Raw genomic sequence first — 223,754 nt, 5'->3', positions numbered from 1 at the left:
GCGCGTGCAAGATGGGTCGAGGGCATGGCCTTCATGGGCGAGGCCGGCAGCGGCCATGCCGTCATGATGGACGGCTCGCCTGAATATGGCGGGCGCAATATCGGGATCCGGCCGATGGAGATGCTGCTGATCGGGCTTGCCGGCTGCACCGGCTTCGATGTCGTGCAGATCCTGAAGAAGGGGCGCGAGCCGGTCACCGGCTGCGAGGTCGAGGTCGAGGCCGAGCGCGCCGTCGAGGATCCCAAGGTCTTCACCAAAATCCATCTCGGCTATCGCATCAGCGGGCCGGGCCTCTCGCAAGCCAAGGTCGAGCGGGCCGTCACATTGTCGAAGGAAAAATACTGTTCGGCTTCGATCATGCTCGGCGCCACCGCCGAATTTACCTATGCGATCGATATCGTCGACGAAACGAAGAAGGTAGCAGCCGAATGAGCGAAACCGCATTTTCCGGCCTGATCAGCCCCGAGACTCTTCTGGCGCGGCTTAGCGACAGCAACCTCGTCGTGCTCGACATCCGCTCCTCCGTCGATGGCGGCGGCAAGGCGGCCTACGAGGCCGGCCATGTGCCCGGCGCCGTGCATTCCGACTATGTCGCGGATGGCTGGCGCGCCAAGGTCGGCAATGCGCCGGGCCTTCTGCCCCCGCTCGACCATCTTGCCGCTCTCGTGGGCCGGCTCGGCATTAAGCCGCATGACGACGTCGTCGTCGTCCCTGCCGGCGTCAGCGCGACCGATTTTGCCGCCGCCGCCCGCATCTACTGGACGCTGAAGCTGGTCGGCCACGGCCAGCAGGCGATCCTCGATGGCGGCTTCAAGGCCTGGATCTCGGATGCTTCGCGTCCGGTCGAGACCGGCCCCTCCGCCCCGAAGCCGACGGAGCCCTACCCTGTCGTGATGCAGCAGCGCCTGCGCAGCACGAGCGACGCCACGCTCGTCGCCTCGCGCAGCAAGCTCGCGACACTGGTCGATGCGCGCTCGACCAGCTATTTCGAGGGCCGCGAGAAGGCGCCCGAGGCAGCGCGGGCCGGGCACATCCCGGGTGCGGTCTCGCGCGACTATGCCGAGGCGTTCGACCCGGCGACGGGGCGGTTGAAGCCGGCGGGCGATCTGGCGAAGCTGTTCAGCGCAGTGCCCAACGGCCCGGCGATCTCCTATTGCAACACCGGCCATACGGCGGCGCTGAACTGGTTCGTCATGTCGGAACTGCTCGGCCGTGACGAGATCGCGCTCTATGACGGTTCGATGACCGACTGGACGCAGGACCCGGAGCGGCCGGTGGCGACAGGGGCCGCCTGAACCGCTCCGGCAGCACCTATTCAGTTGTTGCTTCTCGATACCGAGCGGTTGCCCTGCCGGTCGACATGGACGCCGGTGACGCGGCCGTCGGCAGTGCGGGTGAAGGTGCTGGTGATGCCGGTCTTGGGATTGTAGACGGTCCGGTTGACCTTGTTTCTCTTCGCCCCGTCGCCGCGCCGGCCCTGCTCCATGTTGCCATCAGGCGTCAGCGTCCTGACGGAGCGAACGCCGCCGCCGATATCTTCCGATGTGATGCGCGTGCCGTCGGGCAGGGTCGAACGAGCCGATGCGATCGGACCGGGCCGGCGCGCCGCGCCTGCTGCCGGCAGCGCAGCCCTGTTTGCCGGCGCGGGCTGGGCCCAGCGGTCGTCGCCGCCTCCGCCTCCGCCTCCGCCGCCTTCAGCGTGTGCCGTAGCCGCCATGCCGAGCACCAGCGCTGCCGCGCCGGCCAGGGACAGGATTGCATTGCGTGTCATGACCGTCTCCTCCTCACATAGGGTTTCTTGGCACCCGTCACGGGCGACACGCATTGGTCGCAGGAGCAGGCGATCAGGTTCACGCGCTGGCACGCTTTTCAGCAGAAGCGGGGCCAGGACAGCGCATATTTGCCAAACCGGCCGAAACGGGGCAAAGGAAGCGCATCCGCGCAGGCCCTTCAGCCGTGCCCTTTTGCTCCTCAATCTCCGAGTCCGCCGCCGATGAACGCCGTCGCGCCGAAAATCTCGTTCGTTTCGCTGGGCTGCCCCAAGGCGCTCGTCGATTCCGAGCGCATCATCACCTCGCTGCGCTCCGGCGGCTACGAGCTGAGCAAGACGCATGACGGTGCCGACCTCGTCATCGTCAACACCTGCGGCTTCCTCGATTCAGCCAAGGCCGAGTCGCTGGAGGCGATCGGCGCCGCGATGGCGCAGAACGGCAAGGTCATCGTCACCGGTTGCATGGGGGCCGAGCCCGAGCAGATCCGCGACAAATTCCCCAATCTGCTCGCGATCACCGGGCCGCAGGCCTATGAGAGCGTCGTTTCGGCCGTGCACGCCGCCGTGCCGCCGCGTCACGACCCCTTCGTCGATCTGGTGCCGGACCATGGCATCAAGCTAACGCCGCGCCACTACGCGTACTTGAAGATTTCGGAGGGCTGCAACAACCGCTGCAGCTTCTGCATCATCCCGAAGCTGCGCGGCGATCTGGTCTCGCGGCCGATCGGCGAGGTGCTGCGCGAGGCCGAGAAGCTGGTCAAGGCCGGCGTCAAGGAACTGCTGGTGATCTCGCAGGACACCAGCGCCTATGGCCTCGACATCAAATACGCTCCCTCGATGTGGCGGGATCGCGAGGTCCGCACCCGCTTCTTCGAACTGGCGCGCGAATTGGGCCAGATGGGCATCTGGGTGCGGATGCACTACGTCTACCCGTACCCGCATGTCGACGAGGTCATCCCGCTGATGCAGGAAGGGCTGATCCTGCCCTATCTCGACATCCCCTTCCAGCACGCGTCTCCCAATGTTCTCAGGGCGATGAAGCGTCCGGCTCATCAGGATCGCACGCTCGATCGCCTGCGCAAATGGCGCGAGATCTGCCCCGATCTCGCCATCCGCTCGACCTTCATCGTCGGCTTCCCCGGCGAGACCGAGGAGGACGTGCAGTTCCTGCTCGACTGGCTGAAGGAAGCCAAGCTCGAGCGCGTCGGCGCCTTCAAATACGAGCCGGTCAAGGGTGCGCCCGCGAACGACCTCGGCCTCGCCCTCGTCCCCGAGGAGGAGAAGGAGGCGCGCTGGCACCGCTTCATGAAGGCGCAGGCCGAGATCTCGACGCGCATCGTCAAGAACCGCGTCGGCAAGCGCATCCAGGTCATCATCGACGAGGCCGGGCCGACCGTCGCCAAGGGCCGCTCGAAATGGGATGCGCCCGAGATCGACGGCAATGTCTATGTCGCGAGCCGCAGGCCTCTGCGGGCGGGCGACATCGTCACGGTGAAGATCGAGCGCGCCGACGCCTACGACCTGCACGGCGTCGCGGTCTGAGGCATGTCCTCGTAGTTCTCAGAAGAACTGGCAGATCCGGCGGATGACCTTGCCGTTGCGGTCGCGCGCGATGGTGCCGTCGCTGCCGCAGCCGCCAGAGACCTGGGTCTCGTCCTGTGCCGTCCGCGCGCCCTTCGGCGGCGTATCGCAGGCTTGCGTCGGGCACTCGGTCACGGCGCGGCGTGGTTCGACCGCACGCGACAGCTTGGCCTTGCCCTGATCCGCAGCCGTAACGACGGCCGCTGGCGACGGGTCGTCGCTGCGGCTCTTGCCGCCGCTCTGCTGCGCCAACGCGACGGTCACGATGGTGAGCGAGGCGAGGAGAAGGCCAAGGGTGCGAAGGGGGCGAGACATGACGGCAAGTCCGAATGAGCATCAGCATGTGCTGACAGCCATTCGTCGCGGCATTGCTGCATTTGGTTCACTCAGACGACAGCAATTCGTCAGGCAGCCGCCCGGCGCGGAAACAGCCTGCGGCCGAGCCACCAGCCGAAGCGCTGCGCCAGCATGGCAAACGCGACCGCATAGCCGATCAGCGCGAGCATCCAGCCGACCGCGCTGAGGCTCAAGGCACCCAGTACAAGCGCGCCGCGCCCGAGCACCTTGAGGATCGCGCGCGTGGTCGTGCCCTTCGCCGCGCCGAGCTTGGCCGCCTTGCCGATGTCGCCGGCATCGTCGGCGAGGCTCAGCACCTGCCGCAGCCCGCGCTGGCCGGTGCGGGCATAGACGGATCCCGCATCCTGGCCGAGCGCAGCAAAGCGGGCCATCGCGGCGGGCTTGACGATGCCGCCTGCGGCGACGCGGGCAGCCGCGACATCGAAGCGCGATGCGGCGGCAAGGCTGGCGCTTAGGGCCGGGCGGTCGATCGCACCAGCGGCGACGCGGGTCAAATTGGCGGTCAGGGCGGGCGACAGCAGCTTCGTCTTGCTCGCCGCCTTGACAGCGCTCAGGCCGTTGCGCGCCGGCAGCGTGCCGCCGAAACTGATCCAGGTCGCGGCGCTGATCGCAAGCCCTGCCGCCGCGATCGCGAGCACGGTCGGGTCGGCGCCCTCCCCGCCCAGCCACTTGCGGCCCTCGAGCGCGAGGTCGCGCAGATCGCCATAGCCAGTGATGTCGCCGACGAGCGCGCCGGCAAAGGCGGCGCCGCTCTCACGGTCCCCCACGACGAAGCCATGGCCGAAATCAGTGACGGCCTGACCCAACGCGCCATCCTTGAGGATTTGCAGGCGGCGTTGCTGTTCAAGCGAGACGGCAAAGCCGCGCTCGCTCGCAAGCGCGAACAGGCTCTCGGCCAATTCGGGATCGCGTGCTGCGATAGCGCTGTCGATCTCGGCCGCGACACGCGCCGCCGATAGCGTCTCAGAGAGACGAAGCTCCGAGAGCGCGACGGGGTCCTCTGCGGCGGCGAGCAATTGCCAGTGCTGCCAGCCGGGCGGCAGCACGAGCGTGCCTGCCGCGGCCAGACCGAGCCCAAGCCCGAGCGCCAGCGCAACCTTCTTCATGCCGACGCCACGCCCCAAACCGCTTCCGCCCGGCACCTGCCAGACGGAAGCGACGTTTAGCAGCCGATTTGGGCGATATTGCCGCAGTCAGCCGTCACAAGCGGGAAATCCCGGATCAGGGGATCAGCACCGTCGAGCCCGTCGTGCCGCGCCCTTCCAGCGCGCGATGGGCGTTGGCGGCATCCGTCAGCGCGAAGCGCGCATTGACCGGCACCACGACCTTGCCGGACGAGACCGCCCCGAACAGGTTCTTCGCCATCTCGACCATGGTCTCGCGCTTGGCGATATGGGTGAACAGCGTCGGCCGTGTCAGATAAAGCGAGCCTTTGGGCCCAAGCAGGCCGAGATTGACCGGATCGACCGCGCCCGACGCATTGCCGAAGCTCACGAGCACGCCGAACGGCTGCAGGCAGTCGAGCGAGGGCAGGAAGGTGTCCTTGCCGACGCCGTCATAGACCACGGCGCAGAGCTTGCCGCCGGTGATCTCCTTCACCCGGGCGACGAAATCCTCCTCGCGATAGAGGATGACATGGTCGGCGCCATGGGCCTTGGCGAGCGCGGCCTTCTCCGTCGAGCCGGCGGTGCCGATGACGGTCGCGCCGAGCGCCTTGCCCCATTGGCACAGGATCAGGCCGGTGCCGCCGGCGGCGGCATGGACCAGGATGGTATCGCCCGACTTCACCTTGTAGGTCCGGTGCAGCAGGTATTCCGCCGTCATGCCCTTGAGCATCATGCTGGCGGCGGCCTCAAACGAGACCGCGTCCGCCAGGGGCACCGTCGAGTTGACCGCGACGATCCGCTCCTCGGCATAGGAGCCGAGCGTCGCGACGTAAGCGACGCGGTCGCCCGGCTTGAATTCGGTGACGTTGGGGCCAACCGCCAGAACCTCGCCGGCGCCTTCATTGCCAGGCACGAAGGGCATCTGCGGCACCGGATAGAGCCCGCTGCGGAAATAGGTGTCGACGAAATTCAGGCCGATGGCCCGGTTCTTCACCAAGAGCTCACCCGGCCCCGGCTGGGGCAGCGTGATGTCCTCGACCTGCAACACCTCTGGGCCGCCCACCTTGTGGACGCGGATCGCCTTGACCATGACTCGTCTCCTCGGACTTCGTGGCAGGGACCATAAGGCCTGCGCCGTGCCGCGCAACGCCGCCGCCACGCGGCTGGGGCATCACATCTGTGCGATGGCGAGGCTCTCCTCGCCGCGCCTCAGCCCGCGCCTGCGACGCCCCGGCCAGTGGCCAAGCCCGGCATCTTGAGCTAGCCACATTGCATGAGTTCGAGCGATGCCCATCCCATTGATATCGCCATCGTCGGCGCAGGCGCCGTCGGTCTTGCGGCCGCTCTCGCGCTGGCGGAAGCCGGCCGGAGCGTCGCGGTGGTGGGCCCGCTGCACGCGCCTCGCGACGGGCGCACGGTCGCCCTGCTCGACGGTTCCTGGCGGCTCTTCGGCGAACTCGGCCTGGCGGATGTGCTCGCCGAGCGGGCCGCGCCGCTTTGCGTGATGCGGCTGGTCGACGATACCGGCAGCCTGTTTCGTCAGCCGCCGGTCGAGTTCCGCGCCTCCGAGGTCGGGCTCGACGCCTTCGGCTGGAATGTCGAGAATGCCGAATTGGTCGAGGCGCTGGCCGCAAGGGTCCGCGATACCGGGGCGATCCGGCTCGTGCCGGGGCTGGTTTCGGAGATCGTCCCGGACGAAGCAGGCGTCATGCTGTCGGGCGAGGGCTTGCCGCCCCTGCGCGCGCGCCTCGTCGTCGGCGCCGATGGCCGGCAATCGCGCGTGCGGGCGGCGGCGGGCATCGCGGCGCGCGACTGGCGCTATCCGCAGGTCGCACTGACGGCCATCCTCAGCCACACCCGCAACCATCATGAGACCTCGACGGAGTTCCACACCCGAAAAGGGCCATTCACCCTCGTCCCCCTGCCCGGCCGGCGCTCCTCGCTGGTCTGGCTGCTCGATCCCGAAGAGGCCGATGCGGTCGCGGCGCTCGACGATTCAGCTTTCGCGCGTCGTGTCGAAACGCAGGCGCATTCGCTGCTCGGTGCGATGCAGCTCGATGGGCCGCGCGGCCGCGTGCCGATGGGCGGATTGTCGGTCGAGCGCTTCGGCGCGGGCCGTATGGTCCTGATCGGCGAGGCCGCGCATGTCTTCCCGCCGATCGGCGCGCAAGGGCTCAATCTCGGCCTGCGCGACGTGACGGCCCTGCGGGAGGCGGTCTCGGATTCCTCCGATCCCGGCGCGGCTGGGGTCGTCGCGGCCTATGATCGCGCCAGGGTGGCGGATGTCCGCCTGCGCACCGGCGCGGTCGATGCGCTGAACCGGACGCTGCTCACCGACCTGATGCCGGCGGATCTGCTGCGTGGCGCGGGCCTGCTCGCGTTGTCGCGGCTGGGGCCGCTGCGTCGCCTCGTCATGCGCCAGGGACTGGCCGGCGGGATCGGGCGTTAGACAGTTTCAGATCCGCGCGATCTCGACGTCGCGCCCGAGCAGCTTGGCGAGCTGTTTCAGCCGCCCCACGACGCGGTCGCTCGCCAGCGGGCGCAGATCGTCGGGAAAGCGCAGGATCAGCTTGCCATCGACGCAGGTCGCTGGCATGCGCGGCAAAAGCCCGGCCATGCCGGCTGAGAGCAGATAGGCGACGCGGAAGATCGCGGCGAGCAGGAAGGCCCGTTCCAGGATCGGCGGCGGCAGCAGCGCACGCAGCTCCAGCGCCGCCGGCGACGTGGATTTCAGCCCGGCATAGCGGTGGAAGATCGCCAGCGCCAGGAAGGCGCGCCCGATATGGTCGATTCCTGTGAAATAGGCATGGGCAATGACGTTCATGCTTTGCTCGCCGCGATAATCGGGATGGGCGCGCCAGCCGATATCCGAGAGCAGGCAGACCGACTCGATCAGTCGCGATGACGGCTCGTCCTCGGACAGGCCGGCCGTCTCGAGGATGGCACGGCTCCAGGCGATCAGCTCGGCGGCATGGCGCGGGTCGCGTGCCCGCAAATGGTTGTAGTCCCGCGCCGCGCGCAGCAGCGGATCGGCCGCGCGTTCCTCCGGCGAGAGCTGTTCGTGCAGCAGCCCCTCGCGCACGCCTTGCGCCGAGATGATGACGGCACGCGGCTTGCCGCGCTTGATCAACTCGTCGAGCACGAGCGCACCATAGGCCAGCAGCGGCCGCCGTGCCGACGACACGGTGTCGATCGCATCCAGTCCCGTCAGGTCGGCGCGCTCGACCAGCTTGACGAAATCCGCAACGTCCTTCGCCGGCACGGTATAGCCGTGCATGACGTTGAGCGGGTATTTCGCCTGGTGCTGGTGCAACGTCGCGAGCGCCCGCCAGGTCCCGCCCACGGCGTAGAAGTCGCGGCCCTTCATGGCGCCGACCTGCGGCAGCTTGTCGAGTTCGTCCTTGACGATCTTCTCGGCCAGCTTGAGCGAGTTCTTCGAGCGGTCGAGCAGCGCCAGACCGCCGAGCGGAACGCTGGCCCCCTCCCCGACATGCCCGCCGGTAACGGTGATCAGCTCGAGGCTGCCGCCGCCCAGATCACCCACGACCCCATCGGGATTGTCGAAGCCCGAGACGACGCCGAGCCCCGACAGCACCGCCTCGCGATCGCCCGAGATCAGCTCGATGCGCTGGCCGATCGCCTCCTCGGCCCGCGCGATGAACTCCGGCCCGTTGCTGGCATAGCGCGCGGCAGCGGTGGCGATGACGCGGATCTCGCCGACATGCATGGCCTCGCACAGGATGCGGAAGCGCACGAGGGCGGAGATCGCGCGCTCCATCGCGTCGGTCGAGAGCTTCCCGGTCGAAGCGACGCCGCGGCCGAGGCCCGCCATCTCCTTCTCGTTGAATACCTGGGCCGGCGCGCGCGCCACCATCTCGTAGACGACGAGGCGCACCGAGTTCGAACCGATGTCGACGATCGCCAGCGTGCCGGCGCCCAGGCCGAGCCGGCCGGGCGCGTTCAGGACCTTAGCCTTTTCGTCCACCTCGGCGTGAGAGGGACCGGGGGCTGGAATTGGAAAGTGATTTGCCACGTCCTGAGAGACTCGGGTTCGTCATGAAGTACTTATGCGCGTTGAACGACTCTTCGTTCGGCGCCGGGACAATGCGTCGGGAGCCGCCATCGGGCAAGATCGTCCAGCTCTGTTCGTTGTCGAGAAAGTTCGCCAGCATGATCTGTTCGAGCAGCTGCTGGTGCACCGTCGGGTTCAGGATCGGTGTCAGCGCCTCGACGCGCCGGTCGAGATTGCGCGGCATCAGATCGGCCGAGGAGATGTAGAGCTTCGCCTTGGGCGACGGCATGCCATGGCCCGCGCCGAAGGCATAGACGCGGGTATGCTCGAGGAAGCGCCCGATGATCGATTTGACCCGGATGTTCTCGGACAGGCCGGGAACGCCCGGTCGCAGGCAGCAGATGCCGCGTACGACGAAATCGATCTCGACGCCGGCCTGACTCGCGTCATAGAGCGCGTCGATGATCTCGGGATCGACCAGCGAATTGCATTTGCCCCAGATCGCACCCTTACGGCCGGCCTTCACATGGGCGACCTCCTCGGCGATGTCGTCAAGCAGGCGCTGCTTCAGCCCCACAGGCGAGACCGACATCTTCTCCAGCTCGGCCGGCTCGGCATAGCCGGTGATGAAGTTGAAGACGCGGGCGACATCCTGCGACATCACCGGATCGGCGGTGAAGAAGGAGACGTCGGTATAGATCCGCGCCGTGATCGGATGGTAGTTGCCGGTCGCGATATGGCAGTAGCTGACGAGTTGCCCGGCTTCGCGACGCACGACCAGCGAGAGCTTGGCGTGGGTCTTCAGTTCGATGAAGCCATAGACGACCTGGACGCCGGCGCGCTCCATCTCCTTGGCCCAGCGGATGTTCGCCTCCTCGTCGAAGCGCGCCTTGAGCTCGACCAGCGCCGTCACCGACTTGCCGGCCTCTGCGGCTTCGGTCAGCGCCTTGACGATCGGCGAATTGGACGAGGTGCGGTAGAGCGTCTGCTTGATCGCGACGACATTGGGGTCGCGCGCGGCCTGCTCCAGGAACTGCACGACAACGTCGAAGCTCTCGTAGGGGTGATGGACGAGCAGGTCCTTCTGGCGGATCGCGGCGAAGCAGTCGCCGCCATGCTCGCGGATGCGCTCGGGAAAGCGGGCATTGTAGGGCTTGAACTTCAGGTCCGGCCGGTCGACGCCGACGAGCTGGGCCAGTTCGCTGAGGCCGATCATACCGTCGATCGCGACGACCTCGTCCTCATCGACCTTGAGTTCGCGCACGATCAGCTTGCGCAGATGCGCCGGCATGCCGCGGCTGATCTCAAGCCGGATCACGACTCCGAGCCGGCGCAGTTTCAGCATCGTCTCGAAGACCCGCACCAGATCCTCCGCCTCCTCCTCGATGTCGAGATCGGTGTCGCGGATGACGCGGAACGAGCCCGTACCCTTGACGTCGTAGCCCGGGAAGAGCTTGCTGATGAACAGCGAGACCGCGTCCTCCAGCGTGATGAAGCGGCGCAGCCCCTCGCGTGCGAGGTCGGGCAGCTCGATGAAGCGATCCATCTTGATCGGCACGCGGATCAGCGCATCGAGCTGACGGCCGTCGCTGATCCGTTCCAGCGCCAGCGCCAGCGTGAAGCCGAGATTGGGGATGAAGGGAAAGGGATGCGCCGGGTCGATCGCCAGCGGCGTCAGCACCGGGAAGACGTAGTTCAGGAAATAATCCTCGAGCCAGACGCGCTCCGGCGGGCCGATGTCGCCCGGCGCCAGCAGATGGATCCGGTTCTCATGCAGGTCGCGCTTGAGCTCGACCCAGCGCGCCTGCTGGTCGTCGGTCAGCGCTGCGACCGCCCGGCCGAGTTCGCCGAGCTGCTCGGCCGGGGTCAGCCCGTCCTGGCTCGGCGTGACCACGCCGGCCTTGAGCTGCTCGCGCAGGCCGGAGACGCGCACCATGAAGAACTCGTCGAGATTGGCCGCCGAGATCGAGAGGAAGCGCAGCTGCTCCAGCAGCGGGTGGTTGCGGTTGGAGGCCTCCTCCATGACGCGGCGGTTGAACTGCAGCCAGGACAGCTCCCGATTCATGAAGCGCGCCGGCGACTGGCGCAGCGAGGTGGCCTCGTCGGCGGGAACGGCCTCCACGGCTTCGACGACGACGGCGCTGGGTTGCATGTTCATGCCTCTGGCTCTCGTTCCGGTCGCTGCTCTGGCCACGTTGGTCTCCTTGGCTGGTCTTGAGCCATCCTAGCGTGACGGTTCGATGACGCACGACACCGTATTTGCCATTCTCCGGCCATCGCAGCCCCTACCCTGCGTCGAGCGGTCTCCTTGCACCGACCGTCAAGGTCCTGTTTCGTGCGCAAAGCGGGAGTTTCCCTTCCAGGCGGCTGCGACAGGAGCCGCGCCAACGCCAGAGGCCGTCTTGAACAGCACGCTCCACCATGATGACGGCGATATCGTCTATCCGTCCGCGATCCCCTTCGTCCTGGCGCATCTCGCCTGCTTCGGCGCGATCTGGAGCGGCGTGACCGCGACCTCGGTCTGGCTCGCCATCGGCCTGTACTGGCTGCGGATGTTTGCGGTGACAGGCGGCTATCACCGCTATTTCTCGCACAGGACCTACAAGACCAGCCGCTTCGGGCAGTTTCTGCTGGCCTTTCTGGCGCAATCGACGGCGCAGAAGAGCGTGTTTTGGTGGGCCTCGAAGCATCGCCATCACCATCGCTATGCCGACACCGAGCATGACGTCCATTCGCCGGTTCTGACCTCTTTCGTCTACTCGCATGTCGGCTGGATCTTCAGCCGCGACCATCACGTCTTCGATGATTCCAGCATCCAGGACCTGACGAAATTCCCCGAGCTGCGCTGGCTGCACCGCTTCGAGATCGTGCCGGCGATCCTGCTCGCCGTGATCTGCTTTGCGATCGACGGCTGGGCGGGCCTGTTTGTCGGCTTCTTCTGGTCGACGGTCGCCGTCTTCCACGCCACCTTCTGCATCAACTCGCTCGCCCATGTGCATGGCGACAAGGACTATGTGACGGGCGACGAGAGCCGCAACAACTGGTGGCTGGCGATCATCACGATGGGCGAAGGCTGGCACAACAACCACCATGCCTATCAGTACAGCGTTCGCCAGGGCTTCCGCTGGTGGCAGATCGACCCGACCTATTACATCATCCTCGGCCTCTCGAAGCTGCGCCTGGTTTGGGACCTGAAGCAACCGCCGCAGGCGGTGATCGAACGCTCGCAGGCGCTGCCGCCGCGCGTCATCGAACGCTCGGCCGAGCGGCTGGCAGCTTCCGTTCCACTCGACCGCGTCGTGACGGCCTTCCGCGAGGCTTATGCGGCCACGCCGAGTCTCGCCGATCTGCACCTGCCGAGCATCACGCTGGCCGAACTCAAGACGGCGCTGGGCGAGCTGCAGGATCGTGCCGGCGACCGTCTGGCTGAAATCCAGCAGCAGGCGCATGAGGCCCTGGCGAACTGGGACGCCTCGAACTGGCAAGCTTCGAATTGGCATCTGCCGGTCCTGCCGACGCGCGAGCAGCTCGGCGAGAAGGCGGCGGCAATGTTCGTCAAGACGCCCTCGCTCGACGCCATCGCGGCACGGGCCCACGACCTCCTCGTCGAGGCGATGCATGCCAGGCTGATCGCCTCATCCGTCGAGGCAACGCCCGGCCGAGCCGGCTGAGCGCCGACGAAAGCGTTTTCATGCGAAGTGGATACCGGTTCGCGTGAAGAAAACGCGACGACAAAATGCTCAGTCCTCGGGAAAGAGCGCCGCCAGGGCTTCCGTCGCCAGCGCTCGCGTCACGCGGCGCCCGCGTTCGAGCGAGAGCCGATCGAGCGCATCGACCAGCGCGCGCGCGGCTGCAAAGGAGCGCTCCATCCGCAGCGCCAGCATCTCGATGATGCCGGTATCGACGACGAGTTGCCGGTCGATGAAGAGCTTGACGAGCACCGCGCGCAACAACGCGTCATCAGGCGGCTCGATCGTCGCATGCGGCGCCAGCCGCAGCCGCGACAGCAGATCCGGCACGCGCAAGCCCCATTGATCGGGCGATCGGCGCGCCGTCAGCAGCAGGAAGCCGCCGCGCGCCTTGATCGCGTTCATCAGATGGAACAGCGCCGCCTCGTCGGCCAAGTCACGGTCGCAATCCTCGACGACCAGCGCGCCGCCGGAGACCAGATGCGGCACGTTGCCTTCGACGACCTCGGACGCCGGTACGGTCCAGGCATGGGCGGCCTTGGCCCAGATCGCGGCGAGATGGGTCTTGCCGGCGCCTTCCGGCCCGACCAGCCGCAGCCACGCGTCCGGCCAATCCGGCCAGGCTTCGACGAAGCCATAGGCCGCCTCGTTCGACGGGCCGATCAGAAAGTCCTCGACGCCGTGGCGGCTGTCGACCGGCAGGTCGAAGGCGAGCTGGCGCGGGCGGCCGGGTTGATCAGACATCTGTGTCGATGCGGACCTGCACCTGCGCCGCCCGTGCGGCGTCGCCGCCATGATAGATGTTGCTGGCGAGGTATTGCCGGAGCGCGAAGCGGCAGAGCACGCCTATGACGGCGGCCATGGGCACCGCCAGCAAGAGCCCGACGAAGCCGAATAGGGAGCCGAAGGCGAGCAGGGCGAACATCAGCCAGACCGGATGCACGCCGATCGAATCGCCGACGAATTTCGGCTGGAAGATGTTGCCCTCCAGGAACTGCCCGGCGGCGAAGACGGAGAGCGTCGCCAGCGGCAAGGTCCAGTCCGGCCAGAACTGGACAATGGCGACGCCGACGGAGAGCACGAGCCCGGTCAGCGAGCCAACAAAGGGAATGAAGGAAAGAAAACCGCTGATGATACCGATCAGCGCGCCGAAATTGACGCCGAGCAGGCTCAGGCCCACGGCGTAGAAGATGCCGAGCAGCAGGCAGACCAGCGCCTGTCCGCGCAGGAAGCCCGCAATGGCGGTGTCCATCTCGTGCAACAGGCCGCGAATCGTCTCGCGATGGTCGAGCGGCAGCCAGCCATCGACGGTGGCGCACATCCGGTCCCAATCGACGAGCAGGTAGAAGGCGATGACCGGCGTCAGCACCAGCAGCGAGAACACGCCGATGATCGCCGTGCCGCCAGTCCAGAGCGACTGAAGGACGCTGCCGACCCATTTGGTCCCCTCGCCAACGAGGTTTCCGAGCGAGTTCTGCGCTTCCTCGGTGATCTTGGTGCCGCCGAGGCGCTCGAGCCAGGGGCCGCCCCGCTCCAGCACCAGCGCCTGCAGCTTGGCCGCGTCGGCAGGCAGGCGTGCGACAAGGCCCGCGAGTTGCTGGCCGAGCAGCGGCGCCAGCAGCACCAGCGCGAGAACGAAGACGAGGAGGAAGACGACGAGGATCGCAATCGTCGCGGCAAGCCGGCTCATGCCCGCCTTTTCGAGGCGGTCGGCCAGCGGATCGAGCAGATAGGCCAGCGCCAGCGCTGCGATGAAGGGCAGCAGGACGTCGCGCAGCACCACCAGCAGCAGCACGAAGACGACGAGCGAGATCAGCCAGAAACCGATTTGGCGTTGCAGGGTCATTCTCGGGCCTTTCGCGGATCCGTCGGCGCGGTCCTCACATGGGAGGGGAAATGTGGGGAGAGGCGGTCGATTGTCCAGCCGGCGGCCGACGAGCCCGCCGCCACGGACGGTCTATGGGAAGGATCACGCCGCCATGTGACGCAGCCAGAAGGCCAGATAGGCGGTCATCGAGCCGAGCGTCAACAACGCCACGAAAAGCTGGCCGACCTGGACCGCCTGGCCCATATCGAAGCCGAAGGCTCGCGAGCCCAGCAGAAGCGCGGCAAAAATGATCTGCGCGCCCGTATTGAGCTTGCTAACGACGAAGGGCGCCATCGCCAGCGGCTTTCCCATCAGCCAGGACAGGATCACGGCCGAGACGATCAGCACGTCGCGCGACACCACCAGGATGACGAGCCAGGCCGGCACCGCACCGACGATCGCCAGCGTGATGTAGATCGAGACGATCAGCGCCTTGTCGGCGATCGGATCGAGATAGCCGCCCAGTTCGCTCGCCATGTCGAAGCGCTTGGCGAGGAACCCGTCGACAGCGTCGGAGATGCCAGCGACGACGAAGATGACGAAGGCGCCCTGCCAACGCTCGTTCAGGATCATGACGATCACGAGCGGGACGAGACACAGACGGCCGATGGTGATCAGGTTGGGCAGCGTCATGCAGGCGGCTTCGGGTCGGGCAGAGCGCGACGCTAGACCATCGGGCACGAAAGAGGAAACGGACGCGCCCTCGCCCGCCGGCGTCATTCTCGGGCGAAGCGAAGCGCAGACCCGAGAATCTCTGGACGAGAACGCGCCCGTCTCAGACAGGAGCCTTCGTGTCAGGAGATGCTCGGGTCAAGTCCGAGCATGACGCGCGTTGCCGCTAGTCGAGATCCTCGACCTCGACCTCCGTGCCATAGACCCGCTGTGCCAGCGAGGCTTCCAGGAACGGGTCGAGCGCGCCGTCGAGCACTTCGGAGGGCGCAGTCGAGCTGACGCCGGTCCGCAGATCCTTCACGAGCTGATAGGGCTGCAGCACATAGGAGCGAATCTGGTGGCCCCAGCCGATATCGGTCTTGGAAGCCTGCTCGGCGTTGGCCTTGTCCTCGCGCTTCTTCAGCTCGACCTCGTAGAGGCGGGCGCGCAGCATGTCCCAGGCCTTGGCCTTGTTCTTGTGCTGCGACCGCTCCTGCTGGCACGACACCGCGATTCCCGACGGGATATGGGTGATGCGCACTGCCGAATCGGTCGTGTTGATGTGCTGCCCGCCGGCGCCCTGGGCCCGGTAGGTGTCGATCCGGCAATCCGATTCGTTGATCTCGATGACGATGCGATCGTCGACGACCGGATAGACCCAGATCGACGCAAACGAGGTCTGCCGTCTCGCGTTCGAATCAAACGGCGAGATTCGCACCAGCCGGTGCACCCCGCTCTCCGTCTTCAGCCAGCCATAGGCATTGTGGCCCTTGAACTGCAGCGTCGCCGACTTGATCCCGGCGGTGTCGCCGTCCTGGTATTCGAGGGTCTCGACCTTGAACTTCCGCCGCTCGCCCCAGCGCCGGTACATGCGCAGCAGCATCTCGGCCCAATCCTGGCTTTCGGTACCGCCCGCGCCGGGATGGATTTCGAGATAGGTGTCGAGCATGTCGGCTTCGCCAGAGAGCAGCGTCTCGACCTGGCGGCGCGCCGCCTCGACCTCGACAGCCTTGATTCCGGCCTCGCCCTCGCTGATCGAGGCGGCATCATCCTCCATCTCGCCAAGCTCGATGAAGGTCAGCGCATCGTCGAGATCGCGCTCGAGCATGGCGATGCCGTTGATCTGGTCCTCGAGCGAGGTGCGCTCGCGCATCAGCTTCTGCGCGGCGTCGGCGTCGTTCCAGAAATCGGGTCCCTCCGAGAGGGCGTTCAGTTCCGCGAGGCGGCGTTGTGCGACATCCCAGTCAAAGATGCCTCCTCAGCAGTCCAATCGACTGCTTGGCGTTGTCGAGCTGGGTCTGGATTTCTGGACGCATGCGTAAACGGGCCTTCTTGGAAACTGGCGTCGAGATAGGCGGGAAAGCGTGCGGTGTAAACGCCTACCGCAACATGGGCGGCCATGAGCCGACCATGTTTGGCAAGAGATTCTCAGGTCCGCGCTTCGCTTCGCCCGAGAATGATAGCGCGCTTCAGTACAGCCCGCCCGTGCCGGAACCGACGGCGCGTCCGCCACCCGGCGAGACGCTGAACGGGGTCGTGCCGTCGCCGGCCGCGCCGATGACGGAGTAGCTGTCGGGCGGTGCCGTGCCCGGCTTGAACGCCTCGAGGATGCCGCCCTCACCGCCCGAGCGCATCCCGGTCTTGGGATCGACGCGGATCAGCTTGATTCCGGCGGGAACGCGGAACGGCGTCGCCGGCTTGTCCTTGAGCGCCGCCATCATGAAGTCGCGGAAGATCGGCGCGGCGTACTGGCCGGCGGTGGCCGAGGTGCCGAGCGACTTCGGCTTGTCGAAGCCCATATAGACACCGACCGCAAGGTCGGGCGAGAAGCCGACGAACCAGACGTCCTTGGCGTCGTTGGTGGTGCCGGTCTTGCCGGCGAGCGGCTTGCCGACCGACTTGACCACGGTCGCAGTACCGGCCTGGACCACACCCTCCATGATCGAGACCATCTGGTAGGCGGTCAGCGGGTCGAGCACCTGGTCGCGGTTGTCGATCAGCCGCGGCTCGCGCTGGTCGGCCCATTTCGTCGCGTCGCAGCCTTCGCAGATGCGCTGGTCGTGCCGGAAGATGGTCGCGCCCCAGCGGTCCTGAATGCGGTCGATCAGGGTCGGCCGGATTTTCTTGCCGCCATTGACCAGCATGGCGTAGCCGGCCGTCATCCGCATAACCGTCGTCTCGCCGGCGCCCAGCGACATCGAGAGCACCGGCAGCATGTCGTCATAGACGCCGAAGCGGCGGGCATATTCCGCGATCAGCGGCATGCCGACATCCTTGGCGAGACGCACGGTCATCAGGTTCTTCGAGAACTGGATGCCGTAGCGCAGCGTGCGCGGGCCGGTGAACTTGCCGTCGTAATTGCTCGGCTGCCACATGCCGAGCCCGCCGCCCTGATCGATTTCGATGGGGGCATCGAGGATGATGCTGGAGGGCGTGTAGCCGTTGTCGAGTGCAGTCGCATAGACGAACGGCTTGAACGAGGACCCCGGCTGGCGCATCGCCTGCGTCGAGCGGTTGAACTCCGACTGGTCGTGGCTGAAGCCGCCGACCATCGCGAGAACACGGCCGGAGAAGGGGTCCATCACGGTGATGGCACCGTTGACCTCGGGCAGCTGCCGCAGCCGAACCTGGCCCGGACGGTTGTCCATCGGCTCGACATAGACGACGTCGCCGACCGACACCGCCTGCGCCACGCGCGAGCGACGGGTCCATTTGATGCCCTCGCCGCCGAGCGTGACCGTCTCTCGGTCGCTCTTCAACTGGCCGGAGGTCTCGCGCAGCGGATGCAGGCCGAGCCGGGCGCTGTCGCCGGCCACCTCCAGCACCACGGCCAGCCGCCAGGGCGCGACGTCGCCGAGCACCGGCAGGTCGCCGATCGCCAGTCCCCAGTCGCGGGCCGACAGCTCCAGCTTCTGGATCGCGCCGCGCCAGCCGCGGGCCTCGTCGAAGCGCACGAGACCATCGACCAGCGCCTTGCGCGCCATCAGCTGCATCTTGGGATCGACGGTGGCGCGCACCGAGAGGCCGCCCTCGAGCAGCTTCTTCTCGCCGTAACGGTCCTGCAGCTCGCGGCGGATTTCCTCGGCGAAATAGCCGGCCGCGATGTTGTTCGGCGAGACCGTACGCGGATTGACGCCGAGCGGCTGGCCTTTGGCCGCATCGCCGGCGGCGCGGGTGACGAAGCCGTTCTCGACCATGCGGTCGATGACGTAGTTGCGGCGCTCGATGGCGCGCTCGCGATTGCGGAACGGATGCAGGTCGGTCGGCGCCTTCGGCAGGGCGGCGAGATAGGCCGCCTCCTGTAGGTTGAGCTCGTGCACCGACTTGCCGAAATAGTTCAGCGCGGCCGCCGCGATGCCATAGCTGCCCTGCCCCGGCGCCGGCGCGCCGAGATAGATCTCGTTCAGATAGAGCTCGAGGATCTTGTCCTTGGAATAGGTCGACTCGATCCGCAGCGCGACCAGCGCCTCGCGGATCTTGCGTTCGATGTTCTGCTCGGAGCCGACGAGGAAGTTCTTCGCCACCTGCTGGGTGATGGTCGAGGCACCCTGCGGCCGGCGGCCGGCGGCGCGATTGCGGAAGTTGGTGATCGCGGCGCGCACGAGGCCTTCGGGATCGACGCCGACATGCTTGTAGAAGTTCTTGTCCTCGGCCGAGAGATAGGCCTCGATGATCAGCTTGGGAACGGCCTGGATCGGCAGATAGAGCCGGCGCTCCCTGGCGAATTCCGCGATCAGCGAGCCGTCGCCGGCATGGACGCGCGTCATCACCGGCGGCTCGTAGTTCCGCAGCTGCGCCGAATCGGGCAGGTCCTTGGAGTAGTGCCAGAGGAATCCGGCGGCGCCGATCGCGCCGATCACGAAGACGATCGCGCCCGCCGTGAACAACCATCCAAACATTCGCAGGATAAAGCGCATCTCAGGCCCTGGCCCTTGCCTCGTGACCGCCCGGCAAGCCGGAAAGGCGGCGTTTCATAAATCACGTCTATAGCATGATGGACGTGGCAGAACCGTGGCCTTGGGACCACATTCCGCACCGTCCGTCGTCTCGCCGGCGCAGGCGTCAGCGCCGGTTTTCGGCCGCTTTTCCGACAGGCGCGCGGGCGCTGACGAAGTATCCTTCGACGGCGGTCGCCACGGCGTCGACCGCCTGGGCGCGCCACGGCGCCGAATTCAGCAGTTCGGCATCCTTCGGGCTCGACATGTAGCCGAGCTCGATCAGTACCGAGGGTACGTCAGGCGCGCTCAGCACGCGAAATCCAGCCGAGCGCAACGGCACTTTGTGCATCTTCACCGAGCCGCCGAGCTTCTCGACGAGATTGCGCGCAAAGATGGCCGAGAACGTCCGCGTCTCCCGCTTGGCGAGGTCCATCAGGATGCCGGCGACGTCCTGCGTATCCTCGCTGGCATCGAGTCCCGCCGCCGCGTCGGCCTGGTTTTCCTTCGTCGCGAGCCTGGCGGCCTCGGCATCGGTAGCCCGCTCTGAGCCGGTATAAATCGTCGCGCCGCGCACCTCCTGGGCCTGCGTCAGCGAATCGGCATGGATCGAGATGAACAGATCGGCGCCGGCAGCCCTTGCGATGCCGACCCGCTCGGCCAGCGCCACGAAACGATCATCGTCGCGCGTCATCAGCACGCGGTAGCGCCCGCTCGCTTCGAGCCGCTCCTTCAGCTTCACCCCGAAGGCGAGCACGACGGCCTTCTCGGCGATCGACGCCACCACCGCGCCGGGGTCGATGCCGCCATGGCCAGGGTCGATGACGATGGTCTGGCGCGTCTCGCCAGCTGGTTTGGCAGGCACGGGGACGGCAGCCGGCGCCTGGAAATCGCGCCCTGATGACGCGGCGATGGCCGCCTGGAATTCGGCCCGCGTGGCGCGGCGCAGTTCGATCACCAACTCGCCGAAGCCGCCGCGCACCGGGCGCGATTCGGCTCGGACCACGACGGCCGGCTGCGCCAGGTCGATGATGATGCGCGCCTTGTCGGCCGTGAACAGCCCGAAGCGGTAGGCCCCGACGACGCCGGCGCTCTTGCGCACCGCTCCCGGCTGAACCTGGAAATTGATCGAAGGCATGTCGATGATGACGCGATCAGGGCCCGCCAGCACCGAGGCGCTGACCTCGACGGGACGCGACAAGGCCATGGTCAGCCGCACGATCTCGCCGGATTGTTCGAGCTTCGCGTCAGTCGCGACCGGAAATTCGCTCTGGGCGCGGCCATTGCCTTGCGCCAAAGCCACGCCAGCCAGCGAAGGCACACCCGCAAGCGCCAGCCAGAGGCAGAGCGCCAGATGCGTCATCCTCTGTGCTCGCGAGAGCCGCAGGCCGACGTGAAAGGGGTTTGCAGGAGGCGTCAGGTCACTCATCCCGATCTGTCGTCACCAAGTCTTAACCATAGCGACGCAACGTCCTAACGATCGGTTACCATGCTCCGGCCGGTCAGAGAACCGGCCTGCGCCGGAGGCCGGTCGATCCCGACGTGATGTGACTTGCAAATCACTGTCACCTGTCTGTAATGGGGATGGTTGCTTTGCAAGGCCGCCCATGGTGCGCATCCGGATCCGAGGATCCGTCGGCGTCCGGGGCATGTCTTGGCCGGCCGGCCCATCCGGGTTCGGCGGCATCAGGTCAACCGCAACGGATCGTCCGCAGACGGCCGGAGCCAGGCGCGCGCGTTTTTCAGCACCAGGCCAACGTCTTGCGAGCGTGCAAACGCGGCGTGCTTCGTCTTTTTCGGACAGGTGCGCCGCAGGTCGGGACAAATGTCGGGGCATACGACGCCGCATAGATCATCGGTGAATCGTCAATACCTGCGGGACTGCGTCGGGCTTTTGCCCCGACCTGGCTTCCCGAGCCGCCTTTCTGTCTCGATCGAACACTTCCCCCTCACAGACGCCGGCTCGCGCCGGCTTTTGCTCCTGCAACATGCCGGCTCATGCCGGCCTATGCGCGGCGCCCCTGCCCGCGGCAGCGGATCTTTGTCCGCAGCCCGGCGGGTACCACTGGCGGCCGCGCCCATGGAAGATTCATATGGCCAACAAGATGCTTATCGATGCCACCCATCCGGAGGAGACCCGGGTCGTGGTGGTGCGCGGATCGCGTATCGAGGAATTTGACTTCGAGGCTGCCAGCCGCAAGCCGCTTCGCGGCAATATCTATCTCGCCAAGGTGACGCGCGTGGAGCCCTCGCTCCAGGCCGCCTTCGTCGAGTATGGCGGCAACCGCCACGGCTTCCTCGCCTTCTCCGAAATCCACCCCGACTACTACCAGATCCCGGTCGCCGACCGTCAGGCGCTGCTCGCCGACGAGGCCCGTGCAGACCGCGAGGACGAGCGCGACGAGGAGAAGCGCGAGAAGCGCGGCGGCCGCCGCGACCGTGGCCGCCGGGGCGATCGTGACGGCCGCGCCAAGAAGGCTGTCTCCGACGAGACCGTCAGCGCCGAACTCTCGGCCGACGGCGTCGAGACCGATGGCAAGGAAGCCGCGATGGTCAATGAGGGCGCCCCCGCCTTCGGGCAGGAGTTCGCTCCTGCCATCGCCGAATCGGCCAGCGAGGATGCCGTCGAGAACGCCGCGCCGCTGACCTTCGAGACGCGTGGCCAGGACACCGACGAAACCGGAACCTCCGACACGGAAGCCTCCGACACGGAAGCCTCCGAGTCCGAGGATGCGGAAGCCCGCAAGCCTTCTGAAGATGACGATGCCGGCGAGGACGGCGGTTCTGATGACGGCGAGCATGACGAGCCCGAGCAGCTCGGCGGCGGCGACGCCCTCGACGACATCTCGGAGCGGCCGCAGCGCCATCACCGCCGCCAGTACAAGATCCAGGAGGTGATCAAGCGCCGCCAGATCATCCTGGTCCAGGTTGTCAAGGAGGAGCGCGGCAACAAGGGCGCAGCGCTCACCACCTATCTCTCGCTCGCCGGCCGCTATTCGGTGCTGATGCCCAACACCGGCAAGGGCGGCGGCATCTCGCGCAAGATCACCAACACGGACGATCGCAAGCGCCTCAAGGAGATCGCCCAGGAGCTTGAGGTTCCCGAGGGGATGGGCCTGATCCTGCGCACGGCCGGCGCCTCGCGCACCAAGGTCGAGATCAAGCGCGACTACGAATATCTGATGCGGATGTGGGAGAGTGTGCGCGAGCTGACGCTGGCCTCGGTCGCCCCGGCGCTGGTCTATGAGGAGGGCAACCTCGTCAAGCGCTCAATCCGCGACCTCTACAACAAGGATATCGACGAGGTTCACGTCGCCGGCGACGAGGCCTATCGCGAGGCCAAGGAATTCATGCGCATGCTCATGCCGAGCCATGCCAAGAGCGTGAAGGCCTATCGCGAGCAGACCCCGCTCTTCGCCGGCTTCGGCGTCGAGAGCCAGCTCGACGCGATGTTCTCCAACAATGTCACGCTGAAGTCGGGTGGCTACCTCGTCATCAACCAGACCGAGGCGCTGGTCGCGATCGACATCAACTCCGGGCGCTCGACCCGCGAGCACAATATCGAGGACACCGCCCTCAAGACCAATCTCGAAGCGGCGGAGGAGATCTCCCGCCAGCTGCGCCTGCGCGACCTTGCCGGCCTCATCGTGATCGATTTCATCGACATGGAGGAGAACCGCAACAACCGCGCCGTCGAGAAGAAGCTGAAGGACTGCCTCAAGGACGATCGCGCCCGCATCCAGGTCGGCCGCATCTCGGCCTTCGGCCTGCTCGAGATGTCACGCCAGCGCATCCGCACCGGCGTGCTGGAAAGCTCCTCCGTGCCCTGCCCGCATTGCGCCGGCGCCGGCATGATGCGCTCGTCCTCCTCGGTCGCGCTGCAGATCCTGCGCGCGCTAGAGGAGACGCTGATCAAGAGCGCCTCGCACAACCTTACCGTCCGGACCCGTCCGGAGGTCGCGCTGTATGTGCTCAACCAAAAGCGCGCCCATCTCGCCGATCTCGAGGCGCGTTTCGCCATCGCGATCAGCGTCACGGTCGATGCCACCCTGCTCGGTACCCGCTACTTCGAGGTCGAGCGAGGCGAGTTCGTCGGCAATGAGGGCCGCATCGTTCCCAGCAGCATGAAGGCCGAGGCGATCGTCTCCGACATCGACGAGGACGCGCTCGACGCAGCCGCCGAAGCCGAGGCGCTCGATGCCGAGAACGAGCCCGTCGAGGTCGAGGCGACCGAAGCTGTCGCTCGCGAGGCCGGTCCGCGCGAAGCCAGGCCCGAGGGCGAAGGCGAAGCCCGTGGCGAAGGCGGACGCAAGCGTCGCCGTCGTCGCCGCCGGCGGCGTGGCGGCGAGCGTGACGCCAATGGCGTGCGTCTCGACGGCGGCAGCGACGAGGCTGATGGCGAAGGTGACGACGAGGGCGATGAGGACGGCGACGAGCAGGCGAACGATTCGCAGGCTGGCGACACCGTGATCGCGGCAGCCGCCGAGCCCGCACCGGTCGCTACAGCGGAGCCGGATGCGGCCGCAGGCGAAAAGCCGAAGCGCGCCCGCCGTGGTGGCCGCAAGCCCAAGACCGAAGCGGCCGAGGCCGAAGCGCCTGTGGACGTCGTTGCCGAGGCGGTGGTGGAACCTGTCACCGCCGAAGCCCCGGCGCCGGAAGCAGAAGCCGCTCCGGTCGAGGCCGAAAAGCCCAAGCGCAGCCGTTCGCGCAAGAAGGTCGTTCCGATCACAGAAGGCGGCGAGGCTGCCGAGCCAGTCGCCGCCGCACCCGAAGCGGTTGCTGCTCTCGCCCCGGAGCTGGAGAAGACCGCCGCGCCCGAACCCGTCCGGGCGCCCGCACCGGCGCCGCGCGTCATCGAGGAGCCGGTTGCCGTCGTGCTGACGGAGCCGGATCCGGACCGCCCGAAGCGCGGTGGCTGGTGGAACAAGCTGGCCGGCCGAGGCTGACGAACAAAAGGCCGCTGCGGGACACCGCAGCGGCCTTTTCCATGTGAGGGACGGTCATGCCGCCACCGCACCAGTTGGAAGGCCCAATCCTGGCGGGGTTGTGCCTGGTCGGCTTGGCCGGGCTCGCGTGGCTGGCCTTTGGGATCGTCGGCTGGCTCGGCGTCGGCATCCTCGGATTGCTGGCGCTGTTCATCGCAGTCCGCGTCGACCTGGAGAACGGCCGACCTGTCGGTCCGCAGATGACGCCCGACCTCTATGCGAGCCAATATCGCGACGAAGCGCAGGCCGGCGCTCGCGACAAGGCAGCCCGGAGCTTCGATGTCACCGCGCTGATGTCGGCGACGCGTCTCGCGATGCTCGCTGGAGCGTGCGTTACCGCGATCGGCTTCGGGATGCTGTTCCTGACGTGAATTCGCCTACCCCGCAGCAGGCGCAAGCGGGGTCGGTGGCGGCACTGCCGAGATAGCGGCCGCTGCTCCCGCCGACGAGCCGCCCTCACCCCCGCGCACCGTCACGGCGTTCGAGGCAAACGGAACCTTTGCCTCGTTCAGCCCGCGATAGACGCGCTTCAGCGCCTCGCGCTGCAATGTCGAGGAATGCGCCGGCTTGGCGGTGAATTTCAGCCGAATGACCACGGCGCTGTCGGTGATGTCGGCGACACCCTGCATCTTCAGCTGCGCGATGAAATGCGGGCCGAATTCCGGATCTTCCAGCAGCGCCAGCCCGATCTTCTTGATCGTCTTGCGCGCCTGCTCGATATCGGCCGAATGATCCAGCCGGACGTTGAACTTGATCGTCGCCCAGTCGCGGCTGGCATTGGTCAGGGACTGGATCTGGCCGAAGGGGACGGTGTGGATCTGCCCGCTCTGGTGGCGCATCTGCATCGAGCGCAGCGAGATCTTCTCGACCGTCCCCTTGAGCCGGCCGGTATCGACATATTCGCCGACCCGAAACGCATCCTCCAGCATGAAGAAGAAGCCGGAGACGATGTCGCGCACAAGCGCCTGCGAGCCGAAGGAGATCGCTAGCCCCAGGATACCGAAGCCGGCGAGCAGCGGGCCGATATCGACGCCGACCTTCGACAGCACCACGAGTCCGGTCAGCCCGAACACAGCACCGAGCACGACGCCACGCAGCACTGGCATGACCGTCGCCAGCCGGGAGGGCACGCTCTCCTCGACCGCAGCATCTTCATCGACGGGGCCGCTCGCGCCGCGGGGCGTATAGGCATCGAAGAAGGCACGCAGGAAGACGATCGCGACCCAACCGAGGAAGACCAGGACCGCAAGGCCCGCCGCCTGGCGGATGAACTCTGCGAACTGCGTCGAGCTGACGCCGAGCAGAAAGCCGGCCCAGAGCCGCGCCATCACGTACAGGCCACCGACCCAGATCAGGCCGCCGGCCGCTGCCCGGAATGCCGCGCCCGCCGCCCGTTGCATCGGGGGCGGCGGCGCGATGGCTGCCCGCTTCGCCTCGCGGCAAGCAATCAGGCTGGTCACGCCGACGGCCAGGACCGGCGCCAGCACGATGATGATCTGGGTCAGGCTGGCGGCTTCGACAAAGCGCCCGCCGCCCGCCATCATCGGCGCGGCACGGCCGACCATCCAGATTGCGACGGCGCTGGCGATGTAGAACCACGGCGTGATCGCCGCCAGCAGGCGCAGACCAGGCCCGGGCACAAGCTCATAGCGCAGCACCACAGCGGTCAGGTCGTGACGGGCGTCAAAAAACCACCAGACCTTGAACAGCGTGATCGCGAGGCTGGTGATCGCGACCAGCCCGGCGAAGGCGTGGCGGCTGGTGGCGATATCCTGGATCAGCAGCGCGCTCGTCACCACGATCGGGGTCGCGATCGCATAGGCCGTCAGGATGGCGAAATGCCGTTCCGCGCGCGGCAGCGGCAGTATGCGCCGCTCCGGAGCGCCTGGCGCGACCAGAAAGCGGCCGACGGCGATGTAGGCGGCGCCGATCGCGGCGCCATTGGCGGCCGTCCGGAAGGTGGTCATGGCCAGGTCGGCCTCGGGAAGCCAGAGCATCCGCGCCAGACGCGCCAGCGCCAGCGCCAGCGCGATGCAGGCGAGATCCTGCAACAGCCCATAGGCCGAGGCGATCAGCCGCGCGGTGAACTCGGACCCGGACGGCTTCAATCGCCGCGCGAACCATCCTGCCGTTGCGAAACGGAACAGAAGCGCGCCAGCCAGCGCGATCACGACGCCGGCCAGAATGCGCCAGCCCGCTGAAGGCCCCGTCACGCCGTTGCGATTGGCGGCCCAACTGCGCCACCAATCCACCGGCAGGTCCACGACATGCGGAATGGCCGCATTGCCGCTGTCGAAGCCGTTGACGAAGTGGTCCCAAAGCTCCTCGATCCGCGAATCGGCCGGGACGGTTACGGATGCAGGCGCTGGCGCCGGGGCCGCCGCCGCAGGTTGAGGTATCGCCGCATCGGGGGCAAGCAGCCGGATCTCGACCTTGCGACCGCTGGCAGCGAGCGCATCGATCAGTTTGCGGACGGTTTCGGACGTCTCATCGCCACGCAGCGTCAGCGTGACCGGCGCATCCACCTGGGCCGAAGCCTGGATCGGAGACAGCCAGCAGAGAGCGGCCAGAGCGAGGGCAGCGAGCCATCGCGGCGCCGCAGGCAGCACCCACCATCGAATACCGTGCTGCACCCTCGTTCTCCGCCCCGTCAACGGCGCGTCTCGGCCATCCGGCCCGACAATGCGGACGCTACAGCGCGCTTGGCAAGTGCGGAGGCGCCCGCCCGTCATCAGCGGCGCTTCAGCCAGCCACCGAGGCGCGACACCGCCTCCTCGCATTCGCCCAGCGAGCCGGCGAAGGAGAGCCGCGCCGTGCGCGCGCCTCGACCCTCGTCGAAGTCGAGGCCCGGCGTGATCGCGACCCCCGCCTCATTCAGAACATCCCGGCAGAACGCCATGGAATCATTCGAATAACGGCCAATGTCGCAATAGATGTAGAACGCCCCGTCGACGGGCAGGAAGTCGCCAAGACCAATCTCCGGCAGCGCGTTCAGCAGATAGGCGCGGTTCTCCGCATAGCCGGCCTTGATCGCCTCGCACTCCGCGGTCGCCTCGAAGGCGGCCTCGCCGGCGACCTGGCTGAGATAGGGCACCGAGATCGAGAGGTTCTGCTGCAGCCGCTCGATCGTCCGTACCAGGCGCTGCGGCACGATCAGCCAGCCCACGCGCCAGCCGGTCATGCAGTAGTACTTGGAGAACGAGTTGACGACGATCGCATCGGGATCGGCCGAGAGCGCCGTGGTCGCCGGCTGCTCATAGGTCAGCCCGTGATAGATCTCGTCGGAGATGTACCAGAGCCCGAGCCGGCGGCATTCGGCCGCGACCGCCGCAATCGCCTCTGGCGCCATCACCACGCCGGTCGGGTTGGCCGGGCTCATCGTCAGCACTCCGGCCAGCGGCTTTTCGCGATGGGCGCGGGCGATCAGCTCCGGCGTCAGCGCGAAGCGGGTCTCCGGCCCGACCTCGATCGCCACAGGCTCGAAGCCCAGCGCGATCAGGATGTTGCGATAGGCCGGATAGCCCGGCGCCGTGATCGCGATGCGCGCGCCCGGCTGGAAACAGGCCAGGAAGGCCAGGATGAAGCCGCCCGACGAGCCGGTCGTGACGACCACGCGCTCGGCCGCCACATCGACGCCGTAAGCGTCCTGATAATGCTTGGCGATGCGAGCCCGCAGCAAATCCGTGCCCAGCGCCTGGGTGTATCCAATCCGGCCATGTTCCAGCGCCCGAGCCGCGGCGCCGCGGATCGACGCCGGCGTCGGCGCCGAGGGCTGGCCGACCTCCATATGGACGACGCTGCCGCCTGCGCGCTCGATCGCGGCGGCCTGGTTCATCACATCCATGACGATGAAGGGCTGGACGCGCGCGACGCGCTCCGCCGGCAGCATGTGCTCCTGCGGCGCGAGGCCGGGCTTCGGATCAAGGTCTGGCATCGGTTCGTCCGGACAGGGCTTATCTGCCGGCGGGCGTAGCCGACCCTTCACCAGCCCGCAACCAGTGGCAAAGCTGTGAATTGACGACCGCCCCATGACGGTCGAGAAGCTGATGGAGCTATTGCGGCAAAGGCCGCCTCCGGTCGCGAGGCCGGAACCGAAAGGATGACGACATGGCCCTCCCCACCGTGCCCCACCGGCTGAGCAGCATGCTTCGCCCTCTGGGCCTGGCCCTCTGCCTCTGCTTCGCCGCAGCAATGGCTCCCGCGTCGGCTCAGGCTCCGGCATCGGGCCTGACGCCGGAGCAGCGCAAGGCCGTGGTCGCGCTGATTCGCGAAACTCTGCTGCAGAATCCAGAGCTGATCCAGGAGGCGATGGTCGAGCTCGAGCGTCGCAACACGATCGCCCAGGCCGAGGCGCAGCGCAGCGCCGTCACCGCCGAGAAGGCCCGCCTGATCGATCCGGCGACGTCCGCCATCGTCGGCAACCCGCAGGGCGACGTCACCATCGTCGAATTCATGGATTACAATTGCGGCTTCTGCAAAAAGGCGCTGGAGGATGTCCGGGCGCTGGCCAAGGAAGACCCCAAGCTCAAGGTCGTGATCAAGGACTTCCCGATCCTCGGCCCCGATTCGGTCGAGGCCAGCCGGGTCGCGGTCGCCGCCATGACCCAGCTCACCGGCGCGAAATACTTCGAATTCCATAACAAGCTGATGGCCACCAAGGGTCGGATCAACGGCGCCAAGGCGCTCGAAGTGGCGAAGGAATCGGGCGCCGACATCGAGCGCCTGAAGAAGGAGATGGACTCGGCCCAGACCAAGGGCGTGATCGAGGACACGGTCGCGCTCGGCGACCGGCTCGGCCTCACCGGCACGCCGGCCTTCATCCTCGGCGACGAGGTGGTCTTCGGCGCGGTCGGCCAGGCCGCCCTGAAGCAGAAGATCGACTCCGTTCGCAAATGCGGCAAGGCGACCTGCAGCGGCTGAGGTTCTCCGCGTCATTCTCGGACTTGACCCGAGAATCTCCGGCAACGGATGCTCGGGTCGAGCCCGAGCATGACGGCAAACCCTCGCTCAGGCTTCCCCTGCCGGCCTGCAGCGTCTATGAGGGCGGCGTCTGCCGCCCCGCGCGGCGCTGGAATCAACGCGCGCCATGGTCGCCGTCCACGTTCTCAACGGTCCCAACCTGAATCTCCTCGGCACCCGCGAGCCCGCGACCTATGGCGCGGTCACGCTGGCCGGCGTCGAGGAGCGGCTGCAGGCAAAGGCGACCGCCGCCGGCGTCGAGCTCTCTTTCAAGCAGACGAACTACGAAGGCGAGTTGGTCACCTTCATCCAGCAGGCGGGTCTGGCCGGGGCCGGCGTCATCATCAATGCCGGCGCCTACACCCACACCTCCGTTGCGCTGCGCGACGCAATCAAGGGCACCGAGGCGCTGGCCATCGAGGTCCATGTCTCCAACGTCCATGCCCGCGAGGAATTCCGGCATCATTCCTACATGGCGCCGGTCTGCATCGGCGTGATCTGCGGCTTCGGCGTCGCCAGCTACGACCTTGCTTTCGACGCGATCGTGCCGCTTCTGCAGAAGCGTGCGGCAAAACCCGCGGCCTGACCCGCGGATTTCATCCACAGCGGGCGCATCCAGCGCCCCACCCAAGACCACGAAGACGGTGAACCCGCCATGGCGACCAAGAGCCCGATCGACCCTGAACTGGTGCGCGAACTCGCGCAGCTCCTGAACGAGACCGATCTCACCGAGATCGAGGTGGAGAAGGGCGATCTGCGCGTCCGCGTCGCCCGCACCATCACAGCGACTGTCCAGGTTCCCGCCGCTGCTCCGGCTCTCGCTGCCGCGCCAGCCCCGGTCGTCGCCGCGCCGGTCGATGCCAAATCCGCTGCCGCTCATCCCGGCACCGTGCCCTCGCCAATGGTCGGCACCGCCTATCGCCGGCCCTCGCCGGACGCCAAGCCCTTCGTCGAGATCGGCTCGGTCGTGAAGGTCGGTGACCGCGTGCTGCTGGTCGAGGCGATGAAGACCTTCAACGACATCGTTGCCCCGCGCGCCGGCAAGGTCGTCGCGATCATGGTCGAGGATGGGCAGCCCGTCGAATATGGCGAGCCGCTTCTGGTGATCGAGTGACCGGACCGACGAGCGGCGAACCGAAGATGTTCGACAAGATCCTGATCGCCAACCGTGGAGAGATCGCGCTACGCGTATTGCGCGCGGCGAAGGAACTCGGCATCGCCACCGTCGCGGTGCATTCCACCGCCGACGCCAACGCCATGCATGTGCGCCTCGCCGACGAGAGCGTCTGCATCGGCCCGCCGAGCGCCCGCGAGAGCTATCTCAACATCCCCGCCTTGATCGCCGCATGCGAGATCACCGGCGCGGATGCGGTCCATCCCGGCTACGGCTTCCTCTCCGAGAACGCCCGCTTCGCCGAGATCCTCGACCGCCACAACATCACCTTCATCGGCCCCAAGGCCGAGCACATCCGCAGCATGGGCGACAAGATCGAGGCCAAGCGCACCGCCAAGGCGTTGGGCATCCCGTGCGTGCCGGGCTCCGAGGGCGGCGTCACCGATGACGGCGAGGCCCTGCAGATCGCCGCGGAGATCGGCTTCCCCGTCATCATCAAGGCGGCGTCCGGCGGCGGCGGCAAGGGCATGAAGGTCGTGCGCACCGAGGACGAGATGTCCGTTGCGCTTTCCACCGCCCGCACCGAGGCCAAGGCCAATTTCGGCGACGACGCGGTCTATATCGAGAAATACCTCGAAAAGCCGCGCCATATCGAGATCCAGATCCTGGGCGACGGCAGGGGCCACGCCATCCACCTCGGCGAGCGCGACTGTTCGTTGCAGCGCCGCCATCAGAAGGTCTGGGAGGAAGGCCCCTCACCCGCGCTGAACGCCGGCGAGCGCGACAAGATCGGCAAGATCTGCGCCGAGGCGATGTCCAAGCTGCAATATCGCGGCGCCGGCACAATCGAGTTCCTCTACGAGGAGGGCGAGTTCTACTTCATCGAGATGAACACGCGCATCCAGGTCGAGCATCCCGTCACCGAGATGATCACCGGCATCGACCTCGTCAACGAGCAGATCCGGATCGCGGCCGGCGCGCCGCTCTCGATCCAGCAGAAGGATGTCGTCATCGAGGGCCACGCCATCGAATGCCGCGTCAATGCCGAGCATCACGCGACCTTCCGCCCCTCGCCGGGCAAGATCGCCTCATTCCATACGCCCGGCGGCCTCGGCGTCCGCGTCGATTCAGCCGCCTATCAGGGTTACACGATCCCGCCGCACTACGATTCGCTCGTCGGCAAGCTGATCGTGCATGGCCGCAACCGGGCCGAATGCCTGATGCGCCTGCGCCGCTCGCTCGACGAATTCGTCGTCGACGGCGTCGATACGACCCTGCCGCTGTTCCGGACCCTCGTCCGCAACCAGGACATCCTGAACGGCGACTACAACATCCACTGGCTCGAGAAATTCCTCGCCGCCGGCGGCATGGACGAGCCCAGCGAGGGCTGAGCCCCTTCCGTCGCGGTCGGGCTTGGCCCGACCATCTCAGGACGAGTCCGGCCGGTCATGAGATGGTCGGGCCAAGCCCGAGCATGACGCTCATCTCCGTTTGACTCAGCGTTCGTCCCGCGCTCCCCTGCCCCGATGAAGGCCCGCTCCATTCCCGTCCGCTCGCCCGAGATCACGCCCGAGATCATGCTGCGCGCCTATACCGCCGGCATCTTCCCAATGGCGGAGGCGGCGGATGACCCCAATCTGTTCTGGGTCGAGCCGGACATGCGCGGCGTCATCCCGCTCGACCGCTTCCACCTGTCGTCGCGGCTCGCCCGCACGGTGCGCTCCGACCGCTTCGAGATCAGGATCGATACGGCCTTCGAGGCGGTTATCGCGGCCTGCGCCGAGGCCAGGGCCGACCGGCCCGACACCTGGATCAACGGCCGCATTCGCGAGATCTTCGGGGCGCTGTTCGCGCTCGGCCATGTCCACACCGTCGAATGCTGGCAGGATGACCATCTTGTCGGCGGGCTCTACGGCATGTCGCTGGGCGGCGCCTTCTTCGGCGAGAGCATGTTCCACCGCCAGACCGACGCCTCGAAGGTCGCGTTGGTCCATCTCGTCGCCCGGCTCAGGCATGGCGGCTACCGCCTGCTCGACGCGCAGTTCCAGACAACGCATCTCGCCCAGTTCGGCACGCAGGAAGTTCCGCGCGCGGCCTATCAGGGCCTGCTCGAGCGCGCGATCGCCGTGCCGGGCAACTGGGAAGCCTGGCCGTCCGGACAGCACATCGGCGGAGCCCAGGCACTGGCCGCGCTCGCAACGGCCTGAGTCACAGGCTCAGTTGCCGCCGGTGGGATCCCGCCCGGGATTGGTCGGGAAGAAGCGCTGCCGCGGCGCCTGTGGCGGCGCCACCGGCACGCCGCGCGGCGGCAGGACGTCGATGCGCTGGCCCGGCGGCGTGAGGATGTCGCCACGCCCTCCCGGCGGCAAGCCGGGTTGCTGGTTGACATCGCGCGCCGGAGCGGTGCGTGGCCGGCGCGGCTCTTCCGCGACTGGAGCCTCCAGCTCCTTCGGATCGACCACCAGCTCCGTGCCGCCTTTGCAGTCGGTTAGCCAGACATCGTAGATCGCGTGCTCGACGCCGTGCAGGCCGGGGCTCGACGCATACATCCAGCCGGTGAAGATGCGCCGGTACTCGTTGTTGAAGGTGACCTCGTCGACCTCGGTGAAGGTCGTGGTCTGAGGCGCCTCGGTCGGCGGCCGCGTCCAGCAGACCCGCGGGGTCAACTGCAAGGCGCCGAACTGCACGGTCTCGTCGACCGCGACCTCGAAGGAAATGATCCGGCCGGTGATCTTGTCGAGCCCGGCGAACACCGCTGTGGGGTTGCGGATGCGGTCTGCGGCAGCCGGCCCGGTCAGGGCGAGCGACAGAAGCGTGGTCGAAACCAGGCCAGCCAGGACGGAACGACTATGGGGCGAGCGCATGGCAGCTAGCGAATCTCTGCAGGAGCGCGGCGAAGCCGCGACGGCGCGCAGTAACACGTCAATCGCAGCGGAAAAAGGGCGCGGAGAAAGCATCGCTGCCCGTGCCGCCTGGGAGCGCCTCAGCGTCCCGGCGTCCAGGCTTCGTAGTCGCCGGTTGCGGCCGGGCGCTCGCCCTCGGCCAGCGTCGAGCCCTTGGGCCGGTAGGCCAGCGCCGTGCCGGTCCAGTTCTGCTGATGCGGCATCTGCCACTCGCGCGGCTCGTAGCGTTCCTCGGACGGAGCGACATCGACGGTGTGATGCAGCCAGCCATTCCAGCCGGCTGGGATCTTCGAGGCTTCCGTGTCGCCGTTATAGACAACCCAGCGGCGCTGGATGCCGAGCGCCTTGTCCTTCACCCCGCCCTTCGTGCGGTAATAGACATTGCCGAATTCGTCGGCGCCGACCCGCTCGCCGAAGCGCCAGGTGTGGAAGCGCGTGCCGATGGTCTGGCCGTTCCACCAGGTGAAGATCTGCAGCAGCCAGGGTTTCATGAGAATGCGCCCGTCGCGATCGGTTTTGCTGCGCGACTTATGAAGATGCGTGACCGCACTGTCCAGCCTGCCGGGCGCGGGAGCGCAGCCGGCAGCGCCGGGAAACATGACCGCCACGATTCGGCCTCGATTCGAATGGGCCTCTCCGCAGGCGCTGCCCAGCCCATCGCCACATGCTTTCAAGCACTTGCTCGCGCCGGCGCAGACGCAGCCTTCAGGCCTGTCCGCGGCGACCGCCGCAGTGACGTTTCGTTAACCGCGATCGCCGGCATTTGAGGGATTTATTCGGCCCGGGATTGTGGCAATCTCGCAGCACTCGCGGAATCCTCCCGTGATTCCCAAGGCTTAGCCGGTGCCTTGAAACTTATCCCCGCTACTCACACCTACCCACCAGATGTCGTGCCCACAGGTTCTGCATGGCACTAATCCTTGACGCCAACGGGTCGCTGGGTTAAGTTTTGACAGTCGCGTGACGGCCGGTGGAAACGCCAATCGACACCCGCAAAGAGTTCCCAGAGGGGTCGAGGCGATCACCACGCGGCATGCCGGAAACGGCGGCAGCGAGAGGTTGTCTGCGGACTTTTTTGGCCGCAACCGGACGAAGCGAGGCGGGTTACAACGCCAAGACGTCCACGGGGCATCAAACCGAGTTGGCTGACATCAGGAGCCGGTGATCAACCGGCCGCGCGCGGCGTATTTACGCCCACGGCAGATTTTAAGGGACGACGATCATGCGCATCGAGCGCCGCTATACCTCGGCCGGCCAGTCGCCTTACGCCGCGATTCCCTTCCGATCCGCCGTCAGCGAGATTCGCAATCCCGACGGCTCGATCGTGTTCCGCCTGGAAGGCATCGAGGTGCCCGATTCCTGGTCGCAGGTCGCCAGCGACGTGCTCGCGCAGAAGTATTTCCGCAAGGCCGGCGTCCCCGCCGCGCTGAAGAAGGTCGAGGAGAACGACGTTCCCTCCTTCCTCTGGCGCGCGGTGCCCGATGAGGCTGCTCTCGCCAAGCTTCCCGAAAAGGAGCGTTACGGCTCCGAGATCTCCTCCAAGCAGGTCTTCGACCGGCTCGCCGGCTGCTGGACCTATTGGGGCTGGAAGGGCGGCTACTTCACCTCCGAGGAGGACGCGCAGGCTTTCCATGACGAGCTGCGCTTCATGCTCGCCACCCAGCGCGTCGCGCCGAATTCGCCGCAATGGTTCAACACCGGCCTGCACTGGGCCTATGGCATCGACGGCCCGAGCCAGGGCCATTTCTACGTCGACTTCAAGACCGGCAAGCTCACCAAGTCGAAGTCGAGCTATGAGCATCCGCAGCCCCATGCCTGCTTCATCCAGGGCGTGCAGGACGACCTCGTCAACGAGGGCGGCATCATGGACCTCTGGGTCCGCGAAGCCCGCCTGTTCAAATACGGCTCCGGCACCGGCTCGAACTTCTCGCTGCTGCGTGGCGAGGGCGAGAAGCTCGCCGGCGGCGGCCGCTCGTCTGGCCTGATGTCCTTCCTCAAGATCGGCGACCGTGCGGCCGGCGCCATCAAGTCGGGCGGCACGACGCGCCGCGCCGCCAAGATGGTCGTGGTCGATGTCGACCACCCCGATATCGAGACCTATATCGACTGGAAGGTGAAGGAGGAGCAGAAGGTCGCGGCCCTCGTCACCGGCTCCAAGACCGTCCAGAAGCACATGAAGGCCGTGCTCAAGGCCTGCGTGAACTGCGAGGGCGAAGGCGATGCCTGCTTCGATCCGGAGAAGAACCCGGCGCTGAAGCGTGAGGTCAAGCTCGCCCGCAAGGCGATGGTGCCCGACAGCTACATCAAGCGCGTGATGCAGTTCGCCAAACAGGGCTACACCGACATCAAGTTCGACATCTACGACACGGATTGGGATTCGGAAGCCTATCTCACCGTCTCCGGCCAGAATTCGAACAACTCGGTCTCGCTGACCGACGATTTTTTGCGCGCGGTGGAGACCGATGGCGACTGGAACCTGACCGGCCGCACCACCGGCAAGGTGATGAAGACGCTCAAGGCCCGCGACCTCTGGGAGAAGATCGGCTTCGCCGCCTGGGCCTCGGCCGATCCGGGCCTGCACTTCAACACCACGATGAACGACTGGCACACCTGCAAGGCGTCGGGCCGCATCCGCGCGTCCAATCCCTGCTCGGAGTACATGTTCCTCGACGACACCGCCTGCAATCTGGCCTCGGCCAACCTGCTGCAGTTCTACGATACGCAGACCAAGGCCTTCGACGTCGCCGCTTACGAGCATCTCTGCCGGCTCTGGACCGTCGTGCTCGAAATCTCGGTGACGATGGCGCAGTTTCCCTCAAAAGAAATCGCCGAGCTCTCCTATGAGTACCGCACGCTCGGCCTCGGCTACGCCAATATCGGCGGCCTGCTGATGACCATGGGCCTCGGCTACGACTCCGACGAGGGCCGCGCCCTTGCCGGCGCCCTGACCGCGATCATGACCGGCGTCTCCTATGCGACCTCGGCCGAGATGGCGGGCGAGCTTGGCCCCTTCCCCGGTTACAAGAAGAACGCCGCGCACATGCTGCGCGTCATCCGCAACCACCGCACTGCCGCCCATGGCATGGCCTCGGGCTATGAAGGCCTCGAGGTTACGCCGGTCCCGCTCGACCATGGCACGCTCGCTCGGCTCGGCGGCTCCTCGACGCTGATGTCCGAGCGCGCCCGCATCGCCTGGGACAATGCTCTGGCGCTGGGCGAGAAGCATGGCTACCGCAACGCCCAGGCGACCGTGATCGCGCCGACCGGCACGATCGGCCTCGTGATGGATTGCGACACCACCGGCATCGAGCCCGATTTCGCGCTGGTCAAGTTCAAGAAGCTCGCCGGCGGCGGCTACTGGAAGATCATCAACCGCGCCGTGCCCGACGCGCTGCGGGCGCTCGGCTACCGCGAGCACGAGATCGCCGAGATCGAGGCCTATGCCGTCGGCCATGGCACGCTCGCGCAGTCGCCCGGCATCAACCACTCGTCGCTGCGGGCGCGCGGCTTTAGCCAGGACAAGATCGACGCGATCGAGAAGGACCTTAAGGCCGCCTTCGACATCAAGTTCGTCTTCAACAAATGGACGCTGGGCGAGGATTTCCTCGTCAACACGCTGAAGGTCCCGGCCGAGAAGCTCAATGATGCGAGCTTCGAGGTGCTGCCCTTCCTCGGCTTCTCGAAGATCGAGATCGAGGCCGCCAACGTCCATGTCTGCGGCGCGATGACGCTGGAAGGCGCCCCGCACCTGAAGACCGAGCACTACAACGTCTTCGACTGCGCCAACCCTTGCGGCCGCATCGGCAAGCGCTACCTCTCGGTCGAGAGCCATATCCGCATGATGGCGGCGGCCCAGCCCTTCATCTCGGGCGCGATCTCCAAGACCATCAACATGCCCAACGACGCCACCGTCGAGGACTGCAAGAGCGCCTATATGCTCTCCTGGAAGCTGGCGCTGAAGGCCAATGCGCTCTACCGCGACGGCTCGAAGCTCTCCCAGCCGCTGAACTCGGCCCTTATCGCCGACGAGGACGACGAGGAGGATGCAGTCGAGGCGCATTACCAGCAGCCGATGGCGGCCCGCACGACGCAGCTCACCGAGAAGATCGTCGAGCGCATCGTCGAGAAGGTCATCCGCGAGCGCGAGAAGATGCCCAACCGCCGCACCGGCTACATCCAGAAGGCGGTCGTCGGCGGCCACAAGGTCTATGTCCACACCGGCGAATATTCGGACGGGCGCCTCGGCGAGATCTTCATCGACATGCACAAGGAGGGCGCCGCCTTCCGCGCGATGATGAACAACTTCGCCATCGCGGTGTCGCTCGGCCTGCAATATGGCGTGCCGCTGGAGGAGTATGTCGAGGCCTTCACCTTCACGCGCTTCGAGCCCTCGGGCTTCGTGCAGGGCAACCAGTCGATCAAGAACGCCACCTCGATCCTCGACTATGTCTTCCGCGAGCTGGCGATCTCCTATCTCGGCCGGCACGACCTCGCCCATATCGATCCCAGCGAAATCGGCCATGACGTGATCGGCGGCGGCGTCGGCCAGGACAAGGCCCCCGAGACGGTCACGCCGATCACCACGAGTCCGCTGGCTTCGACCGGCTTCCGCAGGGGCAAGCCGATGAACTTCCACGCCATCCAGGGCGGCGGCGGTTTCGCCACCGGCACCGAGACGGTGGCGCGCGGCGGCGCGACGGTGACCTCGCTGATCACCACCAGCCCGGCCGCGCTCAAGGAAGAGCCGGAAGCCTATGGCGAAGCCGAAATGGCCAAGCTCGGCTTCGCAGCCCCGGCCGCCCAGCCCTCGGCCTCGGAGCTGCGCGCCGAGGCGATCATGAAAGGCTATGTCGGCGACAGCTGCGGCGAATGCGGCAACTTCACGCTGGTCCGGAATGGGACGTGCCTGAAGTGCAATACGTGTGGCAGCACAACTGGGTGTTCGTGAGGCGCGACAATCGTAAACAGCGAAGCGCTCATACTGAAAAAAGAACAGGCCTCAGCCCACGGCTGAGGCTATTACCAAAAACAATTAGTGAAATAGGCGCCCTCTACATTTAGACGTTTAAACGACTAGTGAATAAATTATCAGATAAAATTGTAATATTTACAAACTTAGTATGGGTCGATGGATAAGATGCCAATCCAAATTGAGTTCGTAAAGTCTCATCTGTCAATTGGATTTTTGCCGACCGCAACTCTGCCTGATTTTACCCTGATTACAGGCAAGAATGGTTCTGGCAAGAGTCATCTCCTGCAGGCGATCAACGTCGGATCAATTAAGGCCGACTGCGCGCCAAATCAGAGCCCAAACAATCAGTCAGAAATTAGACTTTTTGACTGGTCGAATCTGATACCGCAAGATACTGGATTATTCTCATCTGAAATTATAAAAAACGAAAGACAAAATATTTATCAACAGATTCAAAATATCCGTCACAACGCGGCCTTCATAGAGCCTATAAAGGCTACGGCCCGCGCGCTTGGAATTGAAGAAAGTCTCATCAGAGATACGGCAAAGCTTGTAAATTTGGATGTAAGCGATCTCGATTCTCATTTTCGTGATCTAGGTCGCGCGCAGATCGCGTATGAACAGCTCGCATCAGCGATAAAATCGTCTGAACGCTTAGCCTTCAATCACCACGATGAACAGACCCGTCGAGTCTTTACCGAAATGGTCGAGATGACAGGCAAAAGCTTATTTTCGCTCGGCGACGGAGATGTATTTAATACAACAATTCCAACATGGGGTTTCAATAATTTATTCCAGCAATCATTCGCTCGCCTGTTCGTGGCTTACCGCGACATTTATCTAGAAAACAGACTTGCGCAATTACAATCCAGCGAAGGCGAACAGATTGACTTTCTAGAATCAGCTGGGTTCGTTGAAAAATACGGTCCGGCGCCTTGGGATTTCGTCAATACATCACTAGCCAGTGCGGGGCTAGATTTCGAAATAAACGAGCCCCACTTGCTAGGGTATACCCCATATGAGCCCAAATTAACTAAACGGTCGAGCGGCGCGCAAATCGCATTCCAGAATCTTTCATCGGGAGAGAAAATCCTGATGTCATTCGCTTTCTGCGTCTACTATGCCCAAGATCGCCGCCAGATTTCTATGTATCCTAAAGTTATTTTGCTGGACGAGGTAGACGCTCCGCTGCACCCCTCAATGTCGCGCGGTTTAATTGAAGTCATTAAGAATACGTTGGTCGGGGAGTTTGGCATCAAAGTCATCGCCACCACGCACTCTCCTTCGACCGTTGCCATGGCAGACGACAGCGCGATTTTTGTTATGCATCCGAATGGCGTTGGTTTGATCAAGGCTAATAAAGCGTCTGCTTTGAACGCACTCACCGAAGGCGTACCAACACTTTCTGTTAGCTATAGCGGGAGGCGTCAGGTATTTGTGGAGAGTCCTTCTGATGCACAAAACTACAGCGATCTTTACCGCGTATTGAAATCGCGCCTCGGGTCAGAATGTTCGCTCGAATTCATTGCGACCGGAGCTCGATCAATGGCGGGTCAAGAGACCAACACTGGCTGTGACGCAGTTAAACGTTTAGTTGGCGATTTGGCGCGATCCGGCAACACAAGTGTTTTTGGACTTCTGGATTGGGATCAAAAACATCAGCCTTCGGACCGAATATTTGTTCTCGCACATGATAAGCGTGACGGTCTTGAAAATGTCCTCCTAGACCCGTTGCTTCTAGCCGCTCTGATATGTCACCGATTCGGCAATTTGAAAAGCTCGATCGGAATTGACTATAATGTCAGCTACTTAGATTTTTTTACACTACCCGCGCCTGATCTGCAAAAAATTGCTACACGGGTTTGCGAAATTGTATTTGACTCTCCTGCATCGGAGACATTTGAGGCCGTGTATCTCGGCGGATTAAGACTGAAAATTGATTCTCGCTATAAAAGTATGGATGATCACGCACTTGAATCTGAAGTTCTCCGCGCATTTCCAGCCTTCAACAGCATTGCGAGGCAGGGGAAGCCGGGGCTTCTCATGGAATGCATTGTGACTACGATTCTGCTGGATCAAAAAGATTTCACCCCTATTGAAGCATTCGATGTCCTTAAATCTATGCTAGAGCATCCAGCTCATTGAGGCGTCCTCATGACAGTGGGCCATTGGGGATATGGGGCCCTTGTACGAGGAACTCGCTGGAACGCTCAGCGGCATCACTGGTAGGGCGAGAGCGGGTCAGCTCTTGCAAAGCACGACGAAATTGCGGAGGGCGGCGCCGACACGCTTGTCCCGCCTGACGGCCAGCAAGGTCGCGACTTCGCTGATCTCGCGGGGCAAGGTGTGGACCCGGAGGCTGTCGGCATAGTGGGAGCCCGCGATGACGGCACGGGGCAGCAAGGTGATGCCCATGCCCGCCGCGACACAGCCCAGCAATCCATCGAGCGTGCCGAGTTCCATCCGGTTGAAGGCAGGCAGGCCGATGCTGGCCAGCACATGCTCCAGGCGCTGACGATAGGAACAGCCGATGCGAAACATCAGCGCAGTCAAGCCATCGGACGCGGAATGGCGCAGGGCCTCCAGCGTCTCGATGGCCGGGTCCGTCACGAGGACGAGTTCCTCGGTGAAGGCCGTGACGACATCGAGGTCCGGATGGTCGATCGGGCCCGCGACGAAGGCGCCGTCCAGCCTTCGGGCGACGACCTCATCGACCAGATGCGCAGTGGGTCCGGTCACAAGCGTGAACTTCACCTCCGGGCAATCGCGATGAAACCGCGCGAGCAGGGCCGGCAGGCGCACGGCGGCCGTCGTCTCCATCGATCCGATCTTCAATGCGCCGCGGATCGCGCCGTCGTCCCGCGCGGCCTCCTTGGCCTCGCGCAACAGGACGATCATGTTCTGGGCATAGGGCAGCAAGCGCTCCCCGGCCTCCGTGAGCATCATGCCGCGACTTTGACGGTCGAATAAAGCGAGGCCGATCTCCTCCTCGAGCTTCTTGATGCGCGTCGTCACGTTGGACGGGACCGTGTTCAGCTCGCGGCCCGCGGCGGTGATCCGCTGGCCCCTGGCCACTTCAAGAAAAGTCCGAAGATCGACGATGTCCATGCAAGGCATTCTGTTCAAGAGAATGGAACGTTCAGATTAATTCAGTTCTGCAGAACACCAGACCCTTTTACAGTGACGCGTCTTGCTGGGGAAGGGATGGCGCTCACGATGGTTCTCACCTGCTCGCTCGATATCCAGCAGCCAGTCGTGCTCGCGCGCCGGGCGGCCTGATCGGCCCGAATGGATCACCGCATGCAGCTTTTCTTCAACAAGACCTCGCCTTACGCCAGGAAGGCGCGCGTCGCGGTCTTCGAGCTCGCGCTGGAGCAGCAGATCAGCTTCGTCGAGGTCGATCCATGGGCGGAGCCCGCGGAGTTGGTGAACGTCTCGCCTCTGTCCAAGGTCCCAGCCCTGCTGCTTGCCGATGGTGGGCTCGTGACCGAAAGCGACACGATCCTGCAGGTTCTGGAAACCTTGGCGGCGAACGGCCAATTGCTGCCAGCCGCTCCCGCTCAGCGGCGCGACGCTCTCGCCCGCGCTGCGCTCTGCCAGGGGCTGATCGATGCGAGCTTCATCACCGTGATCGAGGCGCGCCGGCCGGAGCCGCAGCGCTGGCCCGACTGGGTGATGCGGCAAGAACGGGCGATCGCGCGCACCCTGTCGTTCATCGACCGCGAGTTCAGGCTGGTGCCGGGGCGTTTCGATGCCGGTGACATCAGCCTGGCCTGCGCCCTCGCCTATCTCGATTTCCGCCTCGCCCACATCCTATGGCGCGAGCTGCATCCGCGTCTTGCGCGGTGGCTCGACGACGTCTCGACCCGACCATCCATGATCGCGACACGGCCCGCATGACGTTCAGCTCCGCAACACCCTTCGCCAGCCGGCACCTTGCCGATCTCTTCAGCACGCCCGCCATGCGCGCGATCTTCGACGAGCGGCGGACGCTGCAGGCGATGCTCGACGTCGAGGTGGCGCTGGCCCGAGTCCAGGCGCGTGCAGGCCTGATCCCGGCCGAGGCGGCCGACGCCATCGCAAAGGCGGCCGATGCCGGTGCGCTCGATCTCGACGAACTGGCCGCAGGCACGCTTCGGGCGGGGCTTCCCATCGTCAATCTCGTCGAGCAGTTCATCCGGTTCACGGGACCGGCCTATGGCGAGTTCGTCCATTGGGGCGCGACCAGCCAGGACATCATGGACACAGCTCTCGTCCTGCAACTCCGTGATGCCCTGGCGCTGGTCGAGCAGGACCTCGACCAGCTGGCGCAGGCCGTGGCCGGGCTCGCCCGCCGCGAGCGCGACACGGCCATGGTCGGCCGTACCAAGCTCCAGCACGCGCTGCCGATCACGTTCGGCTTCAAGGCCGCGGTCTGGCTGTCCGGCCTGATGCGCCATCGCCAGCGCCTGGCCGAGCTCAAGCCGCGCCTGCTGCAGGTGCAGTTCGCTGGCGCTGTCGGCACCCACGCCGCGCTTGGCGCCGATGGCCCTAGGATCTGCCAGGCCCTGGCTGAAGAACTCGGGCTGGCCCGGCCGCTCATCGCCTGGCACGCCGTCCGCGACACGCTGGCGGAAGCCATGACCGTCCTCGGCCTGGTGTCGACCAGCCTCAGCAAGATTGCCGGCGACATCGCGCTGATGGCGCAGACCGAGGTGGGCGAGGCCCTGGAGCCGGGCGGTCCGGGTCAGGGCGCCTCCAGCACGATGCCGCACAAGCGCAACCCGATCACCTGCGAAAGGATCCTGAGCAGCGGCCTCGCCTTGCGTCGTCTCGTGGGCGCGTTCCTGGATGCCTCCATCCACGATCATGAGCGTGCAACCGGTCCCTGGCAGGCCGAATGGCTTCTGCTGCCGGAAGCCTTCCTGTTGATCTCCGGCTCGCTGAAGGCCTGCCTGACCCTATGCTCCGGTCTAAAGCTCCAGCCCGACGCGATGCGGGCCAATCTCGACCGGACGCAGGGGCTGATCGCTGCCGAGCAGGTGATGATGACGCTCGCGCCGCTTATGGGCCGGCATCATGCTCACGACCTCGTCGGCGAGGCATGTCGGAGCGCGGTTTCCTCTCACTCCTCGCTGGCCTCGGCGCTGGCGCGCGACCCTGCCGTCACGAACCTCCTTACCCCCGAGCAGATTGAATTCGCCGCCGATCCGGGCCGCTACACCGGGCTGGCGGGCGAAGAAGTCGACCGCGTCCTGCTCGCCTGGTCGCAAGCATCTCACAGCTGATTCCGCCGAGCTTCGACCATCGTTCAACAGGGAAGGCCGAGATCATGAAGCGTGTTTTGACGACGTGTCTGATAATCGCCGCAGCGCAGGCATTCGTCTCTTCAGGCAATGCCCAGACCCCCTATCCGAACCGCCCGATCAGTCTGGTGGTTCCCTTCGCGGCAGGCGGTCCGAACGACGTCATGAGCCGCATCGTGTCCGAGCATATGTCTCGCACGCTTGGGCAGCCCATCATCATCGAGAACGTCGCCGGTGCGGGCGGCACGACGGGATCGGGCCGCGTCGCCCAGGCGCAGCCCGATGGCTACACCCTCGTCAGCGGCCATGTCGGCACCCATGCCGCAGCTCCGGCGCTCTATCCAAACCTCCGCTACGACCCCGTGAAGGACTTTACGCCGGTGAGTGTGGTCGCGGAAACGCCCATCGTGATTGCGGCGAAGCGTGACTTCCCGGCGTCGTCTCTCCAGGGTTTTGTCGATATTGCCAGGCAACGCGGCGCGGCGCTCACGCTGGGCCATGCGGGCGTTGGCTCGATCAGCCACATCAGCTGCCTGCTGCTCATGTCGACCTTGAATCTGAAGCCGACCGAACTGCCCTATCGCGGCTCCGCGCCCGCCATGACCGATCTCGTCGCGGGCCAATACGACGTCACCTGCGCTCTGCTCGTCGATGCCCTGCCATTCATCAGCGGCGATCACCTGCGGTTCCTCGCCGTCTCCGCGTCCGCGCGCGTGCCTCAGCTCCCGGCGACGCCGACGGCCGCCGAAGCCAACCTCCCGCAATTCGTCGCCTCCAGCTGGTTCGCCTTCTATCTGCCGCGCTCGACGCCAGCCGATATCCGGGATCGGCTGGCCAGTGCCGTCAATGCCGCCCTCAACGATTCGACCGTACGGACCAGGTTGGAAGCAGCAGGGCTCATTCTCCCCACCCCGGATCAGCGCGGCCCCGATGCACTGGCAAGACGGATGGCCGACGAAATCAGCAAGTGGAAAGACATCATCACGAAAGCCAACGTTCAGTTGAACTAGGCTCCTCTACCGCCGCTTCCCCCTCGCCCCTCTCGCCTCCGGCGTCTTGGCCTTGTTTTCCGCATCGAGCTTGCGCCAGCGCGCCAGCCGCTCGGGGTCGATGCGGCCCTGTTTGACCGCCTCCTGCACGGCGCAGCCGGGCTCGTGCTCATGGCTGCAGTCGCGGAAGCGGCAAAGATGCGTGAGCTCGCTGATCTCGGCGAAGAGCGTCTCCAACCCCGAGGCCGCATCGCTGACATGAAGCGTGCGCATGCCCGGCGTGTCGATCACCCAGCCGCCGCCGGCGATCGCATGCAGCGAGCGCGAGGTCGTGGTGTGGCGGCCCTTGTCGTCGCGGGCGCGGATGCCGCCGGTCTCCTGCTGTTCGCCGTCGTCGGTGCCGGCCAGCGCATTGACCAGCGTCGACTTGCCGACGCCCGACGAGCCGACGAGCGCGACGGTCCGCCCCGCGCCGCACCAGCGCGCAAGACTTGAGGCGACATCCGCGCCGCGCGGATTCACGATCTCGACGCTCAGGCCCCGCTGCAGCGCCGCCGCCTGCGCGCGATAGCTCTCGACGTCATCGACGAGATCAGCCTTGGTCAGCAGGATCACCGGCTCGGCGCCGCTCTCATTGGCCAGCGCCAGATAGCGCTCCAGCCGCGCCACGTTGAAATCGGCATTGCAGGAGGTGACGATGAACAGCGTGTCGATATTGGCGCCGGCGAGTTGCGGTGTCTTGCTGCCCTCGACGCGCCGCGCCAGCACGGTGCGGCGGTCCAGCAGGCGGCGCAGCAGATGCGTGCCGGGTTCGACCAGAACCCAGTCGCCGACGGTATAGTCGCCGGTGTTGGTATGCACCGGCAGCTCCAGCCGGATCGGCCCATGCTGCGTCATTGCGCTCATCCGGGCGCGGTGCACGGTGCCGATGCGGGCCGGCACCAGCCCGGCCTCGTCGGGCTCGCATTGCTGAGCGAAGAAATCCGACCAGCCCAGCGCGGCCAGCGAAAGCGTAGCGTCGTCGCGCTCGGTTGCGGTCACAAGCAAAGCTCGTCGTGCTGCGTCATCATGCCCAGCGATAGAGCGGGGTTCGGCCGCGCTGGCAAGCGCGCGATTGCGCACCAGCCCCTATAAGCCCCGCGAATACCCGGCGCGAACAGATCATAGCCCCCTGCGCCGGCGACGGCTCGCCGCGAGCTGGAGGTTTGCTATGGTCGCGCCACATGGCCTTGCGCCACGCCCCATCCGCCACGCCCGCCCGGAGAACGCCATGACCACGCAACCCTATGATCTGGTCATCCGCGGCGGCACAGTCGGGACGTCCTCGGGCAGCTTCACCGCCGATGTCGCGATCTCAGGCGGCACCATCGCGGCGATCGGCTCCGGCCTCGGCCGGGCTGAGCGCGAGATCGACGCCACCGGCAAATTCGTGCTGCCGGGCGGCATCGACACCCACGCCCATGTCGAGCAGGTCTCGGCCGGCGGCCTGCTCAACGCCGACAGCTTCGAGAGCGCCACGACCTCGGCGGCCTTCGGCGGCAACACAACGCTGGTGTCGTTCGCCGCCCAGCATCGCGGCCTCGATCTGCGAGAGGTCGTCGACGACTATGCGGCGCTGGCCAGGCGCGGGGCGCTGATCGACTACGCCTTCCACATGATCGTCGCCAATCCGGACCGGAAAACGATCGAGGAGGACCTGCCGGCGCTGATCAGGGAGGGCCACTCCTCGATCAAGGTCTTCATGACCTATGACCTGATCAAGGTCGACGACGAACCGCTGCTCGACCTGATGCTGACGGCGCGCGAGCACAAGGCGCTGATCTGCGTCCATGCCGAGAACCACGGCATGATCTCCTGGATGGGCAAGAAGCTGGTCGAGCGCGGCTACACCGCGCCAAAATTCCATTCGATCAGCCATCCGCGCGGCTCGGAATCGGAGGCCTTCACAAGGCTGATCACGCAAGCCGCGCTGATCGACCAGCCGATCATGATCTTCCACGTCTCGACCGCCGAGGGCGCCGCCGTGATCCGGCAGGCGCGCGGTCAGGGCCTCAAGGTCTTCGCCGAGACCTGCCCGCAATATCTCTTCCTGACCAAGGCCGACCTCGACAAGCCGGGCATGGAGGGCGCGAAATGGATGTGCTCGCCGCCGCCGCGCGAGGCGTCAGACCAGGACGCGCTCTGGCAGGCGCTGGCGCTGGGCGACATCCAGACGATCTCGTCGGACCACGCGCCCTATCGCTTCGACGAGACCGGCAAGCTCTCGGCCGGGCCCAACGCCAACTTCAAGCAGATCGCCAACGGGCTGCCCGGCCTGGAGACCCGCCTGCCCCTGCTCTTCGACGCGCTGGTCTCGAAGGGCCGGCCGGAATTCGCGGGGCGCGGGCTGGAGGCCTTCGTCGATTTGACCGCGACGGCGCCAGCCAAGATCTACAACCTGCCCGGCAAGGGCGCGATCCAACCGGGCTACGACGCCGACATCGCGATCTGGGACCCAACACGCGAGGTCACGATCACCGACGAGGCCATGCACGACCTGACCGGCTTCACGCCCTTCGCCGGCTACAAGGTTACGGGATGGCCCGAGACGGTGATCCGGCGCGGCGAGGTCGTCGTCGGCGACGGCGCGCTTCACGCCAAGCCCGGCTCCGGCCGCTGGCTGTCCCGCACCGGCGGCCCGGCCGCCGAGCCGACCGGCAAGCTCGCGCTGGAAATGGACCCGTCACGGAATTTCGGCGCGACGATTTTGTGAGCCTCTTCGCTGGTCCTCGGAAACACTCCGTCATCCTGGACAAGCTGCGAAGCAGCGCAGCTCCGGGATCCATCGTAGGGTACGACATCGCCCTATGATGGATCCCGGTCGTCGCGTCGCTCCGTCCAGGATGACGGCGAGGGTCGAACGCTGACCATCGAAGCTCACGCCTCCGGCATCCACGGTACCATCCGCAGGATGGTGCCTCCGAGTTGCGCAAAGGCGCGCTGGCGGCAGGAGAAGACGATGATCTGCTGGTCGCTGGCCTGCCGGTGCAGCGCGTCGAACATGCGCTCGATCCGGTCGTCGTCGGAATAGACCAGCGCATCGTCGAGGATGACCGGCGCCGGCTGGCCGTCCTTCGCCAGAAGCCGCGCGAAGGCGAGCCGCGTCAGCACGGCAAGCTGCTCGCGCATGCCGCCGCTGAGCACGCCGACAGGCTCCTCCAGCCCGTTGCGGCTGACCGTGCGGGGCAGCAGCGTCTCCTCGTCGAAGGTCACCGTGGCATCCTCGAAGAGCAGGCCGAGCAGGGGCCGCAACTCGCCCATCACCGGCGCGAAATAATGGTCGCGCGCCTCGGCCCGGGCCGCCTCCAGCGCGTCGCGCAGGCGGGTGAGCAGCGCGACCTCACGCTCCAGCCCGGCGAGCCGCTTCTGCGCCGCCGCCAGCTTGTCGCTCGCCTCCTGCCAGGCCTCCTCGATCGCGTCATTGGACCGCGCGCCGATCAAAGCATTCAGGCCTGCCGCTTCCTCGCGCATCGTCGCGATTTCGGCAGCGGCGGCATCGACCACTGAGCGCATTCGCCGGAATTTTGCCTCGGCACCAGCCAGATCGGTCGCGCCGGCGCGCAATGTCTCGACCTGCGCCTGCGCCGCAGAGAAGACCGCATCCGCCTCGGCCAGCGCCGCCGCAAGCTGCATGTCCAGCACTTGACGCCCCTCCTCCGCTCCGAGCATGGCGGCCAATCCGGCAAGCTCGGAGGCCACGCTCGCCAGAGCCCGCTCGGTCGAAACGACCAGGACACCGGCAGCGTCGCGGGCGGATTGCGCCTCGCGCTGGGCGTTGCGCGAGGCGGTGACGCGCGCTTCCGCCATTGCCAGCGCGCCGCGCACCGCCTCGGGATCGCCCTTGACCTCGACCGAGCCGGCGCTTTGGGACTCCAACCGTGCAATCGTCTCCCGTAGGGCTGCAAGCCCATCCGGCGCGAGCAGGGCAAGCCGCTGCTGAGCCAGACCCAACCGTCCGGTCAGATCACGAATGGCGCTCTCGCGCTGGCGCGCTTCCGCCAGGCTGCCGACGCCGAGCGTGGCGAGCAACGCCCTGCATCGCGCCTCGGCCTGAGCCAGTTCGTCATGCCCGTCCCGGCCATGCGGCAAAGTCAGCGTCAACCGCCCGACACCCTCGATCTCCAGCCCGGCACTGCGCGTCAGGGAGCGTTCCTCGCCATCGCCCAGCGCCACGCCGTCGAGCCCGATCGCACCCGTCACGCCGGCGCGATAATCGACCCGCAGCAGCGGCAAGCGGGCCGCGACCACAGCCCGCAGCCCGACAAGTTCGGTTTCGATCGCCTCCAATTGCTTCACTGCTGTCGCCGGCAGTGCGATCGCCTTCATCTCGGCTTGAATCGCCTCGACCTCCGCCCGTCCCGCTTCGGCCTTCGCATGTGCTTCCTGCAGGCCGGACAGATGCTCGGCCGCATCGCGCGCCCGCAACGCCTTTTCGAGCCGCGTCAACAACTCGCGGGCCTCGCGCTCCCCGCTTTCGGCCGCTTCGACGGCCGCAACCGCAGCCTGCCCGGCCTCGCTCGCATCGCGCTGACGGGCCAGCGCCTCGTCGCGCTTGCGCCTGCCGTCGGCATCGAGATCGCGCAGCACGGCAAAACGCGCCAGATTCTGGCGATGGCTGTCCAGGGCCTGGCGCGCCGCATCGAGGTGGTTTCGTGCCAGCGCCGCCTCGACCTCGGCCGTCTTCAGCGCCTCGCCATGCGCCCTCGCCGATGCCAGCGCCGCCTCGGCCTGCGTCACCTCGCGCAGGCGCGTCGCCTGCTGCTCGGGATTTTCCAGCTCGGCCAGCCGGGCGCGCAAGGACCGGCGCTTGTCCAGCGCCTCGCGCAATTCGCGGACTTCAGCTGAAAGCCGCCTCTCGGTCTCGACGAGCCCGTCGCGCTCCTCGGCCGCCTGCGCATAGGGGCCGCCGGCCTTCGGCCGCCCGGTGGCCGTGACGAGCCGCGACAGTTCCTCCTCGCAATGGGCGACGGCCTGCGCCATCCGGCGCCCGCCGGTGAGCGACTCGACCTCGCCCTGCACCGAGGTCAGCACGGATTCGCGCGCCCGCTTCTCGCCCTCCTCGTCGCTCTTCGCCCGGCGCTCGATGCCGGTGATGCCCTGGCGCACCCAGAGCAGCCCGGCCGGGCCGGTGGTGCCGCCCTGGACGAGGTTTGCGATGAAGCGCTCGGCCTCGTCGGCCTGCGCTACGAGGCGCCCGGAGCCGAGCTCGCGCACCATCGCGCGCCGGCCGCCATAGAACTGCTTGGTCAGCCGGAAAGCCCCCTGCCCGGTCAGGATATCGGCCTCGACCAGCGGGTTGCCGCCGCTATAGGGCCGCAGGCCCTGCACCGCGCCCGGCGTGCCGCTATGCGGCTGGAAGAACAAGGCGTGCAGCGCATCGAAGCAGGTCGATTTGCCGAATTCATTGACCGCGCAGAGCACATTGACGCCGTCGCCGATGCCCTCGACGGCGACGCCGCGCCCGGCGAAACGCCGGACATTGTGCAGCCGCAGCGCCGTCAGCTTCATGACGGCATGCTTTCGCAATAGGAGAACAGCCTGACCAGCGCGTCGCGCGCGGCCTGGCGCTCGCCGGCGGCGCGGCTTTCATCGAGGCTCTCGGCAAGCAGCCTATCGGCGGCGTGGCGCAGCGCACCGGCCCGGTCGATGGCGTCGAGATCCTCGCTCTCGCAATCGGTCGCTAGGCCTTCAGTCTCCAGCACGAGATGGGCAAATTCGGGCGTAACCGCCGCGACGGCTGCATCGAGCCCGGCGCGCGCCTGCGGTCGCAGCCGCCCCGTGGCGACAACGCGCAGCAGGCTTTGCCGGCGCAGGCTCCCCGATGGCAGCCGCTCCGCCAGAACGGCTGCCGCATCGTCGCCGGAGAGCAGATCCAGCGGCAGGGTGCGCCAGTCGAAGCTGCCGGTCTCGACCGGAACCACCTCCGGCTCGGCGCCGGGACCGGCGAGCGAAACCAGCAGCGCCCTGCCTGGCTCGTCATGCTTGAAACGGTCGGGCTCCGGCGCGCCGCTATACCAGCTTCGGGCATTGACCCGCATCTGGCCGTGCCAGTCGCCCAGCGCGAGATAATCTAGCCCCGAGCGCGCGGCCCGATCGGGCGCGATGACGTCGAGCCCGATCCCGTCCTCCGTGAAGCTCTGGATCGCGCCATGGGCGAGCCCGATGCGCAGCGCGCCTTCCGGCGTCGCGGCCCGGTCCATCCAGTCGGTCAGGTCGCGACCGGGGCGACGCGTCGTGCAAGGCGCCGGCAGGAGCATGATTCCGGGCTCCAGCTCGATCGGTTCGGGCTCCGTTGCAAGCAGAAGATTAGCCGGCAAGGCAGCGCGTGCCGCCGCCCATAATTCGTCCGCCAGCAGCGAGTCATGATTGCCGGGCAGGATGATCCAGCGCAGCGGCGCATGGCCGGCCATGGCGGCGAGCGCCTGGCGCAGCATGGCGGGGCTCGGCGTCTCCGTATCGAAGCAGTCGCCGGCCAGCAGGATGGTGCCCGCCCCGCCAGCCCGCGCCTGCGCCGCCAGCCGGTCGAGCACGGTATGGCGCGCATCGCGCAAGCGGCCGCGCAATTCCTCCGGCATCGAGCCGAAGCGCTTGCCGATATGCAGGTCGGAGGAGTGGATAAAACGGAACATGGCGCCTCGTGCCGAGTCGGATCGAAATCCGCATCCTCTTCATCAGCACAGCGCGGGCTGTTCGCCAAGGCGGACGCCGGTTCGACGGCACCTCCGGCAGCGCCCGGCATGATCATGACAGCGAGGATTGTCCCGGAGGGATCAGGACCAGGCAAAAAGCGGAGTCGGCGTGGCCGTGCCCAATTCGGAGTTGAAGCCTCTCCGATCCTCCAGCCATGCCAGAGCCTGCTCCTTGGTCGCGAATGCTCGGCGGCGCTGGTCGAGGCCGTCGAGCCAGGCAATGACCCAGGCCGCCGGCGGGCGAGCCACGGACCGCTTCAGATCATTCACCAGATCCTCGTGCTCCTTGAGCGGCTCCAAGGCTTCGATCGCGCGCAGGAGCAAAGCTGCATGAGCGTCCGGGCCTGCCTCGGTAACGGATGCTTTTTCCAGCACGGCGTTTTGCATGAGATCTTGTCCGCCAAGATCAATCGTATCTGCCTGTACTTTGGCCAGCCAGGTTGAGAGCCAACCCGACATCCCGCCGCCAACCAGGGGCTCAAGCTTGCCCTTGTCGATGCCATCTGCCCTGCGGATATCGACAGCTTCGTCGGGATGATCACCTCGGCCTGGCAATAAGATAAGCCGCGACCGCGAGTTCAAGAGCGGCTCGTTCTCGGCCCAATGAGGATTTCTCGGCAGCGCCTTCCAGAAAGCGCAGGCGCGTAATCGCTTCGCGAAACTCGCGCGCCGTGGAGATCTCGACGACGGGATTTCGAAGGGCCTCGACTTGGTTCTTTTGGTCCATGGCACGCCTCCACCGAGATATTACGCCCGCTCAAAGCGAGGCAAAATATCAAATGATGGAGGCCGTCCGCTCCGGGCTCGCCCCGTCGGGATGTCCTTGCAAAGTGCAATCTGCCAGGATCACGCCTCGATGTAATGCGGCACGAAGCGCGAGGTGTTCTTGGTGATCGGCGAGGCGTCCTCGCGGATGCAGAGCCCGCAGGCCTGAGAGGCGACGAGCCAGGAGCCGAGCACAGCATATTGGCCGGCCGATCCGAACAGGTTCTGCGCGGCATCCTGCAGGATGAAGCCTTCGGCGCCATAGGGACCGTCATCGCTGTCGACCACGGTGCCGCGTTCCAGCAGGGTGATGTTGGCGCCTTCGCGCGAATAGAGCGGCTTGCGGACATGGCGCGGCGACAGACTGGCGCAGCGCGGATCGCCCTCGAAGAAGGCCGGCAGCAGGTTCGGGTGGCCGGATTCCATCTCCCAGAGAAAAGCGAGCAGGCCCTTGTTGGAGAGAATCGCCTTCCAGGGCGGTTCGATGAACTGGCAGCGGGAGGTGGCAAGGTTCTTGGCGTAGTTTTCGCGGAACAGCCATTCCCAGGGATAGAGCTTGAACAGCGTCTCGATCGGCTGGTTGGCGCCGTCGCAGAAGCGCCCGTCCGAGAGCAGGCCGATCTCCTCGATGAAGCTGAAACGGGCGTCGAGCCCGGCCTGCACGGCGCAGTCCATCAGGTAGTCGACCGTGCCCTTGTCCTCGTTGCTGTTCTGGACGCAGGTCAGGTGAAGCCGGTAGGGCGAGGGCTCGCGCAGATTGCCGAATGCCGCGATCAGCCGCTCATGCAGCGAATTGAACTGGTCGCATTCCGGCGGCAGCGCGCCGCGCGCCATCGCCTGTTCGAGCCAGTCCCATTGCACGACGCTCGATTCGAACAGACCGGTCGGGGTGTCGGCGTTGTATTCCAGCAGCTTGGCCGGCCCCTTCCCGTCATAGGCGAGGTCGAGCCGGCCATAGAGATTGCGGTCGCCGCGCTGCCAGCTTTCGCGGATGAAGTCCCATTGCGCCGCCGGGATCGCGAGCCGTGTCAGGATCTCGTCATTGCCGATCGCCTTCTCGATGAAGGCGAAGCAGAGCTGCTCGATCGCGTCGGTCGGCGCTTCGATGTCGCGCTCGATCTGCTCCAGCGTGAAGGCATAGGCTGCGCTCTCGTCCCAATAGGTTTCGCCGTCGATGGTGTGGAAGGCGAAGCCGAGGCGCTCGACCTGGTCCTGCCAGTCGGGACGCGGGGGAAAGGTGACGCGGCGCATCTCAGGACGACGAGGAGGACGAGAAGGAGTGCGAGGTCGAGCCGAAGCCGCCGCGCGAGGTCGTGCTGGTGGTGCTGACGCCGCTGACGGTGCCGCTGCGCGCCACCAGGGCTGCGCCGGAGGTCGTCGAATAGGCGCGCGACGAAGAGCTGCCACGGCCACCATAGCCGCCGGAGCTGCCGCTGCTGCTCGAGGATGAGGAGCGGGCCTGCTGGCATTCCTGTGCCTGGCTGCCGGGCGGGCAGGCCTGCTGCGTCGGCGGCAGCAGCGGTTGCGCCGCGCCACCGCCCTGGCTCAGGCTGCGCGCCAGCATGATGCCGGCCAGCGCGGGCACGACGACCGCCGCCCCGTTCCAGACCGCGCTGCGGCAGGAGCCCGCGCCATATTCGGTCTCGCAGGCGCTGGTGCTGGTGAATTTCTTGGCGTCGCGCAGATGGTTGGCCGAGGCCTCGTTGAAGCGCTGCTCGCATTGGGTGGCCGAGAGCTGGCCTGCGGCGCGGCATTCGGCGAGGCTGTTATAGACGAGGCTCTCTTGCTGTTGCGTGTCGTCGCCGGAATTCGCCCATATCGTCGCGACCAGCACGACGCCCGCCGCTGCCAGGCCAATCTGGGTCGAGCGCTTCATCGCCGCCTCCCCTCAGGCCGTCATGCTGGCTGCGGCCAGCGTGCCGGAAATCACGGCAATGACGGCCAGCATCGCCGCCGAAGGCAGGCGATCCTCCTCGATCTTGCGCGACAGCTCGGGGATCAGGATGCGCGCCAGCCCATAAGCGCCGAACTGGATGATCATCGCGGCAAGCGCCCACAACACCAGATCGGGGATGCTGCTGGCCTGTGCGATCGCCTTCTCCAGGGGAATCGAGAAGCCGGTGACATTGCCGCCGAGCGCGACGGCGGCAGACAGATTGCCGCCGCGGATCAGGGCAATCTCGTCATGCGCCGTGAGGCGAAGATAGACCGCCGCGAAACAGGCGATCAGCGCGACGCCCAGCGCGAAATAGAGCAGGAATGCGGGCAGCCCCGCCATCGAGATCGCCATCGGCCGGCCCTCGGTCTCAGTGAAGTATCATCCAATGAGACCATCGCCGTAACGATAGGTCAACGCATCCGTCGAATGCATGACGACGCCTTTGTCCGCCTGCGCTTTCGCGAGGCGGCCGTTGACGAGGGGCAGCGGAGCGCCGCGAGGCGCGAGGGTGTCAGTCCGCAACCATTGAGCCAGGTCGCGGCGCGGATGGATTGAGCCACCATCCGCACGCCCCGTGGCGCTCCGCTCATCGACGATTTCGGACTCCGGGCCGCGCTTATAGGGAGAGGCTTGGCCTGCCTTGCCGTCCTGCGGCCTCAACGCCCCATGGGGTGCGCCACACCGCGGTGTCGGACCTGACCGCTTCCGCCGTCCCGTCCAGCGAGCTCCTCGCACAGGGACCGTAGTGTCCCCAGGGCGGTGCCCCGAAGCCTCCCGAGTCTGGCTTGTAAGACCAGCCGCAGGCGCCGCCCCCATCCCCACCAACGGCTTGCCTTCCGGATGGCTGCCCCTCGGGGATGAGGTGGGGGCAGGATAAAGGGAGGTGTGGAGGGCGGGGATAAGATTTTGCGAGGATAGCGTGGGGAACCCTCTCCCGCAGGGAGAGGGCAGGGTGAGGGGTCGGCCCTTTGACGCTGTGGCCGTCACCTCACCGCAGCGGCGGCTGGGGCTTGCGCCTCGATGGTCCAGGGGCCGACACCTCACCCCTGCCCCTCTCCTTACAGGAGAGGGGTTCCCCGCGCGTCCCGCGCCCTTTGCCGTCATGGTCGGGCCTGTCGCGACCATGTTGGCAAAGGGCAGATTCCGGCTCGATGCGGTTACTCAGCGTTCCGGAGATTGACCGCGCATCTCGTCGACAGATTGGTATGCCGTTTCCCAGCCGACAATGCGTCGCCCATGCAAGAGCATGCCGGCGGGAAATACCAGCACAAGTCCAGCCGAGTTGGGCGTAAAGCTCCAACCCTGATTGACGCCTAGCCCAAGGCTTTCGAGGTACGGCGCAGCGTTTTCACGAGCGCCGGAGCAGAAGTGCTCGAGGTGCAGAACGCCTTTGTCATCGATGAACTGTTCACCGCATTCAATCCAAACGCGGAGTAGGTGATAGGCGGCGCGGAGTATCGGATCGCTAGGCTCACCATTGCTCTCTCGCGCAATGGTGTCCATCTCCGGCTTAGCCATCGACATTTCGAAGCGTCGTCTGCCTGTCGAGTTCGTGATCATTGGGCGCCGTTCTGATCGTGGGCTCAACTATTATCATCCGCTCTCGACCCACAGCAGCCCAAATCCCACCTCTCCAGGCCGCGCCTCGCCTTCCCCGCCGATCACACCAGCCGGCTCTGCACCACCGCCGCCTCGACGAAGCTCGCGAACAGTGGATGCGGCTCGAAGGGGCGCGACTTGAGCTCGGGGTGGTACTGCACGCCGATGAACCAGGGGTGGTCGGGGTACTCGATCGTCTCCGGCAAGAGCCCGTCCGGCGAGAGCCCGCAGAAGCTCATGCCCTGCGCCTCCAGCCGGTCGCGATAGCCCATGTTGACCTCGTAGCGGTGGCGATGGCGCTCCGAGATCTCGGTCGTGCCGTAGATCTTGGCGATCTTGGAGCCGGCGGCCAGCGTCGAGGCGTAGGCGCCAAGCCGCATGGTGCCGCCGAGATTGCCGTCGGCGGCGCGCTGCTCGATCTCGTTGCCGCGCATCCATTCGGTCATCAGGCCGACGACGGGTTCGTCGGTCGGGCCGAACTCGCTGGAGTTGGCGTTGGCGATCCCCGCAAGCGAGCGGGCGCCCTCGATCACCGCCATCTGCATGCCGAAGCAGATGCCGAAATAGGGCACCTTGCGCTGTCTTGCGAAGGTCGCCGCCTTGATCTTGCCCTCGGCGCCGCGATGGCCGAAGCCGCCGGGGACGAGGATGCCGTGGACGTGCTCGAGGAACGGCGTCGGGTCCTCCTTCTCGAAGACCTCCGACTCGATCCAGTCCAGGTTGACCTTGACCCGGTTGGCGATGCCGCCATGCATCAGCGCCTCGATGAGGGACTTATAGGCGTCCTTCATGCCGGTGTATTTGCCGACGATGGCGATGGTGACCTCGCCCTCGGGGTTCTTCACCCGCTCCGAGATGCGCCGCCAGTTCGAGATGTCGGGTTCCTGGCTGCCATCCATGCCGAAGGCGGCCAGAACCTCGTTGTCGAGCCCTTCCGCGTGATAGGACAAAGGCACGTCGTAGATCGAGGCGACGTCGCGGGCCTCGATCACCGCGGTCTCGCGGACGTTGCAGAACAGTGCGAGCTTGCGGCGCTCCTCGCGCGGGATCTCGCGGTCGGTGCGGCAGAGCAGGATGTCGGGCTGGATGCCGATCGAGCGCAACTCGGCGACCGAATGCTGCGTCGGCTTGGTCTTCAGCTCGCCTGCGGTCGGGATATAGGGCAGCAGCGTCAGGTGGATGAAGATGCACTGGCCGCGCGGAAGCTGCTGGCCGGTCTGGCGGATCGCCTCGAGGAAGGGCAGGCTCTCGATATCGCCGACCGTGCCGCCCACTTCGATCAGGACGAAATCATAGCCCTCATTGCCGTCGAGGATGAACTCCTTGATGGCATTGGTGACGTGCGGCACGACCTGAATCGTCGCGCCGAGATAGTCGCCGCGGCGCTCCTTGGTCAGGATGTCCATGTAGATGCGGCCGGTCGTGATGTTGTCGCCCCGGTTGCAGGGCCGGCCGGTGAAGCGCTCGTAATGACCGAGATCGAGATCGGTCTCGGCACCGTCATCGGTGACGAAGACCTCGCCATGCTGATACGGGCTCATCGTTCCCGGATCGACATTGAGATAGGGGTCGAGCTTGCGCAGACGGACCGTATGGCCACGCGCCTGCAGGAGAGCGGCCAGTGCCGCCGACGCCAGGCCCTTGCCCAGCGAAGACACCACGCCGCCGGTGATGAAAACATACCGCGTCATGGGTGGACACCTCTAAAGCCACGGGCTCGATTCGCTAAGTCCAACCGCGCAGCCCCGTCTTGCCCTGCACGCTTGTCCACAGGAGAGCGCAGCCATCCGGCTGACGCGCCCCACACAAAAGAGAAGGGCCGGTTTCCCGGCCCCTGCCAAGACTTGCTGCTTGGGCAAGTCCTTATCGCAAAAGTGAAAACCACTTTTGCGGGACGTGCCTTCGTCACTGCTGCGGCGCCGGAGCCGCCGGTGTCGGCGGTTGCGGTGTGCCGCTGGGCGCCTGCATCTGCCGGAGCTGGTCGAACACGCCGCCCGCATTGGGGGCGCTCGGGCCGGTCGGCGTGGCAGGTGCGCTGGTGCCGGGCGCGCCGTCGATGATCGAACGCTGGACGCGGCCGCGATTGGCCATCACCGCCAGGATGATCGAGGTCAGGAAGAAGGCGCCTGCGAGGATCGCCGTCGTGCGGGTCAGGGCGTTAGCCTGGCCGCGGCCGGTCATGAAGCCGCCGGCTCCGCCACCGCCCGAGCCCATGCCGAGCCCGCCGCCCTCGGAGCGCTGCAGCAGGACCACGCCGACGAGCGCGACCACGATGATCAGGTGGATGACGATGATGACGTTCTGCATGTTCTCGACAGACTGAGACGAAAGCTCTCGAAATGGGTATGGTGCCGGCCGCCGCCAAGGGCTGCCCGCACCAACGAGCCCGCGACGGGCCCCTATTCGGCGCGGCACATAGCATGGGTCATGGCGCTGTGCCACCCCAGGATTTCGCACCGCGGCTTTCGGCGTGCGTTTGAGGTGAGATCGCATTAGATTGAAGCGATCGAAGCCAAGGAAGCCCAGCGATGCCGATCGGTTCTCTTACCGTCGTGACGCTCGATCCCGTGACCGACGACAGGGTACGGCGTCTCGCCTCGACCAAGCAGCTCAGCGCCGAAAGCCTGATCCGTGAAGCGATCGAGCAATATGTGACACGCGAGGAGACACGCCAGCAGGTTGTCACGGCCTGGGATGAGTATCGAGCGACTGGCTTGCATGCGACTGCCGAGGAGGCCGACGCCTGGCTGGCGAAGCTCGAGGATGGCGAGGATGCCGCCCCGCCCGCATGCCACGCCTGATCTGGTCACCGGCCGCTTTGCGCGATGTTGAGCGGCTGCACCGTTTTCTTGCCTCCAAGAATCGTCCGGCAGCCCAGCGTGCGATCAAGGCGATTCGTCGCGGTGTCAGATTGCTGGCCGATCATCCGCAGGCAGGACGCGCCGCCGCCGAGATGCCGGCTGAGTTTCGCGAATGGCCGATTGCCTTCGGAAGCGGCGGTTATCTCGCACTCTACCGTCAGGACGGCGAAACGGTGGTGATCCTTGCGGTTCGCCACAGTCGCGAAGGCGACTACGCAGGCTAGCTCATACCGCTGGGCGCCCGGTCAGGCGCAAGCCCGCGCGATCGCCAGAAACTCCTCGGCCTTGAGGCTGGCGCCGCCGACGAGCGCGCCGTCGACATTGGCGACGTTCATCAGTTCGACCGCGTTCGACGGCTTGACCGAGCCGCCATAAAGCAGCCGCACGCCCGCCGCGGCGGCCTTGCCGAGGAGGCGACCGAGTTCGGCGCGGATCGCTTCGTGCATCTCCGCGACATCGGCAGCGGTCGGGGTCAGCCCGGTGCCGATGGCCCAGACCGGCTCATAGGCGACGACGAGCGTCGCGGCGGTCGCGCCGTCCGGGACGGACCCGCGCAACTGCTTCTTCACGACGGTCAGAGCCTTGCCGGCCTCGCGCTCGTCCCTGGTCTCGCCGACACAGACGATCGGCACCAGCAGGGCCTTCTGCGCCGCTTCCGCCTTGGCCTTCACAGTGGCGTTGCTCTCGCCATGCAGGGTGCGGCGCTCGGAATGGCCGACGATGGCGAAGCTCGCGCCGGCATCCGCGAGCATCGCGGCCGAGATCTCGCCGGTGAAAGCGCCGGAGCCTTGCATGCTGCAATCCTGGCCGCCGGTCGCGATGCGCGAGCCGACCAGGACGACGCTCGCCGTCATGAGCAGGGAGGCCGGCGGGCAGATCGCCAGATCGACCGCCGCCTTCAGCCCGGCGTCATATCCCTTGGCGACCTCGCTCGCGATGACGATGTCGGCCTTCATGCCGTTCATCTTCCAGTTGCCGGCTACCAGCGGCCTGATGCTGCGCGTCACGTCGATCCTCCCAAAATGGCTGCTCCGGCTCTAGCAATGCCCGCACCACGCCGCAATCTCCGAGAAAAAGCGACTTGCTCCGAGAAAAAGCAATTTGCGCGCGCGCCGAACACGAATCCGCACAGGCGATTGCGGCTTGGCGCTCCGGTTCCTATAAGCAGCGCCGAACAAAACCGGCGACGGCGACCTCGGCGCCGCGTCAGGCTCAAGGAAAGATACCTCCCAATGATGATGCAGGGCATCCGCAAGGCGGGCCAGAGCTTGATCGGCAAGCTCATCATCTTCGTCATGTTCGGCTTTCTGATCCTGTCGTTCGCGATCTGGGGCATCGGCGATATCTTCCAGGGCTATGGCCGCAACTCCGTGGCGCGCGTCGGCAAGGCCGAGATCGGCCTCGAACAGATGCGCACCGCCTTCCAGAACGACGTCCAGGCGCTGACGCGCCAGCAGCGCCGGCAGATCACGCCCGATATGGCCCGCGCGATCGGCCTCGACCGGCAGGCACTGTCGCGCCTCGTGACGGAATCGGTGCTCGACCAGACGGCGCAGGGGATGCGGCTCGCGGTTTCCGACGAGACCATCCGCAACCTGATCTTCGACGATCCAACGTTCCGCGACGCTTCGGGTGCGTTCTCGGCAGCTCGCTTCAACGAATTGCTGCGCTCGAATTCCTTTACGGAGCAGAGCTATGTCCGCGAGCAGCGCGCCACGATCCTGCGCCAGCAGATCGCCGAAATGGTCGTCGGCTCGGTGCTGGCGCCCGGCGCGCTGCAGGAACTCGGCCACCGCCTGCGCAACGAGCGCCGCAGCGTGACCTTCGCGCGGCTGGCGCCCAGCGTCGCCGGCGAAATCGCCGCGCCAACCGAAGCGCAGCTCAAGACCTTCTTCGACGAGCGCAAGGGCGCCTTCCGCGCACCCGAGCAGCGCACCGCCGAGATTCTCGCGATCTCGGCTGAGACGCTCGCCGATGCCGGAGCGATCAGCGAGGCCGATGCCAAGGCGCGTTATGAGCAGACCAAGGCGCAGCGCTTCACCACGGCCGAGACCCGCACGATCCAGCAGATCACCTTCCCCACTGCCGAGGAGGCCCAGGCCGCCAAGGCGCGCATCGACGCCGGCGAAACCTTCGAGGCCATCGCCACGGCGCGCAATGTCGCCGATGCCGACCTGACTCTGGGCACCTTCACCCGTCCGCAGGTCTTCGATCCCGTCGTGCGCGAGGCCGCCTTCGCGCTCGCACAGGGCGCGGTCAGCGCGCCGGTCACCAGCGCCTTCGGGCCCGTGCTGCTGCGCGTCAGCGTGATCCAGCCCGAAGCCGTCCGCGCTTTCGACGAGGTCGCGGCCGAAGTCCGGGCCGAGCTCGCCACCAGCCGCGCGGCGAGCCGGATCACCGAGATTCACGACAAGGTCGAGGACCAGCGCGCCGCGGCCAAGCCGCTGGCCGAAATCGCCAAGGAGCTGAACCTGCCGCTGCGCAGCGTCGGCCCGGTCGACAACGCCCTGCGCCGCCCCGACGGGACGGTGGAGCAGCCGCTGCCGGGCGGCGACCCGACCGTCCAGGCAATCTTCCGCTCCGATGTCGGCGTCGACAGCGAGGCGATCCGCTTGGCCCGCGACAGCGGCTATGTCTGGTACGACGTCAAGACGATCGCCCCGGCCCGCGACCAGAGCTTCGACGAGGTCAAGGCGCAGGTCGAGGCACAGTGGCGCGCCGACGAGGTCGCGACGCGGCTCTCCGCGAAGGCGCGCGAACTGGTCGAGCGGCTCGACAAGGGCGAGGCCTTCGATGCGGTCGCGGCCTCGGCCGGCCTGACCACCGAGCAGGCGAGCGAGATCGGCCGCCAGGAACAGCGCCCCGACCTCCCCGCGAACGTCATCACGCTGATCTTCGGCACGGTTGCCGGCAAGAGCGCGTCGGCCGCGGTACCCGGTGGCGGTCGCATCCTGTTCAAGGTCGATGCCGCGACCGTGCCGAGCTATGCCCGCACGACGCAGGAGGCCGATAATTTCGCCCGCCAGCTCGGTGCCAGCGTCAGCGAGGACATCCTCGCCCAGTATGTCGGCCAGCGGCAGAAGGAGCTCGGCGTCGCGATCAACGAGACCGCCTTCCGCAATGCCACCGGCGGCGCGCAGAACTGACGATGACCTTGGCGCAGGATCACGACGGCTTCGCGACCGCCTATGAGGCCGGCACGCCGCAATTGCTGCGGCAGGTGCTGGTCGGCGATTGCGAAACGCCGGTCGCCGCCTTCCTGAAGCTGCGCCACGCCACGACGGGCCCGGCCTTCCTGCTCGAATCGGTCGAGGGTGGGTCCGTGCGCGGGCGCTATTCGATGATCGGCCTGGAGCCGGATCTGATCTGGCGCTGCCATCACGGCGAGGCCTCGGTGTGCCGTCCGGCGCTAGGCGATGCCTTCCTGGTTGATCCGCGACCGGCCTTCGAGAGCCTGCGTGCCTTGCTCGACGAGAGCGCGATCCCCGAGGGCGATGCGCTTGCCGGCGGCCAGGCCCCGCCCGGAGGAGAAGAGCTGCCGCCGATGGCGGCTGGCGTGTTCGGCTATCTCGGCTACGACATGGTCCGTTTGATGGAGCGGTTGCCGGAGCCCAAGGAGACCGGCACGGGCGTGCCCGATGCGATCCTGACGCGGCCGACGCTGATGGTGGTGTTCGATTCGGTGCGCGACGAGATCCATGTCGTGACGCCGGTGCGCCATCAGCCGGGCGTTCCGGCGCGCGCGGCCCATGAGCGGGCGCTGGAGCGGCTTGACGCCGTGGTGCGGGCGCTCGAAGGCCCCCTGCCCCAGGAAGCCGCGATCGACATCGCAAATCTCCCCGATCCGGACATCGTCTCGAACACGACCGAGGCGGAATTCCACGCCATGGTCGCCACCGCGCAGGATTACATCCGCGCCGGCGACATCTTCCAGGTCGTGCTGTCGCAGCGCTTCGAGGCGCCGTTTCAGCTTCCGCCTTTCGCGCTCTACCGGGCGCTGCGGCGGGTCAATCCGGCGCCGTTCCTGTGCTATCTCGACTTCGCCGATTTCCAGATCGTCTGTTCGAGCCCGGAAATTCTGGTCCGGCTGCGCGACGACACCGTTACCATTCGCCCGATCGCCGGGACGCGCCGTCGCGGCGCCACCCCGGCGGAAGACGAGGCGCTGGCGCAGGAGCTGCTCGCCGACCCCAAGGAGCGCGCCGAGCATCTGATGCTGCTCGACCTCGGCCGCAACGATGTCGGCCGCGTTGCGAAGATCGGCACGGTGAAGGTCACCGATTCCTTCTTCATCGAGCGCTACAGCCAGGTCATGCACATCGTCTCGAATGTCGAGGGTGAGATCGATCCGCGCCATGACGCGCTGGCGGCGTTGTCGGCCGGCTTCCCCGCCGGGACGGTCTCGGGCGCGCCGAAGGTTCGCGCGATGGAGATCATCGACGAACTCGAGCATGATGCGCGCGGCGCCTATGGCGGCTGCGTCGGCTATTTCGGCGCGAGCGGCGAGATGGACACCTGCATCGTGCTGCGCACGGCCGTGGTCAAGGACGGGCGCATGCATGTCCAGGCCGGCGCCGGGATCGTCTATGATTCGAACCCGGCCTCCGAGCAGGCCGAATGCGTCAACAAGGCCAAGGCGCTGTTCAAGGCCGCCGAAGAGGCGATCCGCTTCGCCGCAAGAGCCGGTCGGGGGCAGTAGTCCCCTGCCCGCCCACCGGAGCCGCAATGGCCTCAGTGGCTCTTGCTTGTCGGCGCCCCCATCCTGTCGACCCAGGCGATGCCGATCGCCGACAGGATGAAGACGACATGGATCGTCGTCTGCAGGATGACGCCGGTCACGGTGTACTCCGTGGCGCGGGCGGTGCTGCCGATATTGCCCGCCTCGATGAAGGTCCGCAGCAGGTGGATCGACGAGATGCCGATGATCGCCATGGCGAGCTTGATCTTGAGCACGCTCGCATTGACGTGGCTCAGCCATTCCGGCTGGTCGGGGTGGTCTTCCAGCCGCAGCCGCGAGACGAAGGTCTCATAGCCGCCGACGATGACCATGATCAGCAGGTTGGAGATCATCACCACGTCGATCAGCCCGAGCACGACCAGCATGATCTGCTGCTCGGAGAAGTTGAAGGCGTGGGTGATGAGGTGCCAAAGCTCCTTCAGAAACAGGAAGACATAGACGCATTGCGCCACGATCAGCCCGAGATAGAGCGGCAATTGCAGCCAGCGCGAGCCGAAGATGATCATCGGTAGCGGCCTTAGCGCCCTGACAATGGCGGGCTCGGCGGTCGTGTCGCGAGGATCCGTCTCGGCAGGATGCGACATTGGGCGATCAAGTCCTTCGAACGAATGATGCAGTGCAAAATATGTCGAGGCTAGATGGGGCGCCAGCCGCCATCGTGCAACCGCCGACAAAAAAAGTATCCGATGGCGTGCCGTGGGCTGCATGACGACGAAATTTTGACGCTATCGTGCGTCAGGCTTTCATCATTACGGCGTAACGGCTACGCTTGGAGATCATCAGAGGAACGCGCAAGCTTCCTCTCGCATCGGAGAGGAAAGGATTTTCCCATGATCAAAACTCCCATGATCAAGACCTTGACCATTGCCGCGGCTCTCGTCGGTGGCGCGTTGATGGCTGTGCCTGCCAGCGCTGCGCCCATCGGTGCGGCCTCCGGCCCCGCCATGTCGCTTTCGACCAGCGGCAACGATCTGATCGAGACCGTGCAGTATCGCCGCTACGGCCCGGGCTACGGCTATCGTGGCGGATACTATCGCGGTGGACGTGGCGCAGCAGTCGGCGCCGGCATCGCTGCGGGCGTGATCGGCGGCGCTCTCGCTGCCGGCGCACTCGCCGGTCCGCGCTATGTCGAGCCGGCTCCGATCTATGGCGCACCGGTTCGCGCCTATGGTTATGGCGAATCGGACGTCGATGCCGTCGCCTACTGCTCGCGCCGCTTCCGCAGCTACGACCCCGAGACCGGCACTTATATCGGCTCCGGCGGCGTGGTTCGGTCCTGCCCCTGATAGGCAGCCTGCCCTGACGTGCTTGCTGCCCCTGACATGGCCTGACCGCAAGGACAGGCAAGCCTCTCCGCAGCGATGCGGGGAGGTTTTTCTTTGCGGCTGAAAGCGCCTATCTTCGCGGCGCATATCCGACCTGGAGCAGCCCCTTGCGTATCGCCACCTGGAACGTCAATTCCGTCCGCCAGCGGCTCGGCCATCTGCTCGATGTCCTGAAGGAGGCCGAGCCGGATGCGCTCTGCCTGCAGGAGATCAAATGCGTCGATGCCGATTTCCCGCGCGCCGAGATCGAGGAGGCCGGCTGGCAGGTCGAGACGCATGGCCAGAAGGGCTTCAACGGCGTCGCCATCATCACGCGGAGGAAGCTGGAGGATGTCCGGCGCGGCCTGCCCGGGGATGATGGCGACGAGCAGGCGCGCTATCTCGAGGGCGTGCTGCCGCTGGGCAACGGCGTCGTGCGCCTCGCCTCGATCTACCTGCCCAATGGCAATCCGCCCAATACCGAAAAATACCCCTACAAGCTCGGCTGGATGAGGCGCCTGACCGCGCATGCGCAGATGCTGCTCGCGTTGGAGGAGCCGCTGGTGCTGGCGGGCGACTACAACGTCATCCCCGAGCCGCGTGATGCGCGCGACCCCGCCGCCTGGGTCTCGGACGCGCTGTTCCTGCCGCAGACGCGCGCTGCCTTTCGGGAGCTCACCAATCTTGGCCTGACCGAGGCACTGCGCGCCACCAGCGATGCCACCGGCCTCTACACCTTCTGGGACTATCAGGCCGGCGCCTGGCAGCGGAACAACGGCATCCGCATCGACCATCTGCTGCTCTCGCCGCAGGCGGCCGACAGGCTCTCGGGCGTACAGATCGTCAAGCATGTCCGCGGCTGGGAGAAGCCGTCCGACCATGTGCCGGTGATGGTGGACCTCAAGGCCGCCTGATCCTTCCGGCTATTCCCCGGAGCCGCGCTTCACGCCGCCCTTGATGAAGACACGAAACGGCGTCGTTCCGGTCGCGCTGCCATCGGCCGAGGTCCAACGGCCATTGCTGCAGAGCACGCCACCCTGCGTCTCGATTGCGTCGAAGACGATGCTGTTGCGATAGGTCGTGCCGTTGGGCTCGATGGCGCGGAATTTTGTCGTGCACTGCCCGCCCGAGACCACGGGATCGTAGTCGTGGATCATGATTCCGCCGCCGCCCGTGCTGGGGAAAGGGTCGGCGAGGACCGGCCAGGATTCGTAATTGTCCTGTGCCGTGGCGAAGCCCCCGGTGAGGAGCGCGAGCGCGGCGCAGCAGCTGAGTGAGATGATCTTGCACATCGAACGGACCCCTGTGGTTCTGTTCAGGGTACCGCTGACGCGAAGCTGCGGATGCAGATGGGGTGCCGATCAGCGCTGCGGTGTGCGCGAGCCTGCGACCTGCTGACGCTCGATCAGCGCGAGCGCGGCCGTTCGGTCACTCGCCGAGGCCGATGAGAAGGCCGTGTCGTGCCGCTCGATGATCCAGGCGTCGCGCCCGGGATCGGCGCTCTCGCGGGCGAGCGACAGCCACATCAACCCGAGGATGGGCTGGCGCGGCAAGCCTTCGCCGCCACGCAGCAGCAGGTCTCCGAAGACGGCGCGCGCCGGAGCGTAGCCCTTCTCGGCCGACAGCTTCATCCAGCGCGCCGCCTGCCTCGCATCGCGGCGGGTGCCTTGGCCGTTCATGTAGAGCCGACCGAGATTGTACTGGCCTTCCGGGTCGCCGAAATAGGAGGCGGCGTAATGGAACATGTCGAAGGCACGGTCGATATTGGGCTTCACATAGCTGCCCTTGATGCCGTCCATGAAATAGCCGCCGAGCGCCACGAAGGCACCGCCGACAATGCGGCCATCGGCGGTGCCGGGGGTGGCGTCGGCATTCTCGTCCGCGATCTTCGAGAAATACTCGAAGGCCTTGAGATCATTGGTCGGAACGCCCTCGCCGCCGGCATACATCCGGCCGAGCTTGAACTGCGCTGTGAGGTGTCCCTGGGCAGCCGCATATTCGAGGGCGCGCACGGCACCGGCCTGGTCGCCGGCGGTCGAATCGCGCATCCAGGCCTTGATCGCGTCGCGGGCACTGCTGAACGGCGCGAGCGGCAGGGCGGTGTGGGCTGCGGGTGCGTTCGGCGCCGGCGCGATGGTCGCGGTGCCGGGAGCGACGGACGGTGCGCCTTCCGGCTCAGGCAAGGCGATGCCCGGGATCGGGCGGGGCGGAATCGGGCCACGACTCACAGCATCCTGCGCCCAGGCGGCCTGCAGGCCGCCCAGGACGAGGATGAATGCTGCGATCGTGGCGTCAGATATCCGCATAGCAATGAGTCTCGGCCGCGCCTCCAGGGTGGGTCACGGCTCCCCCCTTGGCGGAGCCGACCGTCTGCGCGTATTTCCAGAGCGCGCCCGAGTTGTAATCGGTCTTGCGCGGCTTCCAGGCCGCACGACGCTCCTGAAGTTCGGCATCAGAAAGGCGGACTGCGAGCTTTCCTGTGATGGCATCGAGCTCGATGATGTCGCCGTCGCGGATCAGGCCGATCGGGCCGCCCACGGCGGCTTCAGGCCCGACATGACCGACGCAGAAGCCCCGCGTCGCGCCGGAGAAGCGACCATCGGTGATGAGCGCGACCTTGTCGCCCATACCCTGCCCGTAGAGGGCGGCCGTGGTCGAGAGCATCTCGCGCATGCCGGGTCCGCCCTTGGGGCCTTCATAGCGGATGACGAGCACGTCGCCGACCTTGTAGCCGCGCTGGCTGACGCAAGCGAAGGCGTCCTCCTCGCAGTCGAAGCAGCGCGCCGGGCCGGTGAAGGTCAGCTGCTCGGTGGTCATGCCGGCGATCTTCACGATCGCGCCCTCGGGCGCCAGATTGCCCTCGAGCCCGACCACGCCGCCATTGTCGGACAGCGGCTTGTTGGCGGGGCGGATGACGTCCTGTTCGTCGTTCCATTTCACCGAGGCGAGGTTCTCGGCGATGGTGCGGCCGGTCACCGTCATGCAGTCGCCATGCAGGAAGCCGTGGTCGAGCAGCGTCTTCATCAAGAGCGGGATGCCGCCGACCTCGAACATGTCCTTGGCGACGTATTTTCCGCCCGGCTTCAGATCGGCGATGTAGGGGGTCTTCTTGAAGATCTCGGCGACGGCGAAGAGATCGAAATCGATGCCGCATTCATGCGCGATCGCCGGCAGATGCAGCGCGCCATTGGTCGAGCCGCCCGACGCCGCCACGACCATCGCGGCGTTCTCCAGCGCCTTGCGGGTGACGATGTCGCGCGGACGGATGTTGCGGGCGATCAGCTCCATCACCATCTCGCCGGCCGTGTAGCAGAAGGTGTCGCGCACGTCGTAGGGCGCCGGCGCGCCGCAGGAATAGGGCAGCGCCAGGCCGATCGCCTCGGCGACGGTCGCCATGGTGTTGGCGGTGAACTGCGCGCCGCAGGAGCCAGCGGACGGGCAGGCCGCCTCCTCCAGTTCCTTCAAATCCTCATCGGACATGGCGCCGACCGAATGCTTGCCGACGGCCTCGAAGACGTCCTGGACGGTGACGGGCTTGCCCTTGAAGGTGCCGGGCAGGATCGAGCCGCCATAGATGAAGATCGACGGCACGTTGAGGCGCACCATCGCCATCATCATGCCCGGCAGCGACTTGTCGCAGCCGGCCAGGCCGACGAGCGCGTCATAGCAATGGCCGCGCATGGTCAGCTCGACCGAGTCGGCGATGCATTCGCGCGAGGCGAGCGAGGACTTCATGCCCTGATGGCCCATGGCGATGCCGTCGGTCACGGTGATCGTGCAGAATTCGCGTGGCGTGCCCTGGGCCGAGGCGACGCCCTTCTTGACCGCCTGGGCCTGACGCATCAACGAGATGTTGCAGGGAGCAGCCTCGTTCCAGCAGGAGGCGACGCCGACGAAGGGCTGCGAAATCTGGCGGGCGGTCATGCCCATGGCGTAGTAATAGGAGCGGTGCGGAGCCCGGGCCGGGCCGACGCTCACATGCCGGCTGGGAAGCCTGGACTTGTCGAAAACACGCGCATCCATCGTCTTTTTCCTCGTTCCACCCTGCGCTTTGACGCGCGCGGCAGATGTGCCACGCAGCTCAAGCCGGGCGCAACGCTACACCCTCCTGCCCTGTAGGGGCCGAACCGGCTCCGGCGCCCGCGAGACAGACTTTAATTCCTCTATATCTCAGAGACTTATCGCGCATCTTTGCTGGGCGCGCTTTGTGGCGGCATCGCGGCAATTCCAGCAGCGCAGGGCGAGGTCGGCGCAATCCATCAAACTGTTGCGCCGATGTCACAAACGCCACTGACCGAAGCCCGCGAGTTGATCGCCTCAGAGCACCATCGGCAGGACGAAGAAGCCGCCGATCACCACCACCGCCAGCGCCAGCGCCGTCATCGGCAGGTGCTTCTCGATGAAGATACGGATGTCGTCGCCATAGAAGCGCAGCGCCACCGCGATCATCATGAAGAAGGTCACCCGGGAGACGACCATGCCGATGGTGAACTTCCAGATGTCGAAATGCAGGAAGCCCGACATGATCGTCACGATCTTGAACGGGATCGGCGTCAGCCCCTTGGTGACCAGGACCCAGAACCAGTAATCCTGCGAGGTGGCGATCAGGCTCGCCGCCTTCTCCTGCAGGCCATAGAGCGAGATCAGCCAGGAGCCGACCGAGTCGTAGAGCAGCGCGCCGATGGCGTAGCCGAGATAGCCGCCGAGGATGGCGCCGAGCGAACAGACGCCGGCATAGAACCAGGCCCGGTCGGGCCTGGCGATGCACATCGGCAGGAGCAGCGGCAGAGGCGGCAGAGGGCTGAACGAGCTTTCGACGAAAGTCAGCGCGAAAAGCAGCCACGGGGCGCCGGGGTGCGATGCATAGGAAACGCACCAATCATAGGCTCGCTTGAGCATGGTGTGGAAACAACCGGTCCTGGGTTAGCGGCATCAAGGCGCATGGCAGCTCTGCGCCTGGCGCATTTAACCGTGTCGGCGGGAGATTGCCAGAGTTGTCTTACGCTAAGGTCAATTTGAAGACGGAGTCGTGACCGGATGCAGGCGCGGCCGGATGTCTCAGGCTGGCCGCAGGCCCGGCTTTCCTGCCTCGACGATGAAGCTCGCCTTGGTCGCAACCTCAGCGCCCGCCTGCGTGACGCGCTCCAGGAGGCGGTAATCGGCCTGCCAGTGCTCCCTGCCCACAATGTGGCGCATGTAGCCGCGCTGATTGTTGAAATAGCGAATATGGGGATTCTTCTGGAGGCCGACCCTGCCGGCCCGTGTCGTCGCCGCGCCATCGCCTCCCGAGGAGATCGAGGTCGCGACGAATTCGACGCCGACCGTCGTTGATGCCGGATCGTCGAAGTTGGCCTTCAGCTCACCGGCCCAGTTCTGGTGAATGTCGCCCGTCAGGACGACCGCATTGGCGATCCGCGCCTGCGTCAACCCGTCGAACAGGCGCTGCCTTGCTGCAGCCGTGCCGTCCCATTTGTCCATGTGGTAGCTGACGCTGCCAGGCTCCGGAGCGTTGTCACGCCGCATCATCATCACCTGCTGCGCCAGCACGGTCCAGCGCGCCTGCGGCAGGCGGAAGCCCTCGGTGAGCCAAGCCTCTTGCGCCGGGCCGAGCATGCTCTTTTCCGGCTTCAGCGCGTCAGTGCAATGCGCCTGCCAGCCGTCACCACAAGGCTGGTCGCTGCGGAACTGGCGCGTGTCGAGCACATCAATCTGGGCGAGATCGCCGTAGCGGAAGCGGCGATAGGCCTGGATCGCCGGGCCATTGGGCCGCGAGCTTTGCCGCAGCGGCATATGCTCGTACCAGGCCTGGAAGCCCGCGGCCCGGCGCAGCGCAAAAATCTCGGGCGGCACGCCTGCCTCCTCCGAGATGAAGCCGGCCCAGTTGTTGTCGATCTCGTGGTCGTCGAACGAAACCAGCCAGGGCGCCGAGGCATGGGCGGCCTGGAGATCGGGGTCGAGCTTGTAGAGCGCATAGCGGCGGCGATAGTCGGACAGCGCGTAGATCTCGTCGGGCTCGCCGGGCATCACCCGGGCGACGGGCAACGGGCGATCGCCCGGCCGGATCGTGCGGTACTCGTAGATGTAGTCGCCATAATGATAGATAAAATCGAAGCGCTCCTCCGCGACGTGGCGGAAGGCGGTGAAGAAGCCGTCCTCATAGCGCTGGCAGCCGAGCACGCCGAAATTCATCCGCTCGACGGCTGCCCCGGCCGCAGGAAAGGTCCGGCTGCGTCCGGTTGCGCTGCGCACGCCGCCGCAGGTGAAGCGGTAGAAATAGAAGCGATCCGGTTGAAGACCGGCCACCTCGACATGGACGGCATGGCCGAGTTCAGGCCGCGCCAGCCCGGTGCCGCGCTGGACGACCCGTGCAAAAGCATCGTCCTCGGCAACCTCCCAAGCGACCTCGACGGCCCGCATCGGCATGCCGCCATGCTCCGCCAAGGGTTCGGGGGCGAGCTTCGTCCAGATCACGAAGCCGTCCGCTGCCGGATCGCCCGAGGCGATGCCGAGCGAGAACGGATCGGCCGCGAAGAGCGGGTTGGCCCAGAGCCGCTGCGCCCGGGCCTGCCCGCCGCCCAGCAGCAGCCCCGAGGCGGCGAGCCCCTTCAGCAGCAGGCGGCGCGAGGGTGTGCCAATTGCCGTGACGAAGTCATCGGGATCGAAGCGGCCGAAGGCGTCGCGGCGAAACATGGCGGTCTAAGCCCTTCTCGGGCCGAGCAGTTCAATCTCAGCCAATATCTCAAGCAGGTTTCCGTCCACAGTCTCTGTTGCCTGCCTCAGCTTTCGCGCTTTCCTACAACCACCCTATGACAGTCGTGCCAGCGCTTCGGCGATCTTGATCTTGCGGGCTTCCGCCGCCGCCTTCCGCTCGCGGTTCTCCTCGACGATCTCGTCGGGAGCGCGGGCCATGAAATCGGGGTTGCCGAGCTTCTTGTCGACGACCGCGATGTCCTGGTCGAGCTTGGCCATCTCCTTGGTCAGGCGGGTGCGCTCGACCTCGAGATCGATGATGCCGGCGAGCGGCAGCGCCGCGACCTCGCCGCGCACGATGATCTGCGCCGATTGCGGCGGCGATGCCGACTCGAAGGCGATCTCCGAGATGCGCGCGAGGCGCTCGATCATCGGGCGCCAGCTCTCGATCGTGGCGCGCGTCGCGGCCGACGCGTTGATGAGGACCAGCGGCGCCTGCGTCCCGGCCGGGACATTGACCTCGGAGCGCACCGAGCGGATGTCGGAGATCAGATCGACGACGAAGCCGATCTCGGCCTCCGCCGCCGTGTCCTTGAGCGCCGCTAGATCGGGCCAGCGCGTCAGGCAGACGAGCGCATCGTCGCCCGCCTTCAGGACGCGCGGAGCGCCCTCGCCTGCCTTCTGCGCCCAGAGCTCTTCGGTGAGGAAGGGCATGAAGGGGTGGAGCAGCTGGCAGATCAGGTCGATGACATGCGCGACTGTGGCCTGGGTCTCGGCCTTCTCGGCGGGATCGACGCCCTCGCCCTGCAGCACCGGCTTGGCGAGTTCGAGATACCAGTCGCAGAACTGGTTCCAGACGAAGCGATAGGCGGCGCCCGCCGCCTCGTTGAAGCGGAAGGTCGGGATGCCGGCAGCGATCTCCTCGGCCGCGGTGGCGGCCTCGCTGAGGATCCAGCGGTTGAGCGGCTGCTTCACGGCGGCCGGATCGAAGCCCTCGGCGCGAGCGCAGCCGTTCAGCTCGGCGAAGCGGGCCGCGTTCCAGATCTTGGTCGCGAAGTTGCGGTAGCCTTCGACGCGGGCGGTCGAGAGCTTGATGTCGCGTCCCTGCGCCGCCATCGCCGAGAGTGTGAAGCGCAGCGCATCGGCGCCGTACTGGTCGACCAGCACCAGCGGATCGATGACGTTGCCCTTCGACTTCGACATCTTCGCGCCCTTCTCGTCGCGAACGATGGCGTGGATGTAGACCTCGCGGAACGGCACCTCGTCCATGAAGTTGAGGCCCATCATCATCATCCGGGCGACCCAGAAGAAGATGATGTCGAAGGCGGTGACGAGGGTTGCCGTCGGGTAGTAGCGCTTCAGCTCGCTGGTCTCGTCGGGCCAGCCCAGCGTCGAGAACGGCCAGAGTGCCGAGGAGAACCACGTGTCGAGCACGTCCTCGTCGCGCGTGAGTTCGACCGCGCCGCCGTAATGGCCGAGCGCGAGCGCCTGCGCGGCGGCTTCCGACTCGGCAACGAAGCATTCCCCGTCCGGCCCGTACCAGGCCGGAATCTGATGGCCCCACCACAGCTGCCGCGAAACGCACCAAGGCTCGATGTTCTCGAGCCAGTCATAATAGACCTTGGTCCAGTTCTCGGGCGTGAACTTGGTGCGGCCGTCCTGCACCGCCTTCAGGGCGCGGTTGGCGAGCGGCTTGACGTCGACATACCACTGGAGCGTCAGCCAGGGCTCGATCACGACATCCGATCGGTCGCCGTGGGGAACCGTGTGTGCGTGCGGCTCGATCTTGGCGAGGAAGCCGCGTTCCGCCATCATTGCAACAACCGCCTTGCGGGCGGCGAAGCGGTCGAGGCCATGCAGATTCTCAGGAATCTGTTCACTGACGGAATCGCCAATGATCGGCTCGTCCGCCAGTTGGACTTGAGCACTACTTTTTTGGAAGCTGTAGTCCTGCCACGAACTTGAAATAACCCGCGCTTCGCTATCGAAGATGTTGATGACGGCGAGCTTGTGGCGCTTGCCGACCTCGAAATCGTTGAAATCATGCGCTGGCGTGATCTTGACCGCGCCGGTGCCCTTCTCGGGATCCGCATAATCGTCGCCGAAGATCGGAATGACGCGGCCGACCAGCGGCAGGACGACATTCTTCCCGATCAAGTGGCCGAGCGTCTCGTTTTCCGGATGCACCGCGACGCCGGTGTCGCCCAGCATCGTCTCCGGCCGCGTCGTCGCGACCGTGATGAAGGTCGAGACATCGTCGGCGTCGTAGGCGATGCCTTCGAGCGGATAGTTGAAATAGTAGAGGTGCCCGCCCGGGTCCTTGGTCAGGACCTTGTCGAGCTTGGCGGCATCGAAAGCCTCCTCGCCGCCGCGCTGCCATTTGAACGAGCCGGATTTCTCGACCTGGACGACCTCGAGGTCCGAGATCGCGGTCTGGAACTTCGGATCCCAGTTCACCAGCCGCTTGGCGCGGTAGATCAGGCCCTGTTTGTGCAGCCCGACGAAGACCTTGAGCACGGCGGCGCTCAGGCCCTCATCCATGGTGAAGCGCTCGCGCGACCAGTCGCAGGAGGCGCCGAGACGCTTCAGCTGATTGACGATCGTCCCGCCGGATTCCTCCTTCCAGCGCCAGACCTCTTCGAGGAAGGCCTCGCGGCCCATCGTCCGGCGGTCGGTCTTGTTCTCGGCGGCCAGCCTGCGCTCGACGACCATCTGCGTGGCGATGCCGGCATGATCGGTGCCGGGTTGCCAGAGCACGTCCTTGCCGCGCATGCGCTCGAAGCGGCAGAGCACGTCCTGCAGCGTGTTGTTGAGCGCGTGGCCCATATGCAGCGAGCCGGTGACGTTGGGCGGCGGGATCACGATGCAATAGGGCTCGGCCCCCGGCTCTGCGCCGCGGCCGGCGGCGAAGGCGTTCGCCTCCTCCCAGGCCTTGCTGATGCGCGCCTCGACGGCCGCCGGCTCGAATGTCTTGTCCATCATCGCTTCGCTCGAACGCAAAACGGCCGGGGTCATGCCCCGGCCGAAAGATTTAAGGCCTGAAAGGTCGGAGGACTTAAGAGCCCATGCATGGGCCTCGCGTCAACCGTGTCAGAGTCTTGCGGGCAGGCGCGGCCGGTCAGCCCGGCAGGTTCGACTGCAGGAACCAGAGCGCCTTGTCGAGCATGCGCGAATAGGCGGTCAACAGGTCGGCGGTGCCGGCATCGCCCGCCTCGTCGCTGGCGTCGATCGCCTCGCGGACGAGGTTGGCGGTCTCGGCGTAGCGCTCGATCAGCGCGTGGAGATGGTCCTTCACCGGCACGATATCAGTCGGATAGGGTTTGAGCGAGGTGGAGGCGGCGGTCGTCTGGGTCGTGCCGAAGGCAATGCCGCCGAGCTGTGCGATGCGCTCCGCGACGGTATCGACATGGTCGTCGAGTTCCTTGCGGAAGCCGTCCAGCATCAGGTGGACACCGATGAAACCGGGCCCCTTCAGGTTCCAGTGCGCCTGCTTGGTCAGCAGCGCGAGGTCGATACCATCGGCCAGGCGTGCGTTGAGCAGGCCGGCGATCTCGCTCTTGGTGTTGGAGGCGAGATCGACCTTGCTGCTCTTGACGATTTTGGTCGTGGCGGATTTGGCGGATGCGGACTTCTTCATGGCAGGTCCTCGCGGGGGTTCGGCAACGGGCCGGGCAGCATAAGCCGCGAGGCCGATACGCGCGAGCGCCGGACCCGTTCCGTTGGCGCACGTCTTCATCGCTCGTTTTGCGGCCTGGATCACGGAACCGTCACGCGATCCGCCGGTTGAAGTTCTCGACAAGCGAGGAGCTTCACCATGACCCATCATACTGACCAGGATCGCGTCTGGGACCTTATCGACGACATCAAATTCGCGATGCTCGTCACCCATGACGGCGAAGGCGACGAGTTGCGCGCCCGGCCGATGCACGCCCATGGCGAGCGCGAGGAAGACGCGATCTACTTCCTCACCGACCGTCGCCACCACAAGGACGACGAAATCAACGTCAACGACAATGTCTGCGTCGCCTTCGCCGACAACAGCGGCATGCGCTACGTCTCGGTGACCGGCACCGGCACGGTTCTCGACGACCGCGCCAAGGTCGCGGAACTCTGGGACCCGAGCAACAAGGCGTTCTGGGACAGCAAGGACGATCCGAATATCCGCGTCCTGCGTGTTCGGCCGTCGATGGCGGAGTTCTGGGCCGGCGCCGGCAAGATCGTCACCTCGGTCAAGATGGCCGCTGCCGCACTGACCGGCACCAAGCCCGATCTCGGCACCAACAGGAAGGTCGCACTCTGATGAACCTGCTCGTTCATGTCGTCGGCGCCTGGATCGCCTCCGAGGCCGCCTCGGGCCGTTATCCGCGGCCGGTCGCCGTCGGGCTCTCGATGCTCGTGTCGCGGCTCGGTGCGCCGACGGCCGCCATGACCATGCTGGCCTTTGCGTTCAAGCGCCTGAATGACGCAGGAGCTTTCGAAAGGCTGAAACCCGCGCCCGCAGCACGCCAGCGGCCGCTGCGGAACCGCTGATCATCTGATGGCATGCCAACTCGAGCGGGCGTCCTAACTGCGCCCGCCGCGGGCCACGCGTTCGATCTCGGCCCGAACCAGTCGTTCGACCATGGTCGGCAGGTTGTCGTCGAGCCAGGTCTTCAGCATCGGCTTCAGCATGTCCTTGACCAGATCCTCAAGCGTCCGGGCATTGTTCGTCAGAACCGTATGGGCGAGATCGCCGAAGGCGCTGGTGACGGCCGAACTCGTTTGGGCCGAAAGCAGCTGGGCCATGTCGAAGGGCGGCGGGCTTACGGGGCGTTCGGCTGCGGCGAAAACCGGCGGCTCGTAGGGTTCCGGCTCCGGCATGGGCTGGGGCGCAGCCGCGACGGGCTCCGGCTCAGGCGGCGGCGGTTCGAGAAAATCGACCTCGCCATCGTCGGCCGGCGGGGTTTCCGGTTCCGGCGGGAGGATGCGAGCGGCCTCGGCGCCGAGATCGAGCACATCCGCATCGATATCGGCAACGGGCTCAGCCGGGGGTTCGACGGCGACCGGAGCGGCCTCGACCTCCGCTTCCGCCTCGGCGGGCTTGACCTCGTCATCCGCGATGATCCGCCGGATGGAGGCAAGAATTTCCTCCATCGACGGTTCGTTGGGCTTCGGTTGCGCGCTCATCTGGATCCGGACCACTCGACACCGGGCGCATCGACAGAATCAGCGCCGCCCGATCATCGAGTATTTCACGCAAGCCATGCCAGGCAAGGCGGCATGTCTTTCCGCCCACAGGGAAATCCCGCCTGTTGCGCGAATGTCGATTCGGCTGGAGGCCACAACTGCCGCAGGAACGCCCCGGTCAAAGGCGACCGGGGGCGTCCTCCTTCGCGATATCCTGCGCGCGGCTCAACGTCCGTCGGGCGTCTGCGTTCCCCAGAGCAGGCCCTTGACCTGATCATAATGCTTGCGGGAGTCGTAGACCTCGGCCTTCAGCCTCAGCGTTTCCGCGGAGAGCCGGCCGATCGCCGACAGCACGGCATAGGACGCGACGACCCGGTCGCGCTGCGCCGTCACGAGCGTGGCGCGTGCGCTGACGAGCTCCTGCTGTGCGTTCAGCACGTCGAGGGTCGTGCGCTGGCCAACCTTGGCCTCTTCGCGAACGCCGGCCAGGGCGGTCTCGGCCGCCTGAACCTGAGCCTGCGCGGCGACGATCTGGGCCTTGGCGGCCTCATGGCCGCCCCAGGCGGAAACCACGGCGGCGCGCACCGTATCGCGCTGCGTATCGACCTCGATCCGGCGCTGACCGGCCGTTTCCTTGGCCTGCCGCGTGCGCGAATAGACCTGACCGCCTTCATAGATCGGGATCGTCAGCGTGCCGACGACGCTCGCCGAGGTCCGGTTGTCGCCGAATGTCTGCGAGTCGTAGCGCTGCTGGACCGTGCCGCGCACGCCGAGCACTGGATACAGATCGGCTTCCGAGACCTTGACCTGCAGTTCGGCCGCATCGACCCCATGCAGAGAGGCGATGATCGCCGGATGCGCGGCAAGCGCCGCATTGAGAGCGACCGGAAGCGATTTCGGCAGCAGATTCTCGACCGGGCGGCCCGGCGCAAGCTGCTTGGGCTCGATGCCGACATTCTGGCGATAGCGCGCGATCGAGGTCTTGAGGTTCGATTCCGCGAGGATCGCCTGCGACTGCGACTGCGACAGGCGTGCTTCCGCCTGCGCGACGTCGGTGCGCGTCACTTCGCCGACCTGAAAGCGATCGCGCGTCTGGCGCAGCTGCTCCTCCAGCACTTCGACGTTGTTGCGGTTGAGGCTGAGGATCGCCGTGTCGCGCAGCACGTTCATGTAGGAGGTCGCAGCATCGAGCAGCACGTTCTGCTCGGTGTTGCGCAAGGTCGCGCGGGCGCCGAGCACCTGAGACTCGGCCTGGCCGACGGAGCTGCGCGTCTTGCCGCCGTCGAAGATGTTCTGGTCGATCTGGACGCCAGCGCCGCGGGGACCCATCCGCGAGGTGACGCCAACGGCGCCGGGAATGTTCGCATCGGTGATGCTGGCGCCGATATCGGCCGACGCGGTGATGCGCGGACGGTAGCCGGAAAGCGCCTGTGGCACGTTCTCGTTGGTGGCGCGCACCGAAGCGCGCTGCGCATTCAGCGTCGGATTGCCGGCATAGGCGCGTGCCAGGGCGGCATCCATCGTCTGCGCCATGGCAGCGGGCGAAACGCCGGACGCGAGAGCAAGGCCAAGCGCCGCGGCGAAGCCGAGCCTGGTGGTCGTCTTGGAGTTATTCCGTCGTGTCACTGGACGCCTCATGTGCGGACTCAAGTCGCGCCCAGGCATCGCCCCAGCCTCGGCATACTAACAAAGCGTTACATAACCTGCCCCGCCGCGATCGCCAACGGAGCCGGGCGGAGGCATGGCTTTGAATTTCGCAGTGCCGCAAAAATGCGACACCATGCAGTCTCAGAAAACGAAGGCGGGCGCCTTGCGGAACTCGGCCAGAACGGGGGCGGCCGCATCGAAAACCGGGCGCCCCGAAACCTTTCCGCCGGATTTTTGGTAGAGCTTGACCCGTGCGGAGCGCCCGAAGCCCTCGACCGCGATCAGCCTGCCGCCCTCACGAAGCAGTGGAAAAAGCGACTCGGGCACGCTCTCGCAAGCGCCGCTGACCAGAACCGCATCGAAGGATTCGTCGTCGGGGCGCGTGGCCGAGACGCTGGCGCCGGCAAGCGCCTGACGCAGGGCGGGTTCCGCCAGCGCGAGGGCCTCGGCGTCGGGCTCCCACAGCGTGGCCTGCGTGCCCATGCGGGCCATCAGCGCGGCGCCATATCCGCTGCCGCCGCCATATTCGAGAACATCCTCGCCTGGCTGCAGGTCGAGCATCTGGATCATACGGGCGATGACCATCGGTGTCATCAGGGCCCGCCCGGTGCCGGGCAGAGGCACGGCCTGGTCGAGATAGGCCAGATGCGACAGGGATGGCGGCAGGAAGGCCTCACGCGGAACCTCGGCGGCAGCGGCCAGAACGGCGCGATCCGTCACGTCATAGGTCCGCATCTGGCAATCCACCATCATGCGGCGCAGTGCGGCGAAACTCTCCATGCCCCGAAATCTCCGTCTGCGGCACCGATGGGCCAGGCGATCGACAGGGCCGACAACCTGCACCTCGAGGCGCCCTGCCCGGCGGCGTTGCCACCCATCGATGCTTTCTGTTCGAGCCTGCTTCAAAAGGCAAGACATCGCGGCCGCCACGACGCAGCCGCCCATGCTGGACTGGCTCGCGGCCCCCATGACGGGGACTGGCATCATGCTTCTGCCGAATGCTGGGAAATCTGGAGGCCTCGCCCGGAATCGAACCGGGGTGCAAGGATTTGCAGTCCTCTGCGTAACCACTCCGCCACGAGGCCTTCCGCGGGACGCCGCCATCAGCGAAATCCCGAAGGCCGCCTATAACCACATGCCGGGGTTCGCTGCAACCGCCAACCGCGCCGATGCCGCCGCCGTGTCGCAATCCGGCTCATCGGTCGGAAAAGGGTTGCGCACCCGCAGAGCCGTCGCTATACGCCACCACCGATCCCGGATAGCTCAGCGGTAGAGCAATCGACTGTTAATCGATTGGTCGCAGGTTCGAATCCTGCTCCGGGAGCCAGTCATTTCGAGGGCCTGGGCGCATATCGCCCGGGCCCTTTTGGTTTGCGGTTAGGCTGTGCTTTACGCGCCTTACACGCTGTGGCGAGGATTCGGGCGTTTGTTCGGCCTGTGAGGCCTCAGCGAGCGCTATGGCAAGGAATCCCAGGCTGCGGCGCGCGCTCTCACTTCAACGCGCGGCGCACGATGGTCTCGAATGCCGGCTTCGCCGGGCCGGTCTTTTCCATCTCGATTCGCTTGGCTTGCGCGCAGTCGAGCGCGAGTGCCAACGGCACGGTGTATTGCGCCTCCCCGGTCAACGCCTGTCCTGCTTCGAGCATGGCAGTGGCGAAGGCAGCCGGCATGGGAATCGGCTGCACGGCCGCGTCGAGAGGCGAGTCGCAAAGCCGAGGCGGCGAGGTCACGAGATATTGCCGGCACACGAAGGGGCGCTCGGCGTAAATGCTGCACGCGTCGTCAGCGAGAAATGGACAGGCCAGCTTCAGCGCCATGTAGCGCCGCGCGATAATGCGGGCCTCGTCGCGGGTCAGGGCCGGATCGCGCTGCATATAGGTCTCATACAGGCCAGCCTCGCGCATTCGCGCGACGTTGGCCGCGAATGCCGCTCGCACGGCCGTGCCGCGCGGCTCGGGCAAGCGTTCGACCAGCCTGGCCAGCGCATAGGCCTCAGGCGGCGTGACCGGCACAGGCTGGGCTCGGCAACAGGCCGAGCAGCCCTTTGCACAGGACACGTTTTCTCCCTTCGCTGCGGCATGGGCGACTGACGCATCGATCAGGCGGTCATCCATCTCGCGCAATGCCGGAAGCAACTCGTCGAGCCGCACGGGGCGGTCTGGAATGCTCAGGTCGATCGGCACGCTTTGCTCATGCACGCGAAGCGTGAGCTGCAAGCGTGCAGTCGCTTGGGGATCGCCCATGTCTCACACCCGCGCGCCTGAGTGTCGGCGTCAGAGGGCAGCCGAGATCTGTTTGCGTCGTTGGCCGCCCGCTCAATTCATACATACCCCGCGTGGCACGGCGATAGCGACGGACAATCGTGGGGGCCTTTTGGTTTTTCAGCGCCGCATGCCACCATCACGGAACGCCGGGGCCGACGGCAATTCAGCCAGAATCCTTTACCGGCCTGCGTTATCGATCGAACGATGAGCAACCGAGTCAGATTCACAGCAGCAATGGTCATGGTCGTAGCCGGCCTCGCCGGGGCGTGCGCGTCGCGTCCGGCGGGAGACGCCGTCGATTCGCGTCCCGTGGTGCATCGCGCCAGCCTCGATCCGACGCGGCTCGAACTGGCCCCGCTCGACTACACGCGATTTTGCCTGCGCCACGCCGCCGATTGCGAACTGGGCGTCCCCGATGCCGTGATCGACCTGACGCCCGAGGTCGAAGCCGCGATCGAGCGGATCAACCGCGACGTCAATCAGCGAATCAGGTCCGTGAAAACCACCACCGACTGGCGGATCGATCCCGAAACGGGGAATTGCAACGATTATGTCGTGACCAAGCGGCATGACCTGCTGGCCATGGGACTGCCGGCTTCGGCCCTGCTGATCGCGGTTGTGAGGACGCCCGCCGGCGAAGGGCATCTGCTACTGATCATCCGGACCGATCGCGGCGATCTCGTGCTGGACAATTTGACCGCCGAGATCCGGCGCCGGGGCGAGACACGCTATGCCTGGATCAAACGCCAGTCGGCCCGCGATGCGGCGCTTTGGGAGCGCATGTAGTTTCCGGACCCATCCGTCCAACCTCACTCGCGCCCCAAGATGAACGGGAGCGAACTTTTCGCTTCATGCGCGGTTGTCGTGCGATGGCGTTGGATGGACCGATACCGTCAACCCAAGGAGATCGATATGCGCAGACTGATTCTCGCGGCGACACTGGCACTCGGTCTCGGGGCGATCCCCGGCACCGTGTCGGCGGCTCCCGCCTTCGCCGCCCAGACCGACATCGCTGCGCCGGCCGGCATCGAGTTGGCCCAGTACGGCTACGGCTACCGCCATCGCGGTTATCGCGCCGGCCCGCGCTACGGCTACCGCGGTCGTGGTTATGGACGTCATTATGGCGGCCCGCCGCCGCATGCGCGCGCCTATGGCCGGCGCTACAACGACCGTCAGTGGGATCGCCGCTGGTGACCTGACGACCTGCCGCCGGGCTCCGCGCCCGGCGGCATTTTTCGATTCGCTGTTCGCTCTTCTGCGACGGGCGATCCAATGCTCCGTTTCCATCGTAGCTGCCGTGGCGTGCCCGATCCCTGACGGTTCGCATAACGGAGCATCACGCCAATCTCATGCCGGCCTTATCGCTCCACTGGTTCCGCGACGACCTTCGCCTCGCCGACAACCCTGCCCTTTCGGCGGCTGTCGCTCATGGCCCGACGCTTTTCATCTACATCCTCGACGAAGGCGGCTCCCGCCGTCCGCTCGGCGGCGCGACCCGCTGGTGGCTGTCGCGTTCGCTGGCGGCACTGGATTTTGCGCTCAAGGCCAAAGGCTGCGAACTGGTCCTGATGCGCGGCGACCCGGGCGCGCTCCTGCCGCGCGTCGTCGAGACGGCGGAAATCGATCTCGTCACCTGGAGCCGCCGCTACGATGGCGAGTCGGTGGCGCTCGACACGCGGCTCAAGGACGAGCTGATGGCGTCGGGCAGGCGAGTCGAGAGCTTCAACGCGGCGCTGCTGAACGAACCCTGGCAGGTTACGACCAAGACGGGCGAGCCGATGAAGGTGTTCACGCCCTATTGGCGCGCCGCGCGCGCTGCCGGTGAGCCTGCCGCACCGAAGCCCGCTCCGAAACACATGCAATCTCTGAAGCTGCCGCCCGCTATCGCGACGATGACCGTGTCCCATGCCGATCTGGCGCTCGATCCGGTGAAGCCGGATTGGGCTGGAGGCCTTCGCGAGGCCTGGACACCCGGCGAGGCAGCGGCAGCCGAGCGCCTCGGCGACTTTCTCTCCGGCGTGCTCGACGGCTATGGCGAGGGCCGCGACCGCCCCGACCGGGCCTCGACCTCGCGGCTTTCGCCGCATCTGCGCTTCGGCGAGATCGGCCCGCGCCAGATCTGGCACGCGACCCGCAGCGCTATCGAGAGCGGGGAAGCCAGCGCCGGCTCATCGGATGCGGAGAAATTCCTGTCCGAGATCGGCTGGCGCGAGTTTTCCTATCACCTGCTGTTCTACAATCCCGACCTCGCGACCCGGAACTACAACCCACGCTTCGACGCCTTTCCCTGGCGTCGGGACGATGCGGCAACGAGCGCCTGGCAGCGCGGGCTGACCGGATACCCGATCGTCGATGCGGGCTTGCGCGAACTCTGGACCACGGGCTGGATGCATAACCGCGTCCGGATGATCGCCGCCTCCTTCCTGATCAAGCATCTCCTGATTGACTGGCGGCACGGCGAGGACTGGTTCTGGGACACGCTCGTCGATGCCGACCCGGCCAACAACGCCGCGAGCTGGCAGTGGGTCGCGGGTTCGGGCGCCGATGCCGCGCCCTATTACCGCATCTTCAATCCGGTGACGCAGGGGCTGAAATTCGACCCCAAGGGCTTGTATGTCAGGCGCTGGATTCCCGAGATCGCGGGGCTGGACGACACATTGATCCATGAGCCGTGGAAAGCCGATGCCGACCAACTGCACCGCGCCGGGATCGTTCTCGGCCAGACCTATCCGCGCCCGATCGTCGATCTGGATTTCGGCCGCAGGCGCGCGCTCGACGCGTTGGCCAAGACACGAGACGAGACGCGGTCGGATTAGGCTGCCGGCTGGCCCGTCACGGCGACTTAGCCCCAGCCCGGCGCGTGCCGTGGGCGATCAACCAAAAATAGACCGGGTACGGCAGCAGATTGACCGCCTTCATCACCCAGGAGAGCCGGCGCGGGAAAGTGATTTCGAACCCCCCTTTTTCGAATCCGTCGACGATGCGACGGGCGGCCTCCTCCTGGCTCATGATGAACGGCATCGGCACGTCCTTGGGCTGGGTCATCGGCGTGTCGATCCAGCCGGGATTGACGAGCTGCACGCGGATGCCGAAGCGGTCGCCCTCGAATTTCAGCGTCTCAGCGAGATGGATCGCGGCAGCTTTCGAGACGCCATAGGCCGATGAGGCCGGCAGCCCGCCATAGCCCGCCACCGAGGCGTTGATCGCGACCTGACCGCGCTTGCGCGGCGACATGCGCTCGATCACGGCCGCCAGAGCCCGCGCCGTGCCGGTCAGGTTCACGGCGATGATCTGCTCGAAGGCGGCCATGTCGAGCACGCCTTCGCTGTCGGGCGCGATGCCGGCGTTGACGAAGGCCAGCGCGATCGGCCCGTGGACGCTTTCGATGGCGTCGACCACCGCCTTCATCGAGCCCGTCTCCGTGACATCCCCGGCATGGGCGACGATGCGACCGGGCAGGCCTTCGGCGCGGCGGGCGATCTCCTCGAGCTGGTCGAGCCTGCGTGCGGTGATCGCAACCGTCCAGCCGCGCTGCGCCAGTTTAAGCGCCACGGCCTCGCCGATGCCCGAGCTAGCACCGGTGATCCAGGCGACGCCGTCGCTGGGCTGCATGCGCGGCAATGTCATGGGACCTCCCGGGCTGGGGCCGGGCGGCCGGCAGCTCGCCCAGTCTAGGGCCGGCGCCCCGGCGGCGGAAGAGCCGCGCTGACGGCAGGCAAAAGGGCGGTGGCGCGATCTGCCCGATCCGTGCAATCTCCGCTGCCTTTGAAGGCGGCCTGCGCCGATGCGCCATGCCGGGACAGCGAGCCTATGGACCATGCCGACAGAACTGCTCTTTCGTGACGACGCCTATCTGACCGAGACGACTGCCACCATCGAGGCAGTGAACGAGCGCGGCGGCATCATCCTCGACCGCACCGTGCTCTACGCGACCGGCGGCGGGCAGCCGGGCGATGCCGGCACGTTGCGGCGGGCGGATGGCAGTATGATTTCAATCGGCACCGCGATTTATGATCTGGAAGACAAGAGCCGCGTCATTCATGTGCCGCTGGAAGGCCAGGCGTCGCCCCAGCCGGGCGAGACCGTGACTGTCCTGCTCGATTGGGATCGGCGGCTGAAGCGCATGCGGATCCACACGGCATTGCATCTGCTCAGCGTCGTGCTGTCCTATCCGGTCACGGGTGGCGCCATCGGCGACGGCGACGGGCGGCTCGATTTCGACATTCCCGAAGGCGGGCTCGACAAGGCCGAGATCGCCGAGCAGCTCAATGCCCTGGTCGCGCGCAATGCCGATGTCACCGAAAGCTGGATCACCGATGCCGAGCTCGACGCCAATCCCGGCCTCGTCAAGACGATGTCGGTGAAGCCGCCGCGCGGCTCCGGCCGGGTCCGGCTGGTCGCGATCGGCGATATCGACCTGCAGCCCTGTGGCGGCACCCATGTCCGCAACACCGCCGAGATCGGCCTTGTCGCGGTCACCGATATCGAGAAGAAGGGCAAGCAGAACCGGCGCGTCCGGATCGCGCTGGCCTGAGACGAGACCGGGCCGACAAGCCCTATAAAAACCTACGAGGAATCGTCTGATATGGCCCGCGACACTGTTTTCGTCTCGACCGAGTGGCTAGCCGAGCATCTGAACGCTCCCGATGTCGTCGTCGTCGACGGCTCCTGGTACCTGCCCGTCCATGGCCGCGACCCGCATGCGGAATATGCTGATCGACGCATCCCCGGCGCCCTGCGCTTCGACATCGATACGGTGAAGGACAAGGCTTCCGACCTTCCGCATATGCTGCCGCAGCCGGAGGCCTTCGCCGCCGCTGTCGGTGCGATGGGCATCGGCGACGGCATGAAGATCGTCGTCTATGACGGGCTCGGGCTGTTCTCGGCGCCGCGCGTGCGCTGGACCTTCAAGACCTTCGGAGCGAGCGACGTCGTCATCCTCGAGGGCGGCTTTCCGAAATGGCAGGCGGAAGACCGGCCGATCGAGCATGGTCCTCCGCGCGCCCGCGCCGCCCGCAGCTTCACCGCGCGGCTCGATCATTCGGCCGTGGCCGATGCCGGCGATGTCGCGCGGGCCCTGTCCGACGGCACGGCGCAGGTCGTCGATGCCCGCCCCGGCGACCGCTTTCGCGGCGAGGCGCCTGAGCCACGCGCCGGCGTCCGTTCCGGCCATATGCCGGGCTCGCTCAGCTTGCCCTTCCCTGCGATCGTCAAGGACGGGCAGCTCGCCTCACCCGATGCTGTCGCTGCAGCCTTTGCCGAAGCCGGCGTCGATCTCGACAAGCCGCTGATCACGAGCTGCGGTTCGGGCGTTTCCGCCGCGATCCTGTCGATGGCGCTGGAAACGATCGGCAAGCCGGCGCGCGCGATCTATGACGGCTCCTGGGCCGAATGGGGCGCAAGCGACCGTCCGATCGCGACGGGGCCGGCAAAGAAGCGCTGATCACCGGTTCGCGCTGGCACAGCCCTCCGAGTGGCGTTGACCAGCGCGACGGCCCTGGTCTATGCTTAACTCGTAGGTTAAGCATTGGCGCGTTTCGCCGTCAGGCTCGGTCGATCGTTCGTGCTGTCATCCGCTGACGGCGGAACGCATCAGATTCGCCCCTCAAATCCAGCCGCAAGGGCCTGCCGCCGGCCGGCCGGCGCAGAGCAATGGTCAAGACAATGACGACCGACGAGACGCCAAAGGCGACACGGCGCGAATGGCTCGGCCTGGCCGTGATCGCCCTGCCCTGCCTGCTGTACTCGATGGACCTCACCGTCCTGAATCTGGCTGTGCCGCAGCTCAGCGCCGATCTGAAGCCAAGCGCGGCGCAACTGCTCTGGATCGTCGATATCTACGGCTTCATGGTCGCCGGCTCGCTCATTACCATGGGCACGCTGGGAGACCGGATCGGGCGTCGCAAGCTCCTGCTGATCGGCGCGGCCGCCTTCGGCCTCGCCTCGGTGCTCGCTGCCTTCTCGACCAGCGCGGAGATGCTGATCGCGACACGCGCCTTGCTCGGGGTCGCCGGCGCGACGCTGGCGCCATCGACGCTCTCGCTGATCCACAACATGTTCCGCGATGCCCGCGAGCGCACCTTCGCGACCGGCATCTGGATATCGAGCTTCTCGGCCGGCGGTGCCATCGGCCCGCTCGTCGGCGGCGTCCTGCTCGAACATTACTGGTGGGGTTCGGTCTTCCTCGTCGGCGTGCCTGTGATGTTGCTGCTGCTGATCCTGGGCCCGCTGCTGCTGCCGGAGTTCAAGGACCCCAATGCGGGAAGGATCGACCTCGTCAGCGCGGCGCTGTCCCTGATCGCGGTGCTCGCGACGATCTACGGCATTAAGCACATGGCCGAGCATGGCGTCGGTTGGCGGGCCGCAGTGCCGATCCTGGCAGGAATCGCCCTCGGCACGGTCTTCCTGCGCCGGCAGCGCCATCTCGACGACCCGATGCTGGATCTGCGGCTGTTCCGCAATGCCGTGTTCAGCGCCTCGCTGGCGATCAATGTGATGGGCTTCGTCTTCCTGTTCGGCAGCTTCCTGTTCATCGCGCAATATCTGCAGCTCGTCGTCGGGCTTTCGCCGCTGCAGGCGGGCATCTGGGGCGTGCCGTCCGCGATGGCCTTCATTCTGGGCTCACTGATCGTGCCCATGCTGGCGCACCGGTTCGCACCTGCCTCGGTGATGGCCGGCGGCCTGGCGCTGGCGGCGGCCGGCTTCGCCTTGCTGACTCGGGTCGAGATCGGTGGCAGCGTCGCGGTGGTCGTGGTCGCTTCGGTGATCTTCTCGCTCGGCTTCACACCGGTGGTGGCGCTGACGACCGAGCTGATCGTCGGCAGCGCCCCGCCGGAGCGAGCCGGCTCTGCAGCGGCGATGTCCGAGACCAGCCTCGAATTCGGCGGGGCGCTCGGCATCGCAATCCTCGGCAGCATCGTCACGGCGGTCTATCGCAGCGAAATGGCTCAGTCGGTGCCGGCAGGCGTTCCTACGGAGGCGGCTCGGGTCGCCGCCGCGACGCTTGGTGGGGCGGTTGCCGAAGCCGGGCAATTGCCGGCAGAGATGTCTGCAACTCTGCTCGCACTCGCCCGAACGGCTTTCGTCGAGGGCATGCAGCTTTCGGCCCTGGTTGCCATGTTCGGCCTGGTCGTCACGGCGCTGATGGCGCTGGTGCTGCTGCGTGGCGCCCCTCCGGCCGCACCGGAGGGGACATCGACGAAGGCGGTTTGCGAGGATGCCGTCCTGCTTTAACCTGTCGCCACAGGAGCACATGATGGCCGACCACGAGCACGACCACGATCATCCGCATAGCCACGACCACGCCCATGGCGACGAGCCGCGCTGGAAGCATGACGGCGTGCGCGTCATCAAGGGCGATCAGCTCGATTCCAACACGGCGCAGACGCCCGGCATGTTCCGGCAAGCCGCGATCAACCATGCCCGTGTCGGCGCGCAGAAGATCTGGGCCGGTACGGTCTCGATCCAGCCCGATGCCAAGACCGGCGTACACCACCATGGTGCGCTGGAAAGCGTGATCTATGTCGTGCGCGGCAAGGCCCGGCTGCGCTGGGGTGAGCGGCTGGAATTTGTCGCCGAAGCTGGCCCCGGCGATTTCATCTATGTGCCGCCTTACGTTCCGCATCAGGAAATCAACGCCGACCCTGACAACGCGCTGGAATGCGTGCTGGTGCGCTCCGACAACGAGGCGGTGGTCGTCAATATCACCGATGTCGATCCGGTCGAGGCGCCCGAGTCGGTCTACTGGGTCGACCCGATCCACAAGCATCCTTCACCGTAGCGGTCATCAGTTCTGTCCGCATAGGATAAGCTATGCCAATCTGCGAGACGCCTCTGATTCCCTTATGAAGGCCGCTGAAAGCGGAATAGTAGGCTCAACCTCCTGAACATTCGCCAAGGTGACAGGAATCGAGCTATTGTAATTGCTTGTTTCAAAATGCCTTCTATTTTTATTTGGATGGATTCATGGCGAAGTCCCGGACAACTAATGGCGACGTACCGACCATTGGTCTGGAAGCTCGAATTTCTGAGCGCGGCCTCTTATTAAATATAAAAAGCCGTTATTTCTCCGCGAAGGACAGACTTCTTGGCAGTCGCGCCGATAAAGATTCTGTTATAGCCGAAGGGCAGGCGCTTATTTCACAAGCCCAATCAAAGGCGATCGCCGAAGTTATATCGGCAGCCGGGAAAACCTTCGCGAATGTCGTCAAGAATGATCCGCGCTTGGCCGCTGCAATACTAGCAGGATCCGCCGAAAAGTTATTTCAGGAATATACGAACATAAATAGAACATTAGACGAATGCGAAAAAAGTCTGATTGAGATGGAAGCCTCATCGGACGATGGTCACGCTCCGGATGTAGATGTAAGCGATGATTTTCTGGCGCAGATGCGGCAATACGCTGGAATGGCCTCATCTTCTGATATGCAAAGTATGCTGGGAAGAATACTAGCTGGCGAACTACGGATGCCGGGATCAATAAGCAAACGTTCGATTAGACTAATGTTTGAACTTGAACAGGGGGATGTTCGTTTCTTTGAAGATATTGTTAAATACAAATCAGCTCACGGTCGCGATATTTGCCTTCCAGAAGATTTTGTTAAGCACAATTTTCAAAAACTTCTGATGATGCAGCAGGCGGGTCTAATTTCCGATGTCGGCGGAGACATCGGGTTTGATTTAACGCCTGTTGGCAAAGAATTGAAGAGCCATGTTAGGAACGGCGATCTCGTCTTAATATTTGAATACCGCGAACAGAAAGGTTTTCAACTCCTTCCGCTACGCATCAAAATTATTCCTCTAACGCTGTTTGGTGAGGAGATTGCATCTATTCTTCCACGGCCCGATCCAAAATGGTTTATCGATTCGATCATCGAACGGCTGAGTGATAATTTTGACATCTCTCGCGTTGTAAAAGCAAAAATTTTTATGGATGAATCCGAGGAGAAACTTGCGGACCAGCAGGAAGTCTTCGTAAGCGCAAAACGCCAATAAGGTAGAGTAATCGCCCGAATGCACGTTCCATAGAGGCGTTCCCTGACACGCATTGTTCCCCTTATGATACAGTGTCCCTTGGCACCTGCCATGCGTGTGACGGCTGGAGGGCATGCCATGAACATCGGCGAGGCGGCGAAGCGCTCCGGCGTCAGCGCCAAGATGATCCGCTACTATGAGAGCATCGGGCTGATCGACGCTCCGCTGCGGACGCAGGCGCAGTACCGTGTCTACGAGGCGCAGGACGTCCACACGCTGCGCTTCGTCAGGCGCTCGCGCAATCTCGGCTTCTCGCTGGAGGAGAGCCGCGCCCTGCTGGCGCTCTGGCGCGACAAAAGCCGCGCCAGCGCCGACGTGAAGCAGCTCGCGATGAGCCATGTCCGCGATCTCGAAGCGAAGGCTGCCGAATTGCAGGGGATGGCCGACACGCTGCGGCATCTCGCCGAACACTGCCAGGGCGATGCGCGGCCGGATTGCCCGATCCTGAGCGACTTGGCCGCGCCGGCTGGTCGGGCTGAGACCTGCTGCTAACCCCGGCATCTGCCGCGACGCATGGAAACGCCTGGGCATCGCTTCAGCCATGCGTCTGCCGGCTGGACGGGAGAGGCCCGGATTGGTCATATGCCGGCCTGACCAAGGCAGGACCATCATGGACAACCGAAACGATCTCTGGCGCCACGTCGATGCGAACAAGGAACGGCTGATCGCGCTGAGCGATCGGGTCTGGGGCATGCCGGAGGTCTGCTACACCGAGGCGCGCTCATCCGCCGAGCACACCGCGGAGCTGGAGCATCAGGGCTTCCGCGTCACCAAGAACGTCGCCGAGATTCCCACCGCCGTGATCGGCGAGGCCGGTGAAGGTGGCCCCGTGATCGCGTTCATGGGCGAATACGACGCCCTGCCCGGCCTGTCGCAGGAGGCCGGCGTCGCCAGCCACAAGCCGGTCGAGGATGGCGGCCATGGCCATGGCTGCGGCCACAACCTGCTTGGCTCCGCCGCGCTTCTCGCCGCCGTCGCGATGAAGGAGTGGCTCGCCGAGAACAAGCTGCCCGGCCGCGTGCGCTATTATGGCTGCCCGGCCGAGGAAGGCGGCGCGGCCAAGGCCTTCATGGTCCGTGCTGGCGCGTTCGACGACGTCGATGTCGCGATCTCCTGGCATCCGTCGAGCTTCTGGGAGGTGGCCCCGCCGCTGGCCCTCGCCAACACCCGCGCCGATTTCGTCTTCACCGGCCGCACCTCGCATGCCGCCGCAGCCCCGCATCTCGGACGCAGCGCGCTCGATGCGGTCGAACTGATGAATGTCGGCGTCAACTACATGCGCGAGCACATGCCCAGCGATGCCCGCGTGCATTACGCCGTGCTCGACACCGGCGGCATCGCGCCCAATGTCGTGCAGGCCCATGCCCGCGTGCGCTACTCGATCCGGGCTCGCGACCTGCGCGGCATGCTCGAACTCGTGCAGCGCGTGAAGAAGATCGCCGAGGGCGCCGCGCTGATGACCGAGACCAAGATGGAGATGCGCATCGTCTCGGCCGTCTCCGATCTGCTCGGCAACACGCCGCTGGAGCAGGCCATGCATGGCGTCATGGAAGAACTCGGCCCGCCGCATTTCGACGATGCCGACCGTGCCTTTGCGCAAGACATCCGCAAGACGCTGCAGCCGCAGGAGATCGCCTCGATCTGGCGCACCATCGGCATGGAGGATTCAGGCGCGGCGCTGGCCGATTTCCTGGTGCCGCTCGACGCCAAGCGCAACCCGGCGATCGGCTCGACCGATATCGGCGATGTGAGCTGGGCCGTGCCGACCGTGCAGGCCCATGCGCCGACGGTCGCGATCGGCACGCCGTTCCACACCTGGCAGGTGGTGTCGCAGGGCAAGACGCCCGCCGCGCACAAGGCGATGATCCATGTCGCCAAGGCGATGGTGGGAACGGGTGCCGCCGTGCTGCTCGACCCGGCCCTGATGGCCGCGGCCAAGGCCGACCACAAGACGAAGCTTGGCGCGGACGGCTACACCTCGCCGCTGCCGCCCGAGGTCAAGCCGCCGTTGACGATGTCGCTCGGCGGGTGATCTGACGATAGCGGCCGCGGCTTAACGGTCGGCGGCCGCCGTCGTGCGGTGGAATATCGCCGTGGTGGCGTAGAGCGGAATCTTGCGCATGAGGTCGTCGACGATCTCGGCGCAACTGCCATAGGTCCCGACATATTCGCCGATATTCGGATCGAAGACGTGGATCTTCTGGTCGAAGCCGTAGGGCTGCGGCTCCATCCGGTTGAACCCGGCGATGGCGTGGCCACCGCCGCCGGCAAAGCGCATCGACCATGTCGCGGCGGCACCGGGTGCGCGCAGATCGTCTGACATTTTCTGGATCATGCCGCTGCGGCCGACGTGCAGCTTCATGTCGACGAAGGTCTGCTCGTCGAAGTCGATGCCGACGCGCGCGCCCATATGGCGTCGCGCATCGTCGCGGCCGAGCACCTTGCGCAGCTTGCCGTAGCGGCGCTGGTGGCTCTCGGCCCGGCCGAAATCTACCGCGAGCGCCTGCAGTCGATTGCGCGGCGACGCCCCCGGCGCCTGAAACAGGGATTCCAGCCAGAGGTCGCAAAGCGCGACGCAGACGCCATTGCGCGTCTCGGGGTCGGCTGCGTTCAGGAAGTTCCCCTGATGGAAGCCGGTGAGCGTGAATGTCATCGAGGGGACTCCGTCTCGCCAAGCGATCATGCCTCGCGGGGTAGTCTCCTCAACCTGCCTTCAGGTTTCGCCGCGCGACGAAATTTCAGCGCAGCCCATCCTCGCCCTTGATCTGATCCGTGGTCAGTCCGCCGATGCGCGGCAGGGGGCGGCCGGAATCGGTCACGGCGATCGCGACCAGGATCTCGCCAGCGCGCGGCGCGTCCGTTACCCGGACTTCGACGGCGTCGAAATGCGATCGGACGAAGGCCGCGTCCTTGTGGCCGAGCGGCACGTCGATCGGCGTGCCGAGTCCGCCACGCTTCTTCGCCGAAGGGATCAGCGCCGGGCCCTTGCCGAGCGCGGCGCGAACCGGCGTGCCCATTTTGGGATGCAGGATCGCTGCGGCATGCTCAAGCTCGCCGCCCTCGCCGACGATCGCGGCCTTGCCGAAGCTCTCGGCCTGGCCGGGCTCGATACCGAGCGCCGCGAGGCAACGCTTGGTCAGGAGATCGCCGAGTTCGACACCTATCTCGGTCAGTTCCGAGAGGTCCTCCTGATACCGCCCGGCAAAGGGGTTGGCGATCACCGCGACGGCGACGGCGCGGCGCGTCGGCGGCGCGATCGTCTTGCCGGATTCGATAAGGGTTTCATCGACTTGCGTCAGGATCTTGCGGATGTTGGCGGGCATGGTGGACGGCTCCGGGCGATCTTAGGTTTCCGCGTCATGGTCGGGCTTGTCCCGACCATCCACGTCTTCCTTTGGCGAGGGCGGTGTTCAAGACGTGGATGCTCGGCACAAGGCCGAGCATGACGGGAAGGGCGGCATCATAGCCGTCACCGTTGCCCGTCCCAGACGCTGATCTGGTCGGCGCGCAGGCCGCCGACGCGCTCATGGATGCGGGCGCCCGTGGTCATCACCAGGATCAGGACCATCTCGTCGGCCTGGGGCGAGCCGGACACGCCGATCTCGACCGCGCCGAAATGGCTGCGAACATAGGCCGCGTTGATATGGGTGACGGGGATATCGATGCGGGCGCCCGGCCCCGCCACCTTCTTGGTCGAAGGCACGATCGCCTTGGCGTTGCCGAGGATTTCGCGCATCGCGTAGCCGCCGGGCACATGCCAGAGCGCGCCATGCTCCAGCTCGCCGGCCGAGCCGATGATGGCGCCCTTGCCGTAGCCCTCGACGGCTTTCGGATCGCCGCCGAGGGCGTTGAGGCAGCGCGTCGCCATCTCAAGTCCGGCGCCTTTCAGCGCCTCCATCATCGGCAGGATGTCGGGTTCGTAGCGGCCGGCATAGGGGTTGGTCAGCACGGCGCAGACCGAGGCGATGCGCTCGGTGCGACCGGGCAAGGGGCCGAATTCGTGGAAGATTTCCTCGACGGAGGTCTGGATGCGGCGGATTTCGATCAGGTCGGTCATGCGTCGCGTCCTGTCACAGCACGACAGGCGCGGTGCGGGACGGCGGCGTCGAACGCGAGCGTCCCGTCCGAACCAGCCCGTCGATCACCACCATGCCGATACCGGGAATATCGCCGAGCGAAACCGCCTCCAGCAGATCCTTTCCGGAGGAATGCTGCGGCTTGTCGAGGAACACGAAATCGGCCGGATAGCCCTCGGCGATCAGGCCCGCATCGAGCGAGCGCTTGCGGGCGACATTGCCGGTGGCGAGGCAGAAGGCCTGCTCGGCCGGCAGGCCGCCGAGGCTCGCCAGCAGCGTGATCATCCGCAGGATGCCGTTGGGCTGGACGCCGGAGCCAGCGGGCGCATCGGTGCCGATCAGCACATCGGCGAGACGCCCTGCTTCCAGCGCCGCTTCGAGCGCCACGAGCGCCGAGCGCTCATTGCCGTTATGGACGACTTCGAGCGCGCCTTTCGCCTGTTCGCAGAGGATGCGGATATCGGCATGGGCGATCGAGGTCGGCCCGCCATTGATATGGCTGACGACGTCGGGCTGAGCCTCCAGCACGTCGTCCTTGTTGACGAAATGCGAGCCGGCGATCGAGGGCCCGCCGGTGTGCATGATGGTCTCGAGCCCGATCTCGCGGCACCACTCCGTGACGCGCCTGGCATCGGCGCCCTTGGCGACGGTGCCGAGCCCGATCTCGCCGATATGGCGGATGCCGAGCGCCTTCAGCTCCTCGAAGACCTCGCGGCCGAAGTCGAGCTCCGCCACCGGCGCGCCGGCGAGAACCTTGGCACCGGCGGGGCGGAAGTTCTGGAAGCAGCGCTGCGCCGTCACGGCCAGCGCCTTGACGCCGATGGCATCCTTGGGCCGGCCCGGCAGATGTACCTCGCCGGCCGAGACCAGCGTGGTGACGCCGCCATTCACCCCCATCTCGATCCAGCCGAGCTGGTTCTGACGCGGCGTCCAGTCGCCGAAGACAGGGTGGCAATGCGAGTCGATCAGCCCCGGCGACAACGCAGAGCCCTTGGCATCGATGATCTGGTCGGCACCCGAGAGGTCGAGATCGGCGGCTTTGCCGACTGCGGTGATGCGGCCATCGACGGCGATGATCGTATCGGCGTCGAGGATCGGCTTGGCGAGATCGCCCGAGAGCAGCAGCCCGATATTGCGGACCACCAGCTTGCCCTTGGCGCCCCCCACCGCGACGTCGTGAGCCATCTGGTTCTCCGTAGCGGAACAGCCGCCGATCCCGCGCCATGGGACAAGCCGCGATTGCATGTGTAATAACAATCATGGACAGCGCGGTGGCGGCTGGCAAGAGGCAGGGCCTTGGCCCGCCTCCCCGGTCTCGCGACGTCGTCCCAAGGAGGCGTGGCGGACGATGACAAGCAGCGAGACCAGCGCCACCGACGTCGCGAGCGAGCCGGCAACCGAAGCCGCGCCACGACCGCGCAAGGCGGCCGGGCCTGTCGCGGCTTCCAACAGCTACGTCCTCGACGAGCAGGTCGGCTTCCTGATGCGGCGGGCGCAGCAGCGCCATATCGCGATCTTCCAGCGCATCATGGGCGATGAAGGCCCGACCCCGACGCAGTTCGCCGCGATGTCGAAACTGAGCGGCGGCGAGGAAATTTCGCAAAACCACCTCGGCCGCATGACCGCGATGGACCCGGCGACGATCAAGGGCGTCATCGCCCGGCTGGAGGAGCGCGGCATGGTCGAGCGACGGCCCGATCCCGACGACCAGCGCCGCGTCCGTGTTCGGCTGACGCCGATGGGGCTCGAGGCGATTCCGGGGTTGATCGAGAAGGCTCGCGCCATCACCGCAGCGACGCTTTCGCCGCTGTCGCGTGAGGAGGCGGAGCGCCTGCTGGGGCTGTTGGCGCGTCTGGATTGAGCAGCGGCTGCCTGCAAAATCCGCTTGCGCCAGCTTGTTTGTATACTAACAATAATCAGCGAGGTTTTGTAAGCCGTCACACCGGATGGGAGCTGGCCATGACGCGCTATCTGCGACCCCGGACGCTGGACGAGGCGCTCGCGCTGCGCGCCGACGCGACCGGCTCTTCGGCCCTGACGATCCTGGCCGGTGGCACCGATGTCTATCCGGTGCGGACGCATCGCGCCGCCTGGTTCGAACCCCACAGAAGCGATGTGCTCGATCTCAGCGCCGTACCCGAGCTTGGCGGGATCAGCCATGACGTGCATGGCACCCGCATCGGCGCGACTGCAACCTGGAGCGCTATAGCAAGCGCCGCGCTTCCGCCCGCTTTCGCGGCGCTGAAGCAGGCGAGCCGTCAGGTCGGCGGCGTTCAGATCCAGAATCGTGGCACGGTCGGCGGCAATCTCTGCAACGCCTCTCCCGCGGCCGATGGCATGCCGCCGCTGCTGGCCCTGGATGCCCAGGTCGAGCTTGCCAGTCTGCGCGGGCGCCGGCGCCTGCCGCTGGCCGACTTCGTGCTTGGCAACCGCCGCACCGCGCTCGCCGCCGATGAGATTCTGATGGCGGTCCATGTCCCGCCTCATACGGAGCAGGCGCGTTCGACCTTCCTGAAGCTCGGTGCTCGGGCCTATCTGGTGATCTCGATTGCCTCAGTCGCAGCCGTGGTTGCGACCGACGCGGCGGGACGGATCGCCTCGGTGCAGATCGCGCTCGGGGCCTGTTCGGCCGCGCCGCTGCGCCTGACCAGCCTTGAGGCGCGGCTTGTCGGCGAACCGGCTACGCCTGCCCTGGCCGAAACCGTGTCGGCGGCCGATCTCGCCTCGCTGTCACCGATTGACGATGTCCGCGCCAGCGCCGCTTATCGTCGCGAGGCTGCGCTGGTGCTGGTGCGCCGGGCGATTGCCGGTTTGCTTGCCTCTCCGCTGGAGGTCGCCGCGTGAACGTCCATGGTCGCTCCGCCCTCGCCGCGCCCCCTATCGACGATGCCATCGGCTTCAGCCTGAATGGCTGCGACGTCATCCTGCGCAATGCCCCCGACACCCGCCTGAGCGAGGCGCTTCGGACGGGCCTCGGTGCGACCGGAACCAAGATCGGCTGCGATGCCGGCGATTGCGGCGCCTGCACCGTGCTGATCGACAAGGCGCAGGCCTGCGCCTGCCTCGTGCCGGTCGGGCAGGTCGAGGGTTGCGAGGTCGTGACCGTCGAGGGACTTGGCGAGCATGCGCTTGGCGCCGCCTTGCAGCGGGCCTTTCAGGCCCATGGCGCGGCCCAGTGCGGCATCTGCACGCCGGGCATGCTGATGGCGGCCTATGATCTGTTGCTGCGCAATCCGACGCCCGATGAGAGCGAGACACTGGATGCTCTCGGCGGCGTGCTGTGCCGCTGCACCGGTTATCTCAAGATCGTCGAGGCGGTGCGGGATGCGCATCGGTTCGTCGAAGGCGAGACATCGGCACCTCACCTTGCCCCGTCCCTGCGGGAGGGAGCGGGGGTTGCCTCGATCGGCACGCGTATTGCGCGTCTCGACGGCGAGCCCAAGGTCGCGGGCACCGAGATTTACGGTGCCGACGCGGCGCCGGACGATGCGCTCTGGCTGCGGGCCTTGCGCTCGCCCCATCCGCGCGCCCGCTTCACGCTGGGCGATCTCGATGCCTTCGTCGCGACGCGGCCGGGGCTGGTGCGGGTTTTCACGGCAAAGGACGTGCCGGGCGAGAACTCCTTCGGGATCTATCCGCATCTCAAGGACCAACCGGTGTTCTCGACCGGCGAGACGCGCTATCGCGGCGAATGCGTGCTCGCCATCGTCGGCGAGAAGGAGGCCGTCGAGGCCGTCCGGATGGACGAATTTCCGATCGCATGGGAGCCCCTGCACCCGATGATCGGCAGCAAGGCCGCGTTGGCCGAGACCGCCTTCAGCCTGCATGATTTCGTGCCGGACAATGTGCTGACGCGCGGCCGGGTCGAGCGTGGCGATGTCGAGGCCGGTTTTGCGGAAGCTGCCCATGTCACGAGTGGCGCCTTCGAGACCGGCTTCGTCGAGCACGCCTATATCGAGCCCGAAGCTGGCTATGCGAAGCGCGTCGGCGAGACGATCGAGGTCTTCGCCTGCACGCAAGCGCCCTATATGGACCGCGACGAGGTCGCGCGCGTCATCGGCCTGCCGCTGGAGAGCGTCCGCATCCTGCCCTCGGCTTGCGGTGGCGGTTTCGGCGGCAAGCTCGATGTCTCGTTGCAGCCGATGCTGGCGGTCGCAGCCTGGGTGCTCGACCGCCCGGTGCGCTGCGTCTTCGGGCGGATCGAATCGATGATCTCCTCGACCAAGCGCCATCCCTCCTCGATCCAGTCAAAGGCCGCCTGCGATGCTGAGGGGCGGCTCGTGGCCTATGCGATGGACGGCGATTTCGATACCGGGGCTTATTCCTCCTGGGGGCCAACGGTCGCGGGACGCGTGCCGGTGCATGCGACCGGCCCCTACAAGGTGCCCCATGTCCGCAACCTGTCGCGGGCGATCTACACCAATGGGCCGCCATCGGGTGCGTTTCGTGGTTTCGGCGTGCCGCAGGCCGCCATCGCGCAGGAGACGCTGTTCGACGATCTCGCGGCGGCGACGGGGATCGACCGTCTCGAATTCCGGCTGATCAACGCGATCCGGGCCGGCGATACGACACCCTGCGGCCAACTGCTCGAAGCCAGCGCGGGCCTCGCCGAATGCCTCGAGGAACTGAAGCCACACTGGCAGGCGCTGCTGGCCGATGCCGCCGCCTTCAATGCCGGCGAGGGCCGGACGCGTCGTGGCGTCGGCATCGGCTGCATGTGGTACGGCATCGGCAATACCGGCATGTCCAACCCCTCGACCATGCGGGTGACGCTGTCGCGGGATGGCCGTCTGACCTTCTGGAACGGCGCGGTCGATATCGGCCAGGGCTCGACCACGGTGCTGACCCAGATCGCGGCGGATGCGCTGGGAGTGCCCGTCGAGCACTTTGAACTCGTCATCGGCGACACCTTCCGCACCTTCGACGCCGGCAAGACCTCGGCCTCGCGCCAGACCTTCGTCTCCGGCCGGGCCGCGGAGGCAGCGGCCGCCGCGCTTCGCGCCGAGATCCTGCGCCTGACCAATGCCGGACCAGCGGCGAAGCTGGCGCTCGACGGGACAAGCGTGACGGTCGAGGAGAACGGCGTCGTCGCGCGCATCGATCTCGCCACCCTCCCCGCCAAGGCCGACGGCACCGTGCTCGAAGGCATCGGCAGCTTCGATCCGCCGACCGTTCCGCTCGACGAGAAGGGCCAGGGCGTGCCCTATGCCACGTATGGCTTCGCCGCACAGATCGCATCGCTCGACGTCGATCTCGACCTCGGCACGATCAGGCTCAACCGCATCGTCGCGGCCCATGACGTCGGCCGCGCGATCAACCCCATGCTGGTCGAGGGCCAGATCCATGGCGGCATCGCCCAGGGCATCGGGCTGGCGCTGCTGGAGGAATATCTGCCCGGCCGGACGGAGAACCTGCACGACTACCTGATCCCGACGGCCGGCGACGTGCCACCGATCGACATCATCCTGGTCGAGGACCCCGAGCCGCTGGGCCCCTCCGGCGCCAAGGGCATCGGCGAGCCGGCGCTGGTGCCGACCGCGCCGGCGATTCTCGGCGCGATCCGGCATGCGACCGGCGTGATACCGCGCCAGGTGCCCGTACTGCCGCACCGTCTTTGGGAATTGCTGCGCGAGAAGGAGGGCCGCTCGTGAACGAGCTCAACCCCATGCCGGCGCAAAGCGATGTGCTGGCCGAGCGCTCGCGCAAATTCGGCGTTGCCGAGGGGCAGGACGGCATCGTGCGCTGCGATGCCTGCCCGGTTCTGTGCCGGATCAGGCCCGGCCGCGCCGGCGCCTGCTCGCGCTATGCCAATGAGAACGGGCTGCTGGTCCGCACCGACCCGGTCCTGCTCCTGGCGGAGGCGGTGAGCGAAGGACAGCATGTCGTCCCCTTCGCGGAGAACGCCGAGGATTGGGCCGGCGACATCCTGCCGGGGAACCGGACCTTCGTCACCGGCATCGGCTCCGGCACGACCTATCCCGATTACAAGCCAGCGCCGTTCATCGTCTCGTCGCAGCATGAGGGCGTCGATACGGTCACGGTGGTGACGGAGGGCATCTTCTCCTATTGCGGCGTCAAGGTGAAGATCGACACCGACCGGCATCTCGGCCCGGAGACGGCGGCGGTGCGCGCCAATGGCGAGCAGATCGGCCATGTCACCACGGCCGAATACGGTTCGCAGATGCTCTCCATCGGCGGCGTGCGCCATCTCACCGGCGGCTCGAAGAAGGAGGGCAACGCCACTTGCGAGGCGATGCTGAAGCTCAGCAATGGCGAGGCGGTCGAACTCACCATCGATGGCGGCCATGGCGTCGTCGTCCAGGCCGGCCAGGCCCCGATCGTCGACGGCAAGCCGGAGACGCGGATGCGCGTCGGCTGCGGCTCGGCCACGGTCGGCATCTTCGCGCAGCAATGGCAGGGCCATGTCGACGAGGTCATCGTCGTCGACGACCACATCACCGGCGTGCTGACAGAGCATCAGGCCGGACGCGTGCTCGACATGAAGCCCGCCGGCATCCGCGTGCGCGGCCGCAAATCGACGCCCGGCCGCTATTTCCAGGTCGCCGAACCCGGCCTGGGCTGGGGCGGCACCGACATCACCGATCCGCTCGCGATCATCCAGAAGATCGACCCCGCACTGGCCTGGCCGGGCATGCGGCTGCTGATGACATCCACGACCGGCGAAGATTCGGCCTTCTTCGTGCTAGATCATGACCTGATCCCGATTGAGGCGAAGATGCCGCCGGAGGTCCGGCAGGTGGTCGATCGCATCGGCGAGAATTGTGAGCCCTCGCTCTGTACCGTCACCTTCGTCGCCGGGGCCGGCGGTTCGCTTCGCGCCGGTGTCACCGAGAACCCGGTGCTGCTGACGCGCTCGGTTCAGTCAGGCACGACGCGGGTGACGATGGGCGGCGCGCCGGTCTATGTCTGGCCGGGCGGCGGGATCACCGTGATGGTCGATGTGCTGCGCATGCCGAAGAACGCCTTCGGCTATGTGCCGACCCCGGCGATCGTCGCGCCGATCGAATTCACCCTGTCGCGCGAACTCTATCTCGCCTCGGGCGGCCATGCCGACGAGATCGTCCCGGTCGAGCAGGTGCTGCGGGAGCATGGCGGGCAAGCGCGGATCGAAGGTGGCGCGCCGGAGAACCCCTGGCCGCTCAGGCGCGATGCCGGCTGAGCGCGCCGCGACTTTCCCTTGTCACCCGGCGAGGCTCTAGAATGATCGCTCCTGCAAGGGGCATGGGATGAAGACCCATCAGCGCGCGCATCTGGCCGATCGCCGCCTGCATCTGCAGGAGGGCCCGATCGATCTCGTCATCGCGGCCTTTGGCGGGCCGCGGGCGGTGGCGTGCGCCTATGCCGCCGCCGAGGACCGCTTCGAAGGGCTGCTGGCCGAACTGGTCAGCGAACTGCGCCTGCTGCGCCAGCCGCTTGACCACCAGCCACCGTCGCTGAGGGGAGCGACGGCGCAGCGGATGGCCCGAGCCTGCTGGGTCTTCCGCAGCCACTACATCACGCCGATGGCGGCGGTGGCCGGCGCGGTGGCGGACACGATCCTGATCGCCATGGTCGAGGCCTCGCCCAAGCTGGAGCGCGCCTATGTCAATAATGGCGGCGACATCGCGGTGCATCTGACGCCGGACAACCCCCTCGATATCGGCGTCGTGCCGTCGCTGGCGAAAGCCTATCCGGAGGGCTTCCTTCGGCTCGAGGCGGACAGCCCAGCGCGCGGCATCGCGACGTCGGGCTGGCGCGGCCGATCGTTTTCGCTCGGCATTGCGGATGCCGTCACGGTGCTGGCGCGCAGCGCGGCCGAGGCCGACGCGGCAGCGACGATCATCGCCAACGCGGTCGATGTGAAGGATGCCGGCATCATCCGCCGGCCGGCGCAGGAGCTCGACCCCGACAGCGATCTCGGGGATCTGCGCGTCACGGTCGATGTCGGGCCGCTTTCGCCCGAGGCGATCGCCGCGGCGCTGAAGAACGGGCTCGGGATGGCGCGGGCGCTGCTGGCCGAGGGGCTGATCGAGGGCGCGCTGCTGGCGCTGGCAGGCGAATGGCGTAGCGTTGGCGGTGTCGTGGCCGCCTTGCCGTCACCCGATCCGGCGCGTCATGGTCGGGCTTGACCCGACCATCTCAGGACAAGCGAGCTTCGTTCTGAGCGAGATTCTCGGGTCGGCGCGGAGTTTATCCTTGGGCCGATCGAAGATCGAACCCGAGGGCGTCGCCCGAGAATGACGGCGCAACTACACCGACAGATATTGCGACCTGACCGCCTCGTTGCCCTTCAGCTCGTCCATCGTGCCGGTGAAGCGGATGACGCCCTTTTCGATGATGGCGGCGCGGTCGGCGACATTGCCGGCGAAGTGCAGGTTCTGTTCCGAGATCAGCACGGTCAGCCCCTCGGCCTTCAGCGCCAGGATGGTCTTCGCCATCTCCTCGACGATGACCGGCGCCAGCCCCTCCGACGGTTCGTCGAGCAGCACCAGCCTGGGATTGCCCATCAGCGTGCGCGCGATGGTCAGCATCTGCTGCTCGCCGCCCGACATCGCGCCGCCCGCCCGGTCGCGCATGCGGCCGAGATTGGGGAAGAGCGCAAACAGCCGGTCGGGCGTCCAATGCGGCGCGTCGCTGCGCGCCGGGCGCTGGGCGACCGAGAGGTTCTCCATCACACTGAGCTCGGAAAAGACGCGCCGGTCCTCCGGCACATAGCCGATCCCCAGACGCGCGATCTCGAAGGGCTCGCGTCCGTCGATCCGCTGCCCCTCGAAGCTGACCGTTCCGCCGGCCGGCGGCACCAGCCCCATGATCGCCTTCATCGTGGTCGACTTGCCGGCGCCGTTGCGGCCCATCAGGGCCAGAACCTCGCCGCGGTTCATCGCGAAGGTCACGCCCTGCAGGATATGGGCGCGGCCGTAATAGGCGTCGAGCGCAGCGATCTCGAGCATGCCACTCACGCTAATGCCCTCCCGACGTTGCGCCGGTGCCAAGATAGACGGCGCGGACATTGGGATCCTGGCGCACCTCCTCGGCCGTGCCATGCGCGATCAGGCGACCGCGATCGAGCACGATGACGCTGTCGGAATGGGTAAAGACGACATCCATGTCGTGCTCGGTGAAGAGCACGGCGATGCCCTTGGCAGCGGCGATGTCGGCGGTCAGCGCCATCAATTCGATACGCTCGCGCGGCGCCATGCCGGCGGTGGGCTCGTCCATCAGCAGGAGTTTCGGCTGGTTGGCGAGCGCGACCGCCAACTCGACGCGCTTGAGATCGCCATAGGCCAGAACGCCGCAGGCCCGCTCGGCCTGGGCGGCCATGCCGACCTGGGCGAGCAGCGCGTCGGCGGCCTCGCGATGGCGGTCGCGCGCCCGCCCGAAGGGGCTCCAAATTTCGCCGGCATGGGAGATCAGCGCCATCTGGACGTTTTCGCGCACCGTCATCGAGGTGAAGGTCGCGGTGATCTGGAAGGTGCGGCCGACGCCCATGCGCCAGACATTGCGCGGCTTCATGCCGGTGATCGGCCGACCCGCCAGCAGCACCTGCCCGCCATCGGGCCTGAGCTGGCCGTTGAGCATATTGAAGCAGGTGGTCTTGCCGGCGCCGTTGGGGCCGATCAGCGCCAGCATGGTGCCGGGCAGAACCGAGAATGAAACGCCGTCGACAGCACGGACACCGCCGAAGGATTTGGCGAGATCGCGCACGACGAGGACGGGCTCGCTCGCGGCCACTGCGCTCGCGATCTGTGCTGGCGAGACCGCGGTCATGGACGTGCCTCGACCAGCGTAGCGGCCGGTTCCGGCTCCTTTCGCCAGCGTTCGCGCAAGGCCAGCCCGGCCCCGACAAGCCCGCGCGGGAAGAGCACGACGAGCAGCACGATCGAAAGCCCCAGCACGAAGCGCCAGTACATCGTCAGCTTCATCAACTGCTCGCTGAGCCCGGCATAGGCGAAAGCGCCGATGATTGGGCCCGAGACGGTCTGGACGCCGCCGAGCAGCACCATCAGCAGCGCATCGACCGAGCGCGGGATCGCCATATAGGTCGGGAAGACCGAGCCCTTGAAGAAGGCGAAGAGCCCGCCCGCAATGCCGGCGCAAAACGCCGCGACCGCAAACGCGACCCACTGGATGCGAACGACGTCGAGCCCGATCGCCTCGGCCCGCAGCGGGTTGTCGCGCGCGGCGCGCAGGCCATAACCGAAGGGCGAGAAGATCGTCAGCCGCAGCGCCACGATCGAGGCCGCGCAGACCGCCAGCGTCAGGTAGTAATAAGCCGGCTTCGAGACGGCCCAGGCTGAGGGCCAGACACCGAGGATGCCGTTGTCACCGCCGGTGAGATCGACCGACTGGAAAGCCGTGGCCCAGGCGATCTGTGCAAACGCAAGCGTCAGCATGGCCAGATAGACGCCCGACAGCCGCACGCAGAACCAGCCGAAGACCACGCCGGCGATGCCCGCCAGGAAGGGCGCGAGCAGCAGCGCCGGCTCCATCGGTGCACCGAGCCATTTGACCGCGAGCGCCGCGCCATAGGCGCCCAGCCCGAAATAGGCAGCGTGACCGAAGGAGGCCATGCCGCCCGGCCCCATCATGAAGTGCAGGCTTGCGGCAAAGAGCGCGAAGATGACGAGTTCGGTCAGCGTCAGCAGGATGTGATCGGGTGCCACCAGCGGCGCGAGCGCGAGGATGATCAGCCCGATCAGCCCGGCAAGCTTGGTCAGGCCATCGGCCGGCAGCAGCAGCGGCTCGGCAGGACCATGGGCGCGTTGATGGCCGACCGGAGCCTTGCCCATCAGGCCATAGGGCTTCACCACCAGCACCACCGCCATGACGAGGAAGACCAGGACAAGCGTGATCTTTGGAAAGATCAGGATGCCGAAGGCGTGCAGGATGCCGATCAGCACGGCGGCGAGATAGGCGCCGGTGACGCTGCCGAGCCCGCCGACGACCACGACGACGAAGGCCTCCGAGATCATCGACAGATCCATGTGCAGCGTCACGGCCTCGCGCGGCAACTGCAGCGCGCCGCCCAGTCCCGCCAGCATCGAGCCGAAGGCGAAGACCGAGGTGAAGAGCAGGCGCTGGTTGACGCCGAGCGCGCCGACCATCTCGCGATCCTGCGTCGCGGCCCGCACGAGGGTGCCCCAGCGCGTCTTCTGGAACAGCAGCCAGAGGATCAAGAGCACGAGCGGCCCGACCGCGATCAGGAACAGTTCATAGGTCGGGAAGCGGTTGCCGAAGAGGATGACGAAGCTCTTGAAGCCCGGCGCGCGCGGCCCGATCTTGTCCTCGGCGCCCCAGAGGCCGAGCGCGACATCCTGCAGCATCAGCACGACGCCGAAGGTCGCGAGTAACTGGAACAGTTCCGGCGCCTGGTAGATCCGCCTGAGGATCAGCACCTCGATCACCACGCCGATGAGCCCGGTCAGCACCGCCGCCAGCAGCACTCCGCCCCAGAAGCCGAGCGCATCAGTCGGCCCGAAGCGCCCGACCAGCGTCCAGGCCAGATAGGCGCCGAGCATGTAGAGCGAGCCATGGGCGAAGTTCACGATCCGCGTCACGCCGAAGATGATCGACAGGCCCGACGCGACGAGGAACAGCGACGAGGCCGAGGCCAGGCCGTTCAGCGTCTGGTTGAGGATGAGGTCGATCATGCTGACGATGCCTTGGGCCAAAGCTCTGCCGTCATCCCGGGCAAGCGCAGCGCAGACCCGGGATCCATCGTAGAGCTCGGAGCCCTCCGATGCATCCCGGATCGGCGCGGCTTCACCGCTTGTCCGGGATGACGGAGGTTCATGAGCCGGATAGTCTGAACTCCTGCTAACCCGCCGGGCGCAGCAGCTTCACCTCGGCGTCGCTCGGCAGGTATTTCGCGCCGTCGCGATAGCTCCAGTCGACCATCACGCCCTTGCCGTCCTTGAGCGCGGTCTTGCCGACGAAGGCGCCGAGCGTCGACTGGTGGTCGACGGCGCGGTATTCGGCGGCGCCGAAGGCGGAGGCGAACTTCAGGCCTTTCAGCGCATCGACGAGCTTCTCGGTATCGGTCGAGCCGGCCTTTGTCAGCGCGGCGGCGATCGAGTTCATCGTGTCGAAGCCGACGATCGAGCCCAGCCGCGGATAGTCGCTGAACTTGGCCTTATAGGCCTCGTAGAACTTGGTGTGCTCGGGTGTCTTCAGGTCTGCATGGGGGTAGCCGGTGACGATCCAGCCGACCGGGGCCTCCGCGCCGAGCGGATCGAGATATTCCGGTTCGCCGGTCAACATCGAGACCACCGTTCTGCCTTCGAAAAGCCCGCGCGTGTTGCCCTGGCGGACGAAATTGGTCAGGTCGCCGCCGAAGGTGACGTTGAAGATCGCGTCGGGCTTGGAGGCTTCCAGCGCCTGCACGGTGGCACCAGCATCGATGCGGCCGAGCGCCGGGAACTGCTCGGCGACGAACTCGACATCGGGCTTGGCCTTCTTGAGCAGGTCCTTGAACCATTTCACCGCGGACTGGCCGTATTCGTAGTTCGGCGCGACGATCGCCCATTTCTTGGCGGAGAGCTTGGCGGCCTCTTCGACCAGCATCGCGGCCTGCATGTAGGTCGAGGGCCGCAGGCGGAAGGTGTAGCGATTGCCCTTGGCCCAGACGACGGCGTCCGACAGCGGCTCGGAGGCCACATAGAGCTTCTTGTTCTGCAAGGCGAAATCGGCAATGGCGAGGCCGACATTGGAGAGGAATCCGCCCGAGAGCAGATCGACCTTCTCGGCGTTGATCAGGTCGCCGGCATGGCGCACCGCGTCCTCGGGCTTGCCGGCATCGTCACGGAAGATCGTCTCGATCTTGCGGCCGAGCACGCCGCCGCCGGCATTGATCTGCTCCAGCGCCAGCTCCCAGCCCTGGCGATAGGGCTTCAGGAAGGCCGGCTGGGCGGTGTAGCTGTTGATCTCGCCCACCTTGATGGGCCCTGCCCCCTGCGCCCGCACCAGAGACGGGGCCGCGATGATGGTGGCTCCGGCGGAGGCGCCGGCCAGAAAACTCCGACGGTCGATCGTCATCGCTGTTCCCCATGTCTGGCCCGGTGGCGGATGCCCCGGGTTTCTTGGACAGATTGGCTCTCGGACAGATGTCGCATGCCGTCAACCTTGCGTCAGCCGGCAAATTCATTTGTATGCCTATGAATTTGAATAGGCCCAAACTGCGTGTCAACGCCTAAAAAGCGGCACGGGCCGGGACTGCCCCGAGGCGGTTTCAGCAGGTGGGCAGCGGCTGAAATCCGCACAAGTCGCGCGAGACAGCGCCTCTGGCAGCGCATGCTCAAAAAATAGGACAATGATGCTGCCCTTTTGCGCTTGCGAGCCGGGCTCCCCGCACCTATGTCTCACGCACCGCAGCAGCGATGCTGCGTCGCCCTCCTTGGGCGTTTCCTCCCTAGACTTGGGCTGCGCTCACGCGCGGCCCTTTTTTCTTTCCGGGTGCGTCTGGGCCGTCGGCGTGTCCTGCTTGTCAGCGGCGGTCCTGAAACCACGGCGTTCCGCCAAAGGCGGCGTCGACGCGCAAACGCTGCTCGGCGGCGCGGTAGAGATCGATTGGCCGGGCACCGGCATCCCAGTTCGCTGCTCAGCGCGAGAACTTGACCGGAACGGCCAGCATGACGGTGCTGCCGCCCAATCCGGTCGGTGGCGCCGGAACCGGGCTGGCGCGGCGCACCATCGCCACCGCCTCCTCGTCGAGCGCCGCATCGCCGGAGCCGCTGACGAGGCGGGCCGAGAGCACGCGTCCCGAGCGGTCGATGCTGAAGGCCACCTGCACCGTGCCGGGGCTGGCCCCGCCGGGGAAGCGCTTGTAGCGGTTGAGATGCGCCAGCAGCGTACCACGCCAACTCGCCGGCGAGACGGACGGGGCGGATGAGGCACCCTGCGAAGGGGCGGCCGCGCTCGGTGCAGTCTCAGCCTGTGCCGTGGACGCGGTCGTGCGCTCGGCCGGCGGCTTGTCCTGGTTGATCGGCTTGCGGCGCTCAACCACTTGCCTCTTGGGCGGCGGCTTGCGCTCGACGACCTTGGGACGCGGCTTGGGCGCGGGCGGCGGCGCCAGCACCGCGGCAGCGTCAGGCAGCGTGGGCAATTCCGGAATCTTGATCTCGGGTTCCGGCTGCACGACGGGCTGCGGTTCCACGACCGGCGGGGGCTCGACCGGCGGGGGCTCGACAACCGGCTCGCGCGGCAGCGGCTCGGGCTCCGGCGGCTTTTCGACGACGGGTTCCGGCTGCGGCTCGGGCTGGGCCTCTTCCATCTGCGAACCGGGCGCGACCTCCTGCGGCGGCGCCTCGGGCGCGACGGCAAGCGGAGCGAGCTCAATCATCACCGCGGCTGGCGGCGTGCCCATGGCCGCCTCGGCGCGCTGCCAGCTCACGATCATCCAGCCGGCCGCACCATGCGCGCCGGCGACGACGACCATCGCCAGAGCCCATCGCAAGACCGACGGCCACAACCGGGAGCCCAGCGAGTTCGAGCGATGAGCGAGGCTCCCGAACGCGCTCATGGCTTCGCCGCTCCACCAGCAGGCGCGGCCTGGGCCGCGCCCTGCCCGGTGTCCTCGAGCCCGACCAGGCCGATCTTCAGATAACCCGCCTGCCTGAGCAGGTTCATCACCTCCATCAATTCGCGATAGGCGACAGCGCCGTCGGCGCGCAGGAAGACGCGCTGCTCGCGGTCGTTGCTGGTCCGGGCGTCGAGCGTCGGCCCGAGCGCCTCGCGCGCCACGCCGTCATTGCCCAGCGCCAGCGAGAGGTCGCCCTTCACGGTCAGGAAGATCGGCGCATCCGGGCGTGGCTGCGGCTGCGCATTCGAGACCGGGAGATCGACTGCAACATCGACGGTAGAGAGCGGGGCTGCGACCATGAAGATGATCAGCAGCACCAGGATCACGTCGATGAAGGGCGTGACGTTGATATCGGCAACCTCACCGAGGTCGCCATCCTGCGATTCCTTGAGCGAAACGGCCATGGCTCACTCCGCATGTACGCGCGGGAGGATGGCAGCCGCCTGGGGCGCCGGCTGCACCGCATGCAGGCTCGCGCGAGCCGGCGCTGCCGCCGCAACGGGCTGGCGGCGCTGGCGCTCGAGATCGCGCGAGAGGTGCTGCAGGATCTCTCCCGAGGCATCGGCCAGCGTGGCGCGGTAGCCGGTGATGGCGCGGGCGAAGACGTTGTAGATGATCACGGCAGGGATCGCCGCGACGAGGCCGATCGCGGTGGCCAGCAGCGCCTCGGCGATGCCCGGCGCCACCACGGCGAGATTGGTCGTCTTGGCCTGGCTGATACCGATAAACGAATTCATGATGCCCCAGACCGTGCCGAACAAGCCGACGAAGGGGGCGGTCGAGCCGATCGTGGCGAGAAGGCCGGTGCCGCGCGCCATCAAGCGCCCTGCCCGCGCTTCGATCCGCGACAACGCGATCGCGACGCGTTCCTTGATGCCGTCCTCGCCGAGATCCGACGAGCGTTTCGTCTCTGTCAGCGCCGCACCAAGAAGCGCGCCGACGGCGCCGCGCATCTGGCCGCCCTTGCCGGCGATCGATCCGGCGGCCTCGGCCAGGGTTGCAGCGGATTGGAGCTTGCGCAGGGCGCGACCGGCGCCGGCCTTGGCGGTGGCGAGCTCGAGCGCCTTGGCGAGCCAGATCGTCCAGGTCACCAGCGAGGCGAAGGCCAGGCCCACCATCACGCCCTTCACGACGATGTCGGCCGCCATGAACATGCCCCAGGGCGACAGATCATGCGGCAGGACCGGCAAGGCGACAGGTGCAGCGACGCTGGCTGGCGGCGCGCCGATTGGAGCAGCCGCCGGATGGGCTGCCGTCGGCGGCGCGATCCCGAACTGCGGCGGGGCCGGAGGAAGGGCCATGGTGGGGGAAGACGGCGCGACCGGCGAAGACGGCGTCGCGATAGGCGCTGGAGATGACGCGGGTGGCTGAGGTTGCTGGGCCGATGCGGGCGCCAGGCTTGCGGCCAGACAGACCAAGGCGACCGCCGCAGAACTGAACAGGAGCATCCAGAGCATGGCTCCGGTCTGGCGCGGCAACTTGAAGGACGACACCGCCTTCTCCTTGGAATAATTAAAAAAAGCCTTTGCGATCAACATGATGCGCGTAGATACGCCTCTTCCAAGCGGCCCCGCATGTCAAGGCGGCGGGCCGGGGAAGTGTCGGGCGGCAGAGTGCCGCAGGACGCAGGAGGTCGTGATCTCGGCCGACGTAACGCTGTCGTGCCCGGCGATTTGGACGGGATCAGGAAAGGCGCATTTGTCACGGCCATGTCGAGCAGGCATGAAAAGGCTGTCGAAACGGGCGAGACGGACCTGCGAATCATGGAATGCGTCAGCATCGTCACCTCGACCGACGCGCCGCCCTTTCCGGTCAGGTATCGCCGCTGGAAAAACCATCCGGCGAAAGGCGTGGATTTCCCCGACACCTCCCCGTTCGCAAGCTGTGGAGCGACCACCCGGCTCGTTGTCGATGCGCTGGCGCAGCGGCTGCCGGCGGAGACCGAGATCGTCGGTGGGATCGATGTCGGCGGGCTGGGGTTCGCCGGAGCGCTCGCCTATCGCAACGCCATCGGCCTGCTCGATATCCGCAAGGTCGGATCGATCAGGGCCGATGTGATCCGCAGCATCATGCACAATTACGAACTCGGCGATGGCGTCGCGATATCGAAGGCGAACCCGCTCGCCGGGCGCTGCGTCGCGATTATCGACGACTGCCTGATGACCGGAGGGACGGCGCTGGCCGCCGTCCAACTGGTGCGCCGGCTCGGTGCCCGGTGCAGCGCAGCTTTGTTCGTCTTCGAGCTCGACGGCATGGGCGGCCGTGCCGCGCTGGAACGGGAGGGCGTAAGCGTGTCCGTGCTCAAGACCCTGCAGCAAGCCGAGTCCAGCGAGGCCGCTTAGGGGCCTACTCCGCCGGCCGTCTAGTCCAGCTGCGCTTCCGGGAAGCGCACGCCAAACGCCCCTTCCCGCTCCGGCGGCAGCCGCACGCGCAGGGACAGGGCGCCGTCCTCCGCGTCCTTGCGTTCAAGGATCTCGCCATTGGCATGAAGCCAGGCCAGCGACTTGCCGTCGCCGGGCGCCAGCGCCAGGCGATAGACCGGCCGGCTGCGGGCGATGCGGGTTTCGATCGCATCGGTCAGGCGGCCGATCCCGTCCCCTGTCAGCGCCGAGACGAGGACGGGCCGCGAGACCTCCGACTTCAGCCCGGCGACGCCGAGCTGGCGCTCGCGCTCCTCCGGCGCCAGCAAATCGGACTTGTTCCAGACCTCGACGACGCGCTGGCCATCGTCGGGATCGATGCCGAGATCGCGCAGGATGCCCTGCACATCGGCGGCCTGAGCCTGCGTGTCCTCATGCGCGACGTCGCGGACGTGCAGCAGCACGTCGGCCTCGATCGCATCCTCGAGCGTGGCCCTGAAGGCCGCGACGAGCTGGGTCGGCAGGTCGGAGATGAAACCGACCGTATCCGACAGCATGATCCTGGCGCCATGCGGCAGCTTGAGCGCGCGCGCGGTCGGGTCGAGCGTGGCAAACAGCATGTCCTGCGCCAGCACCTCGGCCGAGGTCAGGCGGTTGAACAGGGTCGACTTGCCGGCATTGGTGTAGCCGACCAACGCAACCACCGGATAAGGCACGCGTTTCCGGCTGGCGCGATGCAGGCCGCGCGTGCGCTTGACCGCCTCCAGATCGCGCTCGATCTTGGTCATGCGCTCCTGGATGATGCGACGGTCGGCCTCGATCTGGGTTTCGCCGGGGCCGCCGAGGAAGCCGAAGCCGCCACGCTGGCGTTCAAGATGGGTCCAGGACCGCACCAGCCGGCTTTTCTGATAGTTCAGATGGGCGAGCTCGACCTGGAGCGCGCCTTCCTTGGTGCGCGCCCGGCGGCCGAAGATTTCGAGAATCAGGCCGGTGCGGTCGATGACCTTGCAGCCGAAGGCCTTTTCGAGATTGCGCTGCTGGACCGGCGAGAGCGCGCAGTCCATCACGATGAGGCCGATTTCCTCGATCTTGATGCGCTCGGCGATTTCCTCGACCTTGCCCTTGCCGAGATAGGTCGCGGGCCGAAGCGCCGTCAGCATGACCTGAATCGGCTCGACGACGGTGAGATCGATCGCAGCCGCGAGGCCTACGGCTTCGTCGAGCCGGGCCGCGAAGGAACGCTGGTTGGCGTCCGCCGCGCCACGGCGATGCTGATAGGGCCCGATGACATAGGCGCGGGTGTTGGCGGCGATCTCGCGCTCGATGGCGTCGAGCGGCTTGACCGCCGCCCGCGCCTCGTCCGCATCGCTGCGGGCGCCCATCGGGATCAGACCTTGTCCTGTTCCTCGGGCTCGAACAGCTGCACCGGATGGCCGGGCATGATCGTCGAGATGGCATGCTTGTAGACGAGCTGGGAATGCCCGTCGCGCCGCAGCAGGACGCAGAAATTATCGAACCAGGTGACGACGCCCTGCAGCTTCACGCCATTGACGAGGAAGATCGTCAGCGGAATCTTCTGCTTGCGTACATAGTTGAGGAACGTGTCCTGTAAATTTTGTGCCCGCTCTGCGGCCATGGGTAGCCCCTGTTGTTGGGATCGCTCATCGGGTTCAGGCCCACGATCCATTTCGTCCCGTTCGCAGCGCAGGCGAGTGCCTGCCGCTTCGGGACACCGACATCTCATTAGATCGTCGAGTCAGCCGACAACGCAAGTGCAACATTGCCTTGCATCGCGGCGATCGGCCTGCGTCGCGCGCAGGCCGGCATGCAGGACGCGCCTGCCGCCTCAGCCGACGCCGAGCGATTTCAGCTTCCTGTGCAGCGCCGAGCGCTCCATGCCGATGAACTCGGCCGTGCGCGAGATATTGCCGGAGAAGCGGGCGATCTGCGCGATCAGGTATTCGCGTTCGAAGATCTCGCGGGCATCGCGCAGCGGCAGGCTCATCAACCGCTCGCCGCCGGAGCCCGATGGCGTGGTCGGCACCATCGCGCCGACCTCGGCCGGCAGCATCTCGACCGTGATGTCGGCGGTGGGATCGCCCTTGGTCAGGATCATCAGCCGCTCGACATTGTTGCGCAACTCGCGGACGTTGCCCGGCCATTCATGCGATTGCAGCACGGCCATCGCATCCGATCCGATCCGGCGCTTGGGCAGGCCCGACGCGACCGATATCTGGTCCATGAAGAACTCGATCAGCTCCGGCACGTCCTCCCGCCGCTCCGACAGGGCCGGCACCTTGACCGGCACGACCGAGAGGCGGTGATAGAGGTCCTCGCGGAAGCGGCCGTCGGCGATGAGCTGCGCGAGGTCGCGGCTGGTCGAGGAGACGATGCGGACATCGACATGGACGCGGGTCGCGCCGCCGACGCGCTGGAAGTTCTGGTCGACCAGCACGCGCAGGATGCGGCTTTGCGTCTCGCGCGGCATGTCGCCGATCTCGTCGATATAGAGCGAGCCGCCATGGGCCTCCTCAAGCGCACCGACGCGGCGCGAACGGCCCTCGCCTGCCTCGACGCCGAAGAGTTCCTCCTCCATCGTCTCGGGCGTGATCGTCGCGGCGTTGATCACGACGAAGGGGCCAGAGGAGCGCGTCGAGGCTTCGTGCAGCGTGCGCGCGGCGAGTTCCTTGCCGCAGCCCGGCTCGCCGGTGATCAGCACGCGCGCATTGGTCGGCGCGACGCGCTCGATCGTCTGGCGGAGCTGGTTGACCACGGTCGAGCGTCCGACAATGCGGCTGGCCTGGGTCGAGCCCTTCTTGAGCTCGCGGACCTCGCGCCGCAGACGCGACGCCTCCAGAGCCCGCTCGGCGACGAGCACGAGCCGGTCGGCCTTGAAGGGCTTCTCGATGAAGTCGTAGGCGCCGCTTTTGATCGCCGAGACTGCGGTCTCGATGTTGCCATGCCCGGAGATCATCACCACCGCGAGATCAGGATGGCCCTGCTTGATCAGTTCGAGCACCTGCAGGCCGTCGAGGCGGCTGCCCTGGAGCCAGATGTCGAGAAAGACGAGGTTCGGACGCCGCGCGGCGATAGCCGCCAGCGCCTCGTCGGCGGAGCCTGCCTTGCGCGTGCGATAGCCCTCGTCCTCGAGCAGGCCAGCCACCAGCTCGCGGATATCGGTCTCGTCGTCCACGACCAGAATGTCAGCGCTCATACTTGTATCCCATCCTGCGTTTCCCGCGCCGCCGCACGAGCCGATCCTTGGTCGCCACGGTTGCCGTCGGGGTTCTCATCGGGGGCCGGCCCGGTCTCGGGGAACCAAAGCCTGACGCGGGCGCCGCGCAGGCCCTCGGTGGCATCGGGCCGGTCCAGCAGTTCGATGCCGCCGCCATGGTCCTCGAGGATCTTGCCGACGATGGCGAGGCCCAGGCCGGTGCCGCCCTCGCGCGTGGTGATGTAGGGCTCCAGCAGCTTCTGGCGCTGGTCGGCGGGCAGCCCCTTGCCGTTATCGACGATGTCGATGACGATCCGGCCATCCTCGCGCCGCTCGAAGACGACGTCGATCCGGCCGGGACCGCGTTGGTCCATCGGCACGGCCTCGATCGCCTCGGTCGCATTCTTGATCACGTTTGTCAGCGCCTGCGAGATCAGCCGCCGGTCGAACTGGGCGAGCACGGATCCGTCCGGCAGGTTTTCCGTGATCGTCAGTTCCGGATTGCCGACGCGCATCAGGAAGACGATCTGGCGCACCGTCTCGGCGATGTCGTCACGCATCAGAGAGGGCTTCGGCATCCGCGCGAAGGACGAGAACTCGTCGACCATGCGGCGGATATCCTCGACCTGACGCACGATCGTTGCCGTGCACTGGTCGAAGACCTCCTTGTCCTCGACGATGACCTTGCCGAATTTGCGCCGGATGCGCTCGGCCGAGAGCTGGATCGGGGTCAGCGGGTTCTTGATCTCATGGGCGATGCGGCGCGCGACATCGGCCCAGGCCGCGGTGCGCTGGGCCAGGACGAGGTCAGTGATGTCGTCGAGCGTGACCACGAGGCCGGCACCGGTGCCCTCGCCTTCGCGCACCGCCCGGACATTGACCATTCGGTCGCGGCCACCGCGCGTGATCGCGATCTGGCCGGCGCTCTGGCGCTGGCGCCCCTGCAGCGCTTCGGCGACGAAGGCCGCAATCTCGGGCGCGACCAGCGAAATCGATTCGCCGAGCAGCCGCCCACCGGTGCCCAGCAGGCTTTCGGCAGAGCGGTTGATGATCGTGATGTGGCCGTCAACGTCCAGGCTGAGCACGCCCGAGGAGACGCCCGACAAGACGGTTTCGGTGAAGCGCCGCCTGCGGTCGATGACCTCGCTGGCCGTGACCAGCCCGTCGCGCTGCCGGCGCAGTTCGGCTGTCATCTTGTTGAAGGTTTCGCCGAGATGAGCGAGGTCGCCCTCGGATCTTCGGATCGGCACCTGGACATAGAAATTGCCGCTGGAGACCTGGTCGGTGGCGTGGATCATCCGCCGGATCGGGGCGACGAGGCCGTTGGCGAAACTCAGGCCCAGCCAGATCGCAGACAGCAGCAGGATCACCGCGATCAGCCCGTACATCGAGGCGAAGGCAATCTGCACGCCCTTGCGGCGCGCATCGATCGAGAGGTATTCCGCCGCCGCCGCTCGCGCCACGGCCGGGAACTCGACCGCCAGCGGGTCGACCTCGCGTGCAATGTGCAGGAAGGCGTTGTCATAGGCCGGCAGCTTGACGAGCGCGCCGAAGATGCGGCCGCTCGAAGGAATGACGCAGATGGGCTCGGGGGCCGACTGGGCGTCCTCGAACGCAGCCGCATCGGGCTTCGGTGCGCCGCGCAGCACGTCGATATTGGCCCGCGCCAGCACCTTGTCCGGCGACTGCATGATCGCGACGACCGGAACGCCGAGCGCGGTCGCCCGCGAGGTGAGGAAGGTGTCGAACCATTTCCGGTCGACGTCATAGGCGGGCTTCGCCCGCGAGAGGTCGTCGGCGAGCAGGCGGATTTCGCGGCCGAGCGATTTGCACTGCGACCCCGCATAGGCATCGGCCACGTCGACGGAGCGGAAGATCGCATCGCGCATCCGGTCCGAGAACCACGGTTCAAGACCGCGCTCGATGGTGACGGTGGCGATCACCGCGACCAGCACGGCCGGCAGCGCCGCGATAATGCTGAACAGGCTGACGATGCGCACATGCAGCCCGGCAGCCGCGGCACCCGCCCGGCGCGCGCGGATCAGCACGGCCGCCTCGAAGGCGACGACGACCAGCAGCAGCAGAATCAGGAAGGCGTTGAGGACGAAGACGCCGACGACGACCTCGTGGACCGGGGCGACGGGCGTGACCCCCGACAGGACGAGGAAGGTGACGAGCCCCGAGACGAGCGCGAAGACGACAACAGTGGCCCCGAGCCAGCCGGAGACGCGGCGCGGCGTATCCTCGGCGCGGGGTACGATCCTGGCGTCACTGGCAGCGGTAGACACGATTTCGAACAACTCCCGTACAGCCGGAGTCCTGAACGGATCCGGTTGGCGCGCGGCACTGATGCGCCGCCGCAACGGTGTTGTCAAAATATGACATATGAAAGGCGGGCTTCAGGCCACCCGTCCTAGTCAGCGTGGCGAGCGCACCACCTGCATGTCGAGTTCGCGGATTTTCTTGCGCAGCGTGTTGCGGTTGAGGCCCAGCAACTCCGCCGCGCGGATCTGGTTGCCGCGCGTCGCCGCGAGCGCTGCGGCGATCAGCGGCGGCTCGACCTCGCGCAAAATGCGATGATAGAGACCGGGCGGCGGGATGTTGTCGCCGAACCCGCCGAAATACTGAGTGAGGTGGCGCTCGACGGAACCGGACAGGGTCTCGGCGCGCTCCTGCGACGAACCGCCGGCAAAGCTCGTCGTCGCGCTCGCCGGCTGCAACTCGGCATCGACGATGGGCGCCGTGATGGTCTCCTGGGGATAAAGTGCCGCCAGACGTCGTACGAGATTCTCAAGCTCGCGAACGTTGCCCGGCCAGCGATAGCGACGCATCACGTCCATCGCTTCCGAATCGATCTGCTTGCGCGGCAGCCCCTCCTTCTCCACTAGCGTGAAGAAATGACGCGCCAGATCCGGAATGTCCTCGACGCGTTCGCGCAGGGGTGGCAGCCGGATCGGCACCACGTTCAGCCGGAAGAACAGATCCTCGCGGAACAGCCCCTGGGCGATCGAGATGCGGAGATCCTTGTTCGTCGCGGCGACGATGCGGACATTGGTCTTGATCGGCGTGCGGCCGCCAACGGTGGTGTATTCGCCCTGCTGGAGCACGCGCAGCAGGCGCGTCTGAGCTTCCATCGGCATGTCGCCGATCTCGTCGAGGAAGAGCGTGCCACCCTCGGCCTGCTCGAAGCGGCCCGACGAGCGCGTCAGCGCGCCGGTGAAGGCGCCCTTCTCATGGCCGAAGAGCTCCGATTCGATCAGGTCCTTCGGGATCGCCGCCATGTTGATCGCGACAAACGGGCCGTTCTTGCGCTTGCCGTAATCGTGCAGCGCCCGCGCGACCAGTTCCTTGCCGGTGCCGGACTCGCCGTTGATCATCACGGTCAGGTCGATCGGCATCAGCCGGGCCAGTGCCCGGTAGACGTCCTGCATCGCCGGCGACCGGCCGATCAGCGGAATGTCGTCGGGCTCGGAGGCTGGGCTGCGGCCGCTGTCGCCGCGCGGGCGCGACAAGGCGCGGCCGACGATCGCGACGAGCTCCTTCAGGTCGAAGGGCTTTGGCAGATATTCATAGGCGCCGCGCTCGGACGCCTTGATCGCCGTCATGAAGGTGTTCTGCGCGCTCATCACGATGATCGGCAGATCGGGCCGCACGCGCTTGATGCGCGGCAGCAGGTCGAAGGCATTGCCGTCGGGCATCACCACGTCGGTGATGATCAGGTCGCCCAACCCCTGCGCGGCCCAGGTCCAGAGCGTCGCCGCCTGGCCGGTCGTTCGCACCTCGTATCCCGCCCTGGCAAGGGCCTGATTGAGCACGGTGCGGATCGCGGCATCGTCGTCCGCGACAAGAATGTTACCGGTCGGCATTCACTGTGGTCCTGTAGGCCTTACGCTGTCTGCCGCGCCCGAAGTTGGTGCAGCGGCAGCAGAATCCTGAACGTCGTGCGGCGAGAGACGGATTCGCATTCGACGATTCCGCCGTGATCGCCGATCACCTTGGCGACAAGTGCAAGTCCAAGGCCACTGCCCTGCGCCTTGGTCGTGACGAAGGCATCGAAGAGATGGGGGAGCAGGTCCGGCGGCACGCCCGGCCCGTTGTCGCGGATGCCGATTTCGAGCGGCAGGGCGATTCGGCTCGACGAGCCCGCGAGCTGCATGCGGATGCCGGGCCGGTAAGCGGTGGTCAGGGTGATCTCGCCGTCGATCGACTGGGTTCCGATCGATTCCGCAGCATTCTTGACCAGATTCAGCAGGACCTGGACGAGCTGGTCGCGATTGCCGGAGACGGGAGGCAGGGAGGGATCGTAGATTTCGTTGAAGCGGATATGCCGCGCGAAACCCGACTGCGCCAGCCGCTTCACATGGTCGAGCACGTCATGAACGTTGACCGGGTCGCGCTCGGTCGGGCGTTCGTCGCCGAACAGCTCGACCCGCTCGACCAGCTTCACGATCCGGTCGGTTTCATCGCAAATCAGCTGCGTCAGCATGCGCTCGCTATCGGGAACGGTCGCTTCCAGAAGCTGGGCCGCCCCGCGAATGCCCGAAAGCGGGTTCTTGATCTCATGGGCGAGCATGGCGCCGAGCGCCGTGATGGACCTTGCTGCCCCCCTGTGGGTCAGTTGTCTGTCCATTTTTTCGGCAATTGTCCGTTCTTGAAGCATAAGGACGACGGTATCGCCGTGACCGGGCAGCGGCGATGCAAAAACATCGACCACCCGATCGGAGCCGAGGCGCGGCGAGCCCAGGTCGAGCCGGTACTCGCTGACGCTCGAGCCACGCCGCTGGACCTCCTCGACGAGGGCAAGGACCGGCGAGCCGAAGGCGATCAGGTCATCGATGCGCTGGCGCTTGAGCACGACGGCGCTCGACTGGAAGAAATCCTCGGCTGCGGTGTTGGCGTAGAGGATGCCATGGCCTTCGCCGACGACCACGACCGGCATCGGCAGGACGTTGAGGGCCTGCATCTCGATTGGATCGAGCAGGTATTCATCCATGCTCTTCCCGCCACTCTCCGCGAACGCCATCGTCATACGCGTTACCCTTGGTTTCAGGCCGCAACGCGGCTGTATTCGGGAGAAAACAGGCGCGTCAGCGCCTCAATGACCTGGCGCGGCTCGTCTGCCGTGAGGAGGATTCGGCGCCGGTCCTGGTCCGGGATGCCGCCGCTGGCGACCGCGTCGTCGGCATAGGCCGCCAGGTGCTTGCGCGCATGGCGCACGCCATGGGCCTGCCCCATCAGGCTGAGCAGGCCCTCATAGTGCTCGCGCGCCATCGACAGCTTTTGCGCGAGCGTGAGCTCGGGCGCTGTCCGTCCAGCCAGCTGAGCGCCGATCGCGCCGACCAGCCAGGGGCGCCCCAACGCTGCCCGGCCGACCATGACGAAATCGGCGCCGGACTGCGACAGGCAGGTTTGCGCGTCTGCGACGTCATGAATATCGCCATTGGCGACGAGCGGAAAATCGCCTGCTTCGCGCACCGCGCGGATCGCGGCCCAGTCGGCTACGCCCTTGTAGAACTGCTGACGCGTGCGACCATGCACGGTGATCATCCGGGCGCCGGCCGAGACGGCGCGCCGCGCAAGTTCCGGCGCATTGCGCGAAGCATCGTCCCAACCCAGGCGCATCTTGACTGTCACCGGCACCTTCACGGCGGCGACGGCGGCCTCGACCAGGGACACGGCGTGGTCGAGATCGCGCATCAGGGCCGAGCCGGCCCAGCCGCCCGTGACCTTCTTGGCCGGGCAGCCCATATTGATGTCGACGATCGCGGCGCCATTCGCCTCGGCCAGACGCGCCGCCTCGCCGAGCCAGTGCGGATCGCAGCCTGCGAGTTGCACGACATGGGGCGAAATACCGGCGCCTTCGGCCCGAATGCGCGCTTCCTCGGAGCCGCGAACGAACTCGTCCGATGCGACCATCTCCGAGACGACGAGGCCGGCGCCGTGGCGGGCGGCGATGCGGCGCATGACGATGTCGGTCACGCCGGACATCGGAGCCAGGAACGCGCGTGACACCAGCTCTGCGCGAAGCGGAGAGGTCATGTCAGAGCCTGAATTTGAGGCAACCTGCATTGTGCATATTTATTGGACATTGCTGCAGGAGCGCAAGAGCCCTCGCCCGATATTGCATTGCGTCATTGCCGCACCCCTTGCCGCACCCCTTGTCGCACCTTGCCGCGCCGTTTCCGGCTTGGCGATCCCCGCTCCTGCGACTATCACCGAACCTCATGCAGGACCAATAGCCGTGCCCGCCGAACCACATGACAGCACCCTGCCCGTCGCGGCGCTCATTGTCGCAGCCGGTCGCGGACTTCGCGCCGGCGGCGATGGCCCCAAGCAGTATCGCCTGATCGGCGGACGACCGGTTCTTGATCACGCGCTGGCGCCGTTTTTGGCGCAGCCGACTATCCATCGGATCGCGGTGGTGATCGGTGCCGGCGACGAGGCACGCTATGGAAGCGCAGTCGCCCATATCACCGACGACCGGCTGTCGCCGCCGACACCGGGAGGCGAGACGCGCCAGGACTCGGTCCGGCTGGGTCTCGAGGCGCTGGCGGAGGCGGGCTTCGACGGCCTGGTCCTGGTCCATGACGCTGCCCGCCCCTTCGTCTCCGCCGCGCTGATCGGTGCCGCGATCAAGGCCGTCGGCACCGACGGCATCGCGGCGATCCCGGCCCTGCCGGTCACGGACACGATCAAGCGTATCGACGCCGCCGGCCAGATCGCCGAGACGCCGCCGCGCGACCGGCTGGTCAGCGTGCAGACGCCGCAGGCCTTCCGGTTTGGGGCGCTGCTGGCGGCGCATCAGGCGGCTTTCGCCGCCGGCCAGGCCGGCTTCACCGACGACGCCGCGCTGATGGAATGGGCCGGACATCCCGTCACGACCTTTCCAGGCGAGCCCGCCAATGTGAAGCTGACCCATCCCGAGGACTTCGTCCGCGCCGGCGCGTCAGCCGGAGCCAGTCTCGTCGTTCGCGTCGGCACCGGCTACGACGTTCACGCCTTCTCTGATGGCGACCATGTCTGGTTGGGCGGCATTCGCATCGCGCATGATCGCGGCGTGCTGGCGCATTCGGACGGCGACGTCGCACTCCACGCCCTGACCGATGCCCTGCTCGGAGCCCTGGCCGAAGGCGATATCGGCACGCATTTCCCCCCGAGCGATCCGCAATGGAAGGGCGCCGCCTCGCATCGCTTCCTGAGCTTTGCCGCAGAGCGTGTACGGCAGCGCGGCGGGCGCATCGATTTCCTCGACCTCACCATCGTTTGCGAGGCGCCCAAGGTCGGGCCTCATCGCGAAGCAATCCGGGAGGCCATCGCAGTGGCCGCGGGGATCCGCGTCGATCAGGTCGCCATCAAGGCGACGACCTCGGAGCGGATGGGTTTCACCGGCCGCAGGGAAGGCCTTGCGGCACTCGGCACGGCGACGGTCCGGCTGCCGGAACAGGAGTAGCGGCGGCATGTTCGACGCAGAGACCACAAAGCTTGCCACTGCCGTGCTTGAGGTATGTCGACGCGCAGGCGCCACGGTCGCGACCGTCGAATCCTGCACGGGCGGGCTCGTCGGCGGCGCGCTAACGGCGATTGCCGGCTCGTCCGACGTCGTGCTCGGCGGGCTGATCACTTATTCCAACGCGGCCAAAATAGCGCTTGCCGGCGTGCCAGTGGAATTGCTCGACGCTCATGGCGCGGTCAGCGAGCCGGTGGCGCGGGCCATGGCGACGGGTGGACGGACGGCCTTGTCCGCCACGCTGTCCGTCGCGATCACCGGGATCGCCGGCCCGGGCGGCGGCAGCATTGGGAAGCCGGTCGGGCTGGTTCATTTCGCCTGCGCCGGCCCGGGCGGCACAGCCCATCGCGAACAGCGCTTCGGGCCGCTGTCGCGCGACGAGATCAGGCGGCTTTCGGTGCTGACCGCACTCGAGCTATTGCGCGAAGCCGCGACGGCTCTGCCCTGAGCGGATTTCAGCGCGCGAGCTTGCGCCAGATCGCGCCGATCACGTCGGCATAGTCGTCCCGCCAGGCGCGCGCGCTGCCGGGACCGTCCTGCCGGACCCAGCCCTGCTCGGCAGGCAGGCCGACATCCTCGGCCCGCCGCGCGATCACGGCAACATAGGGTGAGAACTTCATCTGCTCCAGCAGTTCGGGCGTCTGGCGCTGCGGGCGCAGCCAGGTTGTGAGACCCTTCGCATGCCCGGTGGCGGTCACGACCGGACCGAGCTCCATGTTCCGGTTGGAGATGTGGAACAGGACCGCACCGCCCGGCTTCAGCTTGGCGAGATAGAGACCGATCGCCTCCGTGGTCATCAGATGGATCGGGATCGCATCCGATGAGAAGGCATCGACCACGATCAGGTCGAGCGAGCCCGCCGGCGCGTCGGCCAGCGTCAGCCGCGCATCGCCCAGGACGAAACTCGCCTGCGGGGCGCAGGCGCTGAAGAAACCGAAGCGGTTCGGATCGGTGGCCATACGCACGACATGGGGGTCGATCTCATAGAAGGTCCAGGCCTCGCCGGGGCGCATCTGGCATGCGAGCGAGCCTGTTCCGACTCCGATCGCGGCGACCGCACCGAGCGCGCCACCACGCACCTGACGCACCGCGTCGATGCCGTCGGCGATGCCGCCGCCGGTGTAGTAATAGCTCAGCGGCTCCGGTCTGCCGGTCACGACAGTGCCATCGTCGTTGCGCAACCGCTGGGCGCCGTGGATGGTGCTGCCGTGGACGAGGCGACGGAAGCGACCGTCCTCGCCGTCGATGATTCTGTTCACGCCGAAGAAGGAGCGGATCGAGTCGGTGCGCTGCTGCTCCTGGACGATCAGCCCGGCGAAGCTGACGAGCAGAATGCCGGCGATCCCGACCTGCACGAGGCGCGGCAGGCGGATCGCCCTGAAGCGAGGCCGGCAAAGCACGCCGACGATGATCAGCAATGGGTACTCGACGACCGAGTTGAAGATGGCCGGCGCTATCAGTCCGCAGAACAGCCCGCCGAGCACCCCGCCGACGGACATCCAGAGATAGAACTGAGTCAGATTCGCGGCATCGGGGCGGCGGCGCGCGAGTTCGCCATGCGCGACCATCGCCGTGCTGAAGAACATGCCGAGATGTATTGCCAAATCGACGCCCCAGCCCAGCTTCAACTGGAAGACGGTGCGCAGCATGACGGCAGCGACCAGGACGAGTTGCGCATGCAACATCCACCTGTGCCTGAGCAGCGGCTTGCGCTGGAAGACGATGACAAAGGTCAACAGGAAAAGCGCCAGCGGGACGACCCACATCAGCGGCACCGAGGCGACGTCGGTCGAGATATGCGCGGTGACGGCAACGAGCAACCCGGAGGGCACGAAGGCGAGCGCAACCCAGCTCAGCTTCTGGCGCACCGGGACGTCGGTCTGGACGAGCGCGGCCTGCGCGCTGGCCGTGGCGTCGGCGGAGCGCCCGAGGCCCAGCCCCGCGCAGGCGGCGATTCCGGCCAGAAGCAGGCCGAAGCCCCAGGTCCACGCCACGGACTGCGCCGAGAGAGTCAGGAACGGCTCGACCAGGAAGGGATAGGCGATCAGCGCGAGGAAGCTGCCGATATTCGAGGCGGCATAGAGAAAATAGGGATCGCTGGCATGCGCGTGGCCGGTACGGGCGAACCACGCCTGCAGCAGCGGACCATTGGCTGCGACCGCGAAGAACGGCAGGCCGACCGAGGCGGTGAACAGCGTGACCAGCCAGAGGACTTCGCCCTCCTGCGGCGGCCGCTCGAAGCCTGCGGCGATGCCGATCGGCAGGCCGACCAGCAGGACCAGCGCCATCAGCGCGATGTGGATCAGGGCGGCGCGGCGAACGGTGAAACGGCTGACCAGGAGATGCGCATAGCCGTATCCGGCCAGCAGCACGGTCTGGAAGAACACCATCGCGACCGACCAGACGCCCGGAGAGCCGCCGAGCCGCGGCAGTACCATCTTGGCGAACATCGGCTGGATGCCGAAGAGCAGGAAGGCCGACAGGAAGATCGTCCCCGCATAGAGCGGCAAGGTCGTCGCCAGGCGCCGGGCTTCGAGCCGGGTTGCGGCATGTGTGGTCGGCGCGTCCATGCGATATCCCCGGAACAAGCGTGGGGACAGTCGCACGAACTGCTTAAGGCGCGGTGACCGGTGCTGTCGCAGCGCCGCCGCCATAGACGAGGTCGGCGCGGCGCTCGAAGGCTTCGGCGAATTTGCGGAAGGCCTTGTCGAACATCGCCCCCATCAGCAGCCCGAGCATCCGGCTGGCGAATTCATAGGAGATGAAGAAGCCGATCTCGCAGCCGCTCTCATGCGGCTTGAAGGTCCAGCGGTTCTCCAGATAGCGGAACGGTCCGTCGACATACTCGACCAGGATCTTGAGATTGACGGGGTCGAGCGTCACCCGGCTGGTGAAGGTTTCCGAGATCGCCTTGTAGCCGATGCTCATATTGGCCAGCAGGACCTCGCCGCCGCCCTCGCGCGGCGTCCGGCGGCGCACCGTCAGCGCTTCGCAGAGCGGCAGGAATTGCGGGTATTTCTCGACATCGGCGACGAGCGCAAACATCTGCTCGGGGCTGTGCTTCACCCGGCGGGTGTTGTTGAACATCGGCATGGCAGGCGTCGCAGCCTCAGCCGGTCTTGGCGGCGCGGGCCGCGCGCAGGCGGGCGAAATCCTCACCGGCATGGTGCGACGAGCGCGTCAACGGCGTCGAGGACACCATCAGGAAGCCCTTCACATAGGCGATCGCCTCGAAACCCTTGAACTCCTCGGGCGTGACGAAGCGGATCACGGCGTGGTGCTTGCGCGACGGCGCGAGATACTGGCCGATCGTGATGAAATCGACATCGGCCGAGCGCAGATCGTCCATCAACTGCAGAATCTCGTTCCGCTCCTCGCCGAGCCCGACCATGATGCCGGATTTGGTGAAGATCGTCGGGTCGAGCTCCTTGACCCGCTGCAGCAGCCGCAGCGAATGGAAATAGCGGGCGCCCGGACGCACTGTCAGATACTTGCCCGGCACCGTTTCGAGATTGTGGTTGAACACGTCGGGCTTCGCCGCGACCACGACTTCCAGCGCGCCGGGCTTGCGCAGGAAGTCGGGCGTCAGGATCTCGATCGTGGTGGCAGGCGAGGCTTTGCGGATCGCGCGGATCACCTGGGCGAAATGCTCGGCGCCGCCATCCTTGAGGTCGTCACGATCGACCGAGGTGATCACGACATGCTCGAGGCCGAGCTTGGCGACGGCCTGGGCGACCTTGGCCGGCTCCAGCACATCCAACGGCTGCGGCACGCCGGTCTTGACGTTGCAGAAGGCGCAGGCCCGCGTGCAGGTGTCGCCCATGATCATGAAGGTGGCGTGCTTCTTCTCCCAGCACTCGCCGATATTGGGGCAGCCGGCCTCCTCGCAGACCGTAACGAGCTTGTTTTCCTTGACGATCTTCTGGGTCTCGGCCCATTTCGGCGAACCCGGCGCCTTGACGCGGATCCAGTCCGGCTTGCGCAGGATCGGGTTTTCCGGCCGCTTCTGCTTCTCGGGATGGCGCAGAGGTTCCGGCACTCCGCCAGAAGCAGCATTTGGCGCATCCGCCTTCGGATTGCCGACATTCGGTCGCGGATCGCGATTGAGCAGGTCGAGGACGAGGGCCATCGGGACATAATCCATCGCGGCGGCCCTCTGGCCGCCGCCCGTCCTCTAGCTAATCGCCCCGGCGCTGCAGGGCAACCTCATCAAGTCCCGTCTCACGCCGCCCGGACATGCGGATGCATCAATTGCGGCCGCGTGCCGCGTTCCAGATCACGATCACGATGACCGCGCCCGCGATCGCAGCCGCAAGCGTGCGCCAGAAGCCGAAGATCTGGATGTCCATCAGTTCGGCGACGCGGCTGCCCAGGAAGGAGCCGGCGACGCCGACCAGCATATTGGTGAAGAGCCCGTGATCGGACGAGGTCAGGCGCTCGGCGATCCAGCCGGCGAGCATGCCGATCAGGATGGTCGCGAAGAAGCCATAGCCCGGCTGGGCCATCGTGGCGGCGAAGTTTTCCATTGGTAGTCCCCCAAAGTCTGCACGCATGCGCGCCCATGAAACGGACAGAACTTCGCCTAAGTTCCCTCAGGCGATGAAGCGCGCCAGCAGCACGACGAGAATGGCGCCGATGACCGCCATCGCCGCCTCGTCGAGCAAAGCATGGCCGGTGCGGACGCGCCAGCCGGTCAGTCTGACCAGCCCCTGCCCCACCAGCATGCCGAGCACGCCGACGACGGCATGGCGCAACAGCCCACCGCCGCCCACGACCAGGCTCGCAACGAAGCCCGTGGCGACGCCGAGCGCGACCGTCGGCGCGATCACGCGCCAGTCGAGCACCAGGCCACGGCCGGGCGGCAGGACCTCGACCCTGTCGTCGGGGACGATGCGGTCGGGGTCGGGAGGCTTGCGGGTGCGATGAGGCATCACCCAACTGTGGGAGCAAGTTGGCGAGAAATCCAGCGTCGCCCGAGCATTTTCGCGCAGGAACCACAGCGTCATCCCGGACGCAGCGAAGCGGAACTCCGGGATCCATCGGAGGGCACTGCGCTCTACGATGGATCCCGGGTCAAGCCCGGGATGACGAGGTGTTTCCGAACCAGGATTTCAATGCGACGTCAGGCGTTCAGCACCTTGCCATAGGCGTCCAGCACGCTTTCCTTCATCGTTTCCGACAGGGTCGGATGCGGGAAGATCGTGTGCATCAGCTCTTCCTCGGTGGTCTCGAGGTTCATCGCCACGACGAAGCCCTGGATCAGCTCGGTCACTTCCGCGCCGACCATGTGGGCGCCGAGCAGCTTGCCGGTCTTGGCGTCGAAGATCGTCTTGACCAGCCCTGAATCCTCGCCGAGCGCCACGGCCTTGCCATTGGCGACGAAGGGGAAACGGCCGACCTTGAGTTCGTGGCCCGCTGCCTTGGCCTTGGCCTCGGTCAGGCCGACGCTGGCGATCTGCGGGTGGCAATAGGTGCAGCCCGGGACCATCGTCTTGTCCATCGGATGCGGATGCAGGCCCTTGATCGCCTCGACGCAGATTACGCCCTCATGCTCGGCCTTGTGGGCGAGCATCGGCGGCCCTGCCACATCGCCGATGGCGTAGATGCCCTTGACGTTGGTCTTGCAGAAGCCGTCGATCGCGATGAAGCCGCGATCTGTCTTCACGCCCAGCACCTCCAGCCCAATATTCTCGACATTGGCGACGACGCCGACGGCCGAGATCATCCGGTCGGCGGTAATCGTCTGCTTTCCGCCCTTCTCGTCCTCGATATGGGCGGTGATCGAATCCGCTGATTTTTCGACCTTGGTGACCTTCGCGCCGGTCAGGATCTTCATGCCCTGCTTCTCGAAGGCCTTGCGCGCGAAGGCGCCGATCTCGGCATCCTCGACCGGAACGACCTGCGACATCACCTCGACGACCGTCACCTCGACGCCCATCGTGCGATAGAACGAGGCGAACTCGATGCCAATGGCGCCCGAGCCCATCACCAGCAGCGACTTCGGCATCTTCGGCGGTGTCATCGCCTCGAAATAGGTCCAGATCAGCTTGCCGTCCGGCTCCAGCCCCGGCAGCGCGCGCGGACGGGCGCCGGTGGCGACGATGATGTGGTCGGCAGTGTAACTGCCCTCGCCCTTGGCATTCTTCGGCGGCGGCACCTGCGGCTGCATCGCCGGCTTTTTGGTCGGGGCGACCTTGATCGTGCCGGGCTTGGTCAGCGTTGCCTCGCCCCAGATCACGTCGACCTTGTTCTTCTTCATCAGGAACTGGACGCCGTTGTTCATCCGCGCCGCGATGCCGCGCGAACGCGCCACGATCGCCGCCAGGTCCGCCTTGAACGAACCTTCCAGCACAAGCCCATAGTCCTTGGCGTGCTGGCCGTAGTGCAGGATCTCGGCCGAGCGCAGCAGCGCCTTGGTAGGGATGCAGCCCCAGTTCGAGCAGATGCCGGCGAGATGCTCGCGCTCGACGATCGCCGTCTTAAAGCCAAGCTGGGCGGCGCGAATGGCGGCAACATAGCCGCCGGGGCCGGAGCCGATGATGATGATGTCGTAGTCAGCCATGGTGCTGCTCAACCTGTTGGTTCGCCCGGCTTTCCGCCTTGGCAGTTCGGACAACGTCGAATGTGGGCATCGCAGCTATTGGCGCCATACTCGGCGGCGCAATCAGTGCATTTGAGAACCCAAACAGAGGCAAATCGGTGTGTCGTTGAGCGGATGCCCAACTTCCTCACCAAATGCTGTCCGTTTGGATTATCGCCCATACGTCAAACCAGCATCGCCAGCGGCTTCTCGATATAGCCCTTGAAGGCCTGCATCAGTTGCGCGCCCAGCGCTCCGTCGACGGCGCGGTGATCGGCCGAGAGCGTCACCGACATCACGGTGGCGATGGCGAGCGCGCCGTTCTTGACGACGGCGCGCTGCTCTCCGGCGCCGACCGCGATGATCGTCGCATGCGGCGGGTTGATGATCGCGGTGAAGTCCTTGGTGCCGAACATGCCGAGATTGGAGACCGACGAGGTGCCGCCCTGATACTCCTCGGGCTTGAGCTTGCGGTTCTTGGCGCGGTTGGCCAGATCCTTCATCTCGTTGGAGATCTGGCTCAGGCTCTTGTGGCAGGCGTCGCGGATCACCGGTGTGATCAGGCCGTTGGGAATCGCGACCGCGACGCCGACATCGGCATGCTTGTGCTTGAGCAAAGCGGTTTCGGTGAAGCTGACATTGGCGTCGGGCACGGCGCGCAGGGCCAGCGCCAGCGCCTTGATCACCATGTCGTTGACCGAGAGCTTGTAGCCCGGCTTGCCGTCCTTCTGCGGCGCGGCGTCGTTGAGCTCGCCGCGCAGCTTCAGCAGCGCATCGAGCTCGCAATCGACCGTCAGGTAGAAATGCGGGATCGTCTGCTTCGACTCCGTCAGGCGGCGCGCGATCGTCTTGCGCATGCCGTCATGCGGAATTTCCTCATAGGAATCCGGCGCAAACAGCTTCCTGACAGCATCGTCCGACAGGCCCGACGCGAGCGGAGCGGCGGCGGGCTTGGACGCAGCCGCGGGGCCGGATGCAGCCGTCGCAGGCGCAGCCTTGGCGCCGCCGCCGGTCTTGGCGGTCTCGATGTCCTTCTCGACGATGCGACCATGCGGACCCGAACCCTGGACCTTCGACAGGTCGAGCCCTGCCTCCTTGGCGAGGCGACGGGCCAGCGGCGAGGCGAAGGGGCGGTCGCCGGAGACGCTCTTGCCGGCGGTGTTGAGGCCGGCCACGGCGGTCATCGCCGGCTGCCGCGTCTCGACCTCGGCCTTCGCCGGCACTTCGGACTTTGCCGCGTCGGCCTTGGGCGCTTCAGCCTTGGGAGCTTCGGCCTTGGCCGGCGCAGCCTTGGCGTCCTCGCCCTCGGCGGCGATCACGCCGATGATCTCGTTGACCGCAACATCCGCCGTGCCTTCCGGCACCACGATCCGGGCCAGGATGCCCTCATCGACCGCCTCGACCTCCATGGTCGCCTTGTCGGTCTCGATCTCGGCGATGATGTCGCCCGACTTGATCGTGTCGCCTTCCTTCTTCAGCCATTTGGCGAGATTGCCCTTCTCCATGGTGGGAGAGAGCGCGGGCATCAGGATGTTGGTTGGCATCGGTCAGCCTCTCAGCGGTAGCAGACGGCCTTGGCCGCCGCGACGACCTCGCCGATGTTCGGAAGGGCGAGCTTCTCGAGATTCGCCGCGTAGGGCATCGGCACGTCCTTGCCGGTGACGCGGATGACCGGCGCGTCGAGATAGTCGAACGCCGCTTCCATGATCTTCATGCCGATCTCGGCGGTGACGCCGGACTGCGGGAAGCCTTCCTCGACGGCGACGCAGCGATTGGTCTTCTGCACCGATGCAATGACCGTCTCGATATCCATCGGCCGGATCGTCCTGAGGTCGATGACCTCGGCCTCGATGCCGTCCTTGGCCAGCGCCTCGGCGGCGCCCAGCGCATAGGTCATGCCGATGCCGAAGGAGACGATGGTGACGTCGCTGCCCGACCGCACGACCTTGGCCTTGCCGATCGGGATCAGGAAGTCGTCGCCCTTGGGCACCTCGAAGGTGCGGCCGTAGAGGATCTCGTTCTCGAGGAAGATGATCGGGTTGGGGTCGCGGATCGCGCTCTTGAGCAGACCCTTGGCGTCCGAGGCGCTGTAGGGCACCACCACCTTGAGGCCTGGCACGTTCGAGTACCAGGCGCTGTAGTCGTGGCTGTGCTGGGCGCCGACGCGGGCGGCCGCGCCATTGGGGCCACGGAACACGATCGGGCAGCCCATCTGGCCACCGGACATGTAGAGCGTCTTGGCGGCGGAGTTGATGATGTGGTCGATCGCCTGCATGGCGAAGTTGAAGGTCATGAATTCGACGATGGGCTTCAGGCCCGTCAGCGCCGCGCCGACGCCGATGCCGGCAAAGCCATGCTCGGTGATCGGCGTGTCGATGACACGCTTGGCGCCGAACTCCTGCAGCAGCCCCTGCGTGACCTTGTAGGCGCCCTGATATTCGGCGACCTCCTCGCCCATGACGAAGACGTCGCCGTCGCGGCGCATCTCCTCGGCCATGGCGTCACGAAGCGCCTCGCGCACCGTCATGGTGACGATCTCGGCGCCGGCAGGGAATTCAGCCGAAGAATCGTAGGATCTCGCCTGGGCCGGCACGGTCGCCGGCGCCGAGACGGCGGGTGCGTCCGCGACGGGAGCAGCCTTCGCTTCGGGCTCGGCCGGTTTCGCCTCGGACTCGGCTGCCTTGGCGGCGGGCTTGGGCGCAGAAGCCGCGCTGGCATCCTCGCCCTCGGCCGTGATCACGCCGATCGGCGTGTTGACGGCGACGTTCTCGGTGCCGTCCGCGACCAGGATCTTGGCGAGGATGCCCTCGTCGACCGCCTCGACCTCCATCGTGGCCTTGTCGGTCTCGATTTCGGCGAGGATGTCACCGGCCTTGACGCTGTCGCCCTCGGCTTTCAGCCATTTGGCGAGCTTGCCCTGTTCCATGGTGGGCGAAAGGGCAGGCATGAGAATGTCGATCGGCATGAACGCACCCGGATTTCGCGAAAAGACGCGGGAATTATGGGAATGGCCCGGCGGGACCTTGAGACAATCGCGGCGGGGCGCTTCAGGCCCGCGCCTTCTCCAGCGTGATGTCGGTCCACAGCTCCGACGGATCGGGCTCGGGATCATGCGTCGCGAACTCGGCCGCGTCGTTGACGATCTCGCGGATCTTCGCGTCGATCGCCTTGAGCTCGTCCTCGCCAATCTTGAAGTCGCGGGTCAAACGGCCCCTCACCTGCTCGATCGGATCGTGCTCCTCGCGCATGCGCTGGACCTCGTCCTTGGAGCGGTACTTCGCCGGATCGGACATCGAGTGGCCGCGATAGCGATAGGTCTGCATCTCCAGGATGTAGGGGCCCTTGCCGGTGCGGGCGTGCTCGATGGCGCGGTTGGCGGCGTCACGCACGGCGCGGACATCCATGCCGTCGACCTGCTCGCCGGGAATACCGAAGGACAGGCCACGGCGGGAGAAGTCGGTCTGGGCCGAGGCGCGGTTGACCGAGGTGCCCATGGCGTAGCGGTTGTTCTCGATCACGAACACGACCGGCAGCTTCCAGAGCTGGGCCATGTTGAAGCTCTCATAGACCTGGCCCTGATTGGCGGCGCCGTCGCCGAAATAGGCCATAGAGACCCGGCCATCCTCGCGATACCAGTTCGCGAAGCCGAGGCCCGTACCAAGCGAGACCTGCGCGCCGACGATGCCGTGGCCGCCATAGAAGTTCTTCTCGCGGGAGAACATGTGCATGGAGCCGCCCTTGCCGCGGGAATAGCCACCCTGCCGGCCGGTCAGCTCCGCCATCACGCCGCGCGATTCCATGCCGCAGGCCAGCATATGGCCGTGGTCGCGATAGCCGGTGATGACCTGGTCGCCATCCTTGGAGGCCATCTGCATGCCGACGACGACCGCTTCCTGGCCGATATAGAGATGGCAGAAGCCGCCGATCAAGCCCATGCCGTACATCTGGCCGGCCTTCTCCTCGAAGCGGCGGATCAGCAGCATCGCGCGATAGGCTTTGAGCTCCTCGTCCTTGCTGAAGACCGGAACGTTGCTGGGCGCGGGCCCCGCCGCCTTCTCGCTTCCCGGCTTGGCGGAACGCGTCTTGGCCGGCTTCGCAGCGGCCTTGGCTTGGGCGGGAGCTTTCGTCTTGCGCGCGGCAACGGCCATCGGCGGTCCTCCAAGGATCATTCGATCTTGGTTGTAGAGGATCGGAAAACCCTTGGCGAGGCGGCTATCTCGCATTGCACCATAAGCTAAATCACTGAAATCGCGTATATTTCAGAAAATAACTCGATTCCAGTTAATCGATACAGCCGTGACTATTTGCCGGTATCCTGGATCGCGCCGTCAGCGCCCCATCAGAATGACGTCATTGCGATGGACCCGGCCGAGACTGTCGCGGGCGCGCTCCTCGAGCACGTCGCGATCGACGGCCTCGTCGCGGACGAGCGAAAGCCGCTGCTCCCAGAGCTTGCGCTCGGCGGTCAGGCCGGCAAGCTCGGTCTCCATTTCGCGCAGCGAGCCCTGCAGGGTGTCGCGCGCCTCGAGGCCGCGCGCGCCGTGCTGGGCGTGGAACATGAAATAGGCCACGGCCGCGCCCGACACGAGGTAGAGCGCGAGTGTGATGAAAACGGATCTGACGCCACGGCGGATGACCATGACGCCACGCTATGTCGGGTTGGTTTATCCGCGGTTAACGATCGGTGGCGACGGCGCCATCCGAAAGCTTTCCCCGGCGCGTCGGCCCGCGGCGGTTGACCCGCGCCCGGCGCCTCCTTATGTCAGCGCCCCAGTGAGGGCGGGTAGCTCAGTGGTAGAGCACGTGACTTTTAATCATGTGGTCGAGGGTTCGATCCCCTCCCCGCTCACCACGCGCCCTCGGCAGACGCCTGTCACGATCCGTATTCCCGTCGACCGGCTTCGTCAGCCGAGCCGGCGCACCGGAGGCCGTGTTGCCGGCGCCTGCCCCGCGCCAGGCGTAAAACGCTTGTAGACCCGATAGCCGGCTTCGCCGAGACCTAGCGCCGGCCAGCCCGGATCGGCATAGGCCCGCAATTCATCGCAGCGGTGGCGGGCCTGTTCCTGCGCGGACGTCGCATCGGCGCACATCGAGACCTGGGAACGCTGCCAGAATGCTGCCGCCGGGGACGGTGCCGCGATGGCGGGCCAGGCCAGCGCCAACATGGACAGGGCTTTGGTGACGAAGGGTTTTGTCATGACATCGCCTTCTGGCATCGGCTTCGCTGGCGAAGCCGCCCCTCTTCTGTCGGGCCCGCTTCGTCAGCGAATCACGCAGCGAAAACTTGAGGAAGCCTTAAGCGGGCATGGCCGGGACAGCGTCGGGCCGGGACGCGGAACCGAACGGCGCGCCAAAGGTATTGCTTTGATCGGGAGCGCAACGATTTGGGAGAATGATCGATGCGGGCAAGGATGGAGCACGCGGCGCATTCCGGCGAAGAGGACCGGGCCCGCTTCAGGATCGAGACGATCGAGGACTACGAACTGGCGACGCAGCGGATCGCTGCCCTCGATGCTACGACACGTGGCGAGGACGAGGAACGCGAGCGCGATGCCTTGATCGAGGCGGTCCAGCAATGGGACCGCAAGCATGACGACGCGACACGCTGGAAGGACCGACCGTGAAAGAGCCCATCGTCATCCATACCGAGGAAGACTACGAGCGCGCCCAGCAGCGCGTCGAGGAGTTGAACGCAGCCCCGGACAGCGGCGATAAGGAGCGTGAACTTCAGGCCCTTGCCGACGCCATGCTGGCTTTCGAACTCAGGCGCGACGAGGCTCAGGACTGACGGTAAACACCTGTTCGCTCGGAATGGCGGATGTCTTCCCGGCAGGCCGAGGCAGGGCCGCTGGCCGTTCACGCATCGTTGCTGGCGTTGAGTTCGTGCGGCCGCATGCCTTCATCGACCTCCGCTGGGCCAGATCCCGGCTGAGCCGCGGCCCAGGCCGCCACGATTTTCAACAGCGCCTGTTCGCGCGTCAGCGCCGGTCGTGAATCGCGGATCGAGCGGTCGAGGGCCGCCAACTCCGCCTCTCCCAAAACGATCGTCACCGCGTTTGCGGGCATCGGGGTCTCCATCGGGGCTCTCCTGAACGGGCGCAACGCTGCCCTGCGCGCCCAGATCCAGGATGAATTCTTCCTTGGAATGGAACGCTGGCGATCTCGATGCGTTCCGTTGCTGCAAGGCGACGGTGTGCATGTTGCCATACCGATCGACGCTGGGCACCCCAGCGCTGGCCAAATGCCGGCGGCGTGATGTCTTTGACGAAACGCCGCGACTACTGCCTGCTGCCAGATGAATGATATTTTGTCGATGACGATCGTGAACAAAACATCGTCATCGGCGTTTCCTACCCAAGCCGCTGCCAAGCGGATACTTCAGGAGGACATCATGTTCAAACGTCATATTGCAGCGACGTCGCTCGGTTTCGCCCTGCTGACCGCGACGGCCATCGCCCAGACCAGCGCGCCATCGCCGAGCGCACCGGCCGCCACGCCAGTTCCGGCGACTGAGACCACCAAGGTTCCCGCCAACAATCTGGCCGGCCAGGGCAAGTGGCGCGCGACCAAGCTGATCGGCGTCGACATCTATGGTCCTGACGACAAGAAGGTCGGCGACGTCACCGAGGTTCTGTTCGACAAGACCGGCAAGATCGAGATGGTGACGGTCGGCGTCGGCGGCTTCCTCGGCATGGGCTCGAAGGATGTCGCGATCCCGTTCGAGCAGGTGAACTGGAGCGACAAGCCGCTGGTCACGGCGGCACCGGCTCCGGCTCCCTCGGGGGGCGGCAGCAGCACGGGCAGTGGATCGATGGCGACGGCTCCGGCCGCCGCTCCGGCTCCGAAGGCTCCGGCGATGTATCCGGATCACGGCAAGATCACCATGACCAAGGAGCAGCTCACCACCGCTCCGGCCGTGAGCTACTCCGGCAGCTGACCGGCCAGGGTTTTGTGACCCGACCTCTGTGAGTTGAGTCCGCACGTTGCGTCGCGGCCCGCCTTCTTCGGAAGGCGGGCCGTTTTTTCGTGCGAGCGCGTGGCGCTAGCTGCCCGCGACCTCGCCCAGCAACCGCATGACTGCCTCCGGCAGATCATCTGCGATCAGCCCGATGCCAGCCTCTTCTCCCGCTCGCCCGTGCAGCCAGACAGCGGCGCAGGCCGCCTCAAACGCCGGCATGCCCTGCGCCAGCAGGCCTGCGATGAGCCCGCCGAGCACGTCCCCCGAGCCCGCCGTCGCCAAAGTCGGCGAGCCGGTCGTGTTGATGGCAGCGCGGCCGTCGGGAGAAGCAATCACCGTATCGGGACCCTTGAGGACGACGACAGCGGCTGCATGAACTGCCGCACGGCGCGCCCGTTCGAGCTTGGAGGGCGTCTGCGCAATCTCTGGTACGGCGCTGAAAAGGCGCTCGAATTCGCCCTCATGCGGCGTCAGCACGCAGGCGCCGCCGCGCCGCGCTACGAGTCGCTTCAGGCTTCCAATGCGTGGCGCCAGCAAGCTCAGCGCATCCGCGTCGAGCACGGCTGGAACGCCGGCGCGCAGGACCGCCATAACGGCCTCCCTCGCACGCGCATCCAGCCCCAGCGCCGGGCCGATCAGAACGGCCGACAGCCGCGGCTCCGCCAGCAGGCGGCCGAGCGCTTCGCTGTCGGCGACCGCCCGCTGCATCAGCGCATCGGGACCGCGCGCGGCATGGGCGGCGAGAGCCTCCGGCCGGCAGCCGATCGTGGCCAGGCCCGCTCCGACCCGCAGCGCCGCGCGCGCCCCGAGCCGAGGGGCGCCGACGCCAGCCAATCCGCCGGCCACGACGAGCACGGCACCGCGCCGGTATTTGTGGGTTTCCACGGCATGGGACGGCCAGTCCTCGCGCCAGAGCGCCGGGGCGTTGCGGAAGGTCGTGGCTGGGCTGTCGGCGGTGAAGACCAGTTCGGGCGCGATGCCGATATCGGCGAGCGTGACTGTGCCGCAGAGCGCGCGGCCGGGCTGGAGCAGATGGCCCGGCTTCAGGCGGAAGAAGGTCACGGTCTGGGCCGCACGGACCACCTCCCCCTGGCTCGCGCCCGTATCGCCGGAGAGGCCGCTGGGGACATCGACCGCCACCACGGACCGGCCCGACGCATTGACCGCAGCGACCAGCGTCGCGACCTCACCCTCCAGAGGCCGACTCAACCCGGCGCCGAACAGCGCATCGACGATGAGGTCGTATCGATCCGGCTGCAGGCCGGCGATCGACTCGATCGCCCCCTTCCAGCGCTGCGCCATTGCCGCGGCATCGCCAGCCAGGCGCGAGCGCTCGCAACTGAGGGCCAGCGTCACGCGCAGGCCACGATCCGCCAGAAGTCGCGCGGCAACGAAGCCATCGCCGCCATTGTTGCCGGGGCCACACAGCACGAGCACGTTTGCGCCTGGCCTGGCTCGTCTGATGACGGCGTCCGCGACGGCCTGCCCCGCCTTCTCCATGAGCAGAACGCCCTGCGTGCCAGCGGTAATCGCGGCCTGATCGGCCAGCGCCATCCCGGCGACGTCGAGCAAGGCAAGTTCGGTGAGATCCGGTCGGTTCATCGCGGTATCATCGGAGAGCGGCCGAACCGGGGCAAGCATGATCGACTTCGATGTATATGATTATGAATTAGGCATTTGATTATTTTATAATCTGTTTTTTGCCCTATCATCTAGCCACCAGAACGGTACTGCCGCATGGCGGGGGGAATGCGCCGATGCTATGAGCAGTTCCAAGGATGTTTTTTGCCGTCCCCGCGAGATCGGGCCGGGCCATCGCGGCCCGGGCCGGGCAGATCGCAGCCGGGGCGGCGGATCGAAGGTTCCGGGCGGTTTTTTCGGAATCGGGTTGGCACGCAAGGGAGGCCGGTCGGCGCATGAAGAAGATCGAAGCGATCATCAAGCCGTTCAAGCTGGACGAGGTGAAGGAGGCGCTTCAGGAGGTCGGCCTGCAGGGCATCACCGTTCTGGAGGCCAAGGGCTTCGGGCGGCAGAAGGGCCACACCGAACTCTATCGCGGCGCCGAATACGTCGTCGACTTCCTGCCGAAGGTGAAGATCGAGATCGTGCTCGCCGACGAGATGGTCGAAGGCGCCATCGAGGCGATCATGAAGGCGGCCCAGACCGGGCGCATCGGCGATGGCAAGATTTTTGTATCGACGGTGGAGGGGGCGATCCGCATCCGTACCGGCGAGACCGGCGCGGACGCGATCTGAGGGCTCATCCCGACCCGAGATCGGCGTCCCGGCGGTCAGGCGACCCCGCGGATCGTATGAGTTGAGAAACGACCATAAGAGGAATGCTGAGATGAAGAACGCCAAGGATGTCCTCAAGGCGATCAAGGACAACGACGTCAAATATGTCGATTTCCGCTTCACTGACCCGCGCGGCAAGTGGCAGCATGTGACGTTCGACATCACCATGATCGATGAGGACATCTTCGCCGAAGGTACGATGTTCGACGGTTCCTCGATCGCCGGCTGGAAGGCGATCAACGAGTCCGACATGCTGCTGATGCCCGACCCGACGACCGCCGTCATGGACCCGTTCTTCTCGGCGGCGACCATGGTCATCACCTGCGACGTGCTCGAGCCGGCCACCGGCGAGCCCTATGGCCGCGATCCGCGCGGCATCGCCAAGAAGGCCGAGGCCTATCTCAAGTCCACCGGCGTGGGCGACACCTGCTATGTCGGTCCGGAAGCCGAGTTCTTCGTCTTCGACGACGTCAAGATTTCCGCCGACCCCTACGATACCGGCTTCAAGCTCGACAACGTCGAGCTGCCGATCAACGGCTCGACCGAATATGAGGGCGGCAATCTCGGCCACCGCATCGCCACCAAGGGCGGTTACTTCCCCGTCCCGCCGCAGGATTCGGCGCAGGACATGCGCGGCGAAATGCTGGCGGCCATGGCGGCCATGGGCGCCAAGGTCGAGAAGCACCACCACGAGGTCGCCTCGGCCCAGCACGAACTCGGCCTGAAGTTCGACACCCTGACCCACATGGCCGACACCATGCAGGTCTACAAATATGCGATCCACAACGTCGCGCAGAGCTACGGCAAGACCGCGACCTTCATGCCGAAGCCGATCTATGGCGACAACGGCTCGGGCATGCACGTCCACCAGTCGATCTGGAAGGGTGGCAAGCCGATCATGGCCGGCAACAAATACGCCGACCTGTCGCAGGAGTGCCTCTGGTACATCGGCGGCATCATCAAGCACGCCAAGTCCCTGAACGCCTTCACCAACCCCTCGACCAACTCCTACAAGCGCCTGGTCCCGGGCTATGAGGCTCCTGTGCTGCTCGCCTATTCGGCGCGCAACCGCTCGGCCTCCTGCCGTATTCCGTGGACGAACTCGCCCAAGGCCAAGCGCGTCGAGGTCCGCTTCCCCGATCCGATGGCGAACCCCTATCTCGCCTTCTCCGCCCTGCTGATGGCCGGCCTCGACGGCATCATCAACAAGATCGATCCGGGCCCGGCGATGGACAAGGATCTCTACGACCTGCCCCCGCGCGAGTTGAAGAAGATCCCGACCGTCTGCGGTTCGCTGCGCGAGGCGCTCGAGAACCTGAAGAAGGACAACGCCTACCTGAAGGCCGGCGGCGTCTTCAACGACGACTTCATCGAGAGCTATATCGAACTCAAGATGCAGGACGTGATGCGTTTCGAGATGACGCCTCACCCGGTCGAGTTCGCCATGTACTACTCCTACTGAGGATTTCGGCTGGCCGAACGGCCGGCTGCGAGTTTCCTCCCGACCGCGTTCCGCGCGGTCCACCTGACCAACCGGGGCGGCGACGCCCCGGTTTTTTTGTTTGCGGATGGGACGCTTGCTCGCAAATGATCCGGCTTAGGAGGCGCGGTTATCGACGATGAGGATTTGACCTGATCCACCTGCGGTTTGGGCTGCAAGATTGGCGTTGTAGCTGACCAGCGGCGGGATAAGCGCGATCGTCGAAGCCGAGACGATGGCATTGTTCCCGGCGCCGGAAATGATGTTGTTGCTGATCACCATCTTGCCGGCGGCAGCGTTCGACGAGAACGCGATGCCGACACCACAATCGCGGATCAGGTTGCCGTCGCAGACAAGATCCCGCGCGCCTTGCGCCACGCCAAGCTTGATGCCGCCTGCCGCCTCTTCGATGATGTTGCCGCCGATGACGGAATCCTGCTCCGCCGTAATTCCGATAGCGGCCGTATCGTAGTTTCCGAGACCACCGGAGCCCGGAATGGTTGTGACGGTGAGGTTTCTGAGCTGATTTCCCATAACGACGGAACGCCGCGCGACACCGTCGCCGAAATACCCGGAATTGCCGATATTGATACCGTCGCCCGCCGTATCCACCCTGTTGTTGACGATGGTCACGCCGGTTCCGTTCTGACCGGCTCCCGGGGCTTCGAAGTAGAGGCTCGCCTCGCGGATATTCCAGCAGCTGTTGCCCTCGATGAGCGCTCGTGAGGCGCCGTTCACGCGCACAGCCGAGAAAGCACAATTGAAGATGGTGTTTCTGCTGACGGAGACGTCGTTGGCGAGATACACAGCCACGCCGTTGCCGTTGGCGCCCGTGCCGTAGTCGCTGGCAACGAAATTGATGAAGTTGTCGCGCACGGCCGACAGATTGCCGCCACTGCCAATCGTGCCGAAAATCATGATCGCATTGTTCTTGGCGCCGATGATGCGGCAGCCCTCCACGAGCGTCTCGGAGCTGAACGTCCAGAGCCCGACATCGACATTGTCGAAGTTGCATTCCTGGACGAGCGGCCGGGAGTCGTTCACGCAGAGCAACCCGGCCTTGTAGGACCCGGCTGGCTCGCTACCGGCCTTGACCGTGTTGCGGAATGTACAGCCCCGGAAAGTGACGTCCTTGGCGTTGTCGAGTGTCACCAGTCCGGCAGCAGCCGTGATCACGCCGGGAGCGCCATAGGCAGGCAGGGCGAGGTTCTGGCCGTCGAACGCCAGATTACGAAAGCGCATTCCGCTCTGCCCCGCGATACGGAGCCCATAGCTGCCGCCGGTCAGGCGCAGCGTCGCAGTTCCTGCCTGACACGAGACTTCGATACCGCGGCCAGCGCCGTTCGTTGTCAAAATGTCAATGTTGGAGATGTCATAGGTACCGGGCCGTACCTGAAGCGGCTTTCCTGCCGTACGGGCTGCAGTGATTGCAGTGCCGATCGCGGCACTGGTAAAGCCCGACGGCGGAGGCGTCGTAGCATCGGCGATTACGACGTCGTCGAACTCACGATATCCAGGCATTGGGTCATCCTTTTGATAGTGGCTCATCAGCCCGGCCATCATGAGGACCTGCGAGACGACGGGGATAAGTATGGGCGCGCTGTCCAGATTGAGAGACCTCGCCATCAAGGCGCTGGTGCGGAGCCAGTGGTCGCAGTTGCGTTCGAACTCGCCTCGTCTCGCCGTGATTCCGCATGAGCATGTCGGCCTGGCGGTCCTGACCAACGGGCTTTACGAGCGCGAAGAGCTCGATTGCCTGACCCAGATGATCGACAGTCAGGGGTTGGGCGCTGGGACCTGCCTCGATATTGGAGCCAATATCGGTAATCACGCCGTGATCTGGTCAAGACTGTTCGAACAGGTGGTCTGTTTCGAGCCCAATCCGCACATGAGCGCGATCCTGCGGGCCAACCTGGCGCTGAACGCCTGTACGAACGTCCATGTCGTCGATGCCGGTCTCGGTACCGAAGATGCCGAATTGCCGTTCTCGTTCCATGAGGACGGCAATGACGGCACCGGAACCTTCGCCAGAGGCAAGGGCGACCTCACCTTGCCGGTGCGCCAGGGCGACAGCCTGCTCGATCAGCTCGATGTGCTCCGTGGCCGCACGATCAGCTTCGTCAAATGCGATGTCGAAGGGTTTGAGCACGCCGTCTTCCAGGGACTGGAGCGGATGCTGAAAGCGCACCGTCCGGTCATTGCTTTCGAGAGCAATTCGTTTGATCTCGGAGAGCAGGCCTGGAGCGTGCTGCGCAGCTGTGGCTACGATCACCTTCACGCATTGCGGCACAATGCCTCGGAAGCCTCACCGATCCTGCGTGAACTGACCCGGCTGGTATCCGGTCATCGCTGCTGGATCGAGGCCATCGACCAGCCACCGCCTCACGCAGCGAACCTGATTGCGGCGACCCGTAAACTGGGCTGATGCCTCAGGCTGCTACGGCCTTGGCCCCGCGAAAAGCATCGAGCAGGCGCCCGACGTGACGCTCAAGCGTCAGAGGATGGCTCCAATAGGTCTCATGGGCAGCCCGGCCAAGACGCCTCGCCACAGCATCATCGGAAAGCGCCACCAGACTGCTCGTCAAAGCCGCGAGATCGGAGGCGGGAACGACGAAGCCCGTCAGCCCGTCTGCTACCCGCTCGGCAGCCCCCATGCTGCGCGCCAGAACCGCCGGCACGCCCTGCGCCATCGCCTCCATGACCGTCAATGGCCCCGTTTCATACCAAAGCGACGGCGCGACGAGGCAGCGGGCGGCGCGCAGCTCTTCCGTGACCGCACTGCTCGAAACCCATCCGGCGAAGCTCGCCTGCGGATTGAGCCGCGAGATCTCAGCCTTGATCTCCACCTCCCCATCTCCGACGAGCCGCAAAGGCATGCCGGCGGCACGCGTGGCTTCGGCCAGTTGCAGAACACCCTTCTCCTGCGTGAACCGCCCCAGGAACAGCGCATGCCGGTTCGCCGCGACATCCGCCGGCGGGCGCTTCTGCGCCTCCATCATGTTTTCGACCACGACATGACGCGCGGTCTTCGGCAGGAAGGGCTCGGCGAAGCGTCGCGCGAAATCGCTGACATGGATGAAGAGCGGCGCCTTGAGGCCGCGCATCGCCTCGTCCGAGCGCCATTGCCGGGCGACGCGCACCAGCTTGTGAACGTATGAGGCGCGGTCGCAATGGCTGGCGATGCAGCTAACCGACATCGGTTCGCGCGTGCACGGCGTGCCGGCTCTGAAATCAAAATAGCCGCCGACGGGGCAAAACGAGAAATAGTCGTGCATGGTGATCGCAACCGGCAAACCGCTCTCGCCCGCCGCCGCGATCGCGGCCGGGCTGAAAGCCTTGGTCCATTGATGCAGATGCACCAGGGTTCCGACCGGCTGGCGCGACAGCAGGGCGCTCAGGAAGGCATGGGCCGGGGCATTCCAGATGCCCTGACGCGCGGCGGCAAACTTGCTGCCAACCTTCCAGATCTCCTCGCCGCTAAACATCTCGACCTGAATGCGGGGATGATCGAGCCGCTCCGAGACGGGACCGATGGCGCAGGCGAAGACGATCTCGACGCCGGCCTCGGCCAAACCGCGCGCGCTCTCGATCGCGACCTTGGCCGCGCCGCCGTTGACGGACGCAAAGTCGCTGATGATGACGACACGCATGGCGAAGATTCTCCGCCGCCGAGCGTAGAGCGCAATCGTTGATTTTCTACGCAGATAGGGCTGTCGCGCTCAGCGCGGGCTCAGCGCTGCAAGCCCGACGACGGCGACCAGAGCGGCCAGAAGCCAGGCGGTCCAGCTCGGAAACACCGTCATGCCGTGACGATGCGACAGCGGTGCCGCCTCTTCATGGCCAAAGGCCTCGCCGGCAAGACGCGCAGCCCGTTCAAGGCCGGCCACTCTGACGCTCGGAACCAACGCACCATACGCCACGACGTTATCCCCCCATTTTTCGGCGATCATAGCAGCCGGCGGCGCGCCGCCCAGCCCTTCGATCGTTGCATGCAGTCTGCGCTCGGCAGCATTAATGCGAGCTGAAGGGTTCGGTTCCATCGACACCCCTTTGCGGAGTCGCGTGACGGCAGGATGACGGAAACGGAAAAGCAGCCGGTTCCCTCGCCGCGCCCGTGCCTGTAGGAAGAGCCGCAGCGCGGCTTCGCCGCATCTGGGCTATGATTTCAAGTCGCGAATCACAGGACCTGCGGACACGATGGCGGAGAACGGCGATCTATTCGGCTCGGAACCGGTGCGGCCGGCGACGGCCCCGCCGCGGACTGCCGCGCCGGGGCCGGTGTCGTCGCGTTCCGAGACTCCGGCCCGCGCCACCCCTGCCCGCCCCGGCACGTCGGGGGGCGATTCGTCGAACAGGCTCGCTCAACCCACGGCGCCCACGCCACCGCGCAACGGCACCCTGTCGGAGACCGGCTACGATGCTTCGGCGATCGAAGTCCTCGAGGGGCTGGAGCCGGTGCGGCGCCGGCCGGGCATGTATATCGGCGGCACCGACGAGCGGGCCTTGCATCACCTCTTCGCCGAGGTGATCGACAACGCCATGGACGAGGCGGTCGCCGGCCATGCCAGCTATATCGATGTCGAAGTGCTCGATGACGGCTCGATCGCGGTGACCGACAACGGCCGCGGCATTCCGGTCGACCCGCATCCGAAATTCCCGGGAAAATCGGCGCTCGAAGTCATCATGACGACGCTGCATGCCGGCGGAAAATTCGACTCGAAGGCCTATGAGACGTCCGGCGGCCTGCATGGCGTTGGCGTCTCCGTCGTGAACGCGCTCTCCGACGATCTCGAGGTCGAGGTCGCGCGCGGCAAGACCCTCTATCGCCAGCGTTTTTCGCGCGGCTTGCCGCTGGGGCCGTTGGAGACGGTGGGTCCGGTCGCCAACCGGCGCGGCACCCGCGTGCGCTTCCACCCCGACGCGCAGATCTTCGGCGAGGGCGCGCATTTCGTGCCGGCGCGGCTGTTCCGGATGGCCCGTTCCAAAGCCTATCTCTTCGGCGGCGTCGAGATTCGCTGGCGCTGCGCCCCTGCCCTGTTGAAGCCCGAGGGCGATGTCGCGGCCGAGGCGGTGTTCCGCTTCCCAGGCGGTCTGCGCGATTATCTCGGCCGCGAGATCGAGGGCAAGGATCTCGTCGCCGAGCCGATTTTCTCCGGCAAGATCACCAAGGACGGCAGCCACGGCTCGCTGGAATGGGCGATCGCCTGGCTCGCCACCGGCGAGGACGGCTTTTCCTCCTCCTATTGCAACACGATCCCGACGCCGGAGGGCGGCACCCATGAACAGGGCCTGCGCATCGCCCTGCTGCGCGGCCTGCGCGACCATGCCGAGCGCATCGGCCAGTCCAAGCGCATGGCGCAGGTCACCTCCGACGACGTGATGGCGACCTGCGCCGCGATGCTTTCGGTCTTCATCCGCGAGCCGGAGTTCCAGGGCCAGACCAAGGACAAGCTCGCCACGGTCGAGGCCTCCCGCATCGTCGAGAACGCGGTTCGCGACGCCTTCGACCACTGGCTCGCCCAAGCGCCCCAGCAGGCGTTGAAGCTGCTCGACTGGTCGGTCGACCGCGCTGATGAGCGCCTGCGCCGCCGGCTCGAAAAGGAGGTCTCGCGCAAGACCGCGACGAAGAAGCTGCGGCTGCCGGGCAAGCTTGCCGATTGCAGCAATGCCGGCGCCGCCGGCTCCGAGATCTTCATCGTCGAGGGCGATTCCGCCGGCGGCTCGGCCAAGCAGGCGCGCAACCGCGCGACGCAAGCCATTCTCCCCTTGCGCGGCAAGATCCTGAACGTCGCCAACGCCACCCGCGACAAGCTCAATGCCAACCAGCAGCTCGCCGATTTGATCCTGGCGCTGGGCTGCGGCATCGGCAGCCAGTTCCGCGAGGACGATCTGCGCTACGAGAAGGTCATCGTGATGACCGACGCCGATGTCGACGGCGCCCATATCGCCTCGCTCCTGGTGACGTTCTTCTGGCGCCAGATGCCGCGGTTGATCGAGAAGGGCCATCTCTATCTCGCCGTGCCGCCACTCTACCGGCTCCAGCATGGCGGCAAGTCGGTCTATGCGCGCAACGACATCCACAAGGACGAGCTGATCGCCTCGGTGTTCAAGGGCAAGAAGCCCGAGATCAGCCGATTCAAGGGCTTGGGCGAAATGATGCCGGCGCAGCTCAAGGAAACCACGATGGACCCGAGCAAGCGCATCCTGCTCAAGGTCATGGTCGATCACGAGTCCCGCGACGAGACCTCCGACACGGTCGAGCGGCTGATGGGCAACAAGCCGGAGGCCCGCTTCCTGTTCATCCAGGAGCGTGCGGCGTTCGCGGGCGAGCTGATCGACCTGTGATGGCTGCGACGTACCCGCAGAGGGCTGCCTACCCCGGCATTCCTGCCGGGTTGGGCGGCAATCCTGCCGGGCTGCCACCGCGAACGGAGACCGGCATGCTGAAGCCATGTCGAACGAACCGCGCCATTCCCCTCGCCAACGCCAGCATGACCGACAAGCGTCCCCCGGCCATCCTTTCCAGTCCTGGCCATTGATCGCATGGGGCAGCCTGCTCCCGCTCCATCTCGACGCGACGGCGATCTGGCAGCGCCGGGCTGGGACGACATCGGCATCTTCCACGCCATCGCCGAGTGTGGCTCGCTGGCCCTGGCGGCGGTCAGGCTCGGCCTGAGCGAAGCCACCATCGCGCGCCGGCTCAAGGCCTTCGAGCGCGAGCTCGGCCTGCTGCTGTTCAGGCGCGGCGCCAATCGCCTGACCTTGACGGCGGCAGGCACCGAGCTCGCCCGCGAAGCCAGCCTGGTCGCAGCTGCGGCCGGGCGCTTTGCCAGTTGCGCGCGTGCCGCGCGGCCGCTGGCCGATGCCCCCGTCCGGGTCACGGCGACCACCTCGATCAGCCTGTTCCTGACCCGGAATGCGACGACGATCTCGGCGGGGGCCGGCGGGGTCGAGCTGGTCATCATCAGCACGCGCGACCGGCTCGACCTGGCGCGCGGCGATGCCGATATCGCGGTGCGGATGCACAAGGTGCCCGACGAGCCCGGCTATTTCGGCCAGAAGGTCGGGCGGCTGGTCCAGGCACTCTATGTCAGGCGCGATGTCGATCCGACGATCGCGCCGATCATTTCGGTCAGCCGCGAGACCTCGTCGCGGATCGACGAGCATATCCTGGCCTTCGCGAAGGGCCGCCCGATCGCGGCGCGTGTCGGCGATTCGGCGGCGCGCTACGAAAGCGTGCGATCGGCCGGGGCCGTCTCGATGGTGCCGTGTTTCATGGGCGATGCCGACGAGGCGCTGCTGCGACTGGCGCCGCCGCCAGACAGGACGGCCGACGAGATTTTCCTGGTGACGCATGAGGTGTCGCGCCAGCGGCCGGCGGTGATCGCGGTGCTGGCAGCGCTGCGCAAGGTCTTTCGCGAGAATCGGGCACGGCTCGAGGGGCAGGTTTCGTGACGTCATCCTGGGCGACCGAAGGCGCCCGGGATCGTCATAGAGTTCTGCGGAGCCTTATGATGGATCCCGGAACTGCGCGGCTACGCCGTTGGTCCAGGATGACGCCGCGTTTCCAAGGAGAATCCTCAAATTCCAAGACCCTGCAGCAACGCTTCGCTAACCATCCTTTTACGGCTGCTGGCGCAGGATGAGTCCGCAGGGCGCCATGTCGCCCTTCTGACGCGGGAGGGCCCGATGCGGCTCATGGATCTGTTCTGGAAGAACGAGCGGGGCACGATGGTCGCCGACATGGCCAAGGCGGCCGCAGCGATCGCGTTCCTTTCAGTGATCGCCGCCAATTTCGTCTCGAGCCAGACGGCGTATTTCGACAAGCAACGCCTCGCCGAAGTCTCAGCTGCAGCGAGCAAGGGCAAGCCGGCCGATCCGATGGTCACGGGCTCGATCCGCAAGGCGATGAGCGAGACCAAGCTCGATCCTTGCGTGGTACCGCGCTAGAGTTTTGCCGCGCTGAGTTCAGCCGAGCCAGGCCAGCAGTTCTGCCGTCACGGCCTCCGGCATCTCGATCGTCGAGAGATGGCCGCAGCCCGGCACCGTCACGAGCCGCGCATGGCCTCCGATTCCGGCCGCAATCTCCTGGGCTTCCGCCGGCGGCGTGATCGCGTCCTCCTCGCCGACCAGAACCAGCGTCGGGACGGCGATCGCGGCCAGGCCGGGCCGCGAATCCGGACGACCCATGATGGCGCGCTGCTGGCGCACAAAGCCGTCCGCGCCGATCCGCTCGGCCATGGCCCGCACCAGCAGCCGCAGCGGCTCGTCGGTTAGCCGGGACGGCGCGACCAGCTTCTGCCAGAGCAGCGTGATGACGTTGTCGAAGGCGCCCTTTTCCGCCAGCGCGATCATCTGCTCGCGCGGCGCGTTGGTCTCCGGCGTCGCCGGCTTGGCGCTGGTGTCGAGCAGGGCCAGCCGCGTCACGCGCTGCGGCGCCTGCCGCATCACCTCGAAGGCGGCATAGCCGCCCATCGACAGCCCGCACAGCGCGAAACGCTCCGGAGCGACCGCAAGCAACCGCGCCACGATCGCCTGGAGGCTCTCGTCGCGGTCATGCTGGGCGACCAGGATCGGGCGGCCCGGTGCGAGCACAGGCCATTGCGGCCCATAGAGGCTGGCATCGCAACTCAGGCCGGGAATCAGGACAAGCGGTTCAGTCATGGGCAGGCAGGCTCCTTGAGGCGCTAGTTTATTGACTTTGCCGTGCTTTTTCTGCATTGCACACGAGTCCGAGGGCGCGCTGGAAAGAGAAGTCGCGCCACCGTTGCGGTCGATAGGTCATCCCGCCACGAGTAACCGACCCTTGAAGAAGCGTAACAATCGATGTCATTCGCCGAACTCGGCCTGAGTGAAAAGGTTCTGACAGCCGTCACGACCGCAGGCTATAGCACCCCTACCCCGATCCAGGCACAGGCCATTCCGCATGTGCTCGCCCGCCGCGACGTCCTGGGCATTGCCCAGACCGGCACGGGCAAGACCGCCGCCTTCACCCTGCCGATGCTGACCATCCTGGAAAACGGCCGCGCCCGTGCCCGGATGCCCCGCACGCTGATCCTCGAGCCGACGCGCGAACTCGCCGCCCAGGTCGAGGAGAATTTCACCCGCTACGGCGTCAACCAGAAGCTCTCGGTGGCGCTTTTGATCGGCGGCGTCTCCTTCGGCGACCAGGACGCCAAGATCACGCGCGGCGTCGATGTCCTGATCGCCACGCCCGGCCGCCTGCTCGATCATGTCGAGCGCGGCAAGCTGCTTTTGACCGGCGTCGAGCTGCTCGTCATCGACGAGGCCGACCGTATGCTCGACATGGGCTTTATCCCCGACATCGAGCGCGTCTGCAAACTCGTTCCGTTCACGCGGCAGACCCTTTTCTTCACCGCGACGATGCCGCCCGAGATTACGCGCATCAGCGAGCAGTTCCTGCACAATCCGATCCGCATCGAAGCATCACGTCCGGCGACCGCCGCCGCGACGATCACGCAGCGGCTGATCGCCTCCAACGGCCAGGATTTCGAGAAGCGCGAGACGCTGCGCAAGCTGATCAAGGAAGCCAAGGACCTGCAGAACGCGATCGTGTTCTGCAACCGCAAGCGCGATGTCGCAACCCTGCACAAATCGTTGCAGAGCCATGGCTTCCCGGCGGTCTCGCTGCATGGCGACATGGACCAGTATGCCCGCATGGCGGCGCTGGAATCCTTCCGCACCGGCGAGATGCCGATCCTGGTCGCCAGCGACGTGGCGGCGCGCGGCCTTGATATTCCGGCCGTCAGCCATGTCTTCAACTATGACGTGCCGACCCATGCCGAGGATTATGTCCACCGCATCGGCCGCACCGGCCGCGCCGGCCGCGAGGGGGCGTCCTTCACCATCGTGACCCGCCATGACGAGAAACTGGTCGTCGCGATCGAGAAGCTGATGGGCCAAGCTATCACCTGGGAAGACGGGCGCGGCCTCGCCGATCTGCCGGCGGGTGCGCCCCGCGAGGAGCGGCCGGCCGGCCGTGGCGGACGCGGCGAGGAACGCCGTTCGGGACGTGGCGGAAGCGGCGGACGGGGTCGCCCCGAGCGCGGCCCGCGCGCCGAGCCCGAAGCCGCGCCGCGCCCGATCCGCGTCGAGCGCCCGGCGTCGGAAGAAGAGGCCGCACCGCGCCGCCGTCGCGCCGCATCGGACGAGCCGACGCGCACCAAGATCCGCGGCGAGGCTGCTGCTCCGGTAGCCGCCGGGGCAGCGCCTGCGGCCAAGGCCGAGCGTGCACCCCGCCCCGAGCGGGCTGCCAGGCCAGAGCGCACAGCCGAGCCGCGCTCGGCACGCCCCGAACGTTCGCCGGAACCGCGCCGTCGCGACGACGATGACGGGCCCAAGGTCAAGGGCCTCGGTGATCATGTTCCCGCCTTCCTGCTGCGCCCTGTTCGCGTCGGATAGATTGCCTTTATCAACGGCATTTTAACCGGCGTTGCGTAGGGTCAGTTGTGGGCGCGGCGGATTTCGCGGCCACGGACGGGCGCATGCCGCCGTTGAGACGGACAGGATGTCCCGCTTCGATTCTCAATCGGGGCTGTCATGGCTAACGCCATGAACCGGCTTCGCGTCCGGACTGTCGATGGCATGAGCGACCACGCGCCTCCCTCCCTGTCGGATGATCTCGCCGAGCGCGTGGTCATGGCGATGCGCGAGCATGGTTCTCCAACCTATCCACGCGCCTTCGAGGTCTGGTACGCCCATCTCAGCGGCGAGATGCCGGCAGTCAGCATGGCGATGAACGCCATCATCGCCGCCAGCGAGGGCAAGGTCGGCGCGGCCGATATCGACACGCTCTATGATCGCTTCATCGGCACGGAGCGCCTGGCGCGCCATGCCGAGCGCACGAGCCTGCAGGTCCTGGGCGAAATCGACGGGCTGATGACGCTGGTCGACAAGGCGCTGGATTCGAGCGAGCGCTACCATGGCCGGCTCTGCGCGATGTCGGAGGACGTGCCGCCCCCCGCCGATCGCCAGAAGCTGCGCGAATGGGTCGAGGCACTGGTGATGTCGACGCGCGAGGAAGTGACGCGCAAGACCAAGCTCGAGGCGCAGCTGCGCGACAGCTCCAACGAGATCCGCAACCTGCGCGAGGCGCTCGAATCGACGCGTGCGGAAGCCCTGACCGATCCGCTGACCGGCCTCGCCAATCGCCGCCATTTCGAGGAGATGCTGCAGAAGTCGATCGATCAGGCGACGCTGCGGCGCGAGCCCTTCGCGCTGGTGATGGCCGATATCGACTTTTTCAAGCAGTTCAACGATGCCCATGGTCATCTGACCGGCGATCAGGTGCTGCGCCTCGTCGCGCGCACGATGAAGGACAAGTTCAAGGACAAGGCCGTGATCACGCGCTTCGGCGGCGAGGAGTTCGCGATCATCCTGCCCGATGCCGACGTCATCGCTGGCAAGTTCGGCGCCGAGACGGTGCGACAGGCTCTACTGACGCGCGAGCTCGTGAAGCGCTCGACCAATGAGAACCTCGGCCGCATCACGATCTCGCTCGGCGTCGCCAGCTATGCCCGCGGCGATACGGCGGCGTCGCTGACCGACCGCGCCGACCAGGCGCTGATGTTGGCAAAGCGCGGCGGCCGCAACCGCACCGTCACCGAGGATGCTATCGAGGCGACGAGCCGCGTCGCCTGATCGAAGCTTTCCACTGCGATCGACGCCTCACAGCAAGCGATCGACTCCTTAATGCGCCGCGACCGCAGCCTCGGCGCGCGGCTTGATCTCGACCGATTCGCCACAACCGCAGGCCGAGACCTGATTGGGGTTGTTGAAGACGAAGGTCGAAGAGAAGCGATCCGTTTTGAAGTCGAGCTCGGTGCCGAGCAGGAACAGCACGGCCTTGGCATCGACGATCACGGTGGCGTCCTTCTCGGTGACGATCTCGTCACCCTTGGCGGCGGCGCGCGCCACCTCGAAGGTGTATTCCATGCCGGCGCAGCCGCCCTTCTTGACGCCGACGCGCAGGCCAAGCGCCGGTTCGTCGCCCGCCGATTGCGCCATGATCTCGCGGATGCGGGCCGCGGCGGCATCCGTCAGCGAAACGACCTTCAGGCCGGGTATCGAAAACATTCCACGTCCTCCCCAGTCGGGTTCAAGGCCCGATGAAGCAAGATTGCAGATGACTACATAAGGATTGCTGAGCGAAAGGTCGAGATGCCGGCGCGCAAGCCGTCCTGCCGGCGCGACATATTGCATGCCCGGCGTGCTCATGCACTGTGACGGCTCGCAAACCGGCACCACCATCTGGCGACGAGATCTCATGGCCTATCGCACGCATCGTCCCGAAACGCTCCGCAGCCTCGTCCAGGACATGATCGTGAAGGCCGGCTGGACGCCGGATGAAGCGCGCGAGACTGCCGAACACCTCGTGCTGGCCAATCTCAGCGGCCATGACAGCCACGGCGTCGGCATGCTGCCGCTGTATTTCCAGTCGCTGGCGGACGGCAACCTGTCGCCGCGCTCGCAGCCAAAGACGCGGCTCGATGCCGCGCCGTTCCTGATCGTCGATGCCCAGGTCTCGCTCGGCCAGCCCGCCGCCCGCAACGCCGTCGAGCAGGCGGCTGCGATGGCGAAAGCCGGCGGCGTCGCGATCCTCAATCTGCTCGATGCCCACCATATCGGCCGCATCGGCCATTATGCGGAAGCCGCAGCCGGGCACGGGCTGATCGCGCTGTTCTGGGTCAATGTCGCTGGCCGCCCGCCGATCGTCGCGCCCTATGCGGCCAAGGAGGCACGCTTCGGCACCAATCCGCATGCGATCGGCATCCCGCTGCCGGGCGGAGACCCGATCATCCTCGATTTCGCCACCAGCCGAATGGCCCATGGCAAGGCCCGCGTGGCGCTCAACAAGGGCGAGCCGGTGCCGCAGGGCTATATCATCGACGGCGAGGGCCGGCCGACGACCGAGCCCAGGCATGTCTTCCAGCATGGTCTCGTCGGCGACGAGGCGCTGGGCGCGCTGCTGCCTTTCGGCGACCACAAGGGCGCCGGCCTGTCGCTGATCGCCGAACTGCTCTCGGCGGGGCTGATGGGCGCCGCGCGCATCGACGAGAAGCCGGCGAAGAGCTGGATCATCAACTCGCTCTTCGGCGTGCTGATCGATCCGGCCCGGCTAGAGCCCGACGCCGATCTCCGCAGGAGCCGGATCGAGAGCTACCTCGCCTTCGTGCGTGCAGCCAAGCCCCAGGACGCGGCCAACCCGGTTCTGGCGCCGGGCGACAAGGAGCGCGCGATGCGGATTGAGAGAGCTGCGACCGGCATTCCGCTCGACGACGAAACCTGGTCGCAGATCAAGGCCGCGGCGGCCGCCCATGGCATCGATGCCGAGAGCTACTGACCCGACAGGAGCGACCGGGACGGCCATGACGCTCGACGACTACAACAATTTCTGCGCCGGTCTCCCAGCCACACATACGGTGGTGCAATGGGGCGGCGCCCATGTCTGGAAGGTCGGCGACAAGGTCTTCGCGATCGCCCGCACGGATGACGGCGTCGCCCTCTCCGTCACCTTCAAATGCTCCTGGGCGAGCTTCGAGATCCTCAAAACACAGCCGGGCCTGCGTCCGGCGCCCTATCTCGCCTCGCGCGGCATGAGCTGGATCCAACGGCTGACCGATGAGAGCATGCCGGACGAGGCCTTGCAGGACTATCTGCGCGAGAGCCATCGGCTGGTGGCGAAGGGGCTGACGAGGCGGGCAAGGGCGGAGCTGGGGCTGGCGCCTTAATCCTTGCCGTCATGCGAGCGAAGCGAAGCAATCCAGGCAGCTCGCTCGACGTCTCTTAGGATTGCTTCGTCGGCATGCGGCCTCCTTGCAATGACGGATTACAGCAGCGCCTCGCCGCGAAACACAGGCACGCAGGAGCCGCCAACGGTGGCGCGGATGCCCTCCTCCTCCCGGCGCGCCGTCAGGTGGAGCAGGCTCGGCCGCCCCATCTCGACGCCTTGCGTCAGCGTGAAGGCGGCCGCGTCGCCGCCGTCGAGCGACAGCAGGAGCGCTGCGACCGTGGCGCTGGCACTGCCGGTGGCGGGGTCCTCCCAGGTGCCGCTGATCGGCGCGAACATCCGCGCCCTGATCTTGGCACCGTCGCGGGCATAGATGAACAGCGAGAAGCGTCCCTCCAGCCCAGGCGTGGCATCGCGAACGGCGCGGAAATGGCTCAGATCCGGCGTGGCGCGGGAGAGCGCCTCGGCCGTCACCTCCGCGAGGACGAAATGCACGCCGACGGAGGCGCGGACCGGCCGGTGGTTGGCCACGACGATGTCGCCGGGCGTAAGCCCCGTGCAGGCGGCGATCGCTTCGGCCGGCAGTTCGACGCCCGTCGAGAGTGGCTGCGGCGCGGCGATGGTGGCGCCTGCGACCTCGCCTGCGGCATTGCTGGCGACCTTGACCTCGACGAGGCCTGCGATCTCCTCGAAGCGCAACGCGCCGTCGCGGTCGCGGCCATGGCGCGCCAGCACGAAGGCGGTCCCGACATTGGGATGCCCCGCAAAGGGCATTTCATGCGTGCGGGTGAAGATGCGCACCCGGGCCGTGTTGGCGGAATCCTCCGGCGGCAGGACGAAGGTGGTCTCGCTGTAGTTCATCTCCGCGGCAAGCGATTGCATCTGCACATCGCTCAGGCCGCGCGCATCGGTGAACACGGCAAGCTGGTTGCCGCCGAAACGCTCTTCGGTGAAGACGTCGACGGTCTCAAAAGCGTATTTGCGCATGACAGGCTCCCCGCCGCGCACTGACGCGGCCCGGATGCCTTGATGCCATCGATCGACGCAGCGGGATAATGAAGCTCGCAGATGCGATCGATCATCGCCGGTGATCGGCGGCGCGGAACGAACGGTGCGGCCTCCGGTTCTCTTGAGGAAACCCCAGGATCAAAGGAGAATCGGATGACAAACCGCACCGGAGCGACGAACAACCATCCTGGTGCCAGCCCGGTTTCCAGTCGAGGGGCGCAGCGGATCAAGCGGGATGCAGCGGGGCAATATGGCGAAGGCACGCCCAGCCCGAACAAGGACGGGTTGAGCAGCGCCAATCCCGTGGTTCTGTCGGAGGACGGCGATGCCACGAGCGGCAACGGCCATGGCCGCGACAGGGACGGCTCGAAGACGGCTCAGGAATAGCGTCGCCTCTGCCGCCAAACTCAGCGACCAGCCTCTTCGTAGCTGAGGCTCCAGCCCGTTCCGACGAACCAGGACCGATCGCTCGCTGGCGGCTCCCGCCAGCGCAGGCTGCGCACGAACTCCATGCCGCCGGTCTCGAAAGCGGATTGCAGCGCCTCGCGGTCCTCGGGCGATGGCGCCAGGACGCCGTCGGCGCAGACGAAAAAGGCCGGTCCGAGCCAGCTCGCGGCAAAGCCGTTCGCCCTGCGCTCGACCCGGAAGCCGCCGCCATCAGCATGCCGGCGGCCCGACGTGCCACGCCGCCGCCCGGGTTGACCGAGCGGGAAGATCAGCCGGCCGCCCGGCAGGAGAGCCTCCATCCAGTGATCGGCCGGCCTGCCGACGGCGAAATTGACATAGATCGCATCGACCGGCTCGAAATCCAGCGTCGCGCCATCGCCCTCGATCAGCGAGACATTCTCGAAAGCGGCCAGATTGCGCTCGGCCCGCTCGACCAGATCGGAATCATATTCGACGGCGAGAACCTGGCCGCGTTCGCCGACGAGGCTGGAGAGAATGGCGCTGTAGTAGCCCGTTCCCGCGCCGATATGGGCGACGCGCGCGCCTTCCAGCGACCCCAGCGCATTCAGCCAGATGGCATGCAGCAACGGACTGCCATTGTTGACGCCGCGACCGGACGACAGCGCGAAATTGAGGTCCTGGTAGACCACGACCGGATCATCGGACGTCAGGGTCCGGTAGCCGCGCCCGCCTGAGACCTGCCAGGGCGCCGGGCCGATGAATTGTTCACGCTCAACACTGCCGAACGCCGCCTCGAGCGCCGGATTATTGCTGACATTGGCGGCGGCGAGGATCTGCTTCGCATAGGCACGCCGGACAATCGCCAGCTCGACTTCGCTGAAGCTCATGCCGGATATTCCCGCGCGCCGCGTCGAGCGCTTACCACATGTCGAGCGCGACCCTGGCCTCGTCGGACATGCGCGACTGGTCCCAGGGCGGGTCGAAGGTCATGTTGACGGTCACGGAGGCGACGCCCTGGACAGTCGAGACGGCATTCTCGACCCAGCCCGGCATCTCACCGGCAACCGGGCAGCCCGGCGCCGTCAGCGTCATATCGATCGTGACCTGGCGGTCGTCGGCGATGTCGACGCGGTAGATCAGGCCGAGCTCGTAGATGTCGGAGGGAATCTCCGGATCGTAGACTGTCTTCAGCGCCGCGACGATGTCGTCGGTCAGCCGGTCGATCTCTTCAGGGGGCAGGCCGGCGCCGGCACCCATGGTCGGGGCGTTCGGCTTGATCTCGTCTGCGATGGTGTCGGTCATGGCTTTACAATCCTACTCAGGCGAACAGGCTCTCGGCCTTCTGCAGGGCCTCGACGAGCTTGTCGACCTCTTCCAGCGTATTGTAGAGGCCAAACGAGGCCCGGCAGGTCGATGTCACCCCATATCGTGCCAAAAGCGGCATCGCGCAATGGGTGCCGGCCCGCACGGCGACGCCGGCCCGGTCGATGACGGTCGCGACATCATGGGCATGGGCGCCCTTCATCTCGAAGGCGACGATGGCGCCCTTGTCCCTGGCCTTGCCGAAGATGCGGATCGAGTTCATCTCGCCGAGCCGCTGCATGGCGTAGGCGCCGAGCCGCGCTTCATGCGCCGCGATGTTCTCGCGGCCGAGCGCCATCATGTAGTCGAGCGCCGCGCCCAGGCCGACCGCCTCGATGATCGCCGGCGTGCCCGCCTCAAAGCGATGCGGCGGATCGTTATAGGTGACCTCGTCCTCGGTCACGGTGACGATCATCTCGCCACCGCCTTCATAGGGCGGCAGTTTCTCGAGCCATTCGCGCTTGCCCCAGAGAATGCCGGAGCCGGTCGGGCCATAGGTCTTGTGGCCGGTGAAGGCATAGAAGTCGCAGCCCAGCGTCTGGACATCGACCGGCAGGTGGACTGCACCCTGGCTGCCATCGACGACCAGCGGAATGCCGTGCGAACGGCAGATCGCGCCGACCTCGGTGATCGGCACGATCGTCCCGGTCGCGTTCGACATATGGGTCAGCGACACCACCTTGGTGCGCGGGGTGATCAGCTTCTCGAATTCGTCGATGAGGAAATTGCCGTCCTCATCGATCGGAGCCCATTTGATCACGGCGCCGTGGCGCTCGCGCCAGTAATGCCAGGGCACGATGTTGGAGTGGTGCTCCAGGATCGACAGGACGATCTCGTCGCCTTCGCCCAACTGCAGATGGCGTCCGAGCGACGAGGCAACGGTGTTCAGCGAGCCGGTCGAGGAGCGGGTGAAGACGATCTCTTCGAGATGGGCCGCGTTGAGGAAGCGGCGCGCACTTTCGCGAGCCGCCTCATAGGCTTCGGTCGAAGCGTTGGCGAGATAGTGCAAGCCGCGATGGACGTTGGAATAGTCCTCGCGCATCAGCCTGGTCATCGCCTCGATGACCACCTCTGGCTTCTGGGCAGAGGCGGCATTGTCGAGATAGACCAGCGGCTTGCCGTAGACCTCGCGGGCGAGGATCGGGAAGTCCCGCCGGACCGTTTCGATGTCGTAGGGCTTCACCAGGGCGTTCATGGGCTCAGGCCTTTCCGGACGGGACCGGCGCCCGGTCGGCGACGAGCTCGCCGGCATGGCCCCAATCCTCGCGCGCGACTTCCTGGATCACGATATGGGTGTTCTGCGGGTTCTTGCCGAGTACGCTCACCAGCGTCTGCGTGAATTCCTTGACGATCCGCGCCTTCTGCTCGCGCGTCGCGCCCGGGGTCATCTGCAGGTTGATGTAAGGCATCAGATCGCACTCACCACGGAGGAGGCTTCGCGCAGGCTCAGCCAGCCCTCGATTTCGGTCATGACAAGGGCGCGGAGCGTCTCGTCCTGGACGAATTCGACCGCCTCGCCGGCGAAGGCCTGCAGCACCAGCGCCTCGGCCTGCGGCCGGGGCAGGCCGCGCGCCATCAGGTAGAAGAGCTGCTCGCCATCGATCTGCGCCACCGTCGCGCCATGGCCGCAGACCACGTCGTCGGCGAAAATCTCTAGCTCGGGCTTGTTGAACATGCTCGCGCCGTCGTTCAGCAGCAGCGCGTTGCTCTTCATGCTGCCATCGGTCTTCTGGGCATATTGCCGGACGATGACCTTGCCCTGGAAGACGCCGGTGCCCTCGCCGCCGATGATCGACTTGAACATCTCGCGGCTGGTGCCGTGGGGAACCTCATGGTCCATCACCAGCGTGACGTCGGAATGCTCGCTGCCACCGAGCAGGTTGACGCCGCGCAGGCCGATATTGGTGTGTTCGCCGGCATAGCGCACGAAATACTGCTGGCGCAGCGTGCCGGCGTTCAGGACCAGCGCGAAGGATTCGAAGTTCGCCTGCGCGCCGACCGTTGCGAGCAGGCTCTGGACCTGCACCGTCTCGGGCGCATGGCGCGTCACCATGCGCAGATGCTGCACATCGCTCTCGTCGCCAGTCTCGAAGACGATGGCGCCATTGATCTGCGAGGGAGAAGCACCCGCGCTTTCGCTGATCTCGACGATCGTCGCCTTGACGCGATCGCCAGCCAGCACGACCGAGCGGTGGAAGATCGCGCGCTCGTCTTCGCCCGAGGCGAGCGAGACGATCGCTACCGGCTGGGCGAGTTCGGTGCCCGCCGCGATCTCGATGAAGACGCCGTCGCGCATCAGCGCGGTGTTGAGCATCAGACCTGAATCGGCATCGGCGACGCCGGGCCCCGACAGGACGCGGGCGATGTCGTCGCGGCCGGCGACCAGCGCATCGGCGAGGCTGTGGACGATGAGACCCTCGGGCAAGCCTTCCAGCGTCGAAAGCTCGGGCACGAACACGCCATCGACGAGCACGAGTCGCACACCGTCCAGCGCCAGCGCGGCCAGCCGCGCCCGCACGCCGTCGGTGACGGCAGCGGTGTCGGCGAGCGGCCGGGCCTCGCGCAGCAGCGAGCGTAGGTCGGTATAGCGCCAAGTCTCCAGCCGGCGATGCGGCAGGCCCCTGGCCTCGAAGCCGGCGAAGGCATCCTCACGCAGTTTGCGCACGGGCAGCGCACCCGGCAATTCGCCCTTGGCACTGGCGAACTGGGCGCTCAGCGCCTGCTCGGCGGCTGTCTTGAGCGGGGTGACGACGGACATCAGGCCGCCTCCCCATAGGCTGCATAGCCCGACTTCTCGAGTTCGAGCGCCAGTTCCTTGCCGCCGGTCTTCACGATCCTGCCCTTCGACATGACGTGGACGGTGTCGGGAATGATGTGGTCGAGCAGGCGCTGGTAGTGAGTGATGACAAGGAAGCCGCGGCTCTTGTCACGCAGCGCATTGACGCCCTCGGCGACGATGCGCAGCGCGTCGATGTCGAGGCCGGAATCGGTCTCGTCGAGGATGCACATGGACGGCGACAGCAGCGCCATCTGCAGGATTTCCATGCGCTTCTTCTCGCCGCCGGAGAAGCCGACATTGAGCGGCCGGCGCAGCATCGCCTTGTCGATGCTGAGCGCATCGGCAGCGGCGTTGACCTGCTTGATGAAGTCCGGCGTCAGCAGTTCGGCCTCGCCACGCGCCTTGCGCTGCGCGTTCATGGCAGCCTTCAGGAAGGTCATGGTGGCGACGCCGGGGATTTCCAGCGGGTACTGGAAGGCGAGGAAGATGCCGGCGGCGGCGCGGGCATCGGCCTCCATCTCCAGCACGTTCTCGCCGTTGAGCAGGATCTCGCCGTCGAGGACCTCGTAGTCCTCCTTGCCGGCGATGACATAGCTCAGCGTCGACTTGCCGGAGCCGTTGGGGCCCATGATGGCCGCGACCTCGCCGTCGGCGACGGTCAGGTTGAGGCCGTTGAGGATCTGCTTGTCTTCGTCGGCGATCTTGACGACGAGATTACGAATTTCGAGCATGGTTTCGTTCTTTCGTGAGCCCTCATCCTGAGGAGCGCGCAGCGCGTCTCGAAGGATGCTTCCAGTGCGAACCCATCATCTTTCGAGACGCCGCCTCTGGCGGCTCCTCAAGATGAGGGCTGGTTCAAATCAGCCGACCGAGCCTTCAAGCGAGATCGAGATCAGCTTCTGCGCCTCGACGGCGAACTCCATCGGGAGCTGCTGCAGCACCTCCTTGACGAAGCCGTTGACGATCAGCGCCACCGCCTCCTCCTCGGAGAGGCCGCGCTGCTGGCAGTAGAACATCTGGTCCTCGCCGATCTTCGAGGTGGTTGCCTCGTGCTCGAAGACGGCAGTGGCGGTCTTGGCCTCGATATAGGGGATGGTGTGCGCGCCGCACTGGTCGCCGATCAGGAGCGAATCGCAATTGGTGAAGTTGCGTGCCCCCGTTGCCTTGCGGTGGGCCGAGACCATGCCGCGATATGTCGAGTCGGATTTGCCGGCGGCGATGCCCTTGGCGATGATCTTCGAGGTCGTGTTCTTGCCGAGATGGATCATCTTGGTGCCGGAATCGACCTGCTGGGCGCCGTTCGACACCGCGATCGAGTAGAACTCGCCGCGCGAACCGTCACCGCGCAGGATGCAGGACGGGTATTTCCAGGTGATCGCGGAACCGGTCTCGACCTGCGTCCAGGAGATCTTGGAGTTCTTGCCGCGGCAGTCGCCGCGCTTGGTGACGAAGTTGTAGATGCCGCCCTTGCCCTCGGCATCGCCCGGATACCAGTTCTGGACGGTCGAGTATTTGATCTCGGCATCGTCGAGCGCGATCAGCTCGACCACGGCGGCATGGAGCTGGTTCTCGTCGCGCTTGGGCGCGGTGCAGCCTTCGAGATAGCTGACATAGGAGCCCTCGTCGGCGATGATCAGCGTGCGCTCGAACTGGCCGGTATTCTGTTCGTTGATGCGGAAATAGGTCGACAGCTCCATCGGGCAGCGCACGCCCTTGGGGATGTAGACGAAGGAGCCGTCGGTGAAGACGGCGCAGTTCAGCGTCGCGAAATAATTGTCGGTCACCGGCACGACGGTGGCGAGGTATTTCCGCACCAGCTCGGGGTGTTCCTGGATCGCGTCCGAGATCGAGCAAAAGATCACGCCGGCCTGGGCCAGCTCCTTCTTGAAGGTGGTGACGACCGAGACCGAGTCGAACACCGCATCGACCGCGACGCGGTTCTCAGGCGCGACGCCGGCGAGGATTTCCTGCTCGCTGAGCGGAATGCCGAGCTTCTTGTAGGCGTCGAGGATCGCGGGATCGACCTCGTCGAGCGACTTCGGCGAGGCGCCCTTCTTTGGCGCCGCGTAGTAGTACAGCTCCTGATAGTCGATCGGCGGATAGTTGACGCGCGACCAGGCCGGCTCCGTCATGGTCTTCCAGCGGCGGAAGGCGTCGAGGCGCCATTCCAGCATCCATGCCGGCTCGTTCTTGCGCGCCGAGATGTAGCGCACCGTATCCTCGGTCAGACCCTTGGCGGGCTTGTCGACCTCGATCTCGGTGATGAAGCCGTATTTGTACTCGGTCACGTCAATCGACTTGACCTGATCGATGGTCTCCTGGACCGCTGCCATTGCCTACTCTCCAGTCGCGGGTTCAAGGCCCGCCGGTTTGGTCTTCGTCGTGCGGATGCGTTCAGGCGGCAGCCCGGACGCTCCGATGAGGGCCTGCGGCCAGCGCCTTCGCATAGGCCGCAAGCAGGTGATCGATCTCCGCACCGGAGGTGGTCCATCCGAGCGATGCCCGCAAGGCCCCTGCACTCATGGCAGGGTCTATACCCATGGCGGTCAGCACATGCGAGCGCTTGACCTTGCCGGACGAACAGGCCGAGCCGGAGGACAAGGCGACGCCGCCCAGATCGAGCTTGATCAGCGTCGTCTCCGCCGTCAGGCCGGGCGTGGCGAAGGCCGAGGTATTGGGCAGGCGCGGCGCAGCGCGGCCGAAGATCACGGTGTCCGGCGACAGCGCCAGCAGTCCGTCCTCCAGCCGATCGCGCAGGGCCGCGAGGCGCTCCGCTTCCGTTGCGAGCGCAGCCTTGGCCAACGCAGCCGCCGCGCCGAAGCCGACGATACCCGGCAGGTTCTCCGTACCGGCGCGCCAGCCGCGCTCCTGACCGCCACCGCGCATCGGCTTGTCGGCCAGTTCCAGTGCTCCGGTGCGGAAGACGATCGCGCCGATGCCCTTCGGCCCGCCGATCTTGTGGGCCGACAGCGTAATGACGTCGGCGCCCAGCGTCGCGATGTCGATGGCGATCTTGCCGGCGGCCTGGACCGCATCGCTATGGACGAGCGCGCCGAAGCGCCGCGCGATGGCGGCAACCGCGGCGATCGGCTGGATCACGCCAGTCTCGTTGTTGGCGAGATGCAGGGAGACCAGCGCGCGGGCGCCGGGATGTTCGGCGGCGAAGCGTTCAAGCCGTGCTTCCAGCCAGGCGAGATCGACGAGGCCGTTTTCATCGACGGGGATCGTCTCGGCCGCGCTTGCCGGGAAGCGGTGGCCGTCGCGCACGCAAGGGTGCTCGGTCGCGCCATGCAGCAACAGCGAGCCCGGCACGCGGACGCAATCGCGCCCGCCATCGCAATCCATCAGGCCGGGCGACAGCACCGTGGCGTTGGCCTCGGTGCCGCCGCTGGTGAAGACGACGTTGGAGGCCTTCGCGCCGACCAGGGCTGCGACCTGCTCGCGCGCCCGCTCGACCGCAGCCCGAGCAGCCCTGCCCTCGGCATGCACCGAAGAGGGATTGCCCGGCATCATCAGCGCGCGCGCCATCGCCTGCGCCACCTCGGGACGAACCGGGGTGGTGGCGTTATGGTCGAGATAGGCGCGGGCCGACGCGGTCACGATCGCGGATGCTCCAATGCTTACGTCAAGAAAGACGCCTGACTGCCTCATGTGGGGCGGCCGGCACGAAATGCTTGAATTCGCACCCCTGCACCGTGCTATAGCCGCCCGTCCGAACCGGTCTGGCCGGGAGCGACGGCGATGCCAAAGCGGCGATCCGCGCGTCTGTTCCCGACTTGTTCACGGCCGTTAGAACCATTCTAAGCGCTTGATGTAGGGCGCGAGCGGCGGGGCCGTCAAGGGCGACCGGGCTATTGGACGGCATTCCTGCCGGCTTTTGGCAGTCGTCGATGGCCTCGACCCAACAAAAGGCGACAAGACGATGCCAGAGGTGATTTTCAACGGACCGGCCGGCCGGATCGAAGGGCGCTACCAGCCCGCCAAGAAGCGCGGCGCGCCGCTGGCGATCATCCTGCACCCGCACCCGCAGTTCGGCGGGACGATGAACAACCAGATCGTCTACAACCTGTTCTACACCTTCGTGAACCGCGGCTTCTCGGCGCTGCGCTTCAACTTCCGCGGCGTCGGCCGCAGCCAGGGCCATTTCGACCATGGTGCGGGCGAGCTCTCGGATGCGGCCGCCGCGCTCGACTGGATGCAGGCGCTGAACCCCGAAGCCAAGAGCTGCTGGATCACCGGCGTGTCCTTCGGCGCCTGGATCGGCATGCAGCTCCTGATGCGCCGCCCCGAGATCGAAGGCTTCATGTCGATCGCCGCGATGGCCAACCGCTACGACTTCTCGTTCCTCGCCCCCTGCCCGTCCTCGGGCCTGTTCGTGCACGGCTCGGAAGACCGCGTCGCGCCGGTCAAGGAGGTGATGGCGGTGATCGAGAAGGTGAAGACCCAGAAGGGCATCCAGATCGAGCACACCGTGGTCGAGGGCGCCAACCACTTCTTCGACGGCAAGGTCGACGTGCTGATGGAGCAGGTCGGCGCCTATCTCGACCGCATGGTCGGGCCGGAGATCATCAAGAGCGAGCAGGAGCAGGCCTGAGCCGCCCGGCTCACGATGATGAGTGGATCAGACCCCGGCTCGACGCCATGAAGGGTAGCGTCATCTCCGCTGCCCGCGCCTCCGCCAGTACCCAGTCCCGGAACAGCCTGATCTTGCGCTCGCGCTGGCGTTCCGGCGGATAGACGATCCAGTAGGCCCATTGGTCGCGGATGGCATGTTCCACCGCGAGGACGAGCCGTCCGGCCGCGATATCGTAGGCGAAGAGTTCGGGCACGGCCATCGCGACGCCGTGCCCGCGCATCGCGGCCTGGACGTTCATGGCCTGCATCTCCAGCGACATGGCCCGCCCGCCCTGCTGGGGCCGGTCGAGGCCGAGATCGGCGAACCAGACCTTCCAGGACGTCTCGTCGGGGCTGAGCAACGGCGCGCGCAGCAGATCGGCCGCCTCGCGCAGTTGCAGCCGTTCGCGCAGTTCGGGGGCACAGAGCGGCGCATAGTGGCAGGCGAACAGCTTCTCCGCCGCGACGCCTGGCCATGAGCCCGGGCCATAGCGCAAGGCGAGATCGACAGCCTCGGTGGCGAAGTCGACGAGATGCTGCGAAGACCGCACGCGCACGGCGAATTGCGGATTCTCTGTCTGGAACTGGGCCAATCGCGGCGACAGCCAATTGATCGCCATCGTCTGCAGCGAAGAGATCGTCAGAACCGTCTGGTCTGCGTCGCAGATGTCGCGGAACACCGTCCCGATATCCGCGAGCGCCTTGCCGACCGGCCCTGCGAGCCGTTGGCCGATCGCCGTCAGCACGACCTGGCGCGGTTGGCGCACGAACAGCGCAGCTCCGACGCGATCCTCCAGCAGCCGGATCTGATAGCTGACGGCAGCCTGCGTCATGCCGAGTTCCTCGGCGGCGCGGGTGAAGTTCTGGTGGCGCGCAGCAGCCTCGAAAACGCGGACCGCGGCGAGGGGCGGAAGCTTTGGCGGCGGCTGCGCGGGCATGCCGAAGCATAAGCTCTCTTTATGGCAGATGACAATCTTCCGCTTTGTCGCCCTGCCCCGTCTGGCCCAGATTCACCTCACATCAGCAGGTGCTGCCGCCTGCCCCAGCGAGGATCGAATCATGACCTGCCTTTCGCAAACGGCGCCGCTCGCCCCACGCGGCGGCGCTTCCCTCCTGCACGGCATGCTGACGCTCTGGCAGCGCCACGCGAACGTCGCTCGCACACGGCACCGTCTTCCGACGCTGGATGACCGCGCGCTCTGCGACCTTGGGCTCACCCGCGAAGTCCTGGAACCACCGCATCGCGCCGCCCCTGCCAGACTATGGCTCGATCACATCCCCGGATGAAGCGCGGCGCGCCGCTGGCCATCCTGGGCCCGGACTCGCAGATCGGCGCCAATCTCAACCGCATGGTCGGGCCGGAGATCATCAAGAGCGAGCAAGAACAGGCCTGGGCGCGCTCGCCACCGGTTCTCCTTCAGTTTGCCAGATAGCGGAATTCCGGTCTGTTCGCGGGTAGGACGCCCGGATTCTGCGCCGCCCAGATCTCCGCATAGACCGGGATCGTCAGCGGAATGCCCCTGAGCACCGGATAGGCGATGCTCTCGCCCTCCAGCCAGCCACCGTGATCGGTCAGGACTTGCCGCGAGACTGGGCAACTGCGCCGTGCCAGGACCTCCCCGTCGGAAAGGCCGGCCCCCAGTTCCCCCGCCTTGCGCGCCGTGACGAAGGCGAAGGTGCCGCCATGGGCGGCACTCAGAGCCGCGTCCTGCGCGATCAGCGGCGCCAGGACCTCCTCGCAGAAATGGCGATATCGTGCAGCCACGGCGGGATCACCGACGCTGGTGATGGCGCTCAGGCCGAGCAGGATCTCGTAGTCCCGCACCAGCCAGATCAGCCGCGACAGCGGGGCCGAGAGATAGCGGACGACCTCGATATCCTGGAAACCCGCCTCGGCAACCATGGCAAGCGCAGCATCGAGCGTGGGCGTTTCGGCCTCCGCGCCGTAATCGACGAAGACGAAGCCATCGGCCCGCGTGGCATGATCGTGCAGGCCCAGCGCCGCCGTCAGCGCCGGCAGGACGCGCGTGTCGCGTACCTCCGCGCGCATCGCGAAGTTGAAGGCGAAGGTGCCGCCCGGCCGCAGCACGCGGAAGACCTCGGCGCAGGTCCGCTCTGGCTGCTCCAGATGGTAGAACGTGTAGTTCATCGTGACCGTATTGAAGGTCGCGTCGGTGAAAGGAATCTGCGAGGCATCGATCGCCATGTAGTGGCGATGATTGCCGAAATTGGCTCTGGCGCCCATGTTCTCGTCGATGACCGGCGTCGAACCGACGCAGAGCTTTCGGTCCCGCAGGATCGAGCTGGCGGTATCGCCGCTGCCATTGCCGAGTTCGAGCGCCGCGTCGGAGAAGACGAGGTTCTCGTACTGCTTGGCGAGGAGGTAGCGCGTGGCGAGGAAGAGCGGTTGCGCGATCGTGGTGTGGCGATCGAACAGCGCAAGGATCGCGGCGGTCACCTCCGGCGGAGAGCTTAGACCGCGATGCGGAGATGTCGCCGAACCGAGATAGAGCTCCATCACATGGGACAATGTGACAGCCGCAGCGCCCGAGATGCCACCCTCGCCGGCGGCCTGTTGCGCGGCGGCGATGATGCCCAGGGTCACGTCATCGGGTTGGCCCGGATAATAGGGCGGCAGGCCGAGCTTCCCGGCGACATTGCGCACGATCAGACGGTCGAGCTGGGACAGGTTATCGCCCGATAGCTGGTCGACCAGTTGCTGGCCCGAGATCGTCGCGGCAAGCGCAGGCGCGGCCGGGCCCTCCTCCTCCGCAGCCAAAGCCACGGGCTCGGTGTCGCCGGCGCTCGCTTCGACGGGCTCGGCCGCCTGCACGGGGATCGGCTCGACAGCGTCAGGGGGAATGAACTCTGGAATCGGTGGCGGCTTAGTGACCTGAACCGGCGGCGGCATCGGCGCTTCAGCCCAGCGCGACAGCCTCGCCGAGATTCGTCTGACGACGGCGCGCAGGGCCCGCTTCGGGTCGGCGGCAGCTTTGGCGATCAAGGCCAGCATCGGACATCCCTGCGATCGGCGCATATCGGAACAGCCGGCTCCTGGTGCAGCAGGCGGCCGGCATCTATGCACAAAGCCGATCCGGCTGTCTGCTCGGACCGGCTCGCCGGAGCCAAAACAAGGTCGCCTTTCGGGCTTCATGCTCCCGAGGTGGACGCGAAAACCGGTTTCCCCTTTTTCGCATCCTGTTCTAGAGCACTGCCTGACTGAAACGCCACCCAAACGATCGCCGCCATGACCGCCTTTAAATCCGACCTCCTGCGCATCCTGTCCGAGCGCGGCTTCGTCCACCAGATTTCCGATCCGGAGGGGCTGGACGCGGCTGCCGCCAAGGGGCCGATCAGCGCCTATATCGGCTTCGACGCGACCGCGTCCTCGCTGCATGCCGGCTCGCTGATCCAGATCATGATGCTGCACTGGATGCAGAAGACCGGGCACAAGCCGATCGCGCTGATGGGCGGCGGCACCTCGATGGTCGGCGACCCCTCCTTCAAGGACGATGCGCGCAAGCTGCTCACGGTCGATGATATCGAGCGCAACCTCGCCGGCATCCGCAAGGTCTTTGCGAATTATCTCGACTTCGGTGGCTCGGCGAGCATGCTCAACAACGCCGACTGGCTGCTTGGCCTGAACTATCTCGAATTCCTGCGCGATGTCGGCCGGCATTTCTCGGTCAACCGCATGCTTTCCTTCGACAGCGTCAAGACCAGGCTCGACCGCGAGCAGTCGCTGTCCTTCCTCGAATTCAACTACATGATCCTGCAGGCCTACGACTTCGTCGAGTTGAACAAGCGCACGGGCTGCGTCCTGCAGATGGGCGGCTCGGATCAGTGGGGCAACATCGTCAACGGCATCGATCTCGGCCACCGCATGAGCAATGTGCAGCTCTACGCGCTGACCTCGCCGCTGCTGACGACGGCGTCCGGCGGCAAGATGGGCAAGACGGCGTCCGGCGCGGTTTGGCTCAATGCCGATCTGATGAGCGCTTACGAATTCTGGCAGTTCTGGCGCAACACCGAGGATGCCGATGTCGAGCGCTTCCTGAAGCTCTACACAACGCTGCCACTGCCGGAGATCGCCAAGCTCGCGGCCCTGGGCGGCGCCGAGATCAACGAGGCCAAGAAGGTGCTGGCGACCGAGGTCACCGCGATGCTGCACGGCCGCGCGGCGGCCGAGGCCGCGTTGGAAACCGCGCGCAAGACCTTCGAGGAGGGCTCGCTGGCATCCGACCTGCCGAGCATCGCCCTGCCGCGCGCCGAATTCGATGAAGGCCTCGGCGTCCTGACGGCCTTCGTGCGGGCTGGGTTGGTGCCGTCGACCGGCGAGGCGCGGCGCCAGGTCAAGGCCGGAGGCTTGCGCGTCAACGACATGCTGGTCTCAGACGAACGCGCGACGCTGTCACCTTCAGACCTGGTCGACGGCGCGATCAAGCTCTCCTTCGGCAAGAAGAAGCACGTCCTGCTGCGGCCCGAATAAGCCCCGGACGGCGCGATCGTCAGGGCTGCGACTGGCCGGGTTGCCTCGGCTTCTGCGCCGGGGCGCCGCCGAGCGGGTCGACGAAGCGGCGCAGGATGCCGGGCGCGATCGCCGAAAGCGGGTTGATCGACATGGTCGGCGCGCTGGCCGCACCGGAAATCCTGAAATTAACGGCAAACAGCCCACCATATTGGCTGCCGCCGCCCAGCAGCGCGCCGACGACCGGCACCTGCGCGAAGGCGTTGTTGAAGGCGTAGCCGGGCACGAAGGTGCCGCCGATATCGACGCGGTCGCGGCCGTAATCGACATTGCCCTGCAGGGTGAAGCCGATCTGCTGGCCCCAGATCACCATGTCCGAGACGTCGAGGCGGCTGGCCGAGCGGGTGAATTCGGCCCGGAGCTTGATGAAGGTCACTTCATTGACATCGATCTGCACAGGCGGCGCGCTTCCGGCCCGGTCTCCCGAGAGCGCCTGGACGGATTGCTCGCCGACGACGCGGCGCAGCGCCGGCTCGTCGCGCACCACGAAATTGCGGAACAGCAATTCGCCGCTCTGACGCGTATCGCCCGGGCCGATATTCAGGGTGAGGTCGCCGCCATAGGCCTTGCGATACAGATCGACGAACCGCAGCAGCGCGCCGCCGTTCTCCGACTGGACAAGCAGCCCGCCTGCCGCCTCGCCCTGCCGCGACGCCTGCTTCGCGGTGACCTCGGCCCGGCCGATGCGGCCCTGGAAGGTGATCGCCCGCAAATCCCCGCCACGCTTCGAGAGCTTGAGCGTGGCATTGGTGATCGCCTCGTTGTTGAAGCCGGTCAGGATCGGCACGTCGAGATCGATGTCGAGGTCGCCGCCGCGTGCTGCCTTGTCGCCGCGTGCGGCGGGCGGGCCCGATGCGGTCTGGAGATCGCGGATGAACGGCCGCGCATCGGCGACGGCACCACGAATGGTCAGCTTCGTCAGAGTGCCGTCGCGCCTGGCCTCGACCTTGAGGTTGTCGCCCGCTGAGAGCCGAAGCTGCGACAGGCTGGCGCTTTCGAAGCCGTTCTGCCGGTTCAGCTCGATCTTGCCGCGGATCAGGATCGGATTGGAGTCGAACGTGAAATCGTCGAGATCGGGCCCGTCCGGATCGGCGATGTAGTTGAATGTGACCTTGGCGGCTCGCCCCGCCGGCTTGCTCAATCCCGGAATCACGCCGTCGAGGGACGCCTTGGTCAGGTCGTTCTCGACACGCGGCGGCGAATCCACGCCCCGGCCGAGCGCCTTGGTGACCTTCACCTGGACCGGGCCGTTGACGCCGGCCTCGGGTCCGAGCCCGCGCTTCTGCCGCGCCGCATTGTCCAGTGTCAGCGACAGGTTCGCCTCGCCCTTGCCGCGCGGGTCCTGCCTGACCTCGACCTGGGCCCGGTCGCCACTGATGCGGGCCTCGCCGCGCAGCACAAGGCCCGTCCGGTCGAAATTGACCGTCAGATTGCCGCCGTCGAGCTTCTCGGTGCCCAAAAGCGTGTCCGAGGCGACGCCGGACAAGGTGCCGGTGCTGGTGACAACGATCTCGCCGGGGCGGGGATCGTCGACCAGCGCCAGCGCCACGACGCTTTTCAGGTCGCTGGTGCCGCGCAGGCTCGCCGGATCGATCGCGCCGGGCGAGAACTCCTTCAGCGCCGGGAAGGCGAACAGGGCCGCCAGCGCGTCCATCGGACCGGTCATCCGGAAGGTGGTGCGAGCCTGGGCGCGCGGCATCCAGGTCTCGGGGATGTCGAACGTGCCCTCGCTGAGCTGGAGTTGCCGTCCGCCGCCGAGATCGACCGTGGCCTTTGCGATGGCGAGCTGGACCGTGCGCCCTGTCGCCTTGCCGGAGACGCTGGCATCGACCAGCGGTGGTAGCCCCGGCCCCGGCTGGAAGCGCACCTGCGAGGCGTCGACGACGACGGAGAGCGCGCCGTCGGGAATGCCGGCGCCCTGCATGAGCCGGGCATGATCCTCCGCCGGCAGGTCCATATCGACGCGCAACGAGGCGAGACGGCCGCTGATGAACTGGCGCGACAGCGTGCTGTGCACCTCCGGCGAGGTCCAGCGGGGCCATAGCGCCAGCGCCGCACGCGGGTCGGAGTCGGTCGCCGAGATCGAGAATCGCTGCAGCGGCGAGGTGCCGACCTGCTGCACCAGGCCCCGCCCCTGCGCCCGGATCGCCGGCCCCTGCACGGACAGCGTGTCGATCAGCGCCTCGCTGGTGCGTGGATCGAAGCGCAGGTCGAGCTTGGCGGCATCGATCGTGACCGGTGGATCGGCGTCGACGCCCGAGAGTTGTCCCTTTGCCTCGAGGCTGGTGCGCCAGGCGCCGGCATCGGCGCGCAGGCTCCCAGTGCCCTTCAACCGCGTCGCTCCGGCATTGAACTCGAGCGATTTCACCTCGATGACCGAGAGGTCGCCGCTGCTGGCGATCTCGAGATGGGCTCCATCCACGGCCAGCGGTGGCATAGGACCATCTGGGAAACGAATGGTTCCAGGCAGCACGTCGATCCGGGCCGAGATCGATTTCCCACCGTCGGGCGTCTGCCTGAGACTGGCCTTGCCCTGCACCGGCAGCCCCTCGATCGAGAGGCCTCCGGTACCCAGCGCGAGCGCCACGACCTCGGCCGGCTCGAAACGGACGATGTCGATATCGGCGCGTTGGGTGCCGTCGGCCTCGGTCGACAGGTCGATGGCAAGTTCTTTCCAGCGCTGGCCGGTGCGGCCCTTGAGGGTCAACCGGGTGCCGCGCTCGCCGATGCGGGTCAGCCGGATCTCGACATCCTCGAAGCCGGCCCTCTGCCGACCAGACGGATCGACCAGCGAAAGACGAGCGCCGTTCATACCCGCCGTCTCCAGCGCGCCGAGCAGGCCGTCGCCCTTCGCCAGAGTCGAGACCGCCGCCATGATGCCGGTAAAGGCATCCCACTGGGCTGCATCGGGCAGCGTCGCAGGCGGCGACTTCTCGACCGGGGCCGAATCGGCATTGACGATCAGGGCGCCGTCCTTGTTCACGCCAAGACGGACATTGACGCCGCGCAGATCGACCGAGGTCAGGCGGATGTCGCCGCGCAGCAGCGCCATCGGCTCATAGCCGAGAATCGCTTCCGGCGCCCGGATCGCGGCCCCGCTCTTGTGGCGAAACGACACCTGCCGCACGCGCAATTGTGAATGCCCGTCGATCCGGCCGAGCTCTGCGTCGGCGGCCTCGACCGTCCAGTCCGGCCCGAGACGCTCCTCGATCGCGCCGGCGATCCGCCCTTCCAGCCCCGAGAGCGGGACGAGGCCGGTGATCAGAAGCGTCGCAACCGCGCCGGCCAGCGTCACGATGGCGACGACGACAGCGACGGCGATCGTCACGAGCCCGGCCTTCGCGCGCCGCTTCACCTGGGCGATGTCGCAGTCCGGTTCGGCCGGCATCGTGGACGATGCCGAAGCGGCGTCCGGCCTGTTCGCGTCCTGGTCCAGCAAAGCCTTCTCGATCCTCTCGAGCAAATGATCCGTTTCGGGATCGGCGTCGCGCTGCGATCACCGTCGTCATCCAAGCCGATGGCGAATGCTGTGTCGATGCAGCCAGGCAAACCGATTCGGCAAGAAGCAGGGTTTCCCGCAGCGTGGCTGCACTCTATCACAGCCCGCGATCCCTCGCCGGCACATGCAGGGCGAAGGCGACAAAAGGAAGGCAGATCAATGGCTTTGCAGGATGGCGACCAGGTTCCCGACTTCCGGCTCGGGCGCGATGGCGGCGGCACCTTGTCGCTGGCCGATTTCAAGGGGCGCAAGCTGGTGCTCTACGCCTATCCCAAGGACGACACGCCAAGCTGTACGCAGGAGGCCATCGCCTTCAACGGATTGCGCCGCGATTTTGCCGCGGCGGATACCGACATCATCGGAATTTCGCCCGATCCGGTGAAAAAGCACGACAAGTTCAAGACCAAGTACGGGCTCGACTTCCCGCTCGTCGCCGACGAGACGCTGGGCGCGCTGCAAGCCTACGGCCTCTGGGTCGAGAAAAGCATGTATGGCCGAACCTATATGGGCGTCGAGCGGACGACCTTCCTGATCGACCGCGACGGCCGGATCGCACGGATCTGGCGCAAGGTGAAGGTGGCTGGCCATGCCGAGGAGGTTCTGGCAGCCGCGAAGGCGCTTTGACCCCCATCGGCGCGCGCTTTGCGAAAGATTAACCTTAACGGCGTCTGATGACGGTATCGGCAGCGTAACTCCGGTCCCGCGTAAAATGACTCAATCTTCCCCGACAGGCCCCGCCCTCCCGGTCTCCGGCCTGGTCATGCATAAGACCTACACCATCCGACGCTCGACAGTTCTGGCGGGCTTGGCCTGGCTCGCGCTGACAACCGCCGGCAGCGGCGCCGCCGGCTGGTATGTACTGAGCAAGGACGATCTGGCCGCACGGCTGATCGCCCGGGAAACCACGCGCCAATACGCCTATGAAGACCGCATCGCCTCGCTGCGCGCCGATGTCGATCGCCTGGCCAGCCGCGCCTTGCTCGATCAGGACGGCGTCGAGGCCCGCGTCGACGAGCTGGCGACGCGGCAGGCCGAGCTGGAATCGCGGCAGTCCCTCGTCACGGCGCTGGCCGACACGCTCCAGGCCGGCGGCATCGTCAGCGCACCCAAGGCGCCCTTGCGGCCGCGCATGATCAAGCCCGACGAGCCGGTGCGCGCCTCGGGCGTGACCAGCTTTGCGCCGATCATGCCGACGAAGCCGACGCCGGCGCCCGATTCGCCGCTTCTGCGCGGTGCGGATGCGAATCAGAACGCACCCTGGCGCTCGGGCGAGGTCGTGGCCCAGCCACCGACCCAGCGTGTCGATGCGGCGCTGACCCGTCTCGACCGCGCCATCGCCAACACCACCGGTGCCCAGATCGCCGCGCTGAAGGACATGGACGAGACACTGGCCGATTCGCAGAAGCGCCTGCGCGGCGCCCTCTCCGAGACCGGGCTCGACACCGACCGGCTGGCGGCCCAAAGCGGCATCGCCAAGGGCGTCGGCGGCCCGTTCGTCCCCTTCAAGATCGATGCGTCGGCTGGCCCCTTCGAGGCGACGCTGAGCGCCCTGCAGCCGCGAATCGCCTCGGTGATGCGGTTGCGCGGCCTGGTCGAGCAACTGCCGCTGGCCAAGCCGATGGCCGGCGACGTCGATTTCACCTCCAACTATGGCTACCGCGTCGATCCGTTCACGCGCAGCCCGGCGATGCATACCGGCGTCGACTTCCGGGCCGAGAGCGGTTCGCCGATCCGCGCCACGGCGCCGGGCAAGGTCATCACGGCCGAGTATTCCGGCGGCTACGGCAACATGGTCGAGATCGAGCACGCCAACGGCATCACCACGCGCTACGCCCACATGTCGGCGATCCTGGCTTCGGTCGGCCAGACCGTGACGACCGGCACCGTCGTCGGCCGGGTCGGCACCACCGGGCGCTCGACCGGACCTCACCTGCATTACGAGACCCGCATCAACGAGGAGCCGGTCGATCCGACCCGCTTCCTGCGCGCCGGCGGCAAGCTCGCGGCGATGCACTGAGCGCGCCGCGCGACAGATCTCCGGCCAATTCCCCGACGAAAACGCCAAGACGCCTTGCAAGCCGCCGCCTGCTTGCCTATCGCTCGCCGCAACGGGAAACCGAGCGGGACTGAAGGCGGAACCGATGAGCAAGCCGGGCGCGAACGGACTGACCTATGCGCAGGCGGGTGTCGATATCGACGCCGGCAATGCGATGGTCGATGCCATCAAGCCGCTGGTGCGGGCGACGCGCCGGCCGGGCGCGGATGCCGAGATCGGTGGTTTCGGCGGATTATTCGACCTCAAGGCCGCCGGCTTCACCGACCCGATCCTGGTCGCGGCCAATGACGGCGTCGGCACCAAGGTCAAGATCGCAATCGAAAGCGGGCTGCACTCGACGATCGGCATCGACCTCGTCGCCATGTGCGTCAACGATTTGATCGTGCAGGGCGCCGAGCCGCTGCTGTTCCTCGACTACTACGCCACCGGCAAGCTCGACCCCAAGGTCGGCGTCGAGATCGTGCGCGGCATCGCCGATGGCTGCCGGCAGGCAGGCTGCGCGCTGATCGGCGGCGAGACCGCAGAGATGCCCGGCCTATATGCCGAGAAGGACTACGACCTGGCGGGCTTCGCCGTCGGCGCGGCCGAACGCGGCGCGCTGCTGCCCCGCGCCGATCTTGAGCCCGGCGATGTCGTCTTCGGCCTGCCCTCCTCCGGCGTCCATTCCAACGGCTATTCGCTGGTCCGGCGCATCGTCGCGCTGAGCGGGCTCGGCTGGGATGCCCCTGCCCCGTTCGCTCCGGAAACCAGCCTCGCCGAGGCATTGCTGGTGCCGACGCGGATCTACGTCAAGCCGTTGCTGGCCGCGCTCAAGGCGACCGATGGCATCAAGGCGCTGGCCCACATCACCGGCGGCGGCTTCCCCGACAACATTCCACGCGTGCTGCCCGAGGGGCTCGGCGTCGCGCTCGATCTCGGCGCGATCCCGGTCCCGCCCGTCTTCGGTTGGCTGGCGCAGGTCGGCGGCGTCGCCGAGCGCGAGATGCTGCGGACCTTCAACTGCGGCATCGGCATGATCGTCGCGGCCGAGGCCGCCAAGGCCGACGAGGTCGCGGCGGCGTTGGTCGCAGCCGGCGAGGCCCCCGTCCGTCTCGGTGAGATCGTGCGCGTGAGCGACGGCGAGGAACAGGTCGCCTATCGCGGCAAGCTATCGCTGTGAGCGCACCGGCCCCGCGCCCGCGCGTCGGGATCCTGATCTCGGGGCGCGGCTCGAACATGGTCTCGCTGGTCGAGGCGGCGCGAGCGGACGGCTTCCCGGCCGAGATCGCACTGGTGCTCTCGAACGTACCCGGTGCCGGCGGGCTCGACCGCGCGAGGGAATTCGGCATCGCGACCGCGACCGTCGATCACCGCGCCTTCAACAGGGATCGCGAGGCCTTCGAGAGGGCCATGGACGAGGTCCTGCGCCTCAACCAGATCGATCTGGTGGTGCTGGCCGGTTTCATGCGGATCATGACGCCCTGGTTCGTGCGGCGCTGGGAAGGCCGGATGATCAACATCCATCCCTCGCTGCTGCCGTTGTTCAAGGGCACGCATACCCATGCTCAGGCGCTCGCGGCCGGCGTCACGGAGCATGGCTGCAGCGTGCATTTCGTCGTGCCGGAGCTCGATGCCGGGCCGGTGATCATGCAGGCCAGGGTGCCGGTGCTGCCGGCCGACGACGAGGACGCGCTGGCAGCGCGCGTCCTCGTGCAGGAGCATCTGCTTTATCCGCGCGCGCTCGCCGAGGTCGCCTCGGGCCGCGCCGCGCTCGTCGACGGGGCCGTCGTCAGACGCTGAGCCTCCTCACGCCGCTCGCTCTCCTCCTGGCAACGCGCCTCTTCCTCCTTCTGCCAGCGCCGGAACAGATCGGCGCGGCGAGCCGGATAGCGCTCGTCGCGCGCGACGAGGTCGGTGATGCGGTCGGTGCGGAAATGGCGGAAGGCCTGGCGCAGCTCGCACCAGGCGATGACGATGCGGACGCGCTCGTAAAAGGTCATGCCGATCGGCCAGATCATACGCTGCGTGTCCTGTCCGCTCTCGTCGCGATAGCGCATCTCGAGCTTGCGACCCTGGCGGATGGCGGCGCGCACGGCGGCGACATCGACCTGATCGACCGGCGCGTCGCGGCCATAGGCCGGGGCAAACAGGGCGCCGTCGAGCAGGATCGGCCGCAGATGGGCGGGCAAAACCGCGGCGATCTTGCTGACGACGTCCTCAGCCGCGCGGGCCAGCACGGGATCGGCGCGCTCGCCGAGCCAGCGCATGCCGACCAGAACCGCCTCGATCTCGTCGGGCGACAGCATCAAAGGCGGCAGGTCGAAGCCGGCGTCGAGCACATAGCCGATGCCGGCCTCGCCGCGCACCGGCACGCCCTGGCGCACCAGCGCGGCGATGTCGCGATAGACGGTGCGAACGGAGACGTCGAGTTCGGAGGACAAAGTCTCGGCCGTCACCGGCCGGCGCCGGCGGCGCAGGCTCTGGATCATGTCCAGCAATCGTTCGGCGCGCTGCATGTCGATCGTTCCCGCTTCGGCTTCCCGATGCCACAATGCCCTAGCGCTGCTGACAGTCTTTGTCAGCAGCGTGTCAGTAGTATCTCGCGGAACGTCAGATCGGTTTGGGGAGGCGACGATGATCACGCTGCACAGTTTCGGGCCCGGTTTCGGCCTGCCCGATCCGAGCCCGTTCTGCATCAAGGCCGAACTTCTGCTGAAGATCTCGGGCCTGCCCTACCAGCGGGCGAACGGCGACCTGCGCCGGGCGCCGAAGCGCAAGCTGCCGCTGATCGTCGATGACGGCGTCACCATCGCCGATTCCAGCTTCATCCGCTTCCATCTCGAAAGCCGGCACGGAATCGATTTCGACGCCGGGCTGGACGCCGAGCGGCGTGGCACGCTCTGGGCGCTCGAAAAGATGCTTGAGGACCAGATCTACTGGATCATCGTCGACGAACGCTGGATGGACGACGCCAATTTCGCGCGCGGTCCGGCGAATTTCTTCAAGCCCGTCCCGGCGCCGCTGCGGCCGCTCATCTGCGCCATGATCCGGCGAAAGGTCCGGCGCAATCTCGACGGCCACGGCATCGGTCGCCACAGCCCGGCCGAGAAGATGGTGTTGGCGGCGCGCAGCCTCGACGCGATCGTCGGCATTCTCGGCAACCGCGATTATCTCGGCGGCGAAGCGCCGGCCGGGGCCGACGCCACGCTCGGCGCCTTCATGATCGCAGGCCTGTGCCCGCTGTTCGATTCCCGCTTTCGAGAGCTGGTGGAAGCGCGCCCGAGTCTCGTCGCCTATGCGACGCGGATCAAGGAGCGCTTCTTCCCGGTAGCGGAGGCGGTCAGACAGGCCGCTTGAGCTTGCACTGATCGATGAAGCCCAGGCCCTTCTCGCGTGCCGAATCGTTGAAATAGCCGGTGTCGCGGAAGGCCTGGATCTCGTCCTTGGTCATCGCGGTGACCGTGCCCTTGGCGTAGCAGCTGCACGGCGTATGCACCGCCTCGCGCGTCGTCTTCAAGAGCTGAGACTGCGTATGCAGGCAAGCGTCGAAGGCGCGCAACTGGATCATGTAGGGCGTCAGGTTCTTGGCGGTCGGGTCCGGTGGCGGCAAGGCGCTCGTCCCGCTCGCCGCGTAAGCCGAGAGGCCTGCCAGCACAGTCAATCCACCGGCCAGAAAGACCGCACCCATCCGCCGCATAATCATGATTTCGTTCGTCCTTCGAGAGCAGGCGCATCGGCCCGCACGAGTCGCCAGCCACCGCGAGGGATGGTCCATAGCACCATCGGAAAATCAAGAGGGCGCGGTCACGCCTTTTTGATCCAGACCTTGTTGTCGTGGAAGGCCGCTCCGCCGAAGGGTGCGGGTGCGTCGGCGCCGGTGATGGTATTGATGCCGCGCCCGTGCCTGTGAGCGGCATTGGGCCAGATCGATTCGGCGATGACGACGCCCGGCACGATGCCGTCGAACAGGGCCGCCGTCAGATGGACGCTGCCGCGCGTGTTGCCGACGACGATCTCCTCGCCCGCCGCGATGCCGATGCGGGCGGCATCGTCCGGATGCAGCATCAGCGTCGGCCCGCCCTCCTTCTTCACCGAGCTCGGCGTCTCGGTGAAGGTCGAGTTCAGGAAGCTGCGCGCCGGACTCGTCGCCAGTCGGAACGGATGCTCGGCATCGGCATTCTCCAGCACGTCCCACTGGTCGGGCAGCGCCGGCATCTGCTGCCACGGGCCCATCGGGCCTGAATTGGCGTTGGGCACCTTCGGCCAGTCCGGCTTGAAGCGGAACTTGCGGTCAGGATAGCCGAAGCCGTCGAGATAATGCGCCGTGCGAAAATCCGGCTGCACGTCGAGGAAATCATTGGCGACGAGCTCGTCGAGCGTGCCGCGCTTGCTCTCGCGCATGGTCCAGTCGACGATCTCGCGCGGCGTCATGGCAAAGCCACGATGGCTGGCGCCTAGACGCTGGGCGAGCGCGCTGACGACCTCGTGGTTCGAGCGGCATTCACCGGGAGCCTCGACCAGCTTGCCGCCCCACATGATGTGCTGGTGGCCGCCGCCCTGATAGAGGTCGTCATGCTCCATGAACTGGGTCGCGGGCAGCACGATGTCGGCCATCTGAGCTGTCTCGGTCATGAACTGCTCATGGACGACGGTGAACAGGTCCTCGCGGGCAAAGCCCTGCTTGACCCGTTCCTGCTCGGGCGCGACCGAGACCGGGTTGGTGTTCTGGATGAACAGCGCCTTGACCGGGCCGCCCTGGCGTAAGGCCTCGGCATCGCCGGTCAGCACCCTGCCGATCTGCGACTGGTCGAGTTCCCGCACCTTGGGGTCGCGCAGGTCGAGGCCCTCGATCAGGCCCTTGCGCCATTTGTAGATGCCGCTGTTGCTGTGGAAGGCGCCGCCGCCCTCATGCTGCCAGGCCCCTGTCACGGTTGGCACCGACAGCGCCGCATGCATCGACACCGCGCCATTGCGCTGGCGGGCGAAGCCGTAGCCGAGGCGGAAAAAGCTCTTCTTGCGCGTGCCGACGAGCGCGGCGAATTCCTCGATCTGCGCGACCGAAAGCCCGGTGATCGCGGCTGCCCATTCCGGCGTGCGGCTCTGCAGATGCGCCTCGAGTTCACCCGGCGCGTCGGTGTGCGCGGCGAGATAGTCGCGGTCGGCATGACCGTCGCGGAAGAGGACATGCATTACGGCGCAGGCGAGCGCGGCATCGGTTCCGGGCCGCAGGACCAAAGCCAGGTCGGCCTGGGCCAGCGTCGCATTGTGGTAGATGTCGATGGCGACGATCTTGGCGCCGCGGGTCTTCCGCGCCTTGATGGCGTGGTGCATCACATTGACCTGCGTGTGCACGGCGTTCGTGCCCCAGATCACGACGCAATCGGACTTCGCCATCTCGCGCGGATCAGGCCCGGCGAGACGCCCCGTTCCGGCGATGAAGCCGGTCCAGGCCATGGTCGTGCAGATCGTCGAATACTGGCCGGAATAGCCCTTGGCATGGCGCAGGCGGTTGATGCCGTCGCGCATGACCAGACCCATCGTGCCGGCATAGTAATAGGGCCAGACGGCATCCGCGCCGTGCTCTGTCTCGATCGCCAGAAAGCGCCGGGCGGTCTCGTCCAGCGCCTCGTCCCAGGAGATGCGCTCGAACTGGCCTGAGCCCTTCGGGCCAGTGCGGCGCATCGGATACATCAGCCGATCGGGATGATGGATGCGCTCGGCATAGCGGGCGACCTTGGCGCAGATCACCCCGTCCGTGTAGCTCTGGCGCTTGCTGCCGCGCACGCGGCCGATGCTGCGCCCGTCGATGACCTCGACCTCCAGCGAACAGGCGGAGGGACAATCATGCGGACACACGGACGGATGATGGGTGATGCGCGGCAATTCGGTCATGTCACCGTCGTAGAGCATCACTGGAAAAAGTGGAATGTGTCCGCGTGCGGCAATCATGGGCATGGCCATCATCTTGCTTGGCGCGCATACCCTCCATGGCCTGCCATCCCGCGCCGCACCGCGGCATCAACCTCGGGTTAATCCTAATGCCTCAGATTGCCGGCGTATTCTTCTTGAGAGGCGCCGTCGCGCCGGAGTTCGGGTTCATGCGTAGCGTTGCGTTTCTCGCGGGCCTCGTCGCCTGCCTCTTCCTGTCGCAGTCCGATCGCGCTCAGGCGCAATCGCGTGACTACACCACCCTCACCTCGCCCCAGTCGGCGCAGAACTGGTATCTCACGCTGGGTGCCGGCGTGCGCTATCAACCCGACTACACCGGCTCGGATGACTACGTCTTCCGGGCAAGGCCTATCATTTCACTGGGCCGGGGCCTCAAAAGCACATGGTGGAGCGCCGAAGACGACGCAATGCTCAGCATCGGCGTGTTCTCCGGCCAGGGCTGGCGAATCGGCTTCTCGGGCGACCTGCTCTGGAAGCGCAGCGCCACGGTCAATCCGGCGCTCGTAGCGGTTCCGGCAACCAAATTCGGTGCTGAGGCCGGCGGCTTCGTCGAATTCTATCCGACGTCCTGGCTGCGCAGCCGTGTCGATGTACGCCGCGGCATCGCCGCACATGACGGCATCGTCGCCGATTTCAAGCTCGACGCCTTCTCCACTGTCGGCGCCTGGACGCTGGGTGTCGGCCCGCGCATGCGGATCGCCTCGGCCGACTATGTCCGGACCTATTTCGGGACCAGCGGCGCCATGCCCGGCACCGGCGGTCTGCTGCAGCGCTTCAATACCGGCGTGCATTCGGTCGGCGCATTGGCGCAGCTGACCTACAACTGGTCCGATCAGCTCAAGACGACGGCCTATGTCGAATATAAGCGCCTCGTCGGCGACGCCACGCGCTCCCCGATCGTCAGGCCGTACGGCTCGCGCGATTCGATCACGATCGGTCTCTCGGCGAGCTACTCCTTCGATACCGGGTCGAGCTATTCCTTCGGGCTCTGACGAGCGGCAAGGCACGGCTGGTGCTTCCAGCGACCCAAAGAAAAAGGCGGACCGGAGACCGGCCCGCCTTTCCGCTTTTCAGCAGCGGAAAATCTCAGCCGACGATCTCGTTGCCGGAGAAGAACTGGGCGATCTCGATCGCGGCGGCCTCGGGAGCGTCCGAGCCATGGGCGGTGTTCTCGCCGACCGATTCAGCAAAGAGCTTGCGGATGGTGCCCTCGGCGGCGTTGGCCGGGTTGGTGGCGCCCATCACGTCGCGATACTTGGCGATGGCGTCCTCGCCCTCGAGAACCTGCACGACCACGGGGCCCGAGGTCATGAACTCGACGAGCTCGCCGAAGAAGGGGCGCGCGGAGTGGACCGCATAGAAGGTCTCTGCCTGAGCCTTGGTCAGGTGGATGCGCTTCTGGGCGACGATGCGCAGGCCGGCCTTCTCGATGACCGCGTTGACCGCGCCGGTGAGATTGCGTCGCGTCGCGTCGGGCTTGAGAATGGAGAAGGTACGCTGAACAGCCATCTGTCGATCCTTGGGGAATGTCTGGGGATTGCGGCGCGCTTATAGCCGCGCCCTCCCCGCCCCACAAGGCTCGTTGGCGGAAGCGTTTCCGCTTCCCGAAGGCTGCTCAGTGGCGCGTCAGGAAGCTGCGGGCCTCGCGCAGTGCTTCGGCGACCTGATCGCGGGTCATCTCCAGCGCCAGTTCCTGACGGTGTGCCGTGGCCCGGCCGCAGCCGCGGGCCTGGGCAACGTTGAACCATTTCTGCGCCGTGACCAGATCGACCGGGATGCCGCGGCCCGCCGCATACATCAGGCCGAGCTCGTAATAGGCCTCGGCCGAAGCCTCGCTCGGAATCACCAGCGAAGCGGGGATCGCGTTCATTTCCATGCGTGCCATGACAACCACCCTTGTTTTATCTTTGTTTATCTTAGTCGTTGCGTCCCGGAGTTCGGTTCACGCTTCGGGTCAGACGACCCTCGACGACCTTGCTCCCTGGCGCCGGCCACCCGTCCAAGGCCCCGGCTTCGTGAGGACGAGATTTGGCCGGCAGCCTTAAAGGCAGCGCTAAAATTCGCGATGAATCGAAGCTCAACGAGAGATGAGCGAGCGGTTAAATCAACGCTCGATTCATGCTTCGATCACGAAAAGCGCAGTGTTTTCAATGGCTGCCGCAACGAATGCGACAAGGCGCGTTGACGGAGGATTCACCCTCCGCCGCGGAAGGGAGCTTTGGCTTTCCGCAGCGGCAGCTTGGAAGCCGTCAATTTCCGAGATATGGTTCACATCTGAACCATGCAGCATAGCGTGGTCTGACAGGGAGGATATCATGCTGATCGGTTCGAGCGCCCATCGGGCATTGCTGGCTGGACTTGGCCTCTTCATTGGGCTTGCCTCGGGCGGACCTGCCCTGGCGCAGGATGTCACTGGAACCTGGCTGCGCGACACCGGCGCCTCACGGGTGCGCTTCGCCAAATGCGGCGAGGCGATGTGCGGCACGCTGGCCTGGCTGAAGGACACCACCGGCCCGGCCAAGGTTGGCCAGCGCATCTTCTACGACATGAAGCCGACCAGTGAAGGCAAATGGAGCGGCAGCGCCTTCAATCCGGAAGACGGCAAGACCTATTCCGGCACGATGACGCTGTCCGGCGACGCGCTGACCACATCCGGCTGCGTCTTGGGCGGACTGATCTGCCGTTCGGTGAAGTGGACGCGGGCGAACTGAACCTCCCATCGGCGAAGGGCAAACTCCCTTCCCCCCTCGCGGGAGACGGTGGCAGAGGCTTTGCGGTCTTGGCAAAAGGTCTCGGGGAACCCTTTCCATACGGAGGGAGAGGTTCCCCGGGCTTGGCTGGATTGGCGATCTTCTTGCGGGCAACGGCGCGCCCGCTTATAGCCTCGGCATCGCGGCGCGCTGCGCCGCCCCTTCCCAGGAGCCCGCCATGTCGGTCGATCTCGCCACCGTCAAACGCGTCGCGCATCTGGCGCGCATCGCCGTGCCGGAGGCCGATCTGCCCAGGTTGCAGGGCGAGCTCAACGCCATCCTCGGCTTCGTCGAGCAGTTGAACGAGGTCGACGTTGCCGGCGTCGAGCCGCTGACCTCGGTGACGCCGATGGCGATGAAGCAGCGCGAGGACATCGTGACCGACGGCGAGATTGCCGACACGATCGTCGCCAACGCGCCGGCCACCGACGACAACTACTTCATGGTGCCCAAGGTGATCGAATAAGGCGCGCAAAGCGCCTATTCGATCACCCCGGACGCGCAAAGCGCGATCCGGGGTCGTTTTGACCAGATGAATCCGGAATCCCCCCGTGACCGATCTCACCCGCCTGACCCTGACCGAGGCCCGCGACGGGCTCAAGGCCAAGACCTTTTCCGCCACGGAACTCACCACGGCGCATATCGCGGCGATCGAGAAGGCGCGTGCCCTCAACGCCTATGTGCTGGAGACCCCCGAGCACGCGCTGACACAGGCGGCAGCCTCCGACGCGAAGCTGGCGAAAGGCCAGGGCGGCCCGCTCGAAGGCCTGCCGCTCGGCATCAAGGACCTGTTCGCCACCAAGGGTGTGCGCACCACGGCCTGCTCGAAGATCCTCGGCAATTTCGTGCCGCCCTATGAATCGACGGTCTCGGGCCAGCTCTGGCGCGACGGCGCCGTCATGCTCGGCAAGCTCAACAACGACGAGTTCGCCATGGGTTCGTCGAACGAGACAAGCGCCTTCGGTGCCGTCGTGAACCCCTGGCGTCGGAAAGGCTCCAATGTCGGCGCAGGCGCCACCGGTGCGGTCGAGGGCGCCCATCTCGTGCCCGGCGGCTCATCGGGCGGCTCGGCTTCGGCGGTGGCAGCCGATCTCTGCCTTGCGGCCACGGCGACCGATACCGGCGGCTCGATCCGCCAGCCCGCCGCCTTCACCGGCACGGTCGGCATCAAGCCGACCTATGGCCGCTGCTCGCGCTGGGGCATCGTCTCCTTCGCCTCCTCGCTCGACCAGGCCGGGCCGATCGGCAAGACGGTGCGCGACTGCGCCGTGATGCTGGGCTCGATGGCCGGCCACGATCCCAAGGACACCACCTCGGTCGACACGGCGGTGCCCGAATACGAAAAGGCCATCGGCCGCTCGGTCAAGGGCATGAAGATCGGCATACCCCGGGAGTACCGGCTCGACGGGCTCAATGCCGAGATCGAGGCGCTCTGGCAGCAGGGCATCGATTGGCTGAAGGCGGCAGGCGCCGAGATCGTCGAGATCTCGCTGCCGCATACGAAATACGCCTTGCCGGCCTATTACATCGTCGCTCCGGCCGAGGCCTCGTCCAACCTCGCCCGCTATGACGGCGTGCGCTACGGCCTGCGCGAGCCCGGCCGCGACATCGCCGAGATGTATGAGAAGACTCGCGCCGAGGGTTTCGGCGCTGAGGTCAAGCGCCGCATCATGATCGGCACCTATGTGCTCTCGGCCGGCTATTACGACGCTTATTACCTTAGGGCGCAGAAGGTCCGCACCCTGATCAAGCGCGACTTCGACGAGGCCTATGCCGCCGGCATCGACGCGGTCCTGACGCCTGCGACGCCCTCAGCCGCCTTCGGCATCGGCGAGAAGGGCTCGTCGGATCCCGTCGAGATGTATCTCAACGACATCTTCACAGTGACGGTGAACATGGCCGGCCTGCCGGGCCTGGCCGTCCCCGCCGGGCTCGACCGCCAGGGCCTGCCGCTCGGCCTGCAGCTCATCGGCCGCCCCTTCGACGAGGAGACGCTGTTCTCGCTCGGCCAGGTGATCGAGGAAGCCGCCGGCCGGTTCCCGGTTGCCGAGCGCTGGTGGGGCTGAACGCTGCGATAGTGCCTGCTGGGCATCGGTAGAGAATCTCGCCGTCATCCTGGACAAGCGGCGAAGCCGCGCAGCTCCGGGATCCATCATAAGGCGATGTCGAGTGCTACGATGGATCCCGGGACGACCTGCGGTCGCCCAGGATGACGGCCGTGTTTCCGCGCGGGATCATCGAAGTCTAATCCCCGCCGCCTCCACCGCAGCCCCCGCCATCGCCGCCTCCGCCGCTGTCTGAACTGCCGCTGTCCGAGCTGCTGCTGTCGGAACGGCCGCTATCGCCCATCCCATCCGTTCCGCCGTCATAGGACGAGCTGGAGAAGTCGCCGCCGCATTGCGAGCCTGCGTCGCCGTTGCGGCGAAGCTGGGCGCAATCGGGCTCGTAGCGATAGCCGCCGGGGATGCTCAGCTTGGTGTCGAGCGCAAACAGCAGCGGCAGGCGCGTCGGCTTGACCGGGTTGATGCCGTCCAGCCGGCAGCACTGGAGCCAGACGCGGCGCAGCCCGGCATTGTCCTTCTTGCGGCCGTCAGCGAGCGCGACCGCCGGCGTGTGGTGCAGGAATCCGCCGAAGGCATCGCGGCAGAAATCCTGATAGGCGCGGGTGTAGAGGATGAACTCGTGCCAGAGGTCGTCGGCGACCTGCGAGGGCATCGCGACATAGGCGCGGCCGCTGTTGAGATAGGCCAGGAAGAACTGCCGCAGGCCCTGCGCGACCAGCGCGCTCTCCTTGCGGGTGAAGCTGCGATGATGGCCGGCGAGCTTGTCGAGCAGGCCGGGCGGCCATTCATAGGTCCGGATGAATTCGGCGCGTTGCAGCCGCCGATAGGTCGGCCAGAACAGGCCGCCTGCGATCAGGACGGTCGCCAGCGGGACCGCGACCAAGCCGAGTATCCATGGAAACATCACATGCCCCCGTCCCGGTCGAATCCGGGACGGGAGCGATCAGATCACGAGTGGGCGGCGGATGCATCCCCATGCGGCGGCTGCGCGGGCGTCTTCTTGGTGCGCAGATCGGCGAGCCAGCGCACCACCACATAGAAGACCGGGGTGAAGATCAGCCCGAAGAAGGTCACGCCGACCATGCCGGAGAACACCGCGATGCCCATCGCCTGGCGCATTTCCGAGCCGGCGCCTGTCGAGATCGTCAGCGGCAGCACGCCCAGGATGAAGGCGAGCGAGGTCATCAGGATCGGCCGCAACCGCGTACGGGCGGCAGCGATCGCCGCGTCGCGCCGGTTCATGCCTTCCTCTTCGGCCTGCTTGGCGAACTCGACGATCAGGATCGCGTTCTTGGCGGCGAGGCCGACGAGCACGACGAGGCCGATATCGACCAGGATGTTGCGGTCCAGCCCGGTATAGTTCACCCCGATCATCGCCGCGAGAATACACATCGGCACGATCAGGATGACCGCCAGCGGCAGCATCCAGCTCTCATAGAGTGCAGCCAGCAGCAGGAAGACGAAGACCACGGCGAGCCCGAAGGCGATGATCGCGGTGTTGCCCGCGAGCTTCTCCTGCAGCGCGATCTCGGTCCATTCGAAGCCGAAGCCCGTGGGCAGGCGCTCTGCGGCGATCTTCTCGATCGCGGCGATGCCCTGCCCGGTCGAGAAGCCGCGCGCCATCGACAGCTGCACCTCGGCCGCCGGATAGAGGTTGTAGCGCGGCACGCGATAGGCGCCGGTGGTGTCCGAGAAGGAGGCGACCGAGCCGATCGGCACCATCTCGCCATCGGCGTTGCGGGTCTTCAGATTGGCGACGTCGCGCAGATCGAGGCGGAAGGGGTTGTCAGCCTGCGCCGTCACCCGGTAGGTCCGCCCGAGCAGGTTGAAGTCGTTGATATAGGCCGAGCCCATATAGACCGACAGCGTCTCGAAGACGCGCGTGATCGGCACGCCCAGCATCTCGGCCTTGGTGCGGTCGATATCGGCGAAGACCTGCGGGGTCTTGGTCGAGAACAGGGTGAAGGGCTGCTGGATTCCGGGAACCTGCCCGGCCGAACCCGCCACCACCCAGGTCGCGCCCTCGAGAGCGGCGAGCCCGCGTCCCGAGCGGTCCTGGACATAGCCCTTGAGACCACCGCCCGTGCCGATCCCCGGCACCGCCGGCGGCTCGATCACCAGCGCAAAGGCCTCGTTGATCGCAAACATCTGCTGGCGCAGATCGCCGAGGATGCCCGCCGTCGTGAGCTTCTGCTTGGTCCGCTCCTCGAACGGGGCGAGCGTCACGAAGATCACGCCCGTATTCGGCGCGATCGTGAAGGTCGCGCCGTCGAGGCCGGCGAAGGCGACCGCATGAACAACGCCGGGGCGCGACAGCACCACATCGGTCGCCTTGCGGATCACCGCATCGGTGCGCGTCAGGGACGAGCCCGGCGGCAGCTGGAAGGCGACGATGAAGTAGCCGCGGTCGAGCTGCGGCACGAGGCCGGTCGGCGTCGCGGTGAGGCGTTGCGCGGTCAGCGCGATCAGGCCGGCATAGGCGATCAGCAGGATCACCGAGAAGCGGATCAGGCGAGAGGTGACGGAACCATAGCTGCGCGAGAGCCAGTCGAAGCCCTTGTTGAAATAATGGAAGAAGCCGCGCACCGGGGCGCCCAGCGCGTAGACGAAGCCCTTCTTCTTGCCGTCGTCATGGCCATGCGGCTTGAGCAGCAGCGCCGCCAGCGCCGGCGACAGCGTCAGCGAAACGAAGCAGGAGATCGCCGTCGAGGCCGCGATGGTGACCGCGAACTGCTGGTAGAACGTGCCCTGCAGGCCGCTGATGAAGGCGGTCGGGATGAACACGGCGCAGAGCACGAGCGCGATCGCGAGCAGGGCGCCGCCGACCTCGTCCATGGTCTTGTGCGCGGCATCCTTCGCCGACATGCCCTGGGCGAGATAGCGCTCGACATTCTCGACCACGACGATCGCGTCGTCGACGACGATGCCGATGGCGAGCACCAGGGCGAGCAGCGAGATCGTGTTGAAGGAGATGCCGACCGCGCTCATCACCAGGAAGGTACCGACGAGCGAAACCGGGATCGCGATGATCGGAATGATCGCCGCGCGCCAGGTCTGCAGGAACAGGATCACGACGACGACGACGAGCGCGATCGCCTCGATCAGCGTCTGGATCACCGCCCTGACCGATTCACCGATAAACTCGGTCGGGTTGTAGATGATCCGGTGCTCGACGCCGGCGGGGAACTCCCGCGCCATCCCGTCCATGGTCTTGATCAGCGTCTCGGCGGTCGCGAGCGCATTCGAGCCCGGACGCTGGAAGATGCCGATGGCCACCGCGTTCTGGTTATCGAGATAGGCGTTGGTGGTGTAGTCCTGCGAACCGAGTTCGACGCGGGCGATGTCGCGGATCCGGATTGTGCCGCCATTGGCGTCGGAGCGCACGACGATATTCTCGAACTCGGCGATGTCGGTCAGGCGACCGAGCGTATTGACCGAGAGCTGGAACGCGCCGTCCGACTTCGCCGGCGGCTGGTTGATCGCGCCGGCAGCGACCTGGATGTTGGCGGCCCGCAGGGCGGCCACGACGTCGCCCGCCGTCAGGTTGCGCGACGAAATCTTGGCAGGGTCGAGCCAGATGCGCATCGAGAAGTCGCGCGCGCCGAAGACCTGCACATTGCCGACGCCCTCGACGCGGGTGAGCACGTCCTTCACATAGAGCGTCGCGTAGTTCGAGACGTATTGGGCGTCACGCGAGCCGTCCGGCGAGATCATGTTGATGACCATCATCAGATCGGGCGAGGCCTTGCGGGTCTGCAGGCCGAAGCTGCGCACCTCCTGGGGCAGGCGCGGCTCGGCCGCCGAGACGCGGTTCTGCACGAGCACCTGCGCCTGGTCGATGTCGACGCCGGCCTTGAACACGACGTTGATGGTCACGCGCCCGTCGCCGGTCGACTGCGACTGGATGTAGAGCATGTCGTCGACGCCGTTGACCTCCTGCTCGATCGGGGTCGCGACGGTTGCCGCGACAACCTCGGCGGAGGCGCCCGGGTAAGTCGCGGTGATCGAGACGGTCGGCGGCGCGATCTCCGGATATTCGGCGATCGGCAGGCCGCGCTGGGCGATGGCGCCCGCGATCGTCAGCAGGACCGACAGAACGGTGGCGAAGATCGGGCGGTCGATGAAGAAATGAGCGAAGCGGAACATGTAAATGTGTCCTGGCCTGACGTCAGGGCGGACGGCCGGCGGCCGTCCGAATGCGGTGTCGAAAGCGGCCGTCAGTTCGTCGCGGGCGGCTTGATCTCACCCGGCTGCGGATTGACGGTCGCGCCTGGCCGCACCATCGGGCTGGCGAAGCCGCCGACGACGACCTTGTCCTGAGGCGTCAGGCCGCTGCGAATGACGCGCAGGCCGCCGGTGATCTGGCCGAGGACGACTGGCTTGGGCACGATCTTGTTCTCGGGCCCCACCGTCAGGACGATCTTGTTGGCCTGGTCGGAGACGATGATGCTGTCGGGCACCAGCAGCGCATCGACCTCGCCGGCAAAGACGCGCAACCGCCCGAAGGTGCCCGGCGTCAGGAACTGGTCGCTATTGGGGAAGACGACGCGCCCGCGGATCGTGGCCGAACGGGCATTGAGCGCGTTATCGACGAAGTCGATCCTGCCCCGGCGCTTCCACTGAGTCTCGTCGGCGAGGCGGACTTCGGCCGGCGTGCCCTCCTCGCGGGAAGTGACCTTGCGCAGATCGGTCAGCCGCGAATAACGCAGATAGTCGGCCTCCGAGGCATCGAAGGAGAAATAGATCGGATCGACCGCGACGATCGTCGTCAGCAGCGTCGCGCCCGTTTGTCCCCCGGCGATGAGATTGCCGGGGTCGACGCGGCGGTTCGAGATGCGACCCGCCAGCGGCGCGCGCACCTCGGTCCATTCAAGATTGAGTTCGGCCGTCTTGAGATTGGCCTGCGCGCCCTCGAAGGCGCCGATCGCGCTGTTCAGATTGGTGCGGCGCTGGTCGACATCGCGGGCCGTGATCGTCCGGTTCTGCGTCAGCCCCTCGGCGCGCTCGACCTCGTTCTGCGAGAGATCGACCTGGGCCTTGGCGCGGGTAACCTCGGCGCGCGCCACGTCGACGGCGAGCTTGTAAGGGCGCTGGTCGATCGTAAAGAGCAGGTCGCCCTTGTTGATCAGCGCGCCATCACGGAAATGCAGGGCATCGAGGAAGCCCGACACGCGGGCCCGGACCTCGACCTGCGCGCTGGCCTCGAACCGGCCGGTATATTCGTCCCAGTTGGTGACGCGCTGGGCCAGCGGCGCCGAGACCTGGACCGGGGGAGCCGGCGGCGCCCCCTGTGCCAACGCGTGTGTCGGGGACAGAATGACGGCGGAGGTCATCAGCGTCGCGGCCGACAAGGCGACAAGCATCAGACCCGAGCGACGGTTTGACATGGCGAAACTCCGGATGACTGGGCCGGCGCAACCCTAACGGGTTTCCGGCCTGTGCCGCTACAAGAGGTGCGGACTGACGATTGTCAAGTTCCATCACCCATCACGAGTCTGAAATGAGGCGTAATATGCCACAATCCCGACAAGAGGTGTCGGGAGCGCAACAGAAGCTTGCCGCCTGAGCCCCGAGGTCGTAACCGTCAGGCGACCCATTCGAGCTGGAAGACTGACGATGAACGCGCATGCCCGCCCCGCCGACCCCAAGAAACTGATCAAGGGCGCGACCGGCGACTGGGAAATTGTGGTCGGCATGGAGATCCATGCACAGGTCACCTCCAACGCCAAGCTGTTTTCAGGCGCCTCGACCAGCTTCGGTGCCGAGCCCAACTCGCATGTCAGCCTCGTCGACGCCGCCATGCCCGGCATGCTGCCGGTGATCAACGCCGAATGCGTGCGCCAGGCCGTGCGCACCGGTCTTGGGCTGAATGCACAGGTCAACAAGCGCTCCGTGTTCGACCGCAAGAACTACTTCTACCCCGATCTGCCGCAGGGTTACCAGATCAGCCAGTTCAAGAGCCCGATCATCGGTGAAGGCGAGATCGTGGTCGATCTGTCGCCGACCGAGCAGATCACCGTCGGGATCGAGCGGCTACATCTCGAGCAGGATGCCGGCAAGTCGATCCACGACCAGCATCCAACGATGAGCTTCGTCGATCTCAATCGCTCGGGCGTCGCCCTGATGGAGATCGTCTCGCGGCCTGATCTGCGCTCCGCCGACGAGGCCAGGGCCTTCGTCACCAAGCTGCGCACCATCCTGCGCTATCTCGGCACCTGCGACGGCGACATGGAGAAGGGCAACCTGCGCGCCGACGTCAACGTCTCCGTGCGCAAGCCCGGCGACGAACTCGGCACGCGCTGCGAGATCAAGAACGTCAACTCGATCCGCTTCATCGGCCAGGCCGTCGATGTCGAGGCCCGCCGCCAGATCGGCATCATCGAGGATGGCGGCACCATCGACCAGGAGACCCGGCTCTACGATCCGGCCAAGGGCGAGACTCGCTCGATGCGCTCCAAGGAAGAGGCGCATGACTATCGCTACTTCCCCGATCCCGATCTGCTGCCGCTCGAATTCGACGACGCCTTCGTTGCCGAGCTAAAGGCGCATCTGCCGGAGCTGCCCGACGCCAAGAAGACCCGCTTCATCGCCGAATACGGGCTGTCGCCCTATGACGCCTCGGTGCTGGTCGCCGAACGCGAGCAGGCCGATTACTTCGAGGCTGTCGCCAAGGGCCGTGACGGCAAGGCCGCCGCCAACTGGGTCATCAACGAGCTCTTCGGCCGCCTCAACAAGGAGGGCCAGGATGTTTCGACGTCGCCGGTCTCGGCCGCGCAGCTCGGCGGGCTGGTCGATCTGATCGGCGAGGGCGTGATCTCCGGCCGCATCGCCAAGGACCTGTTCGAGATCCTCTGGTCGGAGGGTGGCGATCCGCGCGAGATCGTCGATGCGCGCGGCATGAAGCAGGTCACCGACACCGGCGCCATCGAGAAGGCGGTCGACGAGCTGATCGCGGCCAATCCCGACAAGGTCGAGCAGGTCAAGCTGAAGCCGACCATGCTCGGCTGGTTCGTCGGCCAGGCGATGAAAGCGTCGGGCGGCAAGGCCAACCCGCAGGCGCTGAACGAGATCCTCAAGGCCAAGCTCGGCATCGAGTGAGCCGGTGACGCCGGACGGTCTCATCATCCGCGATGCCGAGGCCGCCGACCTGCCGGCGGTGCGAGCGCTTCTGGTCGAGACCTGGCATGCGACCTATGACGGCATCTATGGCTGGCAGCGCGTCGCCGAGATCACCAATGCCTGGCACTCGCTGGAGAACCTCTCGGCACAGCTCGGCCGCGAGAGCGGCGCCTTCCTCGTAGCCCTGGTTGGCGACGAAATCATCGCGACCTCATCTGCCCGCATCGAGCGCGACCATGCCGCTCTGCTGACGCGGCTCTATGTGATTCCGACCTATCAGGGCGTCGGCGTCGGCCGCACACTGCTGCAGGTGACGCTGGCCTGCTTTCCGCAGGCGCCGGTGGCGCGCCTCGAGGTCGAGAGCCAGAATGAGCCTGCTATCGCCTTCTACGAGCGCATGGGCTTCTTCCTGCAGCGCCAGGCCCGCTTCGACGGCCGCGACGACACGCCCAACACGCTGCTGATGGCCAAGCGGCTGTTCGCGGAATGAAGGCCTATGATGTGATACCCTTCGGGGAGCGGCAGTTCCTGCTCAATTTCTGGCCCGTGGATGGCTTTTTGGAGCAATTCGGCCCCGGACAACATCATATGGCTACCTGCAAGATCGCCCTCTCGGACGGTAATGCCAGCCTCCTCGATTGCCTTGTTCGCCGTGATCGTAAGCGCAACTTTGCCAACATGCTGGTCGACAAGGTCTATATCCTCGTGAAGACGGATTTCTCTGCCGAGGCCCTTCAAGCGGCGACCTATCAGATGGCGGATGTCGGCAAAGCAATCAGCGAGACTGAGGCGCTAGCCTGGAAAAACGAGCCCTAGGAGCAGAACGCAGGCTTCTAAGCGATAAATTCTTGACTGGCCCCTGCCGGCGTTGCCCCGCTCGGCTACCTCGAGCAAAAGCGAGGACGCTTCTGTTGACCGCTTTGAACAATGACAAGATCAGTATCCGCCGCGCCCGGCTCGAAGACGTCCCGCGCATTGCCACGCTGATCATGCAAGGCGCCGCGAAGCAGACGATGACGGAGGCGGAGATCGCGGCGGAAGCCGCCCATCCCGGCTATGAGGAGGCCTTCGCGGCGGTGCAGGCCAGCCCCGACAACACGCTCTTCGTGGCCGAGCAGGCCGGCACTGTCGTCGGCACCTTCCAGATCACGCTGATCCCCGGCCTCGTCGCAAAGGGACGCAGGCGCGCCAAGATCGAGAGCGTCCATGTCGCGCCGGAATGCCGGGGCCAAGGCATCGGCGCCGTGATGATGCACCATGCGGTCGCCTTCGCCCGGCAGAACGGCGTCGGCCTGCTCGAATTGACCTCGAACAAGGACCGCATCGACGCGCACCGCTTCTACCGCAATTTAGGCTTCGAGCAGAGCCATGAGGGCTTCAAGCTGCCGCTCTGAACGCTGAGCATCGCGAGCCCTCATCCTGAGGAGCCGCGTCAGCGGCGTCTCGAAGGATGCTTCAGGAGGCTCCCGAGACATCTGGACCATCCTTCGCGACGCAAGCCTTTCGGCTTGCTCCTCGGGATGAGGGGTGGAAGCAGTCAAGCTGGCGCTCTGAGACAGGTTTCGGGCGCTGGCGCATCCATGTTCACGTCATGGCAAGACTGCATGGCGCGAGGCCGGCGGCTCTTTCTCAGCTCCCGGAAGAGGCTTACAAAGCGCGTCTCAACGTCTGCACAGTGACCGGAAGCAGCACATGCCCGCCAGCCAGACCAAGCCGATCGACCTGTATTACTGGCCCACCCCGAACGGGTGGAAGATCAGCATCATGCTGGAGGAGTGCGGGCTGCCCTACACCGTCCATCCGATCAACATCGGCAAGGGCGACCAGTTCAAGCCCGACTTCCTGGCGATCTCGCCCAACAACCGCATGCCCGCGATCGTCGATCCCGAGGGTCCCGACGGCAAGCCGATCTCGGTCTTCGAATCCGGCGCCATCCTGCAATATCTCGGGCGCAAGACCGGGATGTTCTATCCGGCCGACGAGCGCGCCCGCGTCGCCGTCGACGAATGGCTGTTCTGGCAGATGGGCGGCCTGGGACCGATGCTGGGCCAGACCCATCATTTCCGCCTCTACGCGCCCGAGAAGATCCCCTACGCCATCGACCGCTACACCAACGAGACCAACCGGCTCTATGGCGTACTGAACAAGCGGCTCGAAGGCCGCGACTATATCTGCGGCGATTATTCCATCGCCGACATGGCCTGCATCGGCTGGGCGCGCGGCTGGGAGAAGCAGGGCCAGGACCTCAAGCAGTTCCCGCAGGTCGCGAAATGGCTCGATACCATGCTGGCGCGCCCCGCCGTGCAGCGCGGCATCAAGGTCGGCGAAGCCCTACGCAACCCCGCCGGCATCAGCACGCCGGAGGAAAAGGCGATCCTGTTCGGCCAGAAGGCGCGCTGAGCCGACGCACCGAAAGCCCGGTCCGGCTGATCGCCGCGGGGTTTCGGGGTCTGCGAATGCGTATCCAAGGGGATGCGCGGGACGAGGTGGCGCCGCAGTCGACGGCTGCGTGCCGATGTCGATGTCGAATGTCTGTGTCGAAGCAGCGCCAACAGCCGCCGCCTCGTCCCGCACGCGGTTATCTGGGGGTCCCTCGTCGTCCCTACGTCCCGGCACGGGCTCGGGCCTGCCCAGTTTCGGCCCTGACGATCGACGGCACCTCCATGGTCGAAAGCGCGCGACAGCTCCCTTCCATGAACACCACACTCCACCCGGCCGCACGACGCCTCGCGACAGCCCCCTTGGTCGGGCGGAGTGGCGGCAGGATAGGGTTGGGTTTGTTGGGCGGGGATAAGATTTCGCCGCTCAGAGCTCGACCGCCTCGCCCTTCGCCGGAACCAGTGCCCGGACCTCGCTCCCCGCCAGCGCTGCCACAAACGCATCGGCATTGGGATCGATGATCGGAAACGAGCCGTAATGACAGGGGATCGCTGTCTTCGGCTTGACGAAGCGTGTCATCGCCAACGCCGCCGTCCTGCCGCCCATGGTGAAGCGGTCGCCGATCGGGCAGATGCAGATCTCGACCCCATGGATTTCGCTGATCAGCGCCATGTCGGCGAAAATGTCGGTATCACCCATATGCCAGAGCGTCTTCTCGCCCTTGGCCTTGATGATGGCGCCATTGGGGTTGCCGAGCGGACACGTCACGCCGGCCTCGACCAAGCCAGCGGAATGGTCGGCGCGCACCAGGCTGACGCTGAAGGCGCCGCAATCGACCGTGCCGCCAGTGTTCATCGGCTCGAAGGTCTTCAGGCCCTTGGAGGCGAGATACATGCACAGATCGTAATTGGTCACGACGGTGGCGCCATTCGCCTCGGCGATCGCACGCGCATCGCCGATATGGTCGCCATGGCCGTGGGTGATGACGATATGGCTGACACCCTTCGAGGCCGCCGCGACATCGCCCTCGAAGGACGGGTTGCCGGTGAAGAACGGATCGATCAGCAGGGATGCCCCGGCGAGATCGATACGGAAGGCGGAATGGCCGAACCAGGTGAGTTTCATCGGGGCCTCCAGAATGCTCGCTCAGTCGAGATGCGTCGTCGGATATAGATCATTCCAGTCCGGGTTGGCGCGCTCGATCAGCGCAATCTTCCAGGATCGGCGCCAATGCTTGATCCGCTTTTCCTGGACGATGGCTTCGTCGGGCGTATCAAAATGCTCGGCATAGACGAGGCGCAGAGCGCCATGGCGGGCGGCGAATTCCGAGCCCCGGCCGTCACGATGCTCCGATACGCGACGCGAAAGTGAGTTGGTGACGCCGACATACAGCGTGCCGCCCTTTTTGCTCGCAAGCAGATAGACCCACATCGCCGTCCCTTCGCGCGCCGTCGTCCCGGGCGAAGCGCAGCGCAGACCCGGGACCCATTCCGGAACGATGCCAGATGGACGCCGTGGCGCTCAAGCTTGTTGCCGTTCCGGAATGGATCCCGGGTCGGCGCGGCTTCGCCGCTTGCCCGGGATGACGCGCGCTCGGACGGATCGACAATCCCAATTTCCACATGCAGGTTGGCAGCGACGCCACCCGATTGGAACCACAGCATGACCGATGCCGCCAAGGTCTCCAGCCAGGAACTGGCCCGCCGGATCGCCCAGGGACGAGGCGACGAGCCCGCCGATCTCGTGATCAGGGGCGCGCGATTGTTCGATCTGGTCACGGGCGCGCTGGTCGAGACCGATATCGCACTGTGCGGCGACACCATCGTCGGCACCCATGGCAGCTATCAGGGCAAGGCCGAGTTCGACGCCGCCGGGCTGATCGCGGTGCCCGGCTTCATCGACACGCATCTCCATGTCGAATCCTCGCTGGTGACGCCGCTCGAATTCGAGCGCTGCGTGCTGCCGCATGGCGTCACCACGGCGATCTGCGACCCCCACGAGATCGCCAATGTGCTCGGCGTCGAGGGCATCGCCTATTTCCTTGAATGCGCCGAGGCGATGCGGATGGACCTGCGCGTCAACCTGTCGAGTTGCGTGCCGGCGACGCATCTGGAGACCGCCGGAGCCCGGCTCGATGCCGGCGACCTCACGCCGATGATGGATCACCCCAAGGTGATCGGACTGGCGGAGTTCATGAACTTTCCGGGCGTGATCCATCGCGATCCCGGCTGCCTCGCCAAGCTAGAGGCCTTCTCGGGCCGGCATATCGACGGCCATGTGCCACTGGTCCGAGGGATGGACCTCAACGCCTATCTCTCGGCCGGCATCCGCACCGACCACGAGACGACGACAGCCGACGAAGCCCGCGAAAAGCTCGCCAAGGGCATGGCGATCCTGATCCGCGAGGGTTCGGTCTCGAAGGATCTGCATGCGCTGATCCCGCTGATCTCGCGCGATGCCTCGCCCTTCCTCGCCTTCTGCACAGACGATCGCAATCCGCTGGACATCGCCGAGGAGGGCCATCTCGATTACATGATCCGCACGGCCATCGCCCATGGCGCAGATGTGCTGGCGACGTATCGCATCGCCTCGTTGTCGGCCGCGCGGAATTTCGGGCTGTTCGACCGCGGCTTCATCGGGCCGGGCAAGCGCGCCGACATTGTGCTGGTCGAGGATCTCGCAGCTTGTTCCGTGAAGCAGGTTTTTGCCGGCGGCAGGCTGGTCGAACCGGCGCTGTTCGCAGACCGGACCCAAATCGAGCCGGTCGGGCTGGGTAGCGTGAAGAGCAGGGCGCTGACGCCTGCGGACTTCGAGGCGGCGGCACGCGACGGCGAGACGCCCGTGATCGGCGTGGTGCCAGGGCGCATCATCACCGAGCGGCTCAGCCTGCGCCTGCCGTCGCGCGAGGGCCTAGCCCTGCCCGATCTCGACCAGGACGCCGTCAAGGTCACGGTGATCGAGCGTCACGGCAAGACGGGCGGCATCGCGACCGGATTCGTCCACGGCTTCGGCATGAAGCATGGCGCGATCGCCTCGTCCGTCGGCCATGACAGCCACAACCTCTGCGTCGTCGGAGTCGATGAAGCCTCGATGGCAGTGGCCGCCAACCGGCTGATCGAGATCGGGGGCGGGTTTGCGGTCGCCGATGGCGGTGTCGTAACGGCGGAACTGGCGCTGCCGGTCGCGGGGCTGATGAGCGACCAGCCTTTCGAGACGGTGCGGCATGGGCTGGAGGATCTGCGGGCGGCCGCGAAGGCACTCGGCGTCGTGTTGGCCGAGCCCTTCCTGCAGGTCGCCTTCCTGACCCTGCCGGTGATCCCGCATCTGAAGATCACCGACAAGGGGCTGGTTGATGTCGATGCGTTCGATTTCGTCTGACTGTCCCGGCTGCGAGACCCGTGGTAAATTTCCAAGCCTTGCATGTGGAGGTTCGCGATGGACGATCCGAACACGACGTTGACGGTGACGCTGGGCGATCTCGTCGAAAAGATCGGGGAGCGCGTCCGCTCGGGCGAATATGACTCGCCGAGCGAGGTCGTGCGCGCCGGACTGGAAGCGCTGGAACGGGAGGAGCGCGCTTTCGACGCCGAATTGAAGGCCAAGGTCGAGGAGGCTATGGCCGATCCGCGGCCGTCGATCCCGGCAGATCAGGCGTTTGAAGAACTCGAAGAGCATCACAGGCAGCGCATGGCTCGCGATGCTGCCAGGCTTTGAGATCACGCTGAGGCCTGCCGCGCGCGAGGACCTGCGCGAAATCTACGACTGGATTGCAGAGAGAAGCAGCGCACAAACTGCGATTGGCTACATCCGGCGCATCCAACGGAGCTACCGGTCGCTCGCCTTCTTTCCGGAACGCGGAACGCGGCACGCGACGCGATGATCTCTACCCTGGCTTGCGGACGTTCGGAGTCGAGCGCCGCGTGACGATTGCTTTTCGGATCGATGCGCAGCAAATCGTCATCATGCGTATCCTCTATGGTGGCCGCGATCTTGAGGGAGCCTTCGATCAAGGCGCCTTCTGACATGCTCAGAGTGCCAATAGCCCGTCCGCCACTTCAATCCCTTCCGCCCTAGCCTTCGCGCGCAGCCCCAGGCGCCGGACCCCCGGCAGCCTCGTACCCTCTTGCGCCTCGATGGCGTGTGCGAGGAGGCGCATGCGCTCGTCGAACCAGTTGCCGCCCATCGCATGCGGGTCGATGGCGAGGATGAGCTGGCCGGTGTCGGGGGGACCACCGACCGCGTCGATGAAGGATGAGGCCTGGAAGCCGAAATGCGCGCCGACCAGCGCGGCCGCGAGGATTTCGACCATCATGGCGAGCGTAGCGCCCTTGGCGTCGCCGAGCGGAAGCATCGTGCCCGCGAGCGCGGCGGCCGCATCCGTCGTCGGCTTGCCATGGACGTCGAGCGCCCAGCCTTCGGGAATCGCCTCGCCCCTCTGCCTGGCCGCGACGATCGGGCCACGGGCGACCTTCGACAGCGCCATGTCGATGACGACCGGCTCGCGACCGGCCAGCGGCGCGGCAAAGGCGATCGGGTTGGTGCCGAAGACCGGCTTCGAGCCGCCCCAGGGGGCGATGGCGCCGGGCGTGTTGGCGAAGAGCATGGCAACGAGGCCCTGCTCGGCTAGGCGCTCGACATGCAGGCCGGCGGCGCCGCAATGGCTCGAGCGGCGGATCGGACAGGCGATCACGCCCTGTGCTCGGGCCAAGTCGGGCAGTTCGATCACGGCGAGATCGATCGCGGGATAGGCGAAGCCGTGACAGGCGTCGATCGCCAGCACGCCGGGCTTCGGGCGGCTTTCGATCGGCACCGCGCGGCCGTCGATCTTGCCGGCTTTCAGCATGGCAAGGTAGGTCGGGACGCGCGACAGGCCATGGCCTTTCAGCCCGTCGGCCTCGGCCATCACCAGTGCCCAGGCGACGGAGGCGGCATTGGCGGATGAGGCGCCCGCCTCCGCGAATAGCTCTGTCAGCCGGGCCTCCGCCTGCTCAATGGAAAGCCGTGTCATGCCCTGCCCTCCAGAGCGGCCATGACGCGCTCGGCCACCAGCCCGGAGACGCGGCCGTTGGACTCGACCGTGTTGCCGGCAATATGCGGCGTCAGGATCAGGTTCGGGACATCGGCGAACAGCTTGCCGGCCGCGCGCAATGGCTCCTCGGCGAAGACGTCGATCGCCGCGCCGCCAAGCTTGCCCGATTTCAGTGCCGCAACCAGCGCAGCCTCGTCCATGATCCCGCCGCGCGCCGCATTGATCAGGATCGCGTCCGGCTTCATCCGGGCGAAAGCCTGCTTGCCGATCAAGCCCTTGGTCTCGGGCGTCAGGGGCAGATGGATGCTGATGACGTCGGAGGTCGCCAGCACGGCGTCGAGCTCGAGCCGCTCGGTTCCGGCCCAGACCTTGTCGTCGGCGGGGACGTAAGGATCGTAGGCGACGGTGTTCATGCCGAGCATGCGGCCATGCGTGGCGGCGTCGCGGGCGATGGCGCCGAAGCCGACGAGGCCTAGCCGCTTGCCGGCGATCTCCCGGCCGATCAGCTTGGTCTTTGGGAACTCGCCCGCCACCATCGCGGCATTGGCAAAATAGGCGCCGCGCAGCAGCACCATGGCGCTGCCGATGACATATTCGACGACCGAGAGGCTGTTGGCCCCCGTCGCCGGAAAGACCTTGATGCCGCGCGCGGTGCAGACATCCATATCGATGTTGTCGAGGCCGACGCCGAGGCGGCCAACCACCTTGAGCTTCTTGGCAGCAGCCAGCACATCCCCCCTCACCTGCGTCTGGTTGCGCACGATCAGGGCCGGAATATCGGCGACGAGTTTCGCCAGCTCGTCGAGCTTGTCGAAGAGCTCGGGGTCGTGATGGACCTTGTAGCGGGCGCTCAGCGCAGCGACGGCCGCCTCGTCCATGAATTCGGTGATGACGATGTCGGTCATGGCAGGCGCCTTCCAGATTTTGACGGTCAGCCCAGAACGATCAGGCCGCCCGTAACGATAACGAGAATAACGAGGCTGGTGCCGATGACGAGGACCATGTGACGCCAGCCGAGCCTGGCCATGGCGCCGAGCGATGTACCGAGCCCGAGCGCCGCAATGGCGATGAGCAGGCCCCAGCCGGAGATCGCGAGCAGCAGGTTGCGGATCGGGCCGTAGACCGGCGCGAGCGCTGGCTGCATGGCAAGCAGGCTGTTCACCAGGCACAGCACCAGGAACATGATGGCGAAGACCGGCACAGGGACCTTGGCCTTGTCGGCGACGTTGCCGGCGAGCCGGGCCTCGTCGCGTACGAGCCACCAGCCGACGATCAGCACGGCCGGCAGCAGCAGAAAGACGCGGAACAGCTTGACGATGATCGCGGCATTGGCGGCCTCATCCGAGACCGACTGGCCGGCGCCGACGACCTGCGCCACGTCATGGATGGTGGCGCCGAGCATGATGCCCGTCTGCGCCGGGGTGAAGCCGAGCCAGACGCAGATCAGCGGATAGGCCAGCATCGCCAGCGTCGAGAGCGCGTTCATAGCGATGACGGTGAAGGCGACGTCGGCGGCCTTGCTCTTGTAGTCGGGTACGACGGTCGCGGTCGCCAATGCGGCCGAAGCGCCGCAGACGGCGGTCGCGACGCCGCCGAGCGCACCCATGCCGGTCTCGCGGCCAAGCCAACGCGCCAGCAGGAAGCCCGACAGGATCGTGGCCGTCATCGCGACGATCACGAGCAGAGCGGTCGTCAGGCCGAGCGCGATGATGTCGCCGAGCGCGACGCGCAGGCCGAGCAGCGCGATCGCCCAGCGCAGCATCTTCTTGACGCAGAAGACCATGCCCGCCTGAAAGCGAACTGCGTTGGCGTAAGGGTGAAGCAGCATGCCGATGATGAGGGCGATCACGACCGCGGGGATGCCGAAGCGTCCGCCGGCGGCGGATTTCAGCAGAGGTTCCGCAATATAGGCTGCGACCGCGACCGCAGCCGACAGCGCGATCCCGTCGAGGAGCGGACGCCAGGCACTGAGGCGGGTCGTCGTCGCGATGGACAAGATTGTCAGGCTCCCGAGGTTTCGGCCGGGGCGGATAAGGCCGGAGCGGCGCGTGGCCGCTCCGGCTGTTAACAGCCGCTCAGGCCGAGCGGTAGAGCTTGGTCATCGAGAATTCGCGGTGCCCCAATGCTTCCGCCGCAGTCAGGCGGCCATTGGCGGTGCGTACGATGTTCTCGATCAGGGCGTCGCCGGCCTGCGGGATCGTCATGTCGCGGCGCAGAATGCCGGAGACGTCGACGTCGATATGCTCCGGCATGGTGCGCATCGTCTTGGGGTTGCCGGTGATCTTGATGACCGGGACAATCGGGTTGCCGATGACGTTGCCCTGCCCGGTCGGGAAGGTGTGCACGACATAGCCGCCCGCCGCCATCAGCGTCACGCATTCGGCCGCGGCCGAGGAGGTGTCCATGTAATAGAGCCCCGGCCCCTTGGTCGGCGCCTCGGCCGGCTGCAGGATGTCGATATAGGTGCACTCGCGGCCGATCTTCTCGAGGTTGCCGAGCGCCTTTTCCTCGATCGTGGTCAGGCCGCCGGCGATGTTGCCCTTGGTCGGCTGCGAATCCGAGAGATCGTCGGTCTTGTGGGCCTCGATGACGTCGTCCTGATAGGCCTTCCACATCTTGTACCAGCGCTCGCCGACCTCCGGCGTCGCCGCGCGGGCCTTGCAGAGATGCTCGGCACCGGTGATCTCGGAGGTCTCGCCGAAGACGCCATAGACGCCGCGCGGAATCCACTTGTCGTACATGTTGCCGACGGTCGGGCAGGATGACAGGCCGGTGGTGGTGTCGGACTCACCGCATTTGGTCGAAACCCAGAGCTCCTCGATGCCGCACTTCTCGCGTTGCAGCTCGGTTGCCCACTGGACGAACTCCTTGGCGACATAGGATGCCTTGGCGATGGTAGCGATGTCGCCATGGCCCTCGATGCCGAAGCCGACCACCGGCTTGCCGGTCTTGGCGATGCCGTCGACGACGCGCTTGGTCCAGCCATCCTCGATGCCGATGACGATGACGGCGGCGACGTTGGGGTTCGAGCCGGTGCCAATCAGGGTGCGGAAATGCAGGTCGAGATCCTCGCCGAACTGCAGGCGGCCATAGGCATGCGGGATCGCCAGCGTGCCCTTGACGTTGTTGGCGACGGCCTCGCAGGCGGCGTTGGAGAGATCGTCCAGCGGCAGCAGCAGGACATGATTGCGGACGCCGACCCGGCCGTTCTCACGGCGCCAGCCGGTGAAGGAATCGAGGCTGCGGCCGGTCGGGCGCTTCACCACCGGGGCCTTGAACTCGGGGGCCTCGATCTTGCGGCCCTTGATCCTGGCGAGCTTGCCTTTGACGAGATCGAAATTCGCGACGATCGACATGGTGTTTCCTTCCTGATGGGGTGGCTCGACCGTTTGCGCGGGAGCCGGGAACGACGGTGGGGGATGTCATCCCGGGCGACCGGAGGGAGACCCGGGATCCATTCCGGAACGGTTCAGGCATGGATCCCGGATCGGCGCCGCTTCGCGGCTTGTCCGGGATGACGCGGTGGTTCAGAGGAAAAAGACCGATCTCACCAGCGCTTGGTCTTGGCGTTGTGGACATGCAGGTGCTCGCCCTGCTTCACATCGGTCTTGGCCTGGCCGATGTCCTGACCATATTTCCAGATCGTCTCGCCCTTCTCGATGTCCTTAAGGGCGACCTTGTGGCCGATCGGGATGTCCATCTTCGCCGCCAGGCGGAAATCGGAATTATCGTGCGTGACGACGCACAGCATGTCGGTGCCGGCCTTCAGACCCTCGACGACGACGACGCCGACGGTGTCCTTCTTCTCATGAACCAGGAGGTGGGGCTTGCTCATCGGTATCTCCTCACAGCGCTTGTTGTCACAGCGTTCTCGACGGTCATCCGGATTCAGGACTCGACCACCCTTGAGACAAGTCTTATATAAGACACATGACTGAGCACAAGGTCGAAATTGCGACGCGGCCGGATTCGTCCGCTGGGGCCGAAATTCTAGGATTTCGGCCGCTTTACCAGCAGGTCAAGGCGAGTTTCGTGCGCCGGCTCGTCGATGGCAGCTGGGCGCCCGGCATGGCCTTGCCGAGCGAAGGTCAGCTCGCCAGCGAGATCGGCGTCAGCCAGGGCACGGTGAGAAAGGCGCTGGACGAACTCGCTGCGGAGAATCTGCTGGTGCGCCGCCAGGGCCGCGGCACCTTCGTCGCCGAGCATGACGAGCAGCGCATCCTGTTCCGGTTCTTCAAGTTGATGTCCGATGATGGCATCGCGCGCTTTCCCGACAGCAAGGTGCTCGACAGCACAAGCGGCCCCGCCGATGCGGCCGAACGCATGGCGCTGAATTTGCTGGCGCAGGAGCCTGTCATCCGCATCCGCCGCATCCGCTCGCTCGGCGGAAAACCGCTGGTTCTCGAAACCGTGAGTCTGCCGGCCCATGTCTTTCCGGGGCTGGAAAATGGCCCGGTGCCGAACAATCTCTACAGCCTGTTCGCCACGCGCTACGGCATCACCATCGCCAACGCCCGCGAGCGGCTGAAGGCCGTTGCACTCACGCCCGGTCAGGCCGAGCATCTGTGTGTCGTGGCGGGAACGCCCGCGCTCGAGATCGACCGCATCGCGCTTTCGCTGGATGGCTCGGCCGTCGAGCGACGTCTCAGCCTGTGTCTGACGGAGGAGGCTCACTACCAGTCCGATCTGCGCTGATACGTTCGAGGTCCGAGAACTTACCCATCCAGAACTTACCCACCAAAGCCGACACAGAGCGGCAGTTCGCCACGACCCATGGAGGATACGCATGAGCATGACGAAGAGGGCAGCCCTTGCCGGGCTGCTGACGCTAGGCCTGTCTGCATTTGGCCTATCCGCGCCCGCGCTGGCGCAGGCCTTTCCGACCAAGCCGATCACCGTGATCGTCTCCTTCGCCGCGGGCGGGCCGAGCGACGTCATCGCCCGCCTGTTGGGCGAGCAGATGAGTCGGACGCTCGGCCAGCCGGTGGTGGTCGAGAACGTCGCCGGAGCCGGCGGAACCGCCGGCGCCAAGCGCGTCGCGGCCGCCGAACCGGACGGGCACACGATCCTGATCCACCATCTCGCGCTGGCCGCCGCGCCGGCGCTCTATGCCAATCTCGGCTACGACACGAAGACGGCCTTCGCGCCGATCGGGCTGGTCAATACCGGACCGATGGTCATCGCCAGCAAGCTCGCCTTGCCGACGCCGGACGCCAAGGCGTTCTTCCCCTATATCAAGGAGAACGCCGACAAGCTGACGATCGCCCATGCCGGCGTCGGCTCGAACTCGCATCTCTGCGCCGTGCTGATCTCGCAGCAGCTTGGAGCCAAGTTCAACCAGGTCGCCTATCGCGGCACGGGACCGGCGATGAACGACCTCGTTGGCGGGCAGATCGACCTGCTCTGCGATCAGTCGACCTCGGCGATCCCGCAGATCCAGGGCAACAGCATCCGGGCCTATGCGGTGACCTCGGCGCAGCGGCTCGACGTGCTGCCCAATACGCCGACGATGTCGGAGGCCGGCTCCAAGCTCGACATGACGATCTGGCACGGCCTCTACGCGCCGAAGGGCACGCCCGTGCCCGTGCTCGACAAGCTGAATGCGGCGCTGCGCGTCGCGCTCAAGGATCCGGGGGTGGTCGAGAAATTCAAGGCCTTCGGCACCAGCACCTTCCCGGAAGCCGAATGGACCCGCGACGCCCATGCGAAGGCCTTCGCGGCCGAAATCGACAAATGGGCTGCATCGCTGGCGGCGGCCGGCGTCAAGCCGCAGGGCTGAGTTCGCTTCAACGGCATCGGGCATGCGCCGCTCGCCTCGCGCGGCGGCGCATGCTACCGCCAGCCCATGTCAAGCACCGCCATGTCCAGCAATGTCGTGCCACTCGAAGCCTTCGTCGCCCTGCCCGATCACGCAAGGCTGCTCGGGCTCGACCTCGGCACCAAGACGATCGGCCTGGCCCTCTCCGACCTCGAGCGCCAAATCGCGACGCCGCTCGAAACCATCAAGCGCGTCAAGTTCAGTCTCGATGCGGTGGCGCTGCTGAAGGTGGCGGAGAAGTATGCCGTCGCCGGCCTTGTCGTCGGGCTGCCGCTCAACATGGACGGCACGGAAGGTCCGCGCGTGCAGTCGACCCGCGCCTTCGTGCGCAACCTCGTGCCGCTGACAAAGCTGCCCATCGTCTTCTGGGACGAACGCATGTCGACGCTGGCCGTGACGCGGACGCTGCTCGACGCCGATGCGTCGCGGGCCAAGCGCGCCGCCGTCGTCGACAAGATGGCCGCAGCCTACATCCTGCAGGGCGCGCTCGACCGGCTGATGCGGATGCAACCGGACGAGCTGGCGCAGGACTGACACGATAACGCCGCCACGGCCGAGGCCGGAGCGGCGCAATCGCCAGATCAATGTTGGCCTGGGCTCACGGAATGATGACGCCGTTCCTATAAGCCTTCTTCTGAGCGCGGCGATGATTCTCGATCGCCCGCGCCCGCTTTTCCGGGCTCATGCCGGCCAGCGGATCGGGCGCGCCGCGTCCGCCGCGGCCGTAGCGCTCGTCGCGCCCGCCATAACCGCCGCGGTCGCCACGGTAACCGTCACGGTAGCCATCGCGACGCTCATAGCCCCTGTTGCCGTCATAGCCGCGCTGATAGCCGCCGCCCGGCGCCGGATACTCGTTGCCCCGGATCTGCGCGGATGCCGGCAGCCCCCAGGCGAGAGCCGCGGCCAATACGCCGAAGCCGGCCGCGAGTGTCTTGTTGATCGTCATCGTTCTGTTCCCCCTCCGAATCGTCATCGTCTCATTCGTCACGGCCAGCACTTCGCACGTTTGCAGCTCTTGGCACGTTAAGACGCGGCAAAGAAAACCCGCGCGCCCTCAAGGACGCGCGGGGTAGCGCTACCTGCGGACCGCTCAGCGGTGATCGCGGAAGTCGTAGCTCGGCCGGTAATAGCCGCGACGATAGGCGGGTGCCGCATAGACCGGAGCTGCATAGACCGGAGCCGGCGCGTAGACCGGCTCATAGGTATCGTAGCCGTCGTCGTAATAGTACGGATCGGCATAGGCACGCCGGCTCGAAGCCACGGCCGCCGCGCCGAGAATGCCGAGGCCGACGCCGGCTGCGATCGCCGCGCCGCGATTGCCGCCGCGCCAACCACGATGGCCGCGATAGTACTGAGTGTATTCCGCCGGTGCCTTGTCGAGCCTTGCGGCATCGAAGCCTTGCGGAGCTGCAAAAGCCGGCGTCGCGAAGCCGGCCGAAACGACGCTCGCCGAGGCGAGCGCGACGATGGCGGTCTTCCTGAGAGACATCATGATCCGATCTCCTGTTGTGCCGGGACGCTCCCCGACCTGCCGGGAAATTTGGTCCCGACCGATTGAATGCCGCGTGAACCAATCACGGCCGGATTGCGGCACGCGCAACGCTGCCTAAGCCCTGCGCCATTGCCCAACGCCGACCGTCATGAAAGGAGTGGCCTTGCGGCCTCTCAGGCTCATCCATGGCAGTCGCGTGAGAGATCAACGGGCGCGCCTGTTCGTTGTTCCATTCGGCGTCCCCTGCGGGCGGCTTCCGCCGCTCGTCAAGCCTCCCTGACTTCTCGCTTGTGCCCTCCCTTGCCTTCGCAGATGCCATGCTCACCAGCCTGATCGCCGTCTTCCTCGTCATCGCGACGGGCTGGTTCCTCAAGGCCCGCGGCATCGTCTCGCCGGCGCATTGGCTCGGCGTCGAACGCCTGACCTATCAGGTGCTGTTCCCGGCCGTGGTGATCCACACGCTTGCCGTCGCCGATCTCGGGCGTCTGCCGGTGCTGGCGATGGGCGCGAGCCTGGTCCTGGCGATCCTCACCGTCGCCGGCCTGCTGCTGGCATCGCGGCGGCTTTTGCTGCGCGCCGGCATCGACGGCCCAGCCTTCACCTCGATCTTCCAGGGCTCGATCCGCTGGAACACCTTCATTGCGCTGGCTCTGGCGGCCGGGCTGCAGGGGCGTGACGGCACCACGCTGATGGCGATCGCGGTCGCAGCGATGATCCCGCTGTTGAACGTGCTCTGCGTGCTGGTGCTGGCGCGCTATGCGAATGGCCGGCCAATGACCGCGGCAGCGACCGCGCGTTCGATCGCTTTCAACCCCTTCATCTGGTCGTCAGTGGTCGGCCTCCTGCTCAACCAGCTGCAGTGGATGCTGCCGGTGGCGATCACCACCTATCTCGACGTGATGGGACGCGCCGCGCTCGGCGTCGGCCTGCTTGCCGTGGGCGCGGGGCTCGACCTGCGCAGCCTGACGCGGCCTCGGCTTGCCCACTGCATCGCGGTCAGCGTCAAGCTCGTCGTCATGCCGCTACTGGCCTGGACGATCGCCCGCCACCTCGGCCTGTCGGGACCAGCGCTGACCATGACCGTCGTCGCCGCATCGGTCCCCACCGCGACCGCGGCCTATTTCCTTGCCCGCGATCTGGGAGGCGACGCGCCGCTGATGGCCGAGATCACGACCTTGCAGACCCTGCTCGCCCTGGCGACGCTGCCGCTGGCGGTCCTGTTCCTCCTCTGAAACCCATCCTTTTGTGAAGTCAAAACTGCTTCTCCAAGATCAACACCCCCTTGAGATCGCGAACGAACGCACGCTATGATTGTATGATCGCGACTCGTTCATCCCTATGTTGATCGGGCCGTGATCGTTCAAATCTGCCCATTCTTTGCAGGGGAGCCGGTCGGCGATGCCGTCAAATGGACGAAATCCGCTCGTATCGCGGAATGCCGGGGACCCGCTGCACGGCGACGTCGCGCCTCAGGCCAGCGCCGGAGAAAACCCTCGCAGTGTCGAGAAAGTCAGCGATCCGCGCGCGACCCAGCGCGACGTGGCCGCTTATATCGAGCATCTCACAGCGGATTTGCGCGCCATGTCACGCTCCGTGGATCTCGACAGCCTGGCCTATTTTCTGGAGATGGCACGGCTTGAAGCCTCGACCCAGGTCGAGCGGCTCGGGCGATCCGTCGACAGAGGAGACCATCCGCAAGAGACCTAGCGAGCGACCCGAACTGCAGAACCTGGCCCCTGCCCCTACCGGTGCTGTAACCGGAGGTTGCATCGCCCGTGCAGGGACCCATCAAACCTCAACGCGGGTCAACGTGCCGCCGGGATGATGCTGGACGAGGCCATCGAGTTCGAGATCCAGCACGGTCCGGCTGATCTCGCGGGCGGACCGTCCGCTCGCACGGACGAGGTCATCGACGGAGATCGGCGCGCTGCCGAGGAGTTGCAGGACAAGGCGGCGCATGTCCACGGCGTCATCGCCGGGGGCGCCGGTTGCCGCCGCGAAGACGCGCTCCGGTTCGGGAACCGCCGCCGCGGGAGCGGGCTCGATGCCCGGCAGGTCGAGTTCGTCCCAGAGCGCCTGCGTCATGCTCTCGCCGGCGCCGTCTCGCAGGGCGGGCGGCGGCGGAAGAAAACCGAGATCGCTGTCGAGCAGCGGCGTCAGCGCCTCGATGATATGCGCAGCCTCCGAGCACAGCGTCGCGCCCTCGCGGATCAGGTGATTGCCGCCCTCGGCGCGCGGATCGAGCGGCGAGCCCGGCACGGCGAAGACCAGCCTGCCCTGCTCGTTGGCGAAGCGCGCCGTGATCAGCGAGCCGGATTTGCGCGCCGCCTCGACCACAACCGTGCCAAGCGACAGGCCCGAGACCAGCCGGTTGCGGCGCGGAAAATCCCGTCCGCGCGGCGCAAGCCCGAGCTGCATCTCGCTGATCGCGGCGCCCTGCTCCAGCAGCCGCTGCAGCAAGGGGATGTTCTGCGGCGGATAGACCTCGTCCAGCCCGCCGGCCAGGACCGCGACCGTCCCGGTCAGGGTGCTGGCTTCGTGGGCGGAGGTGTCGATGCCGCGCGCCAGGCCCGACACCACGACGAAGCCGGCCTCGCCGAGATCGCGGGCCAGCCGGGCCGTGAACTTCATGCCGGCGGCGGAGGCGTTGCGCGAACCGACCAGCGCCACGCAAGGGCGCAACAGAACCTCCGCCTGCCCGAGCACGGCGATCAGCGGCGGCGCGGTGTCGATCGCCTGTAGCGGCCGGGGGTACTGCGCCTCGCCGAGCGCGATCAGCCGGCCGCCGAGCCGGCGCAGCGCCTCTATTTCGCGCTCGGCCTCGGCCATCGCGCAGATGCGGAGTGCCCGGCCAGCCTGCCGGGCGAGGTCGGGAAGTGCGTCAAGCGCGGCGGCCGCGCCACCGAAGCGGTTCATCAAAGAGCGGAAGGTGCGCGGCCCGACGCTTTCGCTGCGGATCAGGCGGAGCCAATCGAGTCGCTGGCGGTCGGTGAGGACGATGCCAGCCATGCCGCGTCAGCCCTTCCCGCCGATCTTGCCCTCGCCGCCGGAGAGCAGCCGGGAGATATTGGTCCGGTGCATGAACCAGAGCAGCACAGCCAGCACCGCCATCAGCAGCGCAGCGCGGCGGTCGCCGATCCAGAACCACAGCAGGAGCGGCGTCAACACGCTCGCAACCAGCGCGGCGAGCGAGGAGTATTTCGAGAGCTTGGCGACGCAGAGCCAGATCGCGGCGAAAGCCAGCGCAACCGGCCAGGCGAGCCCGATCAGAATGCCGAGATAGGTGGCGACGCCCTTGCCGCCCCTGAAGCCGATCCAGACCGGGAAGAGATGACCGAGAAAGGCACCGAGCCCGGCAACGAGCGCGGCCTGGGGGCCGCCTAGTGCATAGAACCCGACTAGGACCGCCGCCGTGCCCTTCAGCATGTCGCCGAGCAGGGTCAGCGCCGCGAGCGTCTTGTTGCCGGTGCGCAGCACATTGGTCGCGCCGATATTGCCCGAGCCGATGCTGCGCAGGTCAGGCCCGCCACTCAGCTTCGTCAGGACGATACCGAAGGGAACCGAGCCGAGCAGGTAGCCGACGACGAGCGCCGCAGCGAAGGCGGGCCAGGACAGGGTCCAACTCAACAGATCCGACATGCAGCCCTCTCGTCGCGCTCGCGCAGCGTAACCTAACCCGCGGGGGCCTCATAGACCGCACGGCCGCCGACGAAGGTGGTTTGCACGATGCCTTCCAGCCTTGCCTCGTCGAAGGGCGAGTTCTTGGCTCGCGACTTCAGCTTGCGCTTGTCGACGACGTAAGGAGCGTCGAGGTCGAGCAGCATCACGTCGGCGGGCGCACCGGGCGCGAGGCGTCCGCAGCCGAGGCCGAGCAGTTTGGCCGGCCGGGTCGAAAGCGCAGCCAGCAGGTCCGGCAAGGTGATCTGGCTGGCCTGGACCATGCGCAGCGATGCCGAGAGCAAGGTCTCGATGCCGAGTGCGCCGTCGGCGGCCTCGGCGAAGGGCTGGCGCTTGGTCTCGACATCCTGCGGGTCGTGGTCGGAGACCACGACGTCGATGACGCCCTCGGCCAGGCCTTCGACCAGAGCGAGGCGTTCGTGCTCGTCGCGCAGCGGCGGCGAGACCTTGCAGAAGGTGCGGTAGTCGCCGACGTCGTTCTCGTTCAGCGTCAGATTGTTGATCGAGGCGCCGCAGGTGACGCGCAGGCCCTCGGCTTTCGCCCGGCGCACGAGCTCGACCGAGTCGGCGCAGGAAATCATGGCGGCGTGGTAGCGGCCGCCGGTCGCCCGGGCGAGCCTGATGTCGCGCTCCAGCATCACCGTCTCGGCCTCGCGCGGGATGCCGGGCAGACCCCGGCGGCTGGCGAACTCGCCCTCGTTCATGACGCCGGAGCCACGCAGATCGGGGTCTTCGACATGGTTCATGATCAGCGCGTCGAAATCGCGGGCATAGATCAGCGCCCGGCGCATGATCTGCGGGTTGCGCAGGGCCCGGGCGCCATCCCCGAAAGCAACCGCGCCGGCTTCCAGCAAGAGCCCAATCTCGGTGATCTCCTTGCCAAGCAGGCCCTTTGTCAGGGCGGCCGACGGGAGGACGTTGACGATAGCCTTGTCGCGGGCGCGGCGCTTGATGAAGTCGATGATGGCGGGATCGTCGATCGGCGGGTCGGTGTCGGGCCGGCAGACGACGGTGGTGACGCCGCCGGCAGCCGCGGCCTGCGAGCCGGTGCCGAGCGTCTCGCGGAATTCGGCGCCGGGCTCGCCGAGGAAGGCGCGCAGATCGACGAGGCCGGGCGCGACGACGAGCCCGCTCGCATCGACGCGGCGGATGCCCTCGCCCGTGGCAGGCGTAGCTTCGCCCCAACCGACCGAGGCGATGGTGCCACCGCGCAGCAGCAATGAGCCCGTCTCGTCGCGCCCCGTGGCGGGGTCGATGAGGCGTGCATTGACGATCGCGATGTCCTGAAGCTCGGCCATGCCCGGTTCCACTCGCGCTTTCGGCTCAGACATTAGGGAGATGCTGCGCCAGCGCGTCGAGCACCGCCATGCGCACTGCGACGCCCATCTCAACCTGCTCGCGGATCATCGACTGGGCGCCGTCGGCGACCTCGGAGGAAATCTCGACGCCGCGGTTCATCGGGCCGGGGTGCATCACCAGCGCATCGGCCTGCGCGCGCTCCAGCTTGTCGCGGTCGAGCCCGAAATAGCGGAAATACTCCTTCGATGACGGCACGAAGGCGCCATGCATGCGCTCGAGCTGGAGGCGCAGCATCATCACGATATCCGCGCCTTCCAGGCCTTTGTTCATGTCGGTGAAGATCTCGACGCCCATCCGCTCGATGCCGGCCGGCAGCAGCGTCGAGGGAGCGATCAGGCGCACTTTTGCGCCGAGCGCATTGAGCAGGATGATATTGGAGCGGGCGACGCGCGAATGCAGGATGTCGCCGCAGATCGCCACCGTCAGCCCGGCGATGCGGCCCTTGTTGCGGCGGATGGTCAGCGCATCGAGCAGGGCCTGCGTCGGATGCTCATGGGCGCCGTCGCCGGCATTCACGACGGAGCAGCCGACCTTGCGGGCGAGGAGATTGACCGCGCCGGCGGCGTGATGGCGCACGACGATGATGTCCGGCCGCATCGCGTTCAGCGTCGCGGCGGTGTCGATCAGCGTCTCGCCCTTCTTCACCGAGGACGAGGCAACCGACATGTTCATGACGTCGGCGCCCAGCCGCTTGCCGGCGAGCTCGAACGAGGCCTGCGTGCGGGTCGAGGGCTCGAAGAACAGGTTGATCTGGGTGCGGCCGCGCAGCGTCGCGGTCTTTTTCTCGACCTGCCGGGAGAGCGCGACATAGGCGTCCGCCCTGTCCAGCAGCCCCTCGATGTCCAAATGGGAGAGCCCCTCGATGCCGAGGAGATGCCGGTGCGGATAGAGCGGTGCTGGCGATGTCATTTGAAGAGGGGTGTTTAGGCGCGACTCGGCCAGGGCGCAAGCGGCCGATGACGGAATAGGAGCATGCGGCAGGGCCGATGGAAGTTTTGGCGAAACGCCGCTACGCCATGGAGAAGCGGCCTCCGCCGCGCCCAGCCCGCCGCGAGGAGCCTGCCTTGTCCACCGACATCTATGTTCCGGCTGCCGAAGGCGCGCCCTGGGAAACCGTCGCCCCCGTCGAGGCTGGTTTCGATTCGGCCCGGCTCGCTGCCGCCGTCGCCTTCGCGGAGGCGCATGAGAGCCCCTGGCCGCGCAGCCTGTTCTATCCTGACGGGCGCTATGTCGGGAATGTCGAGTGGAACGAGACCGGGCCGTGGAGCGAGATCGTCGGCCCGGTACGGGAGCGCGGCGGCCCGGCCGGGCTCGTGCTGAAGGCCGGCAGGATCGTCGCCGAATGGGGCGATACCGCTCGCACCGACATGACCTTCTCGATCGCCAAGAGCTACCTGTCCGTGCTGGCGGGGGTCGCCGTGCAGGACGGGCTGATCGCCAACCTCGACGAGCCGGTGGGTCGGAGCGTCGCCGGGCCGTTCTTCGAGAGCGCCCATAATGCACAAATCACCTGGCGGCATCTGCTGCAGCAATCCAGCGAGTGGCAGGGCGAGATCTTCGAGAAATCCGACCAGGTCGATCACAACCGCCAGATCGGGCCCGGCGCCGACAACAGCCGCAAGGGCCAGCGCCGGGAGATGCACGAGCCCGGCAGCTTCTACGAATACAACGACGTGCGGGTGAACCTGCTGGGTTATTGCCTGCTGCAGCGCTTCCGGCGGCCTTTGCCCGAGGTGCTGCGCGAGCGCATCATGGGTCCGATCGGCGCGTCCAAGGACTGGGAGTGGCAAGGCTACGAGAACTCCCATGTCGAGATCGACGGCAAGCGCATCCAGTCGGTGCCGGGTGGCGGGCATTGGGGTGGCGGGCTGTTCATCGGCGCGCGCGACCATGCCCGCTTCGGGCTGCTGATGGCGCGGGGCGGGCAATGGGGCGGGCGCTCGCTGCTGTCCGCCGATTGGATCGCGCAGATGGTCTCGCCCTCGCCGACGCTTTCGAACTACGGCTATCTCTGGTGGCTGAACCGCGCGCCCTCAGCCAAGCCGGGCGTGCCCGAGAGCGCCTTCTGGGCGCTCGGTGCCGGCACCAATGTGATCTTCGTCGATCCGCAGCACGACCTCGTCGCGGTGCTGCGCTGGATCGACGGCGCCTCCTTCGACGGCTTCCTCGCCAAGCTCATGGCCGCGCTGCGCTGAGGCCAGCGTCGGTCGCGCCAGCCCCGCCGGCCTTGCGTCGCGGCGACCGAGGCGCCATGTCAGGGCGCTCTTCAGGGACTGTGACCAAAAGGCCGCCCCACGGCACCGACGTGCAATCGGCGTTTGACACGGCCTATTCCCTGAACCACTTTCGCGCGCAATTCCGAACCGCCGGGTCTTTCGCCGGTCGCGAGATCGCCTCACGGGGGCGTTTCGCGCTCCGAGGAGGCTATTAGCGAGACACCGCACCATGAAGCTCCTCGTCGTCGAGTCGCCGGCCAAGGCCAAGACGATCAACAAGTATCTCGGCTCCGACTACGAGGTGATCGCCTCGTTCGGGCATATCCGCGACCTGCCGGCCAAGGACGGTTCGGTCGATCCCGAGCATGACTTCGCGATGAAGTGGGAGATCGAGGGGCGCGGCGCCAAGCAGGTCGCAGAGATCGTCAAGGCGCTGAAGGGCGCCGAGAAGCTGATCCTGGCGACCGACCCCGATCGCGAGGGCGAGGCGATTTCCTGGCATGTGCTGGAAGCGCTCAACGCCAAGAAGGCGCTGAAGGGCATCCCCGTCGAGCGCGTCACCTTCAACGCGGTCACCAAGGACGCCGTCCAGAAGGCGCTGGCCAATCCGCGCCAGGTCGACCAGGCGCTGGTCGATGCCTATCTGGCGCGCCGGGCGCTGGACTACCTCGTCGGCTTCACGCTCTCGCCGGTGCTCTGGCGCAAGCTGCCGGGCGCCCGCTCGGCCGGCCGCGTCCAGTCTGTGGCGCTGCGCATCGTCTGCGACCGCGAACGCGAGATCGAGGCCTTCCGGGCGCGCGAATACTGGTCGCTGGTGGCGACGCTGGCCACGGCTGCCGGCGGCGTCTTCGATGCGCGCCTCGTCGGCGCCGACGGCAAGAAGATCACCAGGCTCGACATCGGCACCGGCGACGAGGCGCGCGCTTTCGAGGCCGCATTGAATACCGCTGCCTTCAACGTCGCCAGCGTCGAGGCCAAGCCGGTCAAGCGCCATCCCTACCCGCCCTTCCAGACCTCGACGCTGCAGCAGGAGGCCTCCCGCAAGCTCGGCCTTGCCCCGGCCCGCACCATGCAGCTCGCCCAGCGGCTCTATGAGGGCGTGGATATCGGCGGCGAGACGGTCGGTCTGATCACCTATATGCGAACCGACGGCGTCGACATGGACCCTTCGGCCATTACGGCTGCCCGCAGCGTCATCGGCAAGGAGTTCGGCGACGCCTATGTTCCGGGCGCGCCGCGCAAATACACCGTCAAGGCCAAGAACGCGCAGGAGGCCCATGAGGCGATCCGGCCGACGGATCTCGGCCGCCTGCCGGCCACGGTCATGCGCCATCTCGAACCCGAGCAGGCCAAGCTCTACGAGTTGATCTGGAAGCGCACCATCGCCAGCCAGATGGAATCGGCCTCGCTGGAGCGGACGACCGTCGACATCGCGGCCAAGGTCGCAGGCCGCAATCTCGAACTGCGCGCCACCGGCCAGGTGACGCTCTTCGACGGCTTCCTGACGCTGTATCAGGAGAGCCGCGACGACGAGGAGGACGAGGACTCCAAGAAGCTCCCCGTCATGAAGGATGGCGAGCCGCTCGAAAAGCGTGCCATCGCGGCCGACCAGCACTTCACCGAGCCGCCGCCCCGCTATTCGGAGGCGAGCCTGGTCAAGCGTATGGAAGAGCTCGGCATCGGCCGGCCTTCGACCTATGCCGCGACGCTCTCGACCCTGCGCGACCGCGAATATGTCCGCATCGAGAAGAAACGCCTCGTACCCGAGGACAAGGGCATGCTGGTGACGGCGTTCCTGGAGAGCTTCTTCAAGCGCTATGTCGAGTTCGACTTCACGGCGAACCTCGAAGAGAAGCTCGACCGCGTCTCGAACGCCGAGATCGACTGGAAGGTGCTGCTGCGCGAATTCTGGGAGGAGTTCACCAAGTCGATCGGCGACACCAAGGATCTGCGCGTCACCGAGGTTCTGGAGGCGCTGAACGGCGTGCTCGGCGCCCATGTCTTCCCGGCGCGCGAGGATGGCGGCGATCCACGCTCCTGCCAGGTCTGCGGCACGGGCCAGCTCTCGCTCAAGCTCGGCAAGTTCGGCGCCTTCGTCGGCTGCTCGAACTATCCCGAATGCCGCTATACGCGTCCGCTCACCGTCCAGGCCGCCGATGGCGAGGCTACGGCCGAGGGCGGCACCGGCGCGCCGGGCGTGCGCATCCTCGGCAAGGACCCGGTGACGGACGTCGAGGTCACGGTCCGCGATGGCCGCTTCGGCCCCTATATCCAGCTCGGCGAGGGTGAAAAGCCCAAGCGCTCCAGCCTGCCCAAGGGCATGAGCCCGGGCGGCGTTGATCTGGAGACCGCGCTTGCCCTGCTCTCGCTGCCCAAGGAGGTCGCCAAGCATCCCGAGAGCGGCGAGCCGATCCTCGCCGGCATCGGCCGCTACGGGCCTTACGTCCAGCACGGCAAGACCTACGCCAATATCGACAAGGACGACGACATCCTGCAGATCGGCGGCAACCGCGCCATTGACCTGATCGTCGCCAAGGAAAGCGGCGGCCCGGGCGCCCGCTTCGGACGTGGCGCTGCGGTGCCCGGCCGCGATCTCGGCGAGCATCCCGGCGGCGGCAAGCTCGTGGTGCGCGCCGGCAAATACGGGCCTTACGTCAACTGGGGCAAGGTCAACGCGACCCTGCCCAAGGCGATGACGCAGGAGGCGATCACGCTCGAACAGGCGGTCGAACTGGTCAACGCCAAGGCGGAGTCGAGCGGCGTCAAGGGTCCGGGCAAGGCCAAGGCCGCAAAGGCTCCGGCGAAGAAGCCGGCAGCGAAGCCCAAGGCTGCGGCAAAGCCCAAGACTGCCGCGGCGAAGCCCAAGGCAAAAGCTGCCGCGAAAAGCTGAGCGGCGCGTCGGGTCGCGCGGCTTTCACGCGCGTCTTGCGACGCGCCCGTCTACGTCAGCGGGAGGCGATCAGCGAGCGCGGAGCGTCGTTCATGCTGGCGACGACGACGAGGCGCTTCACTTCGCCCCGCAGATAGGCCTGCAGGAATCGCTCGTAATCCTTGAACGAGACGCAGCCGTTCGAATCGCCATTGGGGCCCAGCAGATAGGGATGGGTCAGCAGGCCGGCGCGGCCATAGATCGCGCTGCTGCCGCCAACCGGGTGAAGACGCAGCGCGCGGTGGCCGTGAAACAGCGCCTCGCGTTCGGTTAGCGTATAGGTGTGCGGCGGCGTCACGCCTTTCATCCGGACATGGGCGAAGCGGGGATCATCCATCTTGTCGCCGAGACCCGAATGGGCCTCCAGCTTCTCGCCATTGGGCATGTGAACGACCTTGGCGCTGATGTCGTAGATCGCGGTTGCCTGCCCTGTCATGACCGGCGGCCCGAAGGACGGGCTGAGCCTGCGACCGCGCGAACGGTCGACCGCGTCGTCCTCCGGCGCGGCATAGGCCATCGCCGGACCGTTGGGCTGGCGCACGCCGCCGAACAGCTTTTCGAAGAACGAGCGGTTGTCCTCGGCGGCCGGCGCAGGAGCCGCGGCGACCTTCGCGCGGCGCATCGGCTGGCGCAAAGCGATGGCAGGCTGCTCGGCCGTCGGGGGCGGTTTCAGTTCGGACGGGCGCGGGGTCGGCAGCGGCGCATCCTTGATCATCCTGGAGATGGCTTGCGGCGATGTCGCGAGGAGGTCGACAGCCGTCGTTGGCTGGACGGTGAGAGCAGCCGACGGCATCGGCTGGGCTGGCTGGACGGAGGCCATCTGGATGGGCGCCTGTTGCGCCGGCAGGACCGGCGCCGCCATTGCCGGCGCGGGCGAGGCGTTGCGCTGGAGGCCGGCCTGCATCGGCCGATCGCCGCCGAAGGAGCCCGGCGTCGTCCCCAGCATAAAGCCCGGCCTCAGCAGATCGCGATAAGCGGATGACGATGAAGCGAGAGACCCGGTCGTCGTGACGTCGCGCTGCTGCGTCGCATGGACGGGGATCTGCGCATCCGGCCCCGGATCGAGCGCGACATAGCCGACGCCGCAGGCCACCACGATGGCGGCGATCTGGAGACAGACATTGTGGCCGATCCGGTAGCGGGCGTGCGCATGGCTGCGCCGCCTAGAACCCAGTCCCGACATCTCGCTACGCTCTCGACCTGACGCAACACACGACCCGCAGACGCAACTGCGAGAAACCGGCAAACCTGCCAGGTTCGAGTAGAGGCCTGCGTGGTTAAAAGCGGGTGAACGAAGCGCATCGAAAGCCGACAAAAAAGGGGCGGCGGGCCGGTCTCCTGGTCCGCCGCACCTCGTCATGCCTGCCGTCGAGCGATGCAGCTCTGGTGATGCGTCAGAGCGGCTTGAGCCCGGCCTCGATCTGAGCGCGCTTGGCTTCCAGGAAGGGCGGCAGCGAGAGCTTCTCGCCCATCGTCTCGGCCGGCTCGTCGGTGGCGAAGCCCGGCTCGTCGGTCGCGATCTCGATCAGGATCCCGTTCGGCTCGCGCAGATAGAGCGAGCGGAAATAGAAGCGATCGACCGGCCCGCTATTGGGATAGCCGGCAGTGCGCAGGCGTTCGGCCCAGGCGTCGTAGTCGGCGAAGGTCGGCGTGCGCAGTGCAAGGTGATGCACGCCGCCAGCGCCTTCGCGCGCCTGCGGCAGGTCGGGCTCGACCGCGACATGGAGTTCGGCATCCGGACCACCCTCCCCGATCTTGAAGACGTGGATCTCGCCGGTGGCATGGCCCGCATCACGATAGCTGCCGATGCGCTCCAGGCCGAGAAGCTGCGTCAGCACGACCTCGGTGCGATCGAGCTTCGGCACCGAAATGGTGACGGGTCCAAGACCGCGGATCTGATGCTCGGCGGGAACCGGGCTCTTCTCCCAGACGACGAAGGGGATATCGCCGCCATCGGCGATCAGCGTCAGGCGCTGGCCTTCCGGATCCTCGAAATCGACGGCCGATCGGCCATTGATCGCGCGGACCGGGGTCACAGCGACGCCGGCCTCAGTAAGGCGAGCGCGCCACCACTCCAGCGAGGCCTCGTTGGCGACGCGCAGCGAGGTGCGGTTGATCGAATGCGTTCCGCGACGCGCCGGTGAGGCTGGCCAGTCGAAGAAGGTCAGATCGCTGCCGGGCGAGCCCGCACCATCGGCGTAGAAGAGGTGATAGGCGGAGGTGTCGTCCTGATTGACGGTCTTCTTGACCAGACGCATGCCGAGTGTCTCGGCATAAAAACGCCGGTTGCCCGGCGCGTCGGCCGAGATCGCAGTGACGTGGTGGATGCCGGTGAGCTTCATGGCTTTGCCCTCAACATGGACGCCGGGCCAAAGGGCCTGGCTGTTGGGGCAGAGATAGCGCGACTGAGCCGCAATGGAATGGGTCCGCCAGCAAGATAGTCATTGCAATCACGCAATCGACTTTGCGCCCCGATTCAGGGTTTCGAGGTTGGCGGCGTAGCCGAGGTCGCCGGCAGGTCTGCCTTGTCGCCCGACGTGGTGGGCGTCGTGCAGTCCTGCGGCTTGTTCTTGCAGTCATACACCATGGTCGGCGCCGCTGACGGGTGAGAAACCCCTGCATTGGGCAGGATCATATTCTGACCCTTGTCGATCTGCGCCGGATCCGTGATCTTCGGACCAAGCCCGCCGCTCGCCTTGGCCTCTCCCGGCTCGCTGGGAGGCGTGGTGGTCGACGACGGCGTCTGCGCCGCGGCAGCGAAGGCCAGCGACGACAGGGCGACAGCGAGCGCAAGGCCCGGCAATGAGCGAAGCATCGGATTTCCCCTTTGGCGGCCCGCAAAGCAGCGGGCATCAGGTCAGGGAACCCTTCGTCGCAGCCGATGTTCCGCCCGCGGCCGGCGCGAGGACGACCGATGGGACCGGGCTATGACGCCACGGCGTGGCGGCCGGGCTTGGCCTTGAGCTTCAGTGCCTCGAGGTCCTGACGCTCGCGCGGGGTGTTGCGCATGAGCTGGTCCTTGCCCGGAGCGTACTGAACGGGCTGCATCGCATCGACGCCGTACCAGGCGGCCGCCCGCAACACGAAGGACGGGTCGGCGAGATGCGGCCTCCCCAGCGCGACGAGATCGGCGCGGCCCGAGGCGATGATGGTGTTGGCCTGGTCGGCGGTGGTGATGTTGCCGACGCACATCGTCGCGACGCGGGCCTCGTTGCGGATCTGGTCGGAGAACGGCGTCTGGAACATGCGGCCATAGAGCGGCCGCGATTCCCGCACCGTCTGCCCGGTCGAGACATCGACGAGATCGCAGCCCTCGGCCGCGAAAGCCTCGGCGATCACCACCGAATCCTCCGGCGATAGCCCGCCTTGCGCCCAGTCGGTCGCCGAGATGCGCACCGACATCGGCTTCTCGCGCGGCCAGGCCTCGCGCAGCACCCGGAAGATTTCGAGCGGATAGCGCAGGCGGTTCTCGACCGAGCCGCCATAGGCATCGCTGCGATGGTTGGTCAGCGGCGAGAGGAAGCTCGCCAGGAGATAGCCATGGGCGCAGTGCAGCTCCAGCATGTCGAAGCCGGCGCGCTGGCCGCGTTCGGCGGCCGCGACGAACTCGGTCTTGACCCGGTCCATGTCGGCGCGCGTCATCTCGCGCGGCACTTGGCTTTCGGGATAGTAGGGCAAGGCCGAGGCCGAAACGATCGGCCAGGCGCCTTCCGCGAGCGGCTTGTCCATGCCGTCCCACATCAGCTTCGTCGCTCCCTTTCGGCCGGCATGGCCGAGTTGGAGGCAGATCTTGGTGGCCGAGTTGGCGTGGACGAAGGAAACGATCCGCGTCCAGGCGGCTTCCTGTTCGTCGTTCCAGATGCCGGCGCAGCCCGGCGTGATGCGCGCATCGGCGGCGACGCAGGTCATCTCGGTGACAATCAGGCCCGGGCCGCCGATGGCGCGCGAGCCGTAATGCATCAGATGCCAGTCGCCGGGCAGGCCGTCATCGGCGGAGTATTGGCACATCGGCGCCAGCACCATGCGGTTCTCGATCTGCATCTCGCGGAGCCTGAGCGGCTGGAAGGCCGGCGGCACGGCAGAGCCATCCTTACGGCGCCGGGCAAGCTCGCCCAGTTCGCCGGCGACCATCTCGTCGACCGCCGCAACCATCTCGGGCGCGCGCAAGGCCAGGTTGTCATAGGTGATCGCCTTGGAGCGCGTCATCAGGCCGAAGGCGAAGCGCAAGGGATCGAAATTCCAGAAGCGCTTGAGCTGCTCGAACCAGACCAGCGAGACGTCGGCCGCATGCTGGGTCTTCTCGACCTCCTCGCGGCGCGTGCGCTCGAACAGGGACAACGCCTCGGCGACATTCAGGCCGGCCTTGTGGAAGGCCCCATGCAGGCCGATCGCGTCTTCCATCGCCAGCTTGGTGCCGGAGCCGATCGAGAAATGCGCGGTAGCCTTGGCGTCGCCGATCAGCACGACATTGTCGACGACCCAGTTGCGGCAGCGGATCATCGGGAAATTGCGCCAGAGCGAGCGGTTGGTGACGAGCCTGTGGCCCTGCAGCTCCTCGGCGAAGACGCCTTCGAGGAAGGCGGCCGAGGCAGCCTCGTCCATGCCTTCCAGCCCAGCCTTCGCAAAGGTTTCGGGGTCAGTCTCCAGCACCCAGGTCGAGCGGCCGGCCTCGTACTGGTAGCAATGGGCGATGAAGACGCCGTAATTGGTGTCCTTGAAGAAGAAGGTGAAGGCGTCGAAGGGCCTGGTGGAACCCATCCAGGTGAATGTGTTGGGGCGCAGATCGGTTTCGGGCTGGAAGCGCTCGCGCCAGCCCTCTCGGATGCGGCTGTTGATGCCATCGGCGCCGACGACGAGGTCGTAGTCGCGCTTCAGCGTCTCGATGTCGGCGGCCTCCTCGCCGAAGCGCAGGGTCACGCCGAGTTCGCGGGCCCGATCCTGCACCAGCATCAGCAGCGAGCGGCGCGAGCAGCCGCAAAAGCCGTTGCCGGAGACGCGGTGGACGCTGTCCTTGAAATGGATTTCGATATCGTCCCAATATGCGAAATTGTCGCGGATCGCCGCGTAGCTGGCCTCGTCAGCCGCCTTGAAGATGTCGAGCGTCTGGTCAGAGAAGACCACGCCGAAGCCAAACGTGTCGTCCGGCTGGTTGCGCTCGAAGACGGTGATGTCGAGATCGCGCCAATCGCGCTTCATCAGGAGCGCGAAATAGAGTCCGGCAGGCCCGCCGCCGACGACTGCGATACGCATGATGCCCCTCCCGAGAACCGACTGCGAAATTATTTTAGGCCTGAAATAATTTTGACTCAAGCGGCGACGAACAGGCCTTGATTAAGATCAATCGACGCAGCCCAAGGCTGGCGATTTTGTGCACTCTTACAAGGCAAAAGGCGCGATCACCGGCGAAAGTGAGCCTGGCGCGCCATGGCGCTTGCAAATTCCTTTAGACCTAAAATAGATTGTCGGAATCTGGAGGTGGATCGAATGGTCCTGACGGGGCGGCACGCAGTGGTGACGGGGGGCGGGCGCGGGATCGGCCGCGCCATCGCCGCCACGCTACGGCGCAATGGCGCGCATGTCTCGATCCTCGGGCGGGACGAGGCAGCGCTGGCAGCGACCTGCGAGGCCGGCGACGCGGATACCTATGCGGTCTGCGACGTCAGCGACGAGGCCGCCATGGCCGCAGCCATCGGCAGGCTCGCGGCGGCTCGGCCGATCGACATCGCCATCGCCAATGCCGGCGCGGTCGAGACCGGCCCGTTCCTGCGCAGCCCGGCCGAGCGCTTCCGGCGGCTCAACGAGATCAACCTGATCGGGACGGTCAACCTGTTCCATGCCACCTTGCCCGGCATGACCCAGCGCGGCCATGGCCGATTGATCGCCATCGCCTCGACCGCCGGGCACCGCGGCTATGCTTACGTCTCGGCCTATGTCGCGGCCAAGCATGCGGTCGTCGGGCTGGTGAAGTCGCTGGCGCTGGAAACGGCGCGTTCGGGCGTCACGGTCAATGCGGTCTGTCCCGGCTATGCCGACACCGAGATGGTCTCGGGCGGGATCGAGACCATCGTCGCCAAGACCGGCGCGACCCGCGAGCAGGCCCTGGCCGAGATGGTCAAGGCCAATCCGCAGGGCCGGCTGATCGCGCCCGACGAGGTTGCCGCCGCCGTGCTCTATCTCTGCGGTCCCGGCAGCGCCTCGGTCACCGGCCAGTCGCTGCTGCTCAATGGCGGGGAGTTCTGAGATGGAACCGACCTCCCCCGGCCTCGTCCTCGACCGCGAGACCAAGGCCAGCGAACGCCCCGGCGACCACAAGGACGAACTGCGCCTCTGGCTGCGGATGCTGACCTGCTCGACCCTGATCGAGACGGAGATCCGCAACCGGCTGCGCGAGGAATTCAAGACGACGCTGCCGCGCTTCGACCTGATGGCGCAGCTCGACAAATCGAGCACCGGCATGACCGTCGGCGAGGTCTCGCAGCGGCTGATGGTGTCGAACGGCAACGTCACGGCGGTCGTCGCCGGGCTGCTGGCGGACGGGCTCGTCGACAAGCGGGCCGCGACGCAGGACCGGCGCGTGCAGGTACTGACGCTGACGGCGCAGGGCCGCAAAAGCTTCAAGGCGATGGCCGAGCGCCATGAGGGCTGGATCGCCGAGCTCTTCGCCGGGCTCGACCAGCCGGAGATCGGCCAGCTTTTCCGCCTGCTCGGACAGACCAAGACCTCGCTGCACCGCGCGATCGCGGCGCGGGCGAACGAGGCGACCAAGGGAGACGCCTGATGACCAGCCTCGCCAACGCCACGATCCTGCCGCTGGCGGAATTCCAGCCGGCGCATTTCGAGCTGTCGGTTTCCAGCAAGGTCGCGACCGTGATGCTGAACCGGCCGGAGAAAAAGAACCCGCTTACCTTCGCAAGCTACCGCGAACTCACGGATTTCTTTCTCGCCGCGCAGAAGGACGAGCAGGTCAAGGCGATCGTGGTGACGGGCGCGGGCGGCAATTTCTCGTCCGGCGGCGACGTCTTCGAGATCATCGGGCCGCTGGTCGCGATGGAGACGAAGGAGCTGCTGAAGTTCACCCGGATGACCGGCGATCTGGTCAAGGCGATCCGGGCCTGCCCGCAGCCGGTGATCGCCGCGATCGACGGCATCTGCGCCGGCGCGGGCGCGATCATCGCGATGGCGTCGGACATGCGGTTCGGCACGGCCGAGAGCAAGATCGCCTTCCTGTTCAACCGTGTCGGGCTCGCCGGCTGCGACATGGGCGCCTGTGCGATGCTGCCGCGCATCATCGGCCAGGGCCGCGCCGCCGAACTGCTCTACACCGGTCGTGTGCTGCGCGGCGAGGAGGCCGAGCGCTGGGGGTTCCTGAACCGTCTTGTTGCCAGGGATGCCGTGCTGATGGAGGCGCAGGCGCTCGCGACCGAACTGGCGGATGGGCCCACCTTCGCCAATGCCATGACCAAGCGCATGCTGGAAATGGAATGGGCGATGTCGGTCGAGAGCGCGATCGAGGCCGAAGCCGTAGCGCAGGCCCTGTGCATGCAGACCGAGGATTTCGCCCGCGCCTATCACGCCTTCGCCAACAAGCAGAAGCCGGTCTTCGAGGGCAACTGAGATGGGCGCGGCAAATCTCGACGGCATCCTGCAGGACACCCTCGACTGGCCCTTCTTCGAGGACCGCCATCGCCGCTTTGCCGAGGAGCTGTCGGCCTGGGCCGACGCCACCCTGCCCGGCCTGCCGCATGACGATGTCGATGCCGCCTGCCGGGCACGCGTCACGGCTCTGGGCCAGGGCGGCTTCCTGCGCGCGGCCGTGCCGGAGGCCTATGGCGGCCTGAGCCCGGCGCTCGATGTCCGCACGCTTTGCCTTGCCCGCGAGATTTTGGCGGCGCGCGACGGGCTCGCCGATTTCGCCTTCGCGATGCAGGGGCTCGGTACGGGCGCGATCACCGTTGCAGGCTCCGAGGCGATGAAGGCGCGCATCCTGCCGGGCGTCTGCGAGGGCGCGCGGATCGCGGCCTTCGCCCTGTCGGAGAAGGAGGCAGGATCCGACGTTGCGGCGATGGCGACAACCGCCGTTCCGGACGGCAATGACCATGTCCGGATCGATGGCGAGAAGAGCTGGATCTCGAATGGCGGCATTGCCGACCATTACGTCGTCTTCGCCCGCACCGGCGAGGCGCCGGGCGCGCGCGGGCTCTCGGCCTTCCTGGTCGAGGCCGACACGCCGGGCCTGAGCATCACCGAGCGGATCGAGGTGATCGCGCCGCATCCGCTGGCGACCTTGCGGTTCGAGGCCTGCCGCGTGCCGGTCGAGAACCGCATCGGCGGGCCCGGCGACGGCTTCAAGGTCGCGATGGCGACGCTCGACATTTTCCGCTCGACGGTCGGTGCCGCAGCCCTCGGCTTTGCCCGGCGAGCGCTTTACGAGACGATCGCGCATGCCAATGCCCGCAAGCTTTTCGGCGGCACGCTCGGCGATCTCCAGCTTTCGCAGGCGGCCATCGCCGACAGCGCGGCCGAGGTCGATGCGGCGGCGCTGCTGGTCTACCGCGCCGCCTGGACCAAGGATCGCGGCGCGGCGCGCGTCACCCGCGAGGCCGCGCTCGCCAAACTCGTCGCGACAGAGAACGCCCAGCGCGTGATCGACCGGGCCGTCCAGATTCATGGCGGGCTCGGCGTCACCAAGGGCGTCAAGGTGGAGGAATTGTACCGGGAGATCAGGGCGTTGCGGATCTATGAGGGCGCATCGGAAGTCCAGAAGGTCGTGATCGCGCGCGACCTGCTGAAATCCATGCGCTGAGACGAGGAGGGTGACGGCAATGGATTTCCTGCGCTCCGGCCATATCGACAGCTTCGCGCGCGACAACCTGCCGCCGCCCGCGCAATGGCCTGACATCGACCTCGGCAAGGCCGGCCTGTCCTATCCCGAGCGGCTGAATGCCGTGACCGAACTGGTCGACGACCATGTCGCGAAAGGCCGCGGCGAGCATGCCGCCATCATCGGCGATCACCTGACCTGGAGCTATGCCG

206 protein-coding genes and 3 tRNA genes (2 of these 209 running past the window's edge) are annotated in these 223,754 nt (G+C 66.3%); 93 read left to right on the top strand and 116 right to left on the bottom strand.

Translation table 11 applies throughout. The features are described 5' to 3' along the window. Positions 1-432, top strand: partial view of an OsmC family protein gene (locus tag AC1DYU_RS04820; protein WP_158486366.1) — the 3' portion only. 6 nt of this gene lie to the left of the window's left edge; the window shows 432 of its 438 coding nt (coding positions 7-438); its start codon lies beyond the left edge, outside the window; its stop codon occupies positions 430-432. Then, a complete protein-coding gene (locus AC1DYU_RS04815; RefSeq protein WP_476790628.1) occupies positions 429-1,295 on the top strand; it encodes a sulfurtransferase in 867 nt (288 codons plus the stop codon). Before AC1DYU_RS04820 ends, AC1DYU_RS04815 begins: the two co-directional genes overlap by 4 nt. A 20-nt stretch (positions 1,296-1,315) precedes the next feature. Here the strand turns inward: AC1DYU_RS04815 and AC1DYU_RS04810 are convergent, their stop codons facing one another. Further along, the gene (locus AC1DYU_RS04810) at positions 1,316-1,771 is read right to left on the bottom strand and encodes a hypothetical protein (protein ID WP_476790627.1); all 456 of its coding nucleotides are present in this window, start codon (positions 1,769-1,771) and stop codon (positions 1,316-1,318) included. A 222-nt stretch (positions 1,772-1,993) separates the two neighbouring features. Here AC1DYU_RS04810 and rimO point away from each other — a divergent pair, with 222 nt between their 5' ends. Further along, entirely contained in the window at positions 1,994-3,313 is a 1,320-nt protein-coding gene (gene rimO, locus AC1DYU_RS04805; protein WP_158486369.1) for a 30S ribosomal protein S12 methylthiotransferase RimO, read from the top strand. A gap of 18 nt (positions 3,314-3,331) precedes the next feature. Here the strand turns inward: rimO and AC1DYU_RS04800 are convergent, their stop codons facing one another. The 3 genes from AC1DYU_RS04800 to AC1DYU_RS04790 all read right to left on the bottom strand — a co-directional run bounded on the left by AC1DYU_RS04800 (position 3,332) and on the right by AC1DYU_RS04790 (position 5,905). Further along, complete coding sequence (locus tag AC1DYU_RS04800) at positions 3,332-3,667, bottom strand: hypothetical protein (RefSeq protein ID WP_158486370.1); 336 nt, start codon at positions 3,665-3,667, stop codon at positions 3,332-3,334. A gap of 89 nt (positions 3,668-3,756) precedes the next feature. Next, positions 3,757-4,815 carry a hypothetical protein gene (locus AC1DYU_RS04795; protein WP_476790626.1) on the bottom strand — a complete coding sequence of 353 codons (1,059 nt, stop codon included), beginning with the start codon at positions 4,813-4,815 and terminating at the stop codon, positions 3,757-3,759. Positions 4,816-4,930: 115 nt separating this feature from the next. Continuing rightward, positions 4,931-5,905 (bottom strand): quinone oxidoreductase family protein, encoded by a 975-nt coding sequence (locus AC1DYU_RS04790; RefSeq protein WP_476790625.1) that lies wholly within the window; start codon positions 5,903-5,905, stop codon positions 4,931-4,933. Positions 5,906-6,088: 183 nt separating this feature from the next. Between AC1DYU_RS04790 and AC1DYU_RS04785 the strand changes: the two genes are divergently transcribed. Continuing rightward, complete coding sequence (locus tag AC1DYU_RS04785; RefSeq protein ID WP_476790624.1) at positions 6,089-7,264, top strand: UbiH/UbiF family hydroxylase; 1,176 nt, start codon at positions 6,089-6,091, stop codon at positions 7,262-7,264. 6 nt (positions 7,265-7,270) lie between these two features. Here AC1DYU_RS04785 and ppx read toward each other — a convergent pair whose 3' ends face one another. Further along, on the bottom strand, positions 7,271-8,800 hold the full coding sequence (ppx, locus tag AC1DYU_RS04780; RefSeq protein WP_476790623.1) for an exopolyphosphatase: 1,530 nt from the start codon (positions 8,798-8,800) through the stop codon (positions 7,271-7,273). Further along, positions 8,784-10,979: an RNA degradosome polyphosphate kinase gene (locus AC1DYU_RS04775; protein WP_476790709.1), complete on the bottom strand. Its 2,196-nt coding sequence runs from the start codon at positions 10,977-10,979 to the stop codon at positions 8,784-8,786. Before AC1DYU_RS04775 ends, ppx begins: the two co-directional genes overlap by 17 nt. A 250-nt stretch (positions 10,980-11,229) precedes the next feature. Between AC1DYU_RS04775 and AC1DYU_RS04770 the strand changes: the two genes are divergently transcribed. Continuing rightward, on the top strand, positions 11,230-12,498 hold the full coding sequence (locus AC1DYU_RS04770; RefSeq protein ID WP_476790622.1) for an acyl-CoA desaturase: 1,269 nt from the start codon (positions 11,230-11,232) through the stop codon (positions 12,496-12,498). Positions 12,499-12,567: 69 nt separating this feature from the next. Here the strand turns inward: AC1DYU_RS04770 and AC1DYU_RS04765 are convergent, their stop codons facing one another. The 6 genes from AC1DYU_RS04765 to AC1DYU_RS04740 form a co-directional block, all read right to left on the bottom strand. Beyond that, entirely contained in the window at positions 12,568-13,260 is a 693-nt protein-coding gene (locus AC1DYU_RS04765; protein WP_158486376.1) for a GTPase domain-containing protein, read from the bottom strand. Further along, a complete protein-coding gene (locus AC1DYU_RS04760) occupies positions 13,253-14,362 on the bottom strand; it encodes an AI-2E family transporter (RefSeq protein ID WP_476790621.1) in 1,110 nt (369 codons plus the stop codon). The genes AC1DYU_RS04765 and AC1DYU_RS04760 overlap by 8 nt, the downstream gene beginning before the upstream one ends. A 123-nt stretch (positions 14,363-14,485) precedes the next feature. Next, positions 14,486-15,016: a CDP-alcohol phosphatidyltransferase family protein gene (locus tag AC1DYU_RS04755; RefSeq protein WP_476790620.1), complete on the bottom strand. Its 531-nt coding sequence runs from the start codon at positions 15,014-15,016 to the stop codon at positions 14,486-14,488. Positions 15,017-15,221: 205 nt separating this feature from the next. After that, positions 15,222-16,350 (bottom strand): peptide chain release factor 2 gene (prfB, locus tag AC1DYU_RS04750; protein ID WP_476790619.1). Its coding sequence is split into 2 segments (ribosomal slippage): positions 15,222-16,280 and positions 16,282-16,350, totalling 1,128 coding nucleotides; the frame shifts between segments, so codons are not numbered across the junction. A 153-nt stretch (positions 16,351-16,503) separates the two neighbouring features. Continuing rightward, positions 16,504-18,951, bottom strand: a complete 2,448-nt coding sequence (locus AC1DYU_RS04745) for a penicillin-binding protein 1A (RefSeq protein WP_476790618.1) — start codon at positions 18,949-18,951, stop codon at positions 16,504-16,506. Between the two features lie 145 nt (positions 18,952-19,096). Further along, entirely contained in the window at positions 19,097-20,398 is a 1,302-nt protein-coding gene (locus tag AC1DYU_RS04740; protein WP_476790617.1) for an N-acetylmuramoyl-L-alanine amidase, read from the bottom strand. Between the two features lie 664 nt (positions 20,399-21,062). On the opposite strand from AC1DYU_RS04740, the gene AC1DYU_RS04735 reads away from it, so the two are divergent. Next, positions 21,063-23,915, top strand: a complete 2,853-nt coding sequence (locus AC1DYU_RS04735) for a ribonuclease E/G (protein WP_158486382.1) — start codon at positions 21,063-21,065, stop codon at positions 23,913-23,915. Positions 23,916-23,971: 56 nt separating this feature from the next. Next, a complete protein-coding gene (locus AC1DYU_RS04730) occupies positions 23,972-24,325 on the top strand; it encodes a hypothetical protein (protein ID WP_476790616.1) in 354 nt (117 codons plus the stop codon). Positions 24,326-24,331: 6 nt separating this feature from the next. Here the strand turns inward: AC1DYU_RS04730 and AC1DYU_RS04725 are convergent, their stop codons facing one another. Further along, entirely contained in the window at positions 24,332-26,587 is a 2,256-nt protein-coding gene (locus tag AC1DYU_RS04725; protein WP_476790615.1) for a mechanosensitive ion channel family protein, read from the bottom strand. 98 nt (positions 26,588-26,685) lie between these two features. Further along, entirely contained in the window at positions 26,686-27,888 is a 1,203-nt protein-coding gene (locus AC1DYU_RS04720; protein ID WP_476790614.1) for a pyridoxal phosphate-dependent aminotransferase, read from the bottom strand. Between the two features lie 173 nt (positions 27,889-28,061). Here AC1DYU_RS04720 and AC1DYU_RS04715 point away from each other — a divergent pair, with 173 nt between their 5' ends. The 5 genes from AC1DYU_RS04715 to aat all read left to right on the top strand — a co-directional run bounded on the left by AC1DYU_RS04715 (position 28,062) and on the right by aat (position 32,234). Beyond that, complete coding sequence (locus AC1DYU_RS04715) at positions 28,062-28,874, top strand: DsbA family protein (RefSeq protein WP_476790613.1); 813 nt, start codon at positions 28,062-28,064, stop codon at positions 28,872-28,874. A gap of 166 nt (positions 28,875-29,040) precedes the next feature. After that, a complete protein-coding gene (gene aroQ / locus AC1DYU_RS04710) occupies positions 29,041-29,499 on the top strand; it encodes a type II 3-dehydroquinate dehydratase (protein WP_476790612.1) in 459 nt (152 codons plus the stop codon). 69 nt (positions 29,500-29,568) lie between these two features. Further along, complete coding sequence (gene accB / locus AC1DYU_RS04705) at positions 29,569-30,027, top strand: acetyl-CoA carboxylase biotin carboxyl carrier protein (protein ID WP_158486386.1); 459 nt, start codon at positions 29,569-29,571, stop codon at positions 30,025-30,027. A 26-nt stretch (positions 30,028-30,053) separates the two neighbouring features. After that, positions 30,054-31,418 carry an acetyl-CoA carboxylase biotin carboxylase subunit gene (accC, locus tag AC1DYU_RS04700; protein ID WP_158486387.1) on the top strand — a complete coding sequence of 455 codons (1,365 nt, stop codon included), beginning with the start codon at positions 30,054-30,056 and terminating at the stop codon, positions 31,416-31,418. A 135-nt stretch (positions 31,419-31,553) separates the two neighbouring features. Next, on the top strand, positions 31,554-32,234 hold the full coding sequence (gene aat, locus AC1DYU_RS04695) for a leucyl/phenylalanyl-tRNA--protein transferase (protein WP_476790611.1): 681 nt from the start codon (positions 31,554-31,556) through the stop codon (positions 32,232-32,234). Positions 32,235-32,243: 9 nt separating this feature from the next. On the opposite strand, the gene AC1DYU_RS04690 is transcribed toward aat, so the two are convergent. Beyond that, positions 32,244-32,891 (bottom strand): DUF2155 domain-containing protein, encoded by a 648-nt coding sequence (locus tag AC1DYU_RS04690; protein ID WP_476790610.1) that lies wholly within the window; start codon positions 32,889-32,891, stop codon positions 32,244-32,246. Between the two features lie 119 nt (positions 32,892-33,010). Continuing rightward, a complete protein-coding gene (locus tag AC1DYU_RS04685; RefSeq protein ID WP_476790609.1) occupies positions 33,011-33,421 on the bottom strand; it encodes an NADH:ubiquinone oxidoreductase subunit NDUFA12 in 411 nt (136 codons plus the stop codon). A 731-nt stretch (positions 33,422-34,152) separates the two neighbouring features. Here AC1DYU_RS04685 and AC1DYU_RS04680 point away from each other — a divergent pair. Both AC1DYU_RS04680 and AC1DYU_RS04675 read left to right on the top strand, forming a co-directional pair. Beyond that, a complete protein-coding gene (locus AC1DYU_RS04680; protein WP_476790608.1) occupies positions 34,153-37,878 on the top strand; it encodes a vitamin B12-dependent ribonucleotide reductase in 3,726 nt (1,241 codons plus the stop codon). Between the two features lie 180 nt (positions 37,879-38,058). Continuing rightward, entirely contained in the window at positions 38,059-40,047 is a 1,989-nt protein-coding gene (locus AC1DYU_RS04675) for an ATP-binding protein (RefSeq protein WP_476790607.1), read from the top strand. Between the two features lie 96 nt (positions 40,048-40,143). Here AC1DYU_RS04675 and AC1DYU_RS04670 read toward each other — a convergent pair whose 3' ends face one another. After that, a complete protein-coding gene (locus AC1DYU_RS04670) occupies positions 40,144-41,010 on the bottom strand; it encodes a LysR substrate-binding domain-containing protein (RefSeq protein ID WP_476790606.1) in 867 nt (288 codons plus the stop codon). 192 nt (positions 41,011-41,202) lie between these two features. Here AC1DYU_RS04670 and AC1DYU_RS04665 point away from each other — a divergent pair, with 192 nt between their 5' ends. From AC1DYU_RS04665 to AC1DYU_RS04655, 3 genes are read left to right on the top strand one after another with little or no spacing between them, the layout of a single operon-like run. After that, positions 41,203-41,802, top strand: a complete 600-nt coding sequence (locus AC1DYU_RS04665) for a glutathione S-transferase family protein (protein ID WP_476790605.1) — start codon at positions 41,203-41,205, stop codon at positions 41,800-41,802. Continuing rightward, the gene (pcaB, locus tag AC1DYU_RS04660; protein ID WP_476790604.1) at positions 41,799-43,169 is read left to right on the top strand and encodes a 3-carboxy-cis,cis-muconate cycloisomerase; all 1,371 of its coding nucleotides are present in this window, start codon (positions 41,799-41,801) and stop codon (positions 43,167-43,169) included. The genes AC1DYU_RS04665 and pcaB overlap by 4 nt, the downstream gene beginning before the upstream one ends. Positions 43,170-43,213: 44 nt before the next feature. Next, a complete protein-coding gene (locus AC1DYU_RS04655) occupies positions 43,214-44,197 on the top strand; it encodes a tripartite tricarboxylate transporter substrate-binding protein (protein ID WP_476790603.1) in 984 nt (327 codons plus the stop codon). 6 nt (positions 44,198-44,203) lie between these two features. Here AC1DYU_RS04655 and rsgA read toward each other — a convergent pair whose 3' ends face one another. Continuing rightward, on the bottom strand, positions 44,204-45,217 hold the full coding sequence (rsgA, locus tag AC1DYU_RS04650; RefSeq protein ID WP_476790602.1) for a ribosome small subunit-dependent GTPase A: 1,014 nt from the start codon (positions 45,215-45,217) through the stop codon (positions 44,204-44,206). A 229-nt stretch (positions 45,218-45,446) separates the two neighbouring features. On the opposite strand from rsgA, the gene hydA reads away from it, so the two are divergent. Next, positions 45,447-46,928, top strand: a complete 1,482-nt coding sequence (hydA, locus tag AC1DYU_RS04645) for a dihydropyrimidinase (protein ID WP_476790601.1) — start codon at positions 45,447-45,449, stop codon at positions 46,926-46,928. A 164-nt stretch (positions 46,929-47,092) separates the two neighbouring features. Here the strand turns inward: hydA and AC1DYU_RS04640 are convergent, their stop codons facing one another. The 10 genes from AC1DYU_RS04640 to secG all read right to left on the bottom strand — a co-directional run bounded on the left by AC1DYU_RS04640 (position 47,093) and on the right by secG (position 57,514). Continuing rightward, positions 47,093-49,723, bottom strand: coding sequence for an AAA family ATPase (locus tag AC1DYU_RS04640; protein ID WP_476790600.1), 2,631 nt, complete (start codon positions 49,721-49,723; stop codon positions 47,093-47,095). After that, positions 49,720-50,844, bottom strand: a complete 1,125-nt coding sequence (locus AC1DYU_RS04635) for a metallophosphoesterase family protein (RefSeq protein ID WP_476790599.1) — start codon at positions 50,842-50,844, stop codon at positions 49,720-49,722. The genes AC1DYU_RS04640 and AC1DYU_RS04635 overlap by 4 nt, the downstream gene beginning before the upstream one ends. A gap of 141 nt (positions 50,845-50,985) precedes the next feature. Continuing rightward, positions 50,986-51,486 (bottom strand): hypothetical protein, encoded by a 501-nt coding sequence (locus AC1DYU_RS04630; RefSeq protein WP_476790598.1) that lies wholly within the window; start codon positions 51,484-51,486, stop codon positions 50,986-50,988. After that, positions 51,443-51,631, bottom strand: a complete 189-nt coding sequence (locus AC1DYU_RS04625; RefSeq protein WP_158486404.1) for a hypothetical protein — start codon at positions 51,629-51,631, stop codon at positions 51,443-51,445. The genes AC1DYU_RS04630 and AC1DYU_RS04625 overlap by 44 nt, the downstream gene beginning before the upstream one ends. 119 nt (positions 51,632-51,750) lie before the next feature. Continuing rightward, positions 51,751-52,920, bottom strand: a complete 1,170-nt coding sequence (locus AC1DYU_RS04620) for a glutathionylspermidine synthase family protein (protein ID WP_476790597.1) — start codon at positions 52,918-52,920, stop codon at positions 51,751-51,753. A gap of 1 nt (position 52,921) precedes the next feature. Then, entirely contained in the window at positions 52,922-53,545 is a 624-nt protein-coding gene (locus AC1DYU_RS04615) for a DUF1190 domain-containing protein (RefSeq protein WP_158486406.1), read from the bottom strand. A 12-nt stretch (positions 53,546-53,557) separates the two neighbouring features. Next, the gene (locus tag AC1DYU_RS04610; protein WP_158486407.1) at positions 53,558-53,959 is read right to left on the bottom strand and encodes a DUF350 domain-containing protein; all 402 of its coding nucleotides are present in this window, start codon (positions 53,957-53,959) and stop codon (positions 53,558-53,560) included. A gap of 810 nt (positions 53,960-54,769) precedes the next feature. Further along, the gene (locus AC1DYU_RS04605) at positions 54,770-55,168 is read right to left on the bottom strand and encodes a hypothetical protein (protein WP_476790596.1); all 399 of its coding nucleotides are present in this window, start codon (positions 55,166-55,168) and stop codon (positions 54,770-54,772) included. A 101-nt stretch (positions 55,169-55,269) separates the two neighbouring features. Continuing rightward, on the bottom strand, positions 55,270-56,898 hold the full coding sequence (locus tag AC1DYU_RS04600) for a CTP synthase (protein ID WP_476790595.1): 1,629 nt from the start codon (positions 56,896-56,898) through the stop codon (positions 55,270-55,272). A gap of 214 nt (positions 56,899-57,112) precedes the next feature. After that, positions 57,113-57,514, bottom strand: a complete 402-nt coding sequence (gene secG / locus AC1DYU_RS04595; RefSeq protein ID WP_158483863.1) for a preprotein translocase subunit SecG — start codon at positions 57,512-57,514, stop codon at positions 57,113-57,115. 221 nt (positions 57,515-57,735) lie between these two features. Here secG and AC1DYU_RS04590 point away from each other — a divergent pair, with 221 nt between their 5' ends. Further along, a complete protein-coding gene (locus AC1DYU_RS04590; protein WP_476790594.1) occupies positions 57,736-58,008 on the top strand; it encodes a CopG family ribbon-helix-helix protein in 273 nt (90 codons plus the stop codon). Then, positions 57,996-58,292, top strand: a complete 297-nt coding sequence (locus AC1DYU_RS04585) for a type II toxin-antitoxin system RelE/ParE family toxin (RefSeq protein ID WP_476790593.1) — start codon at positions 57,996-57,998, stop codon at positions 58,290-58,292. The genes AC1DYU_RS04590 and AC1DYU_RS04585 overlap by 13 nt, the downstream gene beginning before the upstream one ends. 21 nt (positions 58,293-58,313) lie before the next feature. Here the strand turns inward: AC1DYU_RS04585 and tpiA are convergent, their stop codons facing one another. Then, complete coding sequence (tpiA, locus tag AC1DYU_RS04580) at positions 58,314-59,075, bottom strand: triose-phosphate isomerase (protein ID WP_476790592.1); 762 nt, start codon at positions 59,073-59,075, stop codon at positions 58,314-58,316. A 225-nt stretch (positions 59,076-59,300) separates the two neighbouring features. Here tpiA and AC1DYU_RS04575 point away from each other — a divergent pair, with 225 nt between their 5' ends. Further along, complete coding sequence (locus AC1DYU_RS04575; protein WP_476790591.1) at positions 59,301-61,214, top strand: SurA N-terminal domain-containing protein; 1,914 nt, start codon at positions 59,301-59,303, stop codon at positions 61,212-61,214. Between the two features lie 2 nt (positions 61,215-61,216). Continuing rightward, entirely contained in the window at positions 61,217-62,767 is a 1,551-nt protein-coding gene (trpE, locus tag AC1DYU_RS04570) for an anthranilate synthase component I (protein ID WP_476790590.1), read from the top strand. A 32-nt stretch (positions 62,768-62,799) separates the two neighbouring features. Here the strand turns inward: trpE and AC1DYU_RS04565 are convergent, their stop codons facing one another. After that, positions 62,800-63,390 carry a TIGR00645 family protein gene (locus AC1DYU_RS04565; RefSeq protein WP_476790589.1) on the bottom strand — a complete coding sequence of 197 codons (591 nt, stop codon included), beginning with the start codon at positions 63,388-63,390 and terminating at the stop codon, positions 62,800-62,802. Between the two features lie 246 nt (positions 63,391-63,636). On the opposite strand from AC1DYU_RS04565, the gene AC1DYU_RS04560 reads away from it, so the two are divergent. Further along, the gene (locus AC1DYU_RS04560; protein WP_476790588.1) at positions 63,637-64,092 is read left to right on the top strand and encodes a BA14K family protein; all 456 of its coding nucleotides are present in this window, start codon (positions 63,637-63,639) and stop codon (positions 64,090-64,092) included. A 146-nt stretch (positions 64,093-64,238) separates the two neighbouring features. Continuing rightward, on the top strand, positions 64,239-65,024 hold the full coding sequence (xth, locus tag AC1DYU_RS04555; protein ID WP_476790587.1) for an exodeoxyribonuclease III: 786 nt from the start codon (positions 64,239-64,241) through the stop codon (positions 65,022-65,024). Positions 65,025-65,033: 9 nt separating this feature from the next. On the opposite strand, the gene AC1DYU_RS04550 is transcribed toward xth, so the two are convergent. From AC1DYU_RS04550 to dps, 7 genes are all read right to left on the bottom strand, one after another. Further along, on the bottom strand, positions 65,034-65,402 hold the full coding sequence (locus AC1DYU_RS04550) for a hypothetical protein (protein ID WP_476790586.1): 369 nt from the start codon (positions 65,400-65,402) through the stop codon (positions 65,034-65,036). Positions 65,403-65,471: 69 nt separating this feature from the next. Further along, a complete protein-coding gene (locus AC1DYU_RS04545; RefSeq protein ID WP_476790585.1) occupies positions 65,472-66,416 on the bottom strand; it encodes a tetratricopeptide repeat protein in 945 nt (314 codons plus the stop codon). Then, positions 66,403-68,133 carry a dihydroxy-acid dehydratase gene (gene ilvD / locus AC1DYU_RS04540; protein ID WP_158483870.1) on the bottom strand — a complete coding sequence of 577 codons (1,731 nt, stop codon included), beginning with the start codon at positions 68,131-68,133 and terminating at the stop codon, positions 66,403-66,405. Before ilvD ends, AC1DYU_RS04545 begins: the two co-directional genes overlap by 14 nt. Before the next feature lie 294 nt (positions 68,134-68,427). Further along, positions 68,428-69,009, bottom strand: a complete 582-nt coding sequence (locus tag AC1DYU_RS04535; protein ID WP_476790584.1) for a YqaA family protein — start codon at positions 69,007-69,009, stop codon at positions 68,428-68,430. 159 nt (positions 69,010-69,168) lie between these two features. Then, a complete protein-coding gene (locus tag AC1DYU_RS04530) occupies positions 69,169-70,800 on the bottom strand; it encodes an alkaline phosphatase D family protein (protein WP_476790583.1) in 1,632 nt (543 codons plus the stop codon). 114 nt (positions 70,801-70,914) lie between these two features. After that, positions 70,915-73,782, bottom strand: coding sequence for a valine--tRNA ligase (locus AC1DYU_RS04525; protein WP_476790582.1), 2,868 nt, complete (start codon positions 73,780-73,782; stop codon positions 70,915-70,917). A 136-nt stretch (positions 73,783-73,918) separates the two neighbouring features. Further along, entirely contained in the window at positions 73,919-74,437 is a 519-nt protein-coding gene (gene dps, locus AC1DYU_RS04520; RefSeq protein ID WP_158483875.1) for a DNA starvation/stationary phase protection protein Dps, read from the bottom strand. Positions 74,438-74,614: 177 nt separating this feature from the next. Here dps and AC1DYU_RS04515 point away from each other — a divergent pair, with 177 nt between their 5' ends. Both AC1DYU_RS04515 and AC1DYU_RS04510 read left to right on the top strand, forming a co-directional pair. Beyond that, positions 74,615-75,100, top strand: a complete 486-nt coding sequence (locus AC1DYU_RS04515; protein WP_476790581.1) for a pyridoxamine 5'-phosphate oxidase family protein — start codon at positions 74,615-74,617, stop codon at positions 75,098-75,100. Next, positions 75,100-75,330, top strand: coding sequence for a hypothetical protein (locus AC1DYU_RS04510; protein ID WP_158483877.1), 231 nt, complete (start codon positions 75,100-75,102; stop codon positions 75,328-75,330). The genes AC1DYU_RS04515 and AC1DYU_RS04510 overlap by 1 nt, the downstream gene beginning before the upstream one ends. 33 nt (positions 75,331-75,363) lie before the next feature. On the opposite strand, the gene AC1DYU_RS04505 is transcribed toward AC1DYU_RS04510, so the two are convergent. From AC1DYU_RS04505 to AC1DYU_RS04490, 4 genes are all read right to left on the bottom strand, one after another. Beyond that, a complete protein-coding gene (locus AC1DYU_RS04505; RefSeq protein ID WP_476790580.1) occupies positions 75,364-75,966 on the bottom strand; it encodes a PopZ family protein in 603 nt (200 codons plus the stop codon). A gap of 225 nt (positions 75,967-76,191) precedes the next feature. Next, positions 76,192-77,604: a TolC family outer membrane protein gene (locus tag AC1DYU_RS04500; RefSeq protein WP_476790579.1), complete on the bottom strand. Its 1,413-nt coding sequence runs from the start codon at positions 77,602-77,604 to the stop codon at positions 76,192-76,194. Positions 77,605-77,754: 150 nt separating this feature from the next. Continuing rightward, positions 77,755-78,393 carry a protein-L-isoaspartate O-methyltransferase family protein gene (locus AC1DYU_RS04495; protein ID WP_476790578.1) on the bottom strand — a complete coding sequence of 213 codons (639 nt, stop codon included), beginning with the start codon at positions 78,391-78,393 and terminating at the stop codon, positions 77,755-77,757. 231 nt (positions 78,394-78,624) lie between these two features. Then, a tRNA-Cys gene (locus tag AC1DYU_RS04490) sits at positions 78,625-78,698 on the bottom strand. Between the two features lie 167 nt (positions 78,699-78,865). Here AC1DYU_RS04490 and AC1DYU_RS04485 point away from each other — a divergent pair. Next, positions 78,866-78,940 (top strand) — tRNA-Asn (locus AC1DYU_RS04485). 163 nt (positions 78,941-79,103) lie between these two features. Here AC1DYU_RS04485 and AC1DYU_RS04480 read toward each other — a convergent pair. Beyond that, the gene (locus AC1DYU_RS04480) at positions 79,104-79,856 is read right to left on the bottom strand and encodes a YkgJ family cysteine cluster protein (RefSeq protein ID WP_476790577.1); all 753 of its coding nucleotides are present in this window, start codon (positions 79,854-79,856) and stop codon (positions 79,104-79,106) included. Positions 79,857-79,916: 60 nt separating this feature from the next. On the opposite strand from AC1DYU_RS04480, the gene AC1DYU_RS04475 reads away from it, so the two are divergent. From AC1DYU_RS04475 to AC1DYU_RS04465, 3 genes are all read left to right on the top strand, one after another. Further along, positions 79,917-80,663, top strand: coding sequence for a transglutaminase-like cysteine peptidase (locus AC1DYU_RS04475; protein ID WP_476790576.1), 747 nt, complete (start codon positions 79,917-79,919; stop codon positions 80,661-80,663). 126 nt (positions 80,664-80,789) lie between these two features. Then, entirely contained in the window at positions 80,790-81,071 is a 282-nt protein-coding gene (locus AC1DYU_RS04470) for a hypothetical protein (protein ID WP_476790575.1), read from the top strand. 155 nt (positions 81,072-81,226) lie between these two features. Further along, positions 81,227-82,693 (top strand): cryptochrome/photolyase family protein, encoded by a 1,467-nt coding sequence (locus tag AC1DYU_RS04465; RefSeq protein ID WP_476790574.1) that lies wholly within the window; start codon positions 81,227-81,229, stop codon positions 82,691-82,693. A gap of 16 nt (positions 82,694-82,709) precedes the next feature. Here the strand turns inward: AC1DYU_RS04465 and AC1DYU_RS04460 are convergent, their stop codons facing one another. Further along, positions 82,710-83,504 carry an SDR family NAD(P)-dependent oxidoreductase gene (locus AC1DYU_RS04460; protein ID WP_476790573.1) on the bottom strand — a complete coding sequence of 265 codons (795 nt, stop codon included), beginning with the start codon at positions 83,502-83,504 and terminating at the stop codon, positions 82,710-82,712. Between the two features lie 190 nt (positions 83,505-83,694). Between AC1DYU_RS04460 and AC1DYU_RS04455 the strand changes: the two genes are divergently transcribed. The 7 genes from AC1DYU_RS04455 to AC1DYU_RS04425 all read left to right on the top strand — a co-directional run bounded on the left by AC1DYU_RS04455 (position 83,695) and on the right by AC1DYU_RS04425 (position 90,942). Continuing rightward, positions 83,695-84,411, top strand: coding sequence for an alanyl-tRNA editing protein (locus tag AC1DYU_RS04455; protein WP_476790572.1), 717 nt, complete (start codon positions 83,695-83,697; stop codon positions 84,409-84,411). Positions 84,412-84,462: 51 nt separating this feature from the next. Next, positions 84,463-85,320 (top strand): 3-mercaptopyruvate sulfurtransferase, encoded by an 858-nt coding sequence (sseA, locus tag AC1DYU_RS04450; protein WP_476790571.1) that lies wholly within the window; start codon positions 84,463-84,465, stop codon positions 85,318-85,320. Positions 85,321-85,529: 209 nt separating this feature from the next. After that, the gene (locus tag AC1DYU_RS04445; protein WP_476790570.1) at positions 85,530-87,110 is read left to right on the top strand and encodes an MFS transporter; all 1,581 of its coding nucleotides are present in this window, start codon (positions 85,530-85,532) and stop codon (positions 87,108-87,110) included. 22 nt (positions 87,111-87,132) lie between these two features. Then, positions 87,133-87,657, top strand: coding sequence for a cupin domain-containing protein (locus tag AC1DYU_RS04440; protein ID WP_476790569.1), 525 nt, complete (start codon positions 87,133-87,135; stop codon positions 87,655-87,657). 185 nt (positions 87,658-87,842) lie between these two features. Beyond that, entirely contained in the window at positions 87,843-88,871 is a 1,029-nt protein-coding gene (locus tag AC1DYU_RS04435) for a DUF2806 domain-containing protein (protein WP_476790568.1), read from the top strand. A gap of 117 nt (positions 88,872-88,988) precedes the next feature. Next, entirely contained in the window at positions 88,989-89,402 is a 414-nt protein-coding gene (gene cueR, locus AC1DYU_RS04430) for a Cu(I)-responsive transcriptional regulator (protein ID WP_158482686.1), read from the top strand. 118 nt (positions 89,403-89,520) lie between these two features. Next, positions 89,521-90,942, top strand: a complete 1,422-nt coding sequence (locus AC1DYU_RS04425) for a M20 family metallopeptidase (RefSeq protein WP_476790567.1) — start codon at positions 89,521-89,523, stop codon at positions 90,940-90,942. Positions 90,943-90,963: 21 nt separating this feature from the next. Here the strand turns inward: AC1DYU_RS04425 and AC1DYU_RS04420 are convergent, their stop codons facing one another. The 4 genes from AC1DYU_RS04420 to AC1DYU_RS04405 form a co-directional block, all read right to left on the bottom strand. Then, the gene (locus AC1DYU_RS04420; RefSeq protein ID WP_476790566.1) at positions 90,964-91,563 is read right to left on the bottom strand and encodes a YopT-type cysteine protease domain-containing protein; all 600 of its coding nucleotides are present in this window, start codon (positions 91,561-91,563) and stop codon (positions 90,964-90,966) included. An 85-nt stretch (positions 91,564-91,648) separates the two neighbouring features. Continuing rightward, positions 91,649-92,233 carry an amino acid synthesis family protein gene (locus AC1DYU_RS04415; protein ID WP_476790565.1) on the bottom strand — a complete coding sequence of 195 codons (585 nt, stop codon included), beginning with the start codon at positions 92,231-92,233 and terminating at the stop codon, positions 91,649-91,651. A 146-nt stretch (positions 92,234-92,379) separates the two neighbouring features. Beyond that, positions 92,380-92,967, bottom strand: a complete 588-nt coding sequence (locus AC1DYU_RS04410) for an amino acid synthesis family protein (RefSeq protein WP_476790564.1) — start codon at positions 92,965-92,967, stop codon at positions 92,380-92,382. Between the two features lie 13 nt (positions 92,968-92,980). Next, on the bottom strand, positions 92,981-94,171 hold the full coding sequence (locus tag AC1DYU_RS04405; protein WP_476790563.1) for an amidohydrolase family protein: 1,191 nt from the start codon (positions 94,169-94,171) through the stop codon (positions 92,981-92,983). Between the two features lie 163 nt (positions 94,172-94,334). Between AC1DYU_RS04405 and AC1DYU_RS04400 the strand changes: the two genes are divergently transcribed. The 5 genes from AC1DYU_RS04400 (at position 94,335) to AC1DYU_RS04380 (ending at position 101,115) form a co-directional block, all read left to right on the top strand. Then, positions 94,335-94,847: a MarR family winged helix-turn-helix transcriptional regulator gene (locus tag AC1DYU_RS04400; RefSeq protein WP_476790562.1), complete on the top strand. Its 513-nt coding sequence runs from the start codon at positions 94,335-94,337 to the stop codon at positions 94,845-94,847. A gap of 98 nt (positions 94,848-94,945) precedes the next feature. After that, a complete protein-coding gene (locus tag AC1DYU_RS04395; RefSeq protein WP_476790561.1) occupies positions 94,946-95,830 on the top strand; it encodes an FAD binding domain-containing protein in 885 nt (294 codons plus the stop codon). Continuing rightward, complete coding sequence (locus AC1DYU_RS04390; RefSeq protein WP_476790560.1) at positions 95,827-98,637, top strand: molybdopterin-dependent oxidoreductase; 2,811 nt, start codon at positions 95,827-95,829, stop codon at positions 98,635-98,637. Before AC1DYU_RS04395 ends, AC1DYU_RS04390 begins: the two co-directional genes overlap by 4 nt. Before the next feature lie 14 nt (positions 98,638-98,651). Further along, a complete protein-coding gene (locus tag AC1DYU_RS04385; RefSeq protein WP_476790708.1) occupies positions 98,652-100,166 on the top strand; it encodes a 6-hydroxynicotinate reductase in 1,515 nt (504 codons plus the stop codon). A 67-nt stretch (positions 100,167-100,233) separates the two neighbouring features. Continuing rightward, positions 100,234-101,115: a UPF0280 family protein gene (locus AC1DYU_RS04380; protein WP_476790559.1), complete on the top strand. Its 882-nt coding sequence runs from the start codon at positions 100,234-100,236 to the stop codon at positions 101,113-101,115. Positions 101,116-101,235: 120 nt separating this feature from the next. On the opposite strand, the gene AC1DYU_RS04375 is transcribed toward AC1DYU_RS04380, so the two are convergent. The 7 genes from AC1DYU_RS04375 to exbB all read right to left on the bottom strand — a co-directional run bounded on the left by AC1DYU_RS04375 (position 101,236) and on the right by exbB (position 109,012). Then, on the bottom strand, positions 101,236-101,937 hold the full coding sequence (locus AC1DYU_RS04375; RefSeq protein ID WP_476790707.1) for an ABC transporter ATP-binding protein: 702 nt from the start codon (positions 101,935-101,937) through the stop codon (positions 101,236-101,238). 10 nt (positions 101,938-101,947) lie between these two features. Further along, positions 101,948-102,718 carry an ABC transporter ATP-binding protein gene (locus AC1DYU_RS04370; RefSeq protein ID WP_476790706.1) on the bottom strand — a complete coding sequence of 257 codons (771 nt, stop codon included), beginning with the start codon at positions 102,716-102,718 and terminating at the stop codon, positions 101,948-101,950. A 32-nt stretch (positions 102,719-102,750) separates the two neighbouring features. After that, positions 102,751-104,637, bottom strand: a complete 1,887-nt coding sequence (locus tag AC1DYU_RS04365; RefSeq protein ID WP_476790558.1) for an ABC transporter permease — start codon at positions 104,635-104,637, stop codon at positions 102,751-102,753. Positions 104,638-104,803: 166 nt separating this feature from the next. Beyond that, entirely contained in the window at positions 104,804-106,021 is a 1,218-nt protein-coding gene (locus AC1DYU_RS04360; RefSeq protein WP_476790557.1) for an ABC transporter substrate-binding protein, read from the bottom strand. A gap of 562 nt (positions 106,022-106,583) precedes the next feature. Further along, entirely contained in the window at positions 106,584-107,504 is a 921-nt protein-coding gene (locus AC1DYU_RS04355; protein ID WP_476790556.1) for an energy transducer TonB family protein, read from the bottom strand. Continuing rightward, the gene (gene exbD, locus AC1DYU_RS04350) at positions 107,501-107,968 is read right to left on the bottom strand and encodes a TonB system transport protein ExbD (RefSeq protein ID WP_476790555.1); all 468 of its coding nucleotides are present in this window, start codon (positions 107,966-107,968) and stop codon (positions 107,501-107,503) included. Before exbD ends, AC1DYU_RS04355 begins: the two co-directional genes overlap by 4 nt. A 3-nt stretch (positions 107,969-107,971) precedes the next feature. Next, positions 107,972-109,012: a tonB-system energizer ExbB gene (gene exbB / locus AC1DYU_RS04345; RefSeq protein WP_476790705.1), complete on the bottom strand. Its 1,041-nt coding sequence runs from the start codon at positions 109,010-109,012 to the stop codon at positions 107,972-107,974. 165 nt (positions 109,013-109,177) lie between these two features. Here exbB and AC1DYU_RS04340 point away from each other — a divergent pair, with 165 nt between their 5' ends. Next, complete coding sequence (locus AC1DYU_RS04340) at positions 109,178-109,906, top strand: phosphoribosyltransferase family protein (protein ID WP_476790554.1); 729 nt, start codon at positions 109,178-109,180, stop codon at positions 109,904-109,906. Between the two features lie 20 nt (positions 109,907-109,926). Here AC1DYU_RS04340 and hflX read toward each other — a convergent pair whose 3' ends face one another. From hflX to dusB, 7 genes are all read right to left on the bottom strand, one after another. Then, on the bottom strand, positions 109,927-111,306 hold the full coding sequence (gene hflX / locus AC1DYU_RS04335; RefSeq protein ID WP_476790553.1) for a GTPase HflX: 1,380 nt from the start codon (positions 111,304-111,306) through the stop codon (positions 109,927-109,929). A 5-nt stretch (positions 111,307-111,311) separates the two neighbouring features. After that, on the bottom strand, positions 111,312-111,560 hold the full coding sequence (hfq, locus tag AC1DYU_RS04330; RefSeq protein WP_158482671.1) for an RNA chaperone Hfq: 249 nt from the start codon (positions 111,558-111,560) through the stop codon (positions 111,312-111,314). A gap of 210 nt (positions 111,561-111,770) precedes the next feature. Then, a complete protein-coding gene (ntrX, locus tag AC1DYU_RS04325) occupies positions 111,771-113,138 on the bottom strand; it encodes a nitrogen assimilation response regulator NtrX (protein WP_476790552.1) in 1,368 nt (455 codons plus the stop codon). After that, complete coding sequence (locus tag AC1DYU_RS04320; protein ID WP_476790551.1) at positions 113,135-115,426, bottom strand: sensor histidine kinase NtrY-like; 2,292 nt, start codon at positions 115,424-115,426, stop codon at positions 113,135-113,137. Before AC1DYU_RS04320 ends, ntrX begins: the two co-directional genes overlap by 4 nt. 129 nt (positions 115,427-115,555) lie before the next feature. After that, positions 115,556-117,004, bottom strand: a complete 1,449-nt coding sequence (ntrC, locus tag AC1DYU_RS04315) for a nitrogen regulation protein NR(I) (protein WP_476790550.1) — start codon at positions 117,002-117,004, stop codon at positions 115,556-115,558. Positions 117,005-117,024: 20 nt separating this feature from the next. Continuing rightward, positions 117,025-118,131: an ATP-binding protein gene (locus AC1DYU_RS04310; protein ID WP_158482667.1), complete on the bottom strand. Its 1,107-nt coding sequence runs from the start codon at positions 118,129-118,131 to the stop codon at positions 117,025-117,027. A 53-nt stretch (positions 118,132-118,184) separates the two neighbouring features. Continuing rightward, positions 118,185-119,177: a tRNA dihydrouridine synthase DusB gene (gene dusB, locus AC1DYU_RS04305; protein WP_476790549.1), complete on the bottom strand. Its 993-nt coding sequence runs from the start codon at positions 119,175-119,177 to the stop codon at positions 118,185-118,187. Between the two features lie 202 nt (positions 119,178-119,379). Here dusB and AC1DYU_RS04300 point away from each other — a divergent pair, with 202 nt between their 5' ends. Next, positions 119,380-120,588, top strand: coding sequence for a bifunctional 2-C-methyl-D-erythritol 4-phosphate cytidylyltransferase/2-C-methyl-D-erythritol 2,4-cyclodiphosphate synthase (locus AC1DYU_RS04300; protein WP_476790548.1), 1,209 nt, complete (start codon positions 119,380-119,382; stop codon positions 120,586-120,588). A 7-nt stretch (positions 120,589-120,595) separates the two neighbouring features. Continuing rightward, positions 120,596-121,093 carry a CinA family protein gene (locus AC1DYU_RS04295; protein ID WP_476790547.1) on the top strand — a complete coding sequence of 166 codons (498 nt, stop codon included), beginning with the start codon at positions 120,596-120,598 and terminating at the stop codon, positions 121,091-121,093. Between the two features lie 7 nt (positions 121,094-121,100). Here AC1DYU_RS04295 and AC1DYU_RS04290 read toward each other — a convergent pair whose 3' ends face one another. The 10 genes from AC1DYU_RS04290 to AC1DYU_RS04245 form a co-directional block, all read right to left on the bottom strand. Further along, entirely contained in the window at positions 121,101-123,215 is a 2,115-nt protein-coding gene (locus AC1DYU_RS04290) for a fused MFS/spermidine synthase (protein ID WP_476790546.1), read from the bottom strand. A 43-nt stretch (positions 123,216-123,258) separates the two neighbouring features. Then, positions 123,259-123,738 (bottom strand): type II toxin-antitoxin system RatA family toxin, encoded by a 480-nt coding sequence (locus AC1DYU_RS04285; protein WP_158482663.1) that lies wholly within the window; start codon positions 123,736-123,738, stop codon positions 123,259-123,261. A 16-nt stretch (positions 123,739-123,754) separates the two neighbouring features. After that, on the bottom strand, positions 123,755-124,774 hold the full coding sequence (gene lipA, locus AC1DYU_RS04280; RefSeq protein WP_476790545.1) for a lipoyl synthase: 1,020 nt from the start codon (positions 124,772-124,774) through the stop codon (positions 123,755-123,757). Positions 124,775-124,892: 118 nt separating this feature from the next. After that, positions 124,893-125,171, bottom strand: a complete 279-nt coding sequence (locus tag AC1DYU_RS04275) for a GlsB/YeaQ/YmgE family stress response membrane protein (protein WP_158482661.1) — start codon at positions 125,169-125,171, stop codon at positions 124,893-124,895. A gap of 66 nt (positions 125,172-125,237) precedes the next feature. Next, complete coding sequence (locus tag AC1DYU_RS04270; protein ID WP_476790544.1) at positions 125,238-125,576, bottom strand: GlsB/YeaQ/YmgE family stress response membrane protein; 339 nt, start codon at positions 125,574-125,576, stop codon at positions 125,238-125,240. 191 nt (positions 125,577-125,767) lie between these two features. After that, a complete protein-coding gene (lpdA, locus tag AC1DYU_RS04265; RefSeq protein ID WP_476790543.1) occupies positions 125,768-127,207 on the bottom strand; it encodes a dihydrolipoyl dehydrogenase in 1,440 nt (479 codons plus the stop codon). A 203-nt stretch (positions 127,208-127,410) separates the two neighbouring features. After that, complete coding sequence (locus AC1DYU_RS04260) at positions 127,411-128,769, bottom strand: pyruvate dehydrogenase complex dihydrolipoamide acetyltransferase (protein ID WP_476790542.1); 1,359 nt, start codon at positions 128,767-128,769, stop codon at positions 127,411-127,413. Positions 128,770-128,780: 11 nt separating this feature from the next. Next, on the bottom strand, positions 128,781-130,190 hold the full coding sequence (locus tag AC1DYU_RS04255; RefSeq protein WP_476790541.1) for a pyruvate dehydrogenase complex E1 component subunit beta: 1,410 nt from the start codon (positions 130,188-130,190) through the stop codon (positions 128,781-128,783). Between the two features lie 82 nt (positions 130,191-130,272). After that, complete coding sequence (pdhA, locus tag AC1DYU_RS04250; RefSeq protein ID WP_476790540.1) at positions 130,273-131,373, bottom strand: pyruvate dehydrogenase (acetyl-transferring) E1 component subunit alpha; 1,101 nt, start codon at positions 131,371-131,373, stop codon at positions 130,273-130,275. 180 nt (positions 131,374-131,553) lie between these two features. Next, complete coding sequence (locus AC1DYU_RS04245; protein ID WP_158482655.1) at positions 131,554-131,865, bottom strand: septum formation initiator family protein; 312 nt, start codon at positions 131,863-131,865, stop codon at positions 131,554-131,556. A 137-nt stretch (positions 131,866-132,002) separates the two neighbouring features. Between AC1DYU_RS04245 and AC1DYU_RS04240 the strand changes: the two genes are divergently transcribed. After that, positions 132,003-132,077: transfer RNA gene (locus AC1DYU_RS04240), tRNA-Lys, on the top strand. Positions 132,078-132,129: 52 nt separating this feature from the next. Here AC1DYU_RS04240 and AC1DYU_RS04235 read toward each other — a convergent pair. Beyond that, entirely contained in the window at positions 132,130-132,423 is a 294-nt protein-coding gene (locus AC1DYU_RS04235) for a hypothetical protein (protein WP_158482654.1), read from the bottom strand. Between the two features lie 201 nt (positions 132,424-132,624). Between AC1DYU_RS04235 and AC1DYU_RS04230 the strand changes: the two genes are divergently transcribed. Beyond that, entirely contained in the window at positions 132,625-132,849 is a 225-nt protein-coding gene (locus AC1DYU_RS04230; RefSeq protein ID WP_476790539.1) for a hypothetical protein, read from the top strand. Beyond that, positions 132,846-133,013, top strand: coding sequence for a hypothetical protein (locus tag AC1DYU_RS04225; protein WP_476790538.1), 168 nt, complete (start codon positions 132,846-132,848; stop codon positions 133,011-133,013). The genes AC1DYU_RS04230 and AC1DYU_RS04225 overlap by 4 nt, the downstream gene beginning before the upstream one ends. A gap of 68 nt (positions 133,014-133,081) precedes the next feature. Here the strand turns inward: AC1DYU_RS04225 and AC1DYU_RS04220 are convergent, their stop codons facing one another. Beyond that, a complete protein-coding gene (locus AC1DYU_RS04220; RefSeq protein ID WP_476790537.1) occupies positions 133,082-133,249 on the bottom strand; it encodes a hypothetical protein in 168 nt (55 codons plus the stop codon). Positions 133,250-133,616: 367 nt separating this feature from the next. Here AC1DYU_RS04220 and AC1DYU_RS04215 point away from each other — a divergent pair, with 367 nt between their 5' ends. Next, complete coding sequence (locus AC1DYU_RS04215) at positions 133,617-134,162, top strand: PRC-barrel domain-containing protein (RefSeq protein WP_476790536.1); 546 nt, start codon at positions 133,617-133,619, stop codon at positions 134,160-134,162. 105 nt (positions 134,163-134,267) lie between these two features. Here AC1DYU_RS04215 and AC1DYU_RS04210 read toward each other — a convergent pair whose 3' ends face one another. Then, positions 134,268-135,785, bottom strand: a complete 1,518-nt coding sequence (locus AC1DYU_RS04210) for an NAD(P)H-hydrate dehydratase (RefSeq protein ID WP_476790535.1) — start codon at positions 135,783-135,785, stop codon at positions 134,268-134,270. Positions 135,786-136,099: 314 nt separating this feature from the next. Between AC1DYU_RS04210 and AC1DYU_RS04205 the strand changes: the two genes are divergently transcribed. Beyond that, on the top strand, positions 136,100-136,438 hold the full coding sequence (locus AC1DYU_RS04205; protein WP_054207854.1) for a P-II family nitrogen regulator: 339 nt from the start codon (positions 136,100-136,102) through the stop codon (positions 136,436-136,438). A 91-nt stretch (positions 136,439-136,529) separates the two neighbouring features. Next, positions 136,530-137,939, top strand: coding sequence for a type I glutamate--ammonia ligase (gene glnA / locus AC1DYU_RS04200; protein WP_158482650.1), 1,410 nt, complete (start codon positions 136,530-136,532; stop codon positions 137,937-137,939). Between the two features lie 135 nt (positions 137,940-138,074). Here the strand turns inward: glnA and AC1DYU_RS04195 are convergent, their stop codons facing one another. Then, a complete protein-coding gene (locus tag AC1DYU_RS04195) occupies positions 138,075-139,505 on the bottom strand; it encodes a TIGR03808 family TAT-translocated repetitive protein (RefSeq protein ID WP_476790534.1) in 1,431 nt (476 codons plus the stop codon). Between the two features lie 43 nt (positions 139,506-139,548). Here AC1DYU_RS04195 and AC1DYU_RS04190 point away from each other — a divergent pair, with 43 nt between their 5' ends. Then, entirely contained in the window at positions 139,549-140,382 is an 834-nt protein-coding gene (locus tag AC1DYU_RS04190) for an FkbM family methyltransferase (RefSeq protein WP_476790533.1), read from the top strand. Positions 140,383-140,386: 4 nt separating this feature from the next. Here AC1DYU_RS04190 and AC1DYU_RS04185 read toward each other — a convergent pair whose 3' ends face one another. Beyond that, complete coding sequence (locus AC1DYU_RS04185) at positions 140,387-141,607, bottom strand: glycosyltransferase family 4 protein (RefSeq protein WP_476790532.1); 1,221 nt, start codon at positions 141,605-141,607, stop codon at positions 140,387-140,389. A gap of 69 nt (positions 141,608-141,676) precedes the next feature. Next, positions 141,677-141,997, bottom strand: a complete 321-nt coding sequence (locus tag AC1DYU_RS04180) for a hypothetical protein (RefSeq protein ID WP_476790531.1) — start codon at positions 141,995-141,997, stop codon at positions 141,677-141,679. Between the two features lie 157 nt (positions 141,998-142,154). On the opposite strand from AC1DYU_RS04180, the gene parE reads away from it, so the two are divergent. From parE to AC1DYU_RS04165, 3 genes are all read left to right on the top strand, one after another. After that, positions 142,155-144,302 (top strand): DNA topoisomerase IV subunit B, encoded by a 2,148-nt coding sequence (parE, locus tag AC1DYU_RS04175; protein ID WP_476790530.1) that lies wholly within the window; start codon positions 142,155-142,157, stop codon positions 144,300-144,302. A gap of 198 nt (positions 144,303-144,500) precedes the next feature. Continuing rightward, positions 144,501-145,412, top strand: a complete 912-nt coding sequence (locus AC1DYU_RS04170) for a LysR family transcriptional regulator (protein ID WP_476790529.1) — start codon at positions 144,501-144,503, stop codon at positions 145,410-145,412. 234 nt (positions 145,413-145,646) lie between these two features. Continuing rightward, entirely contained in the window at positions 145,647-145,907 is a 261-nt protein-coding gene (locus AC1DYU_RS04165; protein WP_476790528.1) for a hypothetical protein, read from the top strand. Between the two features lie 18 nt (positions 145,908-145,925). Here the strand turns inward: AC1DYU_RS04165 and AC1DYU_RS04160 are convergent, their stop codons facing one another. Further along, positions 145,926-146,621 (bottom strand): alpha/beta fold hydrolase, encoded by a 696-nt coding sequence (locus tag AC1DYU_RS04160; RefSeq protein ID WP_476790527.1) that lies wholly within the window; start codon positions 146,619-146,621, stop codon positions 145,926-145,928. Positions 146,622-146,783: 162 nt separating this feature from the next. Here AC1DYU_RS04160 and AC1DYU_RS04155 point away from each other — a divergent pair, with 162 nt between their 5' ends. Further along, positions 146,784-148,379, top strand: a complete 1,596-nt coding sequence (locus tag AC1DYU_RS04155) for a DEAD/DEAH box helicase (RefSeq protein ID WP_476790526.1) — start codon at positions 146,784-146,786, stop codon at positions 148,377-148,379. 183 nt (positions 148,380-148,562) lie between these two features. Then, positions 148,563-149,618, top strand: coding sequence for a GGDEF domain-containing protein (locus tag AC1DYU_RS04150; RefSeq protein ID WP_476790525.1), 1,056 nt, complete (start codon positions 148,563-148,565; stop codon positions 149,616-149,618). A 48-nt stretch (positions 149,619-149,666) separates the two neighbouring features. Here AC1DYU_RS04150 and AC1DYU_RS04145 read toward each other — a convergent pair whose 3' ends face one another. After that, positions 149,667-150,053: a HesB/IscA family protein gene (locus AC1DYU_RS04145; protein ID WP_476790524.1), complete on the bottom strand. Its 387-nt coding sequence runs from the start codon at positions 150,051-150,053 to the stop codon at positions 149,667-149,669. Positions 150,054-150,243: 190 nt separating this feature from the next. On the opposite strand from AC1DYU_RS04145, the gene AC1DYU_RS04140 reads away from it, so the two are divergent. After that, positions 150,244-151,320, top strand: coding sequence for a malate/lactate/ureidoglycolate dehydrogenase (locus tag AC1DYU_RS04140; protein ID WP_476790523.1), 1,077 nt, complete (start codon positions 150,244-150,246; stop codon positions 151,318-151,320). 25 nt (positions 151,321-151,345) lie between these two features. After that, complete coding sequence (locus AC1DYU_RS04135; RefSeq protein WP_476790522.1) at positions 151,346-151,708, top strand: MmcQ/YjbR family DNA-binding protein; 363 nt, start codon at positions 151,346-151,348, stop codon at positions 151,706-151,708. 98 nt (positions 151,709-151,806) lie between these two features. On the opposite strand, the gene AC1DYU_RS04130 is transcribed toward AC1DYU_RS04135, so the two are convergent. Continuing rightward, positions 151,807-152,694 (bottom strand): PhzF family phenazine biosynthesis protein, encoded by an 888-nt coding sequence (locus AC1DYU_RS04130; protein ID WP_476790521.1) that lies wholly within the window; start codon positions 152,692-152,694, stop codon positions 151,807-151,809. Positions 152,695-152,868: 174 nt separating this feature from the next. Between AC1DYU_RS04130 and AC1DYU_RS04125 the strand changes: the two genes are divergently transcribed. Continuing rightward, the gene (locus AC1DYU_RS04125) at positions 152,869-153,102 is read left to right on the top strand and encodes a hypothetical protein (protein ID WP_476790520.1); all 234 of its coding nucleotides are present in this window, start codon (positions 152,869-152,871) and stop codon (positions 153,100-153,102) included. A 20-nt stretch (positions 153,103-153,122) separates the two neighbouring features. Here AC1DYU_RS04125 and AC1DYU_RS04120 read toward each other — a convergent pair whose 3' ends face one another. From AC1DYU_RS04120 to AC1DYU_RS04085, 8 genes are all read right to left on the bottom strand, one after another. After that, positions 153,123-154,010: a protein-L-isoaspartate O-methyltransferase family protein gene (locus tag AC1DYU_RS04120; protein ID WP_476790519.1), complete on the bottom strand. Its 888-nt coding sequence runs from the start codon at positions 154,008-154,010 to the stop codon at positions 153,123-153,125. 31 nt (positions 154,011-154,041) lie between these two features. Further along, the gene (locus AC1DYU_RS04115) at positions 154,042-154,380 is read right to left on the bottom strand and encodes an SUF system Fe-S cluster assembly protein (protein ID WP_248308725.1); all 339 of its coding nucleotides are present in this window, start codon (positions 154,378-154,380) and stop codon (positions 154,042-154,044) included. Between the two features lie 61 nt (positions 154,381-154,441). Beyond that, entirely contained in the window at positions 154,442-155,680 is a 1,239-nt protein-coding gene (locus AC1DYU_RS04110; protein WP_476790518.1) for a cysteine desulfurase, read from the bottom strand. Positions 155,681-155,684: 4 nt separating this feature from the next. Continuing rightward, on the bottom strand, positions 155,685-155,894 hold the full coding sequence (locus AC1DYU_RS04105) for a tautomerase family protein (protein ID WP_476790517.1): 210 nt from the start codon (positions 155,892-155,894) through the stop codon (positions 155,685-155,687). Further along, positions 155,894-157,243, bottom strand: a complete 1,350-nt coding sequence (locus tag AC1DYU_RS04100; protein WP_476790516.1) for a SufB/SufD family protein — start codon at positions 157,241-157,243, stop codon at positions 155,894-155,896. The genes AC1DYU_RS04105 and AC1DYU_RS04100 overlap by 1 nt, the downstream gene beginning before the upstream one ends. Next, the gene (sufC, locus tag AC1DYU_RS04095) at positions 157,243-157,995 is read right to left on the bottom strand and encodes a Fe-S cluster assembly ATPase SufC (RefSeq protein WP_476790515.1); all 753 of its coding nucleotides are present in this window, start codon (positions 157,993-157,995) and stop codon (positions 157,243-157,245) included. The genes AC1DYU_RS04100 and sufC overlap by 1 nt, the downstream gene beginning before the upstream one ends. A 129-nt stretch (positions 157,996-158,124) precedes the next feature. Next, positions 158,125-159,597 (bottom strand): Fe-S cluster assembly protein SufB, encoded by a 1,473-nt coding sequence (gene sufB, locus AC1DYU_RS04090; protein WP_158482629.1) that lies wholly within the window; start codon positions 159,595-159,597, stop codon positions 158,125-158,127. 61 nt (positions 159,598-159,658) lie between these two features. Continuing rightward, positions 159,659-160,864 carry a cysteine desulfurase family protein gene (locus AC1DYU_RS04085; RefSeq protein WP_476790514.1) on the bottom strand — a complete coding sequence of 402 codons (1,206 nt, stop codon included), beginning with the start codon at positions 160,862-160,864 and terminating at the stop codon, positions 159,659-159,661. 322 nt (positions 160,865-161,186) lie between these two features. Between AC1DYU_RS04085 and AC1DYU_RS04080 the strand changes: the two genes are divergently transcribed. After that, positions 161,187-161,858 carry an alpha/beta hydrolase gene (locus tag AC1DYU_RS04080; RefSeq protein ID WP_158482707.1) on the top strand — a complete coding sequence of 224 codons (672 nt, stop codon included), beginning with the start codon at positions 161,187-161,189 and terminating at the stop codon, positions 161,856-161,858. A gap of 10 nt (positions 161,859-161,868) precedes the next feature. Here the strand turns inward: AC1DYU_RS04080 and gcvA are convergent, their stop codons facing one another. Further along, complete coding sequence (gene gcvA / locus AC1DYU_RS04075) at positions 161,869-162,816, bottom strand: transcriptional regulator GcvA (RefSeq protein WP_476790513.1); 948 nt, start codon at positions 162,814-162,816, stop codon at positions 161,869-161,871. Between gcvA and AC1DYU_RS04070 the strand changes: the two genes are divergently transcribed. Further along, the gene (locus AC1DYU_RS04070) at positions 162,815-163,165 is read left to right on the top strand and encodes a YjiS-like domain-containing protein (protein WP_476790512.1); all 351 of its coding nucleotides are present in this window, start codon (positions 162,815-162,817) and stop codon (positions 163,163-163,165) included. The two genes, gcvA and AC1DYU_RS04070, sit on opposite strands and share 2 nt — an antisense overlap. Next, positions 163,162-163,311, top strand: coding sequence for a hypothetical protein (locus AC1DYU_RS04065; RefSeq protein ID WP_476790511.1), 150 nt, complete (start codon positions 163,162-163,164; stop codon positions 163,309-163,311). The genes AC1DYU_RS04070 and AC1DYU_RS04065 overlap by 4 nt, the downstream gene beginning before the upstream one ends. Here AC1DYU_RS04065 and AC1DYU_RS04060 read toward each other — a convergent pair. Beyond that, complete coding sequence (locus AC1DYU_RS04060; protein ID WP_476790510.1) at positions 163,296-164,891, bottom strand: class I SAM-dependent methyltransferase; 1,596 nt, start codon at positions 164,889-164,891, stop codon at positions 163,296-163,298. The two genes, AC1DYU_RS04065 and AC1DYU_RS04060, sit on opposite strands and share 16 nt — an antisense overlap. A 234-nt stretch (positions 164,892-165,125) precedes the next feature. On the opposite strand from AC1DYU_RS04060, the gene tyrS reads away from it, so the two are divergent. After that, positions 165,126-166,367: a tyrosine--tRNA ligase gene (gene tyrS / locus AC1DYU_RS04055; RefSeq protein WP_476790509.1), complete on the top strand. Its 1,242-nt coding sequence runs from the start codon at positions 165,126-165,128 to the stop codon at positions 166,365-166,367. A gap of 19 nt (positions 166,368-166,386) precedes the next feature. Here tyrS and AC1DYU_RS04050 read toward each other — a convergent pair whose 3' ends face one another. After that, positions 166,387-169,794: a hypothetical protein gene (locus AC1DYU_RS04050; protein WP_476790508.1), complete on the bottom strand. Its 3,408-nt coding sequence runs from the start codon at positions 169,792-169,794 to the stop codon at positions 166,387-166,389. A 270-nt stretch (positions 169,795-170,064) separates the two neighbouring features. On the opposite strand from AC1DYU_RS04050, the gene AC1DYU_RS04045 reads away from it, so the two are divergent. The 4 genes from AC1DYU_RS04045 (at position 170,065) to purN (ending at position 173,740) form a co-directional block, all read left to right on the top strand. Beyond that, positions 170,065-170,529 (top strand): peroxiredoxin, encoded by a 465-nt coding sequence (locus AC1DYU_RS04045; RefSeq protein ID WP_476790507.1) that lies wholly within the window; start codon positions 170,065-170,067, stop codon positions 170,527-170,529. A 136-nt stretch (positions 170,530-170,665) separates the two neighbouring features. Next, positions 170,666-171,922: a M23 family metallopeptidase gene (locus AC1DYU_RS04040; protein ID WP_476790506.1), complete on the top strand. Its 1,257-nt coding sequence runs from the start codon at positions 170,666-170,668 to the stop codon at positions 171,920-171,922. A 124-nt stretch (positions 171,923-172,046) separates the two neighbouring features. Further along, a complete protein-coding gene (gene purM / locus AC1DYU_RS04035) occupies positions 172,047-173,120 on the top strand; it encodes a phosphoribosylformylglycinamidine cyclo-ligase (protein WP_476790505.1) in 1,074 nt (357 codons plus the stop codon). 56 nt (positions 173,121-173,176) lie between these two features. Further along, on the top strand, positions 173,177-173,740 hold the full coding sequence (purN, locus tag AC1DYU_RS04030) for a phosphoribosylglycinamide formyltransferase (RefSeq protein WP_476790704.1): 564 nt from the start codon (positions 173,177-173,179) through the stop codon (positions 173,738-173,740). Here purN and AC1DYU_RS04025 read toward each other — a convergent pair. Beyond that, positions 173,668-174,456: a helix-turn-helix transcriptional regulator gene (locus tag AC1DYU_RS04025; RefSeq protein ID WP_476790504.1), complete on the bottom strand. Its 789-nt coding sequence runs from the start codon at positions 174,454-174,456 to the stop codon at positions 173,668-173,670. The genes purN and AC1DYU_RS04025 overlap by 73 nt on opposite strands. A gap of 118 nt (positions 174,457-174,574) precedes the next feature. On the opposite strand from AC1DYU_RS04025, the gene AC1DYU_RS04020 reads away from it, so the two are divergent. Next, a complete protein-coding gene (locus AC1DYU_RS04020; RefSeq protein WP_158482617.1) occupies positions 174,575-175,297 on the top strand; it encodes a glutathione S-transferase family protein in 723 nt (240 codons plus the stop codon). Here AC1DYU_RS04020 and AC1DYU_RS04015 read toward each other — a convergent pair. Together AC1DYU_RS04015 and AC1DYU_RS04010 are read right to left on the bottom strand one after the other, a co-directional pair. Further along, a complete protein-coding gene (locus AC1DYU_RS04015; protein ID WP_158482616.1) occupies positions 175,281-175,643 on the bottom strand; it encodes a hypothetical protein in 363 nt (120 codons plus the stop codon). The two genes, AC1DYU_RS04020 and AC1DYU_RS04015, sit on opposite strands and share 17 nt — an antisense overlap. A gap of 101 nt (positions 175,644-175,744) precedes the next feature. Beyond that, on the bottom strand, positions 175,745-177,832 hold the full coding sequence (locus AC1DYU_RS04010) for a molybdopterin-containing oxidoreductase family protein (RefSeq protein WP_476790703.1): 2,088 nt from the start codon (positions 177,830-177,832) through the stop codon (positions 175,745-175,747). 206 nt (positions 177,833-178,038) lie between these two features. Between AC1DYU_RS04010 and AC1DYU_RS04005 the strand changes: the two genes are divergently transcribed. Further along, positions 178,039-178,881 (top strand): MipA/OmpV family protein, encoded by an 843-nt coding sequence (locus AC1DYU_RS04005; protein WP_476790503.1) that lies wholly within the window; start codon positions 178,039-178,041, stop codon positions 178,879-178,881. A 94-nt stretch (positions 178,882-178,975) separates the two neighbouring features. On the opposite strand, the gene ndk is transcribed toward AC1DYU_RS04005, so the two are convergent. Together ndk and AC1DYU_RS03995 are read right to left on the bottom strand one after the other, a co-directional pair. Continuing rightward, positions 178,976-179,398, bottom strand: a complete 423-nt coding sequence (ndk, locus tag AC1DYU_RS04000; RefSeq protein WP_158482614.1) for a nucleoside-diphosphate kinase — start codon at positions 179,396-179,398, stop codon at positions 178,976-178,978. Positions 179,399-179,504: 106 nt separating this feature from the next. Then, positions 179,505-179,774 carry an SEL1-like repeat protein gene (locus AC1DYU_RS03995; RefSeq protein ID WP_476790502.1) on the bottom strand — a complete coding sequence of 90 codons (270 nt, stop codon included), beginning with the start codon at positions 179,772-179,774 and terminating at the stop codon, positions 179,505-179,507. Between the two features lie 430 nt (positions 179,775-180,204). Here AC1DYU_RS03995 and AC1DYU_RS03990 point away from each other — a divergent pair, with 430 nt between their 5' ends. The 3 genes from AC1DYU_RS03990 to gatA all read left to right on the top strand — a co-directional run bounded on the left by AC1DYU_RS03990 (position 180,205) and on the right by gatA (position 182,705). Next, positions 180,205-180,600 (top strand): DUF2147 domain-containing protein, encoded by a 396-nt coding sequence (locus AC1DYU_RS03990; protein ID WP_476790501.1) that lies wholly within the window; start codon positions 180,205-180,207, stop codon positions 180,598-180,600. Between the two features lie 217 nt (positions 180,601-180,817). After that, positions 180,818-181,105 carry an Asp-tRNA(Asn)/Glu-tRNA(Gln) amidotransferase subunit GatC gene (gatC, locus tag AC1DYU_RS03985; protein WP_476790500.1) on the top strand — a complete coding sequence of 96 codons (288 nt, stop codon included), beginning with the start codon at positions 180,818-180,820 and terminating at the stop codon, positions 181,103-181,105. Between the two features lie 85 nt (positions 181,106-181,190). Continuing rightward, complete coding sequence (gene gatA, locus AC1DYU_RS03980; protein WP_476790499.1) at positions 181,191-182,705, top strand: Asp-tRNA(Asn)/Glu-tRNA(Gln) amidotransferase subunit GatA; 1,515 nt, start codon at positions 181,191-181,193, stop codon at positions 182,703-182,705. Between the two features lie 178 nt (positions 182,706-182,883). Here the strand turns inward: gatA and AC1DYU_RS03975 are convergent, their stop codons facing one another. From AC1DYU_RS03975 to AC1DYU_RS03965, 3 genes are all read right to left on the bottom strand, one after another. After that, positions 182,884-183,585: a glycine-rich domain-containing protein gene (locus AC1DYU_RS03975; protein WP_476790498.1), complete on the bottom strand. Its 702-nt coding sequence runs from the start codon at positions 183,583-183,585 to the stop codon at positions 182,884-182,886. A gap of 65 nt (positions 183,586-183,650) precedes the next feature. Beyond that, positions 183,651-186,848, bottom strand: coding sequence for a multidrug efflux RND transporter permease subunit (locus AC1DYU_RS03970; protein WP_158482610.1), 3,198 nt, complete (start codon positions 186,846-186,848; stop codon positions 183,651-183,653). Between the two features lie 71 nt (positions 186,849-186,919). Further along, positions 186,920-188,089 carry an efflux RND transporter periplasmic adaptor subunit gene (locus tag AC1DYU_RS03965; RefSeq protein WP_476790497.1) on the bottom strand — a complete coding sequence of 390 codons (1,170 nt, stop codon included), beginning with the start codon at positions 188,087-188,089 and terminating at the stop codon, positions 186,920-186,922. A 229-nt stretch (positions 188,090-188,318) separates the two neighbouring features. Between AC1DYU_RS03965 and gatB the strand changes: the two genes are divergently transcribed. The 5 genes from gatB to AC1DYU_RS03940 all read left to right on the top strand — a co-directional run bounded on the left by gatB (position 188,319) and on the right by AC1DYU_RS03940 (position 192,221). Next, positions 188,319-189,800, top strand: a complete 1,482-nt coding sequence (gatB, locus tag AC1DYU_RS03960; RefSeq protein ID WP_476790496.1) for an Asp-tRNA(Asn)/Glu-tRNA(Gln) amidotransferase subunit GatB — start codon at positions 188,319-188,321, stop codon at positions 189,798-189,800. Positions 189,801-189,804: 4 nt separating this feature from the next. After that, positions 189,805-190,311, top strand: coding sequence for an N-acetyltransferase family protein (locus AC1DYU_RS03955; RefSeq protein WP_476790495.1), 507 nt, complete (start codon positions 189,805-189,807; stop codon positions 190,309-190,311). Further along, the gene (locus AC1DYU_RS03950; RefSeq protein WP_476790494.1) at positions 190,308-190,637 is read left to right on the top strand and encodes a hypothetical protein; all 330 of its coding nucleotides are present in this window, start codon (positions 190,308-190,310) and stop codon (positions 190,635-190,637) included. The genes AC1DYU_RS03955 and AC1DYU_RS03950 overlap by 4 nt, the downstream gene beginning before the upstream one ends. 95 nt (positions 190,638-190,732) lie before the next feature. Next, positions 190,733-191,215: an N-acetyltransferase family protein gene (locus tag AC1DYU_RS03945; RefSeq protein WP_476790493.1), complete on the top strand. Its 483-nt coding sequence runs from the start codon at positions 190,733-190,735 to the stop codon at positions 191,213-191,215. Between the two features lie 298 nt (positions 191,216-191,513). Then, positions 191,514-192,221 carry a glutathione S-transferase N-terminal domain-containing protein gene (locus AC1DYU_RS03940; protein WP_476790492.1) on the top strand — a complete coding sequence of 236 codons (708 nt, stop codon included), beginning with the start codon at positions 191,514-191,516 and terminating at the stop codon, positions 192,219-192,221. 405 nt (positions 192,222-192,626) lie between these two features. On the opposite strand, the gene AC1DYU_RS03935 is transcribed toward AC1DYU_RS03940, so the two are convergent. Both AC1DYU_RS03935 and AC1DYU_RS03930 read right to left on the bottom strand, forming a co-directional pair. Beyond that, a complete protein-coding gene (locus AC1DYU_RS03935) occupies positions 192,627-193,325 on the bottom strand; it encodes a metal-dependent hydrolase (RefSeq protein WP_158482606.1) in 699 nt (232 codons plus the stop codon). 21 nt (positions 193,326-193,346) lie between these two features. Next, the gene (locus AC1DYU_RS03930; RefSeq protein ID WP_476790491.1) at positions 193,347-193,631 is read right to left on the bottom strand and encodes a GIY-YIG nuclease family protein; all 285 of its coding nucleotides are present in this window, start codon (positions 193,629-193,631) and stop codon (positions 193,347-193,349) included. A 231-nt stretch (positions 193,632-193,862) separates the two neighbouring features. Here AC1DYU_RS03930 and ade point away from each other — a divergent pair, with 231 nt between their 5' ends. From ade to AC1DYU_RS03915, 3 genes are all read left to right on the top strand, one after another. Further along, positions 193,863-195,578 (top strand): adenine deaminase, encoded by a 1,716-nt coding sequence (ade, locus tag AC1DYU_RS03925; RefSeq protein ID WP_476790490.1) that lies wholly within the window; start codon positions 193,863-193,865, stop codon positions 195,576-195,578. Between the two features lie 84 nt (positions 195,579-195,662). Beyond that, entirely contained in the window at positions 195,663-195,914 is a 252-nt protein-coding gene (locus tag AC1DYU_RS03920; RefSeq protein ID WP_476790489.1) for a ribbon-helix-helix domain-containing protein, read from the top strand. Then, a complete protein-coding gene (locus tag AC1DYU_RS03915; protein WP_476790488.1) occupies positions 195,898-196,080 on the top strand; it encodes a type II toxin-antitoxin system RelE/ParE family toxin in 183 nt (60 codons plus the stop codon). Before AC1DYU_RS03920 ends, AC1DYU_RS03915 begins: the two co-directional genes overlap by 17 nt. Positions 196,081-196,227: 147 nt before the next feature. Here the strand turns inward: AC1DYU_RS03915 and AC1DYU_RS03910 are convergent, their stop codons facing one another. The 5 genes from AC1DYU_RS03910 to AC1DYU_RS03890 all read right to left on the bottom strand — a co-directional run bounded on the left by AC1DYU_RS03910 (position 196,228) and on the right by AC1DYU_RS03890 (position 201,064). Continuing rightward, on the bottom strand, positions 196,228-197,208 hold the full coding sequence (locus AC1DYU_RS03910) for an Ldh family oxidoreductase (protein ID WP_476790487.1): 981 nt from the start codon (positions 197,206-197,208) through the stop codon (positions 196,228-196,230). Further along, a complete protein-coding gene (locus tag AC1DYU_RS03905; RefSeq protein WP_476790486.1) occupies positions 197,205-198,134 on the bottom strand; it encodes a hydroxyacid dehydrogenase in 930 nt (309 codons plus the stop codon). The genes AC1DYU_RS03910 and AC1DYU_RS03905 overlap by 4 nt, the downstream gene beginning before the upstream one ends. Before the next feature lie 26 nt (positions 198,135-198,160). Continuing rightward, positions 198,161-199,225: a YeiH family protein gene (locus tag AC1DYU_RS03900; RefSeq protein WP_476790485.1), complete on the bottom strand. Its 1,065-nt coding sequence runs from the start codon at positions 199,223-199,225 to the stop codon at positions 198,161-198,163. Between the two features lie 79 nt (positions 199,226-199,304). Further along, on the bottom strand, positions 199,305-200,585 hold the full coding sequence (locus AC1DYU_RS03895; RefSeq protein WP_476790484.1) for a UxaA family hydrolase: 1,281 nt from the start codon (positions 200,583-200,585) through the stop codon (positions 199,305-199,307). A gap of 191 nt (positions 200,586-200,776) precedes the next feature. Continuing rightward, a complete protein-coding gene (locus AC1DYU_RS03890) occupies positions 200,777-201,064 on the bottom strand; it encodes a UxaA family hydrolase (protein ID WP_476790483.1) in 288 nt (95 codons plus the stop codon). Positions 201,065-201,159: 95 nt separating this feature from the next. On the opposite strand from AC1DYU_RS03890, the gene AC1DYU_RS03885 reads away from it, so the two are divergent. From AC1DYU_RS03885 to ruvX, 3 genes are all read left to right on the top strand, one after another. Beyond that, positions 201,160-201,924, top strand: coding sequence for a GntR family transcriptional regulator (locus AC1DYU_RS03885; protein ID WP_158482599.1), 765 nt, complete (start codon positions 201,160-201,162; stop codon positions 201,922-201,924). 91 nt (positions 201,925-202,015) lie between these two features. Continuing rightward, complete coding sequence (locus AC1DYU_RS03880; RefSeq protein ID WP_476790482.1) at positions 202,016-203,008, top strand: tripartite tricarboxylate transporter substrate-binding protein; 993 nt, start codon at positions 202,016-202,018, stop codon at positions 203,006-203,008. Positions 203,009-203,089: 81 nt separating this feature from the next. Continuing rightward, positions 203,090-203,581: a Holliday junction resolvase RuvX gene (gene ruvX, locus AC1DYU_RS03875; protein WP_476790481.1), complete on the top strand. Its 492-nt coding sequence runs from the start codon at positions 203,090-203,092 to the stop codon at positions 203,579-203,581. A gap of 64 nt (positions 203,582-203,645) precedes the next feature. On the opposite strand, the gene AC1DYU_RS03870 is transcribed toward ruvX, so the two are convergent. Together AC1DYU_RS03870 and AC1DYU_RS03865 are read right to left on the bottom strand one after the other, a co-directional pair. Then, entirely contained in the window at positions 203,646-203,993 is a 348-nt protein-coding gene (locus AC1DYU_RS03870; RefSeq protein WP_476790480.1) for a hypothetical protein, read from the bottom strand. 144 nt (positions 203,994-204,137) lie between these two features. Further along, positions 204,138-204,539, bottom strand: a complete 402-nt coding sequence (locus AC1DYU_RS03865; protein ID WP_158482596.1) for a hypothetical protein — start codon at positions 204,537-204,539, stop codon at positions 204,138-204,140. Between the two features lie 317 nt (positions 204,540-204,856). Between AC1DYU_RS03865 and AC1DYU_RS03860 the strand changes: the two genes are divergently transcribed. Continuing rightward, positions 204,857-205,771 (top strand): AEC family transporter, encoded by a 915-nt coding sequence (locus tag AC1DYU_RS03860; protein WP_476790479.1) that lies wholly within the window; start codon positions 204,857-204,859, stop codon positions 205,769-205,771. 166 nt (positions 205,772-205,937) lie between these two features. Then, positions 205,938-206,246: a hypothetical protein gene (locus tag AC1DYU_RS03855; RefSeq protein WP_476790478.1), complete on the top strand. Its 309-nt coding sequence runs from the start codon at positions 205,938-205,940 to the stop codon at positions 206,244-206,246. 81 nt (positions 206,247-206,327) lie between these two features. Here AC1DYU_RS03855 and dprA read toward each other — a convergent pair whose 3' ends face one another. From dprA to AC1DYU_RS03835, 4 genes are read right to left on the bottom strand one after another with little or no spacing between them, the layout of a single operon-like run. Next, positions 206,328-207,539 carry a DNA-processing protein DprA gene (gene dprA, locus AC1DYU_RS03850; RefSeq protein ID WP_476790702.1) on the bottom strand — a complete coding sequence of 404 codons (1,212 nt, stop codon included), beginning with the start codon at positions 207,537-207,539 and terminating at the stop codon, positions 206,328-206,330. Positions 207,540-207,554: 15 nt separating this feature from the next. After that, entirely contained in the window at positions 207,555-208,178 is a 624-nt protein-coding gene (gene plsY, locus AC1DYU_RS03845; protein WP_476790477.1) for a glycerol-3-phosphate 1-O-acyltransferase PlsY, read from the bottom strand. A 32-nt stretch (positions 208,179-208,210) separates the two neighbouring features. Next, the gene (gene pyrC, locus AC1DYU_RS03840) at positions 208,211-209,515 is read right to left on the bottom strand and encodes a dihydroorotase (RefSeq protein ID WP_158482593.1); all 1,305 of its coding nucleotides are present in this window, start codon (positions 209,513-209,515) and stop codon (positions 208,211-208,213) included. A 25-nt stretch (positions 209,516-209,540) separates the two neighbouring features. Then, positions 209,541-210,485, bottom strand: coding sequence for an aspartate carbamoyltransferase catalytic subunit (locus tag AC1DYU_RS03835; RefSeq protein ID WP_158482592.1), 945 nt, complete (start codon positions 210,483-210,485; stop codon positions 209,541-209,543). A 155-nt stretch (positions 210,486-210,640) separates the two neighbouring features. Here AC1DYU_RS03835 and AC1DYU_RS03830 point away from each other — a divergent pair, with 155 nt between their 5' ends. Both AC1DYU_RS03830 and topA read left to right on the top strand, forming a co-directional pair. Next, positions 210,641-211,771, top strand: coding sequence for a serine hydrolase domain-containing protein (locus tag AC1DYU_RS03830; RefSeq protein WP_476790476.1), 1,131 nt, complete (start codon positions 210,641-210,643; stop codon positions 211,769-211,771). Positions 211,772-212,021: 250 nt separating this feature from the next. Further along, entirely contained in the window at positions 212,022-214,682 is a 2,661-nt protein-coding gene (gene topA, locus AC1DYU_RS03825) for a type I DNA topoisomerase (RefSeq protein ID WP_476790475.1), read from the top strand. Positions 214,683-214,737: 55 nt separating this feature from the next. Here topA and AC1DYU_RS03820 read toward each other — a convergent pair whose 3' ends face one another. The 4 genes from AC1DYU_RS03820 to AC1DYU_RS03805 all read right to left on the bottom strand — a co-directional run bounded on the left by AC1DYU_RS03820 (position 214,738) and on the right by AC1DYU_RS03805 (position 219,971). Then, positions 214,738-215,904 carry a DUF2778 domain-containing protein gene (locus AC1DYU_RS03820; RefSeq protein WP_476790474.1) on the bottom strand — a complete coding sequence of 389 codons (1,167 nt, stop codon included), beginning with the start codon at positions 215,902-215,904 and terminating at the stop codon, positions 214,738-214,740. 211 nt (positions 215,905-216,115) lie between these two features. Then, positions 216,116-217,063, bottom strand: coding sequence for a ring-cleaving dioxygenase (locus AC1DYU_RS03815; protein WP_476790473.1), 948 nt, complete (start codon positions 217,061-217,063; stop codon positions 216,116-216,118). Between the two features lie 134 nt (positions 217,064-217,197). Beyond that, positions 217,198-217,536, bottom strand: a complete 339-nt coding sequence (locus tag AC1DYU_RS03810; protein WP_476790472.1) for a hypothetical protein — start codon at positions 217,534-217,536, stop codon at positions 217,198-217,200. 110 nt (positions 217,537-217,646) lie between these two features. Then, positions 217,647-219,971 (bottom strand): bifunctional salicylyl-CoA 5-hydroxylase/oxidoreductase, encoded by a 2,325-nt coding sequence (locus tag AC1DYU_RS03805; protein ID WP_476790471.1) that lies wholly within the window; start codon positions 219,969-219,971, stop codon positions 217,647-217,649. A gap of 234 nt (positions 219,972-220,205) precedes the next feature. On the opposite strand from AC1DYU_RS03805, the gene AC1DYU_RS03800 reads away from it, so the two are divergent. The 5 genes in view from AC1DYU_RS03800 to AC1DYU_RS03780 are tightly spaced (at most 19 nt apart) and all read left to right on the top strand, a layout consistent with a single transcriptional unit that may run on beyond the window. Further along, positions 220,206-220,961 carry an SDR family NAD(P)-dependent oxidoreductase gene (locus AC1DYU_RS03800; RefSeq protein WP_476790470.1) on the top strand — a complete coding sequence of 252 codons (756 nt, stop codon included), beginning with the start codon at positions 220,206-220,208 and terminating at the stop codon, positions 220,959-220,961. 1 nt (position 220,962) lies between these two features. Then, positions 220,963-221,499, top strand: a complete 537-nt coding sequence (locus AC1DYU_RS03795) for a MarR family winged helix-turn-helix transcriptional regulator (RefSeq protein ID WP_476790469.1) — start codon at positions 220,963-220,965, stop codon at positions 221,497-221,499. Next, positions 221,499-222,335: an enoyl-CoA hydratase family protein gene (locus AC1DYU_RS03790; RefSeq protein WP_476790468.1), complete on the top strand. Its 837-nt coding sequence runs from the start codon at positions 221,499-221,501 to the stop codon at positions 222,333-222,335. The genes AC1DYU_RS03795 and AC1DYU_RS03790 overlap by 1 nt, the downstream gene beginning before the upstream one ends. Position 222,336: 1 nt before the next feature. Next, a complete protein-coding gene (locus tag AC1DYU_RS03785; protein WP_476790467.1) occupies positions 222,337-223,524 on the top strand; it encodes an acyl-CoA dehydrogenase family protein in 1,188 nt (395 codons plus the stop codon). Positions 223,525-223,543: 19 nt separating this feature from the next. Next, positions 223,544-223,754 carry the beginning of a benzoate-CoA ligase family protein gene (locus AC1DYU_RS03780; RefSeq protein WP_476790466.1) on the top strand. It continues 1,427 nt past the right edge of the window, so the window shows 211 of its 1,638 coding nt (coding positions 1-211); it begins with the start codon at positions 223,544-223,546; its stop codon lies beyond the right edge, outside the window.

This window comes from Allobosea sp. P2_B12 (assembly GCF_056404835.1).
This window is presented reverse-complemented; position numbering and strand designations above follow the sequence as displayed.

What these genes read in the sequence shown, in the direction of transcription:
- AC1DYU_RS04195 (WP_476790534.1), bottom strand. Translation starts at nt 139,505, where the DNA reads ATGAGCCACTATCAAAAGGATGACCCAATGCCTGGATATCGTGAGTTC.
- parE (WP_476790530.1), top strand. Translation starts at nt 142,155, where the DNA reads ATGGCGGAGAACGGCGATCTATTCGGCTCGGAACCGGTGCGGCCGGCG.
- AC1DYU_RS04610 (WP_158486407.1), bottom strand. Translation starts at nt 53,959, where the DNA reads ATGGCGATCTCGATGGCGGGGCTGCCCGCATTCCTGCTCTATTTCGCG.
- AC1DYU_RS04010 (WP_476790703.1), bottom strand. Translation starts at nt 177,832, where the DNA reads ATGACCGAATTGCCGCGCATCACCCATCATCCGTCCGTGTGTCCGCAT.
- AC1DYU_RS04515 (WP_476790581.1), top strand. Translation starts at nt 74,615, where the DNA reads ATGACCCATCATACTGACCAGGATCGCGTCTGGGACCTTATCGACGAC.
- AC1DYU_RS04470 (WP_476790575.1), top strand. Translation starts at nt 80,790, where the DNA reads ATGCGCAGACTGATTCTCGCGGCGACACTGGCACTCGGTCTCGGGGCG.
- AC1DYU_RS04550 (WP_476790586.1), bottom strand. Translation starts at nt 65,402, where the DNA reads ATGTGCAAGATCATCTCACTCAGCTGCTGCGCCGCGCTCGCGCTCCTC.
- AC1DYU_RS04025 (WP_476790504.1), bottom strand. Translation starts at nt 174,456, where the DNA reads ATGCAGCGCGCCGAACGATTGCTGGACATGATCCAGAGCCTGCGCCGC.
- AC1DYU_RS04735 (WP_158486382.1), top strand. Translation starts at nt 21,063, where the DNA reads ATGGCCAACAAGATGCTTATCGATGCCACCCATCCGGAGGAGACCCGG.
- AC1DYU_RS03785 (WP_476790467.1), top strand. Translation starts at nt 222,337, where the DNA reads ATGGGCGCGGCAAATCTCGACGGCATCCTGCAGGACACCCTCGACTGG.
- hydA (WP_476790601.1), top strand. Translation starts at nt 45,447, where the DNA reads ATGACCACGCAACCCTATGATCTGGTCATCCGCGGCGGCACAGTCGGG.
- purN (WP_476790704.1), top strand. Translation starts at nt 173,177, where the DNA reads ATGGTCTCGCTGGTCGAGGCGGCGCGAGCGGACGGCTTCCCGGCCGAG.
- AC1DYU_RS04380 (WP_476790559.1), top strand. Translation starts at nt 100,234, where the DNA reads ATGAAGACCCATCAGCGCGCGCATCTGGCCGATCGCCGCCTGCATCTG.
- AC1DYU_RS04445 (WP_476790570.1), top strand. Translation starts at nt 85,530, where the DNA reads ATGGTCAAGACAATGACGACCGACGAGACGCCAAAGGCGACACGGCGC.
- AC1DYU_RS04065 (WP_476790511.1), top strand. Translation starts at nt 163,162, where the DNA reads ATGAAGCGCGGCGCGCCGCTGGCCATCCTGGGCCCGGACTCGCAGATC.
- AC1DYU_RS04205 (WP_054207854.1), top strand. Translation starts at nt 136,100, where the DNA reads ATGAAGAAGATCGAAGCGATCATCAAGCCGTTCAAGCTGGACGAGGTG.
- pcaB (WP_476790604.1), top strand. Translation starts at nt 41,799, where the DNA reads ATGACGTTCAGCTCCGCAACACCCTTCGCCAGCCGGCACCTTGCCGAT.
- lipA (WP_476790545.1), bottom strand. Translation starts at nt 124,774, where the DNA reads ATGGCCCTCGTCCTCGACCTGCTCAATCGCGATCCGCGACCGAATGTC.
- AC1DYU_RS04815 (WP_476790628.1), top strand. Translation starts at nt 429, where the DNA reads ATGAGCGAAACCGCATTTTCCGGCCTGATCAGCCCCGAGACTCTTCTG.
- AC1DYU_RS04640 (WP_476790600.1), bottom strand. Translation starts at nt 49,723, where the DNA reads ATGAAGCTGACGGCGCTGCGGCTGCACAATGTCCGGCGTTTCGCCGGG.
- AC1DYU_RS04185 (WP_476790532.1), bottom strand. Translation starts at nt 141,607, where the DNA reads ATGCGTGTCGTCATCATCAGCGACTTTGCGTCCGTCAACGGCGGCGCG.
- AC1DYU_RS04590 (WP_476790594.1), top strand. Translation starts at nt 57,736, where the DNA reads ATGCCGATCGGTTCTCTTACCGTCGTGACGCTCGATCCCGTGACCGAC.
- glnA (WP_158482650.1), top strand. Translation starts at nt 136,530, where the DNA reads ATGAAGAACGCCAAGGATGTCCTCAAGGCGATCAAGGACAACGACGTC.
- AC1DYU_RS04420 (WP_476790566.1), bottom strand. Translation starts at nt 91,563, where the DNA reads ATGACATTCACGCTCACCGGCTTCCATCAGGGGAACTTCCTGAACGCA.
- dusB (WP_476790549.1), bottom strand. Translation starts at nt 119,177, where the DNA reads ATGACCTCTCCGCTTCGCGCAGAGCTGGTGTCACGCGCGTTCCTGGCT.
- exbD (WP_476790555.1), bottom strand. Translation starts at nt 107,968, where the DNA reads ATGGCCGTTTCGCTCAAGGAATCGCAGGATGGCGACCTCGGTGAGGTT.
- AC1DYU_RS03915 (WP_476790488.1), top strand. Translation starts at nt 195,898, where the DNA reads ATGCTGCCAGGCTTTGAGATCACGCTGAGGCCTGCCGCGCGCGAGGAC.
- AC1DYU_RS03990 (WP_476790501.1), top strand. Translation starts at nt 180,205, where the DNA reads ATGCTGATCGGTTCGAGCGCCCATCGGGCATTGCTGGCTGGACTTGGC.
- AC1DYU_RS03860 (WP_476790479.1), top strand. Translation starts at nt 204,857, where the DNA reads ATGCTCACCAGCCTGATCGCCGTCTTCCTCGTCATCGCGACGGGCTGG.
- AC1DYU_RS04460 (WP_476790573.1), bottom strand. Translation starts at nt 83,504, where the DNA reads ATGACATTGCCGCGCATGCAGCCCAGCGACGGCGTCGCCTGGATCACC.
- gatB (WP_476790496.1), top strand. Translation starts at nt 188,319, where the DNA reads ATGAACGCGCATGCCCGCCCCGCCGACCCCAAGAAACTGATCAAGGGC.
- AC1DYU_RS04310 (WP_158482667.1), bottom strand. Translation starts at nt 118,131, where the DNA reads ATGGATGAATACCTGCTCGATCCAATCGAGATGCAGGCCCTCAACGTC.
- exbB (WP_476790705.1), bottom strand. Translation starts at nt 109,012, where the DNA reads ATGCTCCTGTTCAGTTCTGCGGCGGTCGCCTTGGTCTGTCTGGCCGCA.
- AC1DYU_RS03905 (WP_476790486.1), bottom strand. Translation starts at nt 198,134, where the DNA reads ATGACCGACATCGTCATCACCGAATTCATGGACGAGGCGGCCGTCGCT.
- AC1DYU_RS04510 (WP_158483877.1), top strand. Translation starts at nt 75,100, where the DNA reads ATGAACCTGCTCGTTCATGTCGTCGGCGCCTGGATCGCCTCCGAGGCC.
- AC1DYU_RS03810 (WP_476790472.1), bottom strand. Translation starts at nt 217,536, where the DNA reads ATGCTTCGCTCATTGCCGGGCCTTGCGCTCGCTGTCGCCCTGTCGTCG.
- AC1DYU_RS04400 (WP_476790562.1), top strand. Translation starts at nt 94,335, where the DNA reads ATGACAAGCAGCGAGACCAGCGCCACCGACGTCGCGAGCGAGCCGGCA.
- AC1DYU_RS03885 (WP_158482599.1), top strand. Translation starts at nt 201,160, where the DNA reads ATGACTGAGCACAAGGTCGAAATTGCGACGCGGCCGGATTCGTCCGCT.
- AC1DYU_RS04720 (WP_476790614.1), bottom strand. Translation starts at nt 27,888, where the DNA reads ATGCCAGACCTTGATCCGAAGCCCGGCCTCGCGCCGCAGGAGCACATG.
- AC1DYU_RS04365 (WP_476790558.1), bottom strand. Translation starts at nt 104,637, where the DNA reads ATGATCGACCTCATCCTCAACCAGACGCTGAACGGCCTGGCCTCGGCC.
- aroQ (WP_476790612.1), top strand. Translation starts at nt 29,041, where the DNA reads ATGGTCGCCGTCCACGTTCTCAACGGTCCCAACCTGAATCTCCTCGGC.
- AC1DYU_RS03895 (WP_476790484.1), bottom strand. Translation starts at nt 200,585, where the DNA reads ATGTCGATCGTCGCGAATTTCGATCTCGTCAAAGGCAAGCTCGCCAGG.
- AC1DYU_RS04775 (WP_476790709.1), bottom strand. Translation starts at nt 10,979, where the DNA reads ATGCAACCCAGCGCCGTCGTCGTCGAAGCCGTGGAGGCCGTTCCCGCC.
- AC1DYU_RS04165 (WP_476790528.1), top strand. Translation starts at nt 145,647, where the DNA reads ATGCGGCTCATGGATCTGTTCTGGAAGAACGAGCGGGGCACGATGGTC.
- AC1DYU_RS04060 (WP_476790510.1), bottom strand. Translation starts at nt 164,891, where the DNA reads ATGCTGGCCTTGATCGCCAAAGCTGCCGCCGACCCGAAGCGGGCCCTG.
- AC1DYU_RS04405 (WP_476790563.1), bottom strand. Translation starts at nt 94,171, where the DNA reads ATGGCTCACGACGTCGCGGTGGGGGGCGCCAAGGGCAAGCTGGTGGTC.
- AC1DYU_RS04465 (WP_476790574.1), top strand. Translation starts at nt 81,227, where the DNA reads ATGCCGGCCTTATCGCTCCACTGGTTCCGCGACGACCTTCGCCTCGCC.
- AC1DYU_RS03835 (WP_158482592.1), bottom strand. Translation starts at nt 210,485, where the DNA reads ATGACATCGCCAGCACCGCTCTATCCGCACCGGCATCTCCTCGGCATC.
- AC1DYU_RS04235 (WP_158482654.1), bottom strand. Translation starts at nt 132,423, where the DNA reads ATGACAAAACCCTTCGTCACCAAAGCCCTGTCCATGTTGGCGCTGGCC.
- AC1DYU_RS04565 (WP_476790589.1), bottom strand. Translation starts at nt 63,390, where the DNA reads ATGTCGCATCCTGCCGAGACGGATCCTCGCGACACGACCGCCGAGCCC.
- trpE (WP_476790590.1), top strand. Translation starts at nt 61,217, where the DNA reads ATGACCTTGGCGCAGGATCACGACGGCTTCGCGACCGCCTATGAGGCC.
- AC1DYU_RS04575 (WP_476790591.1), top strand. Translation starts at nt 59,301, where the DNA reads ATGATGATGCAGGGCATCCGCAAGGCGGGCCAGAGCTTGATCGGCAAG.
- AC1DYU_RS04210 (WP_476790535.1), bottom strand. Translation starts at nt 135,785, where the DNA reads ATGAACCGACCGGATCTCACCGAACTTGCCTTGCTCGACGTCGCCGGG.
- AC1DYU_RS04395 (WP_476790561.1), top strand. Translation starts at nt 94,946, where the DNA reads ATGACGCGCTATCTGCGACCCCGGACGCTGGACGAGGCGCTCGCGCTG.
- AC1DYU_RS04190 (WP_476790533.1), top strand. Translation starts at nt 139,549, where the DNA reads ATGGGCGCGCTGTCCAGATTGAGAGACCTCGCCATCAAGGCGCTGGTG.
- AC1DYU_RS04080 (WP_158482707.1), top strand. Translation starts at nt 161,187, where the DNA reads ATGCCAGAGGTGATTTTCAACGGACCGGCCGGCCGGATCGAAGGGCGC.
- AC1DYU_RS03790 (WP_476790468.1), top strand. Translation starts at nt 221,499, where the DNA reads ATGACCAGCCTCGCCAACGCCACGATCCTGCCGCTGGCGGAATTCCAG.
- AC1DYU_RS04585 (WP_476790593.1), top strand. Translation starts at nt 57,996, where the DNA reads ATGCCACGCCTGATCTGGTCACCGGCCGCTTTGCGCGATGTTGAGCGG.
- AC1DYU_RS03995 (WP_476790502.1), bottom strand. Translation starts at nt 179,774, where the DNA reads ATGGCACGCATGGAAATGAACGCGATCCCCGCTTCGCTGGTGATTCCG.
- AC1DYU_RS04120 (WP_476790519.1), bottom strand. Translation starts at nt 154,010, where the DNA reads ATGAGCTTCAGCGAAGTCGAGCTGGCGATTGTCCGGCGTGCCTATGCG.
- AC1DYU_RS03865 (WP_158482596.1), bottom strand. Translation starts at nt 204,539, where the DNA reads ATGATGTCTCTCAGGAAGACCGCCATCGTCGCGCTCGCCTCGGCGAGC.
- AC1DYU_RS04795 (WP_476790626.1), bottom strand. Translation starts at nt 4,815, where the DNA reads ATGAAGAAGGTTGCGCTGGCGCTCGGGCTTGGGCTCGGTCTGGCCGCG.
- AC1DYU_RS04260 (WP_476790542.1), bottom strand. Translation starts at nt 128,769, where the DNA reads ATGCCAACCAACATCCTGATGCCCGCGCTCTCTCCCACCATGGAGAAG.
- ndk (WP_158482614.1), bottom strand. Translation starts at nt 179,398, where the DNA reads ATGGCTGTTCAGCGTACCTTCTCCATTCTCAAGCCCGACGCGACGCGA.
- topA (WP_476790475.1), top strand. Translation starts at nt 212,022, where the DNA reads ATGAAGCTCCTCGTCGTCGAGTCGCCGGCCAAGGCCAAGACGATCAAC.
- AC1DYU_RS04040 (WP_476790506.1), top strand. Translation starts at nt 170,666, where the DNA reads ATGCATAAGACCTACACCATCCGACGCTCGACAGTTCTGGCGGGCTTG.
- lpdA (WP_476790543.1), bottom strand. Translation starts at nt 127,207, where the DNA reads ATGGCTGACTACGACATCATCATCATCGGCTCCGGCCCCGGCGGCTAT.
- AC1DYU_RS04765 (WP_158486376.1), bottom strand. Translation starts at nt 13,260, where the DNA reads ATGTCTGATCAACCCGGCCGCCCGCGCCAGCTCGCCTTCGACCTGCCG.
- aat (WP_476790611.1), top strand. Translation starts at nt 31,554, where the DNA reads ATGAAGGCCCGCTCCATTCCCGTCCGCTCGCCCGAGATCACGCCCGAG.
- ade (WP_476790490.1), top strand. Translation starts at nt 193,863, where the DNA reads ATGACCGATGCCGCCAAGGTCTCCAGCCAGGAACTGGCCCGCCGGATC.
- accC (WP_158486387.1), top strand. Translation starts at nt 30,054, where the DNA reads ATGTTCGACAAGATCCTGATCGCCAACCGTGGAGAGATCGCGCTACGC.
- AC1DYU_RS04170 (WP_476790529.1), top strand. Translation starts at nt 144,501, where the DNA reads ATGGGGCAGCCTGCTCCCGCTCCATCTCGACGCGACGGCGATCTGGCA.
- AC1DYU_RS03940 (WP_476790492.1), top strand. Translation starts at nt 191,514, where the DNA reads ATGCCCGCCAGCCAGACCAAGCCGATCGACCTGTATTACTGGCCCACC.
- AC1DYU_RS03970 (WP_158482610.1), bottom strand. Translation starts at nt 186,848, where the DNA reads ATGTTCCGCTTCGCTCATTTCTTCATCGACCGCCCGATCTTCGCCACC.
- sufC (WP_476790515.1), bottom strand. Translation starts at nt 157,995, where the DNA reads ATGCTCGAAATTCGTAATCTCGTCGTCAAGATCGCCGACGAAGACAAG.
- AC1DYU_RS04015 (WP_158482616.1), bottom strand. Translation starts at nt 175,643, where the DNA reads ATGATTATGCGGCGGATGGGTGCGGTCTTTCTGGCCGGTGGATTGACT.
- AC1DYU_RS03930 (WP_476790491.1), bottom strand. Translation starts at nt 193,631, where the DNA reads ATGTGGGTCTATCTGCTTGCGAGCAAAAAGGGCGGCACGCTGTATGTC.
- AC1DYU_RS04105 (WP_476790517.1), bottom strand. Translation starts at nt 155,894, where the DNA reads ATGCCTTACATCAACCTGCAGATGACCCCGGGCGCGACGCGCGAGCAG.
- AC1DYU_RS04615 (WP_158486406.1), bottom strand. Translation starts at nt 53,545, where the DNA reads ATGAAGCGCTCGACCCAGATTGGCCTGGCAGCGGCGGGCGTCGTGCTG.
- AC1DYU_RS04115 (WP_248308725.1), bottom strand. Translation starts at nt 154,380, where the DNA reads ATGGGTGCCGGCGCCGGCCTGCCCCCTGAAGAGATCGACCGGCTGACC.
- AC1DYU_RS04180 (WP_476790531.1), bottom strand. Translation starts at nt 141,997, where the DNA reads ATGGAACCGAACCCTTCAGCTCGCATTAATGCTGCCGAGCGCAGACTG.
- AC1DYU_RS04355 (WP_476790556.1), bottom strand. Translation starts at nt 107,504, where the DNA reads ATGAGCGCGTTCGGGAGCCTCGCTCATCGCTCGAACTCGCTGGGCTCC.
- AC1DYU_RS04155 (WP_476790526.1), top strand. Translation starts at nt 146,784, where the DNA reads ATGTCATTCGCCGAACTCGGCCTGAGTGAAAAGGTTCTGACAGCCGTC.
- tyrS (WP_476790509.1), top strand. Translation starts at nt 165,126, where the DNA reads ATGACCGCCTTTAAATCCGACCTCCTGCGCATCCTGTCCGAGCGCGGC.
- dps (WP_158483875.1), bottom strand. Translation starts at nt 74,437, where the DNA reads ATGAAGAAGTCCGCATCCGCCAAATCCGCCACGACCAAAATCGTCAAG.
- AC1DYU_RS04135 (WP_476790522.1), top strand. Translation starts at nt 151,346, where the DNA reads ATGACGCTCGACGACTACAACAATTTCTGCGCCGGTCTCCCAGCCACA.
- AC1DYU_RS04480 (WP_476790577.1), bottom strand. Translation starts at nt 79,856, where the DNA reads ATGGGCGATCCCCAAGCGACTGCACGCTTGCAGCTCACGCTTCGCGTG.
- AC1DYU_RS04800 (WP_158486370.1), bottom strand. Translation starts at nt 3,667, where the DNA reads ATGTCTCGCCCCCTTCGCACCCTTGGCCTTCTCCTCGCCTCGCTCACC.
- AC1DYU_RS04785 (WP_476790624.1), top strand. Translation starts at nt 6,089, where the DNA reads ATGAGTTCGAGCGATGCCCATCCCATTGATATCGCCATCGTCGGCGCA.
- AC1DYU_RS04535 (WP_476790584.1), bottom strand. Translation starts at nt 69,009, where the DNA reads ATGCTCAAGCGAGCCTATGATTGGTGCGTTTCCTATGCATCGCACCCC.
- AC1DYU_RS04255 (WP_476790541.1), bottom strand. Translation starts at nt 130,190, where the DNA reads ATGCCGATCGACATTCTCATGCCTGCCCTTTCGCCCACCATGGAACAG.
- plsY (WP_476790477.1), bottom strand. Translation starts at nt 208,178, where the DNA reads ATGTCGGATCTGTTGAGTTGGACCCTGTCCTGGCCCGCCTTCGCTGCG.
- accB (WP_158486386.1), top strand. Translation starts at nt 29,569, where the DNA reads ATGGCGACCAAGAGCCCGATCGACCCTGAACTGGTGCGCGAACTCGCG.
- AC1DYU_RS04160 (WP_476790527.1), bottom strand. Translation starts at nt 146,621, where the DNA reads ATGACTGAACCGCTTGTCCTGATTCCCGGCCTGAGTTGCGATGCCAGC.
- AC1DYU_RS03965 (WP_476790497.1), bottom strand. Translation starts at nt 188,089, where the DNA reads ATGTCAAACCGTCGCTCGGGTCTGATGCTTGTCGCCTTGTCGGCCGCG.
- AC1DYU_RS03890 (WP_476790483.1), bottom strand. Translation starts at nt 201,064, where the DNA reads ATGAGCAAGCCCCACCTCCTGGTTCATGAGAAGAAGGACACCGTCGGC.
- AC1DYU_RS04685 (WP_476790609.1), bottom strand. Translation starts at nt 33,421, where the DNA reads ATGAAACCCTGGCTGCTGCAGATCTTCACCTGGTGGAACGGCCAGACC.
- AC1DYU_RS04245 (WP_158482655.1), bottom strand. Translation starts at nt 131,865, where the DNA reads ATGGTCATCCGCCGTGGCGTCAGATCCGTTTTCATCACACTCGCGCTC.
- AC1DYU_RS04505 (WP_476790580.1), bottom strand. Translation starts at nt 75,966, where the DNA reads ATGAGCGCGCAACCGAAGCCCAACGAACCGTCGATGGAGGAAATTCTT.
- AC1DYU_RS04275 (WP_158482661.1), bottom strand. Translation starts at nt 125,171, where the DNA reads ATGGAAAACTTCGCCGCCACGATGGCCCAGCCGGGCTATGGCTTCTTC.
- AC1DYU_RS04215 (WP_476790536.1), top strand. Translation starts at nt 133,617, where the DNA reads ATGTTCAAACGTCATATTGCAGCGACGTCGCTCGGTTTCGCCCTGCTG.
- AC1DYU_RS03870 (WP_476790480.1), bottom strand. Translation starts at nt 203,993, where the DNA reads ATGACGATCAACAAGACACTCGCGGCCGGCTTCGGCGTATTGGCCGCG.
- AC1DYU_RS04605 (WP_476790596.1), bottom strand. Translation starts at nt 55,168, where the DNA reads ATGATCACGAACTCGACAGGCAGACGACGCTTCGAAATGTCGATGGCT.
- AC1DYU_RS04145 (WP_476790524.1), bottom strand. Translation starts at nt 150,053, where the DNA reads ATGTTTTCGATACCCGGCCTGAAGGTCGTTTCGCTGACGGATGCCGCC.
- AC1DYU_RS04375 (WP_476790707.1), bottom strand. Translation starts at nt 101,937, where the DNA reads ATGCTCGAGATCGCTGCGCTCGACGCCTATTACGGCCGCGCCCATATC.
- AC1DYU_RS04425 (WP_476790567.1), top strand. Translation starts at nt 89,521, where the DNA reads ATGGACAACCGAAACGATCTCTGGCGCCACGTCGATGCGAACAAGGAA.
- AC1DYU_RS04270 (WP_476790544.1), bottom strand. Translation starts at nt 125,576, where the DNA reads ATGCCTCATCGCACCCGCAAGCCTCCCGACCCCGACCGCATCGTCCCC.
- secG (WP_158483863.1), bottom strand. Translation starts at nt 57,514, where the DNA reads ATGCAGAACGTCATCATCGTCATCCACCTGATCATCGTGGTCGCGCTC.
- AC1DYU_RS03880 (WP_476790482.1), top strand. Translation starts at nt 202,016, where the DNA reads ATGAGCATGACGAAGAGGGCAGCCCTTGCCGGGCTGCTGACGCTAGGC.
- AC1DYU_RS04295 (WP_476790547.1), top strand. Translation starts at nt 120,596, where the DNA reads ATGTTCGACGCAGAGACCACAAAGCTTGCCACTGCCGTGCTTGAGGTA.
- AC1DYU_RS04045 (WP_476790507.1), top strand. Translation starts at nt 170,065, where the DNA reads ATGGCTTTGCAGGATGGCGACCAGGTTCCCGACTTCCGGCTCGGGCGC.
- purM (WP_476790505.1), top strand. Translation starts at nt 172,047, where the DNA reads ATGAGCAAGCCGGGCGCGAACGGACTGACCTATGCGCAGGCGGGTGTC.
- AC1DYU_RS04385 (WP_476790708.1), top strand. Translation starts at nt 98,652, where the DNA reads ATGCCGGCGCAAAGCGATGTGCTGGCCGAGCGCTCGCGCAAATTCGGC.
- ntrC (WP_476790550.1), bottom strand. Translation starts at nt 117,004, where the DNA reads ATGCCGACCGGTAACATTCTTGTCGCGGACGACGATGCCGCGATCCGC.
- sseA (WP_476790571.1), top strand. Translation starts at nt 84,463, where the DNA reads ATGGCCCGCGACACTGTTTTCGTCTCGACCGAGTGGCTAGCCGAGCAT.
- AC1DYU_RS03910 (WP_476790487.1), bottom strand. Translation starts at nt 197,208, where the DNA reads ATGACACGGCTTTCCATTGAGCAGGCGGAGGCCCGGCTGACAGAGCTA.
- AC1DYU_RS04360 (WP_476790557.1), bottom strand. Translation starts at nt 106,021, where the DNA reads ATGACGATCGACCGTCGGAGTTTTCTGGCCGGCGCCTCCGCCGGAGCC.
- AC1DYU_RS04730 (WP_476790616.1), top strand. Translation starts at nt 23,972, where the DNA reads ATGCCGCCACCGCACCAGTTGGAAGGCCCAATCCTGGCGGGGTTGTGC.
- ilvD (WP_158483870.1), bottom strand. Translation starts at nt 68,133, where the DNA reads ATGGATGCGCGTGTTTTCGACAAGTCCAGGCTTCCCAGCCGGCATGTG.
- AC1DYU_RS04415 (WP_476790565.1), bottom strand. Translation starts at nt 92,233, where the DNA reads ATGCCCGCCAACATCCGCAAGATCCTGACGCAAGTCGATGAAACCCTT.
- AC1DYU_RS04005 (WP_476790503.1), top strand. Translation starts at nt 178,039, where the DNA reads ATGCGTAGCGTTGCGTTTCTCGCGGGCCTCGTCGCCTGCCTCTTCCTG.
- AC1DYU_RS04755 (WP_476790620.1), bottom strand. Translation starts at nt 15,016, where the DNA reads ATGACGCTGCCCAACCTGATCACCATCGGCCGTCTGTGTCTCGTCCCG.
- pdhA (WP_476790540.1), bottom strand. Translation starts at nt 131,373, where the DNA reads ATGGCCGTTGCCGCGCGCAAGACGAAAGCTCCCGCCCAAGCCAAGGCC.
- AC1DYU_RS04500 (WP_476790579.1), bottom strand. Translation starts at nt 77,604, where the DNA reads ATGAGGCGTCCAGTGACACGACGGAATAACTCCAAGACGACCACCAGG.
- AC1DYU_RS04455 (WP_476790572.1), top strand. Translation starts at nt 83,695, where the DNA reads ATGCCGACAGAACTGCTCTTTCGTGACGACGCCTATCTGACCGAGACG.
- AC1DYU_RS04230 (WP_476790539.1), top strand. Translation starts at nt 132,625, where the DNA reads ATGCGGGCAAGGATGGAGCACGCGGCGCATTCCGGCGAAGAGGACCGG.
- AC1DYU_RS04810 (WP_476790627.1), bottom strand. Translation starts at nt 1,771, where the DNA reads ATGACACGCAATGCAATCCTGTCCCTGGCCGGCGCGGCAGCGCTGGTG.
- AC1DYU_RS04410 (WP_476790564.1), bottom strand. Translation starts at nt 92,967, where the DNA reads ATGACCGACCTGATCGAAATCCGCCGCATCCAGACCTCCGTCGAGGAA.
- AC1DYU_RS03815 (WP_476790473.1), bottom strand. Translation starts at nt 217,063, where the DNA reads ATGAAGCTCACCGGCATCCACCACGTCACTGCGATCTCGGCCGACGCG.
- rimO (WP_158486369.1), top strand. Translation starts at nt 1,994, where the DNA reads ATGAACGCCGTCGCGCCGAAAATCTCGTTCGTTTCGCTGGGCTGCCCC.
- ntrX (WP_476790552.1), bottom strand. Translation starts at nt 113,138, where the DNA reads ATGAGCGCTGACATTCTGGTCGTGGACGACGAGACCGATATCCGCGAG.
- hflX (WP_476790553.1), bottom strand. Translation starts at nt 111,306, where the DNA reads ATGGGCGCCCGCAGCGATGCGGACGAGGCGCGGGCGGCGGTCAAGCCG.
- cueR (WP_158482686.1), top strand. Translation starts at nt 88,989, where the DNA reads ATGAACATCGGCGAGGCGGCGAAGCGCTCCGGCGTCAGCGCCAAGATG.
- AC1DYU_RS03795 (WP_476790469.1), top strand. Translation starts at nt 220,963, where the DNA reads ATGGAACCGACCTCCCCCGGCCTCGTCCTCGACCGCGAGACCAAGGCC.
- AC1DYU_RS04690 (WP_476790610.1), bottom strand. Translation starts at nt 32,891, where the DNA reads ATGCGCTCGCCCCATAGTCGTTCCGTCCTGGCTGGCCTGGTTTCGACC.
- AC1DYU_RS04050 (WP_476790508.1), bottom strand. Translation starts at nt 169,794, where the DNA reads ATGCCGGCCGAACCGGACTGCGACATCGCCCAGGTGAAGCGGCGCGCG.
- AC1DYU_RS04530 (WP_476790583.1), bottom strand. Translation starts at nt 70,800, where the DNA reads ATGTTTCGCCGCGACGCCTTCGGCCGCTTCGATCCCGATGACTTCGTC.
- hfq (WP_158482671.1), bottom strand. Translation starts at nt 111,560, where the DNA reads ATGGCCGCAGAGCGGGCACAAAATTTACAGGACACGTTCCTCAACTAT.
- AC1DYU_RS04680 (WP_476790608.1), top strand. Translation starts at nt 34,153, where the DNA reads ATGCGCATCGAGCGCCGCTATACCTCGGCCGGCCAGTCGCCTTACGCC.
- AC1DYU_RS04525 (WP_476790582.1), bottom strand. Translation starts at nt 73,782, where the DNA reads ATGATGGACAAGACATTCGAGCCGGCGGCCGTCGAGGCGCGCATCAGC.
- AC1DYU_RS04150 (WP_476790525.1), top strand. Translation starts at nt 148,563, where the DNA reads ATGAGCGACCACGCGCCTCCCTCCCTGTCGGATGATCTCGCCGAGCGC.
- AC1DYU_RS04130 (WP_476790521.1), bottom strand. Translation starts at nt 152,694, where the DNA reads ATGCGCAAATACGCTTTTGAGACCGTCGACGTCTTCACCGAAGAGCGT.
- AC1DYU_RS04110 (WP_476790518.1), bottom strand. Translation starts at nt 155,680, where the DNA reads ATGAACGCCCTGGTGAAGCCCTACGACATCGAAACGGTCCGGCGGGAC.
- AC1DYU_RS04790 (WP_476790625.1), bottom strand. Translation starts at nt 5,905, where the DNA reads ATGGTCAAGGCGATCCGCGTCCACAAGGTGGGCGGCCCAGAGGTGTTG.
- AC1DYU_RS04655 (WP_476790603.1), top strand. Translation starts at nt 43,214, where the DNA reads ATGAAGCGTGTTTTGACGACGTGTCTGATAATCGCCGCAGCGCAGGCA.
- AC1DYU_RS04290 (WP_476790546.1), bottom strand. Translation starts at nt 123,215, where the DNA reads ATGGACGCGCCGACCACACATGCCGCAACCCGGCTCGAAGCCCGGCGC.
- AC1DYU_RS04545 (WP_476790585.1), bottom strand. Translation starts at nt 66,416, where the DNA reads ATGCGGATATCTGACGCCACGATCGCAGCATTCATCCTCGTCCTGGGC.
- ruvX (WP_476790481.1), top strand. Translation starts at nt 203,090, where the DNA reads ATGTCCAGCAATGTCGTGCCACTCGAAGCCTTCGTCGCCCTGCCCGAT.
- AC1DYU_RS04675 (WP_476790607.1), top strand. Translation starts at nt 38,059, where the DNA reads ATGGATAAGATGCCAATCCAAATTGAGTTCGTAAAGTCTCATCTGTCA.
- AC1DYU_RS04100 (WP_476790516.1), bottom strand. Translation starts at nt 157,243, where the DNA reads ATGTCCGTCGTCACCCCGCTCAAGACAGCCGCCGAGCAGGCGCTGAGC.
- AC1DYU_RS03935 (WP_158482606.1), bottom strand. Translation starts at nt 193,325, where the DNA reads ATGAAACTCACCTGGTTCGGCCATTCCGCCTTCCGTATCGATCTCGCC.
- AC1DYU_RS04665 (WP_476790605.1), top strand. Translation starts at nt 41,203, where the DNA reads ATGCAGCTTTTCTTCAACAAGACCTCGCCTTACGCCAGGAAGGCGCGC.
- sufB (WP_158482629.1), bottom strand. Translation starts at nt 159,597, where the DNA reads ATGGCAGCGGTCCAGGAGACCATCGATCAGGTCAAGTCGATTGACGTG.
- AC1DYU_RS03805 (WP_476790471.1), bottom strand. Translation starts at nt 219,971, where the DNA reads ATGCGTATCGCAGTCGTCGGCGGCGGGCCTGCCGGACTCTATTTCGCG.
- AC1DYU_RS04125 (WP_476790520.1), top strand. Translation starts at nt 152,869, where the DNA reads ATGACAAACCGCACCGGAGCGACGAACAACCATCCTGGTGCCAGCCCG.
- AC1DYU_RS04495 (WP_476790578.1), bottom strand. Translation starts at nt 78,393, where the DNA reads ATGGAGAGTTTCGCCGCACTGCGCCGCATGATGGTGGATTGCCAGATG.
- gatC (WP_476790500.1), top strand. Translation starts at nt 180,818, where the DNA reads ATGTCGGTCGATCTCGCCACCGTCAAACGCGTCGCGCATCTGGCGCGC.
- AC1DYU_RS03950 (WP_476790494.1), top strand. Translation starts at nt 190,308, where the DNA reads ATGAAGGCCTATGATGTGATACCCTTCGGGGAGCGGCAGTTCCTGCTC.
- AC1DYU_RS04635 (WP_476790599.1), bottom strand. Translation starts at nt 50,844, where the DNA reads ATGTTCCGTTTTATCCACTCCTCCGACCTGCATATCGGCAAGCGCTTC.
- AC1DYU_RS03820 (WP_476790474.1), bottom strand. Translation starts at nt 215,904, where the DNA reads ATGTCGGGACTGGGTTCTAGGCGGCGCAGCCATGCGCACGCCCGCTAC.
- AC1DYU_RS04715 (WP_476790613.1), top strand. Translation starts at nt 28,062, where the DNA reads ATGGCCCTCCCCACCGTGCCCCACCGGCTGAGCAGCATGCTTCGCCCT.
- AC1DYU_RS04440 (WP_476790569.1), top strand. Translation starts at nt 87,133, where the DNA reads ATGGCCGACCACGAGCACGACCACGATCATCCGCATAGCCACGACCAC.
- AC1DYU_RS04625 (WP_158486404.1), bottom strand. Translation starts at nt 51,631, where the DNA reads ATGGACCAAAAGAACCAAGTCGAGGCCCTTCGAAATCCCGTCGTCGAG.
- AC1DYU_RS04600 (WP_476790595.1), bottom strand. Translation starts at nt 56,898, where the DNA reads ATGACGCGGTATGTTTTCATCACCGGCGGCGTGGTGTCTTCGCTGGGC.
- AC1DYU_RS04285 (WP_158482663.1), bottom strand. Translation starts at nt 123,738, where the DNA reads ATGCCGATGTTCAACAACACCCGCCGGGTGAAGCACAGCCCCGAGCAG.
- AC1DYU_RS04620 (WP_476790597.1), bottom strand. Translation starts at nt 52,920, where the DNA reads ATGCGCCGCGTCACCTTTCCCCCGCGTCCCGACTGGCAGGACCAGGTC.
- AC1DYU_RS04670 (WP_476790606.1), bottom strand. Translation starts at nt 41,010, where the DNA reads ATGGACATCGTCGATCTTCGGACTTTTCTTGAAGTGGCCAGGGGCCAG.
- AC1DYU_RS03855 (WP_476790478.1), top strand. Translation starts at nt 205,938, where the DNA reads ATGCCGTCAAATGGACGAAATCCGCTCGTATCGCGGAATGCCGGGGAC.
- AC1DYU_RS03800 (WP_476790470.1), top strand. Translation starts at nt 220,206, where the DNA reads ATGGTCCTGACGGGGCGGCACGCAGTGGTGACGGGGGGCGGGCGCGGG.
- AC1DYU_RS04140 (WP_476790523.1), top strand. Translation starts at nt 150,244, where the DNA reads ATGGCCTATCGCACGCATCGTCCCGAAACGCTCCGCAGCCTCGTCCAG.
- AC1DYU_RS04435 (WP_476790568.1), top strand. Translation starts at nt 87,843, where the DNA reads ATGGCGAAGTCCCGGACAACTAATGGCGACGTACCGACCATTGGTCTG.
- AC1DYU_RS04020 (WP_158482617.1), top strand. Translation starts at nt 174,575, where the DNA reads ATGATCACGCTGCACAGTTTCGGGCCCGGTTTCGGCCTGCCCGATCCG.
- AC1DYU_RS04560 (WP_476790588.1), top strand. Translation starts at nt 63,637, where the DNA reads ATGATCAAAACTCCCATGATCAAGACCTTGACCATTGCCGCGGCTCTC.
- AC1DYU_RS04070 (WP_476790512.1), top strand. Translation starts at nt 162,815, where the DNA reads ATGCCGAAGCATAAGCTCTCTTTATGGCAGATGACAATCTTCCGCTTT.
- AC1DYU_RS04745 (WP_476790618.1), bottom strand. Translation starts at nt 18,951, where the DNA reads ATGCGCTTTATCCTGCGAATGTTTGGATGGTTGTTCACGGCGGGCGCG.
- pyrC (WP_158482593.1), bottom strand. Translation starts at nt 209,515, where the DNA reads ATGGCCGAGCTTCAGGACATCGCGATCGTCAATGCACGCCTCATCGAC.
- AC1DYU_RS04760 (WP_476790621.1), bottom strand. Translation starts at nt 14,362, where the DNA reads ATGACCCTGCAACGCCAAATCGGTTTCTGGCTGATCTCGCTCGTCGTC.
- AC1DYU_RS04740 (WP_476790617.1), bottom strand. Translation starts at nt 20,398, where the DNA reads ATGAGTGACCTGACGCCTCCTGCAAACCCCTTTCACGTCGGCCTGCGG.
- gcvA (WP_476790513.1), bottom strand. Translation starts at nt 162,816, where the DNA reads ATGCCCGCGCAGCCGCCGCCAAAGCTTCCGCCCCTCGCCGCGGTCCGC.